The following is a 202,238-nucleotide window of genomic DNA, read 5'->3' on the forward strand; positions in this document are numbered from 1 at the left end:
CGGATCTCGGCGGGCGTCTGGCGGCGAAGCCGGAACTGCCGCTCGGGGTTGTCGTGAAACCACAGGCTGTCGGTTTCGGTGGCGTGCATGGGGGGCTCGGACGGGCGGGGTGGCGGGAGCCGGCCGGCAGGACGGCACTTCAAGACGGCGCTTCATGCCAGCCGACCGCCGCGGTTGTCGACCGGCTGACCGCGGGAGACGCGGTCCGGCGCCGGCCGGTCATACCAAATCCGGTCGATCGCTTCGCGATGCGGATTTGGGCTTCGCTCAGGCGCCGCGCGGGCTGCCTGAGACTGTCTCCGAATGGATCATCCGAAGACAGTATCAGACCCCGACGCGGCCGAGGCCGGGCAGCTTCAGGCCGGGGCGGCGCATATCGAGGCCGGCGACGGCACCGAGGATGTTGACCTCCAGCCCTTCGACCCAGCCGAGCGTCAGCCCGAGATAGCCGCCGAGATTGATCCGGATCCCGGTGCCCGAGGGCGTCGTGCCGAACCAGCGGCCGTCATAGGGGAAGTCCTTGCCGATGGCGGTGGCCGGCAGGCTCGCCCGCATCTCCGGCACCGAACTCATCACCGCCGCCACGAAGGTGTTCGAGTTCGGACCGGGCCACAGCCGGTAATCCCCGACCTTGGCGTAGCGGTAATTGGCGATGGTGGCCCGGATGCGCGGCAGCATCCGCTCCGCTTCCCCCCCGTCGGCGGCGAAGATCACCTCCGGGGCGCTGCCGAACCAGCGCCCGTCCGGCACGAAGCGGTCGATCCAGATCGGCATGCCCCAGGCCGTGTAGTCGAACCGCTGGTAGGCGCGGTCGCCCGCCCCCTTCACGACGATCCAGCTGTGGCTCGCGACGATGCCGCGCCAGCTCACGGTGCGGGCCGAGAACACCCGCACGACGGCCTGCGGGTTCCGCGCGGCGGGCGGCAGCAGGCCCGCGCTCGAGCGGTCGGCCGAGCGCCAGTCCGCGATGTCGTTCCTGAGGTAGTAGAGGGCGGCCGAGACCGCGATCGGCGCGAGGAACACGACGGCGAATACGAGGAGGGCGATGCGGAGCACGGAGGTCTCATGGTGGGGGAAAGCGCGAGATCCCTGATCTAGGATGTCCCCGGAACCTACGGCAGAGGCGTGCGGCGTCATCGTGCCGTCCGGCACCGCCTGTCCTCGCACCGCCTGCCTTCGGGGGATCTGGTCGAAGACTCGGCCGTGGCGCCGGTCGAAGACCTTGCCAAGCCTGGGCGGCGGACGCATGCAGCATCCCGTCGCCGCCGCGAGTCCAGCCCCATGCTTCCATCGATCCCGATGCCGGCCCCGCCCGTCCGGGACGGCCTCCCGCCGGGCCAGCGCGGCCGGGCGATGGTGGCGGTGCTCACGGGCGTCGGCCTCGCCACCCTCGACACCGCCATCGCCAACACGGCCCTGCCGACCATCGCGGCCAGCCTCGGCGTCGATGCGGGCGACTCGGTATGGATCGTCAACGCCTATCAGCTCGCCGTGGTAGCGACCCTGCTGCCCATCGCGGCGCTCGGCGAGATCATCGGGCAGCAGCGGATCTACATCGGCGGCTTCGTGCTGTTCACCGCGGCCTCCCTCGTCTGCGCCCTGGCCTGGTCGCTGCCGACCCTCGTCGCCGCGCGGGTGTTCCAGGGGATCGGCGCGAGCGCCCTGATGGCCGTCAACATCGCCCTCATCCGCTTCATCTACCCGGCGAACCAGCTCGGGCGGGGCGTCGGGCTCAACGCCTTCGTGGTCGGAATCGGCTTCGCCGTCGGCCCCACCGTGGCCTCCCTGATCCTCGTGACGGCGCCGTGGCCGTGGCTGTTCGCCATCAACGTGCCCATCGGCCTCGGCGCCCTGGCGCTGGCCTGGACCGCCCTTCCGGAGACCGGCCGCTCCGGCAATCGGTTCGACATTCCCGGCGCGTTCCTGAACGCCGCCGCCTTCGCGCTTCTCATCCTCGGGCTCGGCGAGGCCGCCCATGAGGCGCCGCTCTGGCACATCGGGGCGGAGGTCGCGGGTGCCTTCGCCTGCTTCGCCCTGCTCCTGCGCCGGCAGGCGGGGCATCCGGCCCCCATGCTGGCCGCCGACCTCCTTAGGCGTCCACTCTTCGCCCTCTCGGCGATGACGGCTTTGTGCTCGTTCGCGGCCCAGGGCCTCGCCTTCGTCTCCCTTCCGTTCCTGTTCCAGCACACCCTCGGACGCAGTCAGGTCGAGACCGGGTTCCTGATGACGCCCTGGCCCGTGCTCGTCGCCGTGCTGGCTCCCGTGGCCGGACGCCTCTCGGACCGCTACCCGCCGGGCCTGCTCGGCGGCCTCGGACTCGCCGTCCTCGCCCTCGGCATGGGGCTGCTCGCGGCCCTGCCGGCGAACCCGACCGTGTTCGAGATCAGTTGGCGGATGGCGCTCTGCGGCGCCGGCTTCGGCTTCTTCCAGGCGCCGAACCTGCGCGCCCTGATGACGAGCGCCCCGGCCGCCCGGTCGGGCGGTGCCAGCGGCATCGTCGCCACCTCCCGCCTCCTCGGCCAGACCCTGGGGGCGGCCCTGGTGGCGGCGTGCTTCACCCTCGCGGAAGCGCAGGGGCCGGCCCTCGCCCTCGGGCTCGGCGGCGCCTTCGCGGGTGTCGCCAGCGCCGTGAGCTTCCTGCGCCTTGCGGTTCGTCCCGACGACGTGGGCGGTGCCGCGTGAGGCGGAGGCTCCGCGCCGGCGCCCTGGTGGCCCTCGGCCTCCTCGCCGGCGCGCCGGCGCGGGCCGACGAGGCGGCATGCGACAGCGCCGACACGACCGTGACGACGTTTCCGGTGCCGCCGCAGAGCGCCCTGGCCTATCGGCGCGCCGAGACGATCGCGGCCGCGGCCTCGCAGCGACGGGGCGTGGAGGTCGTCCTCCTCGGGGACAGCCTCACGCAGCTCTGGCCCGACGCGTCGGTCCGGGACACCTTCGGGGCCGATGTGCTGAACCTCGGCGTCGGCAGCGACCGGACGCAGAACGTGCTGTGGCGCCTGCAGGACGCCCGCTACGCGGCGCTCGCACCCCGCACGGTGTTTCTCATGCTCGGAACCAACAACCTCGGCTATGGCGACAAGGTCTGCGCGATCCGGGAGGGGCTCCGCCGGGTGCTGGAGCGCCTCGACGCCGTGTGGGGCAAGCCCCGGCTCGTGGTGGTCGGCATTCTCCCGCGCGGCCGAAAATCCGCGTTTCGCGATGCCGAGCGCCTGCGCCTCAACGCCGAATGGGCGACGCTCCTGGCCGAGCGGGGCAACGCCGTGATCGTCGACGGCGCGGAGCTCGCCCTGCGCTGCGACGAGGACCCATGCCCGGCCTTCGCACCCGACACGGTGCACCTCGCGCTGCCGGGCTACGCCGCCCTAGGCGCCGCGATCCGCCGGCAGTGGGACGCCCCCGGGACGCCGTGAGGCCGGCCGGGCGCCCGAGCCCTGCACCTCTCCCGCGCCCCAGAATTCTCCTGAATGCCAAGATTCTCCCGCGCCCCGCCGCCCTCCGGGATCGGCGCGCGTTGTCCCTTCGGCGCGCCGCACCGCCCGCCGGAGGGAATGGGACATGTCGAAGCTCTTCATCGCCAACATCCGCTCGCCCGAGGGCGACAGGCCCCTGGTGACCGTCCGCGCATCCGCCGAGGGCGAGGCCAGACTGTTCCTGGCCGCCGCCTACCCGGACGACGAGGTGGTCGACGTGGTGGAGCCGAGCGACTGGACGAGCGACGCGGACACGGGTGCGAAGGATGGCGACGTGCGTGAACATGCGGGCGTCGCGTGGCAGGCCCCGTCGAGTCTCGCGCGGTAGGGCTCGCACCGGGGCCCGGCATCCCCCGGAGCCGCGCCGACGCGGTGCCGAGGGCAACCCGACGGTGCGTCGGAAAGCGCAGGCCGCGGCGTAACGGCCGACGCCGTCCCGCGTTGTCCTGCGACAGGTCGGTTCTGCAACAGCGCGAGCAGACGATCCCGAGACGACGTGAGGAGACGACCCATGGTCCTGCGATCCGAAGACCCGCCGGCACCCGGCAACATCGCCGTCGAAACGCCGCCGGATTCGCGAGAACCGACGACGGCGATGCTGAAGGCCGACATCGACAGCGGACGAACCGGCGACAAGGTGTCCCATTACGATCCCGGCCTGTCGCAGCTCGGCACCGACGACGAGGCCGCCGGAAACCCGCCCTCGGCCGAACGCGTCGCCCTGGCGCGCAAGGCCGAGGCGGCCCCGCCGCGCGTGCGCGACTCGGCGCAGCCGCACGGCCGGAACGCCTGGGTGATGCCGGCCTTCGTCGGGGTCGCCCTCCTCATCCCGACGGTGGTCGGCGTGTCGCTCTACCTGCTCCGCTAGGGGCGGCCGGCCGGAGCCGGCGCCGGGCGGATGTCGGGACCGGGGATCGTTCGCCGCGTCCGTCGCGACGGATCAGCGATTGCTTCCGCCCGCGCTGCTGTTCGGCACCGCCTGCTCGGGCCGGCCGGCGTTGCCGCCCGCTGCCGAATTGTTCGTGATCGTATCGGCGCCCGTCGCCCCGCGGGAGATGGTCCGGGTCGGGCGGTTGCCGGTGCTGTTGGGCGCGGTGACCACCCCGATCCCACGTTTCTTCGGGCGAGACCGTGCGTCCGCGCTCGTGCCCATCTGCACCAGGACGAGGGACGACAGCGCCAGGACACAGGTCGAAAGCATGAACGTCTTCATGGCTGCTCCTATCATGGAATGAAGCAACGCCATGCAGCGTTCAAATGTTCATCCCCGACCTTGCGCGGCGAACGCTTGCTCGTGGCAATCATCGCCCATGGCGTGCGACGTGGCGGATGACCCCGGCCGCGTGGCGGGTTCACGTCCGCCACCGTCCGAACGGGTGACGAGAGGGCGGATGCGAGTAAACCGAGGCGGGACACATCACGAGCAACGGGAGAACGCATGAGCACGCCTGAACCGACACGCCATCTGCCCGAGAGCCATCCGGGGCTGCACTACATGGATTTCATGGCTCATGTGAGCCGTGCCCGCGACAGCAAGCGCTATCTCGAAGTCGGCGTCAGTCAGGGACACCTCATGTCCCAGATCCACACCCGAACGGCCATCGGCGTCGACCCGTCGTTCGACATCACCTTCAATGTTTCGCACGGCAAGACGATCGTGACACTGGTCCAGGTGCCGAGCGACACCTTCTTTGCGGAGTACGATTACGCAGCCCTGGCCGGCGGTCCGCCCGATCTCATCTTCCTCGACGGCATGCATACCTTCGAGTACCTGCTGCGGGATTTCTACAACGCCGAAGCCATCGCGTCGGATCGGACGTTGATCGTCCTGCACGATTGCCTGCCCCTCAATGCGGAAATGGCGGAGCGGAACGCCAAGGTGTCTGCCCACCTCGGGGTGAACACCCGCTTCCCCTATCATTGGACCGGAGATGTCTGGAAGATCATTCCCATCCTGCAGACGTACCGGCCCGACCTTCGCCTCGTCTACGTCGACTGTCCTCCGACGGGCCTGGTCTGTGTCACGAACCTGAATCCTGCCTCGAAGACGCTCAAGACCCAGTACTTCGCGATCGTCGATGCGTTCAGGGCGCTCGGCAACGATCTCCCGGCGATCGATAACTTGTACGGCACCATCGACATCACGCCGTCGTCGCGGATCACCAACGATCACGACCTGACGCTCTACTTCGGGGGCTGACGGCACTTCGGGGGCTGACGGCGAAAAGCCCGCCCGGCTTTTGGCCGGACGGGCTCGGGTCCGAGACCCAACAGGTGATCGGGCGCGGATCTCGGTGACCTCGCCGCAAAGTTGGCACGATCCCGGCGCGGATCGCAGCAACAATCCAGCAACAGATCCGAAAAACCGACCCGGCCGGGTCTGTGCCGTGCCGTGATCTTGGGGAAAAGCTCCGCCCCTGGGCGCCTCCCCTCGCCGGGGAAAGCAGTGAACGGCCCCGTTCAGTCGCGCTCAGCGCGATATTCCGGGGCGCCCAAGCGCCGAACTCGGCCGAGCGTCCCAGTCTCGGCGCGGGCGATATCCCTACAAACAGGAGCGGTTCTCGGGCAGTGATGATTCAATTCAGTCGAATTTTATGCATTCGGCAATGAACTCCTAACGAAGCAAAGCTGATCCCTGATTAGACTAGTTGAACATTTCTACTCCTGCGCGTTATGTTCTCGCGTCGCTGGAGAAAGACAATGGCTTACCCTTCACTGCTCGACTCGCTTGGCCTCGCCGGAGCGCTGAAAACCCCCGTGGCCGATGTCGCCGCCTCGATCGGCGTCGGCCAACTCCTGAACGTCGATGGGAAACTCGCTCTGCTGGGCCCCAACGGCGTCGTGTCGGCCGTCGCCGATGTGGGGCTCCTCACCGGAGGCGAAGGGTCCGACGTGCTGTCCGTCGTCACGGGGACGGTCGGGTCCCTGCTCGGTCTCGGGGGCGACGACATCCTCAACGGCGGCCCGGGCGACGATACGCTCGACGGTGGATCGGGCAACGACAAGATCTACGGCGGACCCGGCAACGATCAACTCTTCGGCCGAACCGGTGACGATACCATCGAGGGCGGACCGGGAGACGATCAGCTCTACGGCGGCCAGGGGTCGGACTTGATTTCGGGCCAGGATGGCAACGACGTGATCTACGGCGGCGATGGACAGGCCGACCCGACCGACGCAGCGGATATCATCGACGGCGGCGCCGGAAACGACTCGATCTTCGCGAACGGAGGAAACGACACCGTCTACGGTGGGGCCGGGCGCGACCTGATCTTCGGCGGCGTCGGGGACGACACCCTCTACGGTGGAACCGGCCCCGGCGACGTCACGGACGAGGCCGATGTGATCGTTGGCGGCGAGGGAAGCGACACGATCTACGGCAATGCCGGCGACGATCTGATCTTCGGCGGCACCGGTTTCGTCAATCCCGAAGACACCGCCGACGTGATCTTCGGCGGTCTCGGCAACGACACGATCTACGGCAATGGCGGAGCCGACCGCATCTTCGGCAATGAAGGCAACGATATCCTCATCGGCGGCAAGGGCGACGACATCCTGACGGGTGGATCGGGCGCGGATCGGTTCGTGACCTTTGCGGGCGACAACGCCAATACGATCCTGGATTTCAACGCTGCGGAAGGCGACCGGCTCGATTTCGCCGGCCAGGCCTTCAACGCCATCGCGACGTCGGCCGGAACCCAGGTCGTGTTCGAGGATGGTGGCAGCCTGCTGCTGGTCGGGGTGAGTGGGTTCAGCTACGATTTCTTCGCCTAAGGGTTGAGCGGCTACCCGGAGGGTCGGCGGGGGCATCGCGTCCCGCCGTAATCCTGCCGAATGCGGACCGCCGTCGCGCGTCGTGATCCGGCCGGATCGCGGCGCTCGATCCATGTCGGGCCATGCTCCCGACGAGCCGGGCGTCCCACCGGCAACGCGTTGGCCGATGTCGGGAGCGGTGCACTGATCCTCCCCCGCTTTCACGGACACCTTTGATACGCTCCTTGCGGGCTGGGAAGGTGTTTGAGGGCCAAGACGAGACGCGTTCACCCCCGAGTTCAAACGCGAGGCGGTGGCCCTGCTGGACAGCAGCGGCGGGCCGCAGATACAGATCGCAGCCGAGCTCGGGATCCAACCCTCGATGCTGAGGCCGTGGCGCTCGGCGCTGATGGGTGGCTCCCCACCACCGCGGAGAGCAGGGTCACCGGGAGCCGCGCCTGCGNTCGGGATCCAACCCTCGATGCTGAGGCCGTGGCGCTCGGCGCTGATGGGTGGCTCCCCACCACCGCGGAGAGCAGGGTCACCGGGAGCCGCGCCTGCGAGCCCGGTGGCGTCTCCCTCCGACCAAGCCGCCGAGATCGCCTGGCTGCGGCGTGAACTCGACCGGACGCGCATGGAGCGCGACGTCCTAAAAAAAGCGATCGGCATCTTCGCGCAGATGCCCATGTGACGTTTGCCTTCATCGAGCAGCATGCGAGCACCTGGCCGGTGCGTCTCATGTGCCGCGTGCTCGAAGTCTCCCCCAGCGGCGACTACGGCTGGCGGTCACGCCCCGAGAGCGCCCGGTCAGCGTCGAACCGTCAGCTCTTGGCCGACGTCCAGCGTATCCATGCCGGGCATCATAGGCGCTACGGCTCACCTCGGGTGCATGCCGCGCTGCGCGCGGAGGGCCGAACAGCCAGTCGCGGACGCGTGGAGCGCCTCATGCGCCGCCAAGGCATCCGGGCCCTGGCTGGGCGTCGGTTCCGGCCCTGCACGACCGACAGCCGTCACGATCTGCCGGTCGCACCCGACCTCCTCAAGCAGCTCTTCTCGGCTGCCCTGCCCCACACGGTCTGGCTGGCGGACATCACCGACCTGCCCACCGGCGAGGGCTGGCTCCACCTGGCCGCCATACTCGATCCCGCCACCCGCAAGAGCGTTGGTTGGTCCATGCGCGATCATATGCGGACCGAGCTGACATCGGCCGCCTTGACGATGGCCACCCAACGGCAGCGACCGGGGGTCGGCCTCATCTGTCACTCGGATCGCGGCAGCCAATACGCGGCAGAAGCCTACCGAAACCAGCTCGCCGACACGCGGGCGACACCCTCCATGAGCCGAACGGGCCGCTGTTGCGACAACGCCCCGATGGAGAGCTTCTTCCACACCCTCAAGGTCGAACTCGTCCACCAGCGCCGATGGGTGACCCGGGACGAGGCCCGACGCGACCTGTTCGCCTCCATCGAAGGATACGACAATCGGCAGCGCATCCACTCGGCCCTCGGTTACAGCACACCCGAGCAGGCCGAGCGGAACGCGAGCAGTTCTCCTCGTCGTCCGCCTTGCCCCAGACCGGCACCGGCGCCGAGGGCGAGCGGCACACGTCCGAAGACGTGCTCACCCGGACACCTGCTCACCGCGATCGTTTCATAGATGTCCGGAACGAGCTCCGATCGGTGTGCCTCTAAATTAAGGTGTCAATAGTCGATGAGGTTTCTTTTCTGTAGCACTTTGATGTATTCTGGATCTTGGCCCTCGAAAATCCCCTCGCCTTCCAGCATATAGGCTCGCAGAAAGGGGTCGACAGCAACATCTTCATGGCCTGAATCTACATTACAAGCCCCGATACTAAACAAGACAAACGGATTGACTGCGCCATCAGCGCACCGTGCGGCGTTCTGAAAACTGTCGAGCGCTGCCGCGATCTCACCTTTCGCGCGAAAAGCGTCTCCAATAGACGCGTGCAGCCACAAGGCAGCATCCCATTGCGCTTGAGGTGGAGGCAGCAGGCGAAGCGCTTGTTGCCAAACGACCACAGCAGCATCATAGAGACCGGCCTGCATGTGCGTATTGCCGCACTCGGACAAATCTTCCACGTCTTTAAAGATTGCGTCAGGCAACAGACTATCCACGGCGCTGCGCTCTTTGTTTCAAGAACCATTCAAGGTGATTGACATTTTGACCTCTAAACCCATTTCGACCCTCGCGATCATAGATCTTTTCAAAAATAGTGTAGGCATTATCATCATCGCCAAGTGAACGCCAAACGCTTCCTTCCAGCATATTCACAAAATGGTTGTTGTGCTCACTATCTGCATATGCCTCGTAAGTGAGTTGCAGCCAAGCCTTAACCTGATCGATATCACGCTTCGCTGTAAATTTGCGTAACATACCTCGCGCAATAATCTGTGGATAAAAATCCCAAGACGCTTTGGGCTCAGGTAGAATATCCCAGGCAACTTGGCCTTGTGTAAGTGATTGATTTAAATCTCCTCCACGTTCAGCCTCTCCCGATTGCTGAAGAAGTTCGTCGAGCTTCACGATGACATCTTTAGATAATACGGGATCACTCGGCATGGGCACTTTTACCTCGATGGTGGGAGATAACATGAGGTACTTGATCCGCTTCTAGGTATATTAAAGAGATTATGTTCGAACATTTTTGCCGTTCACTAATCGTAAGACATCGTTATCAAACGAGTCCTAAAACTCAGCAAAATTTGGGGCAGAGATAGCCACTCAATCATTTTAAACCTCGCTGAATTACTATTAAGAAATTTTAACCTGCTTGCATTCCTATAAAAGTCCAGTTGTCGTAAGTGTCCCAAAATTCCATTTCCTCCAACGGCTCAGTGTCGTCAAGCCAAAGTATTAAAGCGAGGGGATTATTATTAAATGTACTATCGACATTCACATACCCCTTTCCTTTGCCGCCACTGTTAAATATAAGCTCATAAGACGAATTCTTGTTTTTTTCTGCGACTTCCGAAGAAGGAGCGGTCCAATATTCATATTCGTCTTCTCCGAGCGGCAAAATCTCTGACTGTGGCACGAGTCCGCCCATCGAAAGAAAGTCAGAAAAACCATTCAGTTTAGAATAGAAATCACCAACGCTCCCGCCAAATTTGCTGCTCGCATGCGGCTCAAAACTCCGATATGAAAATATTTGACCATTCATAGCCCGGTCAGCGACAAGAATATTGCCTATTTTTTCAATAAAAATAACATAGGCGTCGATTGTCGTCTCTCTGAGATGGGCTTGTGTTTTTGGCATGTGTCTGAATATATCGACAAATAAACTGTTAAGTTTTTTTAACCGGGTATTTTTGTCGTTATTTGCCAAGCTCTGCCATAATTTTGGTAATTTTTGAGAATTTGTATCCCCATCTATTATTTGATAGAAGTTTTTTCCATAAGATTTTTTAAGATATTCTGAGTTCATCTTTGTGCCTTCCGTGGCTGGCAGTGAACGCTGTTGACTTTACTGGCCCGTGAGCAGATCGTAGATCTACCCCTACAATTGTGGTGTTAATTCGTTGGATCGTTGAATCATTTGCTGTATTAACTTAAGGTTTATTAGGGTGTGAACCGAACTAAGGTGGTGCGAGCGCTCTCGTTTCGTGATTCTGAGACGCTGTTTGCAGCATGGAGGCGGCGATGGCAGACCTGTTCTGGCTTTCCGACGAGCAGTGGGCGGTGATGGAGCCGTTCATGCCCACGAACCAGCCCGGGCCAGAGCGGAACGATGATCGGCAAGTCATCTCGCTGCGCGGTCCTTCGGTTCCGGCATCCTCCACGTGCTCACCTCAGGCTGCCGCTGGCGCGACTGCCCAGCCGCTTATGGTCCACGCACGACCGTCTACAACCGCTTCGATCGCTGGTCCCGTCGCGGCTTCTGGCGGGCGATGTCGAGGGCGCTGGCCAAGAGCGGATGGGCGGGCGAGGCGGCCGCCATCGACAGCACCGACATCAAGGCCCACCGCTCGGCGCACGGCGGTAAAGGGGGGCTCGTGTGCAAGTCATCGGCCCGTCACGCGGGGGCCAGACAACAAAGATCCACGTTCTCACCGATGTCCTCGGCCGCCCCGGCGTCCTCCTGCTGACGCCGGGCAACGCCAGCGACGTCACCGCCGCCCCAGCCGTGCTCGCCGAGGCTCCCGGTCGGATCCGTCGTCTGGCCGCCGACAAGTGCTACGACGCCGACTGGCTCCGGGCCAGCCTACGGGAAAAAGGCATCACGCCGATCATCCCCGGCAAGCGCGGCCGCAAGCGGAAGATCCGCCACGACAAACGCCGCTACCGCGAACGCTGGCGGATTGAAGCGACCTTCAACCGCTTCGAGGACTTCCGTCGCATCGCCACCCGCTACGACAAGCTGGCCCGAAACTACGCCTCGGCCATCGCAGTCGCTGCCGTCATCGCTTTCTGGTGCTGATCGAGTCCAGACCCTGGATTGCCATGGGTGTTCCCGAAAGCTGCCCTCGGGCAACTTCGGCTCGGGGGTGGGAGCCGGACCCTGGCCCTTCGCCCGGAACCGGACGTTCCGCCTCCAACCCGAATGCATCAGCCGGCGACGTCTGCGGACGCGAGGCCCATCGCCTCCCGGCGGGCGAAAGCCCAGTCGATCAGCGCCTCGATGGATGGCCCGAGCGCAACCCCCATTGCGCTGAGAGCATACTCGACCTTCGGCGGCACCTGAGGGTAGACCGTCCGGGTGACGATGCCGTCCTTCTCCAACTCCTTGAGCTGCTGGATCAGCATCTTCTGGTTCACGCCCTCGATCCGCTTCTCCAGCTCCGAGAACCGTAGCGGCACCTTTGCGGCAAAGAGCTGGACGATGATGACGATCTTCCACTTGCCCTCCAGCACCCGCAGGGTCTCGCTGGTCGCCGCCGCCCACACGAGCTGCTGCTTCGGGTCCTCGCAGAACCAATCGCGCCCCGCATTCATACTAACCTCCAGGTGGGCTACCCACCTTTTGGTAGGTTCTTGCTGATCCCTCTACCTACCCATAGTTCCTGCTGCATCGCAACCGACGCGTTCAGGGAACAGGGCATGAAGATCGGCATCATCGGTATCGGACATATCGGCAAATCCCTGGTCACGAAGCTCAGCGCGGCCGGGCACGATGTGAAGGTGGCCAACTCACGCGGTCCCGAGACCATCGGGGCCGACATACTTTCGTCGGGCGCCCGCGCCGTCACGGCACAGGATGCCGCCGCGGATGTCGACGTCATCATCCTCTCCATCCCGCCGACCGGTATCCGGAAGATCACCCCTCTGATCCGGGCGATACCCGACAAGACCGTCGTCATCGACACCTCGAACTACTACCCGATGCGCGACGGGGCCATCGACGCCATAGAGGCGGGCCAGGTCGAGAGCCTGTGGGTCTCCGAGCAACTCGGACGGCCCATCGTCAAGGCCTGGAATGCCATCGGTTCGGGCTCGCTGGCCGAGAAGGGTTCACCCTCCGGAACGCCGGGACGCATCGCCATCCCGGTCGCGGCCGACCGCGAGGAAGACCGCCGCGTCGGCCTGCGTCTCGTTGAGGAGACCGGCTTCGACGCCTTCGACGCGGGGTCCCTGGCGGAGTCGTGGCGCCAGCAACCCGGGGCGCCGGGCTACTGCACGGATCTGACGCGTGACGAGATGCCGGGCGCGCTCGCGGCAGCCGAAAGGGCCCGCCTGCCCAAGCGGCGCGACCTCGTGGTGGCGGTGGTCCAGGAGCGCGTCGGCGACGGCCGGACCAACCCGGATGCCGAGTTCGGCGTTCGCGTCGCGCGTGCGATCTGCCTCTGACATCTGACCGGTGCACGCAAGATAAGGAAACGACCCATGACCCGCGTTGTACGTTTTCACGAATACGGTTCCGCAGATGTGCTGCGCATCGAGGACATCGAGGTTCCCGGGCCTGCCGCCGATGAGGTGCAGATTGCGGTTCGCGCAATCGGCCTCAACCGTGCGGAGGTGATGTTCCGCAAGGGCGCCTACCTGCAGGAAGCGAACTTCCCCTCGCAGCTCGGCTACGAAGCCGCCGGTACGGTCAAGGCGACAGGCCGCGATGTGTCCGGGTTCGCCGAAGGCGATGCCGTCAGCGTCATCCCGACCCTCGATATGTCGCGTTGGCCCACCTACGGCGAGGTCATCAACATTCCCGCGCGTTCCGTCGTGAAGCATCCGGCCGCCCTGTCGTTCGAGCAGGCCGCCGCGTCCTGGATGCAGTACGTCACCGCCTGGGGCGCGCTCATCGATCAGGCGAAACTCACCGCCGGCGATGTCGTCATCGTATCGGCGGCGTCGAGCAGCGTCGGCATCGCGGCGTTCCAGATCGCCCGCAGCGTCGGGGCGACGGTGATCGCGACCACCCGCACGAAAGCCAAGGCGCAGGCGCTGCTTGATGCCGGCGCGCACCATGTGATCGCCACGGACGGGGGCGACCTGGCGGCGCGCGTTAAGGACATCACCGGGGGCAAGGGGGCCCGCGTGGTGTTCGATCCGATCGGTGGCCCTGCCATCGCGCAGTTTGCCGAAGTCATGGCCGTGGGCGGCATTCTCTTGGAGTACGGTGCCCTGAGCCCGGACGAGGGTCCGTTCCCGCAGTTCTCCGTGCTCGGCAAGAGCCTGACCCTGAAGGGATACCTCTACACCGAGATCGTCGGCGACGACGCGGCGCTTGCCCGTGCGAAGGCCTTCATCCTGGCGGGACTGGAAAGCGGCAAGCTCGATCCGCTGGTGTCGCGGACCTTCCCGTTCGACCGGATCCGGGAGGCGACCCGATTCCTCGAATCCAACGAGCAGATCGGCAAGATCGTCCTCACGCTCGATTGATGGCGCGGATGCCGGGCTCCCCGGAGTTCGGCGTCGCATCCCTCGCCAGCGTTCGGCTGTCCCACCGCTGCACCACGGTGGAGAATGGCCTGACGCTGCATCGGTACTGGACGAATGCACGCGCTGCCTGCCCGAAGAAGGCGTCCTGCACGACGGGCAAGGAGCGGCGGGTGACGCGGTGGGAGCATGAAGACGTGCTATGGCGCTTCAGGTCCTGGCCTAAAATTTGACGCGCGGTCTCAACATTCTGGGAAGCCGCAAACTCTCGGCGGACGATCCCCCACCTGAGCGCGGGCTTCGATCGTCCGCCGAATAGGCCGGGAAGCCGTCCAGGGGAGCTCGAACCAAAACCGGCCGTTTCCCGACCGTAGGAACCCGTTCGATGCGATGAACACCCCCTGCTCGCCAGACCGGGACGTCACCCAACCGCAAAAGCCCTCACCTCCGGAATTTGACACGGCCTTGGACCCAACCCGGACGTTCAACAATGCCGTCGCATCGCCCGGAGCCTGCCATCCGAACTCGTGGCGAACGATTGACCGAGGCTGGCACGCCGTAGACGGTACGGCACTCTCCGAGCTGTAAGGACCACGGAGCTGTAAGGAAAACGCGTGCGTGCCGAATGAGCATTGTTGATGCGCATATCGCATCTTGGTGTAGTTCGCCCCTTGGCGAGCGGGCGACGGAAGAGGCGTGGGATATCGTGGCCAACGCGGCAGGTTTGGTCACAGGAATTCTGGCGACACTCGACGCGGATTACGAGATCGAGGGCGACATCGCCGTTCATCGCACGACTACGGTCGAGACCGGTGCCGTGATGAAGGGCCCCCTGATCGTCGGGCCAAATTGCCTTGTTGCAGCGGCATGCTTGTTCAGGGGCGGATGCTGGATCGACAGCGACTGCATCGTGGGGCCCGGAGCTGAACTCAAGACGACCCTCATGTTCCAAGGGTCGAAGCTCGCTCATTTCAACTTCGTTGGGGACAGCATTCTCGGCAGTGATATCAATCTCGAAGCCGGCTCGATTATCGCGAATTACCGGAACGATTTGGCCGATCCTCGCCTCCGGATCAACTATAGCGGCAAGACGATAGAGTCGGACACGCTGAAGTTCGGCGCGCTCGTCGGAGATGGGTGCCGCATCGGCGCGAACGCGGTTGTCGCCCCTGGTGCCATCCTTGCTCCCAGGACGGTCGTACCCCGCCTCGGATTGATCGATCAGCGCACACGCTCATGAGCGTCCCGAAAGCCAGCCGACGACGATCCAACCTCGGCGGACTCTGGCGTACGGAACGCTCATCCCCTTGGGCCGAAGAGGATCACGGCCATGCCTGCGACGCAGATAGCCCCGCCGCTCAAGTCCCAGCGGTCGGGCTGATGCCCCTCGGCAAGCCAGAGCCACACGATCGAGGCTGCGATGTAGACGCCGCCGTAGGCGGCGTAAGTGCGCCCGGCCGCCTCGCTATCGACCAGTGTCAGCAAGTAGGCGAACAGCCCGAGCGAGACCATTCCCGGCGCGATCCACCACACCGACTTGTCGAGGCGCAGCCAAGCCCAGAAGGCGAAGCACCCGGCGATTTCAGCGAGCGCTGCGCCCGCGTAAGCGAAGAACGTGACCATACCGCCTTCTCACAGATCGTCCCGGTACGCGGTAGGTCCGCTTTTCACCCGACCCGGTCGCAGAGTGGACGGACGGGTCCCGACCCGACCCAGTCGTTCGGGTTATCTGACCCGACGCCCGGGAGCGGACGCTGAGCGAGACACCGCCTGTCCGCCATGGATCGCGGCGCTCCACAAGCGGTCGCGCTTACTTGCCGCCCGTCACGTCGAGGAAGGTACCGGTGACGAACGAGGCCTCTGGGCCGGCCAGCCAGAGGATCGCTCGCGCGACCTCCTCGGGCTCGCCACCCCCTCCCATTGGAATGCTGTCCTTCACGCGATCCACGCGCCCGGCTTCGCCGCCGCTCGCGTGCATCTTGGTGTAGATGTGGCCGGGCCCCACGCAGTTCCTCCGAATGCCATCGCGCGCGACCTCCTTTGCGAAGACGATCGCCATGGTCTCGACTGCGCCCTTTGAGGACGCGTAGTCCACGGACTCGCTGGGACTGCCGAGGCGAGCGGAGGCCGAGGAGACATTGACCACCGCGCCCCCACGCCCGCCATGGCGATGCGACATGCGCTTCACGGCTTGCTGCGCGCAGAGGATCGGGCCGATTGCATTCACCGAGAAGACGCGCCGCAGGCGCTCATGGTCCAGGTCTTCGAAGCGAGATGGTCGTGCGATCATGGCGGAATTGTCGACGAGGACATCGAGCCCACCGAACCGGCGGTCGACGCGGTCGAACATCCGCGAGACCTCGGCGGGATCGGCGCTGTCGGCTCGTACGGCGATCGCGCCTCGACGCTCCATCTCGATCGCAGCGCTCAGGTCCTCAGCCGCCGCGTCGTTCGACAGGTAGCTGAAGGCGACGTCGTAGCCGCGCCGTGCCGCAAGACGCACGGTCGCGGTCCCGATGCCACGGCGGCCGCCGGTGATCGGCATCACGGGTGCAGTTCGTGCGGCGTCAGGTGCGTCAGAGGCATCCGAGCGGTCGCCATCGGTGGCATCGGGGTTTTGAACGGAGTTCATGGTTTCCGCGCGAGGTGCGGCGACAGAACGAGCATGATCGGGACGACGGCGAAGGCCGTGGCCGCGGCCGCGACGGCGGCCCAGCGCGGTCCGACCGCATCGCCCAGCGGGCCGTAGAGCAGGGGCGTCGCGACCGCGCTGCCGCCGAGCGTCCAAGTATAGAAGACCGCGAAGGCGCGCTCGACGCGACCGTGCGGCGCGAGTTCCGGCACGGTGCCGTAGAGCACGGAGGACGTTCCGTTCAGCATCAGGCCGAGGAGGGGCAGCACCGCGAGGGTTGGGGCGAGCGGGAGCGCGACGACCAGCAGGATCGCCACCGCCGTGCCCGCCTCGGAGAGGATCACGCAGCGCGTCACCCCGAAGCGCTCCCCGAGCCGGCCGAAGATCGCCTTGCCCAGCGCACCGCCGACGGCCGCGAGGCCGAACGCGACGCCCACCGTCGCCAGGACCGCCCCCTTCTCCTGCAGCAGGAACGGCAGGTAGAGGAGAAAAGCCGGGCGGGCGGCATTGTCGAGCATGCCGACGGCGACGAGGAGCCCGAAGCCGGTCCGGTCCGTCGAGCCGGCGCCGGGCATGGCCGCGTGCGGGCGCGCCGGCGCTTCCTCGCGCGGGACGGGCTCGCGGGGCAGCAGGGTGGCGACCCCGAATGCGACGACGACCCCGAGGCCGGCGGCGAGCCAGAGCACGAGGCGCCAGTCGAGGTGGGTGAGGAGAAGCCCGGCGAGTGCGGGCAGCGCCGCCTTTCCGAGATCGCCGGCGAAGTTGTAGGTGCCGAGCGGCCCCCTCGCCCCCGTCCCATAGGTCCGGGCGATCACCGCCGAGGCGAGGGGATGCTGGGTGCTGCTGCCCGCGCCGGAGAGCGCCAGGGCGACGCAGAGGCCGGTGACACCGCCCGAGGCGCCGGCCAGCGCGTAGCCGCCCGCACCCAGCAACGTGCCGAGAACCAGAACCGCGCGCGCCCCGAGCGTCCGAGCCAGAGCCGTGGCGGGCATCTGCAGGCCGGCCAGCGCGCCGACATAGAGCGAGCGCACCAGCGCAAGGGCGACGTAGCCGAGGCCGAACTCCACCTGCCAGACCGGCAGCAGCACGTAGATCAGGTCCGTGTAGCCGTCGTGCAGGGCGTGGTTGACGCCGATCGTCGCGAGGGTGCGCGTCCGCCGGGGCGCGCGGGTGTCGCCCGCCCCATCCGTCGCGCCCGTGGCCCGCCCGTCCGGTTCCGCCGTGGTCGTCGTCATCGCTCATCCTTCCACAGCCACCCGCCGCCGACGCCGTAACGGCTACACCCGTGAGGATCCGGCGATGAGGACCGTTCGACTCACGCGACCCGTGCGCTAAGCTCACGGATGCGAGCCCGGAGGTCCGATGCGCCGTCTTCCACCCCTCCATGCGCTGCGCGTCTTCGAGGTCGCCGCCCGGGCCGGCAGCCACGCCGCCGCGGCGGCCGAACTCGGGCTGACCCACGGGGCCGTCAGCCGTCAGGTCGCCGTGCTCGAGGCGTGGTTCGGCCAGCGTCTGTTCGTGCGGGTCGGGCGCAGAAGCGTCCCGACGCCCGCGGCCCGGGCCTTCGCGGAAGCGGTCAGCCTCACCTTCGACAGGCTCGACGCGGCGGCCGAGATCTGCGGCCGGCCCCTCGCGCCGCGGACCCTGCGGGTGAACACGCCCACGACCTTCGCCATGCGTTGGCTGATCCCGCGCCTGGACGGCTTCCACGCGGCGCGGCCGGAGGCGGAGGTGGTCGTCACGACGACCACGACCCTGCACAACGCCCTGCGCGGCGGCTTCGACCTCGCGGTCCGGCGCGAGCCGCGCCTCGGAACGGGAGCGCACCATCCCTGGGGCGCCTACCGCGCGGTCCCCTTCCTGCGGGAGGCCAACACCCTGGTGGCGAGCCCCACCCTGCTCGCGGCCCGCCCCCTGCGCACACCGCACGACCTCGAAGGCGCCACGCTGCTGACGAGCGAGACGCGTCCGGGTGACTGGAGCGACTGGCTCGCCGCCGCCGGCCTCTCCCCCGATACGGGCAGCCGCCGGACGTTCGACCATTATTTCGTCGCCCTGCAGGCGACGGCGGACGGGCTCGGCTACGGCCTCGGTCCCCTGCCCGTCCTGTCCGGCGACCTGGCGACCGGACGGCTCGTCGCCCCGTTCCCGGAGATCCTCGTCCCGCGCCCCGGCTACGTGGCCCTCGTTCCGAACGACGCGGACAAGACGTCGACCCTCACGGCATTCGTCGACTGGCTCGTCGCCACGGGCGCGCAATGAGATCGGACAACCATCGGGCCGAGCCGGAGACGGCTTCTCTCCTTGCAAAAAGGGCATCTGCGTTCGGCACACTAACCGATCGGTGCGTGAAGTAGCCCCCTCGCGTTCCCTGAGCGAACGCCCGTTCCTGCGACACAGCCTCTCGAGAGCGGACCGACAAGAATCCGCCCGAATTGGTCGTGGAGCGGACGGACAGGCCCGTCCCGAAGCTGGCGTCGGCGTCCCTGAAAGACGGCACAGACCGATCGCCGCGTGGAGCGGTGCTGGCCCGCGCCGGATCGGCGGGCGCAGCCCGGGCGGAAGGGGATGCGGCGCGCCGACCGCGCGCGGCCCCGACACCGCCACCTTGGAATGCCTCGCATAAAGACATCTTTATGTCTTGATTGCCTCGCATCCCGTCCCCTGCTATAGCCCCCGCCAACACGCAGCAGAGAGACGGAACCCCCATGGCCCAGGATTACATCGTCAAGGACATCGCGCTGGCCGAGTACGGTCGCAAGGAGATCTCCATCGCCGAGACCGAAATGCCCGGCCTCATGGCGACGCGCGAGGAGTACGGCGCGAGCCAGCCCCTGAAGGGCGCCAAGATCGCCGGCTCGCTCCATATGACGATCCAGACGGCCGTGCTCATCGAGACCCTGGCGGCGCTCGGCGCCGACATCCGCTGGGTCTCGTGCAACATCTACTCGACCCAGGACCACGCCGCCGCCGCCATCGCGGCCGCCGGCATCCCGGTCTTCGCCATCAAGGGCGAGACCCTGGAGGAGTACTGGGACTACACGTCGAAGCTGTTCGACTGGCACGGCGGCGGCATGCCGAACATGATCCTCGACGACGGCGGCGACGCCACCATGTTCGTGCACCTCGGCCTGCGCGCCGAGAACGGCGACACCGCCTTCCTCGACAAGCCCGAATCGGAAGAGGAAGAGATCTTCTTCGCCCTGCTGAAGAAGAAGCTCGCCGAGAAGCCCAAGGGCTGGTTCGCCGGCCTCGCCGATTCGATCAAGGGCGTCTCGGAAGAGACCACCACGGGCGTGCACCGCCTCTACAACCTCGCCAAGGAGGGCAAGCTGCTCTTCCCGGCCATCAACGTGAACGACGCCGTCACCAAGTCGAAGTTCGACAACCTCTACGGCTGCCGCGAGTCGCTGGTGGACGGCATCCGCCGCGGCACCGACGTGATGATGGCCGGCAAGGTCGCCATGGTCGCGGGCTTCGGCGACGTCGGCAAGGGCTCGGCCTCGTCGCTCCGTCACGCCGGCTGTCGCGTGCTGGTGTCGGAGGTCGATCCGATCTGCGCCCTCCAGGCCGCCATGGAAGGCTACGAGGTCGTCACCATGGAAGACGCCGCGCCCCGCGCCGACATCTTCGTGACGGCGACGGGCAACAAGGACATCATCACCCTCGACCACATGCGGGCGATGAAGGACCGGGCCATCGTCTGCAACATCGGCCACTTCGACAACGAGATCCAGGTCGCGGGTCTCAAGAACCTCAAGTGGTCCAACATCAAGCCGCAGGTGGACGAGATCACCTTCGCGGACGGCCACCGCATCATCCTCCTGTCGGAGGGCCGCCTGGTGAACCTCGGCAACGCCACCGGCCACCCGTCCTTCGTGATGTCGGCCTCGTTCACCAACCAGACGCTCGCCCAGATCGAACTCTGGACCAACCCGGGCAAGTACGACAAGCAGGTCTACACCCTGCCGAAAGCCCTCGACGAGAAGGTGGCGCTCCTCCACCTCGAGAAGATCGGCGTGAAGCTCTCGAAGCTCAGCCCTGAGCAGGCCGCCTATATCGGCGTCGCCGAGACCGGCCCGTTCAAGCCCGACCACTACCGCTACTGAGTCGGACGGCGCCCCCGTGCGGGGGCGCCCCCATCCCTCGCGGTTTCGTGAAAAAGCCCGGCTTTCCGCCGGGCTTTTTTCATGCCCGCCCCTCCGCGCCCGGCCGCCCGAGCTTGACCGTACTGTGACTTTTCTGCGGCCTCGGCGGCCCGCGTGCCCGAAACCGGATAAGTCCGGCTTAACCCTCTTCCGGGAGGATTCCGCCTCGCGCTAGTGTGGGGTCGATTCCTCAGGTGGGGTGATCCGCCGACGCCCTCCGGGGCCGGCGGGGAAGCGGTCGCGATGCGCGGCGCGTCAGGGATTCTTGGGGGCGGACCGGATCATGAGGGTCGATCGAACGGCGCGCGCCGTGGTGTGCGCCGGTGCTGTCGTCGTCGCAACCGCCGGTGGAACGGCGCAGGCCGCCGGTCCCGGAACGGACCCGTCCGCCTGGACGAGCGGCCTCGGACCGCATACCCACAATGCCGCCGGCCTCGCGATCCTCATCGGGCTGACGGTGTTCTCCACCATCCTCGCCCTGCTCCACATGCGCGAGCGCGCCCGCTGGAGCGCCCGGGAGGCCGAGCTCACCCACGAACTCACCCACCTGCGCGGCGCCAACGATCGCGCCGAAATGCTGCTGAATTCCGAGCGCCAGGTCATCGTCACCTGGACCGGGCGCGGCCCCGGACTCGTCGAGGGCGACACCGGCCTCGCCCTCGACGGACGGCGCGTCGCGGCCGACGATCCGGCGTACCTGCTCCAGTTCGGCACCTGGCTCCAGCCCTCCGACGCGCGCGACCTCGCCGCCGCCATCGAGGGCCTGCGCGCCCGCGGCACCGGCTTTCGCCTCAGCCTGCGCACCCAGGACGGCCGCTTCGTCGAGGCGCAGGGTCAGGCGCTCGCCGGCCGCGCCCTCCTGCGGTTGCGCGAGACCACGGAAGAACGCCGTGAACTCATAGACTTGCGCCTCACCCTCGAGGAGGCGCGGCGCGGCCTCTCGGCGCTGGGCGGCCTCCTCGACGCGATTCCCCAGCCCCTGTGGCGGCGCAACCGCGACGGGGCGCTGGCCTGGGTCAACACCGCCTACGTGGCGGCCGTGGAAGCGGACAGCCGCGAGGCGGCGCTCGGCCTCGAACTCCTCGACCGGCAGGCCCGCGACCTCATCGCCCGCGACGACGGAGCCCGGACCCCCACCGGCGCCCGCCCCGCCCTGCGCCTCTCCGCCGTGGTCGCCGGCGGCCTGCGCATCCTCGACGTGACCGAGAGCGCGGTGGAGGCCGGGCGCGTCGGCATCGCCGTCGACGTGTCCGAACTGGAGAGCGTGCGCGCCGACCTCCAGCGCCAGATGGACGCCAACGTCCGCACCCTCGACCAGCTGCCCACGGCGGTGGCGATGTTCGACGCCCGCCAGCGCCTGATCTTCCACAACGCCGCCTACCGCCAGCTCTGGGACCTCGACCAGGCCTTCCTCGAGGCCCGGCCCCTCGACGGCGAGATCCTCGACCGCCTGCGCGCGTCGCGAAAACTGCCCGAGCAGGCCGATTTCAAGTCGTGGAAGGCCGACGTGCTCGCCGCCTACCGCGCCGTGGAGGCCAGCGAGGCGTGGTGGTACCTGCCCGACGGCCGGTCCCTGCGCGTCGTCGCCGATCCCAATCCGCAGGGCGGCCTGACCTACCTGTTCGACGACGTCTCGGAGAACATGAAGCTCGAATCGCGCTACAACGCGCTCATGCGGGTCCAGGCCGAGACCCTCGACACCCTGAAGGAGCCCGTGGCGGTGTTCGGCGCCGACGGCCGCCTCACCTTCGCCAACCGCGCCTTCGCCACCCTGTGGCGCCTCGACGCCGCGACCCTGTCCGAGCGCCCCCGCGTCGATGCGGTGATCGAGGCCTGCCGCGCCCTCTCGCCCGACGAGGAGCCCTGGCTCGACATCCGCGGCGCCATCACGGGCCTGGAGAGCCGCTCCGGCCTGACCTGTCGCCTGGAAGTGGTGGACGGCACCGTCCTCGATTGCGCCGCCCAGCCCCTGCCCGAGGGCGCCACCCTGCTCACCCTCATCGACGTCACCGCGAGCGTGAACGTCGAGCGGGCGTTGACCGACAAGAACGACGCCCTGGAGCGCACCTCGCAACTGCGCGACACCTTCGTGAACCACGTCTCCTACGAGCTGCGCTCCCCGCTCACCAACATCATCGGCTTCACCCAGCTTCTCGGCGACGAGACGGTGGGCGCACTCAACGAGCGCCAGCGCGAGTATTCCGGCCACATCATGCGCTCCTCGGGCGCGCTTCTGGTGATGATCAACGACATCCTCGATCTCGCCTCCATCGATGCCGGCTCCCTGGAGCTGTCGCGCGAGGTGGTCGATGTCCGCGCCACCGTCGAGGCGGCCGTGCGCGGTCTCGAGGATCGCCTCGCCGAGGCCGCCATCGTCCTCGACCTCGACGTACCCGAGGACATCGGCAGCTTCGTCGCCGACGGCAAGCGCGTGCGCCAGATCCTGTTCAACCTGCTGTCCAACGCGGTCGGTTTCTCCGCGCCGGGCCAGCCCGTCCGCGTCGAGGTCCGCCGCAGCGCCACCGAGCTGACCCTGGCCGTCGTCGATCACGGTCCGGGGATCCCCGAGGAGGTCGCCGCCCGGGTGTTCGACCGGTTCGAGAGCAACACCCTGGGGACGCGTCACCGCGGCGTCGGCCTCGGACTGTCCATCGTGCGCTCGTTCGTGGAGCTGCATGGCGGACGCGTCGCCCTCGAATCCGCCCCGGGCGTCGGCACCCGCGTCACCTGTACCTTCCCGATCGCCACCGGCACGACCCGCCGGGCGGCCGCCGAGTAGCGGGCACATCCGATTCGTAAGCCTTCCACGGGACCCTTCGGCCGTCCCGGGGTTTTGGTTAAGGATGCGCGTCTATGATGTTGGACGTCGTGCGGCCCCGCGACGGATCGCGGCCACGGTAGGAGTTGGGTGTTGAACGAGGACGGTGCGGACACGCTTCAGCGTGAGGCGAGATCGGCCTGGGAGATCATGCTTCCCGACGAGGGCGCCACCGAGGATCTCGGCCGCTTCCTGGCCGAACTGCTGGAGCCCGGCGACCTCGTCGCCCTGTCCGGGGGGCTCGGGGGCGGCAAGACCACCCTGGCGCGTGCCCTCATTCGCGAGCTCGCCGGTACGCCCGACCTCGACGTGCCGAGCCCGACCTTCACCCTGATCCAGCCCTACGAGGCTGCGGGCGGACGCCAGATCGTCCATGCCGACCTCTACCGCCTGCGCAGCCCCGACGAACTCGTCGAACTCGGCTTCGACGAGATGACCGAGACGGCCATCACCCTGGTGGAATGGCCCGAGCGTCTGGGCCACCGTGAGGGACCGATCCTCACCGTGGATCTCTCCCTGCGGGCCGAGTTCGGCGACGGCGCGCGCTTTGCCCGGATCGACGGCTCAGGCGGCATGGCCGCCCGGCTGAAGCGGGCGCGGGCCCTGCGCATCCTGCTCGTGCGCAGCGGCTGGGACGAGGCCGTGCGCACCCCGATGCAGGGAGATGCCTCGTCGCGCGCCTACGAGCGGCTGATGAAGCCCGACGGGAGCCGCGCGGTGCTGATGGTGTCGCCGCCTCGCAGCGACGGCCCCCCCGTGCGCAACGGCAAGCCCTACAGCGCCATCGTCAAGCTCGCCGAGAGCGTCCACGCATTCGTGGGCGTCGATCGCGGATTGCGGGCCCTCGGTTTTTCGGCCCCGCGCATCTACGGCGAGGATCTCGCCGAGGGCCTCCTCATCATCGAGGATCTCGGCTCCGAGCCGGTCACGGATGCGAGCGGCCCACGCCCCGAGCGCTACGCCGAAGCCGTCCGGCTCCTTGCCAAGCTCCATGCCACGGAACTGCCCGGCGTGCTGCCGGTGGCGGACGGGATCGACCACGTCCTGCCGCCCTACGACCTCGAAGCCCTGGTGTTCGAGACCGAATTGCTGCCCGACTGGTACTGCCCGGCGATCCGGGGCGCGGACCTGCCCGGCCCGGCCCGCTCGGAATTCGTCGCGCTCTGGGCGGAGGTCCTGGGCAGCGTCATCCCTGAGCGGCCGACCTGGACCCTGCGTGATTATCACTCCCCGAATCTGATCTGGCTGCCCCAGCGTGAAGGTCTGGAGCGCATCGGCCTCATCGATTTCCAGGATGCCGTGCTCGGTCACCCGGCCTACGATCTCGCCTCCCTGCTCCAGGACGCTCGGGTCGACGCCACCGCCGAGTTCGAACTGCGCCTGCTCGGCCTCTACGTCCGCGAGCGCCGCAATCGCGAGCCGGACTTCGATATGCAGGGCTTCGCCCGCGCCTACGCGGTGCTGGCGGCGCAGCGCGCCACCAAGATCCTCGGCATCTTCGCCCGCCTCGACCGCCGCGACGGCAAGCCGGGCTATCTCGCCCACCTGCCGCGGATCGAAGGCTACCTCACCCGCAACCTCGCCCACCCGGCCCTGACCCGCTTGCGCCTCTGGCACATCGAGCACCTGCCCGATCTCGTACCGAAGGCCGCACCGGAGCCGGCGCCCGAGGAGGCCTGAGCCGATGGATCCGCGCCTCACCCTCGTCACCCTCGGCGTCGCGGATCTCGCCCGCGCGGTGAACTTCTACGAAGCGTTGGGCTGGACGCGCTCGGCCTACGCGTCGGAGGGCGTCGCCTTCTTCCAACTCGGCGGCCTCGTCCTGTCCCTCTACCCCCGCGCGGCCCTGGCCGAGGATGCCGGCGTACCGCCGGACGGCAGCGGCTTTCGTGGCTTTGCGCTCGCCCACAACACCGCGAGTCGGGACGACGCCGACGCGGTGCTGGCGCATGCCGTGCGTGCCGGCGCCAGGTTGGTGAAGCCGGCTCAGGACACGTTCTGGGGCGGCTATTCGGGCTATTTCGCCGATCCCGACGGGGCGCTCTGGGAGGTGGCCTGGAACCCCGGCCTGCTTCCCCTGGCCGACGGCACGGTCCGACTGCCACCTTGACCCGGGGGACCGGATCGTCCTCATCGATTCCTCCCGCGCCCAGACGCGCCATGCGAGACCCCGCTGGAATGTCCGAAACGCCTCCCATCACCCGCGCCTTCGTCCTGGCCGCAGGCCTCGGCAAGCGCATGCGCCCGATCACCGCGACGGTGCCCAAACCCCTCGTCGAAGTGGCCGGGCGCGCCCTCCTCGACCATGCCCTCGACCGCGCGGCGGAAGGCGGGATCACCCAGGCCGTGGTCAACGTCCACTACCTCGCCGACCTCATCGAGGGGCATGTCGGCAAGCGCCGGACCGCGCCCGCGATCGTCGTCTCCGACGAGCGCGACCGGTTGCTGGAAACAGGCGGCGGCGTGAAGAAGGCCCTGCCGCTGCTCGGCGGCGATCCGTTCGTGGTCTTCAACGCGGATTCATTCTGGCTCGAAGGGCCTGACTCGAACCTCGGCCGCCTTGTCGCCGCGTGGTCGCCGCAGACCATGGACATCCTTCTCCTCGTCGCCCCCACGGCCACCAGCCTCGGCTACGAGGGGGCGGGCGATTTCGCCATGGGTTCGGGCGGTCGCCTCGAGCGGCGGGCCGAGCGCGAGGTTGCGCCCTTCATCTATGCCGGCGTCGCGATCCTGAAGCCCGGCTTGTTCGCGGACACGCCCGACGGCGCCTTCTCCCTCAACCTCCTGTTCGATCGCGCCATCGCGGCCGGCCGCCTCTACGGTCTGCGCCTCGATGGCCAATGGCTCCATGTCGGCACACCCGAGGCCATCGTCGCGGCCGAAGCCCGGGTGAAGGCCAGCGCGCCGGTGCCGTAGCGGGCTTCACGCCGCCGCATTGCAAGGGCCGGCCCCGGGTCTATGGTGACCGACGGTTTGCTGAGCGTTCCAACCGGTTGGAACGCGGAGCGAACGAGCCCGCGGCGTGAAGATCGACGGTGAATGACCTGACCCCCGTGCACGACGACGAATCGGCCGCGCCGTCCCACGTCTTCACGATTCCGCCCGGTGCGCCGTTCCTGCCGACGCTTGCCGACGCCCTGCTGTCGGGGCGGCTGGTGGGCGATCTCGGCGACGACCCCTTCGCGCTCGCCGCCGTGACTCTCTACCTGCCGACGCGCCGGGCGACGAAGGCACTCTCGGCGCTTCTGGCCCAGCGCCTGAGGCAGGCCGCCCTCCTGCCCCGGTTGATCCCGCTCGGAGAGGCCGACGAGGCCGAACTCGATCTCGCCACAACGCCGCTCCTCGAGAATGGACCGGATGTGCTCGCGCCCGCCATGCCGGCCCTGGAGCGCAGGCTGATCCTCGCCCGCCTCGTTCAGCAATGGGCGGAGGCCGTGGATCGCACCCTCCTGCCCATGGACGACGACGTGCCCTTCCTGGTGCCGTCCTCGCCCTCCGACGCCGTGGCGCTTGCGGCCGATCTCGAACGGTTGATGGATGCGCTCACCGTCGAGGGGCTGCCCTGGGAGGAGATCGCCGGCGCCGTCGAGGTCGAGTACTCGCGCTATTTCGGCCTGACCCTGAATTTCGTGAAGATCGCCGCCGAGCACTGGCCGAAGATCCTGGCCGATCGGCACATGAGCGACCCGGTGGCGCGTTCGCGCAGGCTCGTCGTCGCCGAGGCCGATCTCCTGCGCCGCGACCGCCCGTCCGACCCGGTGATCATCGCCGGGTCCACCGGCTCGGTCCCGGCGACCACCCGGCTCATCGCGGCGGTGGCCGGCCTGCCTCGCGGCGCCGTGGTGCTGCCGGGCCTCGACACCGACCTCGACGCGGCCGGGTGGGACGCCATCGAGACCGGCGCGGGGTTCTCGAAGACCATCGCCCACGGCCATCCGCAAGCGATCCTGCATCGGCTCCTCGGTCCCACCGGCCTCGACATGCCCCGCACTGCGGTCGTGGTCCTGGGCGAGCCCGGCACGGCGGCGCGCGCCCGCGCGGCGCTCCTCTCGCAGGCCCTGCGCCCGGCCGAGACCACGGAGGCGTGGGCCGACCTCGACGCGGACGCACGCCTGGCGCTGGGCGAGGCCGGCATGGCGGGCCTCGTCGTGATCGAGACCAACGACGAGCGCGAGGAGGCCCTGAGCATCGCCATCGCCCTGCGGGAAACCCTCGAGACGCTCGGCGCCACCGCCGCCCTCGTCACGCCAGATCGGAACCTCGCCGTCCGGGTCGCGGCCGAGCTCGCCCGCTGGGGTATCGTCGCCGAGGATTCCGCCGGCGAAGCCCTGTCGTGCAGCCGGGCCGGGCGCCTCGCGCGCCTCGCCGCCGAGTGCGCCGCCGACCTATGCCCGCGCCGGATCATCACCCTCCTGGCCCATCCCTTCGTCCGGCTCGGCCTGCCCCGGGGCGACGTGGTGCGGGCCGCTGCCGCCTTGGAAATCGGTGCCCTGCGCGGCCCCGCCCCCGCGCCGGGCTTCGCCGGCCTGCACCGCGCGGTCGCCGATCAGCGGAGCGCCACCGGACGCCGCCCCCGGGCCAAGCGCCGCCTCGTCGATCAGGACTGGGACCTGGCGTCGGACATCCTCACCCGCCTGGAGGCCGCCTTCGCGGGCTTCCTACCGACCGACCACGACGGCGTCGGCAACCTCGTCGCCTACGCCGCCTGTCACCGTGCCACCGTCGAGGCACTGTTGGCCCAGCCGCCCGACGGGGCGCCCGAGCCCCTCGATGATGCGTCCCTCGACGTCCTGGACACCTTGTTCGACGATCTTGGAATGGCGGAGCCCGGCGACATGCCGGGCCACTTCACCGATTATCCGGCGTTCTTCACCGCACTGGCCGGCGAGCGGCCGGTGGCCTGCGGCGACGGACGTCCACACCCGCGCCTGCGCATCCTCGGCCTCCTGGAGGCCCGCCTCATGAGCGTCGACCGCATCGTGCTCGGTGGCCTCGACGAGGGTGTGTGGCCGATGAAGACGGTCACCGATGCCTTCCTCAACCGGCCCATGCGCGAGCGTGTCGGCCTCAATCCGCCCGAGCGCCGCATCGGCCAGAGCGCCCACGACTTCGTCCAGGCTTTGGGCCATCGCGACGCCGTCATCACCCGGGCGGCCAAACGCGAAGGCGCGCCGACGGTGCCGTCGCGCTTCCTCCAGCGCCTGGCAGCCTTCGTCGGGGACGCGGGCTGGGAACGGGCGGTTGCGGGCGGCAGGCGGTTCACGGCCTACGCCGCCCACCTCGACCGCGGCGGCGGTCCCGTACCGCGCCTCGGACAGCCCAAGCCACGGCCGGACCCGGCCCTCTTCCCCCGGACCCTCAGCGTCACCGAGATCGAGACCCTGGTACGCGACCCCTACGTCATCTTCGCGCGCCACGTCCTCGGCCTCGACCCCCTGGAACCCGTGGCGGCGCAGCCCGGTGCGAGCGAGCGCGGTACCCTGGTCCACGAGATCTTGGGAAAGTTCGCGCAGGCCTATCCGGAGGCCTTGCCCGAGCCCGACATCGCCCGCGATCGGCTCGGAGCGATCGCCAGGGATGAGTTCGCGACGATCTCCAAGACCTATCCGGCGCTCTATGCCGAATGGTGGCCACGCTACGAGCGGCTCTCGACGCGGTTCCTCGAATGGGAGACCGCGCGCCGGGGCGGCCTCACCCGGGTGCACGGCGAGGTCTCGGGCAAGTGGCTGATTCCGCTGGGCAACGAGACCTTCACCCTGCGCGCCCGCGCCGACCGGATCGAACTTGGCCGCGACGGCACCGCCTGCATCGTCGACTACAAGACCGGCCAGCCGCCGAGCAACAAGGAGGTCTTCGCCGGATTCTCGCCCCAGCTCACCCTGGAGGCGGCCATGCTCATGCACGGCGCCTTCGACGGGCTGCCCCGGACGCCCGTCACGCCGGACCTCCTCTACGTGTACGCGTCCGGCGGGCGCAAACCGTTCGAGCCGCTCCCCGTGAAGCCCCCGAAGGGCGAGGACCGCGAGGTCGCCGCCATCGTGGCCGAGCACGAGGGCCGCCTGCGCGGTCTCCTCGCCCGCTTCCTCACCGGCGAGGCGGCCTACACCTCGCGCCCCTACCCGAAATTCGCCAAGTCCTACGGCGATTACGACCATCTCGCTCGGGTGCTCGAATGGTCGCTCGGTGGGGAAGAGGAAGCCTGATGACGGCGCATTCGCAAAGCTCTTTCGTCGTCGACGATCTCACCCAGGCGTCGCAGCGCCGTGCCGCCGATCCGCGGGCGTCGGCCTGGGTCTCGGCCAATGCGGGGGCGGGCAAGACCAAGGTGCTCACCGACCGGGTGGTGCGCCTGCTGCTCGACGGCGCTCCTCCGGCGCGCATCCTGTGCCTCACCTTCACCAAGGCGGCGGCCGCCAACATGTCGATCCGGGTGTTCCGGGTGCTCGGCCGCTGGGTCACCCTCGATGCGGCCACCCTGACCCGTGAGCTGACGGCGCTCACCGGCGCGCCACCCTCGCGCGAGACGCTGCAGGCGGCACGGCGCCTGTTCGCCCGCGCCGTGGAGACGCCGGGCGGCCTCAAGATCGAAACCCTGCACGCCCTGTGCGAGCGCCTGCTGCACATGTTCCCGTTCGAGGCCAACGTACCGGCCCGCTTCGAGGTCTTGGACGACGATCACGCGGATGCGGCCTTCGCGGCGGCGGTGGATGCGGTCTACGCCGCGGCGATCTCGGCGCGCGCGGACCACGCCCTTTCGGCCGCATGGGCCATCGTCAGCGCCGAGGCGACGGGCGACACCCTCCGCCGCACCCTCCGTACCGCCATGCGTGCACGCGGCGTGCTCGCCGAACGCGGTGGGCTCGAACGGTCGTTCGCGGCGCTCGCCGGTGCCCTCGACCTGAAGGCGGGCGAGACCGTGGTGGATGTCGAAGCCCGCATTCTCGCGGGTGGCCTCGGCGATCTGACGGACTTCGCCGCCCGCCTGCGCACTGGCAAGTCCACGGACGAGGGACTGGCCGACAAGCTCCGCGAAGCCGAGGCGGCGGAGGGATCCGAGCGGCTCGGTGCGTACCGCGCCGTATTCTTCACCAAGGACGGCAGTCCGAAGGCCGACCGGAGCCTGGGCACCAAGGCGGTGCCGGAGGAGGTTCGACAGGCTCTCATCGAGGAGCGCGACCGGATCGCCCCCCTCGACGATGCCCTGCGCAGCGCGCGCGCGCTGGAGCGCACGCGCGCGCTGTTCACCCTGGCGGTCGAGATCCACCGCCGGGTCGAGGCCGAGAAGGCGCGCCTCGGGGCCCTCGATTTCGACGACCTGATCCACAAGACCCTCGACCTCCTGGCCCGGGTCGATTCCGCCTGGGTGCTGTACAAGCTCGATCGCGGTGTCGATCACGTCCTCGTCGACGAGGCCCAGGACACCAATCCGCTTCAGTGGGAGATCCTGCGCCGGATCACCGCCGAGTTCGCCGCCGGCGAAGGCGCCCGCGACGTGGTGCGGACGCGTTTCGCCGTGGGCGATCCCAAACAGTCGATCTACAGCTTCCAGGGCGCCGAGCCCCGTGAGTTCGAGACCACCCGCAAGGAATGGATCAAGGCGGCGGCGGCGGCCGACCTACCCTTCGAGGACGTGCATCTCACCCTGTCGTTCCGCTCGACGCGCGGCGTCCTCGGAGCCGTCGACGCCACCTTCAAGATCCCCGAGCATTATGACGGGCTGTCCTTCGAGGACGCGGCCGTGGGCACCGTCCACTCGACGGCACGGGCCACCGCGCCCGGCGCCCTGGAACTCTGGCCGGTCGCCGAACCACAGCCCGAGGTCGAGCCCGATGCCTGGGCCGCGCCCGTCGATGCGCCCGAAGCCAGCGCTCCGGCGGTGGTCACCGCGCGTCGCGTTGCGCGGGCGGCCGCGACATGGACCACCGCGGGCGACGAGACCGGGCGGGTTTGGCGTCCCGGCGACATCCTCATCCTCGTGCGCAAGCGCTCCGTCGCCTTCGAGGAGGTGATCCGCGCCATGAAGGCGCTGGGCGTGCCCGTGGCCGGCCAGGATCGCCTCGACATCGCCGCCCACATCGCCGTCAACGACCTCGTTGCGGTGGGCCGCGCCGGACTGCTGCCCGCCGACGACCTGACGCTGGCGGGCGCCCTCAAGACACCTCTGGTCGGCTTCGACGACGAGGATCTCGTGCGGATCGCCGCGCGGCGCGCCGAATCCGAGACCCTGGAGGACGCGCTGGCCCGCCATGCCGCCGCCGGCGACCCCGCGGCGATTCGGGGGCAGGACGCCTTGCGCCTGTGGATTCGCCTGGCCGGCTGCGAAGGCCCGTTCGGCTTCTACGCCGCCATCCTCGGTGCCCATGGGGGGCGCCGCGCCCTGGTCTCGCGGCTGGGCGGCGAGGCGGGCGACGCCATCGATGTGTTCCTTACGACCGCCGCCCAGGCGGAGCAGGCCGGCGAGGCGGCGTCGCTCGGCGGGTTCCTCGCCCGCTACGCCACGGTGCCGGGGCGGGGAGAGGCCGGACACACCGTGAAGCGCGACCTCGAATCGGGACGCGACGAGGTCCGGGTGATGACCGTTCACGGCGCCAAGGGCCTGGAAGCACCCTTGGTGGTGATCATCGACGGCAGCGAGCCGCTGGGCCGCAACGATCCCCCGCTTCTCACCCTCGCGGGGGGCCTGCCGCCGGTGTGGTCGAGCGCCAAGACCTACGACAGCGAACCCATCGGCGCGGCCCGGGCCGGCCTCCAGGCCCGGGCCCGCGAAGAGCATCATCGCCTTCTCTACGTCGCCATGACCCGGGCGGCGGACCGCCTCGTCGTCGCGCCCTATCGCGGCCATGATTCCGGGACCGAGACCCCCTGGTGCGAGATGATCCGGCGGGGCGTCGAGGCGGATATCGGACCAGGCACCACACTGGAACGGCCTTACGGCCCCGTCACCGTCTGGCACGAAGGCAGCACCGCTGTATCCCCGGCGGCGGTCGCGATCGTAGGGCCCCAGGCCGAGTCCGTACCCTCCTGGCTCGAAACCCCCGTCCCCGACGAGGCCGAGGCTCCTCCCCCCGTGAGCCCGTCCGGAGCCCTTGCGGCAGCCGATCCGAGGCGTGAGCCCGGACGGCGTCTCGGCGATGCGCAAGCGCGGCGCCGGGGCGTACTCATCCACTCGCTGATCGAGCATCTGCCGCGTCTCGATCCACGCAAACGCCGGGCCGCCGCGACCCGGTTCGTACATGCGCGTGCGCCGACCCTCGACGATGCGACGCGCAAAGCGATCGTCACCGCCACGATGCGGCTCTTCGATCATCCCGATCTGGAACCGCTCTTCGCCCACGGTGCGCGGGCGGAGGTGACCCTGTCCGGGCGCGTCGTGGTGCACGGGGTCGAGCGCCCGGTCTTCGGCCGGGTCGACCGCCTCGCCATTGGTCCCGATGCGGTGGTGGTGGCCGATTTCAAGACCGGTCGTGCCCCGGCCGAGGATGCACCCTTGCCGGAGGCCGAAACCCGCCAGATCGCCCTCTATGCCGCGCTTCTCGCCCAGATCTTTCCGGGGCGGCGCATTGTGCCGATGCTGGTCTGGACTTCGGGACCGACCCTGCGTCACCTGTCCGCGGATGAACAGGCCATGGCCCTCGGCAAGATTGCGGCTTGAAGCCGAGGCCGCTTGGACGCGACCGTCGATCGTCACGAGATCGTGGAGGTGGGGCCGACCGACTCAGGTCCGGGCCGCCAGGGCCTCGCGCACGGTGATGGCGACCGCATCGGTGCGTTCGGCAGCGACCACGTAGAGATCATCCGTATCGAGACCGGTCGTTTCCACATCGACATGCGGGGCATCGCTGGCGAAGACGATGCGCAGGTCGGGGCGCAGGGCGCGCGCCTCCAGGGCGAGCTGCACGCAGCCGAGTTCACCCGTGAGGCTGAGATCCGTGACGAGGACATCCACCGGCAGGCCGAGTGCCAGAACGGTCATGGCGTCCACACCGCAATCCACCGTCGTGGTTGCGTAGCCGGCACGGCGGATCTGAGCAGCAACGTCATCGCGCCAATGCTTCTGGCGCCCCGCTATCAGGACTTGGACGCCGTAGGCGCCACCGGACGAGGCGGCCTGTTCCATGGTCGAGACTCCCCATGCGCGCCTGGCCATACCGTGATCGACACCTCGAATGGGTTGCATTGCAACATGCTAAGCCACGCCGGGCCGGCGACACAAGCCCAACTCGCGCTTTCCAGCTGGTCACCGATGAGGCAATCCGCCAGCCGGTCGACTCGTTCCCCCAGGTACGCCGTTGACGGCGAGAGCCCCGTCGGGGCAACACCGCCCGGCCGCTCGATTCGACGCCCGGGATCACCCGCGCTCGAAGCGGCCGACAGCCGGAGACCGACCCCGATGGCATCCGCCAAGACCGTTCCCGTCTCGCCGCTGGCGCCCAAGCATCAGCCGGATCTCCCGGCCATCGCGGGCGTCGGTCTCGCCACGGCGCAGGCCGGCATCCGCTATTCCGGACGCACGGACGTGCTCTACGTCGCTCTTTCCGAGGGGACTGAGGCCGCCGGCGTGTTCACCCGCTCGCGCTGCCCCTCCGCTCCCGTGGATTGGTGCCGGCACGCCCTGGACAGCCGGGGCGCACGCGCCCTCGTGGTGAATTCGGGCAACGCCAACGCCTTCACGGGCGCACGGGGCCGCGAGGCCGTGGAGCTGACCGCCGCCATCGCGGCGCGGGCGGCGGCGTGTGCGCCGGAGGCGGTGTTCATCGCCTCGACGGGCGTCATCGGCGAGCCCCTCGACGCCACGAAGTTCGAGGGCGTGCTCGCCGATTGCGCCACCCGCACGGAGGGCGGTGCCGCCGCCTGGAGCGCGGCGGCCCAGGCGATCATGACCACCGATACGTTCCCGAAGCTCGCCACGCGCCAGGCCAGCATCGACGGCACGACGGTGACCCTCAACGGCATCGCCAAGGGCGCCGGCATGATCGCCCCCGACATGGCGACGATGCTGAGCTTCGCCTTCACCGACGCCGCCCTGCCGCAAGTGGTGCTGCAGGCGCTGCTTACCGCTGGAACCGTGAAAAGCTTCAACTGCGTGACGGTGGACGGCGACACCTCCACCTCCGACACCCTGATGCTGTTCGCGACGGGTGCTGCGGGCAACGCTGCGATCACCGACGCGGCCGACCCGCGCCTCGCCGACTTCCGGGACAAGCTCGACGATCTCCTGGTGGAACTGGCCCAGCTCGTGGCCAAGGACGGCGAGGGCGCGCGCAAGTTCGTCACCGTGCGGGTGGAAGGCGCCACCAGCGACGCCTCGGCCCATCGCATCGCCCTATCCATCGCCAACTCGCCCCTGGTGAAGACGGCGGTGGCCGGCGAGGACGCCAATTGGGGCCGGGTCGTCATGGCGGTGGGCAAGGCCGGCGAGCCCGCCGACCGCGATCGCCTCGCCATCTGGTTCGGCGATGTCCGGGTCGCCCGCGAGGGCGCCCGCGATCCGGATTACAGCGAGGATGCGGCGAGCGCCGTGATGCGCGAATCCGACATCGAGATCCGGGTCGAACTCGGCCTCGGCGACGGTACGGCCCGTGTGTGGACCTGCGATCTGACGCAGGGCTACATCGCCATCAACGGAGATTACCGCTCGTGAGCGCCCGCGTCGGCACCTTGGCGCTCGCCGCCCTCGCCGTTGCCTGGATCGCCCCTGCGGGCGCCGAGGAGGCGCCCACCCTGAAGGACGGTCGCATCCATGTCGTCGGGCGGGCCAGGACCGAGACCGCGCCGGACTTCGCCTCCGTGGAGATCGGCGTCGAGGCCAAGGGCGCGACGCCAGCCGTCGCCCTCGATGCAGCGAGTTCCGCCGCCAAGGGGCTCATCGCGCTCGCCGAAACCTTCAAGGTGCCGGAGGCCGATATCGGCACCACGGCGGTGACCCTCCAGCCCGTGACCCGGAGCGTGCGCCAGCCCGACGGCAGCGTCAGCGAGCGGGCCGACGGCTACCGCGCCGCCAACACCATCCGCCTGCGGCTCGCCGACATGGGCCGCCTCGGCGATCTCATGCGCCGCGCCCTCGAGATCGGGGCCAACCGGATCGAGGGCGTCAGCTTTGGCCTGCGCGATCCCGACGCCGCCGAGGCGGCCGTGCGGGTCGCCGCGATGAAGGACGCGACCATGCAGGCGACGCGTCTGGCCGAAGCCGCCGGTGTCACCCTCGGGCGCGTCGTCGCCATCCGCTCGCCGGCCGAGGCCGGTTCGTCCCCCTATGCCCCGATGCCCGCCCCGATGGCGGTGCGCTCCAAAGGCCGGGGCGCCCCCGTGCCCCTCGTCGCCGGCACCATCGAGACGGCGGCCGACGTGTCGGCCACCTTCGCCATCGCGCCATGAGCGCCCCCGCACCCACGCCGTTGCGCATCCTCCTCGTCGTCGCCGTGGCCCTCGTCGATACGGACGGCCGGGTGCTCCTGGCCCAGCGCCCGCCGGGCAAGCAGCTCGCCGGCCTGTGGGAGTTCCCCGGCGGCAAGGTCGATCCCGGCGAACGTCCGGAGGAGACCCTGATCCGCGAACTGCACGAGGAACTCGGCATCGCCGTGAAGGAGGCCTGCCTCGCGCCGCTCACCTTCGCCAGCCACGCCTATCCCGACTTCCACCTCCTCATGCCCCTCTACGTCTGCCGGCGCTGGGACGGGATCCCGCGCTCCATGGAGGGGCAGGCCCTGAAATGGGTGCGCCCGCGCGATCTGAAGGACCAGCCGATGCCGCCCGCCGACGCGCCGCTGATCCCGTTCCTCGTCGATCTCCTGGGCCCCTGAAAGGGGCTCCGGGACCCTGAAAGGGACCCCGGGACCCTGAAGGGTCCCGGGGCCTTGATGTCACAGGCATCCCGCGACATCGTGCGGGCCTGACCGGGAGGGCGATGCGAGTATGGCGCGCAAGGCGGCGACGAAGCAGGCGGCGCCCGAGTCGGCCGTAAAGCCGGCGGCCAGACCCAAGCGCGCCGCGCGAAAGACCGCGCCCAGTCCCGAGACCCTGACCGAACTCGGCCTGGACCGGCTGATCCGCCTCGTCCTCGACGAGACCGGGCGCAACCCGGCCTTCAAGAAGCTGGTCACGGCGGCCGTGGCCGGGCTCCAGGGACCCGAAGCGGTGGCGGCCCTCATCGACCGGCGCCTCACCGCCCTGGAGCGGGCCGCCGGCTATATCGACTGGCAGAAGCGCCGCGTCTTCGCGGCCGACCTCGACGCCACGCTGACCACCATGGTGACCGAACTCGCCCCCCTCGACGCGCGGGCCGGCCTCGACCGGCTGCTGCGCTTCCTCGCCGCCGCGCCCGGCGTGCTGGAGCGGGTCGACGATTCGAACGGGCAGGTCCACGGCGTCTTCGACCGCGCGGCCGAGGCGGCGGCCGCCCTGGGCAAGAGCCTCGATCCCGCCGAAGCGGCGGCCTTCGCCCTGTGCCTCGTGCCGATGCTGGAGGCGGACGGCTACGGCCTTGTCGAGGATCTGCTCCATGGCCTGATCCCGGGGCTGTCCGAGACCGCCTGCGCCCGGCTCGACGCGGGTCTGGCCGAAGCCGTGCCGCCGCGCCCGGCCAAGGCGAAAGGCGCCCAGGCCTGGGGACAGCAGGTGGCGCGCGGCCGGACCTTACGCCTGCGCCAGATGCTGGCCGACCGGCGCGGCGACGTCGATGCCTTCGTCGCTCTGGAACGCGAAGTCGCGCCCGAGCGCCCCGATCGGACGGAGATCGCTGAACGCCTCCTCGGGGCCGGGCGCCTCGACGAAGCCCTCGACTGGGTGCGCCGCCCGCAGAAGCGCGGTCTCGTCGTCGTCACCCGCGAGCAGATCGTCACCGGCCAATTCGACCCGGAAGCGCCCGACCGCGCCCGGATCGAACTCGAAATCCGCATCCTCGACGCCCTCGGGCGGGGCGCGGAGGCGCAAGGCCTGCGCTGGGGGCAGTTCGAGCGCAGTTTGGATGCCGGGATGCTCAGGGCGCACCTCGCCAAGCTGCCGGATTTCGAGGACGAGGAGGCCCTGGAGCGCGCCTTCGCCCACGCCGCCGCCCATCCCGACCCCTACCGCGCCCTGCACTTCTTCACCCATTGGCCCAAACCCGACCGGGCTGCGCGCCTCGTGGCCGCGCACACCTGGGACGGGGGCCGCTACGAAATCCTGGTGCCGGCGGCCGAGGCCCTGGAGGCCAGCGAGCCCCTGGCCGCCGCTCGGCTCTACCGCCTCCTCGTCGACGATATCCTGGAGCGCGGGCGCTCGGCCGCCTACGGGCACGGCGCGCGCCACCTCGCGACCCTGGACGCCCTCGACGCCCGCCTCGACCCCGGCGCCCTGGTGCCGGACCACGCGGCGTATCGCGCCGCCCTGCGCAAGACCCATGGCCGCAAGGTCGCGTTCTGGTCGCGGGTGCACGAGTGATGGTGCGCGAGTGATCCTGCGGCCGCTTGATCGAAGCGGCCGCAGGATCACGAAGCCCGCGCGGCGCTTGAGCGAAGCCCGAATCCGCAATCCCGAAGGGATCACCCGGATTTGCTCGGAGCCTCAGGCCCTTACGGCACGACTTCGATGGCATCGACCCGGTCGGGATAGAAGGCGAGGTGATCGCGGATTGCCGCGACCGCCGGATACGGGGCCTCGTAGCTCCACACGGCGTCGGGCCGTTCGGTGCCATCGACGGACAGGCCGAAATAGCTGGCGTCGCCCTTGTACGGGCAATGGCTCCGGCGAGAACTCCGCACGAAGTGGCTCCAGATCGCGTCGCCGCGCGGGATGTACAGCACAGGCGGATAGGAGGCCTCGGTCAGGACCAGGGCGGCCCCGGTCTCGGCCACGGTCACGCCGGCGACCCGCACGCGGACCCGTCCGGCATGGGGCGCGAGGGTGATGGGATGCTCGGGGCTCGGCTGCTTCATGATGGACTCCCCATGGGATCGTGTTCCGTGGTGCCGAGCGCCTCGGCCAGCCGGGTGCGCGCACTGCCGGGCTTGAGCGGCACCTGCTGGCTCGCATGCGGTGCCCAGCCGGAGAGCCACAGGATCTCGAAGGTGGCGCGCACGCGCCCGTCCGGATCCGAGAAGCGCTCGGCGTAGAGTGCCGCCGCCCGCATCAGGGTGGCCCGACGCAGGGGGGTGCGACGGCGCTCGGTGAGCACGTTGGTCAGCCCCATGGCACGCAGGTCCCGCATGAGGGCGAAGGGATCACTGTAGCGCACCGTGAGCGTCTCGACGTCGGTCACCGGCAGGGCGAAGCCCGCCCGTTGCAGGAGGCTGCCCATCTCGCGCACCTCGGCGAAGGGCGCGACCCGGGGGCTGACCCCACCTTCGATCTCGCTCTCCGCTTGCCCGAAGGCTTGGCGCAGTTCCGTGAGGCTGCGCCCACCGAGGAGGCAGCCGACGAACAGCCCGTCCGGCTTCAAGGTCCGGCGCAACTGCGCCAGGGCGCCCGGCAGGTCGTTGACGTGCTGGAGGGCGAGAAGCGACACGGCGAGATCGAACGAGCCCGGCGCGAACGGCAAAGCCTCGGGATCACCCATCGAGAGCCCGACGCCCGGCACCGTCTCCGGACCGGGTGCGAGACGCAGAACCGTTTGACATCGTCCGCTCGTCCGCAAGCGCAGGGCGGCGTCCGGTGTCGGGGATCCGAGATCGAGAGCCCGGTCGAACCGGCGCAGCACCGCGCCCAGGCGGTCGTCCAAGTCGTCGATGGTTCGGGCAAGGAGGAAATCGGCGTAGCCGGCCCGTCGCGCGCGGGCGAGGCGCGTCCGGGCGAGGGCGGTGTCGAACAGGGGCGGCGGTCGCGTCATCGTATCCCGAGCATCAGGGTGATGTGCCCGAACATGGCGCTTCACCCGCCCGGGGACCAGCGCTCGCGGCGACGGAACGCCGAGGCCGCCCCGGATGTTCTCAGTCTCACACGTTCACCGGAAGGCAGTATCGCCATGAGATCCATTCTGTTCGGGACAGTTCTGACCGTCGCTGCCCTGGTCGGCACCTCCGGCGCAGAGGCGAAGGGCTGCCTCAAGGGCGCCGTCGTCGGTGGTGTCGCCGGTCATGTCGCCGGCCACGGCGTCCTTGGCGCGGCCGCCGGTTGCGCCGTCGGTCGCCATCAGGCGAACAAGCGCGACCGTCAGCAGCAGACCCCGCCGCCCGCCCGCTGAAGACCGGCCGCGACCGCCCACAAGGCGGTCGCCCTGGAAGGGAGGACGGCGTAGGCTGCACGGCATGGTTGCCGTCCTCCGCCGCGTCCTCGCTGGCCTGCGTGCCGCTCGGGGCATCGCCCTGGGCCTCGTCTATCCACCGATCTGCCCGGGTTGCGGAGCCGCCACAGCCCAGCCTCACGCCCTTTGCCCCGCTTGCTGGTCGCAGCTGAGGCTCATCGAACGGCCCTATTGCCAGCGTCTCGGCACACCTTTCGCCGTCGATCACGGGACAGGGCCGCTGCTCTCGCCCCGTGCCATGGCGGACCCACCGGTCTTCGGCCGGGTCCGGGCGGCGGTGCTCTACGATGGTATCGCCCGCGATCTCGTCCATCGCCTCAAGTACGACGACCGCCTCGATCTTGCGCCGACGCTCGCCCGGATGATGGCAGGTGCCGGCGCCGAACTCGTCCGAGAGGCCGATTGCCTCGTGCCGGTGCCGCTGCACCGCTGGCGCCTCTGGCGCCGCCGCTTCAATCAGGCGGCTCTTCTCGCCCAGGGGCTCTCCATGCTCACGGGGCTACCCGTCGAAGTGCAGGCCCTCGCCCGCGTGAAGGCGACGCGCTCTCAGGTCGGTCTCTCCCGGGCCGCCCGGGCGCGCAATCTCCAGGGTGCCTTCCGGGTGCCGGAGGCCGCCCGGCCGAGGCTCCAGGGCCGGCGCGTGCTTCTCATCGACGATGTCACCACCACCGGAGCCACGGCCAACGCCGCCTCGCGCGTGCTCCTGCGCGCCGGAGCGGCCAAGGTCGACGTGCTCACCTTCGCCCTGGTGGCGGGCGAGGCCCTCTGATCGTGAGACGAAAACGGAGGCCCGAAGGCCCCCGAATCGTGCTTCCGCCTCTGCTTCAGGCGGTGACGGGATCGAGACGCCTCGCCTTGGCGGCCTCGGGCGACGCCGGCTCCAGCACCTTGCCGCGCGGACCGACCCAGGCGCCGACCCACTTGCGCTGCCACAGGAGCAGGCAGCCGAGCACCACCGCGGCGAAGGCGGCGTAGCCGACGAAGCCGTAGGCGAACGAGCCGGTATACTGCTTCGACAGGCCCATGACGTTGGGCAGGATCGCGCCGCCGAGAGCGCCCACTTCGCCGATCATCGAGCCGGCCACGGCGGTGTTGGCCGGCCAGCGCAGGGGCACGAGCTGGAACAGGGCGCCGTTGCCGGCCCCGAGGGCGGCAAAGCACAGCATGAACAGGAGCGTGGTGACGACGAGGGACGGCGTCGCGGTCAGCAGCAGGAACGACGCGACGGCGGCGAGCAGCACCACGGACAGGACGAGGATGCCGCCCATGCGATCGGCGTAGTAGCCGCCCACCACCCGGATACCCGAGCCCATCAGGGCGGCCAGCATGGTCAGGCGCCCGGCCTCGACCTTGGTGACGCCGAACTGCTCGTAGAAGAACGTCGGTAGGAAGTTCGACAGGCCGATGAAGCCGCCGAAGGTGATGATGTAGATGAGGTTGAACGACCAGCCGTCCTTTTGGAACAGGCAGGCGATGTGCTCCTTGAACGACTGGTGCTCGGCATCCGGCGGCTCCTTGGCGAAAAGGATCATCACCACGAGGGGGATCGCCATGACGCAGCCGGCAAAGCCGTAGACCGTCTGCCAGCCATAGGCCTGGGCCAGCGGCGGCGCGAACAGCACGGCGAGCACGGTGCCGGAATTGCCGGCCCCCGCGATGCCCATGGCCAAGCCCTTGTGTTCCTTGGGGAACCAGCCCGACCCCAGCGACAGGGCGACACCGAACGAGGCGCCGGCGATGCCGAGGAGCACGCCCATGGCGAGCACGTCGTTGTAGGTGTGGACGAAGAAGAACCCGTAGGCCATCGCCGCCATGATGATCGACATCTCGGTCACCGCGGCGTTCTTGCGGCCGATATACTGGGCGAGGATGCCCAGCGGAAAACGCATGATCGCGCCGGCCAGGATCGGCAGCGAGATCATGAACCCGGTCTGGGCCGGGCTGAGCCCGTAGGTTTCGGTGATGAACGGCCCCATGGCGCCGTTCAGGACCCAGATCGCGAAGCAGAAATCGAAGTATAGGAACGCGGCGAACAGGGTCGGGGGGTGACCGGATTTCATCACGGTCTTGAAACTGGCCATGGAGTGCTCGTCTCGAGGTTCGCGGGTCCGCGCGGCGCGCGGTCGCTGATGCCAAGGGATTCGGACTCGCGCCGTCCGCCTCGCGGGGCGCCGTTGCCCTGCCTGCCGCCGTAACGGCAACGGGAACGAGAAAGCATCGGCCGTGCCAGACTTGAGACGAGCGGTCGAGCGTCCACGGCGAGGGCCTCGGCCGCGCCGACCACCGGCCGCGAAGCGTTGGCGATGCGGTCCAACCCGCAGGCTGCCTAGTTCGTGGGCATCCCGCCATCCACGATCCGCACGACACTGCGGCCGTTGCCCCGCTTCTCGACCCGCACCTGCACGGCGATGCGCTCGATCATCGCCGCCACGTGGGTGATGACGCCGACCTTGCGGCCCCGTCCCTGCAGCGTTTCGAGGGCATCGACGGCGAGATCCAGGGTCTCGGCATCGAGGGAGCCGAAGCCTTCGTCGATGAACAGGGTGTCGACGAACGAATCCCGACCCTCCAGGCCCGACAGGGCGAGCGCCAGGGCGAGGGAGACGAGGAAGCGCTCGCCGCCCGACAGGCTGCGGGTGGCCCGTAGGTGGTCGCCCATGTCGCGGTCGAGGACATGGAGCGCCAGATCCGACGTGGTGCCGCGCGCAAGGCGGTAGCGTGGACTCAAGGCCGCGAGCTGCGCGTTGGCGAGGTGGACGAGGTGCTCCAGGGTCACGCCCTGAGCGAAACGCCGGAACTTGTCGCCGCCCGCGGAGCCGACGGCGTCGTTCACCGCGTCCCAGGTCTCGAAGACGGCCTGCGCCGCGCTGATCTCCTCCCCCAGGCCCACCGCCTGCGCCCGGGCGGCGTCGTCGCGGGCGAGATCCGCCGCGATGGCGCCGAGGCGCTGCTGGTGCTGCGCGATGGCTTCCGCGCCCGCTTCCGCTTCGGCCCGGGTCGCGGCGACATCGACCTCGGGGGCCGCGCCATGCGCGTCGCGGTCGGCGCGGCGGGTGGCGAGGGCGGTGGTGGCGGCCTCGACGTCCCGGTCGCGTTGATCCGCGTCCCGCCGCAGGCCAGCTCGAATCGCAGGGTCCTGCGTGAGCAGGGCGACGACTGCCTCGGGCATCCGCGTCCCGCATGCCGTGGCGAAGGCGGCGCGGGCCGCCGTGTGGCGGGCGATGGCGGTCTCCCTCCGGGCGGTCGCGTGTTCGGCGGAGCTGCGCGCGCCGGCAAGGTCCGCCAGGGCCGACGCATGGGCCTCCGCCGCGGCCTTGAGGGTATTCTGCGCCGCGAGCCGGTCGTTGTTGATCCGGCTGCGATGGACGCTCGTGTCCTCGCCATCGAGGAGAGGCGCGCGCCGTGCCCGGGCCTCGGCGAGGGCTGCCATCCGGCCGGTGAGGGCGGCTCGCGTGGTCTCGCGGATCGACTGGGCACCGACGAGGGCCGATACGGCGCTGGCTTTCTTTTCCGAAAGGGTGCGGACTTCGGCCTCGAGCGCGAGGCGGCGTTCGCCGAGAGCCCGGTGCTGCGCGACCGCCGCCGCCACCCGGCGCACGGCCGCCGCGCCGTCGCGGTCGAGGTCGGCCAGGGTCAAGTCGGCCGCTGCGAGGGCCGAGGCGGCCTCGCGCCCGAGAGATTCGATGCGCTCTGCCAAGCCCTCGGCACGGGTCCGCGCCCCCTCGGCGGCGAGTTCGGCCGCCTGGACGGTGGTGCGCGCCTCGGTGACCGACGCCCCCGCCGTTTCCATCGACGCTCCGGCCGCCTCGGCGGCCCGGCCGAGAGTCTCGATGTCGCCGCGCAGGCTTTCCGCCGCATCCAACGTCCCCCTCGACGCCTCGCGGGCTTGGCGCGCCGCCGCCGCCAGGGCCGTGAGGGCATCCGTGGCGAGCCGCACCGGAACCGGTAGGGCGATTCCGGCGCCGGTGCTGCCTGCCACCAGGGCCGGACGCAGCACCTCGTAGGCGCTGGCGATGCCGTCGAGGTTGGTCCGCGCGGTCGCCCCCGCCCGAAGGGCTTCAGCGTGGCGGGCCGCCGCCGCCGCCGCGGCCCCGGCCGCACGCGCACGCGCAGCGCCGGCTCGCGCGAGGGCGTCCTCGAGTTCGGCACGGCGGGCGCGCAATGTTTCCGCATGTCGGCTCAAGGCATCGTCCGCATGGGCGTGCGGATGGTCGATGCCGCCGCAGACCGGGCAGGGTTCGCCCGCGGCGAGGAGACTGCGCAGCTGGGCCGCCCGCTCCGACACGCTGGCCTCGGCGCGCTCGGCCATGGCGGCGACTTCGCGGCGCCCGCCCATGGCTTCGGCCTCGTCCCGTTGGGCCGAGGCTCCCTCGGTCTCCGCCATCAGCGTCGCCTGCCGGGCCGCCTCGACCTCGGCCTCCGCCGCCGCCGCCTCTCGGACCGCTTCGGCATGGCGTCGGGCCAGGGGCAGCGCCTCGCGCAGGGCGTCCGAAACCTCGTCGAGCACGGCCGACCGCCGGCGGGCGGCCGGCTCGTCGAGGGCCGCGAGACCGGCCAAACGCTCCGCGCGCTGCGCAAGGGTCCGGGTGCGCGCCTCTCGAGCGTCGCGGATCTGCGCTTCGGCTTCGGCGATCACGCGGGCTCCGCGTTCCGCCTCGGCTTTCGCCCGCTCCCGCTCCGAGATCGTCGTGGCGAGCTGTGACCGCAGGGCGGCGCGCTTCGCGAACAGGCCCGTGACCTCCTCGGCCCGGCCAGCGAGATACGCACCACCCCGATCCGCGTCGTGCCGGGCCGCCACCTCGGCGCGGGTGGCCTCCGCCGCATCGTGGCGCTGACGCAGATCGGACAGTTCGGCCTCGACGGCCTCCGCCCTACCGGTGGCGGCCTCAGCCCCGGTCTCGGCCTGCGCGGCCTCGCGGGTCGATTCGACGATCACGACGTCGAGCTGTGCCGCCTCGGTCCAGACGGGTGCGAACGCCTTGAACAAAGTCTCGGCCGCTTCGTCCGCCATCCGCGCCCGGCCTTGGACCTCCGTCGCCGCCGCGGCACGGGTCTCGGCTTCGGCGAGCCGCGCGCGCGTCATCGTCAGGGCGATGTCGGCGGCCTCCACCTCGGCCCGCGTGGTGGCGACGGCATCGGAGACCGTGCGCAAGGACTCGACGGCATCGAGCTCCATCAATTGCCGCCTGTCGGCCACCGCCGCCGCCTCGGCGGCCTGGGCCTCGCTGAGCCGGGTTTCCGCGGCGGCGACCTGAAGCCGGGCCTCGGCGAGGCGGGCGGCGCCGTCGAGGGCGGCCCGGAGCGCGGCTTGGTGGTCCGACAGGTTCGCGAGGGTTTTCGCGATGGCGGCACGCTCTGTGCCGATCCGTTCCCGCGCTTCGGTGTCGAGGAGCCCGACGGCGTCGCGGCGGGTCTCAAGGATCTTCAGGGCGGCGCGCTCGGCCTCGGCGCCTGCGTGAACCCGCTTCGAGATCTCCGTGTAAATGCCCGTGCCGGTGATCTTTTCGAGGAGTTCGCCACGCTCGCCCTCGGCCGCCAGCAGGAAGGCGTCGAACTCGCCCTGCGCCAGGAGCACGGTCCGGCGGAACTGGTCGAAGGTGAGGTCCGTCAACGCCTCGACGGCGGCCGTCACGGCGGTCTTCTTGCCCCCCTCCACGGCACTGCCGTCGGCGAGGCGGTGCAGGGTGCGCCGGTCGGCCTGGAGGCGCCCGTCCGCCTTGCCCCGGGCGCGGATCGTTTCCCAGCGCACCCGATAGGCGACGCCGTCCTGGCCGACGAAATCCACTTCCGCCCAGCCCTGCGCCGCCCCGCGCCGCAGGATGGCGCGTCCGTCGCTCGAACTGACGGCTTCGCCGCTGGGGTCCGGTGTATCCTCCCGCCGTCCCGAGGCGACCCGCGGATAGCGCCCGTAGAGCGCGAGGCACAGGGCGTCGAGGATGGTCGACTTGCCCGCGCCGGTCTCGCCCGTGATGGCGAAGATGCCTGTGGCGGCGATGGGGCCGCTCGCGAGATCGATGTCGAAGGGAGCCGCGAGGCTCGCGAGGTTCTCGCCCCGGATCGCGAGGATACGCAAACGCTGTCACCTGAAGCGGGGGATGGACGGCCCCTGTTCTAGGCCGCCGCGTGCGGCGTGTCCCCCCGGCGGGTCCTGCGGGCTGAGGATAACCGGGCCTGGCGGCCCCGCGTTCAGCCGTCGGCCTGGAACGCCGCCAGGGGGGCGGTGATGCCGCAGGTCACGCCGGTGGGCGGGTAGGCCAGGGCGATGGTGCCGCCGACCTGCCCGGCCAGACCCCGCTCGATGAAGCGCGAGCCGAAGCCCTTGCGGGCCGGTGGCGTCACGGCCGGTCCGCCGATCTCCTGCCAGGAAAAGGTGAGCTGGTCCGCGTCGTCCGCATACTCCACCGACCAGCGGATCGCGACATGGCCGGTCTCGCGGGAGAGGGCACCGTACTTGGCCGCGTTGGTGGCGAGTTCGTGCAGCATCAGGGCCAGCGACAGGGCGGGCTTCGCCCCGATCTCGAGGTCGGGACCGTCGAGCCGGAAGCGTCCCGGCCGGTCCTCGTGCAGTTTGAGGGCGCCGCGGACCACGGGGCCGATGAGGGTCGAGCCGAGGGCTCCGCCCATGAGCAGGTCGTGGGCCTGTCCGAGGGCGATGAGGCGGCCGGCCAGCACCTCCTTGGCCGTGTCCACGTCGACGGCCGAGCGCATGGTCTGGGTGGCGATGGACTGCACCATCGCGAGCAGGTTCTTCATCCGGTGGCTGAGTTCGCGGTTGAGGAGTTCCTGCTCCTCCTCCGCCCGCAGGCGCGCCAGTGCCACGCGGGTCCGGTCGACGATGTTGCGGGCGAAATCGACGAGATCCGCGGTCCACGCCCGGACCCGGTCGTCCTGCAGGCAGAACACCGCCACCATGCGCCCGCGCTCCATCAGCGGGATGTTGATCATGCTTCGGACGCCGAGGCTGGCCAACACGTCCGTGTGCCCCGCCGTGCGCGGGTCCGTCGTCACGTCCGTGATGACGACGTCCTGCCCGCCCTGCAGCTCCGCGAGATAGGTGCCGTAATCGGAAAAGCGATACCGGCCCTCGCGTCCGACGACGCCCGGCCGGCTCCAGTCCCGGGCGATGTCGAGGTGTTCCTGGGTCGGATCGATGGACCCGTAGGCTGCCCGGGCAAGGCCCAGGGTCCGCCCGGCGATCTCGGCGGCCGTGTACGCGATGGCGACGGGATCCTGCACGTCGCGGAGGCGGTCGCCGAGTTCGACGAAGGCGGATTGGCGCTCCTCGGCGCGCTTGCGCTCGGTGATGTCGATGGAGGCGCCCGGCAGCCGCAGGGGGGTGCCGTCGGTGTCGCGCACGAGGCGCCCGCGCGCCAGCAGCCAGCGATGCCCGCCATCGGCTTGGACGATACGATACTCGCAGGCGAAGTCGTCTCCCTGCGCGCCGGCTCCTTCGGTCGCGGATCCCCCAGCCGCGAGTCCCCCAGTCGTGAGTGCCTCACTCCCACTCGCAAGTCCCTCACGCTGAAGTCCCGCCGTATCGAGCCGCCCGGTTCCCGTGCCGGCGAGCATCCGGTCCAGTTCCGCCTGGAACGCCGGCAGGTCGTCGGGGTGGAAATTGCGTACGTAATCCTCGATCGGCGCGCCCCGAGCGGCCCGTTCCTCGTCGACGGCGTAGATGCGTGCGAAATTCGCGTCGGCGTAGACCGTGTCGGTGGCGAGATCCCAGTCCCAGGTGCCGATCAGGCCGGCGGCGTCGAGGGCGAGTGCGAGGCGCTCCTCGCTGCGGCGCAGGCGCAGGCCGGTGGCCTTGTGCTCGGTGATGTCGGTGACGGTGAGGACGGCACCACCGACCACGCCGTCCTCGACGATCGGTGCGTTGGAGGTGATCACGTCGAGGGGCGTGCCGTCGCGGCGGAAGAACACCGTCTCGCGGTGGCGCAGGGCCACGCCGGCCTCCAGGGCCTGCACCACGGCGCAATCCCCGCGGGGAAAAGGGCGGCCGTCGGCGTGGTGGTGATGGGCGGTCGCGTGGAGGTTGCGCCCGATCAGGGTGCCGGCCGGCCAGCCGAGCATCGCCTCGGCGGCCGGGTTGGCGAAGGTGATGGTGTCGTCGGCCGAGAGGCGGAACACCGCTTCGCTGAGATGATCGGTCACGGTCTGGAGCAGGGCGGTCTGCTGGCGCAGGGCCTCGTCGGCCCGGCGCTGAGCGGTGCGGTCCCGCAGGATCTTGACGTAGCCCTCGTGGGCACCGTCCTCGCCCTTGAGCGGCATCATCTCGCCCATGGCCCAGAAGCGCGAACCGTCCTTGCGCAGGTGCCAGCGCTCGTCGCTGGCCCGGCCCATCTCCCGGGCCAGACGCATCTCGCGCGCCGGCGTGTCCCTGGCCCGATCCTCGGGCACGAAGATGCGATCGGCGGCCACGCCCCGCATCTCGGCCTCGCTCCAGCCGAGGATGCGCTGCGCTCCGATGTTCCAGCTCGTGACGCGGCCGTCGAGGTCCGTGGCGAGGATGCCGTAATCGACGGCGCTCTCGATGATCGCCGCGTTGAGACGCTCCCGCGCGCGGCGTTCCTTGAGGGCCCGGCGCAATTCGAGCTGCGCCATCACCTGGCGCGCCAGGGTGGTGAGGAGGAAGCCTTGGGCCTCCGTGAGGCTGCGCGGTTGCGTATCGAGGACGCACAGGGTGCCGATGGCGACGCCCTCCGCCGTGATGAGCGGCATCCCGGCATAGAACCGCACGAAGGGCGCGCCGGTCACGAGGGGGTTTCCCGCCGTTCGCGGATCGCGCGCGGTGTCGGGAACGACGAAGAGGTCGCGCTGGCGTACGGCGTGGGCGCAGATGGATTGGGCCAGGGGCGGCTCTGGACCGTCGAAGCCGACGGCGGCCTTGAACCATTGCCGATCGGCCTCGAGCAAGACGATCAGCGAGACCGGCATGCCGAGGGCCAGGGAAGCGGCCTTGACGAGGTCGTCGAAGGCCTCCTCGGTGGGAGTGTCGAGGATGTCGTATTGAGCGAGGGCGTTGCGGCGGGCCTCGACCTCGTGCTGCTGTGCGGCCTCGTCGTTGGGCGAACTCATCGGGCTCTCATTCGCGGGCGGCAGACCGAATCAGGCATTGCCCGCATCACTCGGCGCTGGCCGATGGCGCCTTGTGCTGTCTTCCTACGCGAAAACGGTCGGTGCATGCTACCGCGCGGGGCGTGCCGCGAAAGACAATTCGGCGGCCCCTCGTCTCCTGCGAGCGCCGATGAAGCGCTCATACTCCCGTCTCAGCCGGCCGTCGCCATGCCTTCCGCCTCGGCCCGGGCGCGGTGGAACACGGCGAGATGTTCCGGGCCGGGTGCTTCGCCCCGGGTGCGGGCGAAGGCGAGGCGGAACAGTTCCTCCGGGTCGCGTTCGGCGAGACGCACAAGGTTCGGGCCCGCCGTCGCTTGAGTCTCGAGGCCCTCGGGCAGGGGCGCCACCCGCACGTCGACCACGCGAACGGGGAAGCCGTCGGCGATGCGGTCGATCTCGGCGCGGTAGCCGGCGCCGAGGCCGTGCCGCGCAAGGCGAACTTGAACGAAGGGCCGTTCATCCAAGGGGTGATCCGCCGGGAGACCGAGGTCCCGCACGAGGATGGTGAGGTGGTCGCTGAGGTCCCCGAGGCGCATGTCTCCCGAGGCCGGCACGCGTAGGAAGGGCAGGGGGCGCGGGATCGGGATGAGTTCGATGTGGGCCGGCCCGTCGCCCAAGGTCACAAGGGTGACCGCGTGGGCATAGGGCTGCTCGGCGGCCGAGAGCGGGATCAGGGAACCGGAATAGCGAACGCTGTCGCGCCCGATCCGCTGCGCCTTGTGCAGGTGCCCGAGGGCGACGTAGCGCGCGTCCTCCGGGAATACGTCGGCCGGCACGGCATGCTCGCCGCCCACGAGGATGCGCCGCTCGGCCCCTTCCGATTCGAGGCCGCCGGCCACGTGCAGATGCCCGGTGACCACGAGCGGCAGACCCGACAGGTGGGGGCGGGCCGCCGAGAACAGGTGTTCGTAGAGGGTCCGAACGGCCCCGACGATGGGCGAGCCGCCACCCTCCGTCGCCCTCTGGAGCGGGGGCAGGCAGGCCGCCGTGGGATAGGAGACCGCGAGCACCTGCGCGGCGATCTCGCCGCCGCGCCGCAGGGGTACGAGATGGTGCTGCAGGTCGACCACGCCGTCGCGGCGGCGCACGTTGCCGACCACGTGGACCCCGATGGCCTCCAGGAGCGGACGCGGCGCCTCCAAACGGCCGGCGGCATCGTGGTTGCCCGCCGTGATCACGATGGTCATCCCTGGCCGCGCCCGGTTCAGGCGCATGAGGACCTCGTAGAACAGGCGTTGGGATTCGCCCGACGGATTCTGGCTGTCGAACACGTCGCCGGCCACCACGAGGGCATCGACTTCGCGTTCGGCGACGATCCGTTCGAGATGGGCGAACGCGAGGGTATGCTCGCGCATGCGGCCGTAGCCGCGCAGGGTCTGCCCGATATGCCAGTCGCCCGTATGCAGGACGCGGATCACGCGCGAACTCCGGGGCGGGTCAGCCCACCCGATCGAGGATGGCGAGCCTACGCCCGCCGAACCGAAGGGAGGCTTGTAGCGGCACGCGCGCCCGGTTTCGAGGGGTGGGCCCGGCGTCGTCCCCACCTCGCCGCTGTTCGATGAACCCGGCGTAGCCTCAGGGGCTTCGGTGCACGCTCACCGGCACGTGGTGACGGTCCGCACCGTCCAGCCTTCGCCCGCCCGCCACAGCTTACGCCGGGCCTGGGTGCAGGCCAGGGGTTCCGGCTCGGCCGAGGTCCATGCGGTGCTCGGCCCATCCGGGCGGGCGGGGCCTGCCGGGGGATCATTTCGGCCCGGCCCAGCCGCCTCGGCCGGCAAGGTGCCGAGGAGGACGCCAAAGAGAGCGAGGAAGGAGAGCAGAAGGCGCGCAAAGGCCGGCACGGGGAGTGATCCATCATGGGAGACGGCCCGTCGCGCGAGGGTCCGGAGGGACCGCGTCGGGGATGGCCTTCCACGTCTATGTCGCAACGGCCAAGCTCGTGGCAATGGCAAAGCTCTGGGCAATCGCCGGATCCGGCGATTTGCATCGATATGGTGAAGACTGCGCTCAGAACGGTATTCGTCCGCCGGTCGAAACTTGCCCGAACGCGGGACGCAGAGCTGATAAGTCATCTGCACGGCGTGACGTGGGCGTCCGGTCTTGCTAGGCCCACGCCCAAGCCTTTCGAAGTCAGGCCTGACCCCGGGGCGAGCCAAAGCCTCGCGGTCGGCCGGCCTCCCCCAAACCCAAGAAGACGGCCCGAGCGACCCGATGTCCCGTACAGCCCCTCCGACCCGCCGCATCCTTCTCACGGGTGCCGCCACGAGCCTCGCCCTCCTCGCGGGGCCGGGCGGTGCCCTCGCGCAGGGACGTGGGCGGTTCTTCGACGACGGAATCGATGGGGATCTCCCCTTCGACGACGAGCGCCTCTACCGCGACGAGGACGGACGTCTCTACCGGCGCCGCGGCGGACGATACGAGCCCTATTCGGAGCGCGGGGTGGACCCGCGCGCCGCGCGCCGCGAGCCCGTCGATCCGGCTTACGAGGAGCCCGACCTGCGCCGTCGTCCGGCGCCGGGCCAGCCGACGCAGCCGACCCAGGCCAGCCGCCCCGTGGATGACGGTCCCATCGACCACGCCCGCGCCTACGCGGCGATCACCGACGAGCCGTTCCCGGTCAACGCCTTCAACTGGCGCAAGGCCAACCCGGCCTTTCTGCGCCAGGAGATCGCCTATACGGGCCGCGAGCCTGCCGGCACCATCGTGGTCGATCCGCGCGCCCATCACCTCACCCTGGTCCAGGCCAACGGCCGCGCCCGACGCTACGGCGTCGGTGTGGGCAAGCAGGGCTTCTCGTGGTCGGGCGTCTCGACGGTGAACTCCAAGCAGATGTGGCCGGACTGGTATCCCCCGAAGGAGATGATCGCCCGCACGCCCAAGCTCGCCCGGCAGGTGAGCCAGCTCCAGAGCGGGCTCGGCGTTCCCGGTGGCTCGCGCAATCCCTTGGGCGCCCGGGCGCATTACCTGTGGCAGGACAACAAGGACACGCTCTACCGCATCCACGGCACCCTCGAGCCGGAATCCATCGGTCGCAGCGTGTCGTCGGGCTGCATCCGCATGATCAACCAGGACGTGATCGACCTTTACGGCCGCGTCGAGATCGGCAGCCGCGTGGTGGTGCTGACCTGAGGGTCGGCACCCGGCGAGGCTCAGTGCCCGTCGAGGAAGTCCAGCACCGTCGCGTTGAAGCGCGACGGGGCTTCCATGTGGACGAGATGCCCGATGCCCGGAAAGACTTCGGCTCGGCCGTCGGGCATCCGCACCGCGAGTGCCTGAGCGTGCGCGGCGTTGTCGCCCATGCTGGCGCGCAGGGGTTCCGGTGCGAAGGCGCGGCCCGGCGCGTTTCGGTCCCTCTCGCCCATCACGAACAGGGTCGGCGCCCGCACCAATGGAATCTCGTGGACCACGGGTTGGCCCCAGATCATCTGGTAGGAATTCACGAACGACCGCAGCCAGCGCGGATATTCGCCCGAGCCCTTCACCCGCTCGCGTAGGGAGACGAACGGCTCGATGGCCGCCTCCGGCAGGGACAGGCTGTAGCTCGTCATGAGTTGGCGGCGATAGACATCAGCGGTCACATCGGCCTCGATGCGCAGGAGGCGCTCGGTCGGCACCGGCGGAACGGTGAAGCGATAATCTTCCAGGCCGATGGGCGCCTCCAGCACGAGGCTGTTGACGCGTTCGGGCGCGGTGCGGGCGAGACGCACGGCGAGCATTCCGCCCATGGAGTGGGCCACCACATCGACACGGGGCAGGCCGAGGGCATCGAGGAGCGCCGTCGTGTCGGCCGCCAGGGTATCGAACGTGAACGGGCCGACCGGCTTCGACGACTTGCCGAATCCGAGCTGGTCCGGTGCCACCACGCGGTAGCCCGCCGCCGTCAGGGCCGCGATCACGGTCTCCCAATAGCTCGACGGAAAGTTGCGCCCGTGCAGCAACAGGACCGTGCGCCCGTTGGGCGTGCCGCCCGCCGGCACGTCCATGTAGGCGAGACGCTGCGCTTCGCCGTCCCGAGTCAGGGCGAGGTAGAAGACCGGGTAGGGATAGGCGAAGCCTTCCAGGGCGATCCCGAGGGGCTCGTCGGCGGCAAGCGCAGGCAGGGGCGTGCCTGCGAGGCCGAGGGCGAGTCCGCAGGCGACGAGAAATGGGGACGCGCGCATTCGGCTGACCTCTGAGGCGACCGGGACGAATGTCATCCGCGGCGGGATCGTTGCGAGGTGACATAGAGCACTTGTCACCGGGTGGGGAACCGTCGCGGGTGCGCACATGACCGAGCCGGCTCCGAATCCCGTCCTCGGGGCGCTTCCCCCGGATCCGACCCAGGACGGTTTGCCCGTGCGCGCGCGCATGCTGGCACTCTTCGCCATCGGGCTCGCCATGACCATGGCGGTGCTCGACGGCGCCATCGTCAACGTCGCCCTGCCGGTGATGGCCCGGGATCTCAAGGTCGACCCTTCGGCGGCGATCTTCGTGGTGAACGCCTTCCAGATCGCGGTCACGGCCGCGCTGCTGCCCCTGGCGTCCCTCGGCGACATCCTCGGGTATCGCCGGGTCTACCTGTCGGGGCTGGTGGTGTTCACCCTCGCATCCGTGGCCTGCGCCTTCGCACCATCCCTGCCCCTGCTGGTCGCCGCCCGAATCGCCCAGGGACTGGGTGCCGCCGGGATCATGAGCGTCAACATCGCGCTTGTCCGGTTCATCTATCCGCACAAGCTCATCGGGCGCGGCGTCGGCAACGTCGCCCTCGTGGTGGCGATGGCGTCCGCCGCCGGGCCGACGGTCGGCGCCGCCATCCTGTCCGTGGCGAACTGGCCGTGGCTGTTCCTCGTCAACCTGCCGGTGGGCCTCGTTGCCCTGGCGGTGGGCGCCCGTACCCTGCCGGTGACGCCGCGCAGCGGCGCGCGGTTCGATTATCGCAGCGCGGTACTCAACGCGCTCACCTTCGGCCTCCTGATCATCGGCGTCGACGGGCTCGGTGAGCCGGGCGGGCATTGGCTCGCCCTGGCCGAGATCGCCGCCGCCCTGGCGATTGGAGCCGTGTTCGTCCGCCACCAGCTGCGTCTCCCGGCGCCGCTCCTGCCCGTCGACCTCCTGCGCATTCCGGCCTTTGCCCTGTCGATGGCGACCTCCATCGCGGCGTTCGGAGCGCAGATGATGGCCTACGTCGCCCTGCCGTTCTACTTTCAGGATGTGATGCGCCTCTCGGAAACCACGACGGGCTTCCTGATGACGCCCTGGCCCATTGCGATCGCGATCATGGCGCCGCTGTCGGGCCGCCTGTCCGATCGCTACGCGCCCGGCCTGTTGGGAGGGATCGGTCTCGCGATCCTGGCCGCCGGCCTCGTCGCCGTCGCCCTGTTGCCGGCCGATCCCAGCGCCCTCGATATCGGTTGGCGCCTCACCCTGTGCGGTCTCGGTTTCGGTCTGTTCCAGTCACCCAACAACCGCATCATCATCACCAGCGCTCCACGCGATCGCAGCGGAGGCGCCAGCGGCATGCAATCGACGGCGCGCTTGACCGGGCAATCCCTGGGCGCGGCCGGCGTCGCCGTGGTCTTCGGTGTGTTTCATGGTGGAGCCGCGGATGCCGTGACGACGGCCCTCTGGTGTGCGGCCGGGCTGGCTGCCTTCGGGGCCATCGCGAGCGTTCTGAGGCGCCAGCGCGGCGAGTGAAGCCCGTATGGTCAACAGAGTGTTTCATGTGAAACACTCCCGTCCCCGATCCGTGCATGGCCGCCGTGCCGATGACGCCCACTTCCGCACACACCGCCACTTTCGTGCGTTGACCCGGCATCCTCCTAAGCAAGGACACCTGCCATGAACTTGGATCTGACCGGAAAGCGCGCACTCGTCACCGGCTCGACCGGTGGCATCGGCTACGCCATCGCCAAGGCCCTCGCGGAACTCGGTGCCACCGTCGCCATCAACGGGCGGGCCCAGGACCGCGTCGCTGCCGCGATCACGCGTCTGAAGGCCGAGACCGGAACCCACGCCTTCATCGCGGCCCCGGGCGACATTTCGACGGCGGATGGAGCCAACCGCCTCGTCGCGGGCCTCCCGGACGTGGACATCCTCGTCAACAACACCGGCATCTTCGAGCCGAAGCCGTTCTTCGAGATACCGGACGAGGATTGGCAGCGCTTCTTCGACACCAACGTGATGAGTGGCGTTCGCCTGTCGCGCGCCTATACCCCCCGCATGGTGACCCGCGGCTGGGGGCGGGTGGTGTTCATCGCCTCCGAATCCGCTCTGAACATCCCCGTGGAAATGGTCCACTACGGGATGACGAAGACGGCCCAGCTCGCGATTTCGCGAGGCTTGGCCGAGACCGTCTCCGGCACCGGTGTCACGGTGAACAGCGTCCTGCCCGGCCCGACCCTGTCGGAAGGCGTCGCCGACTTCATGAAGGCGATGGCGCCGGGCTCAGGCGAAGCAGACCTCGATGCGCTGGGCCGTGCTTTCGTCAAGGAGCATCGCCCGACCTCCCTCATCGGCCGCCTCGCCACGGTGGACGAAGTCGCCAACATGGTTGCCTACGTCTGCAGCCCGGCGGCGAGCGCCACGAGCGGTGCCGCCCTGCGGGTCGATGGCGGCGTGCTGCGCTCCATCGCCTGAGATACGAGGCGGTTCAGACCGGCCAGACCGCCTCGCGGTAGGCCCCGTCCCAGAACAGCCATTCGAGGCGGGTCGCCTGGGCGTAGGCGTGGTGCATGCGGGCCAGGATCTTCGGCGAGGCGTCGACCGCCGCCTCGTCGGTGGCGGCGATCATCGCGGCCACCGCCTCGCCGAACTCCTCGCCCGCATAAGTATCGATCCAGGCCCGATACGGGTTGTCGGCCCCGGCCCGGGAAAAGATATCCTTGCCGACCTCGGCATAGATCCAGAAGCATGGCAGGAGCGCGCCGAGCACCACTTCGTAGGGTTCGGCGTAAGCGGTGGCGAGCAGGTAGGAGACGTAGTGATCGCAGGGCGGCGACAGGGGCGTCGCCGCGAAGGTCTCGGGTTGGATGCCGTAATCGCGAAAGAACCCGCCATGCAGGGCACGCTCGACCACGATGGCGGTCTCGGCGGCGCGGGCGAACTGGACGATGCGGTCGGGATGCGGCGCCTTGGCGGCGGCGAGGGCGAGAGCCCGACCGAAACCCGTGAGATAATGTGCGTCCTGGACGATGTAATGGGTGAACCGGGCCCGGCTTAAGGTTCCGGCGGCGAGCTCGGCGTTGAACGGCATGGTGCGGATCGTCTCGTAGGCCGTTGCATTGGCGGCCCAGGCGTCGGCGGAAAAGGTGCTCATGGGGCGGCGGCCTCGCGGGACAGGGTGACGCCGTGGCGGGCACGGCCTTTCGGCGCCAGGAGGCGCTGGGAGTCGCGGCGCGCCAGTTCTCCGGCATAGCCGGCCCAATCGGCATGACCGGTCCAGCATTCGAGGGACAGGAACGGCGCGGTCGGTTTCGTCCACACGGCGAGATGCGGGAAATCCGAGACTTCCATACGGATTGCGCTGCCGTCGGGCGCGCTGAACCGCATCCATTCGCTGGCGGCGTCGCGCAGCACCAGGGCCTCGGTGAACAGGTCAGGGGCGAGGGGCAGGGTCGCGCCCTGGAGGGGGATCGCCCGCTCCTTGCGCAAGAGCAGGCCGCCCCCGCCGACCTCCGGCACCAGGGGGCGCTCGGGATTCTGGAAATCGACGCGGTAGCCACCGTCCGCCGCCCGCTCGCCGCCGGCGAAGGGCCACGGAAAGGCCGGGTGGAAGCCGAGTGCGTAGGGCATCGGTGCCGGGCCGGTGTTCTCGATCCAGATCTCGAAGTCGAGGATGCCGGGGCCGACCCGGGCGGTGATGTCCAGGCGAAACGGGAACGGATAATGCGTGAGCGTCGCCGCGCTCTCCTCGAGGCGCAGGGTCACGCTGTCGTCCGTGCGCTCCAGAACCGTGAACGGCAGATCGCGGGCAAAGCCGTGCTGGGCCATGGGGTAGGATTGGCCCGCCACCGTCACCGCCCCGTTGGTCGAGGCGCCGACCACGGGAAAGAGCCAGGGGGCGTGGCGATCCCAGTGGGCCGGGTCGCCGCTCCAGAGGTACTCGGTGCCGCCGACATGCCAGGAGACCGGCTCGGCGCCGTGTGTGGCGATGACCGCCTGCGTGCCGTCCCCGGCCGTGATGGTGATCCGTTCGCCCATGGCGATCCCCGCTCGTTCCGCTATCCGTCCTTGTGGGCCGGGCGCGCGCCCGACGCCAGCCGCCATGCCTCGAAGGCGAGGATCGGCCAGAGGCCGACGGCATGGTTGCGGGTGCCCGTCTGATGCTCCGCGAACAGGGCGCGCACCCGTGCTCGGTCGAGAAGTCCGCCGCCGAGGTCGGGACTCAGCAGAAGGTCTCCGGCATAGGCCCGCAAGGGGCCGCGCAGCCAGGAGGCCAGCGGCGGAGCGAAGCCCTGCTTCGGCCGCTCGAAAAGGATGCGGGGCACGTGCCGGGCGAGCACCTCGCGCAAGAGCCATTTGCGGCGGCCATCGCGCACGAGGAGGTGCGGCGGCAGGCGCCACGCGAATTCGACCACCGAACGGTCGAGGAGGGGCACCCGGGCCTCGAGCCCCGCCGCCATGCTGGCGCGGTCGACCTTGGTCAGCACATCGTCGGGCAGGTAGGCGAGGGTGTCGAGGCGGCGCATCCGGTCGAGGAGCGAGCCCGCGCCGGGCCAGTCCATCGGACTCGGGACACCGGACACGCCATTCGCCAGAGTGCGGGCGTCCGGATTGAGGGTGAGAAGCCGGCTATAGAAGGCGAAGCCGTCGCCGGGCAGCTGTGCGGCGGCCTTGCGCAGGCGGTCGGGGGCGTCGGGGCCGCCCCACGGAGGGGGAAGGGCGCGCGCGGCGAGTGCCAGGGCGGCCTGCGGCATCCGCCCGGCGGCCCCGGCCGCCGCTCGCCGCAGGAACCTCGGAATTGGTTCGATGCGATCGGCGAAGCGGGTGGCCAGGGCGTAGCGGTCATAGCCGGCGAACAGCTCGTCGCCGCCATCCCCCGATAGGGCGACGGTGAGGCCCGCTCGCCGGGTCGCGGCGCAGAGGAGGGCGGTGGGCAGGCCCGAGGGATCGGCCAGGGGCTCGTCGTAGATCTCCGGCAGGCGGGCGACGAGGGCGAGGGCGTCGGCCTCGCGCACCGGGATGGTGGTGTGGTCCGTACCGAGATGGCGGGCGACGGCCGCCGCGTGGCCGCTCTCGTCGAAACGGGGATCGTCGGTGAAGCCCGCCGCGAAGGTTCTGGGCGCCTCTCGGGCGCCGACCATGAGGGCGGCGACGAGGGAGGAATCGATGCCCCCCGAAAGGAAGGCACCGAGCGGCACGTCGCTGGCCATCTGGCGACGCACGGCACCGGTGAGCAGGCCTTCGAGTGTCTCGATGGCGTCGGCGTCCGAGCCCGCGAACGGATCGGCGCGACCGGCCGCGATGACCGCGTCGAGGCTCCAATAGGGAGCGACGGAGGGAGCCTCACCGGGACGCCATGAGAGCAGGTGACCGGGTTCGAGCTTCCTGACGCCGAGATAGATCGACCCCGGTGCCGGCACGTAGCCGTGGCGCAGCAGGCTCGACACGGCCGCTGGATCGATGGTGAAATCCGCAGCCTCGCAGGCCGTCAGGGCCGCCAGGGTCGAGCCGAACAGCAGGCGCTCGCCCGTTGCCGCGTAGAACAGCGGCTTCACCCCCATCCGGTCGCGGGCGAGCCAGAGGCAGCCCTCCGCCCGGTCGTAGGCCGCGAAGGCGAAGATGCCCTCGACCCCGGCGAGGGCTCCGGCGACGCCGTGCCGGGCGATGAGTTCGACGAGGATCTCGGTGTCGGATTGCCCGGCGAAGGCATGTCCGGCCGAGGCCAGCGCGGCACGCGCGTCGTGCGTTCCGTAGAGTTCGCCATTGTAGGTCAGCACCCAGCGACCGTCGCGCGAGGGCATGGGCTGGGCCCCGGCGGGGCTGAGATCGCGGATGGCGAGGCGCCGATGGCCGAGCGCGACGCCACCCTCGCCCCACACGCCCCGTCCGTCCGGCCCACGATGGCTGAGCGCATCGGCCATGCGGCCGGCTTCATCCGCGAGGCGGCCGGGCGAGAGGCGTGGATCGGCGATCCCGGCGATGCCGCACATGGGGTATTGTCCGAAAGACCGTCAGGGACCGGTGGCGGCCTCGGCGCCGGGCACGCCAATCCCGACGTAGCGGAAACCGTGCCGAGCGACATCGTCCGGTCGGTAGACGTTGCGCAGATCGACCACCGTGCGGCCGGGCATGCGCTCGGAGAGCAGGGCCCAGTCGAGGGCGCGAAACGCGTTCCACTCCGTCACGATGACGAGGGCGTCCGCTCCGGCCGCGCAAGCGTAGGGATCCTCGGCGTAGGCGATGTCGGGCATCAGCGCGCGGGCGCCCGCCATGCCTTCCGGATCGTAGGCCCTGACCCTGGCGCCGCCATCCTGCAACCCGGCGACGATGGCGAGGGAGGGCGCGTCGCGCATGTCGTCGGTATTGGGCTTGAAGGTCAGCCCGAGGAGCGCGATGGTCTTGCCGCGCACGGAACCGCCGCAGGCGGTCGCGATCTTGCGGGCCATGGCGCGCTTGCGCTGGTCGTTGACGGACACGACGGCTTCGACGAGGCGCAGGGGGGTGCCGCAATCCTGCGCGGTCTTGACCAGCGCCAGGGTATCCTTCGGGAAGCACGAGCCGCCGTAGCCCGGCCCGGCATGTAGGAATTTGCCGCCGATGCGGTTGTCGAGACCGATGCCGCGCGCGACCTCCTGCACATTGGCGCCCACCTGCTCGCAGAGATCCGCGATCTCGTTGATGAAGGTGATCTTGGTGGCGAGGAACGCGTTGGCGGCGTATTTCGTCAGCTCGGCCGTCCGCCGGCCGGTGACGAGGATCGGGGCCTGGTTGAGGTAGAGCGGCCGGTAGACTTCGCGCATCACCGATGCCGCGCGTTCGTCCTCGGCGCCGATGACGATGCGGTCGGGCCGCTTGAAATCCGAGATCGCCGCGCCCTCGCGGAGGAATTCCGGGTTGGAGACAACGGCGAACGCGGCGTCGGGCCGAGCTTCGCGGATGATGCGTTCGACCTCGTCGCCGGTTCCCACTGGCACCGTCGATTTCGTCACCACCACGGTGTAGCCGGAGAGCGAGCCGGCGATGTCGCGGGCGGCGGCGTGAACGTAGGACAGGTCGGCGAAACCGTCGCCGCGCCGGGACGGCGTGCCGACGGCGATGAACACCACCTCTGCCTGGGCCACGGCCTGCGCGACATCCGTTGCGAAGGTCAGCCGGTTGTGGCGGACGTTGTCGGCCACGAGGGCGTCGAGGCCCGGCTCGAAGATCGGGATGCGCCCGGCCTCGAGGGCGAGGATCTTGGCCGGATCGGTGTCGACGCAGCACACGGTATGGCCGAAATCGGCAAAACAGGCCCCGGAGACGAGCCCGACATATCCGGCGCCGATCATGGCGATCTTCATGCGGTGATGTCCTTCGCCCTCGGCGGTGGCGCAGCCTTATCGTCCCCGGTGACCGAATAATAGTCCCGCAGCAGGGACCGATAGCTGGCAAATCTGATGTTGGTCGGCACTTTTGCCGACGAAGTATCGGAGAGATCGAGGGACAGCAGGCAATCGTTGAGCCGGCCTGGATCGTTGGCGAGGGCGGGATCGAGGCAATGGCCGGCGCCCGCGGCGCGCAGGCGGTCGGCCGGTGCACCAAGGTCGAACACCGCTACGGGAAGTCCCGAAACCAAGGCGATGGACAGGGTGTAGCAGTAGGTTTCCGGCCAGATCGATGGGATCAGGATCAGGTCGATCTCGTGCTGGGCGAGAAGGGCCAGGGCTTCCTCGCTGCCCGCGTAGCGCCCCGTCTCGGCGATGCCGATGGCGTCCATCTTCTGCGGAATGTCGGAATAGCCGACGATGGTGAAGTCGATGGCGAGACCTCGCCGTCTGGCGTCGCGGGCCAGGGCATGGATCACGTTCGATCCCTTGTGCGCGCCGATGGCGCCGAGCACCCCGATCCGGCGGACGGAACCACCGCGCGGTGCCGCGCGCGGGGCAGGCGTGGGCAGATCTTCCTCGTGGGGGGCGACCGTGATGGCGAGCGGCCCGAAGATCGCTTCGATGCGGGTCGCGACATCCTGCGACGGGGCGAGGAGACGGTCGGCCGCTCGGTAGAACGCGCCGTAGCGTGCCATCCGGTCCTGGCCCGGTCTGGCTTCGGCGCAATCGCAATCGGCGCAGGGGCGCCCGCCCGGCAATCCGCAATACAGCCCCTCGCGGGTCACGAGATGGTTGCGCAGGCAGACGCTGGAGTAATCGTGCAGGGTGACGACGGTCTGCCCGGGGGCGGCCTCGATCAGGTCCATCAGGACGGGTACGGCCGTCCCGTCGAGGCCGTAGAACGAGTGAACGTGAATGAAGAGCGGGCCAAGCCAGGAAAGGAATCGCGCAAGGATGCGGTAGTCGTCGTGCACCGACAAGGCGCGCAGGGATGGGGTGTAGGGGCCTTCCGCGCCGAAAAGCCCGACCTCGACGTAGGCTCCCTCGGTCACCGTGAGGGTGACGACGCGGACCCCCTCGTCGGCGAGGCGCCCGGCGAGGTGATCGGCATGGACCGAGGCGCCCCCACCCTTGGCGTGGACGACGAACACCGCGGCGCGCGGTCCCGCCGCCCGCGCCAGACGGTAGAGATCCAGGTTGAGACGCACGTCGGCGGCCGGATCGGTGGCGACGAAGCGCTCGATGCGCAGGGTATAATCGGGGTGCTTGGCAAGCAGCGCGGCCTGGCCCTGCGTATACTCGGAATCGTAGACCTCCGAGAACGACACCTTGCCCGAATGGTAGACGAACACGTCCGCCGCGAGGATGTTGCGTCCGCCCGCCTTGAGGACGCGCATGCAGTAATCGTTCTCTTCGCCGTAGCCCTTGCCGAAGGCGTCCGCGTCGAGGGGGCCGAGCTGCGCGATGAGCGATCCGCGCATGTAGAAGCAGAAGCCGACACCCGTCGGCACCTCGACCCAGCGGCCCGCATTGGCGGCCGCCGCCCCTGCGTCGAGGGCCCGGGGCGAGAGTTCGAGGGCAACCGTGTTGTTGCGGTCGGAATCGGGATAGCTGCAGATCGTCGCGTTGTTGGAAAACGGCGTGATCGTGCCGACCCGTGGATCGCGCGCCGCATGGGCGAGCAGGCGGTCGATCCAGTCGCCGAACACGATGGTGTCGCTGTTGAGCAGGATCACGTCCCGCGCGCCCGTCATGTCGAGGGCGCGGTTGATGGTGCCGACGAAGCCGAGGTTGGTTGGGTTCTCGTAGTAGGTGAACAGGCCCCGCGCGGCGAGCGCCCGCAAGGCATCCGTCAGGGGCGCATCGGGACTGCGGTCGTTGAGCACGAGGAGAGCGAAGGGCGCCGCCTGCGGCTCCGCCAGCACCGCGTGGAGCGCGCGCAAGGTCTCGTCGTAGCCTTTGTAGACCGGCACCACCACGACGACCCGGGCGGCGTCGAGGGCGGCGGCGGCCGGGACCGCATCCCATTCGGCGGCACTGGGTGCCCGGGTCGGTGGCCACTTGGTGTTGCCGAGGGGGTTGGGCTTGCGCCCCTCCGCCCGGCCGAAGCGCAGGTAGTGGAAGAACGGATTGGTGCCGCTGAGGATCAGATCGGGATTGGTCCTGACGTAGTACGATGTCCAGAACAGCTCCGTCGGATCGCGGCCCTCCTTCCAGCCGTGGCTGGCATAGTGGGTCGCGGGGTCCATCCCCGAGGCCGCCACGTCGGCGTAGCTCGCCCGGTAATGGGCGGCATCGAACTCCGGTCGAATGGCCGCGACGATGTCGGAGAGGGGGGTCCGGTCGCCATGGGCCTGCCCGAAGGCCGGTGCCGTATTCGTCGAGACGTAATGATAGAAGGGACTGACGTTCAGCAGGCGGACCTGCGGGTGGGCGTGGAGATAGGCGGTCCCGTCGAAATCCGGGCGCGGGTCGAGGCCCCGCCGCCACCCCACCGCCAGATAATCGAGGAGGGCCGTTTCGGGATCGACGATACCCGTGAGCGAGCCGTAGTACCGCGCGTCGAAATAGGGGCGGACCACATCGGCTTGCACGGCGTGGAACGCCTCGGGCGTTGCCGGCCAGGTCTGTCGGCCGGCACGGGCCGCCCCCGACTCGACATGGGCTTCGAGGGGGTTCCGCTCGATCCCGGCGGTCTTGAGGTACCTGTCCTTGTAGTACAGGGTCGAGAAGTTCGGCGCCGGGTCGCGGCCCTCGCGGAATCCGTGCCGGAGATAATGATCCAGCGGACCGCCGCCGTAATCGCTGACATCAGGGTACTGGGCAGTATAATAACCGGGATCGAACAGCTTTTGAATACGTCGCGAGCGTATCGAGAAGAATGAATACGCTTTCTGCCTCATGACTTACTGTGATCCTCCCACGGCAGCGTGTTCCGTACGCGCTCGCGGTCCGATCGGTCAACCCGCGCGAGGGCGCGGCCCCTCACGTGGCCGGCACTTTCGCGAGGGGCGCGACGACGGCGCTGCGGAAGGCGCGCAGGAGGTCGACGTCGAGTTTCGGACCCATGTCCCGCATGATCTCGTGCGCCTCCTCGTGAGGCAGCGGATCGCGGTAGGCCCGCCGCTCCGTCAGGGCGGAATGGATGTCGCAGATGGTGACGAGGCGCACGAGGTCGGGAATCTCGTGCGCCGACAGGCCGTCCGGATACCCGCTGCCGTCGAGCATCTCGTGGTGGTGTCGCACCACGGCGAGCATGTTCGCGTCGAACCCCCCCTGCGCTTCCAGGAGATTGGCGCCGACGGAGGGATGGGTGCGCATCACCGCCATCTCGTCGGGGCTGAGCCGGCCGGGCTTGTTGAGGATCGCCAGGGGGATCCGTGATTTTCCGATATCGTGCAGCAGGGCGGCGCGGGCCAGACGCATCTGGTCGGCCCGGGCGAGCTTCAACCCGCCCGCGAAGGCGGCGGCATAGCCGGCCACGCTCAGGGAGTGCTGGTAGAGTTGCTGGTCGTAACTGCCGATGACCTCGAGCCAGGTCCGGATGCCGCATTCGGAGATCGTTTCGAGGATCACCTCGGTGCCGGCATCGACGGCGGCAGGGGAGACGGCTTCACCGCGGCGTGCCGCATCGAAGGCCTCGCCCACGGCGCGATTGGCCAGATCGGCCTTGGCGGTAAAGCGGGCCGTTCGGTCGAAAGCCCGTGTCCGGGCGGTCTGGACGACATCCATGAGACTGAAGACCGCCGCGAGCACGGTCTTGCGCGGCGTGTCGGTGGGCAGGAACCGCGTCGGGGCCGGGCGCGTCGTGATGGGCTGGAGGGCGAGTTGCAGGCTCGGGATACGCAGGCCATGCAGGCGGGCGACCCAGGCCTCGGCCGCCGCCTCATCGCGGCTGACGTCCACCACCGCGAGCAGGGGCCGTTGCGCCGGCATTCCCGCCCCGGCCGCGATCTGCCGGCAGGCGACGACGGTGTCGATCGCCTGCACGAGGAGACCCGCCTGCTCCGGGCGGTCCGAGATGACGAGAACGGAGGATTCCTGTGTCACGCGTGCGTCCGCTCGCAATGGCGCACGTTCCAGTCCCGAAACGGGCGAACTGTCACCTCTATCAATATCATTATCGAACACTTCACTACAAAATGTTTCACGCGCCCGGGTTTTCGCGTTGGGGCAAGCGAAGGCCGGGCCAGGGCTTGTGCTGGCCCGGTCCGCTTCCCAAGGCCCCCGGCGATCCGCTGCCGGCGCGGCAGGCTTGCCGGGTCCTTACCCCCATGCCACATGCCCGGCTCGATCGCGGCGGGGACGAGCACGGATGGTGGAGCGGATCTTCGAGCGGGTGCGGTTCGCGAGCCGGTGGCTTCTCGCCCCGTTCTACGCGGCCCTCGGCATCGGCATCGTGGTGTTGCTGGTCAAGCTCCTCCGGGAGCTGGCCCATTTCGTCCTGCACATGTGGGACGCCACCGAATCGCAGGTGGTGCTCGGCGTCCCGACCATGGTCGACCTCTCGCTGACGGCCTCGCTGCTCATCATCGTCATGTTCTCCGGCTACGAGAACTTCGTCTCGAAGATCGACCATGCGGACCACAAGGACTGGCCCGCCTGGATGGGCACCATCGACTTCACCGGGCTCAAGCTGAAGCTCGTCTCCTCCATCGTGGCCATCTCGGCGATCTCGCTGCTGAAGGCGTTCATGGACCTGAAGGCGATGAGCGATCGCGACTTGTACTGGCTGGTGGGCATTCACATGGTCTTCGTGGTCTCGGGTCTGCTCATGGCCCTCACCGACCGAACCATCGCCGGGCACCACGAGTGGTGAACCGGGCGAGCGCCCCACGGACTGGTTCCTGGAGTGCTTCATGGACCGGCACTTGAACCGGCGCGAGGCGGTGGCGGCCGCCCTGCTGCGCCTCGCGCCCCGCCTGCCCGAATTCGAGGCCGGCGCGATCCTCGACCGGGCACTGGCGAGTCCCAGTCTGCGCGGGGCGGCTCCGGAGACGGCCGCTTGGCTCTGCCTCGTGGCCTATGGCCGGCATGTCTTCACCGACTACGATGCCCTCCTGGACGACGGCTACGATCGCGACAGCGCGCGCCACTTCGTGCTCGACGATCTCAATGCGGCCCTGGGAGCCTGGGGCGTGCGCCGGCTGATCTCCGAGGAGGAAACCGACCGGGAAACGGACGGCGAGGGCTGACGTCGGTCGCGGGCTTGTGCCGTGCCGGCCCTCGCGGCAGTCTCGCGTGGGCAGGCGGTCTCGCGTGGGAAACGTCGGACCTGGGCCGGCGGGCGGAGGCCGGGATTCATGGGGCTTGGTGAATGCGATATTCCGGAGAACCAGATCGGCACCCGGACGAATCTATCCGTGGCGTCGGTTTGAGGCGGATGCGCGTCGCCGTCGCGGTCCTGCTCCTCGCAGCGGGCACCGCCGAGGCACAGGAGCCGGCCCGGTCCGCCGAAGTACCACCCGGCGCCTCGGCCGATTCGGCGGCCTGCACGGGCTTCGACTGGGCGCTCCTGCGCGAGCAGGCGTGGTTCGCGGCGCCCGGCCTGCCGCAGGTGGCGAGCGGCGGCACCCTGCCGGTGGGGATGCCGGGCGCCCTGCTCGGTCTGAAGCCGCAGGCGGAGGTCGTACCGCCGTTTCCGCCCTCCCGCGAGGCGAAGCCCGGGACCTATGGCGGCGTGCTGACCGTTCCGGCTCCGGTCACGCCGGGCCTGTATCAGGTCACCTTGTCCGACCGCGCCTGGATCGATGTCAGCCAGGATGGCAAGACCCTGCGGTCCCCGGTGGCCCACACCATGCGACCGGGTTGCGCGGTCCTCGCCAAGAGCGTTCGCTTCCAGCTCGGCGCCGTGCCCATCACCATCGTGGTGAGCGGGGCCGAGGCCGATACGATCCGCATCGCCGTCGCGCCCGCCGAGTGAACGTCCCGCGCCGCCCCTCGATCGGATGTCGGTTTCCGGCCCGCGTGCCGCGGCGCGCCGAAGGTTTTGTCGCGCACACGCGGTCGCGCCGCCGCCGCCGATGGGCTAGCCTCGCGAACCCACCCTTCATTCCCGTGCCTGGAGCGTAAGCCCCTGTCCCTTCGCCGGTCCCTTCGTCCGATCCGCCTCGCGACCCTCGCGATCCTCGCCCTCGGCACGGCCGCGCAGGCTCAGGATCGGGGAACCCTCGACCCGAAGCCCCTGCCGCCCCTCGCCGATCCCGACGCGCCCGGCACCCCCGCCAAGGCCCTGTTCGGCCGGGCGACATCGCCGGCGCCCGGCCCCGCGCATGCGTACGGCTCCTATGCCAAGGGCTGTTTCTCGGGTGGCGAAGCCCTGGCGGTGGACGGGCCGACCTGGCAGGTGATGCGCCTGTCGCGCAATCGCATGTGGGGCACCCCGCCCCTGGTGGACTTCCTGGAGCGGCTGGCCGCCAAGGCGCCGCGGGTCGGCTGGCCCGGCCTCCTCGTCGGCGACATGTCGCAGCCGCGCGGCGGCCCGATGCTGACCGGCCACGCCTCGCACCAGCTCGGTCTCGATGCCGACATCTGGCTGACCCCGATGCCGGACCACCGTATGAGCCGGCGCGAGCGCGAAGAGACCTCCGCCACCAACGTCGTCCGGGCCGACCGCCTCGACATCGACCCAGGGGTGTGGGCGCCCGAGCACCTAAAGCTCATCCGCCTCACGGCGCAGCAGCCCGAGGTGGCGCGCCTGTTCGTCAATCCGGCAATCAAGAAGGCCCTGTGCCGCGAGGCCGGTGGCGACCGTTCCTGGCTGTCCAAGGTGCGGCCCATGTACGGGCACAACTACCACTACCACATCCGCCTCGCCTGCCCGGCGGGGCAGGACCAGTGCGGCGACCAGGCCCCACCGCCCGGCGGCGACGGCTGCGGCGAGGAGCTCGCCTACTGGTTCAGCGACGCGGTGCTGAACCCGCCGAAATCGACGAAGCCCAGTAAGCCCCGGCCGCCGATGACCATGGCGGCGCTGCCGGCGGCGTGCCGGGCTGTGCTCAAGGCACGCTGAGGCCTCGGTGTGGCCGTCGAACTGGCGCGCCACCTTCCCAAAGTCACGCCCCGGTCCAGTTAAGGCGCCATGCTCAACGATCGTCGCCTCGCGCAGCGCGCCCTGCGCCGCCCCGATCATCCCAGTCCGATGGTCGATCGGCCCGGCTTGCGTAAGATCCTGAGCTGGAATCTCCTGCGGCGCACGGGGGCCAACGTCGCCGTGCTCGCCACCCTGATCGAGCGCGAGAAACCCGACCTCGTGCTCATGCAGGAGGCTACGAAGGAGATCGCCGGGCTGAAGGACCGGCTGGGGGGGGATTATGCTTGGGCACCTCTGCCGGGCCGAATCCATGGACCGGCTCTTTGGAGCCCGACGCCGTTCCTCGCTCCACCGATCATCGTCGAACTGCCGTCGGGGGCGATGTTCGACCGGGTCTGCCAGATCCTCGACCTCGGCGGGTTCGGCGTCGCCAATGTGCACCTCTCCCACGGACAGATGCTGAACCGGCGTCAGTTGCGCCGGATCGCCGAGAACCTACCGGATTGCGCGGCGGTGATCGGCGACTACAACCTCGTCGGCCCGCCCATGCTGGCCGGGTTCCGGGATGTCGGGCCGCGCCTTCCGACCCATGCCATGGCCCGCCTGGTCCCCCTGCGACTCGACCGATGCCTCGTGCGTGGGCTCACCTGCCACGCCTCGGCGGTCCTGCCGCGCGGCCCCTCGGACCACCGCCCCATCATCGTCCACTTGGCACCCACGCCTCTCCAGGCACGGCGGCCGGACCGCGACGCCACACGGAGCTCGTTCGATCGGTTCGCGATGCGGATCTCGGCGTCCCTCAGGGGCCGCGCGCGCCGGCCCTAGCCAGGCTGGATCACAGGTACGGCAGGGCCAATCGGACGCCCGCATCCCGCAGCCGCACGGGCAAGGCGCGCGCAGCCAGATGCTCGCGCGTCAGGCGGACCTCCATCTTGGCGCGCATGATGGCGTCGAGGGCCTCCGCGAGATCGGGATCGTACAGCTCGACGTTCACCTCGAAGTTGAGGCGAAAGCTGCGCATGTCCCAGTTGGCCGAGCCGATGAAGCACCACGTCCCGTCCACGACGAGGAGCTTCGAATGGTCGAAGGGCGGTGCGTCGAGCCAGATCCGGACCCCGCTGCGCAAGAGCGGATCGACATGCGCCCGCGTCGCCCAATCCACAAAGCGGTGGTCGCTGACCTTCGGGATGACGATGTCGACGCGGATGCCCCGGTTGGCCGCGAGGCAGAGGGCGCTGGTCAGGATCTCGTTCGGTAGGAAGTAGGGTGTCGAGAGGCGGATGCTGCGTGTGGCGCAGGCCACGGCCTGGAGGATCACGAGCTCGATCTTGCGCAGGTCCGCGTCCGGTCCCGAGGTGACGACCCGCGCCGGGATGGTACCGGCCGGTGCGAGGCGTGGGAACCATGCCTCGCCGGTCAGGTCCTCGCCCGCCACGAAGATCCAGTCGCTGGCGAACGCCGCCGCCAGCTGGTCGACCACCGGCCCTTCGAGACGGAAATGCGTGTCGCGGATCGGATGGGGCGGGGCCTGCGAAACCCGGTTGCCGTCGGCGATGTTGAGGCCGCCGGTGAAGGCGGTCCGGCCATCGAGGATGAGGAGCTTCTTGTGGGTCCGCATGTTGAGGAACGGCATGCGCCAGGGCAGGGCCGAGTGCATGAATCGGCCCGCCGGCACGCCGGCCCGTTGCAGGCGCCGGGTGATGCCGGGTGGAAAGTAGCCGCCGCCGATGCCGTCGATGATCACCCGAACGGCGATGCCGCGTCCATGCGCCTCGATGAGGGCGTCGCAGAAGGCCCGGCCCGTCGCGTCGTCGCGGAAGATGTAGCTCGAGAGCGCCACCGAGGCCCGAGCCGCGGCGATCTCCGCCAGCATGACCGGATAGGCGGCGTCGCCGTTGCGCAGCACGGTGACGGAATTGCCAGGCCGCAGGGGCAGCCGGGTGATCAGCCGTACGGCGTGGTCGAGGGGCCGGAAGGCTTGGGGCAGAGGCGGCGGTGTCGGATCGTCGTCGGACGAGACGGCGGACCCGGCGGCTTGTGTGGGCCGGATGCGCAGCTTGTGCGCCCGGCGCGTCACCCGGTTGACGCCGAACAGGGCGTAGAGCCCGGCCCCGAACATCGGCGAGAGCCAGGCGAGACCGATCCAGCCGATGGCGCCCCCGACCTCGCGCTTGCGCAGCAGCACATGCATGGTCACGACGACGGACAGGCCGAGCCCGAGGACGGCGAAGACTTCGGACCGGATCGACAGCATGTCGCCGATCCATCTCAGTAGGGCCTGTTCCAACGCCGTTCCTCATCCCACGATCGGAGGTGGGATACGAGAAACGTCCGGCCGCTCCAAACGCCCCGTCAGGGCCGGGCGAGATCGGCGAGCAGGCTCGATGCCACCGTCGCCTTGGACACCGTGAGGCCCGAGGCCGCGATGGCTTCGACGGCACTGCGGATGCGGGTGAGGGCGGGGCCACGCGCGGCGCTCCAGGCCTCGACGGCCTCCGGCCCCGTTCCGACATCGGCCACCACCTCGGCCGTGAGGCGGCGGTGGGCGGTGGAGAGTCCGGAGATCGCCCGCTCCAGGGCGACCCGGTCGAAGGTGTCGTCCACGGGGACCTTCCGCGCGGCGGCCACGAGATCGTCGAGGCTGAAATGCCGGGCGAGGGCGAAATGCGTCGCCGCGATGCCGGCCACCGGCTGCCCGCCATCCTCCGCCACTCGGACGATGTCCGGGCCGGCGGCCAACGCTGCCAGGGAGGCGAGGCGTCGGGCGGCCTCGGGAGGTAGGCCGTGTCCGACGAGTTCCGCCTGCCGGGCGTCGAGGGCGCCCTTCGCCTCCGGGCCGAGGATCTCGGGAAGCGCGGCCATCACGGCGGCGATGCCTTCGCGGTAGCGTGCCACCAGAGGGGCGACGCTGCCCGAGAGGTCGAGGTTGCGGATGAACCAGACGATGCGGCCCGTCAGCAGTTCCTGCACATCGGCGTAGAGGTCGAGTTGGGCCTGTCCCGGCACGGCGCCGGCGAGACCGTCGATGGCGAGATTCAGCTCCATCAGGCCGAAGGCGTCGCGGGTCACCGCGTAGGCCTTGGCGATGGTGGCCGCGTCGGCCCCGGTCTCGTCGATGAGGCGGGTGACGAGGGAGGGACCGCCCCGGTTGATGATGATGTTCGACAGCGCCGTGGCGATGATCTCGCGGCGCAGGCGGTGGCCCTTCACCGCGTCGGGGAACTGCCGGCGCAGGGCTTGCGGGAAGTAGCGCTGCAGTTCGCGGTCGAAATACGGGTCGTTCGGCACCGGGCTCGCCAGGATCGCGTCGTAGAGCGACAGCTTGGCGTAGGCCAGAATCACGGCGTATTCCGGCCGCGTCAGACCCTCGCCCCGGCGCATGCGCTCGGCGATGGCGGCATCGTCGGGCAGGAACTCCACGGCCCGGTCGAGGCGACCTTCGGCCTCCAGGGACTGGAGGGTGCGAACCGCGAAGCCGGTCTCGCCGACGCCGCGGCGCAGGGCAAGCGACAAGGCCAGGGTCTGGAGCTCGTTGTTGCGTAGGACCAGGGCCGCGACCTCGTCGGTCATGCCGACGAGGAGCGCGTTGCGGGCGGCCGCGTCGAGGCGTCCGTCGCGCTCCGGCATCATCAGGGCGATCTTGATGTTCACCTCGACGTCGGAGGTGTTCACCCCGGCCGAATTGTCGATGGCGTCGGTGTTGAGGCGGATTCCGGCCCGCGCCGCCTCGATCCGCCCGCGCTGGGTCAGGCCGAGATTGGCGCCCTCGCCGACGACCCTGACACGCAGGACCGAACCGGTGATGCGCACGGCGTCGTTGGCCCGGTCGCCGGCCTCCTCGTCGGTCTCGGAGCCGGCGCGGACATAGGTGCCGATGCCGCCGAACCACAGGAGGTCGACGGGGGCCTTGAGGATCGCCTGCATCACCTCGGCCGGCGTCGCCTCGGCGCGTTCGAACCCCAGCACGGCCTGGATCTCCGGCGAGAGGGGGATCGTCTTCAGGCTGCGGGAAAACACGCCGCCGCCGGTCGAGATCAGCCCGGTGTCGTAGTCGCGCCAGCTCGAACGCCCGAGGTCGAACAGACGCTGGCGCTCGGCAAAGCTCGCGGCCGGATCGGGCGCGGGGTCGAGGAAGATGTCGCGGTGGTCGAAGGCCGCGACGAGCCGGACGCTCCGCGACAGCAGCATGCCGTTGCCGAACACGTCGCCCGACATGTCGCCGACGCCCACGACGGTGACCGGGTCGGCCTGGACGTCGACATCCATCTCGCGGAAGTGGCGCTTGACCGCTTCCCAGGCGCCCCGCGCGGTGATGCCCATGCGCTTGTGGTCGTAACCCTGGCTGCCGCCCGAGGCGAAGGCGTCGCCGAGCCAGTGGCCGCGCTCCAGGGAGAGGGCGTTGGCGATGTCCGAGAAGGTGGCGGTGCCCTTGTCGGCCGCCACCACGAGGTAGGCGTCGTCGGAATCGTGGCGCACCGTGTCGGCCGGCGGCCGGATCGCATCGTCGACGATGTTGTCGGTGAGCTCCAGCAGGGTGCGGATGAAGACGCGGTAGCTCTCTGTGCCTTCCGCGAGCCAGGCTTCGCGGTCGGAGGCCGGCGGCAGGCGCTTGGGGAAGAAGCCGCCCTTGGCGCCCACCGGCACGATGACGGCGTTCTTGACCTGCTGGGCCTTCACCAAGCCCAGGATCTCGGTCCGAAAATCCTCCGGCCGGTCGGACCAGCGCAGGCCGCCGCGGGCCACGTAGCCGTAGCGCAGGTGCACGCCCTCCAGGCGCGGCGCGTAGACGAAGATCTCGAAGAACGGGCGTGGCAGGGGCATGCCGTTCACCTTGGCGCAGGCGAACTTGAACGCGATGGTTTCGCGCATCCCGCCGTCGTCGCGGCGTTGGAAGAAGTTCGTCCGTACGGCGGCTTCGACCAGATTGACGAAGCGGCGCAGGATTCGGTCTTCGTCCAGACTGGTGACCTCGCCCAGCGCCGTCTCGATCTCCGCCCGGATGGCGGCTTCGCGTGCCGTGCGGTCCTTCCCGGCCTCCTCTTGTCCCGCCGGATCGAACCGGGCGTGGAACAGGGCGACGATCCGGCCGGCGATGGCCGGATGCAGGCTGAGGGTCGCGGCGAGGTAATCCTGCCCGTAGCGGATTCGCAGCTGGCGCAGGTAGCGCCCGAGGCCGCGCAGGAGGGCGACATCGCGCCAGCCGAGGTCGCCCTCCAGCACGAGGCGGTTGTAGCCGTCTGAGTCCGCTTCGCCCGCCGCGATGGCGAGGAGTGCGGCTTCCAGGGGGGCTTCCAGCCGGTCCCGGTCGATGGGCGCCCCGGTGGCCCGCTCCAGCAGCATGTCGTGGAGCCAGACCTGTCCACCGTCCGGCCCGTCCCCGGTGCGGACGCGGTAGGTGCGCTCGTTGATCACCCGGAAGCCGAGATTCTCCAGAGCCGGCACCCGGTCGGACAGGGAGAGCGATGCCCCCCGCGAAAACACCTTGAGGCGTATCTGGTGAGCCGGGTCGGTGTCGCGCCGGCCGATATCGACGGCGCGCGGGCGCGCTTCACTCAGGGCTTCGAGGAGGGCGATGTCGGCGATGGCGACGGCGGGCGCGAAGTTTTCGCGATACGCGGCCGAGAACGCGTCTGTGTAGCGGGCTGCCAGCGCCCGGGCCTGCCGGCCGGGCATCGCCTCCGCGAGGGCGAGACGCAGGTCGTCGCTCCAGGTTCGCACCAGGGCGCCGATCCCCGCCTCCAGGGTGGCGGGGTCGCGCTCGGCCGCGCCGTCCTCGGGCAGGCCGATGATGTAGTGGGTCCGGGCGAGCGGGCCTTCGGGGAAGTCCGGATAGGCCGCCGAGAGCCGGCCGCCGTATTCCCTGGCGAGGTAGGCGCCGACGCGCAGGCGGACCTGTGAATCGTAGCGGTCCTTCGGCACGTAGACGAGGAGCGAGACGAAGCGGCCGAAGCGGTCGGGCCGGGACAGGACGCGGATGCGCGGCCCTTCCGCGAGGCTGCCGATGGCGAGTGTGAAGCGGTGGAGGCGATCGACGGTGATCTGGAACAGGTCGTCGCGGGGATAGGTCTCCAGGACGTTGAGCAGGCTGCGTCCGGCGTGGCTCGTCGGGTCGAGGCCGGCCTTCGCGACCACGGCGGCGACCTTTTCGCGGAGGTAGGGGACTTCGCGTGCCAGGGCGGTGTAGGCGGCGGCCGTGAACAGGCCGACGAGGCGGACTTCGCCGGACAAGGTCCCGTCCGGGGAAAACAGCTTGACTCCGACATAGTCGAGATGGGCGGCGCGGTGGACCCGCGACTTCACGCTTGCCTTGGTGACGAGGAGCGCCTGCGGTTCTTCGAGGAAGGCGCGGATCTCGGGCGTGTCGTCGGCGAGCGTCCGTCCGCGCCGCAGGACTTCGACGGCGGGGTCGCGCAGGACGCCCCGGTTGGCCTCCGGCACCACCGCATGGGTGCCGCCGGTGAGGTCGTACTCGCGCAGGCCCAGCAGCGTGAAGTGGCCATCGCGCAGCCATTCGAGGAAGGCGTGCGCCTCCCGGACTTCAGCCTCCGGCAGGGATGTCCGTCCCGTCGCGTAATCCTGTGCCAGGGCGGCGAGGCGCGCCAGCATGGCGTCTCCATCGTCCGTGGCGCGGGCGACATCGCGGAACACGGCCGTGAGGCCGGCCTCGAGGCGGTCGCGGGCCTCGCCGGCATCGAGACGGTCGAGGTGGAGATGGATGAAGCTCTCGCGCGTGAAGGCCGCGTGGGCGTCCGCCGTGGTCTCGCCGACCACCCGCACGAGTTCGCCGTCCGCGTCGCGCTCCACGCCGAGGATCGGGTGGGCGACGAGGTGCGGTGTCAGCCCCTGTTCGGTCAACTCGGCGAGCGTCGAGTCGAGGAGGAACGGCCGGTTGTCGTTGACCACTTCGACGACGGTGAGTTCACGTTGCCGGCCGTCCCGGTCGACGGTCAGATCGGACAGGCGCAGGTCCGACGGGGCGCCGGCCCTGCGCGGCGCGGCCAGATGCTGACGGGCGGCCAGCGCCAGATCGGCCAGGGCGTCCGGTGTATGGGGCGCCAGATCCTCCGGCGAGGTGCGCCCGAACAGGTCGCGCACGAATCCGCCCGGGCCGTCCCGCCGATCCACGACGGCGGCCGCAGCCGTCAGGAGGTCGTCGCGGATCGAGCGCGCCTGGGCACTGGCCAGGGCCGTGGCTGCTTCGCTGCCCATGATCGTCGATCCTTTCACGCGCTCGAACCATCCTCGCACCTCCGCGTGACAGGCGGACGGGCGTCGAGTTGCGGTCAACCGGGCCGATCTTGGCCGGAGGCGGCGGATCATGCGCAGGGTCGGCAGCCGGTATCAATCGGTCCCGGTGGGCGCCCGCATGACGTTGGGGCTGCGGTGTCAGTCCCCCTGCCGGGGCCGGGGGCGGACGGGCCGGCTGAGGAAGCGCGATCCCGCGACGAGGAAGCGCCAGGGCGTCTCGACGGCGCGGGTGAGGCCGATGCGGCCGCAGGCCACCACCGTGCCGGCCGGCGCGCCGAAGGCGAGGTGGAACGGCGCACGGTCCAGTGGAACGCCGTCCTGCGCGTCCGTCACGCCGAGCGCCTGGCACAAACGGCCCGGTCCGGCGCAGAGCCGGCGCGGATCGTCGAGGCCGCGCCGTGCCGCCATCGTCGCCGGATCGTACCGCGGCTCGAGGGCGCGCAGGAGCACGGCGCTGCCCGGTTCGCAGACGAGGTTGAGGCACCAGTGCAGGCCGTAGGAGCGGTAGACGTAGGCGTGGCCGGCGGGGCCGAACATGCTGGCGTTGCGCCGCGTCGGGCCGGCGAAGCTGTGCGAGGCCGGGTCGGTCCGGTCGTAGGCCTCCGTCTCCACGATGGGCCCGCCGACCCCGTCGACCCGCAACACGCAGCCGACGAGATCGCGCGCGACCTGCACCGCCGGCCGCGCGAAGAAGGCCGCCGGCAGCGCCGCTTCGGTCACGGGAGCTTCGCGCCCTTGGCCGCTTCGCGGGCGCGGGCGAAGGCCTCGGGCCCGAGATGGAGGGCGACGCGGATCGCTTCCTCGACGAAGGCCGGCGCCGTGAGGCCGGCGGCCTTGGCGGCGCGGGAGACGTCGAGGCCGAGCGCCAGATCGACGGGAATCGGCGTGGTGCGGGGCGGGGCCGCCATGGCGGCGGCCAGCGCCGCCGTCCCGGTGAGGCGGGCCGGGGCGGGCGGGCTCGGGATCGGCGCGGCCGAAGCCGAGGCCGGAAGCGTGGTCGTGGTCGTCCCGGCGGCCGATCCGGCGGGGGCCGCCAGGGCCTGCCGGCGTCCTTGCGCGGCGAGGCGGTCGGCCCGCTCGTTGCCGGCCTCGCCGGTGTGGCCGCGCACCCAGGTCCAGCGCACGTCGCGCCGGGCCGCCAGGGTGTCGAGGGTCTGCATGAGATCGACGTTCTTGACCGGGCCGGTGCTCGTGCGCCAGCCCTTGGCCTTCCAGCCCTTCATCCATTCCGTCACCGACTTGATGACGTACTGGCTGTCGCAGCGCATCTCGATGGCGGCCCCCTCGGGGAAGTGGGAGAGCGCGCTGATGGCGGCCGTCAATTCCATGCGGTTGTTGGTGGTGGAACGCTCGCCGCCGCACCGCTCGATGGTGCCGGTCTCGGCCTGGATCACCACGCCCCAGCCGCCGGGGCCGGGATTGGGGTCGCATCCGCCGTCGGCGTAGACGATGGTTCGCATGGGGGCTCGATCCGTTGGGCGGATGGGATTGGGGCGCCGCCCATAGCACGGGCCGCCCCCGCTCCGGCACCCCCGCCGGGCGGTTCGCTCAGCGCGGATTCTGCCAGGTGGTGGCGGGCTGGCGCGGGGCCGTCACCGATCCCGTGGTCGCCGCGGCCGGGATCGGCCGGCGGGTCTCTTCGCCCCGCTCGGCGACGTTCACGGGCCGGGCCTGCGCCGCCTGGCGCCGTGTGCGCACGGCCTTGGCCCGGCGGACGCGGCGGGGCCGAGCCCGCTCGGAATTGGAGCCGACGACGCCGCCCACCACCGCGCCGACCACGGCCCCGATGGGACCGCCGACCACGGCACCCGCGACGGCGCCCGTGCCGACGCCGACTACTGTGTTGCTCGCCGCCTGCACGGTCGCCGGCACCGCCAGCAGGCCGAGGAGCATCCCGCCCAAAACACGTTTCTTCATCGCTCGGACCTCTCCGACGGGGGCTGCCAGCGTCCGCCCCGGGGGGCGAGGCGGCGCGAAGAGGGCGCGTCGCCGGACGTGTCCCGATGTGGGACATCGGGTTCGAAAGGCTCGTGTGACGCCTCACCGTGACCAAATCGGGGCCGGGTTCGGATGGGCGTCACGCCCGTATCCCTTCCGACGCGTCGCCCGGTCGCTCAATCGCCCATGCGCTGGAAGCTACAGGTGCCCAGGCCGGTATCGCGATAGCCCGCCGGGCAGTCCCGGACGCAGGTGCCGGCCGCGAACTTGAGTGGCGGCTCGCACGGATGGGCGAAGCCGTCGTTCCGCCGCGCGGCCGGCGCCGTGTCCCGGGGCGCGCCCTGCACGGGCGTGCCGGCCGGCAACGCCGCCGCCAGTGTCAGGAGGGAAGCGAGGGCGAGGCGACGGGTCAGCGGGCGCTCCCTCCGGTCGGGCAACCGGCCGCGGTGCGTGGGCCGGAGCCCTCCGACCTCGCCCGGCCCATGGTGTCTCAGGCGGCGCAGTCGAGGAAGCCGGCGCGGATCGCCTCCGGGTCGAGCTTGCGCCCGATGAACACCACCCGCGACACGCGGGCCTCGCCGTCCTTCCACGGACCCTGGAGGTCGCCGTCGAGGATCTGGTGGACGCCCTGGAATACGAAGCGCTGGGGCTCCTCCGGGAACGCGACGATGCCCTTGCAGCGCAGGATGTCCGGCCCCTGCACCTGGGTCAGGGTCGAGATCCACGGCATGAACTTTTCGGGGTCCACCGGGCCGTCGATCTTGGCCGAGACCGACTGCATCTCGTCGTCGTGATGGTGATGGTGGCCCTCCTCGAGGAAGTCGGGCTCGATGTCGAGGATGCGCGACAGGTCGAAGGCGTTGCGGTCCAGCACCTGATCGAGGGGCACGTCGCAGCGGCTGGTGCGGTGAACCTTGGCGTAGGGGTTGATCGACCGGATCAGCCCCTCGACGCGGTCGAGGTCGGCCGGCTCGACGAGATCGGCCTTGTTCAACAGGATCACGTCCGCGAAGGCGATCTGGTTCTTGGCCTCGGGGGCGTCCTTGAGCCGGTCGGAGAGCCATTTGGCGTCCGCCACCGTCACCACGGCGTCGAGGCGGGCGGCGCCGCCGACATCCTCGTCGATGAAGAAGGTCTGGGCCACGGGGGCTGGGTCGGCGAGGCCCGTGGTCTCGACGATGATCGCATCGAACTTGCCGCGCCGCTTCACCAGGCCGTCCATGATGCGGATGAGGTCGCCGCGCACGGTGCAGCAGACGCAGCCGTTGTTCATCTCGAACACTTCCTCGTCGGCGCCGATGACGAGGTCGTTGTCGATGCCAATCTCGCCGAACTCGTTGACGATCACCGCGTAGCGCTTGCCGTGGTTCTCCGTGAGGATGCGGTTGAGGAGCGTGGTCTTGCCGGCCCCGAGATAGCCCGTGAGCACGGTCACGGGGATTTTTTGGGCGCCGGCGTTCGGGCTGTCGGAGTTCGGGCTTTCGGACATGGCGGCTCTTTTCGGGTTTCCGGGGACGGCTTTGGCCGGGTGTCGGGGTGTTATATTGTATCATCGCCTTGCGATGGAAGGCCGTCCCGGCTCGGCCGGCGCATTACTCCAACCTTCGCTTCCTCGCTGCGGGCTGATGGATCCATACATCGGCGAGAGCGTCGATCGCTCCGAGCGAGGTACGGGCTCCTCCTTCTCCCTTGTGGAGCGGGGGCGATGGGGGTCCGCCGGCCTCCGCAGGGAGACAGGCACACGCGGTCGCTCCCCACCGGCGAGGAGGGCCGCGTCGCGTTCAAATCCAGGAATGCGATCGTCTGCGAGGAGGTGAGGGAGCGCGCGAGGGTGGTATCCCGCCGTGCGAGGTCCGTAGCCTGGAGGAGGGACTGGAGGCGGCGCCCGCACTGTCGACGCCCCGTGTGGCGACGTTCGTCGCGGACATCCGAGGCTCGCTACCCCGCTGCCGAGGCCGCATGCGACCCGTGTCAGGCATGCTGAAGTTCGCTAGCATTCCTTCGAAGCCGACATTTACCGGTCGCTGTTCGACGTTGGCTCGGAGCGGCGAGGGGACCGAAGCACCATGCCCATTCGTGCCGGGAAAGACGCTTTGATTGGGGTCGGGCTCGCGTTCACCGCGGGGTTCGTGGACGCTGCCGCCTTCATCGCCCTGACCGGCCTCTTCACGGCTCATGTGACAGGCAACTTCGTTCTGATCGGTGCGGAATTGGTCTCCACCTCGACGGGCGTCCTCGCCAAGCTGCTCGCCCTACCGGTGTTCATCCTCGCCGTGGCTGTGACGCGCCTGATCGCCTTGGCCCTGGAGAGAAGAGGATCGCCGCCGCTGCGCCCCTTGCTGGCGCTCGAAGCCACCGTCCTGATCGCCTTCGCCATCGCGGGCGTGGCCATGTCGCCGCTCGGCTCACCGGATGGCGCGAAGGCGATCGGCGTCGGCATGCTCGGTGTTGCCGCGATGGGCATTCAGAACGGCATCGGGCGTCTCGTGATCGGCCACCTGGCGGCGACGACGGTGATGACCGTGAACGTCACGCAGGCCGTGATCGACGTGACCGACCGCCTGTGCGGGGCGAAGCTCGATGAGCAGGTCAGCACCCGCCTGCGGCGTACGCTGTCCGCCGTGGCGGCCTTCGCGGCGGGCGCACTGGCGGGAGCCTTCGGGATCGCCGCCATGTCCTTCTGGTGCGTGCTCGTGCCGGCCTTCGTCCTCATCGGACTGCTGATGGTTCCCGACCGGAAATCAGGTTCGTGAGCAGATGTTTCGGGGCCGGACGTGTCGAACGGCCTTCGGCATGGCGCCCATCCTGGCATTTCAGATGACGTTCCATGCACCGCGGATGGCGGGTCGGCCGCGCGAACCGGGGGGCTGGAAAAACCCTTCCCCACCCAGTGACAACCTCGAGGTTTCCACACAGCCCGGATTGGGAAGGACTGGTTCGGCAGACCCATAGGGGTGCATCGGCACGCGGCGAACGTTCGTCTCGGCCATTCGAGCACGGCGATCGCGTGCCGCCCCTTCCCGGAGAGAACGTATGTTCACGCACGTCATGATCGGCAGCAACGATCTGGAGCAGGCCCGTCGCTTCTACGACGCCACATTCGCCGCGCTGGGAGGCAAGCCCGGCGAGATGGATGCCAGGGGCAGGCTGATCTACGCCCATGAGGGGGGGCGACTGATGATCACGAAACCCATCGACGGCAAGCCGGCGACCGCGGCCAATGGCGGGACGATCGGTCTCGCCGCAGCGAGCCGCGAGCATGTTCTCGCGTGGCACCGGGCCGGCACCGAGCATGGCGGTGCCGCGATCGAGAGCCCGCCCGCAGAGCGCCCGAACGGGGCGTTCGTCGCTTACCTTCGCGATCCGGACGGAAACAAGCTCACCGCACGGACCCGGCGGGTGACGTGACGGAAACCGCGGTCATCCTTGCCTGTTTCGGCCTAGGGGCGAGGGGCGGGGGCTGACGTTGCGCCTCCGACAAGGGTCGGCAGTCGGTGCGGCGACCTCGGCTGCTGCTTCCCTCCCCTCTCGCTCGGGCCCGGACAGTCACGACCCCACCCGTCTCGAACGCTTCGAGCGCGTGCCATCCGTCAGGTTCGCGCCACTCGACCGGCACGGGGCGGCCGCAAGGCGTCGCACAGGGCGCCGAGGGTTTCCCGGAATCCCGTCGTGCCGGCGAGCACGCGTTCCAGGAGAAGCGCGCCCTCCAGGGTCGCCACCACCAGCCGGGCCGATGAGGCGGGGATCACGTCCGCCCGCACGCCGCCATCGCGGAGCCCGTCGGCGAGGACAGCCTCCAGCCAAGCGATGTGCTTGTCGAAGAACCGGGTGACGGCGATGCGGACGGGCTCCGGCAGAGTGTCGCGCTCCACCGCCAGCACGGCGCACAGGCAGCCGAGGTCATCTTCGACGCCCCCGAGATAGAGCCGGCCATAGGCCTCGATCCGCGCGACCCCGTCGGTCGTCTGGGCCAGGATCGCCGCGAGGGCCGCGTCGTAGCGGGCGTCGTAGGCCCCCACCAGGGCGAGGGCGAGATCGGCCTTCGTCGGGAAATGGTGGTGGATGCTCGCTTTGCGGATACCCACCACCGCGGCCAGGTCGGCGTAGCTGAAGCCAGAATACCCCCGGCCCCGGATCAGGGGCTCGGCCTGAAGCAGCAGTTCCGCACGCGTGTCTCTCATGGACGGGGCAAATCTCCTGGGCGAGCCGAATTTCCTGAGCGAGCCAAGTTCCAGCGCGGCTCGAATTCCAGCGCGGCAATGGGACGAGGAATAATTCCGGTTTCGGGGGTGCGTGAGGAACGTATTCGCAGGCAGGAAAGGAAAGGTCGCGAAAATGTGCCATTGACGGCAGAATAAATCTACCTACTAAATGGTAGTCAAGAAAACAAGCGGAGGACGTCCCGTATGCCGGCCCAGGATGGCCTCGTGGATCCGCGCCCCATTGCGCGAAGCCTTCGATCGAACCGGCGCCAGGCCCTGCGCGGCGGGCTGGCCCTGTTCGGCGGCCTGTGCCTGTGCTGCCTGCCGACCCTCGGGCGCTCGGCGGAGGGGTTCGCCCTGGACGAGGTCGGCCCCGGCATCTTCATCCGGCGCGGGCCCGACGCCGAGGCGTCGCCCGACAACGACGACGCCATCGCCAATATCGGTTTCATCGTCGGCGAGACCTCCGTGCTGGTCACCGAATCCGGCGGGAGTCTCGCCGACGGGCAATGGCTGCGCGGGCAGATCAGAGCCCGCACGGACAAGCCCATCAGCCACGTGGTGCTCACCCACGTCCATCCCGACCATTGCTTCGGGGCCGAGGCGTTCGCGGCGGACAAGCCGGTCTTCATCGGCCATCATGCCCTGCGCGCGGCCCTGGATGCGCGCGGCGACTATTACCGCACCCGCCTCGTCGAGATTTTGGGGCCCGAGAAGGCCGGGCGAGTGGTGTATCCGACCCTCGAAGTCGCGGATCGCGCCGAGATCGATCTCGGCGGGCGCCGGCTCACCTTCCACGCCCACGGGGTGGCGCACACCAATTGCGACCTCTCCATGCGGGATTCGGCCTCCGGCATCCTGTTTCCCGCCGACCTCCTGTTCGTCACCCGCATTCCGTCCCTCGACGGCAGCCTCGTCGGCTGGCTGAAGGAGGCGGAGGTGCTCAAAGCCATGGGGGCGACGAAGGCGGTGCCGGGCCACGGCCCGACCCTGGTGGAGTTCGCGCCCGCCCTGGCCGACCTGACCCGCTACCTCGCCACCCTGCGCGACGAGACCCGCAAGGCGCTGGCCGGCGACATGCCCATCGAGAAGGCGGTGGCCACCATCGGCCGGTCTGAGGCCGACAAGTGGGCGCTGTTCGACCTCTACAACGGCCGCAACGTGACCCAGGCCTTCAAGGAACTCGAATGGGAGTGATCCCACCCCATGTTACCCTCAAGAGGAGACACGCCATGAAGCCGTTCACCGCCGCCCTCGCCCTGTCGCTCGCCGCGTCGCTCCCGGCCGCCGCCCTGTTGACCGGTCCCGTTCTCGCCGCCGGCGCCTCGGACACGGACGCCGAGCGTCAAGCGCGCTGGAACGAGATCCGCACCTCGATCTTCGGCGACAAGGCCGTGCAGCCCACCGACACCCTGGTGAAAGTCGACGCCCCGGTCCGGGCGTTGGACGCCGCCCTGGTGCCCATCACCCTGACCATGCCGGAGAAGGACAAGGTCGCGGGCGTGTCCCTGGTGATCGACGACAACCCGTCGCCCTACGCGGCCAACATCACCTTCGGCCCCGCCGCCGATCCGGGCGAGATCAAGCTCCGGGTGCGGGTGAACAACTACACCAACGTCCACGCCGTGGTGCGGACCAAGGATGGCGGGCTGTTCGAAACGACGAAGTTCGTCAAAGCCTCCGGCGGCTGCTCGGCCCCCATGGGGATGAGCGACGAGGAGGCGATGAAGGGCATGGGCGACATGCGGATGAAGTTCGCCGAAGGAGCTCCCGGGGCCAAATCCACGGAGGCGACGCTGATGATCCGCCATCCGAACTTTTCCGGCATGCAGATGAACCAGGTGACCCGCGACTACACTCCGGCGCGCTACATCCAGAAGGTCGTGGTCTCGCAGGGCGGGCGCAACATCCTGACCCTGGACGGCGACATCTCCATCGCGTCGAACCCGGTGATCAACTTCGCGTTCCTGCCCGAGGGCCAAGCGCCCGTGACGGTGGTCGCCTCCGACAACCAGGACGGTCGCTGGGAGCACAGCTTCCCCGTGCCGGCCCCGAGCAACTGAGCGGGAGGTCCGGCATGATGTTCCTTCCTCGCCTCGCCGCCGCTGCCTTCCTCGCCCTCGGGACCATGGCGGCGGCCCCGGCCGATTCGCCCGTCGACGTGCCCGAGCCCGAGGGCTTCCACACCGGGCCGCAGCAGGGCTACACGCCGCCGACCCTGAAGGGCGCGGTGGTGCTCGACATCGACGGCCTCGACCGGGTGGTGGCCGAGGCCAAGCCCGTGCTGATCGACGTGGCCCTGGCGGACCGGCGCCCCGCCGGCATGGCCGCCGACAAGCCGTGGCTCCCGGCCCATCGCAGCATCCCCGGCGCCGTATGGATGCCCAGCGCCGGGGCCGCCCCCCTCGACCCCGCGCACGAAGCCCTGTTCCTCGCCCGCGTCGCGGAACTGACGGGCGGCGACAAGGCAAAGGCCATCGTCACCTTCTGCCGCCCCGATTGCTGGGGCAGCTGGAACGCCGGCAAGCGCCTCGTCCAGGCCGGCTACACCGGCGTGCACTGGTTCCCCACGGGGATCGAGGGCTGGCAGGAGACACACGAGACGACCGTGGTGAAGGAGGACCCGGCCTGGGCGGCGCGGGGCCGCAGCGAGGCCCAGCGCTAGGGCCTCGGCCCGTTCGACGGTGGGGGATCGTTCACGCCGCTCGTGCGATGCCGCCGGCTGGCGTATGCTGCGCGCCAGGCACACGGGAGACCGGATTTGTACAAGGTAAAGGCGAACGATCACCTCGGACGGAGCGCGACCTTCGCGTGCGGCACCGCCGATCAGGCCCTCGAGAAGACCTGGGAACTGGCCCGGCGCGGCTTCAAGGACATCCTCGTCATCGATCCCAAGGGACAGGAATCGAGCGCCAGCGCCTTCGAGCGGACCATGGACCTCGATTGAGGGCCCACCGTCTCGAAGCGGTCCAGGGCTTCCGGACGTGGGTCATGGCTTCGAACGGACGGATTTCAAGCCGGGACCCTGTTCGCAGTTGACACCGGCCGGGTTGTGGCGGAAGAAAGGCGCGCACACGGCGCCCCAAGTCTAGGGAGGGAACGCCCACCGAAGAGTGCGGGACGGCGACGCCATCGCCCGTCACCGCAGCGGGTGAGGCTCAGTGTTGTCCAAGTAATTTACATCACAAAAACCTTTCAAACTCTGCGCTTCGTTCGCGCGGGAGCGCGCGTTTCGTGCCGTGCGGGTGTATGACTCGTTCCGCCTGTGCCCGCTTCCTTCTGGCGGGTGCCCTGCACCCGCGAGGGGTGCCCTGCGCCCGCCCTGCGGGGGCCGTGAGCCCGGTGGAGTCCGATGTCCCAAGTTGTCCAGTCGCGCCGCATCCGTGCCGTCGATCTCGCCAAGCGCAAGGCGGCGGGCGTCAAGATCATCGCGCTCACGGCCTATCACGCCCACACCGCCGGCATCCTTGATCCGCATTGCGACTTCATCCTGGTCGGCGATTCCCTCGGCATGGTGATGCACGGCATGGAATCGACCCTGCCGGTGACCCTGGAGATGATGATCGTCCAGGCCCAGGCCGTGATCCGGGGGACGTCGCGCGCCCTCGTGGTGGTGGACATGCCGTTCGGCTCCTACGAGGCGAGCCGCGAGCAGGCCTTCCTCAACGCCGCCCGCGTGCTGAAGGAGACGGGCGCCGGCGCCATCAAGATGGAAGGCGGCGCCAAGTTCGCCGACACGGTGGCCTTCCTGGTCGAGCGCGGCATTCCGGTCATGGGCCATATCGGCCTCACCCCCCAATCGGTGAACACCATGGGGGGCTTCCGGGTGCAGGGTCGCGAGGCCGACGGCGAGCAGCGCCTCCTGGCGGATGCCCGGGCCATCAGCGAGGCCGGCGCCTTCGCCATCGTTCTCGAAGGCATCGTCGAGCCCGTGGCCCGCGCCATCGCCACGGCGCCCGGCATCACGGCGGCCACCATCGGCATCGGCGCCAGCACGGCCTGCGACGGTCAGATACTGGTGCTGGAGGACATGCTGGGCCTGAGCGACCGCGTCCCGAAATTCGTCAAGCAGTTCGGCTCCCTGCGCGCCCAGATCGAGGGCGCCGTGGCGGCCTATGCCGAGGAGGTCCGCGCCGGGCGCTTCCCCGCCGACGAGCACACCTACCCGCCAGCGTGACTCTACCCGCTTGCATGCCTCCGCCCGCGTGTCCCCGGTGCGACACCGCACGGGATCACCCCCGGGCGGACGCCGCGCGCTTACCATTCATCAACCGTTCGGTGTCCAGATTTCACCCTAACGCCCGATGCTTGAGAATCACGAAGGACACGACGTCATGAAGCGGACCCTCCTCGGCGTGGCCATGGCCGGCACGCTCCTCGTCACGATGACGCCCGGGGCGCAGGCCCGCGACGGCATCGGCCCCGGCGGCGCCGCGGCCCTCGGCGTGCTCGGCGGTCTCGCCATCGGGGGCGCCATCGCCTCCTCGCAGAACAACGGCTACTACCCCGGCCGCCCGGTCTACCGCGAGCCGCGCCCGGTCTATGTCGAGGAAGAGGTCTGCCACACGGAACGCCGTGGCTACATCGACGCCTACGGCGACGAGCACATCCGCCGCGTCCGCGTCTGCGAATAGTTTTTGCGGGGCGGCGGGACCGGGGGTGAGCCCGGTCCACGCCCCGAACGGCTCATGCGACAGCCGCGAAAGCGGCCTCCGGCGTCCCCATTGGGGGAAATCCGGCGCCCGCCTTCGCGGCTGTCGTCGTTTGGCGCCCTGTCTCAGGAAGACTGCGGAAGGGGCGAAGGCCCGTGCCTTCGCCCGCGGCCCCCTCTACCAGCGGTAGCCGAGGCTGGCGACGACCCGGCGCTGGGTGCCGTAGAAGCACGAATTCGCGTTCGAGCACGAGGCGACGAAGCGTTTGTCGCCCGCGTTCTGGATGTTGACCGCCGCGCGCCAGCCGTCGCGCTCGTAATGAACGGCCGCGTCGAAGGTGACGTATTCGGGCACCGTGAGATTGTTGGCGACGTCGGCGTAGGAGCGGCCGACGTAGTTCACGCCGCCGCCGAATCCGAAGCCCTTCCAGTCGCCGACGGGGATCGTGTAGTCGGCCCAGAGCGAGGCGAAGGTCTCGGGGATGCCCACCGGCACCCGGCCGACGCCTTCGCCCGTGCCCTCGATCGTGCGCAGGCCGTAGACGGTATAGGACGCGATGAGGTTGAGGCCCTCGGCGAGGCTGGTTGTGGCCGAGGCCTCGAAGCCCTGTGAGCGGACCTTGCCGAGCTGAACGTTCTGAAAGGCGAAGTTCGGGTCGGGCGTCAGCACGTTGGCGCGCACGAGGTCGAAGGCCGCCACCGTGAAGAAGGTGTCCCAGCCCACCGGCTGCCACTTGGCGCCGACCTCGATCTGCTCGCCCCTGTCGGCCTTGAACGGCCGGTTGGCCGCATCGACGCCCGGCGTCGGGTTGAACGAGGTGCCGTAAGTGACGTAGGGCGCCAGCCCGTTGTCGAAGTTGTAGATCAGTCCCAGGCGCCCGGTGAAGGCGCTCTCGTTCTGGGTCGTGGAATTGCCCGGCACGAGCTTGTCCTGGAGATCACTGGTCACGAAGTCCTGGCGGCCGCCGATGAGGAACGTCAGCCGCTCCGTGAGCGCCACTTGATCCTGGGCGTAGAGGCCGACCTGCTGGAGTTGCTGGTCGATGACGCGGTAGGGCAGGGGCCGCGCGCTGGCCTGGAAGTAGCGCGGCGACAGGATGTTCAGGGAGGCGACCGGGAAGGTGGTCCCCTGATTGTCCGACAGGCTGTAGCGCTTGTAGTCGACGCCCATCAGCACGGTGTGGCCGAAAGTTCCATCGTTGAACCGGGCCTCGGCCTGGTTGTCGACGGTGAACAGCCCGGCGCGCGGCGTGGTGAGGAAGCCGTAGCGGGCGAGTTCGGTCTGGGCGGTGTCGGCGTAGCCGTTGCCGACGTAGCGCTGGTCGCGCACCTCCGTGAACGAGAACCGGAAGTTCTGGCGCACGGTCCACACGTCGTCGACGTGGTGCTCGAACTCGTAGCCGAGATTGGCCTGGTTGCGGGTGTATCCGTCGATCAGGGGATCGCTGGCGTTGAGCTTGCGGTCGATGCGCAGGCCCGAGGCGTTGGGGCGCACGGTGCCGAGATAGGGCAGGAACTGGCCCGCCCCCCCGGTGTCGTCGCGCTGGAAGCTCGTCAGCACCGTGAAGGTGGTGGCGCCGTCCGGCTTATAGGTGAGGCTCGGCGCGATGTAGTAGCGGTCTTCCGGTGCGAACCGGACCTGGGCGTCGCTGTTCTGCAGCTTGCCCGTCAGGCGGTAGAACCAGTGGCCGGAACTGTCGGCCGGGCCGCCGACGTCGAAGGCGGCGTAGCGCTGGTTGAACGAGCCGCCGCCGAGTTCGACGTAGCGGAACGGCTCCGTCGTGGGGCGCTTCGACACGATGTTGACGAGGCCGCCGACGGGCGAGCCGCCGAACAGGGTCGCGGCCGGTCCGCGCAGGACCTCGATGCGCTCGGCACCGAACGGATCGATGCGGTAATTCGCGAACGCGGTCTGGAACAGCTGCAACCCATCGCGGAACAGGCCGGTCTCCGTGGCCGAGAAGCCGCGAATGAGGAACCAGTCGAGGCGGGTATCGGGACCGAACTGGTTGGCGTAGATGCCCGGCGTGTAGCGCACGGCCTCCGAGATCGTCTGCGAGCGCTGCGCCTCGATCTGTTGCGCGCCGATGACGCTGATGGATTGCGGCGTGCGGATGAGGGGCGTGTCGGTTTTCGTCGCCGTGGCGCTTCGGCTGGCGACGTAGCCGGGCACGGGGCCCCGCGCGGTCTCGGGCTGGCTCCGCCCGGGCGCGCCGCCGCCACCGGGGCCGGCGCCGCTGCCCTCGACGCTCAGAGTCTCGAGGGTGACGGCGCTCTGTTGGGCCTCGGCCACGCCGGCGAGGGCGAGGAGCGAGACACCCGCGAGGGCGAGGCGGGCGATGGCGGAGGCCGCAGGGGCAAAGGCTATAGGGGCAGGTGTCACGAGGGCGGACATGGCGAACTCTCCGTCGCGCAGGCACGCGTCATCGCGTGCGCCTAAGGGCGCGCGGGAGGGCACAGCGTGTTGTTTAGAATTATGATAAACTGTTGTTTTTCAACGGCTTATCGAGCACCGCTAAGCCCCGGCCCGCCGCCATGCAAGACCTCCCCGATCGTCTTTCGACAACCGTGGCGGTGGGATCACAGGCAATCGCCCGGCTGACGCAACCGTTGGGTATTCAACCGCGCTGACGCGTCTCTCCAAGGCGTTCGAGGAAGCCGATGGCGAGGCGACCGCGCTCGGCCGCGCATTCGCTCCCGCGACGCAGCAGAACCCGGCGATCCTTGCGCATCAAGTCATCGGCCACGGGCACGAGCAGGGCTGGGGCATCCGCATGGAGGTCGGCCGCCAGTCCCTGGGGACCGCCGCTGAGCCGCGCGATCCCGAGGGCGCAGCAGCCGACCCGCAGCCGGGCGAGGGTGAAGAGGTCGTCCACCGCCGCGGGCAGGGGGCCGAACCGGTCCTCGACCTCGCCGCGCAGGGCCTCCACCTCTTCGAGGGACCGCAGGCGCAGGAGCCGAGTGTAGAGGCTTAGGCGCAGCTCGGGTTCCGGCACGTAGTCGGCCGGCACGCTGCCGGTGAGTCCGAGGCGGATCTCGGGCGTCCAATCCTCGGCGGTTTCGCCCTTGGCGGCCCGCAGGGCGAGCTGGAGCAGATGCTGGTAGAGGCCGAGTCCGATGAGCTTCACGTGCCCGGCCTGGTTCTCGCCGACGAGGTCGCCAGCCCCGCGCAGATCGAGGTCGCGGGCGCTGATGGCGAAGCCCGCTCCCAGGCGGTCGAGGGCCTCCAGGGTGCGCAGGCGCTTCTCCGTCGCCGGGGTCAGGGGCTTCTCGGGCCGGCTCAGAAGGTAGGCCACCCCGCGCCGCTGCCCGCGCCCGACCCGGCCGCGGAGCTGATGGAGCTGGGCCAGCCCGAAGCGTTCGGCCTCCCACACCAGCATCGTGTTGGCGCGCGGAACGTCGAGGCCGCTCTCGATGATGCTGGTGGCGAGCAGCACGTCGCCTTCGCCGTCGGCGAAACGGACCATGACGTCGTCCATCTCGGCGGCCTTGAGGTCGCCGTGGGCGACCAGGGTCTCGAGTTCGGGCACCAGGGCGGCGAGACGCCTGGCCATGGGGGCGATGTCCTCGACGCGCGGGCACACGACGAAGCTCTGGCCGCCGCGCCGATGCTCGCGCATCAGCGCGGCCCGCACGGCGCCGTCGTCGAACGGCATGAGCACAGTGCGGATGGGCTGGCGCACGCTCGGCGGGGTCGCGATGACGCTCAGCGATTGCAGGCCGACGAGGGCCGATTGCAGGGTGCGGGGGATCGGGGTCGCCGTGAGGGTCATCACGTGGCCGTCGCCGGCCGCCTGGCGCAGGCTCTGCTTGAGCTTGGCCCCGAAGCGCTGCTCCTCGTCGATGACCATGAGGCCGAGATCAGCGAAGGCGACGCCCTTGGCGGCCAGACCCTGCGTGCCGACGACGAGGCGGATGGCGCCGGAGGCGAGCCCCGCCTTCACCCGCTTGGCCTCCGCCGGGGAGACGAGCCGCGACAGATGGGCGACCTCGATGCCGAACCGACTGAAGCGGCGCTGGAAGGTCTGGACGTGCTGGCGCACCAACACGGTGGTGGGGGCCACGACGGCGACCTGCTTGCCGGAAAACAGAGCGGCCGCAACGGCGCGCAGGGCCACCTCGGTCTTGCCGAAGCCGACATCGCCGCAAACGAGCCGGTCCATGGGGCGGCCCGAGGCGAGGTCGGCGAGCGCGCCCTCGACGGCGCTGGCCTGATCGGCCGTGAGGTTGAAGCCGAAGCCGGCGGCGAAGCGCTCCATCTCGCGCTCGGGTGGGGCCAGCACCGGAGCCGTGACGGCGCTGCGCGCCTCGGCATCCTTCAGCATCTGGCGCGCGGCCTTGGCGAGGGTCGCCTCGGTTTCGAGGCGCCGGCGCCCCCACGAGCCGCCGTCGAGGCGGTCGAGGGTCACGGCGTCGGGCTCGGAGCCGTAGCGCCAGATGCGGTCGGCCTGGCTCACCGGCACCATCAGGACGGTGTCGCCCGCGAACCGCAGGCGCAGGGCGTCCTCCGTGCCCTCGCCCGTGCCGACGGATTCCAGACCCTCGAACACGCACAGGCCATTGTCCCGGTCGACGGCGACGTCGCCCACCCGCAGATCGACCTCGCCCATGGGGAGGATCGCGGCCTGCCCGCCGCTCGCCGCGGCCGCCCGGCTGCCGAAGAGATCGGCCGCCGCGATCACCACGATGCCCTGGTCGGGTACGCGGAATCCCGCTTCGATGGGCGCGGCGAGGACGAGCAGGTCGCCGGCCGGCGCAGCGTCCACATCGGCCCAGCCCGCGACCTTGCGGGCCTTGCGGGACAGCGCCTTCTCGGCGGCGCGCACGAGGCGGGGCAGGGCCTCCGTCGGTCCCGTGAGCAGCACGCGCTCCCCCGCCGCGACGTGGCCGCGCAACGCCTCGGCGAAGGCCGGGCCGGGCCGCGCCTTCGTGACGAAGGTCGGCAGGGCGATGGACTCGGCATCCGCCGCGGAGGCGGTCGCGACGGGGCGCGCACTCCGGAGGGCGGTCCATTCGCCGGGAGTGAGATAGAGGTCGTAGGGCAGGGGGGCCGCACGGCCCGCACCCTCGCGCCCTTCCGCGATCTGCTCGAAGAACGCGGCGGCGCGGTCCTGCGCTCCGGCCTCGATCACCAGGCGGGCGCCGGGCACGTAATCGAGGGGCGTGACGAGGTGCGGGTACAGGCGGGGCAGCCCATGCTCCTGGCCGGTGAACGGGCGCAGGGCCGTGCCGGTGTCGCGGGGCAGGACGATCTCGGTGGCCGGATCGATGACCAGGACCGCCGCATCCGCGAGCGACCGTTGCGACACGGGATCGTAGGAGCGGATGGCGGTGACGCGGGCGTCGTCGTGCTCGATCCGGCACGGGCGCTCGGCGGCGGCCGGGAACACGTCGACGGTGCGTCCCCGCACGGCCACCTCGCCGGGCTCGTCGACCCGGTCGTCGAGGATGTAGCCGAGGCGCTGGAGGTCCGTCATCAAGGCTTGCGGATCGAGGCGGTCGCCGACGCGGATCTCCAGATGGGCGTCGGCCCAGGTCTCCGGCGGCGGCACCCGCTGGATCAGGGCCGGCGCGGTGGTGAGCACGATGTCGGGCAGGTTCTTCGCGTCGGTCAGCCAGCGCAGGACGCCCGTGCGGGCTCCCATGGTGCCGCGCGAGGGCGAGGCGCGGTCGAACGGCAGGCAGTCCCATTCGGGATAGATCGCGACGCTGCGCTCGGGCGCCAGCGCGCGCAGGATGTCGGCCAGAGCGCCGAGGCGATGGCGTTCCCGGGCGATGTGGACGAGGGGACGCGCGTCGGCCTCGCGGTCGAGGAGGGAGACCGCCAGGGCGCCCGTGGGGACGAGGGGCGCGACGTCGGAATCGTGGTGGGCGGGGGCCGTCTTGGTCCTGCGCTTAGCCATCGAGGATGCGTCCGCCCTGTTCTTTTTGCCTTGGGCAGGAGGAACGCGCCGGTCCGCGCCGGGCTCCCGATCGAATCGGGTTGTCCCCTGTTTGCCGCAGGCCGGGGACGGGCCCGCGCGATGGTGCCGCAGGCCCTTTGAACTCGGGAACGGTTGGGCTCTAAGCTTCTGTCCGATCCGGCCCCGCGGCCGGCGCGGAGAGATGAGCACGATGACGGCTAAGAGCGTGGCGACCCAGACCGTGGCGACGACCCCGTTCCCCGACCAGAAGCCGGGCACCTCCGGCCTGCGCAAGAAGGTCGTGGTGTTCCGTCAGCCGCGCTACGTCGAGAACTTCGTCCAGGCGATCTTCGACGCCATCCCCGAGCGCGCCGGTGCCACCCTGGTGATCGGTGGCGACGGCCGCTTCTTCAATCGCGAGGTGGTGCAGACCGCCCTGAAGATGGCGGCGGCCAACGGCTTTAGCTGGGTGCTCGTGGGGCGGGGCGGCCTGCTCTCGACGCCCGCCGCCTCCTGTGTCATCCGGAAATACGGCGCCATCGGCGGCCTCGTCCTGTCGGCGAGCCACAATCCCGGCGGGCCGGACGGCGATTTCGGCATCAAGTTCAATACCACCAACGGCGGGCCGGCGCCGGAGGACGTCACGGCGGCGATCTTCGCCCGGACCCTCACGATCGACACGTACCGCATCGTCGAGGTGCCGGACCTCGACCTCGACGCCGTCGGCGAGGCCCGCATCGGCGACATGGTCGTGTCCATCCTCGATCCCGTGGCCGACTACGCCGAGCTCATGCGGACGCTGGTTGATTTCGATGCAATCCGCGCCCTGTTCGCCGGCGGCTTCCGCATGCGCTTCGACGCCATGAGCGCTGTGACGGGCCCCTACGCCCACGCCATCCTCGAAGGCGAACTCGGCGCGGCGCCCGGCACCGTGGTCAACGGCACGCCGCAGCCGGATTTCGGCGGGCATCATCCCGATCCGAACCCGGTGCATTGCCACGACCTCTACGACCTCATGCTCGGCCCCGATGCGCCGGATTTCGGCGCGGCCTCGGACGGCGACGGCGACCGCAACATGATCGTGGCGCAGGGCCTGTTCGTGACCCCGAGCGACAGCCTCGCGATCCTGGCCGCCTACGCCCACCGGGCGCCGGGCTACGCGTCGGGCCTCGCCGGCGTCGCCCGCTCCATGCCGACGAGCCGGGCCGTGGACCGGGTGGCAGCGTCGCTCGGCATCCCCGCCTACGAGACGCCGACCGGCTGGAAGTTCTTCGGCACCCTGCTGGATGCCGGCCGCATCACCCTGTGCGGCGAGGAAAGCGCCGGCACCGGCTCCGACCACGTGCGGGAGAAGGACGGGCTCTGGGCGGTGCTCCTGTGGCTCAACGTACTCGCCGCCACGGGCCGGCCGGCCCACGAACTCGTGCACGCGCACTGGGCCCGCTTCGGGCGGGACTACTACACCCGACACGATTATGAGGAGATCGACGCAGAGGCCGCCAAGACCCTGATGGAGGGTTTGCGGGGCAAGCTCAGTACCCTGCCGGGGCAAACGTTCGGTGACCTGACCGTCGCGACGGCGGACGACTTCCGCTACGTCGATCCCGTCGACGGCTCGGTAACGGCCCAGCAGGGCGTGCGCATCGGTTTCGCCGAGGACGCGCGCGTGGTCTACCGCCTGTCGGGCACCGGCACGGCGGGGGCGACCCTTCGGGTCTATGTCGAGCGATTCGAGGCCGCCCCCGACCGTCTCGACCGCCCCGTTGCCGAGGTGCTGGCCTCGGCGGTGGCCGCCGCCGAGGCCATCGCGGACATCGCCCGGCTCACCGGCCGGGACGCCCCCAGCGTCGTGACCTGATCGTGTCCTCGGGCATGGCATGCCAGCCGTGCCCGAAGGCCCCTATCCCGAGCCGATGGGTGGCGTACGGGAGGGCGCAGGCAGGGACGGGGCAGACGCGGGTGACGGATCAGGAAGCGGCGCGCCGGCGCGTCGGCATCGCGCTGATGTGCGGGACCCTGGCGTTCTTCGCCTGCCTCGACGCATCGGCGAAAAGCCTCGCCCGCCTCGGCGTCGATCCCCTGCTCACCACCTTCATGCGCTACGCCGTCAGCGTCGTGGCGATCTCCCTCGTCATCAACCCCGTGACCTCGCCGGGGGTGATGCGCACCAGCCGGCTCCGGCTGCAGATCCTGCGCTCGCTGCTGTTGTTCGGCTCCACCGCCCTGAATTTCCTGGCCCTGCGCCATCTGCAACTCGCCGAGACCCTGTCGATCCAGTTCGCCGCGCCCCTGGCGGTGGCCCTGCTCGCCGGGCCGGTGCTGGGGGAATGGACCTCGCCCCGGCGCCTCGTCGCCATCGGCATCGGCTTTCTCGGCGTGCTCGTCATCGTTCGGCCGGGTGTCGGGCCGGTGCAGCCGGCGGTGCTGCTGAGCCTCGGCAACATGCTGTGCTACGCCCTCTACATCCTCACCACCCGCAAGCTCGCGGCCCACGATTCGACGGCGACCACCATGGTGTATTCGGGGCTCGCCGGCCTCGCCCTGATGACGCCCCTGCTGCCGTGGATCTGGACCGCACCGGCGACGTGGCTCGCCTGGGCGCTCCTCGTCGGGGTCGGCCTGTTCGGCACCCTCGGGCACTGGCTCCTCGTGCTGGCCCATGCGCGGGCACCGGCCAACGTGCTGGCGCCCTTCATCTACACCCAGCTCCTGTGGTCGGTGATCCTCGGCTACCTCGTCTTCGGCGACGTGCCGAACCGATGGACGCTCGTTGGTGCGTCCATCGTCGTGGGCTCCGGGCTCTATCTGCTCATGCAGGACCGCCGCAGGACGCAGCCTCAGCGGTGATGGCGGTGGTGCCGGCGCGACTTCAGCCGCGTGCGGTAGGCGCGCCGGCCAGGATCGATGCCGAGTGCCCCGTTCACGGTGCCGACGGCGCCGCCGACCGCACCGCCGACGATGCCGCCCACGGGTCCGGCGACCCGGTCGCCCTCGGCCGCACCGCGGCGGACGCCGCCCGGAAGTCCCTGGGCCTCGGCGGCGCCGGAGACGGCAAAGGCGGACAGGACGAGGGTGGCGGCGAGCAGGGCTTGTCTCATGGCGGGTCTCTCCGTTGATGCGATCGCCTTTCGGCGGGTGTTGTCAACGGCCGAGCTTGGAAAAGGTCCCCGGCACGATCCCCCGCGAAAGCTCGCTGGTCTCGCGCACCCGGCGCTGCTAGAAGCCGGCGCATGTGCGCTGAGGCCGATCCGCGCGGCCCGGACTCCGTGCGAGTCCCCGGCCGCCTGCGAATTACAGGCCCGGCCTCCGTCTGAGGGCCGCCGCGGCGCGCGCCTCGGCGGAGGCCGGGAGGGCTATCGATCGCCCCTTCCGCCACCGGTCCCCACGGACCGCCCCCGCTTGAAGCGCCCAGACCGACAGAGACCCATGAGCGATCCCACAGAGTCCGCCGGCGCCCCCGTCCGCGACTATTCCAAGACCCTGTTCCTGCCGCAGACCGACTTTCCCATGCGGGCCGGCCTGCCCGTGCGCGAGCCCGTATTGCTGGAGCGCTGGGCGGCGACGGACCTCTACGGGCAGATCCGGGCCCAGGCCGCCGGCCGGCCGAAATTCGTGCTGCACGACGGCCCCCCCTACGCCAACGGCAACATCCACATCGGCACGGCCCTCAACAAGATCCTCAAGGATTGCATCGTCCGGGCGCAGGGCGCGCTCGGCTTCGACGCCAACTATGTGCCGGGCTGGGACTGCCACGGCCTGCCCATCGAGTGGAAGATCGAGGAAGCCTACCGCGCCAAGGGCCGGAACAAGGACGACGTGCCCGTCCTCGAGTTCCGCCAGGAATGCCGGGCGTTTGCCGGCCAGTGGCTCGACACCCAGCGCGCCGAGTTCAAGCGCCTGGGCGTCACCGGCGACTGGGACCATCCCTACGCCACCATGACGTTCCCGGCCGAAGCCACCATCGCCCGCGAACTGATGACCTTCGCCACCACCGGCCAGCTCTATCGCGGCTCGAAGCCGGTGATGTGGTCCGTGGTCGAGAAGACGGCTTTGGCCGAGGCCGAGGTCGAGTACGAGGATGTGGTCAGCGACACCATTTTCGCGGCGTTCCGGCCCATTGCCGGGGCGGCGGAGGATCTCGCCTCGGCCCGCGTGGTGATCTGGACCACCACGCCCTGGACCATGCCGGGCAACCGCGCCGTGGCCTACTCGAAGCGCGTCGCCTACGGCCTCTACCGCGTCACCGCGGCGGCGGTCGAGAACTGGGCCAAGGTCGGCGATACCTATCTCTTGGCCGACACCCTCGCGGGTTCGGTGTTCGCCGCCGCGCGCGTCGAGAGCTTCGAGCGCCTCCGCGACGTGACGCCGGCGGAGCTTGCCGGCCTCACCCTGGCGCATCCCCTCGCCGGCCATATCCCCGGCTACGAGTTCGCCGTCCCGCTCCTCGACGGCGATCATGTCACCGACGAGGCCGGCACCGGCTTCGTCCACACGGCGCCGGGCCATGGCCGCGAGGACTTCGAGGTCTGGATGGCCAATGGCCGGGCGCTCGCCGAGCGCGGCATCGACACCCGCATCCCCTACACCGTGGATGCCGACGGGTCCCTCACTGGGGACGCGCCCGGTTTCACGGGAAAACTCGCTCTTAACCACAAGGGCGAGAAGGGCGACGCCAACAAGGCGGTCATCGCGGCCCTGACGGAGGCCGGCACCCTGGTGGCGCGCGGCACCCTCAAGCACAGCTATCCGCATTCCTGGCGCTCGAAGAAGCCGGTCATCTTCCGCAACACGCCGCAATGGTTCATCGCCATGGACCGGCCGGTGGAGTCGCTGGGCAACCGCACCCTGCGCGAGACGGCCCTCCAGGCCATCGACGACACCCAGTGGGTGCCGCCACAAGGAAAGAACCGCATCAACGGCATGGTCGGCAACCGCCCCGATTGGGTGGTGTCGCGCCAGCGCGCCTGGGGCGTGCCCATCACGGTGTTCGTGAAGAAGGGCACCCATGAGGTCCTGCGCGACGAGCGCGTGAACGCCCGCATCGTCGCGGCCTTCGAGGCGGAAGGCGCGGATGCTTGGTTCACCGATGCGGACGGCGCCCGCTTCCTCGCGCCCGACCACGATCCGGCGAACTACGAAAAAGTCACGGACGTTCTCGACGTGTGGTTCGATTCCGGCTCGACCCACGCCTTCGTGCTCGACGATCCCGAGCAGTTTCCGGGCTTGGCCGGCGTGGTGCGCAAGCGCGACGGCGGCGCCGACACGGTGATGTATCTCGAAGGCTCCGACCAGCATCGCGGCTGGTTCCAGTCCTCCCTGCTCGAATCCTCGGGCACGCGCGGCCGTGCGCCCTACGACATCGTTCTCACCCACGGGTTCGTCCTCGACCCCAAGGGGTTGAAGATGTCGAAGTCGAAGGGCAACGTCGTCGCGCCCCAGAACATCATCAAGGATTCCGGCGCCGACATCCTGCGTCTGTGGGTGGCGGCGTCCGACTATACGGACGATCTCCGCATCGGCCCCGAGATCATCAAGACCTTCGCCGAGACCTACCGCAAGCTGCGCAACTCGCTTCGCTGGATGCTCGGCTCCCTCGCGCATTTTGAGCCCGGCCCCGAGATCCCGCACGCCGAGCTGCCCGAACTCGAGCGTCTGATCCGGCACCGCCTGTCGGAACTCGATGGCGAGATCCGCGAGGCCTACGCGAGCTTCGACCTCAAGCGCGTCGTGGCCCTGCTCAACGGCTTCATGACCGGCGACCTCTCGGCGTTCTACTTCGACGTGCGCAAGGACGCGCTCTACTGCGACCCGATCTCGTCGCCCGTCCGGCGCGCCGCCCTGCAGGTCATCGACGAGACGCTCCGGCGCTGCACCATCTGGCTCAGCCCCGTCCTCGCCTTCACGGCGGAGGAGGCGTGGCTCGACCGGTATCCCTCGGAGGCCGGCTCCGTGCATCTTCAGACCCTGCCGGAAACACCGTCCGCGTGGCGCGACGAGGCCCTGGCTGCGCGCTGGCACAAGGTGCGCCGCGTGCGCCGGGTCGTCACCGGCGCCCTGGAGATCGAGCGCGCCGCCAAGCGCATCGGGGCGAGCCTGGAAGCCGCGCCGACGGTGTACGTGGCCGACGCGGACCTGCTGGCCGCCCTCGACGGGGTCGATTTTGCGCAGGTGTGCATCACCTCCGACATCCGCATCGCGTCGGGCGAGGGCCCGTCCGACGCCTTCCGCCTCGACGACGTGCGCGGCGTCGCGGTGGTCCCGGCCCCGGCGGAGGGACGCAAATGCGCCCGCTCCTGGCGGGTCGCCCCGGATGTCGGCACCGATGCGGCCTATCCCGACGTGACGCCCCGCGACGCCCAGGCCCTGCGCGAATGGGATGCCGCCCACGGCACCGCCGCGTGAGGCCACGACGATCATCGACCCTCACGTCCCCACAACGGGGGCGAACGCCGCGGCGGAGCCGACCATGACCCCGTTCCGCCTCGGCCTCCTCGGGCTCCTCGCCACCCTGAGCCTCGATCAGGCGTCGAAGCTCTGGCTCTATCTCGGCACCGATCTGGTGCTGACGCAGCCCTGGCGGGTGGCGCCGTTCGCCGAGTTCCTCGTGGTGTGGAACCGGGGCGTGTCCTACGGGCTGTTCCAACAGGATGGCGGGATCGGCCGCTGGCTCCTCGTCGCCGTCTCGGTCGTGGCGGCTGCGGGTCTCGTGGTGTGGATGTCCCGGACCCAGACCCGGCTGCTGGCCCTGTCCCTCGGCCTCGTCGCCGGGGGCGCCATCGGCAACGCCATCGACCGTGCCATGTACGGGGCGGTGTTCGACTTCGTACACCTGCACTGGCGCACCTGGTCCTGGTACGTCTTCAACGTGGCCGACGCGGCCATCGTCGCGGGCGTCGTCGGCCTCGTCCTCGACAGCCTGCTGCCGGACCTGCGCGGCGAGGCCCCCAGCAACACCAAAGCCTCCGACAAGACCACGATCGCCAACGAGACCACGCCCCCCAACGGGACCACCACGCCGCACCCTTAAGGCCGACGTTCCACCACCCGGCAACATCTCCGATCGTGTGATGTGTAAACCACATCGGGGATCGTTGGGGGATGGTCAAGGGCCCGAGACTGGCGCCCTGCGGTCAAGGCGCCATACGATCGCCCGAAACCGGGATCAGGCGTTCGAGGCCGGATCAGGATCGCTCCTTGAACGCGACCATTCGAGCCCGGACACGGGGCGCGAAGACCGGGCAGGCATCGGGGGCGGCATGATCGGACAGCGCGGGTTCCTCTACTCCGTGACGGGCATCCTGGTAGGCGTCAGCGCGAGCGTCAGCGGCGCGCAGGCGCAGCAGGGCGTGTTCATGCGGGATGCGCTCAGCAACATCGGCCTGATCGAGCCCGAGAAGCCGGCCATCACCTATCGCGAGCGCGCACCCCTGGTGATGCCGCCGAAGCTCGACGGCAAGGCCCTGCCGCAGCCGCGCAAGGCGGAAGCCTCGCCGCAATGGCCCAAGGACCCCGAGATCGCCCAGCGCGAGCGTGAGCGCGTCGAGGCGCGCAAGCCCATCGTGCGCGGTGCGCAGGGGCGCACGGACGACAACAACATGACCCTGTCCATCGACGAGATGCGCGGTGGACGCCGCGCCGACGCGCAGGTGCGGACGGAGACGGGCCGGCCCGAGGGCGAGAATGCCGACCGCAACTCGTTCTGGTCGAACCCCTTCGGCCTGCGGTCCGACGCGGTGGCCGAGCCGTCCCTGGCGGAGCCGGACCGCGACGTGCTGACCGATCCGCCCACCGGCTACCGCAAGCCCCCCCGCAAGGTCGCCAAGACGAACGGCGACCCCATCAACAATCCCTCGCGCGAGCGTGAGGAATCCGATCCGGGTGCCTATATCCGTAGCCGGAACTGATTTCCGCGCCGGCGACGGGCCGGTCCACGGGCGTGGCCCGGCTGTTGCGGCGGGTGCCAGAGCCCGGTGTGACGCTCAACGAGACGGACGGTCCCGTGCGGACCGAACGCTGAAGGAAAGCTCTTCGATGCATCTGTTCCGGAAGGACGTGCCCCTCCTCGGTCCCACCCGCCGCCATGCCAGCGCGGGCCGGGCCGAAGCCGCCCCGTTCGGGCGCTCGGAGGCCGGCGGTCCCGATGTCGGCGCCTTCACCCTCGACAACGGCCTCGACGTCGTCGTGGTGCCCGATCACCGCGCCCCCGTGGTCACCCACATGGTGTGGTACCGCAACGGCTCGGCCGATGATCCGTTGGGCCAGTCCGGCATCGCCCACTTCCTCGAACACCTGATGTTCAAGGGCACCGAGCGGCACCCCGTGGGTGCGTTCTCGAAAGCAGTCTCCGGCCTCGGCGGCCAGGAGAACGCCTTCACCAGCTACGACTACACCGCCTATTTCCAGCGCGTGGCCCGCGATCACCTCGAGACCATGATGGCGTTCGAGGCCGACCGCATGACCGGCCTCGTCCTCGACGACGCCGTAGTCGCGCCGGAGCGCGACGTGGTGTTGGAGGAGCGCCGCATGCGGGTCGAGACCGACCCCTCCGCCCAGCTCTCCGAGGCCATGGCCGCCTCCCTGTTCGTGCACCACCCCTACGGCACGCCGATCATCGGCTGGATGCACGAGATCGAGGACCTGAACCGCACCCACGCGCTCGATTACTACAAGCGCTTCTACACCCCCGAGAACGCCATCCTGGTGGTGGCCGGCGACGTGACGTCCGACGACGTCCGCCGCATGGCCGACAAGACCTATGGCCGCGTCACGCCCCAGGGCGCCCGGCCCGTGCGGGTGCGGGCCCGGGAGCCCGAGCCAAAGGCGCTCCGCCGCCTCGCCGTGGCCGATCCGAAGGTCGAGCAGCCGACCCTGCAGCGGCTCTACCTCACGCCTTCCTGCATCACCGCGAAGGACGGCGAGTGCCACGCCCTCGAACTGCTCGCCGAGGTGATGGGCGGCGGCTCGACGTCCTACCTCTACCGCAAGCTCGTCATGGAGCTCGGCGTCGCCGTGAATGCCGGCGCCTGGTACATGGGCTCGGCCATCGACGACACCCGCTTCTCCGTCTACGCCATCCCCGCCGAGGGGATCAGCCTTGAGAAGCTCGAGGAGGAGGTCGACCGCGTCCTGCGGCGCGCGCCGTCCGAGGCCCTCACCCCCGAGGCCATCGAGCGGGCCAAGACCCGCCTTGTGGCCGAGACGGTCTATTCGTCGGACAGCCAGTCGTCGCTCGCTCGCATCTACGGCTCGGCGCTCGCCATCGGCGAGACCATCGAGGAGGTGCGCCGCTGGCCGTCCGACATCGAGGGCGTGACCCAGGCCCGCCTCGCGGCCGTGGCCGAGCGCTACCTCGTCCCGCAGCGTTCCGTCACCGGCTATCTCACCAAGTCCCGCGATACCGAGTCCCGCGACGCCGACGCCTGAACAAGGCGTCCCGCCCGGATTTCAGGGCCGTGGCGCGACGCGCGCGCCGGGCCCGACCCAGCACAACGAGGTTTCCATGACCATGGCTCCCCAACTGGTCGACACCGCCATCCGCTCGGCCAACTCGCCGACGCAGGCCGTGCCCGTCGCCACCGCCGCCGGCATCGAGGCCTGGCACGTCGAATCCCAGGTGGTGCCGCTCATCGCCATCGCCTTCACCTTCGAGGGCGGCGCGGCCCAGGACCCGGAGGGCAAGGCCGGCGTCGCCCAGATGCTGGCCCGCCTCCTCGACGAGGGCGCCGGGGACCTCGTCTCCGATGCGTTCCAGGAGCGCCTCGCGGCGCGTGCCATCGAGCTGTCGTTCCATGCCGGGGCCGATGCGCTGGGCGGCTCCCTCAAGATGCTGGTCAAGCACGCCGACGAGGCCATCGATCTCCTGGCCCTGGCGCTGGCGAAGCCCCGCCTCGACCCCGACGCCATCGAGCGCGTGCGGGCCCAGACCCTCGCCGGCCTGCGCTACCAGCAGAACGACCCCGGCGTGATGGCCTCGCGCCGCTTCTTCGCCGAGGCCTATCGCGGCCATCCCTACGCCCGGCCGTCGTCCGGCACGGCCGAGAGCATCGCCGCCATCACCCGCGACGACCTCGTGGCCATGCACCGCAAGCTCGTCGGCCGCGGCGCCGTGAAGGTCGCGGCAGTGGGCGCCATCGACGCTGCGCGCCTCGCCGATGCCCTGGAGCGTGCCTTCGGCCGTCTCGATCTCGCCGAGCCCCTCACGGCGGTGCCGCAGACCGAGGTGCAGAACCTCGGCCAGCGCCACGTCGTCGATATCGACGTGCCGCAATCGGTCCTGCGCTTCGGCATGGGCGGCGTACCGTGGCGCGACCCCGACTTCATCCCGGCCTACGTGCTGAACCATATCCTCGGCGGCGGCTCCTTCACCTCCCGCCTGTTCCAGGAAGTGCGCGAGAAGCGCGGCCTCGCCTATTCGGTGGGTACCTCCCTCGTCAGCCACCGCGCTTCCGCCATGACCTGGGGCTACACCGCCACCAAGAACGAGCGGGTGGCCGAGGCCCTGTCGGTGATCGGCGACGAGATCGGCCGGCTCATCGCCGAGGGGCCGTCCGACGAGGAATTGCAGAAGGCCAAGGATTACCTCACCGGCTCCTACGCGCTGGGCTTCGACACCTCGACGAAGATCGCCCACCAGCTCGCCCAGATCGCCTTCGAGGGCTTGGGCATGGACTATATCGCCCGCCGCAACGACCTCGTCGCCAACGTGACCCAGGCGGACATCCGCCGCGCCGGCGCACGCACCTTCGCCGACGGAAAGATGCTGGTCGTGGCCGCCGGCCGGCCCACGGACTTCTAGGATGGCGCCGGAGGCATGGCGGTTGCTACACTGCGCTCGCCTGCCACTGCTCCCCGGATCCGCGATGCTCTTTGCCCTGCCGACGCTCTTCGCCCGCGCGGCGATCCTACCCCTGGCCCTGGTGATCGCCACACCCGCCCTGGCTCATCCGGGGCACGAGGCGACGACCCTGCAGCAGGGCTTCCTCCATCCCCTCGGCGGCCTCGACCATGTCCTCGCCATGGTGGCCGTAGGGCTCATCGCGGCGCGGATCGGCGGGCGGGCATGCCTCCTCGTGCCGGCGGCGTTCCTCGCCATGATGGCGGTCGGCGGCGCGGCCGGTGCCGCCGGCCTGAGCCTTCCCTACGTGGAGACCGGCATCGCCCTCTCGGTCGTCGTCCTTGGGGCGGTCCTGGCCCTGGGCGCCGTGCCGCCCGTCGCTGGCGCCATGGCGCTGGTTGGGGCGTTCGCGGTGTTTCACGGTTTCGCGCACGGGGCCGAGATGCCCGGCGCCGCCTCGGGGCTGGCCTACGGCCTCGGCTTCCTCATCGCCACCGCGCTTCTCCATGCCGCCGGGCTCGGCCTCGGCTTTACGGTCACGCACCATAAGACTCGCCCGGCGCTTCGGGTTGCCGGGGCAGGCCTTGCCGCCGCTGGCCTGGGTCTCCTCGTCGGGGCGTTCTGAGGGCGCTACACCACGGAATCACGGCCAGGGAATCCGCTTCGGCGCGCCCCCTGAACGGGTCTTGCCGGGCGCCGCCGCCAGCCTCCCGCGGAACAGCAGGCTTCCCGGCGATATGGGAGCGAGCCGGTGGTCGCGCCTGTGCGGGGTCGTAGATGTGAGATGCTGTGCCTGTGCGGCTTCTGCCTGTGCGAAGTCGTGCCGTTCCGTGGGTTCGCGGCGGATCCCGCGGGATCCGCCGCCAGCACAGGCGTGGCGCGGATTACAGGGGATGGGATCGCCCACCCGCCGAGATAAGGGGATCGCCGTCCAGGCCACCCCGCGGCTTTGTCATTCGCGGCGGCCGGCCCCATCTGATCCCCAACTCTCCTCGCGCCACAGGCCGGACCCGCCCGATGCAACTCACCGGAATCCACCACCTCACCGCCGTCACGGCGCGGGCCGCCGACAACGCGGCGTTCTACACCCGGACGCTGGGCCTGCGGCTGGTGAAGAAGACGGTGAACCAGGACGACGTCTCGGCCTACCACCTGTTCTACGCCGACGGCCTCGCGTCGCCCGGCACGGACCTGACCTTCTTCGATTGGCCGGCGGCGCCCGAGCGGCGCGGCACCAACAGCATCACCCGCACGGGCCTGCGCGTGGCAGGGACGGCATCGGTCGAATGGTGGCGTGCGCACCTCGCCCGGCAGGGCGTCGCCCATGCGGTGCCGGTGGAGCGCGACGGGCGCCTTAGCCTCGATTTCGAGGACGCGGAGGGGCAGCGCTTCCTGCTCGTCGACGATGGCGGCGAGGGCCCGGCCCACCCCTGGGAGCACAGCCCCGTGCCGGCCGAGCACCAGATCCGCGGCCTCGGCCCGATCCGCCTCACCGTGGCACAGGGCGAGCGCACGGAAGCGGTGCTGGCCGACGTTCTGGGGATGAGTCACGACCGCACCTACGAACTGCCGGAGGGCGCCGTCCGTGTCTGGCGCATGGGGGAGGGGGGACCGGCCGCCGAACTCCATCTCCTGTCGCAGCCGGACCTGCCGCCTGCGCGCCAGGGGGCGGGCAGCGTCCACCACGTCGCCTTCCGGATCCCGGATGCGGATTACGCAGCCTGGGCCGACCGCCTGAAGGTGAAGCGCATGCCGACGAGCGGCCCCATCGACCGGTTCTATTTCCAAAGCCTGTATTTCCGCGAGCCCAACGGCATCCTGTTCGAGATCGCCACGGACGGCCCCGGCTTCACCGCCGACGAGCCCCTGGAGACCCTGGGGCAGCATCTGGCACTGCCGCCCTTCCTCGAAGGGCGCCGCGCCGAGATCGAGGCGGGGCTGAAGCCGCTCTGACCCGGCACCCGGGCGCATCCGGAGCCTTTGGATTAATTCAGAGCGATTCCAAACGGTTGCAGCCGAACTGTCCGCACTCGGGTGGTGCGGGGCACCTGCGCGCCCGGACCGCCTTGACGCGGGCGCCGCAGGTGCGAGAAGACCCCGCAAAGCTTCGAGATTCGAGACGGACCCGGCGATGAGTAAGTTCAACGAGGAGCGCGTGCTCTCCGTCCACCACTGGACGGACACCCTGTTCTCCTTCCGCACCACCCGTGATCCCGCCTTCCGCTTCCGCAACGGCGAGTTCGTGATGATGGGCCTCGAGGTCGAGGGCCGTCCGCTGCTGCGCGCCTACAGCGTCGTGTCGGCCAATTACGAGGAGGAGCTGGAGTTCTTCTCCATCAAGGTGCCGAACGGCCCGCTCACCTCGAAGCTGCAGCACCTCAAGGTCGGCGACCCGATCATCGTCGGCAAGAAGCCCACCGGCACCCTGGTGCTCGACAACCTGATGCCGGGCAAGAATCTCTACCTGCTCGGCACCGGCACCGGGCTCGCCCCGTTCATGTCGATCATCAAGGACCCGGAGACCTACGAGCGCTTCGAGAAGGTCGTCCTCGTTCACGGCTGTCGGCAGGTCCAGGAACTCGCCTACGGCGAGACCATCACGCAGGATCTGCCGAACCACGAGTTCCTCGGCGAGGTGATCAGCGCCGGTCTGATCTACTATCCGACGGTGACGCGCGAGCCTTTCCGCAACCGCGGCCGCATCACCGACCTGATGACCTCCGGCAAGCTGTTCGAGGATATCGGCCTGCCGCCGATGTCGGTGGAGAACGACCGCTTCATGCTCTGCGGCTCGCCCGACATGATCCGCGACACCCGGCAGCTCCTCACCGATGGGGGCTACGAGGAGGGCAATCACGGCGAGGCCGGCCACTACGTCATCGAGAAGGCGTTCGTGGAGAAGTGAGCGGCCGCGCCGTCTTCGTCGCCGGCGCCGGGACCGAGATCGGCAAGACCTACGTCACCGCGGCCCTGACCCGGTGCCTGCGGGCGCAGGGGCACGGAATCCGCACCCTCAAGCCCGTGGCGAGCGGGGTGCCGCCCGCCGATGATCCGGCGTTTCGGCAAAGCGACACGGCGATCCTCCTGGAGGCGCAGGGGCTCGGCCTCACGCCCGGCAGCGTCGCCGCCTGCTCGCCCTGGCGCTTCACCGCGCCCCTCGCCCCCGATCTCGCCGCCGCGCGCGAAGGCCGGACCCTGGCGCTGGCCGATCTCGTCGCCTGGTGCCGGACCGAGATGAGTGCGGCGCCGCCGGGCACGACACTGCTGATCGAGGGCGTCGGCGGCCTCATGAGTCCGGTGACGGACGACCACACCGGTCTCGACTGGCTCAAGGCCCTGTCCGTACCCGCCCTCCTCGTCTCCGGCTCCTATCTCGGCGCCATCAGTCATGCCCTGACGGCCGCCGAGACCCTGCGCGGCCATGGGGTGGCCTTGCGTGGGGTCGTCGTGTGCGAGAGTCCGGACGCCCCTACGGGTCTGGAGACGGTGGCGTCGGCCATCCGCCGGCGCGTCGCCGTTCCGGTCCACGGGATCGCGCGCGGTGGCATCTGTTCCGACGATCTCGCCGCGCTGATCCGAACGGACGCGTAAGAGGCTCAGCCGGACCTGCGTGACACGTCCGGATGCTCGCTCTCATCCCTGGACGCAGGCCTTCGATCCTCCTACCTCGGCGGGGAAGAGGCGTCGCCGAGGCGCCCTGCCGGAGATCCGAACTTGTCCCAAGATCAGACCCGGTCGCGAGATCGGACCCGGACGGGGCAGGCGGGGCTAGTGCGCCCGGCCGCGCTCGTCGGCGCCCTCGGCATCGTCTACGGCGATATCGGCACGAGCCCGCTCTACGCCTTCAAGGAGGCGGTGCGGGCGGCGAGCGCCGGCGCCCCGCCGACCCCCATCGCCGTCACGGGCGCGGTGTCGCTGATCCTGTGGGCGCTGATCCTCATCGTCTCCATCAAGTACGCGGTGTTGATCCTGCGGGCCGACAACCGGGGCGAGGGCGGCATCGTCGCCATGCTGGCGCTCCTCGGGGCGCGCCACGCGAAACCGGGCTCGTGGGCCGGCGTGCTCCTCGTCGTCGGCCTCGTCGGCGCGGCGCTTCTGTATGGCGATGGGGCGATCACGCCGGCCATCTCGGTGCTGAGCGCCGTCGAGGGCCTGAAGGTCGATGCGCCCGGCCTGTCGCGCTTCGTCGTCCCCATCACCCTGGCGATCCTGGTCGGGCTGTTCCTCGTCCAGAGCAAGGGGGTGGCCTTCATCGGGCGCATCTTCGGGCCCGTCATGCTGGTCTGGTTCCTCGTCCTCGCGCTCATGGGACTCGGCGGCATCGTGCACGCGCCGCAGATCCTCGGCGCGGTGAACCCCCTGCGCGCCGTCGATTTCCTGCTGCATGCCGGCTGGCACGTCAGCTTCGCCATGCTGGGCGCAGCGTTCCTGGCGGTGACCGGCGGCGAGGCGATGTACGCCGATCTCGGGCATTTCGGCGCCGGCCCGATCCGGGTCTCGTGGTTCGGCCTCGTGCTGCCGGCCCTCGTCATCCACTATTTCGGGCAGGGCGCGCTCCTGCTCGCCGAGCCCGACGCCCTCGAGAACCCGTTCTACCGGCTTGCCCCCGACTGGGCGCATTATCCGCTCATCGGGCTCGCGACGCTCGCCACCGTCATCGCCTCGCAGGCGATCATCTCGGGCGCGTTCTCACTGACCCAGCAATCGATCCAGCTCGGATTCCTGCCGCCCATGCGGGTGGTGCACACCGCCCGGCACGAGCGCGGGCAGATCTACGTGCCGGTGGTGAACTGGCTGCTCGCAGCCGCCACCATCAGCGCCGTGCTGATCTTCGGCTCGTCCGATGCCCTGGCGGGGGCCTACGGCATCGCCGTGTCCTCGCTCATGGCCATCACCACCCTGCTGGCCGCCCTCGTGGCGTTGAAGTGGGGCTACAACCCCGTGGCGGTCTTCGCCGTCAACGGGTTCTTCCTCGCCATCGATCTCGTGTTCCTCAGCGCCAACAGCGTGAAGCTGTTCGAGGGCGGCTGGTTTCCGCTCCTACTGGCCGGCCTCGTCGCGTTCCTGATGCTGACCTGGCGCAAGGGCACCCAACTGGTGGAGGCGGCGCGGGTCCATCTGCGCCAGCCCGAGGCCGAGTTCCTTGAGCAGCTGCGCCGCGATCCCCCGCTCATCCTGCCGGGCCGCGCCGCCTTCCTGTCCTCGGCGACGAGCGGCATCCCGCTCCACATGTCCCGCTTCGTCGAGCGGTCCCACGCCCTGCACAAGCGCATCCTCATCGTCACCGCCCTCTACGAGGAGGCGCCGGTGGTGCCACGCGACGGGCGGGCCCAGGTCTCGGCAGTGACGCCGGACATCACCCGGCTGACCCTGCGGTACGGCTTCATGGAGGATGCGTCGATCCCCGAGGGGCTGGCCTGCGCCGTCGAGGCCGGCAAGCTGCCGGCCGAATGGGTGGAGGATCTCACGATCTTCATCGGCCACGAGACCATCATCCCGAAGAGCGACCATCGCGGCATGGCCGATTGGCGCGAGGGCCTGTTCGCGTTCCTCCTGCGCAACGCCGAGCGCACGGGCGCGCATTTCTGCGTGCCGACCCGCCAGCTCGTAGAAGTCGGGACCGAGATCGAGATCTGATGCGGCGCCCGGTCGAGGGGCGATGAGAATCGAAGCTGCGCGCCCGGGATTTGCGCCGAAGCAGGGGCACCGCCGCGGCGGGCACGGGTTCGTGCCCTTGCGAGGCGCCGCCAAGGGCCGCAAGAAGAAGCCTGAACGCCCCATCTCAAGTCCGGACCCGTGATCGTATGCCCGAACTCGCCCCCAAGGCCCTGGCGATCCGCCTGCGCCAGCAGGCGATCCTGTCCGATTTCGGCGTCGAGGCCCTGCGGGCCACGGAGTTGCTGCCCCTGCTCCAGCGGGCCACGGAACTCTGCGCCGAAGGCATGGAGGCCCAGTTCTGCAAGGCGCTGGAATACAAGCCGTATCAGGATTGCCTCCTCGTCTGCGCCGGCGTCGGCTGGGCGGCGGATGCCGTCGGCACGGCCATCATCGGGGCGGACCTCGCCTCGCCGGCCGGCTACGCCCTCAAGACCGGCCGGCCGGTGATCTCGAATCACCTCCAGGACGAGACGCGGTTCCGTACGCCGAAGCTCATGGCCGACCACGGCATCCGCCGGGCCATCAACGTGCTCATCGCCAACCGCGACGGCAATTACGGCGTCCTGGAAGTCGACGACACCCGCGAGGGCCAGTTCGAGGAGGCGGACATCGCCTTCATGCAGGGCTTCGCCAACCTCGTCGGCGGCGCCATCGAGCGCCAGCGCGCCGAGGCCCGGCTCAAGGCCGCCGTGGAGCGTCAGGAACTCCTGTCCCGGGAGATGAGCCACCGGGTGAAGAACAGCCTCGCGGTGGTGGCGGGCTTCCTCGGGCTCCAGGCGCGGGGCTCCGACAACGAGGACGTGAAGGCGGCGCTCGCCGACGCCCGCACCCGGGTCGAGGCGGTGGCCCAGGTTCACGACCAGCTCTGGCGCCAGCCGAGCCTGGAGGCCATCGACGTCGCGGGGTTCCTCGAGGCGCTCTGCGCCCGCCTGCAGGAGAGCGCACCGCACCACACCCTGGTCTGCCGGGCGCAGACGGTGAACATCCCGGCGGACCTCGCGATCCCGCTCGGCCTGTTCGTCAACGAGCTCGTGACCAACGCCATCAAGTACGCCTACCCGGAGGGTGCCGGCGAGATCCGCATCACGGTCCGCGACGTCGGCGCGGACGACGGTGCTGCGGGCGGCCTCCACCTCTCCGTCTGCGACGACGGCGTCGGCCTGCCGGATGGGTTCGACCCGACGGCGGCGCGCCGCGCCAGCCTCGGCATGCGGATCGTCAACAGCCTCGCGCGCCAACTCGGCGGCCCCCTCGAAATCGCCACCGATCGCCCGGGCGCGCATTTCTCCCTACGGATCGCTCCCACCATGGCCGACTGACGGCCCGGCGAGTCGCCTTCGCCGCCCGGTTCCGGGCGGCGAAAGTTGGGTCTCGGTTCGCCCCCGGTCAGTCGTCCGACGCAGCCGAGGCGGCCGTCAGGGCCGTCATGTTGACGATGCCCCGCACGGTGGTGGTGGGCGTGAGGATGTGCACGGGTTTCGCCGCGCCGAGCAGGATCGGGCCGATGGAGACGCCCTGGCCGGACACAACCTTGAGGGCGTTGAAGGTGATGTTGGCGGCCCCGAGATTGGGCATGATCAGCAGGTTGGCCTCGGCGCTCAAGGTGGTCTCCGGCTTGAGCCGGGTGAGGATCGTCCGGCTCAGGGCCGCGTCGGCCGGCATCTCTCCGTCGATCTCGAGGTCGGGCGCGCGGGCGCGGATGAGCGCGCGGGCGTCCCGCATCTTGCGGGCTTCCGCGTCGTCGGCGCTGCCGAAGCTCGAATGCGACACCAGGGCGACGCGCGGGGTCTGACCGAAGCGGCGCATCTCGGCCGCCGCCAGCACCGTCATCCCGGCGATTTCCTCCGCGCTCGGATCGGCGTGGATGTAGGGATCGCAGATGAAGACCGTGTGGCGCGGCAGCTGCAGCAGGCCCATGGCGGCCAGGTGTTCGGCACCCGCTGCCCGGCCGATCACCTCGGAGACCTGGGTCAGGTGTCCCGCATAGGGGCCGAGGGTGCCGCAGAGCAGGCCATCCACCCGGCCCTCGCGGAGCATAGTCGCGGCGGCGCGGGTGGCGTTCCCCTCCGCTCCCACCACCTCGACGGTCTCGCCGACCTTGAGGCGCAGGCTCAGGGACTTGATCCGGGCCGCGATGACATCGGAGCGGCCGACGAGCACAGGGAACGCCAGGCGCTCGTCGACCACCACCTGCGCGGCGCGCAGCACCCGGTCGTCCTCGCCCTCGGCGAAGGCGACCCGCTTGAGGCCGGATTCGGAGGCCGCCGCGAAGACCGGCTGCATCACCGTGCCGGAGGTGTAGACGAAGCGCTGGAGCGAGCGGCGGTAGGCGTCGAGATCGGCGATGGGCCGGGCAGCGACGCCGCTGTCCATGGCGGCCTTGGCGACGGCGGGCGCCACGGAGGTGATGAGGCGCGGATCGAACGGGCGCGGGATGAGGTAGTCCGGGCCGAAGCTCAGGTCCTGCGCGCCGTAGGCGGCGCTGACCACGTCGGAGGATTCGGCGTGGACGAGGTCCGCGATGGCGCGCACGGCGGCGAGCTTCATCGCCTCGTTGATCTCGGTGGCGCCGACATCGAGGGCGCCGCGGAAGATGAACGGGAAGCACAGGACGTTGTTGACCTGGTTCGGGTAGTCCGAGCGGCCCGTGGCCATGAGGCAGTCCGGCCGCACGGAGCGGGCGAGATCGGGCAGGATCTCCGGATCGGGGTTGGCGAGCGCCAGGATGATGGGCCTCTCCGCCATGCCGGCGACCATCTCGGGCTTCAGCACGCCGCCCTGCGACACGCCGAGGAAGATGTCCGCCCCCACGATGGCGTCACCCAGGGTGCGGGCCTGGGTGTCCCGCGCGTAGGCCGCCTTCTGCTCGTCGAGGGCGCCGAGGCGGTCCGTGGAGATCACCCCGCGGCTGTCGCAGACGAGGATGTTCTCACGGGCCAGTCCGAGGCCGACGAGGATGTTGAGGCAGGCGATGGCCGCCGCACCGGCGCCCGAACAGACGAGGCGGACCTGCTCGATCAGTTTGCCCACCACCTGCAGGGCGTTGAGCAGGGCGGCGGCCGCCACGATGGCGGTGCCGTGCTGGTCGTCGTGGAACACCGGGATCTTCATCCGCTCGCGCAGGCGGGTCTCGATGGTGAAGCACTCGGGGGCCTTGATGTCCTCGAGGTTGATGCCGCCGAAGGTCGGCTCCAGCTTGGCGATGATCTCGATGAGCTTCTCGGGATCGGTCTCGTCGATCTCGATGTCGAACACGTCGATGCCGGCAAACTTCTTGAACAGGCAGCCCTTGCCCTCCATCACGGGCTTGCCGGCGAGCGCACCGATGTTGCCCAGACCCAGCACGGCGGTGCCGTTGGTGATCACGGCGACGAGGTTGCCGCGCGAGGTCAGGCTGTAGGCCTCCTCCGGGTCGTGCTTGATCGCCATGCAGGCGGCCGCGACGCCGGGCGAGTAGGCGAGCGCGAGGTCGCGCTGGGTCGACATGTCCTTGGTCGGCTGGACCGAGATCTTACCGGGCGTGGGAAAGCGGTGATAGTCGAGGGCGGCGCGCTCCAGGGCGGCCTCGGTGCCCGCATCGGCATTGGCGACGGCGCCGGGCGCCCGCAGGTCTGCTTCGTTGCTCATGATCTCGTACGGTCCACGCGTCGGTTGCTGATGGGGGACGCGAGGAGGCCGGTCGCGGGCCACACCCCCTGTCCGTGCTCGGCACGGCCGTCCCCGTCCCCCGTGCCACATGGCACGGAGGCTGGGTCGTCCTGTCGGCGCGGCCCCCAAATGGGTCGCCGCGCCGGTTCGATAAGGTCAGTGGGCCTTCTTGGGCCCGTCCTTCCTGGGCATGTAGAGGTCGGTGATGGTGCCCTCGAAAGCTTCGGCCGCTAGCCCGATCGTCTCCGACAGGGTCGGGTGCGGGTGGATGGTCAGGCCGATATCCTCGGCATCCGCACCCATCTCGATGGCGAGGGCCGCCTCCGCGATGAGGTCGCCGGCCGACGGGCCGACGATGCCGCAGCCGAGGATGCGGTCGGTCTCGGGGTCGAACAGCACCTTGGTCAGGCCCTCCTCGCGGCCGAGCGCCAGGGAGCGCCCGGAGGCCGCCCACGGGAACACGCCCTTGCCGACCTTGATGCCCTTCGCCTTGGCCTCGTTCTCGGTCATGCCGACCCAGGCCACCTCCGGGTCGGTGTAGGCCACCGACGGGATCACCTTGGCGTCGAAGACGCTGCTCTTGCCCGCCGCCACCTCGGCCGCGACCTTGCCCTCGTGCGTCGCCTTGTGGGCCAGCATCGGCTGGCCGACCACGTCGCCGATGGCGAAGATGTGGGGCACGTTGGTGCGCATCTGCTTGTCGACGGCGATGAAGCCGCGCTCGTCCACGGCGACGCCCGCCGCCTCCGCGCCGATGCGCTTGCCGTTCGGGCGCCGCCCCACCGAGACCAGCACCTTGTCGAAGATGTCGGTCGCCGGCGCGGTACCGCCCTCGAACGACACCTTCAGGCCCTCCGGCGTCGCCGCGACGGCCGTGACCTTGGCCTTGAGGTGGATGGCCTCGTACTGCTTCTGGATCCGCTTCATCAGCGGCGTGACCATATCCTTGTCGGCACCGGGGATGATCTGGTCCATCAGCTCGACGATGGTCACCTTGGAGCCGAGCGCGTGGTAGACGGTGGCCATCTCCAGCCCGATGATGCCGCCGCCGATCACGAGCAGGCGGGCCGGCACGCCGTCGAGTTCGAGCGCCCCCGTCGAGTCGATGACGCGCGGGTCGTCGTGCGGGATGAACGGCATCTGCACCGGCTCGGAGCCGGCGGCGATGATGGCGTGGTCGAAGCCGATCACGCGGGTCCGGCCCTCGTGCTCCACCGCGACCTGGTTCGGACTGACGAAGCGGGCCTCGCCCGTCACCACCGTGACCTTGCGCTGCTTGGCGAGACCCGAGAGGCCGCCGGTGAGGCGCTTGACCACGCCGTCCTTCCATTCGCGCAGCTTGCCGATGTCGATCTGCGGCGCGGTGAAGGAGATGCCGTGCGCCGCCATGGCGTGGCTCTCGTCGATGACCTTCGCGGCGTGCAGCAGGGCCTTCGACGGAATGCAGCCGACGTTGAGGCAGACGCCGCCGAGACTGGGCCAGCGCTCGACGAGCACCACCGACTGGCCGAGATCGGCCGCCCGGAACGCGGCGGTGTAGCCGCCGGGCCCGGCGCCGATGACGAGCACCTGCGCCCGCATCTCCTCGCCGGAGACCGGCACCGCGCCCTTCGGTGCGGCGGCCTCGGCGGCACCGTGGCCGCCCTGGGTCGCGGCCGAGCCGTAGCCGGCCTGGCCTTCGCCCGGTGCGTGGGCTGCGGCGGCGCCCGTGCCGGCCGGGCTCGGCTTCGGCGTGCCCGTCGCGGCGGCGGCCTCGGCCATCACCAGGATCAGGTCGCCCTGGCTGACCGTATCGCCCGCCTTGATCCGCACCTCGGCCACCGTGCCGGCAACCGGGGACGGGATGTCCATGGTGGCCTTGTCGGATTCCAGCACGACGATGACGTCGTCGACGGAAATCACGTCGCCGGGGCTGACGCTGACCTCGATGACGGGCACGTTCTTGAAGTCGCCGATATCCGGCAGATGGATGCTGTTGCTGCTCATCGTGTCACCTCACTTGAGTTCGCGCTGGCCGGGTCTCGTCAGACGACGAGGCGCCGGACGTCCTCGAGGACGTGGGCGAGGTGGCGGGCGAAGCGCGCGGCGAGCGCGCCGTCGATGACGCGGTGGTCGTAGGAGAGGGAGAGCGGCACGATCAGGCGCGGCTTGAACTCCGTGCCGTTCCAGACCGGCGTCATCTTGGAGCGGGCGACGCCCAGGATGGCGACCTCGGGGGCGTTGACGAGCGGCGTGAAGGACGTGCCGCCGATGCCGCCGAGGCTGGAGATCGAGAAGGTCGCGCCCTGCATGTCGGCGGCGCTGAGCTTGCCGTCGCGGGCTTTCGCCGAGATCGCGCCGAGATCGCGGCTGATCTCGACGATGCCCTTGCGGTCGGCATCCTTGATCACCGGGACCACGAGGCCGTCCGGCGTGTCCACCGCCACGCCGATGTTGTAGTATTGCTTGAGGATCAGCGCGTCCTTCTCGGGCGAGAGCGAGGCGTTGAACTCGGGGTGCTTGCGTAAGCCAGAGACCGCCGCCTTGATCAGGAAGGCCAGCAGGGTGACGCGGTAGCCCTTGTCCTTGAGTTCCTTGCCCGCGTTGTCGAGTTCCTTGCGGTAGGCGTCGGTCTCGGTGATGTCCGATTCGTCCTGGTGGGTAACGAGCGGCACGTTGAGCCAGGACCGGTGCAGGTGCGCGCCGGAGATCTTCTTGATCCGCGACAGGGGCCGGGTCTCGGTGGGGCCGAACTTCGAGAAGTCCACGGCCGGGATCTCGGGGATGCCCATCCCGCCGCCCGAGAACGCGGCCGTGCCTGAGGCGCCGGGCGCCTGCGCGGCGGAGCGCGTGAGGTGACCCTTCACGTCCTCCTTGGTCACCCGGCCCTTCTCGCCGGTGCCCTTGATGGTGGTGAGGTCGATCCCGAGTTCGCGCGCCAGGCGGCGCACGCCCGGGCTGGCATGGACCTGGGAGAAGTCCGGAATGCTGCCGGCGGGGGCTGCCGGGGCGGGGGCTGCCGGGGCAGGGCTCGGAGCGGCGTTCGGGGCCGGCTCCTGCTTGGCGAGCAGTGCGGCGCTGTCGGCGCCCGCGGGCGCGTCGGCGGCCTTCTCGGCCGCGGCGGTGTCGCCCTTGGCGCCCTCGCCCTTGAACACGAGGAGCGGCGAACCCTCGCTCACCTTGTCGCCGAGCTTGACCAGGATCCGCTCCACCACGCCCGCGCTCGGCGAGGGCACGTCCATGGTCGCCTTGTCGGATTCGAGCGAGACCAGCGGATCGTCGGGCCCGATCGTGTCGCCCTCCTTCACGTGGATCTCGATGATCGGGATGTCCTTGAAGTCGCCGATGTCCGGAATCTGGATCTCGATACCCACTGCGCAATCTCCCTGGTTGAGTCGGAGCCTCTCGCGGGCTCCCTCGTGCGGTCCGTCGATGGAAAGGGTCGGGAAGTCTCAAGGCGTCGGCCGCCGGGATGCGGCGGCCGACGGGGCGCGGATCAGACGGTCCAGGGTGCCGGCCGGTCCGTGTCGATGCCGTACTTGGCGATGGCGTCGGCCACCGTCTGGGCCGGGATCACACCCTCCTCGGCGAGGCTGTGCAGGGCCGCCACCACGACCCAGTGCCGGTTGACCTCGAAGAAGTCGCGCAGGCGGGCCCGGTAATCCGAACGGCCGAAGCCGTCGGTGCCGAGCACACGGTAGCGTCCGGGAACCCAGGTGCGGATCTGGTCGGCGAACAGGCGCATGTAGTCGGTGGCGGCGACCACCGGGCCGGTGCGACCCGAGAGGCAGGTCTCGACGTGCGAGAGGCGCTTGCCCTCCAGGGGGTGGAGCAGGTTCCAGCGCTCCGCCGCCATGGCGTCGCGGCGCAGCTCCGTGAAGCTCGGGCAGCTCCAGATGTCGGACGCGATCCCGAAATCCTGCTCTAGCAGGTCTGCCGCCGCGATGACCTCGCGCAGGATGGTGCCCGAGCCCAGCAGCTGCACCCGGTGGCCCTTGGTCTTTTCCGCAGGGCCTTCCTTGAACAGGTACATCCCCTTGATGATGCCGGCCTCCGCGCCCTCGGGCATGCCCGGGTGCTCGTAGTTCTCGTTCATCACGGTGATGTAGTAGAACACGTCCTCCTGCTCGGCATACATCCGGCGCAGGCCGTCCTGCACGATCACGGCGACTTCGTAGGAGAAGGTCGGGTCGTAGGAGACGCAGTTCGGGATGGTCGACGAGATGAGGTGGCTGTGGCCGTCCTCGTGCTGCAGGCCCTCGCCGTTCAGGGTGGTGCGCCCGGCGGTGCCACCGATGAGGAAGCCGCGCGCGCGCATGTCGCCCGCCGCCCAGGCCAGATCGCCGACCCGCTGGAAGCCGAACATCGAGTAGTAGACGTAGAACGGGATCGTCGGCGCGTCGGAGTGCGAGTAAGAGGTCGCGGCCGCGATCCAGGACGACATCGCGCCCGGCTCGTTGATGCCCTCTTGGAGCATCTGACCGTTCTTGTCCTCCTTGTAGTACATCAGTTGGTTGGCATCTTCCGGCCGGTAGAGTTGGCCCACCTGGGAGAAGATGCCGAACTGGCGGAACATGCCCTCCATGCCGAAGGTGCGGCTCTCGTCGGGCACGATCGGCACGATGCGCTTGCCGATGTTCTTGTCGCGCAGCAGCGTGTTGAGGATACGCACGAACGCCATGGTGGTGGAGATCTCGCGGCCCGCGGTCTCCTTGAGCTGGGCCGAGAACGCCGAGAGTGGCGGGATCTCCAGGGCATGCGACTTCCGACGCCGCAGGGGGAGGGGACCACCCAGTGCCTCGCGCCGGGCCATGAGGTAGCGGTGCTCGGGGCTGCCTTCGGGGAACCGGATGAAGGGGATCTCCTTCAGCTGGTCGTCGGTGAGGTCGATCTGGAAGCGGTCACGGAACTGGCGGAGCACCGCCTCGCCCATCTTCTTCTGCTGGTGGGTGATGTTCTGAGCCTCACCCGACTCGCCCATGCCGTAGCCCTTGACGGTCTTGGCGAGGATGAGGGTCGGTTGGCCCTTGTGCTTGGAGGCGGCGCTGTAGGCCGCGAACACCTTGCGCGGGTCGTGGCCGCCGCGGGTCAGGCGCCAGATGTCGTCGTCGGTCCAGTCGGCCACCAGGGCCGCCGTCTCCGGATACTTGCCGAAGAAGTGCTCGCGCACGTAGGCGCCGCTCTTCGACTTGAAGTCCTGATACTGGCCGTCGACGCATTCCTCCATGAGGCGCGCCAGCATGCCGGTGCTGTCCTTCTGGATCAGGGCGTCCCAGCCCGAACCCCACAGCACCTTGATGACGTTCCAGCCGGCCCCCCGGAAATCGGCCTCGAGTTCCTGGACGATCTTGCCGTTGCCGCGCACCGGCCCGTCGAGGCGCTGCAGGTTGCAGTTGATGACGAAGACGAGGTTGTCGAGTTTTTCACGCGCGGCCAGGGCAATCGCACCCAGGCTCTCGGGCTCGTCCATCTCGCCGTCGCCCATGAAGGCCCAGACCTTGCGGCCGTCGGTCTTGGCGAGGTCGCGGTGATGCAGGTAGCGCAGGAAGCGGGCCTGGTAGATCGCCATCAGGGGGCCGAGGCCCATGGAGACCGTGGGGAACTGCCAGAAATCCGGCATCAGCCAGGGATGCGGATAGGAGGAGAGGCCCTTGCCGCCGACTTCCTGGCGGAACCCGAGGAGCTGCTCCTCGGTCAGGCGCCCTTCGAGGAAGGCGCGGGCGTAGACGCCGGGCGAGGAATGACCCTGCACGTAGATGAGGTCGCCGCCGTGGTCGGCGTTGGCCCCGCGCCAGAAATGCATGAAGCCGGTGTCGTAGAGGGTGGCGGCCGACTGGAAGCTGGCGATATGGCCGCCGAGCTCCGAGGAATCCTTGTTGGCCCGCAGGATGATCGCGATGGCGTTCCAGCGGATCGCCGAGCGGATGCGGTGCTCGATGGCCCGGTCGCCCGGATGCGGATCCTGGTTCTGGGGCAGAATCGTGTTCAGATACGCAGTGTTGGCCGAGTACGGGACCGGGGCGCCCTTCTTGCGGGCTCCGTCGATGACTTGCTCGATCAGGTAATGCGCCCGCTCCGGCCCGTCGACGTCGAGGACGCCATCGAGTGAGTCGAGCCATTCCTGCGTCTCGACGGGATCGAGGTCGCGGCTACGCTCCATGGTATCCTCCCTAGTGTTTCTTGAGCGGATCAGACGCGTTTGCCCGCTCTTTGTCAGTATGATTTTGCAGGAAGTGGACCAAGTCCAGTCCATTTAAATTAAATCACTGAAACAATGACTTGAATGATTTTTGGGTTTTGCGGCAGTGCGGCATTCCGCACGTATTGTCCGGCCCCTGTCCGAAACTTCGGACAGGGGCGTGCGTCACGCAGAATGGAGGGCGCGCAATCGCGGAGCCGCGGAATTCGGCTGTTTTGATCGAATCGGGCACATGCGAGCCCAGCCGGAGGTGGGTGCTCCCGAAAGACCGGCGCGTGGTCGGCGCCTCAGCGCCGCATGGTCAGGCGGCGAGGGCCAGGGCCCGGGTCACGGTGGAGCGCAGATCCGCGAGGGAGAAAGGCTTGGTGAGCACATCGGTGACGATGGCGTCGAGGCCGCGCGCGCGCTCGCGCTGATCGGCGAAGCCCGTCATCAGCAGGATGGTGAGGTTGGGAAAATCGCGCTTGGCCGCCAGTGCCAGGGCGATCCCGTCCATCAGCGGCATGCGGATGTCCGTGAGCATCAGATCGAAGGCGCCGTCGGCTTCGATGAGACGGTCGAGCCCGTCGCTGCCATCGGTGGCGGTGACCACGGCATGGCCATCGATCTCCAGGCCCCGCTTGAGGAATCCCCGGACCGTCTCTTCGTCATCCACGAGCAGGATGCGCGCCATCGTTCGTCAGGTTCTCTCGCAAGGGAAGGGATTTCAGTCACGCAAGCGAGCGGGCGCCCTGTCAAGGGACAGAGCGCCACACGGATGCGCCTGCGGACTTTTTTTCGTGCCGGGACCGTAGTCTTCGCCGGGTGGTCCGCTCCGGCGACCGTCCCTCGATCAGGTGCCGCCGAACAGGTCCGCTTCGGGGCTGTCGTAATCCACGAGGCCGACGAAGGGCAATTGCCGGTAGGCGTGCGCCACGTCCATGCCGTAGCCGACCACGAAGACGTCGGGGCAGGTGAAACCGACGAAGTCGGCGTCGATGGTGACGGCGCGCTTGCCCGGCTTCTCGAGGAGCACGGCCGTGAGCACCCGCTTGGCCCCGCGCGCCATCAGCAGATCCTTGGCGAACACGATGGTCCGGCCGGATTCGAGGATGTCGTCGATGAGCAGCACGTCGCGCCCGCGCACCTCGCTCTCGACGTCGCGCAGGATCTCGACCTGTCCCGACGAGACCGTGGCGGTGCGGTAGCTCGACAGATGGACGAACTCCGCCTGCGGCTCCAGACCGGCCCGGTGCAGGGCGCGCAGGAGATCGGCGGCGAACATGAAGCTGCCCTTGAGCACCGCCACCACCAGGAGGTTCTGGGGCTTGGCCGCCGCGATGGCGGCGGCGAGTTCCTCGGTGCGCCGGGCGATGGCGGCTTCGTCGAACAGGACGCGGACGCGTCGGGAAGGAGTCGTCATGGACACCTCATATCACGGGTGGCCGCGGGTGCCATCGGTTTTGGCGACCGCGTCGGCCCGTTGCACCGAAGGGGCTTGCGAGAAACGCACGTGGATCGCGCGCGCCTCGGCGGGCGGCGCCGACAGGCTGGCCCGGAACCGCGCGGTCTCGCGGTTCTCGAGGCTGCGGCGCGGCGGGACCACGCTCCAGCGATACAGGGGCTGGTCGCGCCCGTCCCGCACCTCGATCTCGATGGGGGGGACCGCCGCGCCGTCCGCCGCCACCCCGACCACGTCGCCCTCGACCACGAGCTGGGCGCCGTCGCCTTGCGTCTGAAAAGCGACCACGTCGCGCAGGTCGAGGCCGCGGAGATTCACCGGCAGGCCGATGCGGGCGTAGAGCCCGGCGGTCTGGGGCATCGCCCGCACCACGGTCGTGCGTCCGAGAACCGCGAGGCCGAGCCCGGCCACCACGGACAGGCCGATGGCGGCGGTGGGCGAGAAGCGTGGCCGCCCGACGGACTTGACCGGGGCCTTCGGTCTCGGGCGAGCGCGTGGCTCGGAGGGGAGCGCCTCCGCCGTGGCCGATGCGGGCCCGGAATCGGATGCCCCTGTCTCTTCCGCCATCGCCGCCTCCCAGGCGTCGAGGGAGGCCTGGGCCTCGGCCCGCGCCTTGGCGTCCTCCGGGCCGGCCTGGACCGCCTCCATCATGGCGGCCGTCATCTCGGCCTCGAGGGCGGCCGCGACATCGTCCGGGGAGATGAACCAGGTCTCGCGGCAGGCCGCGCAACGCACGGAGCGTCCCTCCGCGCCGACGCGATCGGTGTCGATCACATATTCGCTTGCGCAGGATGGGCAGACGATCAGCATGGCGAATCGGCGCCTCGGGGTCTCGATCGGCAGTTGCCGGCTCGGTCAAAAAGACTCACACGGTTCTGCGCGAACGCGGTTAACCATCCGTGAAGCGGTGGCGCCGGACGCGTGCGCCGCGTTCCCGAGGGGATGCGCGACCGCAATCGGGCAAGCGTGATGAGGCAAGAGCGCGTGATGGGGCAAGAGTGATGGGGTGCGCGTGGCGGATCGGGTGAACACGGGCAGCCTGCTGTCCGGGGCGGAAGAGCCGGTGGTCCAGTTCGAGAATGTCGGGATGCGCTACGGCCTCGGTCCGGAGGTGCTCAGCGACGTGAGCTTCCAGATCGCGCCGCGCTCGTTCCAGTTCCTCACGGGGCCGTCGGGGGCGGGCAAGACCACGCTCCTGCGCCTCATCCTCCTGTCGGTGCGCCCGACGCGGGGACTGGTCTCGGTGTTCGGCGAGGAGGTCAGCGGCATCTCCAGCGAGGCGCTGACGGGCCTGCGCCGGCGCATGGGCGTGGTGTTCCAGGATTTCCGCCTCCTCGACCATCTCACCACCTACGAGAACGTCGCGCTCCCCCTGCGCGTCCAGGGCCGGGCCGAGACGAGCTACCGGGCCGAGGTGGTCGAATTGCTGCGCTGGGTCGGCCTCGGCGAGCGCATGCACGTGTTGCCGCCGCTCCTGTCGGGCGGCGAGAAGCAGCGCGCCGCCATCGCGCGCGCCCTCATCGCGCGACCCGAACTGCTCCTCGCCGACGAGCCCACGGGCAACGTCGATCCGGGGCTGGGACGGCGCCTCTTGCGCCTGTTCATCGAGCTCAACCGCCTCGGGACCTCCGTGCTCATCGCCACCCACGATTTCGCCCTGATGGATCTCGTCGATGCCCGCCGGCTGGTGCTCGGCGACGGCCGCCTCGCCGTGGAGCGTCCATGAGCCGATCCGTCGCCCCCGCCGCCAGCCGACCCGTTTCCCCGCCGCGCACGGCGTCGCCTCCGCCGAGCCCGCTGCCCGCGACCCTGCGGCGCAACGCCCCCCTGGTCCCGACGGATTCCTCGGCGAGCCGGGCGCTCGCCGCCGTCATCGCCATCCTCACCTTCCTCGCCGCCCTGTGCGCGGGGGCCGCCGAGATCGTGGCCTCCAGCGCCGACCAGTGGCAGGGCGCGGTCGCCCAGGAAGTGACGATCCAGGTCCGCCCGAGCCCCGGGCGCGACCTCGACGCCGACGTCGCCCGGGCGGAAAGCCTGGCCAAGGCAACGCCCGGCATCGCCGCCGCCCGGGTGTTCTCGAAGGCCGAGGCCGAGCGGCTGCTCGAGCCCTGGCTCGGCAGCGGCCTCGATCTGTCCGACCTGCCGGTGCCGCGCCTCGTCACCCTGCGCCTCGCCGAATCCGCCCGGCCCGACCTGAAGCCCCTGCGCGCGTCGCTCGCGGAGGCGCTCCCCGGCGTCGCGAGCCTCGACGATCACGCCCTGTGGCTGCGCCGGCTCTCGACCATGGCCAACACCTTCGTGGGCGTCGGCGTCGGCCTCGTCGCCCTCGTCCTCGTCGCCACGGGCCTCGCGGTGGTCTTCGCCACCCGGGGTGCCATGGCGGGCAATCGCGAGGTGGTGGAAGTGCTGCACTTCGTCGGCGCCGACGACGATTTCATCGCCCGCGCGTTTCAGCGGCGGTTCTTCCGCCTCGGCCTGCGCGGCGGCATCATCGGCTCCGTGGCGGCCCTGATCGCCTTCGCGATCGCCGGCTTCGCCGCCGGCGCCTGGCGCTCCGGACCGGCCGGCGAGGAGATCGAGGCCCTGTTCGGCGCCTTCCACATTGGCTGGCGCGGCTATGCCAGCGTGCTCCTGATCGGTGTGATCGCCTCCGTGGTCACCGGCATCGTCTCGCGCCTCACCGTGCGGCGCTTCCTGGCCTGACCATGTCCGGGGCGCACCTCACGGGATCGCGTTAACCCTCCGTGAACCTTTCCGGGAGGAGATACTTGCCTCGTCACGGCCTCAATCGGGGCTATCTTCACGGAGAATGACGACGCGGATGTCAGGCAGCCACACCACGAGGCCCTCCGAGGCTTTCGGCTGGGCCTGGACCGATGCACCCCGGCGTGCGGAGCCCGCCCTTCGCCTATCGGTGCGATCCCCCGGGCGCACGATGAAGGCGGTCCTGGGGCTCGCCGGTCTCGGCGGAGCGGTCCTGTTCGGTGGTTTCCTCACCTTCGTCGCCTGCGTCGAGCGCGACCAGCGTGCGCCGGAAGGCCGGGCCGACGGCATCGTGGCCCTGACGGGAGGCGCCCAGCGCATCGGCGATGCCATCGATCTCCTGGCCAACGGTTACGGTCGGCGCCTGCTCATCACCGGCGTCAACGAGCGCACCAGCCGCGACGAGATCGCCCGCCTCAATCCCAATCAGCGCCACTGGATCGATTGCTGCGTCGATCTCGACTACCGGGCGCGCAACACCATCGGCAACGCCATCGAGACCCGGCGCTGGATGCGCCTGCACCGCTTCAGCACCGTGGCGGTGGTGACGTCGAACTACCACATGCCCCGCACCCTGGTGGAGCTCGATCATGCCCTGCCGGGCATCGACCGCGTGGTGCCGTATCCGGTCGTGACCGAGGGGTTCGATGCCGGTCGCTGGTGGCAGCAACCGTCCGCGGCCCGGCTCCTCGCCTCCGAATACCTGAAGTTCCTGGTGGCCTGGGTCCGCACTCGCTTCGAGGACGACCCCGAGCGGTCCCGCGCGGCGATCCTCATCGGGCGCGGCAAACCGATCAAGGTCGTGGCCGAACCGCTTCTCCTGCGCGGCCAGCACTGAATCGTCCGGGGCCCCTGGGCAATCGGTTCGTCCCGCGGCCCCGCCAGAGCGTGGCGCGTCGGCTCACACGCCTTTGCAGCGGCTCTTGATCAGCCCCGAGAACTCCTTCTCGGAGCCCACCACCTGGGCCAGCCGCTCGCTGCGCTCGGCCCCGGACAGGCAGCGGCCGTAGACGCCGGCCACCCGGCGCATGGTCTCGACGTGGCGACGCCAGATTCGGCACAGTTCGGCCTCGTCGCTGCCCGTCTGTTCGAGCTGGTCGATGGCTTGGCGCTGCATCGAACTCGCCACGAGGACGTCGCGCGCGCAGGCGGTGTCCGTCGGACCGGCCGCGGCCGGGACGCCCAGGGCCAGGAGACAGCCAGCGGCGGCGGCCGACCGGAATCGCGAAAGGAACGGCATCGGGATCACGCCGCCTGGGACGCCGACGTGTGGGTCAGGAGGGCATAGAGGGCGCTGGCGTCGCGGGCGGCGCGGATGCGCTCGAGGATGCCGGGTTCGCGCAGGAGCCGGGCCACCTGGGCCAGGGCCTTGAGGTGATCGGCGCCCGCTCCCTCGGGGGCGAGGAGCAGGAAGGCGATGTCCACGGGCTGGCCGTCCAGGGAATCGAAATCCACCGGCCGCTCCAGGCGGGCCACGAGGCCGAACAGGCGGTCCAGGCCCGGCAGCTTGCCGTGCGGGATCGCCACCCCGTCGCCGATGCCCGTCGAGCCGAGTCGTTCCCGCTGCAGCAGGGTCTCGAACACCTCGCGCTCGTCCAAAGCCGGCAGGTGCCGCACGGCGTGGGCGCTCAACTCCTGCAGGATCTGCTTCTTGGCGCGGGCGCGCAGCGAAGGCACCACGGAATCCGGATTGAGGAATTCCAGCACTGGCATGAAGGACCGCCGCCCCTTCGGCGGTGACCGGAACGGCCACCGCGGAGTAAAAGGTCGGACCGCGCACGGTCCAAGATCACCTAAGGATCAATCGCTGGGTTCCGATGTCAGTTCCGGTCAGGCGCTCAAGCGTTGGCGTCCGCCGGATCGACCCAGCCGATCGCTCCGTCACTGCGGCGGTATACGACGTTGATGCGCCCGGTGCCAGCATGAACGAACACGATCACCGGCGCCCCCGTCAGATCGAGGGCGGTGACCGCCTCGCTCACCGAATGGCGCTTGAGCGTCTTGGTGCTCTCGGCCACCACGGGGGGATGATCCGTTCCATCGTCGGGCTGATCGCCGTCGAGATCCTCCGCGTCGCGGTCGTCGTCGTCCGCCGACTCGGCCTCGCTCGGGGACGCGAACACCGCGTAGGCGGCCTGCACGGTGGCGCCCTCGTGGGCGGCCGCACCGTGGTCCTTGAGCCGGTGCTTGTAGCGGCGCAGGCGCTTCTCGAGGCGGTCGGCCGTCTGCTCGAAGCTCGCATGGGCATCGTGTGCGGCCCCCGAGGCTTCCAGGGTCAGGCCGGAGACGAGGTGCAGCACGCAATCCGTCCGGTAGGCCGTCCCGTCCCGCCGCAGGGTGACGTGGCCCGAGCAGGTCCCGTTCATGTGGCTGTCGAGGTATTTCGAGAGGGTCGCCGCCATCCGCTCTTCGACCCGGCCCCGCAGGGCTTCGCCGAGGTCCAGGCCATGGCCCGTGACGCGTAGTGACCCCATGTTCCCTCCGGTTTTTGTCGCCGTTGCGGGTCGAGTTAAGGAGCCTGCGCGAGAGAAGTCAACGAAGTCGGTCGCGTCGGCGAGCCGGGCCGGTCCGGCGTTCGGGAGCCAGGGCGGGCCCGATTCCGGTCCGCATGCGCCGGGGCGAATGTTTCCCCCGTGGGCAGAGGTTTTCACCCCGATCGGGCGTTTTCTGTTCGGGTGGGCGTTTTCCCCGGCGGCCGATGGGTTCAAGCTGTGCGAGAATCGCCCGCGGGAGCGTCCGCCCGGTTGGCCGTCCCCTCGTTTTTATCGGCGATCGGTTCTTGCCACGCCGCCGTTCTTGTCATTCAGCGTTCTTGCCGCCAGCTGTTTTTGCCGCCAGCCGTTCTTCCCGTCCCATAACTCTTGCCGTCCCATAAGTTTTGAGTCCCGATGGTCATTCTCCGCTCGATCGCCTTCAGCCTCGCCTTCTACCTCGCCACGACGCTCATCGCGGTGCTCGGCCTGCCCGCCCTCGTCTCCCGCCGGGCCGTCATCCGCCTCGCTCAAGCCTGGGCGAACGTCACCCTGTGGCTCCTGCGGGTGATCGGCGGCGTGGCCGTGGAGTTCCGGGGCCTGTCCAACATTCCGCAGGGCCCCGTCCTCGTCGCGGCCAAGCACCAGTCCGCTCTGGAGACCCTGGCGCTCGTCACGGTGTTCCCGGACTTCGCCTACATCCTCAAGCGTGAGCTCCTCTGGATTCCCCTGATCGGCTGGTTCCTGTCGCGCTCCGGCATGGTCGCCATCGACCGCTCGAAGGGCACGCGCGCCATGGCAGCGATGAACGAGGCCGCCGCCGACGTGATCCGCGCGGGACGCCAGCTCATCATCTTCCCCGAAGGAACGCGCCGCCCACCCGGCGCCCCGCCGGCCTACAAGCTCGGGCTGACCCACCTCTACGCGACCCTGGGCGTGCCCTGCCTTCCCGTGGCCCTCGACACCGGCCTGTACTGGCCGCGCCGCAGCCTGATGCGCCGGCCCGGCACCACGGTGATCGAGTTCCTTCCCCCGATCCCGCCCGGCCTCGACCGCGCCCGCTTCCTCGACACGGTCCAGGCGCGCATCGAGGGCGCCTCCGACGCCCTTCTCAGCGCCGGCCGGGCCGACCTCGCGGCCCGGGGCCACACCGTACCGGCCCCGGTGCAAAGCGCGTCGCCCACCGCCTGAGGCGTTGCGGGGCGCGCTCCGGCATCGGCGGGCACCCGGGCGACACCTTCATGGGGTCGCGAGCATGGAATCGCGGGGATGGGGTCGCCGGTGCCCGAACGTTCTCGCCCGGGAACGGCGGCCTTGACGGTAACCCTTTGTTAGGAATAATTTGGAACAAACAGCGAACGAAGGGTCCTGTCCCGGTCCGCTCCCAGCGGAACTTCGCGGATGCCCGAGCACGGAGACGACCGATGCGCGAAGAACGCCTCAGAACGACCGCCGGTCTGCGTGGAACCCCCGCCCTGCTGCTGAGTGCATGGCGTGGCCGGTCCGGCCGTCGCTACATCGTCGGCATCCATGATCTCGTCGAGCCTGAACTCGACGACATGGACGACGCGGTGATCCTGGCGGTGCGCCGCGACGCGGACGGGCATGGCGAGCTCGTCAGCGTCACCTCCGCCGGGGAAAGCCCGCGGGAGCGCCTGACCCGCGGCTGGCTGGTCCGCGCCCGGCATCGCGGCGCCAACGAGATGCACGTCCACCGCCTCGCCGAGACCGAGGCCGAGCGCCGCGCCATCGTGGCCGACTTCGACGCCGACGCGATGGCCGACGCCTGAACCCATCGGCCATGCTTTCGCCGCCAAGACCCTGATAGGCCATGCCGGACGAACGTGGCGGGCCTGCAGAGGGGCCGCCTCCGAAAGATCGACGGCGGCGGGGACCCGATGACAACGACGACAACGCCGGCCGCGCCCCGCGCGCATTCACGAAAAGGCCTGTTCGTCCCCTTCATCCTGCTCGCCACCCTCGTGGTCCTGTGGTCCGCCGCATGGGTCTGGGTCCGCGACCGGGCGGGCCGCGAGATGGATGCCTGGCTCGGCCGGGAGGCGGCGGCTGGCCGGACCTGGACCTGTGCCGACCGGTCGATCTCCGGCTATCCGTTCCGCATCGAACTCCGCTGCGCGTCCCTCGCCTTCGCCCGCGCCGACAGCCGCTTCACCCTGGGGCCGGTCACCGCCGTGGTTCAGGTCTATCAGCCGCGCCAGGGCATCCTGCAGGTGGCCGGGCCGTTCCACGTCGAGCAGGGCGACCTCACCGGCGACGTGACATGGACGTCCCTGGAGGCGAGCTTCCACGGCGCCTCCGAGGCGTTCGTGCGCGCCTCCGTGGTGGTCGACGCCCTGAAGGGCACCGTGCGCGGACCCGGGCAGCCCGACATCGCCTTCGACGCCCAGCACCTCGAGGCCCATGGCCGGCCGACCCCCGGCCGCTTCGCCGCCGAGGGAGCCGTCGACCTCAGCCTGCGCGTCGCCAAGGCGGCGGTGCCGTTCATCGATCCCTACGTCGGCAACGCCGACCCGACCGACATCGCCCTCGACGCCACCGTGAACCGGGCCGCGACCCTGCACACGGGAACGGTGGCGCGGGAACTGGAGGCCTGGCGCCAAGCCGGCGGCAGCCTCGACATCGCCCTTCTGTCGCTCGCCAAGGGCAATCGTCGGGCCCAGGCCCACGGCAGCCTGAGTCTCGATCCGAGCCATCGTCCGGAAGGCCAGATCGACGTGCGCGCCGCCGGCGTCGAAGCCATCGTCGGCCAAGTCATGGGCCAGCGCTTCGGCGCCGAGAAGGGCGCCCTCATCGGCAACCTCGTCGGCCAGTTCCTCGGCGGCGGCCGCCGTGCCCGGGCGGAGGCGGCGGCACCCGACGCGGTGCCCCCGGCCGACCCGGCCCTGAAAGCCCTCCCGCCCCTGCGGATCGCCGACGGTCGCGTGATGCTCGGCCCGTTCCCGATCCCGAATGTCGAGGTTCCGCCGCTCTATTGAGGCGGAGTGGGGCCGGTCGGCGGACGGGATTAAGTGAAAATCTGCGAGTTCGAGAAAATCTCGGTCCCGTCCGGTTGAACGGAATCCGATGCGGGGCGTTTGAACGGTCAAGCTCAAGCCGAAGCGGTTGAGCGCGCCCCGGAGTTCCGTTCCATGACCTTGACCACCATCCTTCTCATCATCCTCATCATCGCGGTTCTCGGCGGCGGCAACTTCCTCGGCGGCGGCGCCTATCGCGGACAGAGCTTCGGCCTCGGCGGTATCCTCGTGATCATCCTCATCGTGCTGCTGGTGACCGGACGACTCTGAGCTTCCGAACCTCGTCTTGAGACACTAGCCAAGCGAGATCTTTGGGACTTGTCGGCTTATCGGCCCGAACGCGAAGCTCGCCGTTCGGGTCGCTGCGTTCAAGGCTGGCAGGTGATTCCGACCACGGCGCCTGCCAGCCGCGCAACGACGGTTCCGGACGTGCTGCTCCCAGCGGTCGCGGTCGTCACGCCGGCCGAAGTCAGGAACGCGCCGATCCGGTCGGCCGCAACCGTTCCGTACCGCGCTGGCAGCACCACCCCCGCCACCTTGCGCGGCGCGCTCGGATAGCTGGCAACGAGTCCGGAGAGCGCCCCGCTGGCGTCCAGGATCGGTGCCCCCCCGGCGCCCGGCTGAAGAGGCGCCTCGATTCGCCCGTCGCTCGCGAGAAAGCCGGGCGCCGCCGCCACGGCGCCGTTCCCCTCCGCCCCCATCACCAGCACGGATCCCGAGGCCGTCGCGCCTGCCCCCTGCAGGGCCGGCGGGGCACCCGACTTCGACGGGCCCGACACATCCAGAAGCATCAGGCCGCCGTCGCGCATCGCGATGCGGGCGGCCCCACCGTTGACCCGCGGGATGGCGCAGCCGTCGAGGGCGGCGGCACTCGTGAGCACACGGCCCGGCGCCACCAGCAGCCCCGTCGCGAAGGGCGCGGCGGGACGGTCGATCAGGGGGGGCGGGATTGGAGCCGCGCGGGCGACCGGAGCCGCGGGCGCCGCGTCCGGGAACGGCACGAAGCTGTTGGCGATGGCGATGACGAGGCGGTCGAACGTCTCCGAGAGCACTTTGTCGTAGCCCAGGGTCAGACCGCGCAGGCCGGCTTCCCCGGCGGAGTAGCGGATGTAGGACTTGCCCGCGGGTGTCTCGGCGGTGACCACGAGGAAGTCCGGCCGCTGAAGCTTGTACGTCACGCGGCGCTCGGGGGTCGGCGCGGTGAGGCGGGCGAACATCGCTTCGAGGCTCGTCTCGCCGGGGGCGAACGACTTCGTCTCCACGGTGATGCGGCCATCCGCGCTCTGCCAGCGGGTGCCGCCCGGGATCGCTCCGCGCTTGGGCAGCAACCGCTCGGGCAGGCCCAGAACCGTGCCGCTCCCCGGATCGGGCTTGATGAGGAAGCCGGCCGCCGCGCGCGCGGCTGCACCGGCCTTGAGCAGCCCCGCGCGGCCGGTCGCGTCGAGGAGGCCGCCCCCGCCGCCCGTCCGGGCCCGGTAGGCGTTCAAGGCGTCGTAGGTGCGCTTCCCGAACGTGCCGGTGACGACGGCGTTGGAATCCCCCGTCCAGACCAGGGCGTCCTGGAGGGCCTTGCGTTCGGCTTCCGGCAACGCCTCGTACGCCGCCTTGGCCGCTTCGAAGGCCGGGTCGGGCGCAGCCGCCCGCGGAGGCGGCACGGCGGGCCTCGTTGCCTGGGCCAGGGCCAGCGCCGGGGCGAGACCCAACACGACGCAGCCCATTCCCAAACCGGCCCGAACCCGTCGCACCATCGATCCGTGCCTCCGAAACGCGGGATGGAGCTTGGCAGAGGCGCCGCGTGAATTCCAGGGCGTCGATCCCGGATTGCGGGCGGGAGGCGAAGTGCTACGGTCCCGGCCCGGAGCGCCGTGCGGGCGGGGTCGAGTCGATGGGGTTGGCGATGGCGGGATCGACGGGGCACAGGCGCACGGCGCTCGTGGCAGCGGGCGCGTTCCTCCTCGCCGGCCTGTTCGACCCGCCTGCGCAGGCGCAGGCACCCCTGGGCCAACCCACCAGGACGGGCCTGAAGGCCCCGGCCCCCAAGGCCTTTCAGCGTGAACCCCTCGCCAGCGACGGCGTACGCCTCGAGGCCGCTCTCAAGGCCGAGGCCGGCCCGCCGCGCCCGGCCGCTCGGGCACGGGCCGAGGGCGCGGCCCTGATGGAGGCCGAAAAGCCCCTCGAGGCGCTCAAGCCCCTCGGGGCCGCCATCGCCGCCGAGCCGGGCAACCCCGAGAACTGGCTCGCCTACGCCCGTGCCGCGAGCGCCGTCGGCACCGGGGAGACCGGCGATTACAGCAGCCGCATGCGTCTGCGCCGCAACGCAAGGGCCGCCGCCTACGCGGCTTACCTGCGCGCGGCCACCGTCGCCGCCGAGGCCGAGGCGCTCGCCACCCTCGGCGAAGTCCAGGCCGCCGAATCCGAGTGGCGCCCGTCCCTGGAAGCCTACCGCGCCAGCCTCGCGCTCGCCGACGACGTGCAGGTGCGCGAGACCTACGAGGGGCTGCGGGCCGAGCACGGCTTCCGTGTCCTCGACTACAAGGTCGATTCCGATGCCGCCGCCCCGCGCGTCTGCTTCCAGTTCTCCGAAGGGCTGGCCCCGAAGACCGATTTCACCCCCTTCGTCGCCGTCTCGGGCGCGGCCAACGCCGCCGTCACGGGGAGCGGCCAGCAGGTCTGCGTCGACGGACTCAAGCATGGTGAGCGCTACGCCTTCGTCCTGCGCCAGGGGATTCCGTCTGCGGCCGGCGAGACCCTGCTGAAGTCGTTCGACTACGAGGTCTATGTCCGGGACCGCTCGCCCCAGGTGCGGTTCACCGGGCGCAACTACGTCCTGCCGCGCACGGGTCAGGCCGGGGTGCCCCTGGTCTCGGTGAACGCAGCGAAGCTCGACGTCGAGGTCCTGCGCATCGGCGATCGCGGCCTGCTGCCGTCGCTGCGCTCGGAAGATTTCCTTTCCCAGCTCAACGGCTCGACGGCGAAGACCATCGCCGAGCAGAAGGGCCAGCGGGTCTGGAAGGGCGTGCTCGACACGGCCAAGGCCGAGCTGAACGCGGAAGCCGTCACGGCCTTCCCCGTGCTGCAGGCGGTGGGCAAGTTGGAACCCGGTCTCTACGTCATGCTGGCCCAGCCCACGGGCGTCGCCGGCGCGACGGACGAGGAGGGCGGCTACGAGCAACAGGCGACGCAGTGGTTCGTGGTCTCGGACCTCGGGCTGACGGTGTTCAAGGGCCGCGACGGGGTCCATGTCTTCGCCCGGTCCCTCGCCTCGGCCGCCGTTGTGGCGGGCGCCGAAATCCGGCTGGTGGCCCGCAACAACGAGGTTCTGGCCACGGCGAGAACCGACGCGCAGGGCCACGCCGCCTTCGCGGCCGGTCTCGCGCGCGGGGAGGGCGGGATCGCGCCGGGTCTCGTCGTGGCCCAGATGGGCGACGATTACGGCTTCCTCGACCTGAACCAATCCGCCTTCGACCTGACGGATCGCGGCGTGAAGGGCCGGCCCCAGCCCGGGGCCGTCGAGGCCTACGTGTTCCCCGAGCGCGGCGTCTACCGCTCGGGCGAGACCGTGAACCTCACCGCCCTCCTACGCGACGCCGTGGGCGTCGCCGTGCCCGACCTGCCCCTGACGCTCGTGCTCAAGCGCCCCGACGGCGTCGAGGCCCGCCGCGTCGCCGTGCCGGATGCCGGCCTCGGCGGGCGCTCGCTCGCCGTGCCCCTCCTGGCCGGGGCCATGCACGGCACCTGGCGGGTCTCGGCCTATACCGACCCCAAGGCGCCCGCCATCGGCGAGGCGAGCTTCCTCGTCGAGGATTACGTGCCCGAGCGCCTGGATGTGACGCTGTCGAGCGCGACCCCGAGCCTCGTCCGGGACGCGCCGGCCACCATCGATGTCGCGGCGCGCTACCTCTACGGCGCGCCGGGCTCGGGGCTCGAAGTCTCCGGCACCGTGCTGGTGCAGCAGGCGGCGGGCAGCGGCATCAAGGGGTTGGAGGGCTTCTCCGTCGGCCTCGACGACGAGCGGGTCGAAGCCGTCTCCCAGGAGATCGAGGCGCGGGCCACCACGGACGCGCAGGGGGCCGCCCGCCTCACCGTGCCGGTGCCGGCGCTTGCTGCCCCGCGCCCCACGGAGGCCCGCATCACCCTTCAGGTCGGCGAGCCGGGCGGCCGGGCGCTCTCGCGCACCCTCACCCTGCCGATCCTGCCCGAAGGCCCGGTGCTGGCGATCCGCAAGACCTTCTCGGGCGACCTGCCCGAGGGCGGCACCGCCGGCTTCGAGGTCGCCATGGCGGCGCCCGATGGCCGGCGCTTGTCCCAAGCGGGCGTCGCCTGGACCCTGCAGAAGGTCGAGAAGACCTACCAATGGTACCGCGAGGGCGGGCGTTGGTCGTTCGAGCCCGTCACCAGCACCCGGCGCATCGCCGACGGGAAACTCGATCTCGCGTCCGACACCCTCGGGCGGATCAATTCCGTGGTGAGCTACGGCACCTATCGCCTGGAGGCGAGCGTGCCGGGCCGGCCGCAGGCCACCGCGAGCGTCACCTTCACGGTCGGCTGGGGCGGGGGCGAGACGGCGGACGTGCCGGACCTCCTCGATCTGCGCCTCGACAAACCGTCCTATGCCACCGGCGAAACCCTGCGGGCCCGCCTTCAGCCGCGCTTTGCCGGTCAGGCGACCCTGGCGGTGGTGAGCGACAAGGTCCACGCCGTGCTGACTGTGGCGGTGCCGAGCGGCGGCACCACCGTCGACATCCCGGTCAAGCCCGAATGGGGTGCCGGTGCCTATCTCGTCGCCACCGCCTACCGGCCCCTCGACCAGGCGGCCAAGCGCCTGCCGGGCCGGGCCCTCGGGGTGGCGTGGTTCGCCGTCGATCCGGCGAGCCGCAGCCTCGCCGTCACCGTGGAGGCGCCCGCCAAGGTGCGGCCCCGCGAGACCCTCACGCTTCCGATCCGCCTCGCGGGCCTCGGCTCCGGAGAGACGGCCCGAGTCAGCGTGGCGCTCGTCGATGTCGGCATCCTCAACCTGACGCGCTACGAATCCCCCGATCCGTTCCGGCACTTCTTCGGTCAGAAGGCCCTCGGCCCCGAGATCCGCGACGTCTACGGCTACCTCATCGACGGCATGCAGGGGACGCTTGGCGCCATCCGCTCCGGCGGCGACGGCGGTGCGGCCGAACTCGCCGACACGCCCCCGACCCAGGCGCCCCTGGCGCTGTATTCCGGCCCCGTCACCGTCGGGCCCGACGGCCGGGCCAGCGTCAGCTTCCCGCTCCCGGCCTTCAACGGCACCGGCCGGGTCATGGTCACGGCCTGGAGCCGGTCGAAGGTCGGCGCGGCCCAGGCCGACGTGATCATCCGCGATCCCGTCATCCTCACCGGCACCCTGCCGCGCTTCCTCAACGTCGGCGACCGTTCGCGCTTCCACATCGCCATCGACAACGTCGAGGGGCCGGCGGGCGACTACACCGTCGATCTCGGCCTGACCGGTTCCGTGGTGGTGGGGGCCGAGGCCCTCCACAAGACCCTGCGACTGGAGGCGGGGGCCAAGGGGGCCCTGGTGATTCCCATCACCGCCGCCGGTCCAGGCACGACGCGCCTCGACGTGACACTCACCGGCCCCGGCCTGCCGCCCGGCATCGGCCAGAGCTTCGCGCTCGGGATCGGCGCCGGCACCGGGCCCCTCGCGCGCCGCACGGTGCAGCCGCTCGCGCCCGGCGCGACCCTGCGGGTGACGGACGAACTCCTCGCCGACATCCTGCCCGGCACCGGGGCCGTCTCGGTCACGGCCTCGACGCTCGCCGGCCTCGACGTGCCGGCCCTGCTCCAGGCCCTGGAGCGCTACCCCTACGCCTGCTCCGAGCAGACCGTGAGCCGGGCGATGCCGCTTCTGGCCCTCAGCCGCGCGGCGCCCGGGGACCGGATGGGCGTCGACGACGCCGTGGACATCCGCATCCGCGAGGCCATCGACCGGGTGCTCGCCCGCCAGGGCTCGTCGGGCGAGTTCGGCCTGTGGTCCGTCGGCGGCCAGACCGATGTCTGGCTCAACGCCTACGTCACCGACTTCCTCACCCGGGCGCGCGAGCGAGGCTTTGCCGTGCCACCCACCGCCTTCGCCAGCGCCCTCGACAGCCTGCGCAACGCGGTGGCCAACACGAGCGAGGTCCGGGACGGCGGCATGGACATCGCCTATGCGGCCTACGTGCTCGCCCGCAACGGCCGACCGGTGATGGGGGATCTGCGCTACCTCGCCGACACCAAGCTCGACGCCTTCGCCACCCCCCTCGGGCGCGGCCAGATCGCGGCGGCCCTCGCCCTGCTGGGCGACCGGGGCCGGGCGGCCAAGGCCTTCGCCTCGGCGGTGACGGCACTCAAGGGACCGGGACCCACGGACAGGCCGGATTACGGCTCGCGCCTGCGCGACGGCGCCGGCCTCCTGACACTGGCCGCCGAGACCGGGCTCGCCCGCGACGCGGTCCAGCCCCTGGCGACCGTCATCGCCGAGGAGCGCCAGGCGGGGCGCCCGACGAGCACCCAGGAGAACGCCTGGATGGTCATGGCTGCGCAGGGGCTGGCCAAGGATTCCGACGCCCTGCGCTTCACCATCGACGGCGCATCCGCGACCGGTGCCCTCGCGCGGCTCTATCGCGGCGATGCGCTGGCGGAAAAGCCCGTCGCCATCGTCAACGCCGGCACCACGACGGCGCAGATGGTGGTGAGCGTGATCGGCAACCCCATCGCGCCCGAGCCCGCCGAATCGCGGGGCTACGCCCTTGAGCGGACCTATCACCGCCTCGACGGCAGCCCCGTCGATCTCGCGCAGGGCATTCGCCAGAACGACCGCCTCGTAGTCGTTCTCAAGGTGACGGAAGCCAAGTCCAGCCCCGGCCGCCTGTTGCTGGTGGATCGCCTGCCGGCCGGCCTGGAGATCGACAACCCGAAGCTCCTCGACGCCGATGCGCTCACCGGTCTCGCCTTCGCCAAGTCCGACGTGGCACCGGTGTACACGGCGTTCCGCGACGACCGGTTCGTCGCCGCCTACGAGCGGACGACCGAGCAGTCGGCGTTCTTCCGCGTCGCCTACACCGTGCGCGCCGTCTCGCCCGGCACCTACGTCCACCCGGCCGCCACCATCGAGGACATGTACCGGCCCGAGCGCTTCGGGCGCACGGGCTTCGGGTCCGTGGTCGTGAGCGCGAAGTAGGGCGATGACGCGCGAGGGTCCGCCCTTCGGTTCCTCAGCCGTCGAGGACGCTCACGCCTCCTCCACGGCGGGCGATGGCCGTCATGTCGAGGCCGGCGCGGGTCCCCTCTCCTGGGGGGAGAGGGACAGGGTGAGGTGTGTAACCTTTCCGGAGATGGACCACACCTCACCCCAACCCTCTCCTTCCAGGAGAGAGGGCCTGTCGCGGTCCAGGCGATCGACGAGGACAGTTGTCGCGGGGCTGTTCGTCTTCTTTCTGACGACGGTCGCCATCGTCACCCTCGCCCTCTGGCGATTCGTCGCCATCCTCCCGCCCCTCGATCTGACGCAAGCCGGCTTGCGCTCCACCGTGGTCCTCGACCGCGACGGCGGACTCCTGCGCCCGTTCGCCACCGTGGATGGGCGCTGGCGCCTGCCGCTCTCCGCAGGGCAGGTCGATCCGCGCCTACTCGCCATGCTGACGGCCTACGAGGACAAGGGGTTCGACACCCATCCGGGCATCGACCCGGCCGCCACGCTCCGCGCCGCCGGGCAATGGCTGCGGCACGGCCGAATCGTCTCGGGCGGCTCGACCCTGTCGATGCAGGTGGCCCGCCTCGTCGAGCCCCGCGCCGCGCGCTCGCTTACCGCCAAGCTGCGCCAGATGGTACGGGCGGTGGAACTGGAGCGCCGCCTCGGCAAGGCGGGGGTGCTCGACCTCTACCTTGCGCTCGCCCCCTATGGCGGCCCGGTGGAGGGCCTGCGGGCGGCGAGTCTGGCCTATTTCGGGCGCGACCCGGCCCGGCTTTCCTTCGCCGAGGCGGCTTTGCTCGTCGCCCTGCCACAGGCCCCCGAAGCGCGTCGGCCCGACCGCTTCCCCATGGCCGCCCGGCGTGCCCGCGACCGGGTCCTCGACCGTGTGGCCGCGCAAGGGATCATCACGCCGGCCGAGGCGAAGGCGGCCAAGGCCGAACCCGTGCCGCAGAGGCGAAAGCCCTTCCCGATGCTGGCGGCCCATGCGGCGGAGGCGGCGGTCGCGGCCGATCCCACTTCGAGGAGCATCCGCCTCACCCTCGATGGGCGCCTGCAGGCGAGCCTCGAGGCACTGGCCACGGAGCGTGCCGCCGCCCTGGGCCCAAGCCTGTCCGTCTCCATCCTAGCCCTCGACAACCGCACGGGCGCGGTGCTGGCCCAGGTCGGCAGCCCGGGCCACGGCGATGCCTCACGGTCGGGTGCCATCGACATGACGGTGGCGATCCGGTCGCCGGGCTCGGCCCTGAAGCCCTTCATCTACGCGCTGGCCTTCGAGCAGGGGATCGCCCATCCAGAGACCCAGCTCGACGACCGGCCCGTGCGCTTTTCCGGCGCCTACGCCCCCGAGAATTTCGACCTCGGCTACCAGGGTACGGTGACGGCGCGGCGCGCCCTCCAGCTCTCCCTCAACGTGCCGGCGGTGGAGCTGCTTCAGGCCGTCGGGGCGGCCCGCTTCATCGCCCGCCTGCGGGCGGCGGGGGCGCGCATCGAGCTGCCGCGCGACACCGCCCCGGGCCTGCCCGTGGCCCTCGGTGGCCTGGGCATTACCCTCACCGACCTCGCGCGGCTCTTTTCCGGGATGGCGCGCGGCGGTCTGGTGCCGCCCCTCCTGCGCCGCCTCGACGGTCCCGCCCTCGGCTCTCCCGATGCCCGCATCGCCGAACCCGTGGCGGCTTGGTACGTGGCCGATACCCTGCGGGGAGCCCCCCCGCCCGAGAACGCTCTTCCCAACCGCATCGCCTACAAGACGGGCACGTCCTACGGCTATCGCGATGCCTGGGCCGTGGGGTTCGACCGGCGCGTCACCCTGGCGGTCTGGGCCGGGCGCCCGGACGGCAACGCCGTGCCGGGCCTCGTCGGCCGGGTTGTGGCCGCCCCGGTCCTGTTCGACGCCTTCGCGCGCTTCGGTGGCGAGCCCGAGCCCGTGCCGCGTCCGGCCGACGCCCTGGTGACCACCAATGCCGGCCTGCCGCCGCCGCTGCGCCACCTCCGCCGCGACGCGGCGAAGACCGTCTCGGCCGCCCTGGGGGCCACCCTCAAGATCGCCTACCCGCCCGATGGCGCCCGGATCGATCTCGGTGTGCCGGACACCGGTTTGGAAGGCGATCTAGCGGGCAGCGCGCCTGACACGGAACTCCGTGCGAGCCTCGCCCTCAAGGCTCTGGGCGGTGTTCCACCCCTGACCTGGATGGTCGACGGCCTGCCCGTCGCCGGCGGTGCCCGGCGCCAGGCCGCGTGGCGCCCCGAAGGCGCCGGCTTCGCTCGCATCTCGGTGGTGGACGCCAGCGGGGCTTCCGATTCCGTCATGGTGCGGATCGAGTAGGCCACCGTCGGGGGCCGGCGCGCTTCCGCCGGGACCACCGCTCTCGACCCGGTTCCGGCCGTTGCGCTTGGCCGCGTAGAGGGCCGCGTCGGCCGCTCGCATGAGTCCGTCGAGGTCGTGGCCGCAGGCCTCCGTCGTCGCCAACCCCACGCTGACGCTGACGTGCAGGTCCGGCAGGGTCGGCACGGCGAGGCTCGCGACGGCCCGGCGCACCATCTCGGCGCGGGCACGCGCATCCTCGGTTCCGGTCAGCAGGCAGGCGAACTCCTCTCCGCCCATGCGGCCGAAGATCGTGCCGGGGGGCACCAGGGCACCGGCGGTGTGGCAGAATCCGACGAGCACGGCGTCGCCGACGGCATGGCCGTAGGTGTCGTTGATGCGCTTGAAATGATCGAGATCGAACAGCAGCAGGGTCGCGGTCCGGTTCGAGCGGCTCAACGCCGACTGGGCTTCTGCCACGAAGGCCCGTCGGCTGGCGATGCCCGTGAGCGGATCCGTGTCGGCGGCGAGGCGCTGCAGCCGCTCCGCGCGTTCCTTCGTGAGTGCCATGAACACGAAGGCCAGGGCCAGGGTGAACAGCATCCCGAGGCAGGCGAGGATGGCGAACGCACTCGTCTGCAGGGGATGCACCCCCACGGGTTGGGGCGGGATGAGGAGGGCCATGGGAACGCGCACGGCGTACATCCCCCCATAGGCCAACAGCAGAAAGACGGCCGGGTAGCGGGAAACCAGGGGCTCGGTTCGCTTCTTCCAGATCAGGGCCGCCATGGCGAAGCAGAAGCTCGCGGCCATGCCGGAGGCCAGGACGATGCGCGCCGGAACGGAGGCGAAGAAATCCGGCACCAGGCATGCGCCGCTCCACAGGGCGACGCAGAGGATGACCGGCCGGGGGCGCAGGCGCCGCCCTTCGAAGGCGAGGATGCCGTTCCAGATCATCCCATACGCGCCGATGATCAGGGCGTTGGCGAGCCCGATGGACAGCGGATCCGAGATCAGTCCGCGCAGGGCGAGGAGCGCCGAGCCCACGCCGCCGACGAGGTGGGCGAGCCCCCAGATCGCCAGGGCGTGCATCCGTCGGGCCTGGCTCCACGACAGAAGAAACAGGATCCCGACCGTGAAAGTCAGGATGACCGTTACCAGGAGCAAGGTCGGGGCATCGAGCCGCATCGATCAGTTCCAAGCCGCAAGGCCTTCGCCTCCAAGCCACGAGGCTTTCGACTGCCTTCGCTTGCACGAGCAGGTTGCGCAGCGCAATCGTGAAGACGCTCGATCTACCTTCGCGAAAACAAAGCAACGGTGCCGCCTCGGCTCCTTTCCCGAGAGATCACGAGAATGTCATGCCGATACGGTGAATGCGCTTTCCGTGGCGAAACACGCAGGCATCGAATGCCGCCTCATGCCTGGACTTCGGTGATCAGGTCCCGGATCCGAACGGCCAGGGACTCCATGACGAAAGGCTTGGTCAGCACCTGCATGCCCGGTTCCAGGGTGCCGTTGCCCAGCACGGCGTTCTCGGCGTAGCCGGTGATGAACAGCACCTTGAGGCCGGGGCGGACGGCGCGGCCGGCATCGGCCATCTGCCGGCCGTTCATGCCGCCTGGCAGGCCGACATCGGTGACGAGGAGGTCGAGGCGCACGTCCGAGCGCAGGACCTTCAGGCCCGCCGCCCCGTCCGCCGCCTCGATGGCCGTGTAGCCGAGATCCTCCAGGACTTCGGTGACCAGCATGCGCACGGTGGGTTCGTCGTCGACGATGAGCACCGTTTGGCCCTGCTCGGCCCGGGGCGCATCGGCGAGATCGGCCGGCGTCTCGGCAGCCTCGGCCTGTCCGTAATGCCGCGGCAGGGAGAGGCACAGGGTCGTGCCCTGTCCGACTTCCGAATAGATTCGGACCTGCCCCCCCGACTGGCGGACGAAACCGTAGATCATCGACAGGCCGAGACCGGTGCCCTCGCCCAGGGGCTTCGTCGTGAAGAACGGGTCGAAGGCGCGCGCCGCCACCTCGGGCGTCATGCCCGTGCCCGTGTCGGTGACGCACAGGGACAGGTACTGGCCGGGCTCGAGATCGCGCTCCCGGGCGCCGCGGGTGTCCACCCACGTGTTGGCGGTCTCGATGGTGATGCGCCCGCCCGCCGGCATGGCGTCGCGGGCGTTGATGCACAGGTTGAGGAGGGCGTTCTCGAGCTGGTTCGGGTCGACGAGCGCCGTCCACAGGCCGGCTGCGCCCACCACCTCGATGGTGACGGCCGGGCCGACGGTGCGGCGGATGAGCTCCTCCATGCCGGCGACGAGGCCGTTGATGTTGGTCGGCTTCGGGTCGAGGGTCTGGCGGCGCGAGAAGGCCAGCAGGCGGTGCGTCAGCGCGGCCGCGCGCTTCGAGGCGCCCTGGGCCGCGTTGATGTAGCGGTCGAGATCCGTCAGCCGCCCCTGGCTCATCCGGGTCTGCAGCAGTTCGAGGCTGCCGGAGATGCCGGTCAGCAGGTTGTTGAAGTCGTGCGCGAGGCCGCCGGTGAGCTGTCCCACGGCCTCCATCTTCTGGGCTTGGCGCAGGGCTTCCTCGGTCTGGCGCTGCTCGGTGATGTCGCGCCCGACGATGTAGAAGTGGTCGCCGCCGGGGGCCGCATTCCACATGACCAAGCGCTGGCGGCCGTCCTTGCAGAAGATCCGGTCGACGAAGCCCGTGACCGTTTCGCCCGCGGCGAGGCGCCGGACCACGGTCGCGGTCTCGGCGTGGTCCGCCGGATCGATGAGGACGAGGAAAGGCTGCGCGAGAAGCTCCGTCTCGGACCAGCCGAGGGTCCGGCTCCAGGCCGGATTCACGGCCTTGAGGTAGCCATCGAGGCCGGCCGTGCCCATCAGATCGTGGGTGGTCTCCCAGATGCGGTCGCGCTCGCGCGTGCGGTGCTCGACCTGATCGGCGAGGCGGGCGTTGAGGCGGGTGAGTTCGGCCGATGCGGTGCGCTGATCGTCGATGTCGGTGTTGGTGCCGACCCAGCGGACGATGCTTCCGTCATCGGCGCGGATCGGTTCGGCGCGCACCAGGAACCAGCGATGGACCCCGTCCCCGCGGCGGATGCGGAACGAGGTCTCGTAGGGCGTACCCGAGGCGAGCGCCGCGCCCCAGCTCACGACCACGCCACCGAGATCGTCGGGATGGATGATGCTGCCCCAGGCCGCCCCGTCGAGCTCGCCCGGCCCCGCGCCGCTATAGGCGTAGACCTGCGCGTTGAACCAATCGAGGTGTCCTTCCGCCGTCGCCGCCCAGACGTGGTTGGGCACGGCCTGGGCGAAGGCGTGGAACTGCGCATCGCTGGCGCGGCGGGCGGCTTCGGCACGCACGCGCTCCGTCGCGGCCCGGACACGCTCGGCGACCTGGCGGATGAACGCCAGTTCTTCCGCCGGCCAGGCGCGCTCGGTGGCGTGGTTGAGATAGAGCAGGGCGACGAAGCCGCCATGCTCCGTCAGAGGCATGTTGACGAAGGACCGGGCCGAGATCGCCTTGAGCGCCTCGGCCGTGGCGGCGGTACGCGGATCGGTCTCCGCATCGACGCAGATGACGGTCTCGCCGCGCTTGAGGTCCTCGATATACGAGCCGTAATCGCGAAACCGCAGGATGCCGGCGAGGCTGGTGATGCCGGGTGCATTCCAGTCGCGCTCGATGGCGATGGTTTCGGTGGCCCGGTCGATGGTGCCGTAGCCGGCGCGGCTCACCCCGAGGGTTCGCCCCAAAATCTCCGCCGCCACGAATGCCATCTGGGCCGTATCGTCGAGGTCGCGCAGGCGGTCGCCGAGGTCGGACAGCGCCAGGCGCCGGCTCTCCGCGGCGTGGCCCTCGCCGATATCGACCACGATGACGAAGAAAGTCTCGACCGTTCCGGCCGCGTTCCGGCGCGGCACGTAGTCGATGGTACAGGGCCGGCGCCGGCCGCCGCCATCCGGCAGAAACCCGGAGACGGTGATGGCCTCGCCCGCGAGCGCCCGGTCCATGAAGGGACGACGCTCGGCGAACGCCGCCTCGCCGAGGACGTCGCGGACGTGGGCCCCCGTGAGACCCTCGGCACGGCGCCCGAACCACGTCTCGTAGTGCCGGTTGTTGAAGCGGTACCGGTAATCGGGCCCGATCTGGGCGACCAGGGCGGGAAGGGCGTCGGACAGGAGCCGGAGATCCCCCGTCTCCTGTCCGAGGGGCGACTCGCTCACCCGTGTCACCTCGGCCTCGAGTTCGCGCACGCGGCGGCGCAGGGCCTCGATCTCCGTGTCGCCCCGCGCCGAGGCGGCTTGTCCGGATGGATACGCGTGCGGAAGATCTGCGCCCGAAGCCGTGGTCACCGGCTCAACCGGCGCGCAGTTCGTCGGCGAGGAAGGCCCGCACGTCGCCGGCGTCGATGCCGGGCGCGATGAAGCTCTGGCCGATCCCGCGGGCGAGGATGAAGGTCAGGGCCCCGTCGCGGACTTTCTTGTCCTGGGCCATGGCATCGAGGAGGGCATCGGCGTCGCCGCAACCGCCCGGCACCGCCCCGAGGGTGGTGGGCAGGCCTGCGAGCGCGAGGTGGTTGGCGACGCGGCCCGCATCCTGGCCCGGACACAGGCCGAGGCGGGCCGAGAACCGGAACGCGAGGGCGAGGCCGATGGCGACGCCCTCGCCGTGGACGAGGCGGGCGGACTCGTACCCCGTCAGGCGTTCGAGAGCGTGGCCGAAGGTGTGGCCAAGGTTGAGCAGGGCGCGTTCGCCGTCCTCGCGCTCGTCGCGCACCACCACGCCGGCCTTCGCGCGGCAGCAGATCGCCACGGCCTCGTCGCGTTCCGGACCGCCGGAGAAGAGACCGGCCCAGTTCGCCTCGCACCAGTCGAAGAACGCCGCGTCGGCGATGAGGCCGTATTTGGCGACCTCCGCGTAGCCGGCGCGCATCTCGCGCTCCGAGAGCGTGTCGAGGGTACCGGTGTCGGCCAGCACTAGGCGCGGCTGATGAAAGGCCCCGATGAGGTTCTTGCCGAGGGGCGAATTGATGCCGGTCTTGCCGCCCACGGACGAATCGACCTGGGCGAGGAGCGAGGTCGGGGCCTGAACGAAGCGGACGCCGCGCCGGAGGGTGGCGGCGGCGAAGCCCGCGAGATCGCCGACGACCCCCCCGCCCAGGGCCACGACGATGTCGCCGCGCTCGACCTTGTGGGCGAGGAGCCCGTCGCAGACCTCCGCGTAGGTGGCGTAGCTCTTCGAGGCTTCGCCCGGCGCCACGGTGACGAGGCCCGCGCGCAGGCCCGCCGCCTCCAGGCTCGCGCGCAGGCGGTCCGCGTAGAGAGCCGCGACGTTGGAATCCGTGACGATCACGGCAGCGCGTGCGCCGAGGGCCGCGATGCGCGTTCCGGCTTCGTCCAGGAGGCCCCGGCCGATGAGGATGCTGTAGGCACGGCCCTGGTCGAGGGGGACGTCCACCGTCAGGCGATCGGTCACTGGGCGGCGATTCCTTGCGGGTCGTGTCTTTGGGCGGGGCGCCCGCTCAGATGGGCGTCGAGGGCTTCCATCACGTCCTGCACCACCCGATCGTGGGCGACGTCGCGGGAGAGGACCACCACGTCGGCACCGGCGTAGACCGGATGCCGGAGTTCCATCAATCCGCGCAGGGTCTCCTCGGGGTCTTCGGTCTGGAGGAGGGGGCGGCCGCCGCGCTTGCGCACCCGGCGCATGAGCACGTCGAGCTCGGCCTTGAGCCACACGGAGACGCCGCGCTCCGCGATCCGCTCGCGCGTACTCGCCCGCATGAAAGCGCCCCCGCCCGTGGCGAGAACGAGGGGGCCCTCGCGCATGAGCCGGGCGATCACCCGCTCCTCGCCATCGCGGAAGCTCGGCTCGCCGTAGATGGCGAAGATGTCCGGAATCGTGAGCTTGGCCGCCGTCTCGATCTCGATGTCGGCATCCCGGAACATCAGGCCGAGGCGCGAGGCCAAGCGTCGCCCGACCGTGCTCTTGCCGGCTCCCATGAGGCCGACGAGCACGATGGATCGATCGCCCAGGGCACGGCGCAGGCGCAGTTCGATGGGGTCGCCCGGGGGCGGGGTGCCCTGAGGCTCGGCTTCGGTCATCGGTTTCTTCGCATCGTTGCGCCGGTCTTAGCGCGTTTTGCGAGGCGGGCGAAGCGGTGCGCGTGCGCGCCGCACGAAAACCCCGGGGCTGGTCCGGTCCCGTCATTGTGCGCCGGCCCCGGCGAATGCGGCGCACCCTGTGGCCGGGAAGTCATTGCCACGGCGCGTCCTGCATGGTGCAACCGATGACTTTCATTGCGCACTCCGCGCCGCATTTCCCCTCACGCCCCGCGACCGAGGTTCGTCCGAGTGCCGACCCTGTTCCGTTTCCTCGCCACCCTCGCCATCCTGGGTGGGCTCGCCTTTGCGGGCCTGTTCGCCCTGGCGACCCTGGTGGTGCCGACACCGCGCGAGATGAGCGTGACGATCCCCGCCTCGAAGCTCCAGCCGCCGGGCCGGTGAGCGCGGCGTCATCCTCGGAAGAGTCCTCGCCGGAAGACCCGTCGGGCGAGGCGCTGATCCAGGGCTACCTCGACATGCTCGCCGCCGAGCGTGGGGCGGCGGCCAACACCGTGAGCGCTTACCGCCGCGACCTCATCGATTACCTCGCCGCCCTGGCACGGGACGGGCACGATCCCGTCCGCCTCGAGGCCGGCCCCGTGCGGACCTACATGGCGGATCTGGAGACGCGGGGATTGTCCGCGGCGTCCGCCGCGCGGCGGCTGTCCTGCATCCGGGGCTTTCACCGGTTTCTCTACGCGGAAGGCTTCGCCGAAGGCGACCCGAGCGCGCCCGTGGCCGCACCCCGCAAGGGCCGGACGCTGCCCAAGGTGCTGTCGGTCTCCGAGGTCGATACCCTTCTGGCCACGGCCCGAAATCTGGCCGAGGCGGACGGGACGGGGCGGAGCCGGCGGATGCTGTGCCTCATCGAACTCCTGTACGCCACGGGCCTGCGCGTTTCCGAACTCATCGCCCTGCCGCGTGCGGCGGGATCGACGCGGGAACGCTACCTCGTGGTCAAGGGCAAGGGCGGGCGCGAGCGTCTGGTCCCGCTGACAGACATGGCGCGGGGCGCCATGCGCGACCACCTTGCCCACCTGGCCCTCGGGGGCACGTGGTTGTTTCCCGCCGACAGCGAGAGCGGCCACCTCACCCGGCAGGCCTTCGCGCGCGACCTCAAGAATGTCGCCACCCTCGCCGGACTTCGTGCCGACCGGGTCAGCCCGCACGTCCTGCGCCACGCCTTCGCCAGTCACCTCCTGCAGAACGGCGCGGACCTGCGCATCGTGCAGGAACTCCTCGGGCACGCCGACATCGCCACGACCCAGATCTACACCCACGTCCTCGACGAGCGCCTGAAGGGGATGGTCCGCGACCTCCACCCCCTGTCGGACGCCGAGGACGCGGAGTGATCGCGAGGTTTGGCCAGCAGGCGGCTTGCCCCGGCGAGGACGCTCGCCCGGCTCAGGCCTCGGCGTCCTCGTGCAGGGTGTCCTCGATGTAGAGCTGGGCGAGCAGCACCTTGATCACCGCCATGAGGGGCAGGGCGAGCGCGATGCCCCACAGGCCGAACAGCACGCCGAGGATGAGCTGCCCGGCGAAGATGGTGGCGGGCGGGATGTCCAGCGCCCGCTTCTGGATGTACGGCGTCAGGCCGTAGCTCTCCAGGGTCTGCACGGCGAGGTAGACGCCGATGGCGCCGAGCAGAGCCGTGAGTCCCGAGGCCAGGGCCGCCAGCACGATCACCACGCCCGCGATGAGCGGCCCGATGGTCGGGATGAAGGCGAGGAGGCCGGCCTGGAGGCCGAGGATCAGCGCCCCCCCGATCCCGAGGAAGCTCAGGCCCGCCCAGGTGCACAGGAAGATCACCGCCATGGTGATGAGCTGGCCGAACAGCCAGTGCCGCAGGGTCTCGCCCATGCCGTCGAGGAGGGCCCTGGCCCGTTCCCGGTGGCGGGGCGGCACGAAGCGCACGGCCCCGTCGCGGTAGGCCGCCGGATCGGCGGCGCACGAGAGGCCGAGGAACACGATGACCAGGACGTTGCCCAGGGCGCTGAACAGGGCGATCACCACACTGGCCGCGGGACCGAGGACGCTGCCGGCATCGGAGAGGATCGAGCCCGGACTCTCCATCGCACCCGAGGCGAGGCCGGCGAGGCCACCGGTCTTCTGGCCCTTCGGTTCGGTGGAATCCTTGTCGCCCTCAGGCGCGGCCTGCCCCTCCGGCGCCTTCTTGGGTGCGGAGAGGCCCGGCACGTCGATGCCGTAATCCTTGAGACGATCGCGCACGGTGCCGGCCTGCGAGGCCACGGTCTGACCGAGTTCGCGGCCCTGCTGCATCACCGTGGCGCCGCCGAACGCGATCATCGCCAGGCTCAAGCCCGCGAGCGCGAGACTGACGAGGCTGAGGCGCAGGCCGCGGCCGGCGGGCATCACCTTGCCGAGGAGCTGCGTGAGCCCATCGAGGAACACCCCGAGCAGGATGCCGGCGAAGACGAGGAACAGGGTCGAGACCGCACTCCAGGCCAGCGCCAGAAAGGCGGCGAACGCCACGATGGCGATGCCCGAGACGGCATGAGACCAGCCCCGCGGCTGCGGGCCGGCACCCTGGGGAGCCGCTTGGGAATCGGGCCTGAGGCTGGACATGGAAATCGGGTGAGCTCCTTCGGATCGGGCGCAACCCGGCGCATGCGGGGCCGGCGGGCACAAGGTCCATCCGTCGGGTTGCCTGTGGATGCTCAGAGCAGGCCGCGCGAAAGCGGGTTCCGATTCTGCGACAAAAACCGGTTCAGGCCCATCGCGCGGCGGCGGCGTCGTCGGCCTGCGTCGCCTCGACCCAGCCGCCGATTGCGCCGCCGACGAGGTGCTCGCGCTTCCAGAACGGCGCCTGCGTCTTGAGGTAGTCCATGAGAAAGCTCGCCGCCTCGAAGGCCGCGATCCGATGACCGGCGGCTGCCACCACGAGGACAATGCCGCCGCCCGGCGCCACGAGGCCGTGGCGGTGGATCACCCGAACCGCCTGGAGCGGCCAGCGGGCGCGGGCGGCCTCGACCACCCGGCCGATCTCCGCCTCGGCCATGCCGGGGTAATGTTCGAGTTCGAGGCCTGCGAGGCGCCCGTCCTCGTCGCGGCACAGGCCGGTGAAGGTCACGATGGCCCCGGCCCGGCCGTGGAGGTCGCGGGTCAGAACCGCGATCTCGTGCGCCACGTCGAAGGGCTCGGCCTGGATGCTGACGTCGGGGATCTGTGCAGTCATGGAAGCTCGCTGCGGCATGACGGTTGATCGAGGCGCGGCGACAGGAGCTTGCTAAAGCCCGCGCGTCACGCGACCCGTGTCCCGAACGCCCTTATCCGCCGCTTCGTGGCCGGGCATGTCCGCCCGGTCCCAAAGGACCTATATGCCCCTCGTCCCGGTCCGCGCCACCGGGCTTCGAAGGAGACCGTCCGCGTGACCCCCGACCTGATCCTGCCCCATGACGGGGTCCTCCCGGTCTTCTCCGCCCGTCCGGTCTGGTGCGGACGCGGCAGTACGGTGATCGGCACCGCCACCCTCGGGGCGCAGGCCTGGCTCGGGGACGACAGCGTGATTCGTGCCGACGGCCAAGTGGTGACCGTCGGTGAACGCTTCTGGCTCGGCCACCGCTCCACCGTCCACATCGCCACCAACACCTACGCGACCGTCGTCGGCGACCGGGTCACCGTGGGCCGCAATGCCGTGGTGCATGCCTGTACGGTCGGCTCGGACGTTGTGATCGAGGACGACGTCATCGTCCTCGACGGGGCCACGGTAGAGGACGGCGTGCTCATCGAGGCCGGCGCGACGGTGTTCCCGCGCGCGCATCTGGCGGCGGGGTTTGCCTATGCGGGGAGCCCGGCCAAGCCTCTCCGCCCCATCTCCCTGCCGGAGATCGCCGAACGGGCCGAGCGTCTGCGCGAGGCGTCCGGCGACCTTCCTCCTCTGCCCGAGGCCGACACCCCCGAGATCGAGGCGAGCGTGTTCGTCGCCCGCACGGCCCGCCTGCGCGGCCGCATTGCTCTGGGGGCTGGGTCGAGCGTGTTCTTCTCGTGCGATCTGCAGGCCGAGGGCGGTGCCATCGTGGTCGGCGCCGACACCAATATCCAGGACAACACGGTGATCCGTGCCCGATCCGAAGGCGTCGTCATCGGCCGCGACACCACCATCGGCCACAACGTGCGGCTCGCCGATTGCCGCATCGGCGCCCGCAGCCTGATCGGGATCGGCTGCGTCGTCGCGCCCGGCACCGTGGTGGCCGACGACGTGCTCCTGGCGGCCGGTGCCACCACCGAGCCGGGCCAATTGCTGGAGGGCAGCCACCTCTGGGGCGGCCGACCTGCCCGGGTTCTAGGTCCCCTCGACGAGGACAAGCGCGCGATGATGACCCGCGTCGTCGAGGGGTACCGCGAGCACGGGCGTGCGTATCGCCTGGCGCAGGACGCGATGCAGTAGGGCGGCTCGGACCAAATCCGTTCGATCCCTTCGGGATGGCGGATGCGGGCGTCGCGCGGGCCTGCCGATCCGGGCTCCGCTTTGATCGAGTGGAGCCGCTCTCAGAGCGCCGGGGCGATCGCGTCGGCGTCCGCCTCGTCCTCGTCGATCTCTGCGTCGCCTTCGACCTCGTGGCCGAGGGCGCCGGAGATTTCGGCGAGATTGCGCGCGGCCTTGCGCAGGAGCTTGCGCAAGCGGCGGCGCTCCTTGCCGTCGAACCCGGCGAGCAGCTCCGCTTCGACCTCGTCTCCGATCCGCTCGATGGCCTCGGCCTTGGCAAGCCCCATCTCGGTCAGCCGGACACGTACGATCCGCCCGTCGCCAGCCTCGGCCCGCCGCTCGACGAAGCCGAGGGCAGCGAGGCGCGAAATCGTCTTCGACGCCGTCGGCGGGCGCACCCGGAGGGTGGCGGCCAAGTCGCCCATGGTCATGGTGCCGGAGGCCGCGAGTGCCTGGACCACCTGCTCCTGGCCCGCGAACAGATCGAGGGCCGCCAGCCGGTCGCCGACCCGAGAACGGTGAAGTCGGGCCGCCTGGACCAGGGCCCAGCCGACACTCTTGGATCCAGGGACGCTCTTGGATCCAGGGACGCTCTTGGATCCAGGGACGCTTTTGGACCCGGGCGCGGTCTTTTCGGGGCCGTTCTTCGAACCCGGCGGGCGGATGCGCTTGTCCGACTTGCTCATGGTCCGCTCGGTAGCCTTGGGGAGGTGAAGGGAAGGAGAGAGGCCGGCGGGGGATGGCGCGCGGTCCAGGACCGCCTCCGTTCGCTCGTCAGCCGCCTGCATTGCCGCGTCCTCTTCACATCATAGCGCGCAATCGGCGGTCGGGCGCCGGGGTTTCCAGACGCGTCCACCGCCGAACCGGCATCTGCCAGGGGAGTCGTGACGCCGATGTGACACGAGCCACGGTTTCCGCCCGCGTCCGCCTTGCCTGGACGGGTAAGCCCCCCTCGACTAATCGTGGGCCGCGGAACGAGGGCGGACGCGGGAAACCATGAAGGCAGTGATCCTCGCGGGCGGTCTCGGGACGCGTCTGTCGGAAGAGACCGTGACGCGGCCCAAACCCATGCTGGAGATCGGCGGACGCCCGATCCTGTGGCACATCATGCAGATCTTCGCCGCCCACGGCGTGCGCGAGTTCGTGATCTGCCTCGGCTACAAGGGCTACGTCATCAAGGAGTTCTTCCTGAACTACCGCCTGCATCTCTCCGACGTCACCATCGACGTCGGGGCGGGCCATGTCGATTTCCACCGCAGCGCCGCCGAGGACTGGCGCGTCTCCCTCATCGAGACTGGCGAGACCACCATGACGGGCGGGCGCCTCAAGCGGGTGCGCGAGTATCTGGGCGACGACGACTTCTTCATGACCTACGGCGACGGCGTCGCCGATGTCGACCTCACGGCGCTCGCCGCCTTCCACAAGTCCCATGGGCGTCTGGCCACCCTCACGGCGGTGACGCCACCGGGCCGCTTCGGCGCCCTCGAACTCGACGATGGTGTGGTTCGGAGTTTTCGCGAAAAGCCGGCGGGCGACGGGGCGACCATCAACGGCGGCTTCTTCGTGCTGTCGCCGCGCGTCCTCGATCACATCGCCGGTGATTCCACCGTCTGGGAGGCAGAGCCCCTGGAGCGCCTCGCCCATGACGGGCAACTCTCGGCCTATGTCCACACGGGCTTCTGGCAGGCGATGGACACCCTGCGCGACAAGAACCACCTCGAGGCCCTCTGGGCCGGGGGCCACGCGCCGTGGAAGTGCTGGTAGGCGCGAACTGACACCGGCGCCGTCCCGGTGTAGGGAGGCGCGATCCGGAGACACGACGGCTTGCAGACTCCTATCCATACGCCGCCGAACGCGGGCGCCCGCAACCCCGACCCCGCCTTCTGGGCCGGACGCTCGGTGCTCGTCACCGGGCACACGGGCTTCAAGGGCGCGTGGCTGAGCCTGTGGCTCGAGCGCCTCGGCGCGCGGGTGAGCGGCCTCGCCCTGCCGCCCGAGACGAGCCCGAACCTGTTCGACCTCGCGGGCCTCTCCGGGCGGATGGATTCCCGGCTCGGCGACATCCGGTCCGCCGACACCGTGCGCGACGCCCTCGCGGCCACGCGCCCCGAGATCGTGATCCACATGGCCGCCCAGGCGCTGGTGCGTCCGTCCTACCGCGATCCCCTCGCCACCTACGCCACCAACGTGATGGGCACCGCCCACGTGCTGGAGGCCGTGCGCACCACTCCGTCCGTGCGCGCCGTGGTGGTGGTGACGAGCGACAAGGCCTACGCCAACCGCGAATGGCCCTATGGCTACCGCGAGACCGAGGCGCTCGGCGGCCACGACCCCTACAGCAGCTCCAAGGCCTGCGCCGAGCTGGTCACGAGCGCCTACCGCGCCTCGTTCCTCGCCGAACGCGCGTGCCACGTGGCGACGGCCCGGGCCGGCAACGTCATCGGCGGCGGCGACTGGTCCGAGGACCGGCTGATCCCCGACATCGTGCAGGCCTTCCTGGAAGGCCGCTCCGTCGAGATCCGCGCGCCCCACGCCACCCGGCCGTGGCAGCACGTCCTCGAACCCCTGAGCGGCTACCTGCGCCTCGCCGAAGCCCTGTGCGCGCAAGACGGCGCGGCCGTCGCCGAGGCCTGGAATTTCGGCCCGGCCGACGAGGATTGCCGCCCTGTGTCGTCCATCGTCGAGACCCTGGCGCGGGAATGGGGCGAGGGCGCCGCGTGGCATCTCTCGGAGAAGACCCACCCGCACGAGGCGACCTTCCTCAAGGTCGATGCCTCCAAGGCACGCGCCTATCTCGGATGGGACCGGCGCCTGCGCCTCGACGCGGCGCTCGCCTGGACCACGGCCTGGCACCGGGCCCAGGCGCAGGGGGCTTCGGCCCTCGACCTCACCCTGGCGCAGATCGGCGCCTACGAGACCCTGGGAGCGTGAGCACCGTGACCCGACCCGCCTGCCGCGCCTGCGGCGCGCCTCTCTCCCGCACCGTGGCCGATCTCGGCCTGTCGCCGCTGGCCAACGCCTACGTGCCGGCAGACCGTGCCGGAAGGGGCGAGATGTTCCACCCGCTCCACGCCTTCGTGTGCGACGTCTGCTTCCTCGTGCAGCTCGAAGCGTTCGAGACGCCGGAGGCGATTTTCTCGGATTACGCCTACTTCTCGGGCTTTTCCGCGGGCTGGCTGGCGCATGCCGAGGCCTATGTCGCTCGCATGCAGGCGCGCTTCGGCCTCGGACCCGACAGCAAGGTCGTGGAGGTGGCGAGCAACGACGGCTACCTCCTGCAATACGCCGTCGCGCGCGGCATCCCAGCGCTCGGCGTCGAGCCGGCGGCCAATGTCGCCAAGGTCGCCGTCTCGCGCGGCGTGCCGACCGAGGTCGCGTTCTTCGGCGCCGAGACCGCCCGGCGCCTCGTGGCGCAGGGTCATTCCGCCGATCTCACGGCGGCCAACAACGTTCTCGCCCACGTGCCCGATATCCACGATTTCGTGGAGGGGTTCCGCATCCTGCTGAAAGCGGAGGGCGCCGGCACCTTCGAGTTCCCGCACCTCCTGCGGATGATCGAGGAGCGCCAGTTCGACACCATCTACCACGAGCACTTTTCGTACCTCTCCCTCGGCGTCGTCTCGGGCATCCTGGAGCGACACGGCCTGCGGGTGTTCGACGTCGAGGAACTGCCGACCCATGGCGGCTCCCTCAGGGTGTTCTTCTGCCATGCCGGGGCCGGCCACCCCACGAGCCCGGCAGTGGACCGGGTGCGGGCGGCCGAGCGCGACGGGGGCCTGTTCGCGCCGGATGGCTACGCGGCCTTCGCGGAGGACGTGGTGGCGATCAAATGCGCGACGCTCACATTCCTGGCGGATCTGCGCGTGAAGGGCGCGAAGGTCTGCGCCTACGGGGCGGCGGCCAAGGGCAACACCTTCCTCAACTACTGCGGCATCGGCCCCGAACTCGTGGCAGCGGTGGCCGACCGGTCCCCGCACAAGCAGGGCACCCTGCTGCCCGGCAGCCGGATTCCCGTGGTCTCGCCGGAAGACCTGCTGGCGCTACGGCCGGACTACGTCCTGATCTTGCCCTGGAACCTCAAGGACGAGATCGCCCGCGAGATGGCCGCCATCCGCGATTGGGGCGGCCGCTTCGTCACGGCGATCCCGCACCTGACCGTGACCTGACGCCATGCGGTTCGAGGAAACGCCGCTGCCCGGGGCCTACCGCGTGTGGCCCGAACCCATCGCCGACGATCGCGGGTTCTTCGCCCGCACCACCTGCACGGACGAGTTCGCCGCCCGGGGTCTCGTGGGGGGCTTCGCGCAGTCGAGCGTGTCGTTCAACGCCCGGCGCGGCACCGTCCGGGGGATGCACTTCTCGGTTCCGCCCCACGCCGAGACCAAGCTCGTGCGCTGCACGGGGGGCGCCATCCGCGATGTCATCGTCGATCTGCGGCAGGATTCTCCGAGCTATCTCAAGAGCTTCGCCGCCGATTTGACGGCGGGCAACCGTTGCGCCCTCTACATCCCGGCCGGCTTCGCCCACGGTTTCCAGGCCCTGACCGACGCGGCCGAGGTGCTCTACATGATCGACCGCGCCTACGTCGCCGGAAGCGCCAGAGGCCTGCGCTGGAACGACCCGGCCCTCGACGTGACCTGGCCCGAGCCCGTCACGGTGATCGCCGAGCGCGATCTCGCCTATCCGGACTGGAGCGCGTGAAGGTCCTCGTCACCGGCGCGTCCGGCTTCGTCGGGCGGCACGCGCTGCCGGCCCTGGCGGCGCGCGGGTTCGAGGTCCACGCCGTGGCGCGCAGTCCCATTCCGGGGGCCGTGGTTCATGCGGCCGACCTGCTCGACGCGGCCGAGCGGCGGGCCCTCCTCGCCGACGTGGCGCCGAGCCACCTCCTGCATCTGGCCTGGGACGCCGAACCCGGTCGATACTGGACGTCGCCGAGCAACCTCGACTGGGTCTCAGCCAGCCTCGACCTCGCCCGAAGCTTTCACGACATTGGCGGGCGTCGCTTCGTCGGCGTCGGCACCTGCGCCGAGTACACCTGGGGCGATCCCCGCTTCGACGAGGCGACGAGCCCTTGCCGCCCCGCGACCCTCTACGGGGCCGCCAAGGATGGGACCCGGAGAATACTCGCGGCCTACGCCGAGAGCGTCGGTCTGTCCTTCGCGTGGGGGCGCCTGTTCTACCTCTACGGTCCCGGCGAGCGGCGCGGCCGCCTCGTCTCCGACGCCGCCCACGCCCTCCTGACGGGTGCAGAGTTCCCCACCTCGCCGGGCCACCAGCGCCGTGATTTCCTGCATGTCGTTGATGCGGCGAGCGCTTTGGCCGCGCTCCTCGACGGTCCGGTGACGGGGGCCGTCAATATCGGCTCGGGGGAAGCGGTCCCGGTGCGGACCCTTCTCGATGGTCTGGCCACACGCACCGGCCGGTTCGATCTTGTGCGTTACGGGGCCCGGACGCTGGGTCCGTCCGAGCCGGCCGCGATCGAAGCCGCCGTTGCGCGCCTTTCCGGAGAGGTCGGGTTCCGGCCGCGCTTCACCCTGGAGACCGGCCTCGACGACACCCTGAGTTGGTGGCGGAACCGTCTCGGGGGCAGCCGGCTCAGCAGGGGAGTAACCCCTTGAGCTGACTGAGGATGTCTTCGCCGGTGCACGGGCGGGCGATGAAGCGGGCGCCCGGCGGCATCCGCTCGGGGTCCGGCGCGGCCCGTCCCGAGACAATGACGATGGGCAGTTGCGGACGCGCTGCCGCGACCGCGTTGGCAAGCTCGAACCCGTTGGTTTTGCCCGACAATTCCACGTCGGTGACCAGGCCGCAGATGTCGGGCCGGGCCTTGAGGATGCCGAGCGCCCGCTCGGCGGAGGCGCATTGCACCGTCTCGTAGCCACCGTTCTCCAGGACGTCGCCGAGGTCCATGATGGTCAGCGCCTCGTCCTCGACCAGAAGGATCACCGGCCGATCGTCGCCTGGGCCCGTTGTCTCATCCACCACGATGCACCCTCCGCCCGTTCCATGGGATGCGGCCCGTAACGTTCCACGGGGTCGTGCGCCGCTCCCGACCCTGGTCCAACGAGAAAGCGCGCCGGGAGTTGCAGCGCTCAGGTCCGTGTCACGTCGCACACCACCGCGACGACCGCCTCGACGAGCCGGTCGAGGTCGGTCGAATCGATGGTGAGAGCCGGGGTGAGGTAGACGATGTCGCCGAACGGGCGGACCCAGACGCCGCGCGCGAGGAGGCGCCGCTTCAGGTCGGCGAGGTCCGGCACCTGCGTCCACTGCACCGCCCCGATGGCCCCGAGTACCCGGACGTCGGCGAGGCCGGGTCGGCCGCGCAAGGGGGCGAGGCCCGCCGCCAGGCGCGCCCCGATGGTCCGGACCTGGGCGAGGCGGGGTTCGGTCTCGAACAGGTCGAGGCTGGCGTTGGCGGCCGCGCAGGCGAGGGGGTTCGCCATGAAGGTCGGCCCGTGCATGAGGGCGGCGGCGGGGTCGTCGGAGAGGAAGGCCTCGAACACCGCGCCCGTCGCCACCGTGGCGGCGAGCGGCAGGGTGCCGCCGGTGAGCGCCTTCGACAGGCACAGGATGTCGGGCACGAGGCCGGCCTGCTCGCAGGCGAACAGGGTGCCGGTGCGGGCGAAGCCGGTGAAGATCTCGTCGACGATGAGGGGCAGGCCGTGGGCCCGAGCGAGGCGCGCCACCTCGGCCAGCACGTCGGGGGCGTGCATCCGCATGCCGCCGGCGCCCTGGACCAGGGGCTCGACGATCACCGCCGCGAGGGTTTCGCGGTGTCGAGCGAGGCAGGCATCAAGGGCCGCGATCCGTTCGGCATCGGTCGGGAGGTCACAGAAGATCTGCTCCGGCAGGTAGGCGCCGAAGCGCCGGTGCATGCCGTCTTCGGGGTCGCAGACCGACATCGCCCCCATCGTGTCGCCGTGGTAGCCGCCCCGGAAGGCGAGGAAGCGGGTGCGCCCCTCCACCCCCCGGTTGAGCCACATCTGGGCGGCCATCTTCAGGGCGACCTCGACGGCCACCGACCCGGAATCGGTGAAGAACACGTGGTCGAGGTCGCCCGGCAGCAGGGCGGCGAGGCGGGCGGCGAGGCGTTCGGCCGGCGCGTGGGTGAGGCCGCCGAACATCACGTGCGGCATCGCCTCCAGCTGGGCGGCGACGGCGGCGCGGATGTGGGGATGGTTGTAGCCGTGCGCCGCGGTCCACCACGAGGCGATGCCGTCCACGAGTTCGCGCCCGTCGGCGAGCACGATGCGGGTCCCATGGGTTCGCACCGCCTCCAGGGGCGGCACCGCCGTCTTCATCTGCGTGTAGGGCCGCCAGAGGTGGTCGCGCCGGGGTTCGCTCATGCGGCTTCGATGGAAGCCGGACGCGCTCGGGTCAAGGCGGTGCGTTCGCGCCCGATCCTGCCACGACGCTGCCGGCACGGCTCCGGCGGCACCGGCCCTCCGACGGTCCACCGGCGGATCTGTCGGGACCGGGTGTACCTGTCGGGACCGGGGGTGCGCCGGCGCCTCAGACGGGGCGTACGGCGCGCAGGACGAAGCCGCTCCTCGGGCGCGCCGGAATGTCGGCGAGGTCGATCCCGAGATCCTGGGGCGGGACCTCGTAGCGCATCGACGTCGCCAGCAGGCCGGCCGCCGTGATCAGCAGGGTCTGGGTGATGCCCTCGCCGGGGCATCGGTGTCCGTCCACCGCCGCGCCGCCGCCATGGGAGATCAGGTCGAACGGATCGAGGGCTTCGGTGCCGAAACGGTCCGGATCGAAGCGTTCCGGCGTCGGCCATCGGCTCGGGTCGTGATTGGTGCCGTAGAGGTCCATGAGAGCCCAGTCGCCGACTTCGAACGCATGGTCTCGCCAGGCGAAGGGCTCGCGGACCCGCCCGCCGATGAACGGGATGAACGGAAAGGCGCGCCGCACTTCCCAGGCGAAACGCTGGCGCGTGCCCGCGTCCGCGTCGGCGAGTGCCGCGACCCAGTGCGGGTTCTCGTGGAGCGCCAGGGCGGCGAACACCACGTAGCGCGCGTTCGCGACCGTCGGGCGCAGCAGGTTGATGAGTTCGACGCCGGCCGTCCTGACGTCGAGACGACGCCCATCGGCGTCGCGGTGGGTCGCGACGGTCCGGGCAGCGCCCGGGGGCACGTCGCGGCGACCGCTCCGGATGTCTTCGATCATGCGCCGGGCCCAGCGCTCGGTGCGGGCGCGAAGGAGATGCCCCCGCCAGTTGCGCGGTCCGATCGCCCCCGTGCCGGCGACCATGGCGGCGAACTCGGCCGCCCGTGCCTCGATCTCGTCCGGGGGCAGGGCGAGGCCCACCCAAGCGCACACCGTGGCCGTGATGACGCGGTGCGCCTCGTCGAGGAGCACCACGCTGTCCATCGTCGCCCAGCGCAGCACGGCGCGGCGCCAATGCTCGGCAAGCAGGTCGGAGAAGCGCCGGAGGGCGTCCGGCCCGACGAGCGACAGGAACATCTCCTTGCGGTGGCGATGGGCGTCGCCGTCGAGGACCATGACGCTCCCATTGTCCTGGATCAGCGCGAAGGTGGTCGGCGGCAGCGCGTGTCGTCGGGTGAAGCGATCGCCGTCGTAGAAGTGCGACGCCGCCTCCCGGCCGGACATGCAGATCACGGGACTCAGCATGAGCCGGGCCGCGAACACATCCGATCCGTACCGTCGGCAACGGTTCGGGATGAAGGCATAGCCTTCGGAGAGAAGCGACAGCGTACTGTCCGGTGCCCGGTCCCGGGGAATCGCGGAGTCGTTCAGCCGCTTGGTCTTCATGGGGGATCCACTCATGTGGCTGATACAGGTCATGTCCTGGCACCGACTGCCGGCACCGACGCCGAGCGCGCGGGGTCAGCCCGTCCGGTCCTCGTCGTCCTCCTCCGGGACGATGTCGCCGAACGGCACCATCAGAACCCGCCGCGCCCGCTCGTCCTCGATCTCGAACGAGCAGGCAAACCAATCGCGCACCGCGAAGGAGGGGGACCCGGCGACCAGGTCGCGGGCGCATTGCAGGGCGTGCCGGCGTGCCGCCTCGTCGTCGGCGAGCTCATCGCCCTCGGGGTCGACGGCCAGTTTTTCGGTCCCGCGCCCGTACCGGAGGTGGAAGAAGTAGCGCGGCATCTCAGGCCCCCTCGATCAGGCGGGCATACTCGGCCTCGGGCGTGCCATAGCCGCCATCCGCCATCTCCTCCAGGAGTTCGCGGTTCACCACGGTGATGCGCCCGCGTCTGGCTCGGATGCGGCCGGCCCCTTCGAGCTGCTGCATCGCCAGGGTCACGCCCGAGCGTCGCACGCCGAGCATCATCGACAGGAAATCGTGCTTGAGTAGGATCTCGTCGCCGTCCACCCGGTCGTGGCACATCAGCAGCCAGCGCGCGAGGCGCGCTTCGATCTCGTGGGTGGCGTTGATGAAGGCCGTCTGCCGCACCTGGATCATCTCGGTCAGAACGTAGCGCAGGAGCAGCTTGCGCAGTGTCGGGCTCTCCTCCACCGCGGCGGTGAGGGCATCGGTTCGGATTTGCAGGGCACTGCCCGGCATCTGGATGAAGTGGTTGTGCGGGATCCGATCGGAGCCGAGCAGCACCGGGGTGATGCCCACCGCACCCTCCCGCCCGATGATCCCGACTTCGACCCGGCCGTTGGCCCCCTCGGCGGTGATGGACGCGATGCCGGTCTCGATGAAATGGATGTGTTCGGTCCGCGCGTTCGGAGCGAGCAGGATCTGTCCCGTCAGGAGATCCACCGGCTCCAGGTGCGGTCGGAGGCGGGCGAAATCCTCGGGCGGCATGACCTTCAGCAGGCGATTGTGGGCATCGCAGTGTCGACCGTGAGTCATGAGCCCTCGTCTCCACCTCGGAGCAAGAGCGCGCGCTGTCTCCCAAGCGCCCACGCTCTGATCCGTATGCGGACGATGGGAAGAAGATAGGATCGTCTCCGACAAGTGACAATACGGATTTTGGAGAATAAAAACGAATTGACATAGGTTATTGACGGATAAATCTAGGTTAGTCCTAGATATTGTGGAGGTTCGATAGCGCACCGGACGTGAGAGTAGACTTTCGTGCGGCATAAAAGCTGCCTATAGCTGGGGCATCCAGCCTTGCCCGCGCCCGTGGCGGTCAAGTGCCACAAATTCTGGAGCCTTGAATGCATCTCACCGCCCAGCAGCCCCTCGTGCTGCTTGCCGAAGCCAACGCCCTGGTCGGCGTGGACCTCGGCGACGCTTTGGTGCAGGCGGGCTACCGTGTGATCGGTCCCTACGCGACGGCCCTCGACGCCTTGGATGCCCTGGAGCGCGAAAGTCCCGTCCTCGCCGTCGTGGACGTCGAACTCAAGGACGGCGTCTGCACCGCCCTCGGGCAGGAGTTGCGCCACCGTGGCATTCCCTGCCTCGTCCACTCGAGCCTGCTGCCGAACGAGCCCCAGGCCATCGGCTTTCAGGGCGTGCCCTGGATCTGCAAGCCGGCGTTCCCGGAGGATCTGATCGCCCTCCTGGACGAGTTGGCGTTCCTGCCGCCTCCGTCGGCGCGGATCGAGGCCCTGCCCGTCGGGTTCGCCCGGCCGGCGGAGACAAGGGGCAATCCCCTCGTGCGCAAGCTCGAGGGCTTCGTCGCGCTCTCGGAGGCGGACCGGGCGATCCTGGAACGGATCAGCGCCGCTCCGCGCATCGTCGGACCGCGGACGGACCTGATCCGGGAAGGCGATACCCCCAGGGGCGTATTCCTGATCATGGACGGCATGGCCTGCCGCTACAAACAGCGCAGGGACGGGGCGCGCCAGATTCTGGCCTACCTGCTCCCGGGAGATTTCTGCGACCTGGACGCGGCGCTCTTGAGCGCGATGGATCACACCATCAGCACCCTGTCCGGGTGCCGGGTGGTTCATATCGCGCCGGACCTCATCGCCGAGCTGATGCGCAACCATCCGCAACTCGCGCGGGCGATGCGCATGACGACCCTCGTGGACGAGGCGACCCTGCGCGAATGGCTGTTGAACGTCGGCCGCCGGTCCGCCCTGGAGCGGCTGGCGCACCTGTTCTGCGAGCTCTACCTACGCATGAAAGTGGTCGGGTTCGTCCATGACGAAAGTTACGGTCTGCCGATTACGCAGTCGGAGCTGGCCGACACCGCCGGCATCACGATCGTTCACGCCAATCGCAGCTTGCAGGAACTCCGCCGGCGCGGCCTCATCGAAATGAGGGGTCGGTCCCTGAAGATCCTGAACTTCGATCGGTTGAAGCAGCTTGCGGAGTTCCGGTCCGCGTACCTGCACCTGGACGGTCGTGCCGCCGCATGAGTCTCCTCTTCCAGCCCGTGCAGGTTGCGACGGGGAGTTCCGACAGCGAGAGCCGCCTCGTCTTCGACGACGGTTTCCTCGTCGCGATCCTGGTGCAGCTGTGCGCGCAGCGTGGCGATCAGGCGGGCCGGTGGTTCCTGGAGGCCGGTTTCGGTCGCGTCGAGCATGCGAACCCGCCCACCTTCGCCGATCTCGACGTGGCGCAGGACTGGATCGAACGGCAACTCGCCAGTGCCGAGGACGTCTGATCCCGACGCCACGGCCCAGGGAAGGGGCCGGACCCGCGGCAGGTTTCGCGAAAGTGGTCACCGGTCTTGCGTCGAAGACCTGCTTAGCGGATGAGCCAGTTTCCGACGAAGGACAGCACGCCCGAATAGACCACGTGTCCGTCCTCGTCCGAGACGAGAACCGTGACCGCATGGTGCTCTCCGTCGGCCGGAACTTCGTCCAGTGCGATGACGGGCAGCAGCTTCTTGGCCTCGCGCACGGCGCTCTGAAGATCGGCGCAGATCACGCCCTCGTCGTCGCGCTCGTGATGGCAGCCTTTGAGGTCGAAGAAATAACGCGGCATCGCAATCTTCGTGCACCCGAAACGGGAAGCCGCAGCATTCTTCAGCACGGGGTGGCGGTCAAGGGACGCTCGGGTACCGCGCCGATATGACGAACGTCCGATAACCTGATCGCGCGGGAGTGCGGTGCGGGTCTGGGCCGAATGAAGTCTGCGATCCGGAGGCGGACGATCTTGGGAAACCTGGTAGCCGAAGCAGAGACCTTGCCGCTGGAGACACGCCCGCTCCAGGTTTTGGTGATCGCCGGATCGGCGAGGCGGCTCGACGGATGCCCCGGCATGGACGGCAAGGCCCGCTTCCTCATGCACCGGATGCTCGGGCGCCTGCCGCCCCGCTGGCAGGTCGACCATGTCGACATCGGCAACGCGCACGGCAAGCCGAAGATCCAGGGCTGCAACGGCTGCGTCGGCTCCTCAATGGCGCTCTGCGTCTGGCCCTGCAACTGCTACGGTCCGGACAGCGACCACCAGCCCGACCTGATGTGGAACGAGAAGCTCTACCAGCGTCTCGCCCGGGCCGACGCTTGGGCGATCATCGGCCCTGTCTGGTGGTACGGGCCCTCGACCAACCTCAAGGCGATGTTCGACCGGCTCGTCTGCATGAGCGGCGGCAACCCGCGCCCCGACCTCATCGACAAGAAGAGCACCCTGAAGGCCCAGGCCCTGGAGAAGAGCCCGCTCTGGAAGGAGCTGACCCGGAACCACCTGGAAGGGCGCACCGCCGGGTTCTTCTGCTACGGCAACGAAGGTGGCAACGAACTCGACGACTACCGTCGTCCGCGCATCCTACGCCACAAGGCGTGGTTCGACCCGGCCCGAGAGCCGTACCAGGGCGACGAGCGGAACGCCTACCAGGGCCTCGTCTGGCAATGCCGCTACAGCGGGATCGAGGTGCCGGACGACCTCTGGCGCCACGCCTCCGTCGGCCTCGGCCAGCCCTACGCCGACGATCAGGCCGACGACATGGTTCGCGAGCCCGAGGCCATGGCCTGCTTTGACGGGTGGGTCGATGCCTTCGTGGGGCACGTGACGGCCAAGGGCATCGTGCCCGGGACGACCGAGGCCGAACGAGGCGCGCAATCCACGACGGATTGACGGCCCGAGCCCCGGGTCCTCTCCGCGATGCGGCCGCGGATGCGCGGCGCGAGCATCCCCGGTCATCCGCACCGTCTTTCGGAGAATGCGGGCGTCGGCCGGCCGGGGGAGCCATCCACCGAAGGCGTTAGGGCAAACGTCGAATGGCATAGGGATTAAAGCGGGCCGGTCGCCGGTACACGGTTGGGCGTGCCTCGGGGTTCGGTGCGCGCCCGCTTGCCCGGCCCCCGCTCCCCCGACCTCACCGGAGAGATCGCCCATGACGCTCGTCCTGCGTCACCCCTTCTGGGAACGCCTGCTCGCGAGTTCCCCCCGGGGCATCGCCCTGGCGGTGTCCGGCCTCCTCCGGCATCCCGTCGCCCTGCGGCCGCTGCGCGAAGCCCGGCCGAACAGCGCCCTGGGCCGGCTCCTGAGGGGCCGCCCGGAGGTCTGGGGCATGGTCGCCACGCCCTACCTCTGCGCCCGCTGGAGCGCGGCCGAACGCCTGACCCGCATCGCCGGGCATTGCGCGGCGGTCGAGCGGCTCGGCCCCCTGCTCGATACGCCCCTCGACGCCTTCGTCGACCTGCTCGACCTGCCTGAGATCGATTCCGCCCATCGCATCGTCCTCGACCAGCCGCACTGGCTCCTGCGCGACGGGCAGGCCACCTTCAGCCTGTGGGACGGCGCGGACCGGCTGATCTCGCTATCCTACTGCCTGTCCTTCGACGGCGACGGTCTCACGGCCTATGTCGGCGGCCTGCAGGGGCGCAGCGAGGCGGGCGTGCTCGACCGCTACCGCCGCTTCACGAAGCAGGCCGAAGGCCTGCGGCCGACCGACTTCACCATCGACCTGTTCCGGGTGTTCTGTCGCGGCCTCGGCGTGACGCGCCTTCTCGCGGTCTCGGACGCGATCCATCATCGCCGCAGCGCCTACTTCGCGCGCCGGTCGGATTCGACGGCGGCCCATCTGAGCTACGATGCGCTCTGGCACGGACGCGGCGGGGCGCTGCGGCCGGATGGCTTCTACGCCCTGCCCCTGGCCGATGCGCGGCGGCCCGCGGGCGCGATCCCGGCCAACAAGCGCGCGATGTATCGCCGTCGCTACGCCATGCTCGACGCCCTGGCGGTCCGCCTCGATCGGATCACCCGCGACGGCGCCGATCCCGTGCGGGTGGGGTTTCACGGACGCGTCGGCCCGGCGAGTCCCGGCCCGTTCGGCCGCGGCCCCGGCCGCCCGGGGTTGCGCCCTTTCGCGGGTTCGGGTTCCGCAGCGGGCGCCGTCCCGGCCGCAGGGCGAGGGCGGCACTTGGAGTGGGGCTTGGGACCAGACTTCGGGACGGACCTGAGGCGCCCGCGGCCGGGGCCGCCTTGACAAGGCTTGGGCCGGTGCGGCCTTGACAAGGCGTGGGCCGGGGGTGCCATCAGCCCCCATGTTGCGCCCCCAGACACCCGGCCCGGACCCGTCCAGCCTCGACGCCTTCGCGGAGGCCGGCCTCGCCGAGCTCGACGCCAAGGCCCTGCGCCGGCGCCTCGTCGCGACGGCGCGGGCGCCGGAGGCCGGGGCGGAGCGGGACGGGCGCCGCCTCGTATCGTTCTCGTGCAACGACTATCTCGGCCTCAGCCAGGATCCCCGGGTGATCGCGGCGGGGCAGGCGGCGCTCGCGCGCCACGGCGCCGGGGCGGGGGCCTCGCGCCTCGTCACCGGCAACCACCCGCCGCTCGCCGCCCTCGAAGCGCGCCTTGCCGCCCACAAGGGCAAGGCGGCGGCCCTGGTCTTCGGCAGCGGCTACCTCGCCAATCTGGGGATCGTGCCGGCCCTGGCGGGGGCGGGCGACCTCGTCCTCGTCGATGCCCTCGGGCATTCCTGCCTGTTCGCCGGGGCGCAGCTCTCCGGCGCGACGCTGCTGCGGTTCCGCCACAACGACGTCGCCCACCTGCGCGCGATCCTGGCGGCGCGCCGCGCCCGGCACGGGCGGGTGCTGGTGCTCACCGAGCGGGTGTTCAGCATGGACGGCGACCGGGCGCCGCTCCCCGAGATCCTGGCTCTCGCGGCCGCGTACGACGCTTGGACCCTGGTCGACGACGCCCACGGCCTCGGGGTGGTCGAGGCGGGCGCCCGCGCGCCCCTCGAAATGGGCACCCTGTCGAAGACGCTCGGCTCCTACGGCGGCTATGTCTGCGCCTCGCGCGCCGTCGTCGACCTCCTCACGAGCCGGGCCCGCAGCTTCGTCTACACCACCGGCCTGCCCCCGGCCTCCGTCGCGGCGGCGCTGGCCGCCCTCGACATCGTGGAGACCGAGCCCGCGCGGGCCGCCCGGCCCCTCGCCCTCGCGCGCCGCTTCACCGCCCGCCTCGGGTTGCCGGAGGCCCAGAGTCCCATCGTGCCGATCCACGTCGGCGAGGCCCCGGCGGCCCTGGCCCTCTCGGCGGCCCTGGAGGCGCGCGGCTACCTCGTCGTCGCCATCCGCCCACCGACGGTGCCGGCCGGCACCGCCCGCCTGCGGGTGGCGTTCTCGGCCGCGCACGACGCGGCGCAGGTCGACGGCCTCGCCGACGCGATCCTGTCCCTGCGGGCGGACGCCGACGCGCGGTCCGCCTGAACGGAGCCGGGCGGCGCGCCCTGCACCGGGAGAGCTTCGTTCATGGGCGGCAGACGTGCGCTCCCGCCTTCCGGAGTATCGCCGGGGGGCGTGATCGTCTGGCCCATCCTCATATGGTGCTGCCTCATACCGGTGCCGCTCGGCAGCATCGCTTCCGGGCTGTGGCTCCGCCACCGCGCCTATCGGCAGGCGGCGCTGAACGCTCGCTCGCAAAGGCGGGGCACCGGCGGCCGGTCCACTCGCGGCGGGCCGTATGAAAACGGCCGCCGTTCGCCCGGGCCGCGGAGGTCCGCAGCGTTGCGCTCATCCGGGACCTCGACTGTCGCCGCCCCTATGCCGCTCGCTGCCCCGTCCCGCGCATCGGTCCGAGGGGCGAGGTCCCGGCGGTCGCGACATCCGGATCGCGCCAGTCCCGCATGACGACCTCAAACCGCGGGTGGATCGAGGAGCACCCAAAGGCGCGCGATCCGACCATCCACGATCTCGGCAACATCCGCTCCGGTCACGAGGACGGGCCCGCCTTCCGGACCTGCCTGCCATTGCAGCGAACCCAAACCGTGATGGCCGACGGCCTTGCGGGTGGGCGTGAACCGGAACGTCGGACCGAACTGATCCAGGAGCTTGCCCGCCACGGTCGCGATGGCCGCGCGTCCCCGAACGACGCCCGTCGGTTCGTACATGACCGGCTCCTCCACGAAGAGGTCGGTCAGCGCCGAGGCCCGGCGGAGCGGGTCGCGCTCGTTGAAGACACGCTCCAGGTTCGCGCGGAGCAGCGCGTCGTGATCGGGTTCTCCCGCGGCTCCCATCGTCTGCTTGGACTCGGGCATGGGGGCCTCCTTCCGTCGGGATGCGACTGCGCGGCCTATCGGATCCGCCGCGGCGGAGCGCCGGCAGAGGGCTTCCGGGAAACTGCACGAACCGGCATCCGAGCGCGAGTGGTCCGAGGCCGGAAACCCGGGCCGGATCGTCGGCGCTCCGACCTTCGCCCACGTCGCGTCGCAATCGCCCGAGCGCACGGGGGTCTCGAGGCCAGCAGCGACAACCCTCCGCGCTGCCGTTCGCGGCAAGGGGCGCTCGGCCCGGCTGTCATCCGCACGTCGAACTCCACCGCGGCGGTCTCGACGACGGAGGTTTCACGAACCGGATGGCATGCCGTTCACGCGGCCAGGCCATCGTGCCTGTGCCCTGCCGGTGGGCTCGATGTCGCCGAGAACTCCCGAGCGCGGGCGTTTGCGCGCTCGGGGCGTGCCGAGCTAGTTCGGGATCAGCTCACGGGCTGGCCCCCCGGTCTCCTCGCCCCGCCCCTGGGCATAGCCCGGCAGGGCCGGGTTCCGGGCGTTGCCGCTGTCGAGGTCCGGGCCGCCGAGCCAGTCCGCGGACCGAGCCTGCGGCCGGATCGAGCCGGTGATCGCCGGGCTCTCCAGCGAATGCGTGACGGTTCGGGCCTGGGAGACCCCGGTCAGAGCAGCGAGAGTGCAGGCGGACGCGAAAGCGACGGCAGAGACGGTCTTGAGCATCGTCATGTCGGATCTCCGGTGTTTCCCGCCCGATCGAACGGCGCCGAGCAGGGATGCCGGACAGACGACGTCTTCGGCCGCTTATTCCCCATGCCGTCGAAGAATTCGGTTCTCGTCTTGAGCGCCGTCCCCCAGAGACTCGGTGTCCGGTGCGCGCGTGAGAAAGTTTGGTGCGAGCGTGGAATAATCCCGGACCGGCGGCGTCCATGCCTCTGTCGTCGGCTGTCATCGGCCGCGGATCAGGCTCGCACCGGTCGGCCTGCACACGGAGGAGCCCCGGCCATGCCAGGAGATCGGACATGACGGACATGATGCGCCTCATCGCGCCGCTGATCCCGGCCCTGCGCCGCTACGCCCGCGCCCTCCTGCGCAATCCCGCCGATGCCGACGACCTCGTGCAGGACTGCCTGGAGCGCGCCGTCGGCCGCTGGCACCAGCGTCAGGCGGGCGGAGACGCGCGGACCTGGCTCTTCGCCATCCTCCACAACCTGGCGGTGACGCAGATGCGCCAGCGTGCCCGCCGCGGTGCCCACATGCCGATCGAGGACATGGCGGAGGCCACCCTGGCGGTGGCGCCGACGCAGGAGAGCGCCCTGCGCCACCGCGACCTGATGTGCGCGCTCGACGCCCTGCCGGAGGAGCAGCGCAGCGTCCTGCTGCTCGTGACGGTGGAGGGTCTGTCCTATTCCGAGACCGCCGAGATCCTCGCCATCCCGACCGGGACCGTGATGTCCCGCCTGTCCCGGGCCCGGGACCGGATGATCCAGTCGATGGACGGTGCCGAGGCGGCCGTTCCGGCCAAGCGCCCGCTCCTGCGGAGGGTGAAATGACCATGCGTCCGATCGGCGAAGACGACCTCCAGGGCTTCGTGGACGAACGGCTCGATACCGCCCGGAGGCGCGAGGTCGAAGCGTATCTCGCCGACCATCCCGAAGCGCGGGCGCGCGTCGACCGCCTCGTCGACATGGGCGACGCGATGCGGGCCGCCTTCGCCCCCATCGCCGCCGAGCCGGTTCCGGCGCGGCTGAACCTGACGCGGATCGTCGAGGCACGCCGTCGCCCGCAACGTCCAGTCTGGCAGGCGATGGCGGCCGGGCTGCTTCTTCTTCTCGGCGGGGCCGCAGGCTGGGGACTGCGCGACGTGGTCTCGCCGGTGCCGACCGGCATCGCGGCGCTGGCCCAGGCGGCGAGCATGAACTACGCGGTCTATGCCCCCGATCACACCCGGCCCGTCGAACTCGCTGCCGCCGACCGGAACGAACTCGCCGGCTGGTTCTCGGCCCGGCTGAAGCGAACGGTCGGCGTGCCGGACCTGAGCGGCGCCGGCTATCGCCTCATGGGCGGGCGCCTCGTCGCGACGCAGCAGGGGCCCGCCGGCCTCCTGATGTACGACGACGGGCACGGCGCCCGCTTCGTGATGCTCATGCGGCCCATGTCCGTGCCCGGGGACGCACCGATGCAGCCGCACACCTCCGGGACGTCGAACGGCTACGCCTGGGCCCAGGACGGGCTCGGCTACAGCCTGGTGGGAGCGGCCGACCCGGCCGTCCTGCACCCGCTCGCCGACGCGATCCGCCGCGCCACCAGCCCCAAAGCCATCTGAAGGCCCGCCATGTCCCTCCTCGACGACCTCGCCGGCGCCGGTCCGGCGATGAGACCGCGCGCCGTCATCCTGCGGCTCGGCGCCATCGCGGCTCTGGTCGCCGGCACCGCCGGGGCCTTCGCGTATGCCGGCGGCTGGCTCTCGCCGCATGACCTGACCCCGGCGCGGATCCTCGACCGCTTCGAGCGGGTCAACGGACCGCATCCGGGGTTCCGGCGTAACCACGCCAAGGGGCTCTGCCTCGCCGGCCGCTTCGAGAGCAGCGGCCGGGGCGAGCGCCTGTCGAAGGCGTCGCTGTTCGCCCCGGGCCAGATCACCCCGGTCACCGGGCGCATCGCCCTCGCGGGCGGGCGGCCCTACGCCGCCGATGCGGCCACCACGGTGCGCAGCCTCGCGCTCCGCTTCCACCTCCCAGACGGCGAGGAATGGCGCACCGGCAACAACGACATCCCGGTCTTCCCGGTGCGGACCCCGGAGGCGTTCTACGCCCAGCTCCTCGCCGCCAAACCCGATCCGGCCACGGGCAAGCCCGATCCCGAGGCGCTCGCAGCCTTCTTCGCCGCGAACCCCGACAGCGTGAAGGCGGCGGCCCTGATCAAGGCGCGGACCCTCACCGCCGGGTTCGCCGACGACACCTTCCGGGGCCTGAACGCGTTCCGGTTCGTCGCCAGGGACGGCAGGCAGACGCCGGTGCGCTGGGCGTTCGTGCCGGAGCACGCCGCAACGGCGGAGAGCCCGGCCCAGGGGGGCCGCGCGGACGAGAACTTTCTGTTCGACGGTTTCGCGTCCGCGGTCCGTCGCGCGCCCGTGCGCTGGCACCTCGTCGTCACGCTCGGCGAGCCTGGCGACCCCACGGCGGATGCGACGCGGGCCTGGCCATCCGAGAGACCGAGCCTCGATGCCGGGACGGTGATCGTTTCGGAGACGGAGGCCGAGGCGGACGGCAATTGCCGCGACGTCAATTTCGATCCCCTGGTTCTGCCCGCCGGCATCGAAGGCGGGGACGACCCGCTGCTCGGCGCCCGCTCGGCGGCGTACGCGCAGTCCTTCACGCGCCGCGCCGGTGAACCGAAGTCGCCGAGCGCCGTCCACGATGCCCCCGTTGCAGGAGCCGGATTATGAGCAACACCACGCACTTCAACCGGCCGGCCCGGCTGCTGCACTGGACCATGGCCGGCATGATCCTGGCCATGCTGTTCATCGGCGTGGCGATGGTGACCTCCCTCGCGCACTATGACGCGCTCGTGGCGCTGCACCGCCCCCTCGGCATCGGCATCCTGATCCTCGCGGTGCTGCGCCTCGTCAACCGCTGGCGCCATCCGCCGCCGGCATTGCCGCCAGACCTTCCGGGCTGGCAGCGGCAGGCGGCACACGCCTCGCACCGCCTGCTCTACGGCCTGATGCTCGGGCTGCCGCTGATCGGCTGGGCGATGCTGTCGGCGGCCGGCTATCCCATCGGGCTCGGCGGCTCGGTGGTGCTCCCGCCGATCCTGCCGCGCGATCCCGCGATCTATGCCTGGCTGCGTCCGGTCCACTCGGTGCTGGCCTACGCCCTGTTCGGCCTCATCCTCGCTCATCTCGGCGCCGCCCTGATGCATGGGCTGATCCGCCGGGATGGCGTCTTCTCCAGCATGGCCCTGCGCGCGACGGCGCCGCGCTCTTGACGACGATCCGGGCAACGAGGCGAGACGGCATGGACGACAGCGCAACACGCCGGGTGCTCATCGCCGGGGGCGGCATCGCCGGCCTTGCCATGCGGCGAGCGCTGCAGCGACGCGGCCTTCCCTCGCTGACCCTGGAGCGACGACGGACGCCGGCCGATGCGGGCCTCGCCATCAATCTGCCGGGAAACGCGGTCCAAGCCCTGCGGCAGCTCGGCCTGAGCGACGCCCTGCGCAGGGTCGGCTCGCCCGTCCGCCGGCGCGAATACCGCACCGGGAGCGGGCGCCTCCTCTTCGCCATCGACGAGACGGCGTTCTGGGGGGAAGAGGCATGCCCGCATTGCCTGCGTCGCGCCGACCTGCTGCGCCTCCTGACCCGCGACCTTCCCCCGGCCGATCTCCGGCACGGATCCGGGATTCACACCGTCCGGCAGGTGCCGAAGGGCGTCGCGATCGAGACCCGGGAGGGGATGGTCGAGACCGGCGGATTCCTCGTCGGCGCCGACGGCGTCCACTCGCGGGTTCGACGCGAGACGTTCGGTGATTCCGTGCTCGGCGCGGCGATGTTGGCCCCGGCGAGCTGGCGCTTCATGGCACCGAACCCAGGCCTCGACGCCTGGACGCTGTGGGCGGGATCGGACGGATTGTTCCTGCTCATCCCCGTCGACCACGGTGAGGTCTACGGGTGGGTCTCGTTGGGCGCGGCCGCCGGACGGGGGCGGGATCTGGCCGCCTTCCGGACGGCCTTCGCGTCGTTCCCGCGCCTCGTCCGCGACACCCTCGCGTTGGTTTCGTCCGAGCCGGGCGCGCTCCATCACTCGCCCCTCGAAGAGGTCCGCATTCCGACCTGGACCCGGGACCGGGTGGTGCTGGTCGGGGATGCCGCGCACGCGACGGCGCCGGTCTGGGCCCAGGGCGCCGCCATGGCTCTCGAGGATGCCCTCGTGCTGAGCTCACTGCTCGCCGGGAGGGCGGACTGGGGCACGGTCGGTCCGGACTACGAAGCCCTGCGCCGGCCCCGCGTGGCTCATGTCCAGGCCATGACCGATCGCCTGTCCCGCACCGCACGGATGCCGAATTGGGCCAGAAGCCTCTTGCTCCCCGTGATCGGGCCGCGCAGCTACCGCGCCACTTACGCTCCCCTGCGCACACCGGTCCCGGCCTGAGCACCGGGCCACGGCGATCCCGTGCATTCCCGACGGTCCCGGACGGGGCCGGACACGGAACCAGGATACTTCCCCGACGACGACAGCCGGATCCGTCCCTCGACGTCCGGCCGCGTCCTCGAATGTCGCGAGGCGGCTCCGACGGTGGATCGGCGCGCCGGATGTCGCTCCTCTCGATCATGCGGGCGACGTCTTTCGGGCGACGTCTTGGGGTGCCACGTCTTGGGGTGCCACGTCTTGGGGGGCGACGTCTTGGGGGGCGACGCTGGTTGCGTCGGACTCGGGGGCCGGCGATACCATGGGGCGGTGACCGAGGATCGAACCGATGCGCCGATGGCCACCGAGCCTCACGTCGTTGGGCTGGCGGTTGAGCCTCTTCACGCTCCTCTACCTCTACCAAGGCGTCGTCGCGGGCTTCGCGCTGATGGCCCTGGTCAACCACTTCGCCACGGCCGGTGCCTCCACGGCGGAGGTCGGCCGGCACCTTGCGATCGTCGGCCTGCCCTGGGTGCTGCAGCCGCTGCTCTGGGGGCCGGTGATCGATCGCGCGACCCCCGCCCGGATGGGGCCTCGCCGCTTCTGGCTCGTCCTGTCTCTGGCCTGCGCGCAGGTGGCTCTCGCGGGCCTTCTCCTGCTCGGCGCGGCCCCGAGCTTGACGGCCGTCAGCGCCGTGCTGTTCCTCCACAGCCTCGCGGCCTCCCTCGCCGATACGGCAACGGACCGCATGATCGCCGGCAGCGTACCGACCGGCGAACTGGGACGCACCAGCGCCGCGACGCGGGCGGGCTTCGTCACCGGCGGTGCGGCGGGGGCTGCGATCTTCGCCTGGCTGCTCGCCGCGAACGGCTTGCCCGCAGCGGCCGGCATGCTCCTCGCCCTGACGACTCCGCTCGCCCTGGTGTCCGTTCTCGTGCGCGAGGCGCCGACCGACCGGCTTCTCTCCCTTCGCCGCGGACCCCCATCGCGGGCGCCGGACCGGGGTCGGGCGTCCGAGGCGGTCGCCTTCGCGCGTCGGCTCCTGACTGCGTTCCGGACGCGCGACGCGGCGACCCTCCTGGCGATGTGCTTCGCGATCGATCTCGGTCTCGCGGTGTTCCAGGTGCCCTTCGCCGTCGCGCTCGTGCAGGTCCACGGCTGGAACGCGGTCGATCTCTCGCGCCTTCAGGCGGGACTGGCTCTCCTCGGCGGGACCCTCGGCGCGGCGGGCCTCGGCACCGCCGTCGACCGCTTCGGGCCGCACCGTGCCCTCCGTGCCCTCCTCGTCGCCTGCGCGGGAGCGTTCGGGATCGCTGGATTGCTGATCGTGGCCGGATTGGAGGCTGCGGCGGGTCCGGTCATCCTCGGGCTGGCGAGCGTGGTGCCGGCCCTGCTCTACGTCGCCCTGCTGCCGACCGTCCTGCTGGCGAGCCGCACCGGACAGGCGTCGGCGACGCAGTTCCAGGTCTACATGGCGGCCCTGAACTTCGGCGACGTCGTCGGGTCGGCGCTGGCCGGCGCGCTCGCCGCGGTGACGGCCCCGACGATCGTCGCCCTCGGCGTCGCGGTCGTGTTCCTGATCTGCGCACGCGTCGCCCCAACCTTCGGCCGGGGGCGGTTCCATCAGGCCGGCGCCGCGTAGATGGGTCCCGCCGAGGCGTGCCGCGATGTCGCCGCATGATCGCTCGACCGAGCGTCCTAGAACATCGCCACGATGGCGACGCCCACGACCATGATCAGAGCCCCGAGGACGCGCCATAGGCTCGCCGGATGAACCTCGAAGCCGACCCAGCCGTAATGGTCGAGCACCAGCGAGGCGACGACGCCCACGGTGACGATGATGCCGAGGAACGAGGCGGCCCCGATGGCCGGGGATGCGTAGAGCTGGGCCAGGATCAGGAGGACGCTGAGGCAGCCGCCCAACCATCCCCACCACGGGACCTGGGCGAGTTGCTGCCCGGACGGAATTTCCAGTTTGCCGAGGGCAAGGCCGCCCACGAGCATCGTCCCCGTGCTCACGAAGAGGATGATGAGCGCGGCCGTGACCGGCATGGCCAGCGACTTCGAGAGAGTTGCGTTCTGGCCGGGTTGGATCGCATTCGCGAGACCGGCGAGGACCGTCAGACCATAGAGATACCACATGCTGTGACAGCGCCTCGGCAGGCCGCCAAGTTTCCCCGTTTTCGCTCCATGCGGCGTTTTGTAAGACCCGTTTGCGCGATCGGGGGGGCGTCCAGGGGCGCTCGAAACGAGCCGCTCCTCCGAGCGGGCGCGCCCGCGGCGGTGGCGGGGCCGGCACTACGGCGACCGGTTCACGCTCGATCACGGCACCGGCGCGGGCGCGTCCGTCCGTGTGCCGCCGACCGGGACGCACGCGATGGTGCGACGGCGAGGAACATCGACGGGCGGCGCGTGGAGACCATCCCCGATTGCCGTCGCGTCCGGGTCCCGCGCCGGCTCGGTGGCGATGGCGTGGAAAGCACCTCCGATCCGCCCGGTGCGCCGACGGGACAGCCTCGGCGGTCGCGATCCGCCGAGACTGTCCCGGCATGCGGCGGGGAGGGGCGGTCGGACCATGCCGAGCCGACGCCGAACACCGCTCCGCTGTGCCGTTGTGGTCCATTGCCCTTAGGTTCGTCTCGGACGGCCACGCACGACCGCTTCCACCGGCCGTTGCCCGGCATGGGCCGGCCTACCCGATCGGGGGACAGCATGACGGACCTTTCGCGAAACAAGGCCACGGTGATCGCCTTCTACGAGCTGATGTTCAACGAAGGCCGGCCGCGCGAGGCCATCGCGCGCTATGCCGGCGACGTGTACATCCAGCACAACCCGCACGTGGCCACCGGCAAGGACGGCTTCATCGCGTATTTCGCGCGCATGGCGCGGGCGTGGCCGGGCAAGCGGGTCACGGTGAAGCGCGCTCTCGCGGAGGGCGATTTCGTCGTGCTGCATTGCCTCCAGCACTGGCCGGGCGACCACGATTACGCCGCCATGGACATCTTCCGCCTCGATGCCTCCGGCCGCATCGTCGAACACTGGGACGTGCTCCAGATCCTGCCCGAAACGTCGGCGCACGAGAACGGGATGTTCTGACGAACGACCCGCCCGAAGAACGACCCGCCCGAAGTACGGCGCGGTCTGGGCGGGCCGCCGTGCCGGCTCCCGTGCCGGTCGGGGAAGTTCCCGCGCCGCCGCTGAATTTTTTGTTGCCGATCCGTCTCATGGCGGCGCGCGTACGACAGTGATGGCGAAACATTCCGCGTTGTCGTGACGGTCCGATCCCTTCGAGGCTCTCGATTCCTCAAGTCGAACTTTTTCGGCCAGATGTTTTCGGTAGATAAGATCCATATTTACAATTCTCGTCGCGCCGACTGAAGAAATGGCGCCGACGCATATTTTGTTTACCTGATGAACCCAAGAATGAGCCGAACGTCCTCCGGGGCAAAGCCAGGATAACGGCCGTGGGATTTCGGCGCGACGCTCCCGAGGGCGCCGTCGCGACGGGCCGCCCCGCGATCCTCGGTCGAGGGCGATGCGTGGGGGCACGGGGCATCCTGTCGGCCGCCACGATCGATTGGGTTGAGGATCTACGATGAACATTTCGACCGTCGTCGAAGTCAAGCGGCCGACTTCGTTGAACGAACTCTCGGGCTGGCAAGACGGGTCTTCCTGGCAAGAGGGGGCTTCCTGGCTGGCCGGCGGAACCTGGCTGTTCGCCGAGCCGCAGACTGCCGTCGACACGCTCATCGATCTCGAGAGCCTGGGCTGGGCGCCGCTGACCGCGACGGAATCCGGCCTCGAGATCGCCGCGACCTGCCGGATCGTCGACCTGCACGGGTTCGAGGGTCCGCCGGCCTGGCGCGCGGTGCCGCTGTTCCGGCAGTGCATCGACTCGTTCCTGATGTCGTTCAAGATCTGGAACGCCGCCACCATCGGGGGCAACGTCTGCATGTCGCTGCCCGCCGGCGCGATGATCTCGCTGACCGCCGCCCTCGAAGGGGTCTGCACCCTGTGGCCGCGCGACGGCACGCCCCGCACGGTCACGGTGGCCGAGTTCGTGACCGGCAACCACGCGAACGTGCTCGCCAAGGGCGAACTGCTGCGCAGCATCCACCTGCCCGCCGCGGCGCTCGCGAAGCGCACGGCCATGCGCCAGGTCTCGCTCACCCGCTACGGGCGCTCGGCCGCCCTGATCATCGCCACCGTGGGCGACGACGGCGCCGACTTCCTCCTCACCATCACGGCGGCGACGCCGCGGCCGGTGCAGCTGCGCTTCGCCACCCTGCCCTCCGCCGACGACCTGCGCCGCGCCATCGACGCGCGCCTGGCGCCGGACGCCTACTTCCCCGACGTGCACGGATCGGCGCCCTACAAGCGTCACGTCACGCAGTACCTGGCCGAACAGATCCGTACGGAGCTCGCGTGACCCAGTATTCCATCAACGGCCGCGCCTACGCCGCCGAGCCGGCGCCGGGCCAGTGCCTGCGCACCATGCTGCGCGACCTCGAGGTGTTCGGGGTCAAGAAGGGATGCGATTCCGGCGATTGCGGCGCCTGTACGGTGCACATCGACGGCAAGCCGTTCCATTCCTGCCTCGTCCCGGCCTTCCGGGCCGAGGGACGCGAGGTCACCACCATCGAGGGGCTGGCGCCCTGCGGCGAGCGCCATCCGCTGCAGCAGGCGTTCCACGACGCGCAGGGATTCCAGTGCGGCTTCTGCACCGCCGGCATGATCATGACGGCCGTGACCTTCACGGACGCGCAGAAGGCCGACCTGCCGCACGCCCTCAAGGGCAACCTCTGCCGCTGCACCGGCTACCGCTCGATCAAGGACGCCCTGAACGGGGTCTGCAACATCGAGGCGGACGTCGCCGGCAAGGCCCTCGGGGCGAGCCTGCCCAACCCCTTCACCGACACCATCCTGAACGGCACCGCCCGCTACACCATGGACTTGGCCGTCGAAGACCTGCTGCACCTCAAGGTGCTGCGCTCGCCCCACGCCCACGCGCGCCTCGTGTCCATCGACCGCCAGGCGGCGCTCGCCGTGCCGGGCGTCGTCGCCGTCTACACCTGGGAGGACGTGCCCAAACGCCGGTTCAGCTCGGCCCTGCACGAGGATCACCTCGTCGATCCCGACGACATCCTGCTGCTCGACAACGTCGCCCGCTTCGCCGGCCAGCGCATCGCCGCCGTGGTGGCCGAGACGGAGGCCGCCGCCGAGGCCGGCTGCCGGGCCCTGCGGGTGGACTACGAGGTTCTGCCGGCGGTGTTCGACCCCGTCCTGGCCATGCGGCCCGACGCGCCGGTGCTGCACGACAAGGACGGGCTCACCGCGAGCACCAACATCTTCTGCACCCTCCAGGGTGAGATCGGCGATGTGGCCCGGGGATTCGCCGAGGCCGACGCCGTGCACGAGCAGACCTACTCGACCTCGCGCGTCCAGCACGTGCACCTCGAGACGCACGGCTCCATCGCCTGGAAGGGCGAGGACGGGCGCTGGCATGTCCGCACGAGCTCGCAGGGGCCGTTCGCCGTGCGCCAGAAGCTCGCCTACATCATGGGGATCCCGCACCGCGACCTCCACGTGTTCACGGAGCGGGTCGGCGGCGGGTTCGGCGGCAAGCAGGAGATGGTCTCGGAGGACCTCGTCCTGTTCGCCACGATGAAGCTCGGCCGCCCGGTCAAGTGGGAATGGACCCGCGAGGAGGAGTTCATCGGCGCGACCACGCGCCACCAGATGACCACCCGGGTGAAGATCGGCGCCCGCAAGGACGGGACCCTGACGGCCCTCGACGTCGCGGTGTTCTCCAACACCGGAGCCTATGGCGGCCACGGCAGCGAGACCCTGGCGGCCGCCATGGCGAGCCCGATCGCGGCCTACCGCTGCGCCAACAAGAAGGGCATCGGCCACGCCGTCTACACGAACATGACGCCGGGCGGCGGCTTTCGCGGCTACGGCGCCTCGCAGACCACCTTCGCGGTGGAATGCGCCATCGACGCCCTGGCCCGGCAACTCGGCATCGATCCCTTCACCATGCGGCGCCGGAACGTGGTGCAGCCGGGCGACAACATCGAATCCATCTGGAAGGAGCCGAGCGACGCCAGCTTCGGAAGCCACGGCATCGGCGAGTGCCTCGACATCGTCGAGCGCGAACTCGCCAAGGGCAACGGGGTCGCCAAGCCCGAGGGAGCGGACTGGGAAGAGGGCCGGGGCGTGGCGCTCGCCATGCTCGAATGCGGACCGCCGACCGAGCACCGCTCGGGCGCCGAACTCCACCTCAAGGCCGACGGCACCTACTTCCTCGCCTGCGGCTCGACGGAGATGGGCAACGGCATCACCACGGCGCACAAGCAGATCGCCGCCGCGATCCTGGGGACCCGCGCCGACGATATCGGCATCATCAACGCCGACACCGACCGCACCCCCTACGACACCGGCACCTTCGCCAGCACCGGCGTCGTGGTCGGCGGCAAGGCGGTCCACCTCACGGCCGAGGCCATGGTCGAGGACATCCTGGACTTCGCCAGCAGGCACACGGGGGTGCCCCTGGAGCAGTGCCGCCTCGACGCCGACGGGGTCGTCTGCGGCAACCAGCGCATCACCCTGGTGGATCTGCACGCGGCGGGCACGAAGGTCGACCACCGCTTCACCGTGAGCCGCCGGGCCTACCTCTCGCCCCGGACCATCGCGTTCAACGTGCAGGGCGTGCGCCTCGCAGTGCACCGCGTCACCGGCGAGATCCGGGTGCTGCACAGCGTCCATGCCGCCGATATCGGCCTGCCGATCAACCCGATGCAGTGCCGGGGCCAGCTCGATGGCGCCGTCTCCATGGGGTACGGCTGGGCGCTCGTGGAGAACATGGTCCACGACGACGCGGGCCGGATGGTCAACGCGCAGCTGCGCAACTGCCGCATCCCGACCTTCGCCGACACTCCGCGCACGGACATCTTCTTCGCCGACACGACGGACCGGATCGGCCCCCTCGGGGCGAAATCGCAAGGGGAGTGCGGCATCAACCCCGTGGCCCCGGCGGTCTCGAACGCGCTGGCCGACGCCACCGGCGTCCGCTTCGCCCACCTGCCGTTCACGCCCGACCGCCTGTTCACGCAGCTCGCCGCCCGATGAGCGACGCGGCCCACAGCGTCAGCATCGTGACGCAGACTTCCGTCCGGCCCGAGAGCGCCGAGGCGTTCGCCCAGTGGCAGGGCGGCACCAGCGCGGTGATCTCGGGGTTTCCCGGCTTCATCGAACAGCGCCTGATGCCGCCCCACCCCCCGCTCCAGGTGGATTGGGTGATCCTGCAGCGCTTCGGCAGCCTCGCCGACGCCAAGGGCTGGCTCGCCTCGCCCGAGCGGCAGGCCCGCATCGTCGGCGCCTCTCCGATGCTGGTGGGGCGCGACGATGTCCACATCGTCACGGACGACGCCAGCGCGGCCCGCACCGCGCCGGCCTCGGCGGTCATCAGCACCCGGGTGAAGCCCGGGATGGAGGCCGCCTACCGCAAGTGGGAGCAGAAGGTCGCCGCCGCGCAGTCGAAGGCCGCCGGCCTGCAGGGCTATCGCTTCGAGCCGGCGGTGCCGGGCGTGCAGGAGGATTACGTCGCGATCCTGCGCTTCGACAGCGATGCCAACCTGAGGGCCTGGCTCAACTCGCCCCAGCGCCGGGAACTGATCGAGGAGGCGGTTCCGCTGACGGCGGAATTCCACACCCGGACGGTGCAGAGCGGGTTCGAGCAGTGGTTCCGCGACGCCACGCCGGAGGGCGCCCCGCCGCCCGCCGCTTGGAAGATGAACATGATCGTCCTCCTGACGCTCTATCCCACGGTGTTCCTGTGGGGCCTGTTCGTCGGAACGCCGTTCCTCGGCCGCGTCCTGAACCTCGATTTCCCCGTCGCCCTGTTCATCGGCAACGTCTTCAGCGTGCTGGTGACGGCGCGGCTGGTGCCCTGGACCGCCAACCGGCTCGGCTGGTGGCTGTCGCCGCCGCCGGAGCGGCGCGCCGACACCGACCGCCGGGGCGCGGCCCTGCTGATCGCCGCCTACGCGATCATGATCCTGGTGTTCTGGAAGGTTCTCTGAGCCGCCCTCAGAGGTGACCGTGTTCACACATCGGGCAGGCAGCGCGGGTCACTTGGTCTCTCGGCGTTTCGCCGGTTCGACCGAACGGACCCGTCGCGAAGACACGTTTGGGAAACTCGCACATGCTCGCGTTCGCGCCTCGCGCCGGCCGCCCGGTCCTGACGGCCCTCGGCTTCTCGGCGGCCCTCCTCGTCGCGGACGCCACCGGGGCGCACCCCATCGGGGCCGCCCGCGCGGCCGAGCCCCTGGCGGCAGCCACTGCGCTCGTCGCGCCGCCGTCCCCGCCGGGGTTCTTCAGCTTCTCCGACACCATCGTCAGCTACCGCTTCCAGGGGCCCTCGGCGGAGCCCGGCATCGGCGTGCAGCGCCCCGACGGCACGCCGACGGGCCGGCGGGAGCCCCGCGAGATCCCGAAGAACGTCGTCAACCTGTTCCATACCAACGCGTGGACCTACGGCACCAACCTCGTGTCCCTCGATCTCCTGCGCTCGGGCTCGCAGGACCCGGCCGGCAACGCCTTCGGCAGTTTCCCGGACATCGGCGCGACGGAACTGTACCTCATCTACCGGGGCACCCTGAGCCCGAACCGGATCTTCGACACCGACGTGTTCGCCATTCCGGGCCTCGTCAAGGATATCGGCCTCGCCTTTGGCGTCGACGCCAACGCCAAGAACACCACCTTCAACTCGCAGAAGCGCGCCGGCACCTTCGGCCTCAACTTCGCCTTCGACGTGCCGGCCGGATTCCTCAACCTGAAGGTCCAGGGCTACAAGGAATTCGCCCATAACGGCTTCGCCGCCGGCCGCTTCCGCAGCGTCGAGTTCCAGATGACGCCCGAGTTCGAGCTCACCTACGCGATTCCCCTGCCGTTCACGGGCCTGCCCCTCTCGCTCTCGGGCTTCAACACCATCATCCTGCCCAAGGGCCGCTACGGCCGCACCAACGAGTACGAGACGCAGCTCGAATTCGTGTCGCAGACCAATCTGGTCCTCGATGTCGGGCAGCTCGCGGGCGGCCCGGCCCACCGGCTCGAAGTGTTCGCCGGGTTCCAGTACTGGCACAACAAGTTCGGCGCCGACCCCCGGCGGACCATCAACACCGAGGAGAAGGCCCTGATCGCGGGCGTCTCCTACCACCTCCCGTAGTAGAGGCAGCCCGCCGTAGGGACGGTCCGGGCGCCCCCGCCTCAGCTCCGTCCGGCGCGCAGGTCGCCGGGGGCGAGGCCGAAGCGCCGGCGGAACGCGCGGTTGAAGGTCGGCACGTCGGCAAAGCCGCACGCATACGCGATGGTGGCGATCTTCAGCCCGTCGTAGCGCGACGCGGCGAGGCGGTGGTGCGCCAGGGCGAGGCGCGCCTCCCGGATGGCCGCCGCGATGCCGTCGGTCTCCGAGAACGCCCTGTAGAGATGGGCGCGGGACACGCCCAGCACCGCCTGGATCTCGTCGGGGCCCAGGGCCGGGTCGTGCAGCCGGCGCTCGATATGGGCGCGGGCGAGGGAAACCACCGCCGCGTGCGAGACGGGCACGGTCGACCGGTCGGCCGGGGCGCGGGGGAGGCCGCGCAGCATGTGGAGCACGCCCTCGACGGCGACCTGCGCCTCGCCCTCGGTCATCCACGCGACGGAGCGGGCGAAGCTGCGAAAGCATGCCTCGAACGCCGCGTTGGCGGGTTCGCCCGCGATGCAGAGGCCGGCGAAGCGGTCGACGTCGCCGATCCAGGCCTCGAAGGTCCGGCGCGGCACCGCGAGGCGGATCTCCTCGTAATCGGTCTGGGTGCCGGCGAGGAGGGGACGGCCGCGCGACAGGAAGCTGATGCCGCCGGTCGCGATCCGGGCGCCGCGATCGAGCTGCTCCTGATACCCGATCCCCTCAAGGGCGAGGCCGATCACCACCATCTCGGGGGCACTTCGATCGACATGGCGCGACCCGACCTTCAGGCTCACCGGACTGCTCACCGTATGGGTGAGGGCCCAGTCCGCGGTGCCCACACCGAGGCGCCGGGCCCGGAACGGCCCGCGCGGCTGCACGCGGGAGACGTCGCCGAAGGGCGCCAGGGCGGTGGAGCGCCAGAAATCGAAGGCCCATTTCGATTCGACGTGATCCGTCGTTTCGACCACGCTGGGGACGATCGCCAGTCGAGACACGTTGCAAGCTCCGGTGTCCCGCCGCCGGCCGATCGCGGGTGTTCGGGATGGGATCGCGTAGCACACATTACGCCGTGCGATTTCATCCGGGCGATTTCATCCGGTCGCGAGAGGGGACGACGGTCCCGGCGGCATCGGGCGGTGCGCGGAGCGGGGTTCGTGCGCCGCGCCCACACGGGACATTAACGGCCCCGGTGGTCTTAATCCGGGCGCACGCGACATCCGGCGCTCCGTCGGCCGACCGCGTCCACGGACGCCCCAGGCATGAACCCCTACCTGCTCCTCGCCTTCGCGATCACCGCCGAAGTCACCGCGACCCTCGCCCTGAAGGCCGCCGACGGGCTGACCCGCCCGGTGCCGACGATCATCACGGTGCTGGGCTACGGCACCGCCTTCTGGCTGATGTCGCACAGCATGAACATGCTGCCGATCGGCGTGGTCTACGCGATCTGGGCCGGGGTCGGCATGGTCGGCGCGGCCCTCGGCGGCGCGCTCCTGTTCGGCGAACCGATCACCCTCCCGATGATGGTCGGCATCGGCGTGATCGCCGTCGGCGTCACGATCCTGGCCTCGGGCCAGACCGCACCCCACTGACGAGGGTTCGCAGGAGCCGCCACCGGTTCTGCGCCGAGACCCTGCGTCGTGAGCCTGCGCCGGACCCGGGACCCGAGCGGGTCCGTCGTGGTACCGCCCGTCCGCATCGATAGCGCAGGGGTAGATGCGGCGGGATTCCTCTCCTGGTGATCCTTGCCCTCGTGATCCTCCCCTTTGCGCTCCTTCCCTTCGCGCTTCTCGCCATCGAAAAGGGTTGCCTTCAGGTGTCTGCGAAACCCGGCCCGCGCGCGCGGCTCCGCCCCCGGCTCGTCGGCGCGGCCCTCGCCCTCGGCCTCCTCGCCGGGGCGGCCTGGGCGGCGACCGCCCTCCTCGCCGTGCCGAACCCCGTCACCCTGGCGGCCCTGGCCGTCGTCGAGCCCTCCGCCGTGGGGACCTGGTTCGCGAGCCGGCCGGTGGCGGCGTCGGCGACACCGCGCATCCTGACGGTGCAGCCCCGCCCGCTGCCCGACCGGGTCCCTTGGAAGGGCGCCCTCGTGCCGATCGCCACCGTGCTGGAGGCGACGCGGACCAACGCGTTCCTGGTGTCCCAGAACGGCGTCCTCGTCCACGAATGGTACCGGCCGGGCTTCGAGGCGGCGACGCTGTTCCCGTCCTGGTCCGTGGCGAAGTCCGTGGTGTCGCTGCTCGTCGGGCAGGCCATCGCGGGCGGCCGCCTCAAGGAGACCGACCCCGTCTCGACCCTGCTGCCCGACCTGCAGCGGGTGCCGGTCTTCGGCCGCATCACGGTCCGCGACCTCCTCGACATGACGAGCGGCCTCGCGGTGCCGGAGAACTACGACCCCTGGAACCCCCTCGTCGGCACCGCCGGGATGTACCTCACCCGCGACCTGCCGGCCTTCGTCCGCGCGCATGCCGCCCTGTCCTCGAAGCCCGGCAGCAAGGGCGAGTACCGCAGCATCGACACGGAGGTGCTCGGCCTGATCCTCGCCCGGGTGCACGGCAAGCCGCTGGCCGAGATCCTGTCGGAGCAGATCTGGACACCCATGGGGGCGGGGGCCGACGCCACCTGGAACCTCGACGCGCCGGGCGGGACCGAGAAGGCGTTCTGCTGCCTCAACGCCGTCGCCCGCGACTTCGTCCGCCTGGGGCTGATGGTGGCCGATCGCGGCCGGGTCGGCGCGGTCGACGTCGTTCCGCCGCACTGGATCGAGCGGATCGAGACGCCGGCGCGGCGGGCCGTCGACGGCTGGCCCTACTCGGCCCAGTGGTGGCACGTGCCGGCCGGCGACGACGACATCTCGGCCATCGGGGTCTACGGCCAGTACATCTACATCAACCGCGACACCGGAACGGTGATCGTCAAGCTCAGCGACCATGGCGCCGAGCAGGACGAGGCCGACACCCTCGCGGCGATGCTGTCCCTCGCCCGCGGCCTCGCCCCGCCGCACCGGTGACGCGCGCCCGCGCCTTCCCCCTGGCCGCCGGGCTCACGGGTCTGCCCGCCGACTCGTTCAGGGGCCGCGCCCGGCCGGCGTGGACCATCACGGCGCTCCCGCTCCACGCGGGCAGGGCGATCGCATCCGAATCGCCGCTATCCCGGGAATCGCCGCTATCCCAGGAATCGCCGCTATCCCAGGAATCGCCGCTATCCCAGGAATCGCCGCTATCCCAGGAACCGGCGCACGAGGAGCCGGGCGAGGTCGCGCGGGGGTTCGGGGGTCAGCACCGCGAGCTTGCGCGAGGTCGAGAGGGACGCGAGGCCGTGCAGGCCGGCCCACAGGGTCGCCACCGCCTGCCGGCGCTCGTCCTCCTCCGGGATCATCGGCTGCAGCACCCGGTCGACGAGGTCGGTGGTGCGCGCCAGGGCCTGGGCGTACCAGTCGGGAAACGCCGAGTCCGGCGCCAGGCTGTGCTCGAACACCAGACTCCACACCTGCGGGTCCGCCTGCACGAAGGCCAGGTAGGCATCCGCCAGGGCCACCGCGTTGTCGCGCGGCGGCGCATCGGGCGAGATCGCCGTCACCAGGGCATCGTGCAGGCGCTCCAGGGTGCGGGCGTTGACCCGCATCACCACCGTGTCGAGATCGCCCACCGCGTTGTAGATCGAGTTCGGGGCGTAGCCGATCACTGCCGCGAGGCGGCGCATGCCGAGGCCGCGCAGCCCCTCCTGGCGCACCAGCCCCTCGGCGGCCTTGGTGACGAGGCTCTGGAACTCCTCCCGGTTGTGGTCGCCGCGCGGCCCCGTTCCGCGTCGTACCGTCTTGGCCAAGCCCCTGCGCTCCCCGTGTCTGTGTTGGACCCACAAAGGTTAGTCTGGCACAGAACGCCCGCTCAACCGTCGGGTTCAGGGCGGGAGCCGGCAAGGATCGGTGCGTTTTGTAAGGGCTTCCCCCTCAAGACGTACGTCCGCGTCCCGCCCGTGCGCCGGCGCACGGGCGGGACGCGGACGGTCACGGAGCGGATTGCGCGCCCCGATTTTTTGAACGACGTTCAATAAGCACGGGTCGTGGCGGGATTTGACGCTTCGCCGACCGCCGGGCAGTCATGGTGCCGCCAAGGAGACACCCATGTTCCGTACGTTGATGACCACGCGCCGGTTCGCGCCACTGTTCTGGTGCCAGTTCTTCTCGGCCTTCAACGACAATTTCCTCAAGAACGCCCTCGTGTTCCTGATCCTGTTCAAGGTCGGCGGCACCGGCGAGGGCTCGGGCATGCTCGTCACCCTGGCGGGCGCGGTGTTCATCGGGCCGTTCTTCATCCTGTCGGGCCTCGGCGGCGAGATGGCCGACCGCTACGACAAGGCGCTCATCGCCAAGCGGCTGAAATTCGCCGAGATCTTCGGCGCCGCCGCCGCCGCCGCGGGGTTCTGGCTGCATTCGGTGCCGGTGCTGTTCGTGGCGCTCGGCCTGTTCGGTACCATCGCGGCCCTGTTCGGCCCGATCAAGTACGGCATCCTGCCCGACCACCTGAAGCGCGAGGAGCTCACCGCCGGCAACGCGCTCGTGGAGGCCGCGACCTTCCTCGCCATCCTGCTCGGCACCATCGTGGCCGGCCTCGCCACCGCCATGGGCGGCGACGCCCTCGCGTTCAGCGCCCTCATCATGGTGTTCGCGGTCCTGTGCTGGCTCTCGGCCCGGGCGATCCCCGCCACGGGCGAGGCGGCGCCGGGCCTGCGGGTCGATCCCAACGTGGCGCGCTCCACCGCCGCCCTCCTGCGCGACCTCTGGCGCGACACGCGGATGTGGCGCGGCGCCGTCATCGTCAGCTGGTTCTGGCTCGTCGGCGCCGTGATCCTGGCCCTGCTGCCGGTGCTCGTGCGGACCAGCCTCAACGGCTCCGAGACCGTGGTGACCCTGCTGCTCGCCGTGTTCTCGGTGGGCATCGCGGTGGGCTCCGGCCTCGCCTCGTGGCTAGCGAGCGGGCGCATCGTACTGCTGCCGACCCCCATCGGCGCCCTGCTCATGGGCGTGTTCGCCCTCGATCTGGCCTGGACCGTCGCCCATCTGCCTCCCATCTCGGGCGCCGTCCTGGGTGTAGGCGACTTCCTCGCCACGGGCACGGGCCTGCGCATCACGGTCGCGTTCGCCGGGCTCGCGGTGGCGGGCGGCCTCTACATCGTGCCGTCCTTCGCCGCCGTGCAGGCCTGGACCGACAAGGACCGGCGCGCCCGGGTCATCGGCGCCGTGAACGTGCTCACCGCCGCCTTCATGGTGGCGGGCGCGCTCGGCCTCGCCGCCCTGCAGGGGGCGGGCTGGTCCATGGCCGCCCTCCTCACCCTCATCGGCGTGCTCAACCTCGTGGCCGGCGTGGTGATCCTCCTCGTCCTGCCCACGAGCCCGTTCCGCGACTTCCTCTCCATCGTGTTCCGGGCGTTCTACCGCTTGGAGGTGCGCGGCCTCGACAACGTCGACAAGGCCGGCCCCAACGCGATCATCGCCCTCAATCACGTCTCGTTCCTCGATGCGCCACTGGCCCTCTCGCTCCTCGACCGGGAGCCGGTCTTCGCCGTCGATCACGGCATCGCCCAGCGCTGGTGGGTGAAGCCGTTCCTCGCCATGACCAAGGCGATGCCCCTCGACCCGACCCGGCCGCTCGCCACCCGCACCCTGATCAAGGCCGTGCGCGACGGCGAGACCCTGATCATCTTCCCCGAGGGCCGGCTCACGGTCACGGGCAGCCTGATGAAGGTCTACGACGGCGCCGGCCTCATCGCCGACAAGTCCGACGCCATGGTGGTGCCGGTGAAGATCGAGGGACTGGAGAAGACCGCGTTCTCGCGCCTGTCGAAGGATCAGGTGAAGCGCCGCTGGTGGCCGAAGGTCACCGTGACGATCCTGGCCCCGGTCAAGCTCGCCATCGACCCGGACCTGAAGGGCAAGCACCGCCGCCGGGCGGCGGGCGCCGCCCTCTACGACGTGATGTCGGACCTCGTGTTCGAGACCGCCGACATCGACCGCAACGTCATGAGCGCCCTCATCCAGGCCGGCAACGACCACGGCTGGCGCCGCAACGCCCTCGAAGACCCGGTCACCGGCAAGCTCAGCTACGCCCGCCTGGTGATGGGCGCCAACATCCTCGGCCGCAAGCTCATGCCGCTCGCCCCCGAGGGCAGGCCCATCGGGCTGATGCTGCCCAACGCCAACGGCGCGGCGGTGACATTCTTCGCGCTCGCCAGCGCCGGCCGGGTGCCGGCGATGATCAACTTCTCCGCCGGCCCCGCCAACGTGCTGTCGGCGTGCCGGGCGGCGCAAGTCGAGACGATCCTGACCTCCCGCGCCTTCATCGAGAAGGGCCGCCTCGGCCCCCTCGTCGAAGCGATCCAGGGGTCCGTGAAGCTCGTCTACCTCGAGGACGTGCGCGCCACCGTGACCACGGGCGACAAGATCCGGGGCTTCCTCGCCCCCCGCAAGCCCCTGGTGGCCCGCCGCGGCGACGACCCGGCCGCGATCCTGTTCACGTCGGGCTCGGAGGGCGCGCCGAAGGGCGTGGTGCTGGCCCATCGCTGCATGCTCGCCAACACCGCCCAGGTCGCCGCCCGCATCGATTTCGGGCCGACCGACAAGGTGTTCAACGTGCTGCCGGTGTTCCACGCCTTCGGCCTCACGGCGGGCCTGATCCTGCCCCTCGTCTCCGGGGTCCCGGTCTACCTCTACCCCTCGCCGCTGCATTACCGGATCGTGCCGGAACTCGTGTACGGCTCGAACGCCACGGTCCTGTTCGGCACCGACACCTTCCTCACGGGCTACGCCCGGATGGCCCATTCGTACGACCTGCGGAGCTTGCGCTACATCGTGGCCGGCGCCGAGCCGGTGAAGCAGACGACCCGCAAGACCTATTCCGAAAAATTCGGCCTGCGCATCCTGGAGGGCTACGGCGTCACGGAATGCGGGCCGGTGGTGGCCCTCAACACGCCGATGTTCAACCTCTTCGGCTCCGTCGGCCGCCTGCTGCCCGGCATCCAGTATCGCCTGGAGCCGGTCCCCGGCATCGACGAGGGCGGACGCCTCCACGTGAAGGGGCCGAACATCATGCTCGGCTACCTGCGGGCGGAGAAACCCGGCGTGCTGGAGGCCCCCGTGGACGGCTGGCACGACACCGGCGACATCGTCGCCATCGACGCCATGGGCTTCGTCACCATCAAGGGCCGGGCCAAGCGCTTCGCCAAGATCGGCGGCGAGATGGTGTCGCTCGCCGCCGTCGAGTCCCTCGCCGCCGAGCTCTGGCCCGACACGCCCAGCGCCGTCGCCGCCGTGCCGGATGCCCGCAAGGGCGAGCGCCTGATCCTGTTCACCGAGCAGGCGGACGCCACGCGGGCCGCCTACCTCACCTTCGCCAAGTCCCGGGGCGCCACGGAGATCGCGATCCCCGCCGAGGTGGTGGTCGGCAAGGTGCCGATGCTCGGCACCGGCAAGGTCGACGCCGTGAGCGTGAGCCGGATGGCCCGCGAGCGAGCGGGCAGCGACGCCACCGCGGCGGCCTGAGGCCGTCGTCGCCGGTTCGGGCCCCTCGTACGGGCCGGAACCGGCGCCGCCCAGGAGCCCCCCCGGAGCCGCCCGTTGAGCCAAGCCCACGTCGACACCGTCGTGCCCGATGCGGGCCCGCGCGTTCCCACGGGCGAATCCGTCGCCACGGTGGCCCAGCGCCTCGACGGCCTGCCGCTCACCTGGCTCCACGGGGCGATCCTCGCCGTCTGCACCTTCGGCCTGTTCACGGACATCGCCGAAGTCGCCCTGAGCAACGCGCTCGCGGCGATCTTCAGCGCGCCGCCCCACGACATGCCGCGCGGCGGCCTCGCCCTGCTCCTGGCGTCGGTCTTCGCCGGCGGGGCGGTGGGCGCGCCCGTGTTCGGCCTGCTCGGCGACCGGATCGGGCGTCGGCGCGCCCTCCAGGCCTCGCTCGCGCTGATGGCCGTGGGGTCGCTCGCCGCCGCCCTCAGCCCCGGCCCCGCGTCGCTCACCCTGGCGCGCGCCCTGTCGGGCTTCGCCATCGGCGGCTTCCCGCCCCTCGCCGCCACCTACCTCACCGACGTGATGCCGCCGCGCCGGCGCGGGGCGATGCTGCTGGTCTGCACCGGCCTCGGTTCCCTCGGCGGTGCCGCCGTCCTCGGGCTGGTCTACGCCCTGGCGCCGGAGCCTCCCCTCGGCGTCGAGCCCTGGCGGTGGGCGCTCGGCCTCGGCGCGGCCCTGGCGCTCTTCGGGGCCGGGCTGTTCGGGCTGATGCCGGAATCGCCGCGCTGGCTCGCCCTTGTCGGCCGCAGGGCGGAGGCCGACCACGCCTGCCGGCGCTTCGAGCGCGCGGCCCGGATCATGCCGCCGCCCGTGGCGGACGGGGCCGGACCGGCACCGGCGCCTCCCGTGCGGGCGGGGTTCGCCGCGCTCCTGGCCGACCCCGGCCACCGGCGCAGGACCGGCCGGTTCCTGGCCCTCTACGCCATCGCCCCCTGGGCGACCCTGGGGTTTCCCCTGCTCAGCACGGTGGTGATGCTGCAGAAGGGGTTCCGGATCCACGAATCCCTCGTCTTCGGTGCCCTGTCGCTCCTGGGGCCGCCCCTCGGCACCACCCTCACGGCCCTCGTCGTCGACCGCCTGGAGCGGCGCGCCTGCCTCGTCGCCCTGGCGGCGGCCATGGCGGCCTTCGGCACGGTCTTCGCCGGGGCGAGCACCTTCCCGGTCCTGGTGGGGGCCGCCATCGCGTTCAACACCGCCGCGTCGATCTACGGCGGCATCCTGGCGATCTACGCGACGGAACTCCTGCCGACGCCCGTGCGGGCCACGGCCCTCGCCTGTGCCTGGGCCGGGGGGCGGGTCTCGGCCGCCCTGGCGCCCATCGTCCTGCTGCCGATCCTGGCGGCCTTCGGGGCCCACGCCATGTTCGGCGCGATCACCCTCGCCCTGGTGCTCAGCGGCCTGCTGCTGCTGCGCGGGCCGGGTGGCCTGTCCGGCCGGGCGGTGACCTGAGCGGGCCGAAGCGCCGGCGCGAACCCACCGTGTTCGGCGCGACCCCGCCGCGTCCGGCGGGGCCTCGGGGATTCACCAGCCGTTGGCGTCTTTGCACTAAGGGTCGATCCGGTGACGCGTCGCGCGGCCGGTTGGGAGACGAACATGCTCTTGGGGCTCTGGCTCGATCAGCCGATGTGGCTGATGGTGGGCCTGATCATCCTGTTCTTCGTGATCGTTTCGGGGATCATGATCGCGATCACCGCCCTGCCGTTCACCCGGCCGACGTTCCTGCGCGTCGTCGACGGGGTCGTGCCGGCCTTCTTCAGCTCGATCAGCATCCTGCTCGCCCTGCTCACCGGCTTCGTCGCCAACGACGCCTGGGAGCGCCAGAAGCAGGGCGCCCACGTGGTGGAGAAGGAGCGCGCGAACCTCATCGCGGCCTTCGACCTCAGCATCGAGACAGCCTCGAACATGGCCGGCATCCGCCAGGCGCTGCTCACCTACACCGAGCGGGTCATCGACGACGAGTGGGCGAAGATGGCGAATGGCGGCCAGAGTTCGGAATCCGCCGGCGCGGCCTTGAGCGGCCTCATGCGGATCCTCGCCGATCCCGCTCTCACGAGCGAGGCGGGAACCGTCGCCCACACGGCCCTGATGACCGTGGCCATGACCCTGCGCGACGCGCGCGGCGAGCGCCTGGCCCTGAGCGCCTCCAAGGAGGACGATTCGAAGTGGCTGACCCTGCTCTTCCTCGCCGCCCTCACCCTGGTGTCCATCGGGATGGTGCACGGCGACAAGCACCGCGCGCAGGTCCTGACGCTGTTCCTGTTCTCGGCGGCGATGGTCGTCACCCTGTGCGTGATCGCCCTGCACGAACGTCCGTTCGACGGACCCCTGGCCATCGGGCCCGGGGCGCTCGAGCGGGCCAGGCAGGTGATGCTCGCGCACCAGGCCGGCCAGATCGGCGGCCTCGCCCCGGCGCCGCTCCCCGGGAGCGGCGGCCCGCCGGTGCCGCGTTGACCGTCGTGTTCCGAACCTGCGCGTCCCGAACCCGCGCGTCCCCAACCCGCGCGCGCCAGATCGGCGCGCCCACGCCGACACCGGCGGAGATGGGACAGGGTGGACAACACTCCCGCTTGCCCGGACAAGATCCCGGCAGGACATCATTCCGTCGGCGCGGGACACCGGCGGCCGCGACCCCTTCGCCGAGGGATCCGTCGCGGCGGTGTTTCTTTGCTGCGTCGCGGCGGCGTGTCCTTCGTCCGTCACGTCCGGTGGCCGGCGCGCCCGGGGGAGTGTTCGCGTGACCCACCCGTCGAATCCGAGCCGCCGGAGCGAGGCCGCGCCCGGCCCGGCCCCCCTCAGCCCGCCGCCCCTCAGCCCAAAGGAGCAGGGCCTCCTGGGCCTCGCCGCGGGGGCCCCCGCCGCCGCGGGTGTTCCGGCGGGCCGGTCCGGGGCCTGGACGCCGCGGGCCCTCCCGCTCTGGCTGCTGCTGGTCGGACGCGAGGCGGTCCACCGGCGCTGGGGGTTCGTCGCCGGCGTCGGGCTGGTGTGGACCGGGCTCGGCGGCGCCCTGGTGATCGATGCCCTCGACGGCGCCACCCACGTCCCCGATCGCTGGTTCGGCCTGCTCCTCGTGGTCGAGGCGGTGACTTCCCTCGTGCGCGGCCTCGTCGCCACCGGGGCCGCGCGCCGCCTGCGCCTGCTCAAGGCCGGCATGCTCCTCGTGGTGGCGGTGCTGACGATGCTGGCCTCGGCCTCGAGCACCTTCCTCCTCGCGATGCTGTTCGGCACCGCCTTCCTGTTCGACGGCCTGTCGCGGATCGTCCTCGCGCACGTCCTGCGCTTTCCCGGCTGGCGCTGGTCGGTGGCGTACGGGGGCCTCGGCGCGGTCCTCGGACTCCTGACCCTGCAGCCCTACCCGACCTGGTACGCCGGCACCGTCGGCTTCAGCATCGGCGCCTTCCTGGTGCTGTCCGGGATCAAGGTCACCGTCCTCGGCCTGCGCCTGCGCCGTCCGCCGGACACCCTCGGGGACGCCGCGTCGGGGGCGGGCTCCGACACGCTCACGGTCCATGTCTGGACGCCGACCGGAACGGCGACGATCCCGGCCCGGCAACGCCTCGTCCACCGCTACGTCGTCTCGGTGAACGGGGTCGGGCACGTCTCCACCGGCCACGCCGCCCTGGAACTCGCGGGCGCGCCCGGGGAAAGCCCCCTCTATCTCAGCCACTATCCCGCCGTGGAGATCGACCGCTCGCCCGACAACCTGCGGGCGATCCTGCGCGCCGGCCCCGAGAACGACGTGCCGGGCCGCTTCCTGCCGAGCTACCGCGCGGAGGCGGACGATTGGTGCGAGGCGACCGTGACGGTCACCCTCCAGGGGGTCGACGGGGCCCGCCTGCGCGCGTTCTGGGACGGGTATCGCCGGGACGTCACCTACAATCTCGTCGGCCGGAACTGCTCGACGGGGGTCGCCAACGCCCTCGACGCCGCCGTCGAGGGCAGCTTCGCCCGCGACGGCACCCCGTGGCGCCGGCTGGTCCGGGCGGTGCTGAGCCCGGAATTCTGGGCGGCCGCCCTCATGCGCAACGGCGCCGGCGCGATGACGTGGACCCCCGGACTCGTGCTGGACTACGCCCGCGCCCTCAGCGCCCTCATCGATCCGGTCTCGCCGGTGCCGGCCATCCGCTGGCAGGGGGTCCGGCGGCGCCTGCTGCGCAACTGGCGGGCCGAGACCGTCGCGCGCAAGCGCGGACTGGTGGCCAGGACCGAGCCGGCCACCCGCGCGGCCTGAGGCGGTGGCCGCCGCGACCCGCGACCGATCCGATCCCCCGGACGCCGCGTGGGTCCCGGCGCGGTGCCGGCACCCTCAGCCGATGGCCCCGGCCGCGCGCAGGGCCGCCAGGGCCGGGGCGTCGAGGCCGAGCCAGTCGGCCAGCACCGCCCCGGTGTGTTCCCCCAGGGACGGGGGCGGACTCGCATAGGTGACGGGCGTGCCCGAGAGGTTGAGGGGGTTCGCCACCAGCGCCACGGTGCCGGCCCGGGGATGGGGGAGATCGACGCGCAGGCCGCGGGCGATCACCTGGGGATCAGCGAACACGTCCGCCAGGGTGTTCACCGGCCCGCACGGCACGCCGACGCGCTCCAGGGCCGCCACCCATGCGGCGGTGCTCCGCTGCCGGGTCGCGGCCCCCATGAGGGGCACCAGCAGGGTGCGGTGTTCCACCCGCGCCCGGTTGGTGGAAAAGCGCGGGTCCGTGCCCCATTCGGGAAAGCCCAGCACCGCGCAGGCCCGCGCGAACTGCCCGTCGTTGCCCACCGCCAGGATCATGGCGCCGTCCTGCGTCGGGAAGTCCTGATAGGGCACGATGTTGGGATGCGCGTTGCCGAGTCGCCCCGGCGCCACCCCGGTGGTGAGGTAGTTCATCGCCTGGTTGGCGAGGCTCGCCACCTGGGTGTCGAGGAGGGCGAGGTCGATGTGCTGGCCCGTGCCCGTGCGGGCGCGGGCGGCGAGCGCCGCCAGGACGCCGATGGTGGCGTAGAGGCCGGTCACGATGTCGGTGATGGCCACGCCGGCCTTCTGCGGTCCGGCGCCCTCCGCGTCCCCCGGCGCGCCCGTGATGCTCATGAGCCCGCCCATGGCCTGGATCAGGAAATCGTAGCCGGCCCGCGCCGCATACGGGCCGGTCTGGCCGAAGCCCGTGATGGAGCAGACGACGAGGCGCGGGTTCAGGGCCCTGAGGGCGGCGTGGTCGAGGCCGTACTGCGCCAGGCCCCCGACCTTGAAGTTCTCGATGAGCACGTCGGCGTGCGACGCCAGCGCCCGGATCAGGTCCTGGCCCTCCGGCGTGGCGATGTCGACGGCCACGGATTTCTTGTTGCGGTTGGCGCAGAGGTAATAGGCGGCGACATCGGTCTCGCGGCCCTCCGCGTCGCGCAGGTAGGGCGGCCCCCAGCGGCGGGTGTCGTCGCCCTCGTCCGGCCGCTCGACCTTGACCACCTCGGCCCCGAGGTCGCCCAGGACCTGACCGGCAAAGGGACCGGCCAGGATGCGCGACAGGTCGAGGACCCGAAGCCCCGCGAGCGCCCCGCCGGGGGCCGGAATGCTGGTCATGTGCGTCGCCCCGCGCGCCGGTGTCGTCGAGGGGGCGCGCCGGCCCCCGAACGGAGGCTCGCCGGAGCCCCGAAAGCGCACCGACCGTAGCGAAGTTTCGCGCGGTCCACGACAGCGGGATGCCGTCGTGGACCGGCCGAGCCCGTGCGACCCGGGTCAGTTCGCCCGGCGCGACAGGGACACGGCGTAGGCGGGCGAGCGGACCGCGAACATCGGATCGGTGGCCGGTCCGGCGACGCCCTCGGGCAGGTCGACCACGGGATCGAAGGTGGCCGCGTCGCAGGTGGCGTCGGGCTCGATCGCCGCGATGGCGACGGTGCCGAGCTTGATTGCCTTGCGGTTCTCCTCCGGCCACGCGACGGTGGGGTCGTTCACCGGATCGTTCGGCTCGCCGAGCAGTGCCACGAGGTCGAAGCTGGCCGGACCCTTCGCCAGGCGCTCCTTCAACTCGTCGGTGTAGAAGCTGTCGGGCTTGGCCTTTAGCTCGTCGTCCGTGAGGCCGAGCTGGCCGGCGCTCGCGACCCATTTCAGCTTCGCCACCGTGGCCGCGCCCTTGGCGTTCGTCAGGGTGTAGGCATGCACGCCCCAGTAATCGACGCCGGCGAAGCTCGCCGGCACCGGACGCGCGTTGAGCCACGCGCCCTGGCGCGTCGTCTCGGGGTTGGCGGCGGCGAACGCCTTGATCTTCTCGGCATCCGGCTTCCCGTCCGGGCCCGGAGCCCGCACGGTGGCGAAATCGAGGAGCTGCTGCGGGGTCTTCGTCGAGAACACCGGCGCGGAGATCACGACGAAGACCATGTCGCCCGACGGGTCGTTCATCCGCATGGCGAAGCCGCGGGTGACGGGCTTGGCCTTGTCTGAGATCTTCGCGTTGCTGCCGCCCATGGAGAAGCGGGCCGTGACCGGCACGGTCTTGGTGAAGTGCGGGGCCTTCGACAGGCCGGGCGCCTCGGCGGACGGCGTGAAGCTGCCCTTCACGCAGACGCCCTTGGCGCCGCTCGCGCGCACCTTCGGCTGGTTGCCGCCCGCCGTGACCAGGGCGTTCACGATCGCGCCCGGATCGGCGTCCTGGGCCTGCGCCGCCCCGGTGACGCCGCCGCCGGTGAGCAGGCCACCGGCCAGTACGACGACACCGAGATGGGAATACGATCGTGACATGAAATGCCTTTCCGCGACGGGATTCTGGACGCGGCCCTTCCGTTCGGGCTCGGCGCACGCGTCACCATGGAGTGATTCTAGATTGTGCGCAATTTTTCTCTGCGCGTCCGGACCGTGATTTCGTCGGACCGGGCAGGGGCGCGCCGGATCCCCTCGCTCGGGCCGCGGCGTTCGAGGCGTCCCGGTGGGACCGCAGGCCATTCCCAACGCCGATCTGCCGCCATACTGTTCGAAAAAGTCTTCGTTGCTTGTCGTCATGGGCGCGGAAAGGTTTTACGGTGGTGTGACGATGGAAGCTCTTTAGATCGATTGAAAAATAGGTTCGAACTTGGAATGATGACAGTATGTCCGACGTGAGCGACGCCGGCCGTGGCGACCCCGGCGCTTCGGGCCGGACGGGGGGGCAGCCCGGACAGCCGTCCCTGCCGGAGGGCGGCATCCCGTCGGCGGCCCTCCTGCAGGGCCGGCGCGAGATCGTCATTCTCCACGCCGGCTCCCTCTACCGCCTGCGGGTGACCGCCAACGACAAGCTGATCCTCACCAAATGACCGGGCCGCACCTCATCCCCCCGTCCCGCCGCGCGGTGCTCGCGGGCGCCTTAGGCTGCGCCCTGGCGGGCCGGCCCGCCATGGCTGCGACGCCGGCCACCCGCATCGCTTCCCTGGGCGGCGCCGTGACGGAGATCCTGTGGCGCCTCGGCGCCGGGCCGCGCATCGCCATCGTCGACACCACCAGCGTCTACCCGGCCGAGGTCCTGCGCGAACGGCCGAATGCCGGCTATCTCCGCGCCCTCTCGGCGGAAGGCCTGCTCTCCGTCGGCCCCGATCTCGTGCTCGCCACCGAGGGTGCCGGGCCGCCGGCGGTGCTGGCCCTGCTGCGGGAGGCCGGCGTGCCCGTGGAGACGATCCGCGAGCCGTCGACCGCCGAGGGCGTCCTCGACAAGATCGCCACGGTCGCCCGCCTCGCCGGGCTCGAGTCGCCGGCCGAGACGTTGAGCCGGGCGGTCGCCGCCCGCTTCGCGACCCTCGCCGGGCAGCGCGCCCGGGTGACCCGGCCGGCCCGGGCCCTCGTGGTGCTGTCGCAGACCGGCGGGCGCGTCATGGTCGGCGGGCGCGGCAGCACGGCGGACGGCATCCTGGCCCTCGCCGGCCTCGTCAATGCCGCCGAGGGCATCGAGGGCTTCAAGCCCATCACCGACGAGGCCATCGTCGGGGCCGCCCCGGACGCCGTGATCATGATGGTGACCGAAGGGCGCACGCCGACGCCCGAGGGCGTGTTCGCGAGCGGCACGGCGCTGGCCCAGACGCCGGCCGCCGCCCGCCGCGCCCTCGTGACCATGGACGGCCTCGCGCTGCTCGGCTTCGGCCCGAGGACTCCGGAGGCGGCCGCAGATCTCATGCGGGCGATCTATCCCGACCTGCCGCGTGACTGAGTCCGCCGTGCCGAACCGGCCCGGCGCCCTCGTGTTCGCCGGTCTCGGCGTTCTCGTGCTCGTGGCGATCCTGCTCTCGCTGGGGCTCGGGGCGGTGCGGATCGCGCCGGCCCGGGTTCTCGAGATCCTGACGCCCGGCGCGGCGGAGGCGGGGCGGGATGGCCTGGTGGTGCTCAACATCCGCCTGCCCCGCACCCTGCTGGGCCTGATGGTCGGCGCCGGCCTCGCCGTCTCGGGCGCCCTGATGCAGGGCCTGTTCCGCAATCCCCTGGCCGATCCGGCCCTCGTCGGCGTCTCGGCGGGCTCGGGCCTCGCCGCCGCCGCCGTCATCGTCCTCGGCGACCGCCTCCTCGCCGGACTGGGGCTGCCGGGGCCGCTGCCCTACGCGGCCCTGCCCGTCGCGGCCTTCCTCGGGGGGCTCGGCGCCACCCTCGGGCTCTACCGGATCGCCACGCGGGCGGGCCGCACCTCGGTGGCCACCCTGCTCCTCGCCGGCATCGCGCTGGGCGCCCTCAGCGGGGCGCTGACGGGCCTCCTCGTCTACGCCAGCGACGACCGGCAATTGCGCGACCTCACCTTCTGGTCCCTGGGCAGCCTCGGCGGGGCGACCTGGACCAAGGTCTGGGCCACGGCGCCCGCCGTGCTGCCGGTCCTCGTCCTCGTGCCGTTCCTGGGGCGCGGCCTCAACGCCTTGGTGCTGGGCGAGGCGGAGGCGTTCCACCTCGGCGTGCCGGTGGAGCGCCTGAAGCGCCTCGCCATCCTCCTCGTCGCAGTGGCGGTGGGGGCCGGGGTCGCGGCGAGCGGGGTGATCGGCTTCGTCGGCCTCGTGGTGCCGCACGCCCTGCGCCTCGTCATCGGCCCGGACCACCGGCGCCTGCTGCCGGCCAGCGCACTCCTGGGGGGCGCCTTCCTCGTCCTGGCGGATGTGGCCGCCCGCCTCGTCGTCGCCCCGGCCGAACTGCCCATCGGCATCGTCACCGCCTTCGTCGGCGCGCCGGTCTTCCTGTGGCTGCTGCTGGGGCGGCGACATGGCGTTGCCTGACGTCGCCTCCAGGGATGAGCCTGCGCTTCTGGCCGCCCGCGACCTCGCCTACGTCACGGGCGGTCGCCGCCTCATCGACGGTGTCTCCCTCGACGCCACGCCCGGGACCCTCCAGGTGATCGTCGGCCCGAACGGGGCCGGCAAGTCCACCTTCCTGAAGCTCCTGAGCGGGGAGCTCAAACCCACCCACGGCACCGTCGCGTATGCGGGCGAGGCCGTGGCGGCGATTCCGCCCTGGCGGCTCGCTGGCTTACGCGCCGTGCTGCCGCAGGCCGCGCACCTCGCCTTTCCCTTCACCGCCGCGGAGGTGGCCCGGATCGGCCTCGACGGGATCGGCCGGGGTCTCGGGCCGCGCGACCGCGCCGCGATCCTGGCCGAGGCCCTGGCGCGCGCCGACGCCACGCATCTCGGGCCCCGCGCCTACCCGACCCTCTCGGGTGGCGAGCAGGCCAGGGTGCAGTTCGCCCGGGTGCTGTGCCAGCTCGCCGCCGGGCGCACCCTCGCGCCCGCGCAGGTGCTGCTCCTCGACGAACCGACGGCCAGCCTGGATCTGCGCCACCAGGGCGCGCTCCTCGACGCCGCCCGCGACCTCGCCCGGCGGGGCACCGCCGTGATCGCGATCCTGCACGACCTGAACCTCGCCGCCGCCTATGCCGACGCGATGCTGGTGCTGGAGGACGGCCGCCGCGTCGCCCACGGGCCCCCGGCCGCGGTGATGCGGGACGACCTCATCGCGCGGGTGTTCGGCGTGTCCTGGCCCGTCGGCCGGGTGCCGGAGGGCGACCAGCCCTTCCTGTTGCCGCGCCGGACTGTTGCGGGCTAGCAACGTCCTCGCGTCTCGTCTTGCCAAGTCTGGAACTGCTTCAGGTCAGCGCGACGCTAGATTGGATTTCCGACAATCTGGACCTTCGCCGAGGCCGTTGACCCCGCACCCTCGCGCGCGGCACCTGCGGATCAGCCAGCCAGCCCCATCGCCAGCCAGCCACTCGTCTCGACTGTGCTCTCTGGCGGATGCGTCCATGTCCCGATCGTCCCACCGCGCCTGGCTGGCGCTCGGCTGCTCCCTCCTCACCCTGTCGGTTGCGCAGGCCCAGACGCAGCCCCGGACCGCGTCGCCGGTGCGCCCGGCCGCGCCCGACGCCGATGTCAGCCTCGACACCATCTCGGTGACCTCGACCAAGACCCCGGGCAGCGCCGTCGACGCGCTCTCAGGCACGAGCGTGGTCACCCGCGAGCAGATCGAGCGCCTCCAGCCGAGCCGCCTCTCGGACGTGCTGCGCGACGTGCCGGGCGTGACCACCCAGGAAAACCAGAACGATCCGGCGCAAGCCATCAACATCCGCGGCCTTCAGGATTTCGGACGCGTCAACGTCCTCGTCGACGGGGCGCGCCAGGACTTCCAGACCTCGGGCCACAGCGCCAACGGGGTGTTCTACCTCGACCCCGAACTCGTCGGTGGCGTCGACATCACCCGCGGCCCCACGGCCACCATCTACGGCTCGGGCGCCATCGGCGGTGTGGCGGCCTTCCGCACCCGCTCCATCGACGACATCCTGGGCCCCGACGAGGTGGCGGGCGCCGTGCAGAAGCAGGGCTTCGGCACCAACGGCCAGCGCTTCCTCAACTCCACGGCGCTCGGCGCCCGCATCGGCACGGCGGCGGACGTGTTCGGGCAGTTCGTGTTCCGCAACAACGGCCCCTACCGCGACGGCCTCGGAACCCTGGTGCGCGACACCGGAAACGAGCTTACCTCGGGCCTCGCCAAGATCAACGTCAGGCCCGCCGATGGGCACGAACTCAGCGGCACGGCCCTCGTGCAGCGCTTCGATTTCGCCAATGCGGGCACCAGCAACGCGGGCGCGCGCTTCGCCAACGCGGTGCAGGCCGACACCTACACCCTGGGCTACCGGTTCAGTCGGCCGGACGTGCCGCTCGTGGATTTCAGCATCAAGGGCTATTCCACCACCACGCACAACGACCTGACCTTCCTGCAGGACACGGCGAGCGGCCTCTACGGCCGCCTCGGCACCCGGGCGGGCGACCGGCTCACCTACGACATCGGGACCACGGGCTTCGACAGCCACAACACCGCCCGTTTCGATACGGGGGCGCTGGGCCACGCGCTCACCGTCGGCGGCGATGTCGTCCGCAACGATGTCCGCACCACCGACAATGCCGGCGGCTTCGGCGGCGCCTTCACGCCGTCCGGGCAGCGCTCGCTGGCCGGCGCCTTCGTGCAGGACGAGATCCGCTACGCCGGCTGGCTCCGTGTCATCGGGGCGCTGCGCTACGACACCTACGATCTCTCGGGTGGGGCCTTCCGGTCGAGCGGCGACCGGCTCTCGCCGAAGATCACCGTGGGCGTGTCGCCCTTCGCCGGCATCGAACTCTACGGCACCTACGCCGAGGGCTACCGCGCGCCCTCCATCACCGAGACCCTGGTGCAGGGCATCCACCCGTTCCCGGCCTTCACGATCCTGCCGAACCCGACCCTGCGCCCCGAGGTGGCCCGCACCGTGGAGGGCGGCATCAATCTCAAGGTCAACGAGGTTCTCGTCCCCGGGGACGTGTTCCGCGCCAAGCTCAACGTCTTCCAGAACGAGATCGACGACTTCATCAACATCCAGGCCGTGGGCCCGACCTTCTTCGTGCCGGCGATCCCCGGCATCCCGGCCTCGATCTGCGCCCGCATTCCCGGGCGCTTCCCGTGCGTCATCCCGGTCCAGTCGTTCCAGTACCTCAACATCGCCCGGGCCGAGCTGTCGGGCGTCGAGCTGGAGGGGGCCTACGATTGGGGCGGCGGCTTCGTCTCGCTGGCCGCCACCCACACGCAAGGGCGCGACCGGGCAACGCGCCAGAGCCTGATCACCGTGCCGCCGGACCGGATCAGCACCACCTTGGGTCTGCGCTTCCTCGACGACCGCCTCACGGTCGGAACCCGCCTCAACCTCGTCGACGCCCGCACCGACGTGCCGCCCGGCGCCACCATCCTGGCGACCAAGGCCTACGCCTTGGTGGATGTCTTCGCCTCCTACCGCGTGAACGACCGGATCAAGGCGGACTTCATTCTCCAGAACGCCTTCGACAAGCGCTACACCCAGTATCTCAACGCCCTGCCGAACCCGGGCCTCGTCGCCAAGGCGGCGATCAGCATCAAGTTCGCCACGCGTTGAGGCGCCCGGGAGCGGGTGACATCGCCAAGGCAGGGCGCGATCCGATGCCGCTCCGACATCGGGCCCGCCTGTTCATACGAATTTCGTATCGATCGAGACCCAGGAAATATTTGACGTCTCAATATGCCTGACGGATCGTGCGAGCCGGTCCCGCGAGGTCGGCTCGTCGCACCGCGCAGGAAGCGTGGCGCGGCATTTGCTGATCCCGACGGGACTGCCGACGCACCAGGGCCGGGCGTTCGGGCAGGATCGTGGCCTTCATAACCAGTGGGAGGTTCGCATGAGACGCTTCTTCGCGTCCCTGTTCGGGCAAGTCGTGGCCGCCCTCGTGCTGGGCGTCGTGCTCGGCATGGTCTGGCCGACCTTCGCGGTGCAGCTGAAGCCGCTCGGCGACGCCTTCATCAAGCTCATCAAGATGGCGATCGCGCCCCTGGTCTTCGGCGTCGTGGTGCACGGCATCGTGGGCGCCGGGGATCTGCGCAAGGTCGGCCGGGTCGGGCTCAAGTCCCTGATCTACTTCGAGGCCGTCACCACCCTGGCCCTCGTGCTCGGCATCGTGCTGGCCTACGCGTTCGAGCCCGGGCGCGGCATGAACGTCGATCCGGCCAGCCTCGATGCCAAGGCCCTGGCCGGCTACACCGACCGGGTCGGCCAGGTCACCGGCACCGTCGACTTCCTGATGAAGATCATCCCCACCACGGTGTTCGACGCCTTCGCCAAGGGCGACATCCTGCAGGTGCTGATCATCGCCATCCTGTTCGGCTCCGGCCTCGCGCTCCTGGGCGACCAGGGCAAGCCGCTGGCCGACAGCATCGAGCGCATCACCAACGTGCTGTTCAAGGTGATCGGCTTCATCGTGCGCCTCGCGCCGCTGGGCGTGCTGGGCGCCGTCGCCTTCACGGTGGGCAAGTACGGCGTCGGCTCCCTGAAGCAGCTCGGGATGCTGGTGGCTTTGTTCTACGCGGGCGTCGCGTTCTTCGTGTTCGTGGTGCTCGGCGCCATCCTGAAGGCGGCGGGCTTCAGCATCCTCAAGCTCCTCGCCTACCTGCGCGAGGAGCTCATGGTGGTGGCCGGCACCGCCTCCTCCGACAGCGTGCTGCCGCAGGTGATGCGCAAACTCGAACGCCTCGGCATCAAGGATTCCACCGTGGGTCTCGTGATCCCGACGGGCTACTCGTTCAACCTCGACGCCTTCTCGCTCTACCTGACCCTGGCCACGGTGTTCATCGCCCAGGCGACCAACACCGACCTGTCCTTCGGCCATTTGCTCCTCATCCTCGGCATCGCGCTGCTGACGTCGAAGGGCGCCCACGGGATTCCGGGCTCGGCCATCGTGGTGCTGGCCGCGACCCTCTCGGCGGTGCCCGACATCCCGGTGATCGGCCTCGTCCTGGTGCTCTCCATCGACTGGTTCGTCGGCATCGCCCGGGCGCTCGGCAACCTCATCGGCAACTGCGTGGCCACCGTGGTCATCGCCGCCTGGGAGGGCGATATCGACCGGGCGCAGGCCCACCGGGTGCTGGACGGCGATGTCGCCGTCGACACGAAGACGGCCCTCGATGCCCCCATCGCGGCCCCCCGGGCGGCCCCTCGGGCCGCCTGACGCCATACGCCCGCGACACATCGGAGACACGCCATGAGCGCATCCGCCTACAATCCGCCCTGCGGCGGCCTTCCGCCCCAGACCGCGCTGATGACCGGGCGGGCGGTGTTCACCGAGGCCTACGCCGTGATTCCCCGGGGGGTGATGAGCGACATCGTGATCTCCGTGCTGCCGTTCTGGGAGGGCGCGCGGGCCTGGATGCTGTCGCGCCCGCTCTCGGGCTTCTCCGAGACCTTCGCGCAATACCTCATGGAGGTGGCGCCGGGCGGCGGCAGCGACCGGCCCGAGCCCGACGCGCAGGCCGAGGGTGTCCTGTTCGTGGTGGAGGGGCGCCCGAGCCTCGTCCTGGAGGGGCAGAGCCACGGCCTGCGGCCCGGCTCCTACGTCTACCTCGCGCCCGGCGCCGCCTGGTCCCTGCGCAACGGGGAGGCCGCCGCCGCGCGCTTCCACTGGATCCGCAAGGCCTACGAGCGGGTGCCGGGCCTCGACGCCCCCGACTCCTTCGTCACCCACGAGAGCCGGGAGGATCCCGTCGCCATGCCGGGCACGGACGGGGCCTGGGCCACCACCCGGTTCGTCGCCGGGGACGACGTGCGCCACGACATGCACGTCAACATCGTCGCCATGCGCCCCGGCGCCTCGATCCCGTTCGAGGAGACCCACGTCATGGAGCACGGCCTGTTCGTGCTGGAGGGCAAGGCGGTCTACCGGCTCAACCGCGACTGGGTCGAGGTCGAGGCCGGCGACTTCATGTGGCTGCGCGCCTTCTGCCCGCAGGCCTGCTACGCGGGCGGCCCCGGGCCGTTCCGCTACCTGCTCTACAAGGACGTGAACCGCCATGCCGGCCTGACGCTCCGGGGCGCCCGGTGAGCGAACGCCACGTCGTCGCCGAGGCCCTCACGGCCGAGGCCTTCGCGCCCTTCGGCTCGGTCATCGACCGAAGCCAGGCGGCGGCGCGGCCCATGAACGCCGGCAAGGCGCGCCGCTTCCACGACCTGGCGGAGATTCCCGTCGCGGGGGAGGGCGCCCGCGTCGTCGTCGGCCTCGTCGAGGCCGAGCCCTACCCGATGCCCCTCGCCGTGAGCCTCGTCGAGCGCCATCCCCTGGGGGGGCAGGCCTTCCTACCCCTGAACGCCAGGCCGTTCCTCGTGGTGGTCTGCCCGGACGAGGACGACCGCCCCGGCCGGCCCCGGGCCTTCGTCACGGCGCCGGGCCAGGGCGTGAGCTACGCCCCCGGCACCTGGCACGGGGTGCTCACCCCGTTCGGCGCCCCCCAGGATTTCGTGGTGATCGACCGCGGCGGTCCGGGCGTGAACCTCGAAGAGCACGGGTTCGACGCGCCTTGGACGATCCACCTGCCCGGGTGAGCTCGAAGCCCGGCGGCGTCCGCACACGCCGTCGCCCCCGCCCGCCAGGATGACGTTGACGAAGACGTGGTCCATCGGCGGTCCTGTCGAGGGCCGTATCATTGGCGATCGCGCCCGCGGTACGAGCCCGAGGGGTTGTAGCCCGTGAGGCGTCGCATCTGGCCGGCGAGCCGGCTCGGACTCCTGATCCCGACCCGGAGGGCGGCTTGCGCGATCGTCACGGGCTCGTTCCGCAGAATCGCGATCGCGCGGCGAATGCGTCGCACGCTGATGAAGGCGGAGGGCGTCAGCCCGGTCGCCGCGCGAAAAGCCCGGTGGAGATGCCCGGTCGATACAGCCGCGACATCCGCAAGATCCTGGACGCGGATGCCGTCGGTCATGTGCGCCTCGACGTACTCGGTGATCCGTCTGAGCTGCCAGGCCGAGAGGGGGATCGAGCGTGTCTCGGCGGCCGTGCCGTAGCGTTTGCCGATGTAACGGCCCATCGCGTGCGCCATGTCCTCGCAATAGACCGGCTCCAGCGCGTCCGCCGAATATTGACGAAAGAATTCGGCGGCCAGACCGTGAAGGAACGGATCCTCGCCGTTCGTGAAAGGACGGATGCCGAGATTCTTCCCCGAGGTCGGGGTCCAGCCGATCGAGGCCCACAAGGCCGCGACCCCCTTCATCCGCAAGCGTCGCTCGCATGCAGTCGCAGTCGACGCAGGACGGCAGCTTCAGCCTCACCGTGACGTTCTGATCCTCCCCCGCTTTCACGGACACCTCTGATACGCTCCTTGCGGGCGGGGAAGGTGTTTGATGGCCAAGACGAGACGCGAGTTCACCCCCGAGTTCAAACGCGAGGCGGTGGCCCTGCTGGAAAGTAGCAGCCGGCCGCAGATGCAGATCGCAGCCGAGCTCGGGATCCAACCCTCAATGCTGAGGCAGTGGCGCTCGGCGCTGATGGGTGGCTCCCCACCACCGCGAGCAGAAAGGTCACCGGGAGCCGCGCCTGCGAGCCCAGTGGCGTCCCCCTCCGACCAAGCCGCTGAGATCGCCCGTCTGCGGCGTGAACTCGACCGGACGCGCATGGAGCGCGACGTCCTAAAAAAAGCGATCGGCATCTTCGCG

General features: G+C 70.3%; 166 protein-coding genes and 5 pseudogenes (1 of these 171 running past the window's edge). 104 read left to right on the forward strand and 67 right to left on the reverse strand.

All coding sequences use genetic code 11. The annotated features are described in order from the left end of the window. Both ASF52_RS20935 and ASF52_RS20940 read right to left on the reverse strand, forming a co-directional pair. Positions 1–89, reverse strand: partial view of a hypothetical protein gene (locus tag ASF52_RS20935; protein ID WP_056176472.1) — the 5' end (the start) only. Its footprint begins 163 nt before the window's first position; 89 of the gene's 252 nt are visible here — the first part of the coding sequence; the start codon lies at positions 87–89; its stop codon lies off the left edge, out of view. Between the two features lie 235 nt (positions 90–324). Next, positions 325–1,047, reverse strand: coding sequence for a DUF3750 domain-containing protein (locus ASF52_RS20940; protein ID WP_056176957.1), 723 nt, complete (start codon positions 1,045–1,047; stop codon positions 325–327). 234 nt (positions 1,048–1,281) lie between these two features. On the opposite strand from ASF52_RS20940, the gene ASF52_RS20945 reads away from it, so the two are divergent. The 4 genes from ASF52_RS20945 to ASF52_RS20960 all read left to right on the forward strand — a co-directional run bounded on the left by ASF52_RS20945 (position 1,282) and on the right by ASF52_RS20960 (position 4,338). Further along, positions 1,282–2,682, forward strand: a complete 1,401-nt coding sequence (locus ASF52_RS20945) for an MFS transporter (RefSeq protein ID WP_056176475.1) — start codon at positions 1,282–1,284, stop codon at positions 2,680–2,682. Continuing rightward, complete coding sequence (locus ASF52_RS20950; RefSeq protein ID WP_162241042.1) at positions 2,679–3,410, forward strand: GDSL-type esterase/lipase family protein; 732 nt, start codon at positions 2,679–2,681, stop codon at positions 3,408–3,410. The genes ASF52_RS20945 and ASF52_RS20950 overlap by 4 nt, the downstream gene beginning before the upstream one ends. 145 nt (positions 3,411–3,555) lie before the next feature. After that, positions 3,556–3,798 (forward strand): hypothetical protein, encoded by a 243-nt coding sequence (locus ASF52_RS20955; RefSeq protein WP_056176480.1) that lies wholly within the window; start codon positions 3,556–3,558, stop codon positions 3,796–3,798. 183 nt (positions 3,799–3,981) lie between these two features. Then, on the forward strand, positions 3,982–4,338 hold the full coding sequence (locus ASF52_RS20960; protein ID WP_056176483.1) for a hypothetical protein: 357 nt from the start codon (positions 3,982–3,984) through the stop codon (positions 4,336–4,338). Positions 4,339–4,410: 72 nt separating this feature from the next. Here the strand turns inward: ASF52_RS20960 and ASF52_RS20965 are convergent, their stop codons facing one another. Then, positions 4,411–4,683, reverse strand: coding sequence for a hypothetical protein (locus ASF52_RS20965; protein WP_056176486.1), 273 nt, complete (start codon positions 4,681–4,683; stop codon positions 4,411–4,413). Between the two features lie 225 nt (positions 4,684–4,908). Here ASF52_RS20965 and ASF52_RS20970 point away from each other — a divergent pair, with 225 nt between their 5' ends. The 4 genes and pseudogenes from ASF52_RS20970 to ASF52_RS20985 form a co-directional block, all read left to right on the forward strand. Further along, positions 4,909–5,670 carry a class I SAM-dependent methyltransferase gene (locus ASF52_RS20970; RefSeq protein WP_056176489.1) on the forward strand — a complete coding sequence of 254 codons (762 nt, stop codon included), beginning with the start codon at positions 4,909–4,911 and terminating at the stop codon, positions 5,668–5,670. A gap of 500 nt (positions 5,671–6,170) precedes the next feature. Beyond that, positions 6,171–7,244, forward strand: a complete 1,074-nt coding sequence (locus ASF52_RS20975) for a calcium-binding protein (RefSeq protein ID WP_056266444.1) — start codon at positions 6,171–6,173, stop codon at positions 7,242–7,244. Between the two features lie 243 nt (positions 7,245–7,487). Continuing rightward, positions 7,488–7,590 (forward strand): annotated as a pseudogene (locus ASF52_RS23780) (hypothetical protein); the annotation flags it as partial. Positions 7,591–7,687: 97 nt separating this feature from the next. Further along, a pseudogene (locus ASF52_RS20985) lies at positions 7,688–8,768 on the forward strand (IS3 family transposase); the annotation flags it as partial. Positions 8,769–8,923: 155 nt separating this feature from the next. On the opposite strand, the gene ASF52_RS22785 reads toward ASF52_RS20985, so the two are convergent. The 3 genes from ASF52_RS22785 to ASF52_RS22795 form a co-directional block, all read right to left on the reverse strand. Then, complete coding sequence (locus ASF52_RS22785; protein WP_156398920.1) at positions 8,924–9,358, reverse strand: tetratricopeptide repeat protein; 435 nt, start codon at positions 9,356–9,358, stop codon at positions 8,924–8,926. After that, the gene (locus tag ASF52_RS22790) at positions 9,351–9,836 is read right to left on the reverse strand and encodes a hypothetical protein (RefSeq protein ID WP_156630262.1); all 486 of its coding nucleotides are present in this window, start codon (positions 9,834–9,836) and stop codon (positions 9,351–9,353) included. The genes ASF52_RS22785 and ASF52_RS22790 overlap by 8 nt, the downstream gene beginning before the upstream one ends. A gap of 169 nt (positions 9,837–10,005) precedes the next feature. Then, positions 10,006–10,668, reverse strand: a complete 663-nt coding sequence (locus ASF52_RS22795) for a hypothetical protein (RefSeq protein WP_156630264.1) — start codon at positions 10,666–10,668, stop codon at positions 10,006–10,008. A 215-nt stretch (positions 10,669–10,883) separates the two neighbouring features. Here ASF52_RS22795 and ASF52_RS22280 point away from each other — a divergent pair. Next, positions 10,884–11,661: pseudogene (locus tag ASF52_RS22280) on the forward strand (IS5 family transposase). A gap of 128 nt (positions 11,662–11,789) precedes the next feature. On the opposite strand, the gene ASF52_RS20995 reads toward ASF52_RS22280, so the two are convergent. After that, a complete protein-coding gene (locus ASF52_RS20995; protein ID WP_056176495.1) occupies positions 11,790–12,176 on the reverse strand; it encodes a winged helix-turn-helix transcriptional regulator in 387 nt (128 codons plus the stop codon). 105 nt (positions 12,177–12,281) lie between these two features. Here ASF52_RS20995 and ASF52_RS21000 point away from each other — a divergent pair, with 105 nt between their 5' ends. From ASF52_RS21000 to ASF52_RS21010, 4 genes and pseudogenes are all read left to right on the forward strand, one after another. Next, positions 12,282–13,028 (forward strand): NADPH-dependent F420 reductase, encoded by a 747-nt coding sequence (locus ASF52_RS21000; protein WP_056176498.1) that lies wholly within the window; start codon positions 12,282–12,284, stop codon positions 13,026–13,028. Positions 13,029–13,064: 36 nt separating this feature from the next. Continuing rightward, the gene (locus ASF52_RS21005) at positions 13,065–14,057 is read left to right on the forward strand and encodes a zinc-dependent alcohol dehydrogenase family protein (protein WP_056176500.1); all 993 of its coding nucleotides are present in this window, start codon (positions 13,065–13,067) and stop codon (positions 14,055–14,057) included. A 44-nt stretch (positions 14,058–14,101) separates the two neighbouring features. After that, positions 14,102–14,257, forward strand: a pseudogene (locus ASF52_RS23395) (IS5/IS1182 family transposase); the annotation flags it as partial. A 422-nt stretch (positions 14,258–14,679) separates the two neighbouring features. Continuing rightward, positions 14,680–15,294, forward strand: a complete 615-nt coding sequence (locus ASF52_RS21010) for an LpxA family transferase (RefSeq protein WP_056176503.1) — start codon at positions 14,680–14,682, stop codon at positions 15,292–15,294. A 59-nt stretch (positions 15,295–15,353) separates the two neighbouring features. Here ASF52_RS21010 and ASF52_RS21015 read toward each other — a convergent pair whose 3' ends face one another. From ASF52_RS21015 to ASF52_RS21025, 3 genes are all read right to left on the reverse strand, one after another. Then, entirely contained in the window at positions 15,354–15,677 is a 324-nt protein-coding gene (locus tag ASF52_RS21015; protein ID WP_056176506.1) for a YnfA family protein, read from the reverse strand. Between the two features lie 187 nt (positions 15,678–15,864). Beyond that, entirely contained in the window at positions 15,865–16,686 is an 822-nt protein-coding gene (locus ASF52_RS21020) for an SDR family oxidoreductase (protein ID WP_200937415.1), read from the reverse strand. After that, the gene (locus tag ASF52_RS21025; RefSeq protein WP_056176513.1) at positions 16,683–17,921 is read right to left on the reverse strand and encodes an MFS transporter; all 1,239 of its coding nucleotides are present in this window, start codon (positions 17,919–17,921) and stop codon (positions 16,683–16,685) included. Before ASF52_RS21025 ends, ASF52_RS21020 begins: the two co-directional genes overlap by 4 nt. 127 nt (positions 17,922–18,048) lie before the next feature. Here ASF52_RS21025 and ASF52_RS21030 point away from each other — a divergent pair, with 127 nt between their 5' ends. The 8 genes from ASF52_RS21030 (at position 18,049) to addA (ending at position 33,304) form a co-directional block, all read left to right on the forward strand. Next, positions 18,049–18,948 (forward strand): LysR substrate-binding domain-containing protein, encoded by a 900-nt coding sequence (locus ASF52_RS21030; RefSeq protein WP_056176519.1) that lies wholly within the window; start codon positions 18,049–18,051, stop codon positions 18,946–18,948. 446 nt (positions 18,949–19,394) lie between these two features. Further along, positions 19,395–20,795: an adenosylhomocysteinase gene (gene ahcY / locus ASF52_RS21035; protein ID WP_056176521.1), complete on the forward strand. Its 1,401-nt coding sequence runs from the start codon at positions 19,395–19,397 to the stop codon at positions 20,793–20,795. Positions 20,796–21,117: 322 nt separating this feature from the next. Continuing rightward, entirely contained in the window at positions 21,118–23,613 is a 2,496-nt protein-coding gene (locus ASF52_RS21040) for a sensor histidine kinase (protein ID WP_056176524.1), read from the forward strand. Between the two features lie 189 nt (positions 23,614–23,802). Continuing rightward, the gene (gene tsaE, locus ASF52_RS21045; RefSeq protein WP_056176965.1) at positions 23,803–25,332 is read left to right on the forward strand and encodes a tRNA (adenosine(37)-N6)-threonylcarbamoyltransferase complex ATPase subunit type 1 TsaE; all 1,530 of its coding nucleotides are present in this window, start codon (positions 23,803–23,805) and stop codon (positions 25,330–25,332) included. Between the two features lie 4 nt (positions 25,333–25,336). After that, positions 25,337–25,762 (forward strand): VOC family protein, encoded by a 426-nt coding sequence (locus ASF52_RS21050; RefSeq protein WP_056176527.1) that lies wholly within the window; start codon positions 25,337–25,339, stop codon positions 25,760–25,762. Positions 25,763–25,830: 68 nt separating this feature from the next. Next, complete coding sequence (locus ASF52_RS21055; RefSeq protein WP_056176529.1) at positions 25,831–26,568, forward strand: nucleotidyltransferase family protein; 738 nt, start codon at positions 25,831–25,833, stop codon at positions 26,566–26,568. 119 nt (positions 26,569–26,687) lie between these two features. Next, a complete protein-coding gene (gene addB / locus ASF52_RS21060; protein ID WP_244473893.1) occupies positions 26,688–29,855 on the forward strand; it encodes a double-strand break repair protein AddB in 3,168 nt (1,055 codons plus the stop codon). Next, on the forward strand, positions 29,855–33,304 hold the full coding sequence (gene addA / locus ASF52_RS21065; protein ID WP_056176531.1) for a double-strand break repair helicase AddA: 3,450 nt from the start codon (positions 29,855–29,857) through the stop codon (positions 33,302–33,304). Before addB ends, addA begins: the two co-directional genes overlap by 1 nt. 63 nt (positions 33,305–33,367) lie before the next feature. On the opposite strand, the gene ASF52_RS21070 is transcribed toward addA, so the two are convergent. After that, positions 33,368–33,769, reverse strand: coding sequence for a hypothetical protein (locus ASF52_RS21070; protein WP_056176534.1), 402 nt, complete (start codon positions 33,767–33,769; stop codon positions 33,368–33,370). Positions 33,770–34,042: 273 nt separating this feature from the next. On the opposite strand from ASF52_RS21070, the gene argJ reads away from it, so the two are divergent. The 4 genes from argJ (at position 34,043) to ASF52_RS21090 (ending at position 38,070) form a co-directional block, all read left to right on the forward strand. Then, complete coding sequence (gene argJ, locus ASF52_RS21075) at positions 34,043–35,293, forward strand: bifunctional glutamate N-acetyltransferase/amino-acid acetyltransferase ArgJ (RefSeq protein WP_056176541.1); 1,251 nt, start codon at positions 34,043–34,045, stop codon at positions 35,291–35,293. After that, the gene (locus tag ASF52_RS21080) at positions 35,290–36,027 is read left to right on the forward strand and encodes an SIMPL domain-containing protein (RefSeq protein WP_244473894.1); all 738 of its coding nucleotides are present in this window, start codon (positions 35,290–35,292) and stop codon (positions 36,025–36,027) included. Before argJ ends, ASF52_RS21080 begins: the two co-directional genes overlap by 4 nt. Next, the gene (locus tag ASF52_RS21085) at positions 36,024–36,452 is read left to right on the forward strand and encodes a (deoxy)nucleoside triphosphate pyrophosphohydrolase (protein WP_056176544.1); all 429 of its coding nucleotides are present in this window, start codon (positions 36,024–36,026) and stop codon (positions 36,450–36,452) included. Before ASF52_RS21080 ends, ASF52_RS21085 begins: the two co-directional genes overlap by 4 nt. Before the next feature lie 112 nt (positions 36,453–36,564). Next, on the forward strand, positions 36,565–38,070 hold the full coding sequence (locus ASF52_RS21090) for a DUF6880 family protein (RefSeq protein WP_056176548.1): 1,506 nt from the start codon (positions 36,565–36,567) through the stop codon (positions 38,068–38,070). A gap of 131 nt (positions 38,071–38,201) precedes the next feature. Here ASF52_RS21090 and ASF52_RS21095 read toward each other — a convergent pair whose 3' ends face one another. Further along, positions 38,202–38,564 carry a DUF427 domain-containing protein gene (locus ASF52_RS21095; RefSeq protein WP_056176551.1) on the reverse strand — a complete coding sequence of 121 codons (363 nt, stop codon included), beginning with the start codon at positions 38,562–38,564 and terminating at the stop codon, positions 38,202–38,204. Next, positions 38,561–39,454, reverse strand: a complete 894-nt coding sequence (locus ASF52_RS21100; RefSeq protein WP_056176560.1) for a methyltransferase domain-containing protein — start codon at positions 39,452–39,454, stop codon at positions 38,561–38,563. The genes ASF52_RS21095 and ASF52_RS21100 overlap by 4 nt, the downstream gene beginning before the upstream one ends. Before the next feature lie 135 nt (positions 39,455–39,589). Here ASF52_RS21100 and ASF52_RS21105 point away from each other — a divergent pair, with 135 nt between their 5' ends. Together ASF52_RS21105 and ASF52_RS21110 are read left to right on the forward strand one after the other, a co-directional pair. After that, the gene (locus tag ASF52_RS21105; protein ID WP_056176563.1) at positions 39,590–39,808 is read left to right on the forward strand and encodes a hypothetical protein; all 219 of its coding nucleotides are present in this window, start codon (positions 39,590–39,592) and stop codon (positions 39,806–39,808) included. 64 nt (positions 39,809–39,872) lie between these two features. Continuing rightward, positions 39,873–40,637: a ComF family protein gene (locus ASF52_RS21110; RefSeq protein WP_056176566.1), complete on the forward strand. Its 765-nt coding sequence runs from the start codon at positions 39,873–39,875 to the stop codon at positions 40,635–40,637. A 55-nt stretch (positions 40,638–40,692) separates the two neighbouring features. Here ASF52_RS21110 and ASF52_RS21115 read toward each other — a convergent pair whose 3' ends face one another. The 4 genes from ASF52_RS21115 to ASF52_RS21130 form a co-directional block, all read right to left on the reverse strand. Beyond that, the gene (locus tag ASF52_RS21115) at positions 40,693–41,949 is read right to left on the reverse strand and encodes a nitrate/nitrite transporter (protein ID WP_056176569.1); all 1,257 of its coding nucleotides are present in this window, start codon (positions 41,947–41,949) and stop codon (positions 40,693–40,695) included. Between the two features lie 245 nt (positions 41,950–42,194). After that, positions 42,195–45,941: an AAA family ATPase gene (locus ASF52_RS23570; protein WP_056176572.1), complete on the reverse strand. Its 3,747-nt coding sequence runs from the start codon at positions 45,939–45,941 to the stop codon at positions 42,195–42,197. A 113-nt stretch (positions 45,942–46,054) separates the two neighbouring features. After that, entirely contained in the window at positions 46,055–48,946 is a 2,892-nt protein-coding gene (locus ASF52_RS21125; RefSeq protein WP_056176574.1) for a PAS domain S-box protein, read from the reverse strand. Between the two features lie 191 nt (positions 48,947–49,137). Further along, positions 49,138–50,403 carry an exonuclease SbcCD subunit D gene (locus tag ASF52_RS21130; protein WP_056176576.1) on the reverse strand — a complete coding sequence of 422 codons (1,266 nt, stop codon included), beginning with the start codon at positions 50,401–50,403 and terminating at the stop codon, positions 49,138–49,140. Between the two features lie 793 nt (positions 50,404–51,196). Between ASF52_RS21130 and ASF52_RS21140 the strand changes: the two genes are divergently transcribed. Next, positions 51,197–52,114 carry a L,D-transpeptidase gene (locus ASF52_RS21140; protein ID WP_056176585.1) on the forward strand — a complete coding sequence of 306 codons (918 nt, stop codon included), beginning with the start codon at positions 51,197–51,199 and terminating at the stop codon, positions 52,112–52,114. Between the two features lie 20 nt (positions 52,115–52,134). Here ASF52_RS21140 and ASF52_RS21145 read toward each other — a convergent pair whose 3' ends face one another. Then, positions 52,135–53,145, reverse strand: coding sequence for an alpha/beta fold hydrolase (locus tag ASF52_RS21145; RefSeq protein WP_056176588.1), 1,011 nt, complete (start codon positions 53,143–53,145; stop codon positions 52,135–52,137). A 106-nt stretch (positions 53,146–53,251) separates the two neighbouring features. On the opposite strand from ASF52_RS21145, the gene ASF52_RS21150 reads away from it, so the two are divergent. Together ASF52_RS21150 and ASF52_RS21155 are read left to right on the forward strand one after the other, a co-directional pair. Then, a complete protein-coding gene (locus tag ASF52_RS21150) occupies positions 53,252–54,658 on the forward strand; it encodes an MFS transporter (RefSeq protein WP_056176597.1) in 1,407 nt (468 codons plus the stop codon). Positions 54,659–54,802: 144 nt separating this feature from the next. Then, on the forward strand, positions 54,803–55,600 hold the full coding sequence (locus ASF52_RS21155; protein WP_056176600.1) for an SDR family NAD(P)-dependent oxidoreductase: 798 nt from the start codon (positions 54,803–54,805) through the stop codon (positions 55,598–55,600). A gap of 13 nt (positions 55,601–55,613) precedes the next feature. On the opposite strand, the gene ASF52_RS21160 is transcribed toward ASF52_RS21155, so the two are convergent. The 6 genes from ASF52_RS21160 to ASF52_RS21185 all read right to left on the reverse strand — a co-directional run bounded on the left by ASF52_RS21160 (position 55,614) and on the right by ASF52_RS21185 (position 64,542). Then, positions 55,614–56,279: a TenA family protein gene (locus tag ASF52_RS21160; protein ID WP_056176603.1), complete on the reverse strand. Its 666-nt coding sequence runs from the start codon at positions 56,277–56,279 to the stop codon at positions 55,614–55,616. After that, positions 56,276–57,163, reverse strand: a complete 888-nt coding sequence (locus tag ASF52_RS21165) for an aldose 1-epimerase family protein (RefSeq protein WP_056176607.1) — start codon at positions 57,161–57,163, stop codon at positions 56,276–56,278. Before ASF52_RS21165 ends, ASF52_RS21160 begins: the two co-directional genes overlap by 4 nt. Positions 57,164–57,183: 20 nt before the next feature. After that, the gene (gene asnB / locus ASF52_RS21170) at positions 57,184–59,115 is read right to left on the reverse strand and encodes an asparagine synthase (glutamine-hydrolyzing) (RefSeq protein WP_056176610.1); all 1,932 of its coding nucleotides are present in this window, start codon (positions 59,113–59,115) and stop codon (positions 57,184–57,186) included. A gap of 21 nt (positions 59,116–59,136) precedes the next feature. Then, entirely contained in the window at positions 59,137–60,465 is a 1,329-nt protein-coding gene (locus tag ASF52_RS21175; RefSeq protein ID WP_056176613.1) for a UDP-glucose dehydrogenase family protein, read from the reverse strand. After that, positions 60,462–63,395 carry a glycosyltransferase gene (locus tag ASF52_RS21180; protein WP_056176623.1) on the reverse strand — a complete coding sequence of 978 codons (2,934 nt, stop codon included), beginning with the start codon at positions 63,393–63,395 and terminating at the stop codon, positions 60,462–60,464. Before ASF52_RS21180 ends, ASF52_RS21175 begins: the two co-directional genes overlap by 4 nt. An 82-nt stretch (positions 63,396–63,477) precedes the next feature. Beyond that, positions 63,478–64,542: an HD-GYP domain-containing protein gene (locus tag ASF52_RS21185; RefSeq protein WP_056176624.1), complete on the reverse strand. Its 1,065-nt coding sequence runs from the start codon at positions 64,540–64,542 to the stop codon at positions 63,478–63,480. 265 nt (positions 64,543–64,807) lie between these two features. On the opposite strand from ASF52_RS21185, the gene ASF52_RS21190 reads away from it, so the two are divergent. From ASF52_RS21190 to ASF52_RS21210, 5 genes are all read left to right on the forward strand, one after another. After that, positions 64,808–65,311: a TIGR00645 family protein gene (locus ASF52_RS21190; protein WP_056176626.1), complete on the forward strand. Its 504-nt coding sequence runs from the start codon at positions 64,808–64,810 to the stop codon at positions 65,309–65,311. 40 nt (positions 65,312–65,351) lie between these two features. Then, a complete protein-coding gene (locus ASF52_RS21195; RefSeq protein WP_056176628.1) occupies positions 65,352–65,687 on the forward strand; it encodes a DUF2293 domain-containing protein in 336 nt (111 codons plus the stop codon). A gap of 188 nt (positions 65,688–65,875) precedes the next feature. Further along, positions 65,876–66,415, forward strand: a complete 540-nt coding sequence (locus ASF52_RS21200) for a hypothetical protein (protein WP_056176632.1) — start codon at positions 65,876–65,878, stop codon at positions 66,413–66,415. Between the two features lie 180 nt (positions 66,416–66,595). Beyond that, entirely contained in the window at positions 66,596–67,504 is a 909-nt protein-coding gene (gene mepA / locus ASF52_RS21205) for a penicillin-insensitive murein endopeptidase (RefSeq protein ID WP_156630274.1), read from the forward strand. Positions 67,505–67,573: 69 nt separating this feature from the next. Continuing rightward, positions 67,574–68,350 carry an endonuclease/exonuclease/phosphatase family protein gene (locus tag ASF52_RS21210; protein WP_082515424.1) on the forward strand — a complete coding sequence of 259 codons (777 nt, stop codon included), beginning with the start codon at positions 67,574–67,576 and terminating at the stop codon, positions 68,348–68,350. Positions 68,351–68,360: 10 nt separating this feature from the next. Here the strand turns inward: ASF52_RS21210 and ASF52_RS21215 are convergent, their stop codons facing one another. The 7 genes from ASF52_RS21215 to ASF52_RS21245 form a co-directional block, all read right to left on the reverse strand. Further along, a complete protein-coding gene (locus tag ASF52_RS21215) occupies positions 68,361–69,812 on the reverse strand; it encodes a phospholipase D-like domain-containing protein (RefSeq protein WP_056176634.1) in 1,452 nt (483 codons plus the stop codon). A gap of 65 nt (positions 69,813–69,877) precedes the next feature. After that, the gene (locus ASF52_RS21220; RefSeq protein WP_056176636.1) at positions 69,878–74,734 is read right to left on the reverse strand and encodes an NAD-glutamate dehydrogenase; all 4,857 of its coding nucleotides are present in this window, start codon (positions 74,732–74,734) and stop codon (positions 69,878–69,880) included. A gap of 177 nt (positions 74,735–74,911) precedes the next feature. Next, entirely contained in the window at positions 74,912–75,493 is a 582-nt protein-coding gene (locus tag ASF52_RS22800) for a DNA-3-methyladenine glycosylase (RefSeq protein WP_056176638.1), read from the reverse strand. After that, positions 75,490–76,233: a ribonuclease HI gene (gene rnhA, locus ASF52_RS22805; protein ID WP_056176649.1), complete on the reverse strand. Its 744-nt coding sequence runs from the start codon at positions 76,231–76,233 to the stop codon at positions 75,490–75,492. The genes ASF52_RS22800 and rnhA overlap by 4 nt, the downstream gene beginning before the upstream one ends. 88 nt (positions 76,234–76,321) lie before the next feature. Next, positions 76,322–76,690, reverse strand: coding sequence for a hypothetical protein (locus tag ASF52_RS22810; protein ID WP_156630266.1), 369 nt, complete (start codon positions 76,688–76,690; stop codon positions 76,322–76,324). Positions 76,691–76,887: 197 nt separating this feature from the next. After that, entirely contained in the window at positions 76,888–77,148 is a 261-nt protein-coding gene (locus ASF52_RS21240) for a hypothetical protein (protein WP_244473895.1), read from the reverse strand. A gap of 53 nt (positions 77,149–77,201) precedes the next feature. Next, a complete protein-coding gene (locus tag ASF52_RS21245; protein ID WP_056176650.1) occupies positions 77,202–78,200 on the reverse strand; it encodes a CobW family GTP-binding protein in 999 nt (332 codons plus the stop codon). 577 nt (positions 78,201–78,777) lie between these two features. Here ASF52_RS21245 and ASF52_RS21250 point away from each other — a divergent pair. Next, positions 78,778–79,464, forward strand: a complete 687-nt coding sequence (locus ASF52_RS21250; protein WP_056176660.1) for a YoaK family protein — start codon at positions 78,778–78,780, stop codon at positions 79,462–79,464. Between the two features lie 280 nt (positions 79,465–79,744). Then, complete coding sequence (locus ASF52_RS21255; protein ID WP_056176662.1) at positions 79,745–80,119, forward strand: VOC family protein; 375 nt, start codon at positions 79,745–79,747, stop codon at positions 80,117–80,119. A 182-nt stretch (positions 80,120–80,301) separates the two neighbouring features. On the opposite strand, the gene ASF52_RS21260 is transcribed toward ASF52_RS21255, so the two are convergent. Next, on the reverse strand, positions 80,302–80,892 hold the full coding sequence (locus tag ASF52_RS21260; RefSeq protein WP_056176665.1) for a TetR/AcrR family transcriptional regulator: 591 nt from the start codon (positions 80,890–80,892) through the stop codon (positions 80,302–80,304). A gap of 225 nt (positions 80,893–81,117) precedes the next feature. Here ASF52_RS21260 and ASF52_RS21265 point away from each other — a divergent pair, with 225 nt between their 5' ends. From ASF52_RS21265 to ASF52_RS21290, 6 genes are all read left to right on the forward strand, one after another. Next, positions 81,118–82,110, forward strand: coding sequence for a quinoprotein relay system zinc metallohydrolase 2 (locus ASF52_RS21265; protein ID WP_082515428.1), 993 nt, complete (start codon positions 81,118–81,120; stop codon positions 82,108–82,110). A 35-nt stretch (positions 82,111–82,145) separates the two neighbouring features. Beyond that, on the forward strand, positions 82,146–82,976 hold the full coding sequence (locus ASF52_RS21270; protein WP_056176669.1) for a quinoprotein dehydrogenase-associated SoxYZ-like carrier: 831 nt from the start codon (positions 82,146–82,148) through the stop codon (positions 82,974–82,976). A gap of 14 nt (positions 82,977–82,990) precedes the next feature. Further along, complete coding sequence (locus ASF52_RS21275; protein WP_056176672.1) at positions 82,991–83,578, forward strand: rhodanese-like domain-containing protein; 588 nt, start codon at positions 82,991–82,993, stop codon at positions 83,576–83,578. 96 nt (positions 83,579–83,674) lie between these two features. Beyond that, positions 83,675–83,860 (forward strand): hypothetical protein, encoded by a 186-nt coding sequence (locus tag ASF52_RS21280; protein ID WP_056176674.1) that lies wholly within the window; start codon positions 83,675–83,677, stop codon positions 83,858–83,860. A 405-nt stretch (positions 83,861–84,265) separates the two neighbouring features. After that, the gene (gene panB, locus ASF52_RS21285) at positions 84,266–85,090 is read left to right on the forward strand and encodes a 3-methyl-2-oxobutanoate hydroxymethyltransferase (RefSeq protein WP_056176678.1); all 825 of its coding nucleotides are present in this window, start codon (positions 84,266–84,268) and stop codon (positions 85,088–85,090) included. A gap of 157 nt (positions 85,091–85,247) precedes the next feature. Continuing rightward, positions 85,248–85,547 carry a hypothetical protein gene (locus ASF52_RS21290; RefSeq protein ID WP_056176681.1) on the forward strand — a complete coding sequence of 100 codons (300 nt, stop codon included), beginning with the start codon at positions 85,248–85,250 and terminating at the stop codon, positions 85,545–85,547. Between the two features lie 195 nt (positions 85,548–85,742). Here ASF52_RS21290 and ASF52_RS21295 read toward each other — a convergent pair whose 3' ends face one another. Together ASF52_RS21295 and ASF52_RS21300 are read right to left on the reverse strand one after the other, a co-directional pair. Next, a complete protein-coding gene (locus ASF52_RS21295) occupies positions 85,743–87,959 on the reverse strand; it encodes a TonB-dependent siderophore receptor (protein WP_056176684.1) in 2,217 nt (738 codons plus the stop codon). Between the two features lie 223 nt (positions 87,960–88,182). Next, the gene (locus ASF52_RS21300) at positions 88,183–91,467 is read right to left on the reverse strand and encodes a DEAD/DEAH box helicase (RefSeq protein ID WP_056176687.1); all 3,285 of its coding nucleotides are present in this window, start codon (positions 91,465–91,467) and stop codon (positions 88,183–88,185) included. Positions 91,468–91,678: 211 nt separating this feature from the next. Between ASF52_RS21300 and ASF52_RS21305 the strand changes: the two genes are divergently transcribed. Together ASF52_RS21305 and ASF52_RS21310 are read left to right on the forward strand one after the other, a co-directional pair. Beyond that, positions 91,679–93,325: an alpha-D-glucose phosphate-specific phosphoglucomutase gene (locus tag ASF52_RS21305; protein WP_056176988.1), complete on the forward strand. Its 1,647-nt coding sequence runs from the start codon at positions 91,679–91,681 to the stop codon at positions 93,323–93,325. Between the two features lie 101 nt (positions 93,326–93,426). Continuing rightward, entirely contained in the window at positions 93,427–94,314 is an 888-nt protein-coding gene (locus ASF52_RS21310; protein WP_056176690.1) for a DMT family transporter, read from the forward strand. Here the strand turns inward: ASF52_RS21310 and ASF52_RS21315 are convergent. Then, a complete protein-coding gene (locus ASF52_RS21315; protein ID WP_056176693.1) occupies positions 94,305–94,565 on the reverse strand; it encodes a hypothetical protein in 261 nt (86 codons plus the stop codon). The genes ASF52_RS21310 and ASF52_RS21315 overlap by 10 nt on opposite strands. 328 nt (positions 94,566–94,893) lie before the next feature. Here ASF52_RS21315 and ileS point away from each other — a divergent pair, with 328 nt between their 5' ends. The 11 genes from ileS to ASF52_RS21370 all read left to right on the forward strand — a co-directional run bounded on the left by ileS (position 94,894) and on the right by ASF52_RS21370 (position 109,278). Continuing rightward, positions 94,894–97,869 carry an isoleucine--tRNA ligase gene (gene ileS / locus ASF52_RS21320; protein ID WP_056176695.1) on the forward strand — a complete coding sequence of 992 codons (2,976 nt, stop codon included), beginning with the start codon at positions 94,894–94,896 and terminating at the stop codon, positions 97,867–97,869. 64 nt (positions 97,870–97,933) lie between these two features. Beyond that, positions 97,934–98,494 carry a signal peptidase II gene (gene lspA / locus ASF52_RS21325; RefSeq protein ID WP_082515438.1) on the forward strand — a complete coding sequence of 187 codons (561 nt, stop codon included), beginning with the start codon at positions 97,934–97,936 and terminating at the stop codon, positions 98,492–98,494. A 229-nt stretch (positions 98,495–98,723) separates the two neighbouring features. Further along, positions 98,724–99,371 carry a hypothetical protein gene (locus tag ASF52_RS21330; RefSeq protein WP_056176699.1) on the forward strand — a complete coding sequence of 216 codons (648 nt, stop codon included), beginning with the start codon at positions 98,724–98,726 and terminating at the stop codon, positions 99,369–99,371. A 127-nt stretch (positions 99,372–99,498) separates the two neighbouring features. Next, the gene (locus ASF52_RS21335; protein ID WP_056176702.1) at positions 99,499–100,890 is read left to right on the forward strand and encodes a M16 family metallopeptidase; all 1,392 of its coding nucleotides are present in this window, start codon (positions 99,499–99,501) and stop codon (positions 100,888–100,890) included. 76 nt (positions 100,891–100,966) lie between these two features. Further along, positions 100,967–102,262, forward strand: coding sequence for a M16 family metallopeptidase (locus tag ASF52_RS21340; RefSeq protein ID WP_082483910.1), 1,296 nt, complete (start codon positions 100,967–100,969; stop codon positions 102,260–102,262). Between the two features lie 64 nt (positions 102,263–102,326). Further along, positions 102,327–102,926 carry a HupE/UreJ family protein gene (locus ASF52_RS21345; protein WP_056176706.1) on the forward strand — a complete coding sequence of 200 codons (600 nt, stop codon included), beginning with the start codon at positions 102,327–102,329 and terminating at the stop codon, positions 102,924–102,926. Positions 102,927–103,318: 392 nt separating this feature from the next. Beyond that, entirely contained in the window at positions 103,319–104,254 is a 936-nt protein-coding gene (locus tag ASF52_RS21350) for a ring-cleaving dioxygenase (protein WP_056176709.1), read from the forward strand. Between the two features lie 178 nt (positions 104,255–104,432). Next, entirely contained in the window at positions 104,433–105,206 is a 774-nt protein-coding gene (locus tag ASF52_RS21355; protein WP_056176712.1) for a ferredoxin--NADP reductase, read from the forward strand. Then, positions 105,203–105,892: a dethiobiotin synthase gene (gene bioD / locus ASF52_RS21360; RefSeq protein ID WP_056176715.1), complete on the forward strand. Its 690-nt coding sequence runs from the start codon at positions 105,203–105,205 to the stop codon at positions 105,890–105,892. The genes ASF52_RS21355 and bioD overlap by 4 nt, the downstream gene beginning before the upstream one ends. 180 nt (positions 105,893–106,072) lie before the next feature. After that, a complete protein-coding gene (locus ASF52_RS21365; protein ID WP_244473903.1) occupies positions 106,073–107,938 on the forward strand; it encodes a potassium transporter Kup in 1,866 nt (621 codons plus the stop codon). A 167-nt stretch (positions 107,939–108,105) separates the two neighbouring features. Continuing rightward, positions 108,106–109,278 carry a sensor histidine kinase gene (locus tag ASF52_RS21370; RefSeq protein ID WP_056176721.1) on the forward strand — a complete coding sequence of 391 codons (1,173 nt, stop codon included), beginning with the start codon at positions 108,106–108,108 and terminating at the stop codon, positions 109,276–109,278. Between the two features lie 67 nt (positions 109,279–109,345). On the opposite strand, the gene ASF52_RS21375 is transcribed toward ASF52_RS21370, so the two are convergent. From ASF52_RS21375 to ASF52_RS21405, 7 genes are all read right to left on the reverse strand, one after another. Beyond that, positions 109,346–111,586 carry an NADP-dependent malic enzyme gene (locus ASF52_RS21375; protein WP_082515429.1) on the reverse strand — a complete coding sequence of 747 codons (2,241 nt, stop codon included), beginning with the start codon at positions 111,584–111,586 and terminating at the stop codon, positions 109,346–109,348. Between the two features lie 177 nt (positions 111,587–111,763). Beyond that, the gene (gene lpdA, locus ASF52_RS21380) at positions 111,764–113,593 is read right to left on the reverse strand and encodes a dihydrolipoyl dehydrogenase (RefSeq protein ID WP_056176724.1); all 1,830 of its coding nucleotides are present in this window, start codon (positions 113,591–113,593) and stop codon (positions 111,764–111,766) included. A 38-nt stretch (positions 113,594–113,631) separates the two neighbouring features. Then, on the reverse strand, positions 113,632–115,020 hold the full coding sequence (gene aceF, locus ASF52_RS21385; protein ID WP_082479044.1) for a dihydrolipoyllysine-residue acetyltransferase: 1,389 nt from the start codon (positions 115,018–115,020) through the stop codon (positions 113,632–113,634). Between the two features lie 62 nt (positions 115,021–115,082). Next, on the reverse strand, positions 115,083–117,746 hold the full coding sequence (gene aceE, locus ASF52_RS21390) for a pyruvate dehydrogenase (acetyl-transferring), homodimeric type (protein WP_056176730.1): 2,664 nt from the start codon (positions 117,744–117,746) through the stop codon (positions 115,083–115,085). Positions 117,747–118,086: 340 nt separating this feature from the next. After that, positions 118,087–118,458: a response regulator gene (locus tag ASF52_RS21395; RefSeq protein ID WP_056176733.1), complete on the reverse strand. Its 372-nt coding sequence runs from the start codon at positions 118,456–118,458 to the stop codon at positions 118,087–118,089. 159 nt (positions 118,459–118,617) lie between these two features. Next, positions 118,618–119,187 (reverse strand): hypoxanthine phosphoribosyltransferase, encoded by a 570-nt coding sequence (gene hpt, locus ASF52_RS21400; protein ID WP_056176735.1) that lies wholly within the window; start codon positions 119,185–119,187, stop codon positions 118,618–118,620. Between the two features lie 12 nt (positions 119,188–119,199). Continuing rightward, positions 119,200–120,036, reverse strand: coding sequence for a zinc-ribbon domain-containing protein (locus tag ASF52_RS21405; RefSeq protein ID WP_056176738.1), 837 nt, complete (start codon positions 120,034–120,036; stop codon positions 119,200–119,202). Positions 120,037–120,250: 214 nt separating this feature from the next. On the opposite strand from ASF52_RS21405, the gene ftsE reads away from it, so the two are divergent. The 3 genes from ftsE (at position 120,251) to ASF52_RS21420 (ending at position 122,827) form a co-directional block, all read left to right on the forward strand. Then, on the forward strand, positions 120,251–120,952 hold the full coding sequence (ftsE, locus tag ASF52_RS21410; protein ID WP_200918837.1) for a cell division ATP-binding protein FtsE: 702 nt from the start codon (positions 120,251–120,253) through the stop codon (positions 120,950–120,952). Continuing rightward, a complete protein-coding gene (locus tag ASF52_RS21415) occupies positions 120,949–121,929 on the forward strand; it encodes a cell division protein FtsX (protein ID WP_056176745.1) in 981 nt (326 codons plus the stop codon). Before ftsE ends, ASF52_RS21415 begins: the two co-directional genes overlap by 4 nt. Positions 121,930–122,161: 232 nt before the next feature. Further along, entirely contained in the window at positions 122,162–122,827 is a 666-nt protein-coding gene (locus ASF52_RS21420) for a YdcF family protein (RefSeq protein WP_244473041.1), read from the forward strand. Positions 122,828–122,890: 63 nt separating this feature from the next. On the opposite strand, the gene ASF52_RS21425 is transcribed toward ASF52_RS21420, so the two are convergent. From ASF52_RS21425 to hpf, 3 genes are all read right to left on the reverse strand, one after another. Then, on the reverse strand, positions 122,891–123,229 hold the full coding sequence (locus ASF52_RS21425; RefSeq protein WP_056176752.1) for a hypothetical protein: 339 nt from the start codon (positions 123,227–123,229) through the stop codon (positions 122,891–122,893). Positions 123,230–123,234: 5 nt separating this feature from the next. Continuing rightward, positions 123,235–123,702, reverse strand: a complete 468-nt coding sequence (ptsN, locus tag ASF52_RS21430; RefSeq protein WP_056176756.1) for a PTS IIA-like nitrogen regulatory protein PtsN — start codon at positions 123,700–123,702, stop codon at positions 123,235–123,237. Positions 123,703–123,827: 125 nt separating this feature from the next. Then, positions 123,828–124,463, reverse strand: coding sequence for a ribosome hibernation-promoting factor, HPF/YfiA family (gene hpf / locus ASF52_RS21435; RefSeq protein ID WP_056176758.1), 636 nt, complete (start codon positions 124,461–124,463; stop codon positions 123,828–123,830). A 414-nt stretch (positions 124,464–124,877) separates the two neighbouring features. Between hpf and ASF52_RS21440 the strand changes: the two genes are divergently transcribed. The 4 genes from ASF52_RS21440 to ASF52_RS22815 all read left to right on the forward strand — a co-directional run bounded on the left by ASF52_RS21440 (position 124,878) and on the right by ASF52_RS22815 (position 127,765). Further along, complete coding sequence (locus ASF52_RS21440) at positions 124,878–125,651, forward strand: lysophospholipid acyltransferase family protein (protein WP_056176760.1); 774 nt, start codon at positions 124,878–124,880, stop codon at positions 125,649–125,651. Positions 125,652–125,884: 233 nt separating this feature from the next. Then, the gene (locus ASF52_RS21445; RefSeq protein WP_056176763.1) at positions 125,885–126,250 is read left to right on the forward strand and encodes a hypothetical protein; all 366 of its coding nucleotides are present in this window, start codon (positions 125,885–125,887) and stop codon (positions 126,248–126,250) included. Between the two features lie 108 nt (positions 126,251–126,358). Further along, positions 126,359–127,456 carry a DUF2125 domain-containing protein gene (locus ASF52_RS21450; RefSeq protein ID WP_056176998.1) on the forward strand — a complete coding sequence of 366 codons (1,098 nt, stop codon included), beginning with the start codon at positions 126,359–126,361 and terminating at the stop codon, positions 127,454–127,456. Positions 127,457–127,609: 153 nt separating this feature from the next. Beyond that, complete coding sequence (locus ASF52_RS22815; RefSeq protein WP_156369003.1) at positions 127,610–127,765, forward strand: DUF3309 domain-containing protein; 156 nt, start codon at positions 127,610–127,612, stop codon at positions 127,763–127,765. Between the two features lie 98 nt (positions 127,766–127,863). Here ASF52_RS22815 and ASF52_RS21455 read toward each other — a convergent pair whose 3' ends face one another. Then, positions 127,864–129,243, reverse strand: a complete 1,380-nt coding sequence (locus ASF52_RS21455) for a serine protease (protein WP_156630268.1) — start codon at positions 129,241–129,243, stop codon at positions 127,864–127,866. A gap of 149 nt (positions 129,244–129,392) precedes the next feature. Between ASF52_RS21455 and ASF52_RS21460 the strand changes: the two genes are divergently transcribed. Beyond that, positions 129,393–134,687, forward strand: coding sequence for an alpha-2-macroglobulin family protein (locus tag ASF52_RS21460; RefSeq protein ID WP_056176766.1), 5,295 nt, complete (start codon positions 129,393–129,395; stop codon positions 134,685–134,687). Between the two features lie 154 nt (positions 134,688–134,841). Next, complete coding sequence (pbpC, locus tag ASF52_RS21465) at positions 134,842–137,022, forward strand: penicillin-binding protein 1C (protein WP_082515430.1); 2,181 nt, start codon at positions 134,842–134,844, stop codon at positions 137,020–137,022. A 54-nt stretch (positions 137,023–137,076) separates the two neighbouring features. Here the strand turns inward: pbpC and ASF52_RS23655 are convergent. The 4 genes and pseudogenes from ASF52_RS23655 to ASF52_RS21485 form a co-directional block, all read right to left on the reverse strand. Then, positions 137,077–138,189, reverse strand: a pseudogene (locus tag ASF52_RS23655) (GGDEF domain-containing protein); the annotation flags it as partial. Between the two features lie 227 nt (positions 138,190–138,416). Continuing rightward, positions 138,417–141,350, reverse strand: coding sequence for a PAS domain S-box protein (locus ASF52_RS21475; protein WP_056176769.1), 2,934 nt, complete (start codon positions 141,348–141,350; stop codon positions 138,417–138,419). Between the two features lie 4 nt (positions 141,351–141,354). After that, positions 141,355–142,473 (reverse strand): 3-dehydroquinate synthase, encoded by a 1,119-nt coding sequence (aroB, locus tag ASF52_RS21480; RefSeq protein ID WP_056176771.1) that lies wholly within the window; start codon positions 142,471–142,473, stop codon positions 141,355–141,357. After that, complete coding sequence (locus tag ASF52_RS21485; RefSeq protein WP_056176774.1) at positions 142,470–143,102, reverse strand: shikimate kinase; 633 nt, start codon at positions 143,100–143,102, stop codon at positions 142,470–142,472. Before ASF52_RS21485 ends, aroB begins: the two co-directional genes overlap by 4 nt. 249 nt (positions 143,103–143,351) lie before the next feature. On the opposite strand from ASF52_RS21485, the gene ASF52_RS22820 reads away from it, so the two are divergent. Together ASF52_RS22820 and ASF52_RS21495 are read left to right on the forward strand one after the other, a co-directional pair. Further along, positions 143,352–143,504: a hypothetical protein gene (locus ASF52_RS22820; RefSeq protein ID WP_056089629.1), complete on the forward strand. Its 153-nt coding sequence runs from the start codon at positions 143,352–143,354 to the stop codon at positions 143,502–143,504. After that, the gene (locus ASF52_RS21495) at positions 143,501–144,454 is read left to right on the forward strand and encodes a site-specific tyrosine recombinase XerD (RefSeq protein WP_443136710.1); all 954 of its coding nucleotides are present in this window, start codon (positions 143,501–143,503) and stop codon (positions 144,452–144,454) included. The genes ASF52_RS22820 and ASF52_RS21495 overlap by 4 nt, the downstream gene beginning before the upstream one ends. 52 nt (positions 144,455–144,506) lie before the next feature. On the opposite strand, the gene ASF52_RS21500 is transcribed toward ASF52_RS21495, so the two are convergent. Together ASF52_RS21500 and ASF52_RS21505 are read right to left on the reverse strand one after the other, a co-directional pair. Beyond that, positions 144,507–145,688 carry an AI-2E family transporter gene (locus ASF52_RS21500; protein ID WP_056176777.1) on the reverse strand — a complete coding sequence of 394 codons (1,182 nt, stop codon included), beginning with the start codon at positions 145,686–145,688 and terminating at the stop codon, positions 144,507–144,509. Positions 145,689–145,830: 142 nt separating this feature from the next. Beyond that, a complete protein-coding gene (locus tag ASF52_RS21505; protein WP_056176780.1) occupies positions 145,831–146,298 on the reverse strand; it encodes a molybdenum cofactor biosynthesis protein MoaE in 468 nt (155 codons plus the stop codon). A 192-nt stretch (positions 146,299–146,490) separates the two neighbouring features. Here ASF52_RS21505 and ASF52_RS21510 point away from each other — a divergent pair, with 192 nt between their 5' ends. Next, positions 146,491–147,510, forward strand: coding sequence for a gamma carbonic anhydrase family protein (locus ASF52_RS21510; protein ID WP_056176783.1), 1,020 nt, complete (start codon positions 146,491–146,493; stop codon positions 147,508–147,510). Positions 147,511–147,611: 101 nt separating this feature from the next. On the opposite strand, the gene ASF52_RS21515 is transcribed toward ASF52_RS21510, so the two are convergent. After that, positions 147,612–148,235 carry a MarR family winged helix-turn-helix transcriptional regulator gene (locus tag ASF52_RS21515; protein WP_056176785.1) on the reverse strand — a complete coding sequence of 208 codons (624 nt, stop codon included), beginning with the start codon at positions 148,233–148,235 and terminating at the stop codon, positions 147,612–147,614. 310 nt (positions 148,236–148,545) lie between these two features. Here ASF52_RS21515 and rfbF point away from each other — a divergent pair, with 310 nt between their 5' ends. From rfbF to ASF52_RS21540, 5 genes are read left to right on the forward strand one after another with little or no spacing between them, the layout of a single operon-like run. After that, the gene (gene rfbF / locus ASF52_RS21520; protein WP_056176789.1) at positions 148,546–149,313 is read left to right on the forward strand and encodes a glucose-1-phosphate cytidylyltransferase; all 768 of its coding nucleotides are present in this window, start codon (positions 148,546–148,548) and stop codon (positions 149,311–149,313) included. 60 nt (positions 149,314–149,373) lie between these two features. Next, the gene (rfbG, locus tag ASF52_RS21525; protein WP_244473896.1) at positions 149,374–150,480 is read left to right on the forward strand and encodes a CDP-glucose 4,6-dehydratase; all 1,107 of its coding nucleotides are present in this window, start codon (positions 149,374–149,376) and stop codon (positions 150,478–150,480) included. A gap of 5 nt (positions 150,481–150,485) precedes the next feature. Then, the gene (locus ASF52_RS21530) at positions 150,486–151,715 is read left to right on the forward strand and encodes a class I SAM-dependent methyltransferase (RefSeq protein WP_056177013.1); all 1,230 of its coding nucleotides are present in this window, start codon (positions 150,486–150,488) and stop codon (positions 151,713–151,715) included. Positions 151,716–151,719: 4 nt separating this feature from the next. Next, positions 151,720–152,250 (forward strand): dTDP-4-dehydrorhamnose 3,5-epimerase family protein, encoded by a 531-nt coding sequence (locus ASF52_RS21535; RefSeq protein WP_056176791.1) that lies wholly within the window; start codon positions 151,720–151,722, stop codon positions 152,248–152,250. Next, the gene (locus ASF52_RS21540; protein WP_056176794.1) at positions 152,247–153,167 is read left to right on the forward strand and encodes an NAD-dependent epimerase/dehydratase family protein; all 921 of its coding nucleotides are present in this window, start codon (positions 152,247–152,249) and stop codon (positions 153,165–153,167) included. Before ASF52_RS21535 ends, ASF52_RS21540 begins: the two co-directional genes overlap by 4 nt. Here the strand turns inward: ASF52_RS21540 and ASF52_RS21545 are convergent. The 5 genes from ASF52_RS21545 to ASF52_RS21565 form a co-directional block, all read right to left on the reverse strand. Then, positions 153,145–153,534: a response regulator gene (locus ASF52_RS21545; protein ID WP_443136711.1), complete on the reverse strand. Its 390-nt coding sequence runs from the start codon at positions 153,532–153,534 to the stop codon at positions 153,145–153,147. The genes ASF52_RS21540 and ASF52_RS21545 overlap by 23 nt on opposite strands. 107 nt (positions 153,535–153,641) lie before the next feature. Beyond that, positions 153,642–154,898, reverse strand: coding sequence for an adenosylmethionine--8-amino-7-oxononanoate transaminase (locus ASF52_RS21550; RefSeq protein WP_056176797.1), 1,257 nt, complete (start codon positions 154,896–154,898; stop codon positions 153,642–153,644). Between the two features lie 166 nt (positions 154,899–155,064). After that, on the reverse strand, positions 155,065–156,330 hold the full coding sequence (locus ASF52_RS21555) for a cytochrome P450 (RefSeq protein WP_056176799.1): 1,266 nt from the start codon (positions 156,328–156,330) through the stop codon (positions 155,065–155,067). Positions 156,331–156,405: 75 nt separating this feature from the next. Beyond that, positions 156,406–156,675: a DUF6894 family protein gene (locus ASF52_RS21560; protein WP_056176802.1), complete on the reverse strand. Its 270-nt coding sequence runs from the start codon at positions 156,673–156,675 to the stop codon at positions 156,406–156,408. Between the two features lies 1 nt (position 156,676). After that, positions 156,677–157,390 carry a Crp/Fnr family transcriptional regulator gene (locus ASF52_RS21565; RefSeq protein WP_056176805.1) on the reverse strand — a complete coding sequence of 238 codons (714 nt, stop codon included), beginning with the start codon at positions 157,388–157,390 and terminating at the stop codon, positions 156,677–156,679. 311 nt (positions 157,391–157,701) lie between these two features. Here ASF52_RS21565 and ASF52_RS21570 point away from each other — a divergent pair, with 311 nt between their 5' ends. Further along, positions 157,702–158,850 carry a helix-turn-helix domain-containing protein gene (locus tag ASF52_RS21570; protein WP_056176808.1) on the forward strand — a complete coding sequence of 383 codons (1,149 nt, stop codon included), beginning with the start codon at positions 157,702–157,704 and terminating at the stop codon, positions 158,848–158,850. Continuing rightward, positions 158,847–159,098 carry a hypothetical protein gene (locus ASF52_RS21575; RefSeq protein WP_056176810.1) on the forward strand — a complete coding sequence of 84 codons (252 nt, stop codon included), beginning with the start codon at positions 158,847–158,849 and terminating at the stop codon, positions 159,096–159,098. Before ASF52_RS21570 ends, ASF52_RS21575 begins: the two co-directional genes overlap by 4 nt. A gap of 83 nt (positions 159,099–159,181) precedes the next feature. Here the strand turns inward: ASF52_RS21575 and ASF52_RS21580 are convergent, their stop codons facing one another. After that, entirely contained in the window at positions 159,182–159,421 is a 240-nt protein-coding gene (locus ASF52_RS21580; protein ID WP_056176813.1) for a DUF6894 family protein, read from the reverse strand. Positions 159,422–159,562: 141 nt separating this feature from the next. On the opposite strand from ASF52_RS21580, the gene ASF52_RS21585 reads away from it, so the two are divergent. From ASF52_RS21585 to ASF52_RS21595, 3 genes are all read left to right on the forward strand, one after another. Then, complete coding sequence (locus tag ASF52_RS21585) at positions 159,563–160,513, forward strand: NAD(P)H-dependent oxidoreductase (RefSeq protein ID WP_056176816.1); 951 nt, start codon at positions 159,563–159,565, stop codon at positions 160,511–160,513. Positions 160,514–160,772: 259 nt separating this feature from the next. Further along, positions 160,773–161,867, forward strand: coding sequence for a DUF535 family protein (locus tag ASF52_RS21590; RefSeq protein ID WP_056176818.1), 1,095 nt, complete (start codon positions 160,773–160,775; stop codon positions 161,865–161,867). Between the two features lie 58 nt (positions 161,868–161,925). Beyond that, on the forward strand, positions 161,926–163,095 hold the full coding sequence (locus ASF52_RS21595; protein WP_056176822.1) for an aminotransferase class I/II-fold pyridoxal phosphate-dependent enzyme: 1,170 nt from the start codon (positions 161,926–161,928) through the stop codon (positions 163,093–163,095). Positions 163,096–163,520: 425 nt separating this feature from the next. Here ASF52_RS21595 and ASF52_RS21600 read toward each other — a convergent pair whose 3' ends face one another. Further along, positions 163,521–163,922: a nuclear transport factor 2 family protein gene (locus tag ASF52_RS21600; protein WP_056176824.1), complete on the reverse strand. Its 402-nt coding sequence runs from the start codon at positions 163,920–163,922 to the stop codon at positions 163,521–163,523. 426 nt (positions 163,923–164,348) lie between these two features. After that, entirely contained in the window at positions 164,349–164,618 is a 270-nt protein-coding gene (locus tag ASF52_RS21605) for a hypothetical protein (protein ID WP_443136712.1), read from the reverse strand. A gap of 293 nt (positions 164,619–164,911) precedes the next feature. Here ASF52_RS21605 and ASF52_RS21610 point away from each other — a divergent pair, with 293 nt between their 5' ends. The 6 genes from ASF52_RS21610 to ASF52_RS21635 all read left to right on the forward strand — a co-directional run bounded on the left by ASF52_RS21610 (position 164,912) and on the right by ASF52_RS21635 (position 170,660). Continuing rightward, positions 164,912–165,442: a sigma-70 family RNA polymerase sigma factor gene (locus ASF52_RS21610; RefSeq protein ID WP_056176827.1), complete on the forward strand. Its 531-nt coding sequence runs from the start codon at positions 164,912–164,914 to the stop codon at positions 165,440–165,442. After that, a complete protein-coding gene (locus ASF52_RS21615; RefSeq protein ID WP_056176831.1) occupies positions 165,439–166,215 on the forward strand; it encodes an anti-sigma factor family protein in 777 nt (258 codons plus the stop codon). The genes ASF52_RS21610 and ASF52_RS21615 overlap by 4 nt, the downstream gene beginning before the upstream one ends. 9 nt (positions 166,216–166,224) lie before the next feature. Then, on the forward strand, positions 166,225–167,337 hold the full coding sequence (locus tag ASF52_RS21620) for a catalase family peroxidase (protein ID WP_056176834.1): 1,113 nt from the start codon (positions 166,225–166,227) through the stop codon (positions 167,335–167,337). Further along, the gene (locus ASF52_RS21625; protein WP_056176837.1) at positions 167,334–167,879 is read left to right on the forward strand and encodes a cytochrome b; all 546 of its coding nucleotides are present in this window, start codon (positions 167,334–167,336) and stop codon (positions 167,877–167,879) included. Before ASF52_RS21620 ends, ASF52_RS21625 begins: the two co-directional genes overlap by 4 nt. Positions 167,880–167,908: 29 nt before the next feature. Then, positions 167,909–169,042: an FAD-dependent monooxygenase gene (locus tag ASF52_RS21630; RefSeq protein WP_056176840.1), complete on the forward strand. Its 1,134-nt coding sequence runs from the start codon at positions 167,909–167,911 to the stop codon at positions 169,040–169,042. Positions 169,043–169,367: 325 nt separating this feature from the next. Then, positions 169,368–170,660 (forward strand): MFS transporter, encoded by a 1,293-nt coding sequence (locus ASF52_RS21635; protein WP_082515432.1) that lies wholly within the window; start codon positions 169,368–169,370, stop codon positions 170,658–170,660. Between the two features lie 56 nt (positions 170,661–170,716). Here the strand turns inward: ASF52_RS21635 and ASF52_RS21640 are convergent, their stop codons facing one another. Continuing rightward, complete coding sequence (locus ASF52_RS21640) at positions 170,717–171,160, reverse strand: DMT family transporter (RefSeq protein ID WP_056176846.1); 444 nt, start codon at positions 171,158–171,160, stop codon at positions 170,717–170,719. 570 nt (positions 171,161–171,730) lie between these two features. Between ASF52_RS21640 and ASF52_RS21645 the strand changes: the two genes are divergently transcribed. From ASF52_RS21645 to ASF52_RS21665, 5 genes are all read left to right on the forward strand, one after another. Further along, on the forward strand, positions 171,731–172,114 hold the full coding sequence (locus tag ASF52_RS21645) for a nuclear transport factor 2 family protein (RefSeq protein WP_056176849.1): 384 nt from the start codon (positions 171,731–171,733) through the stop codon (positions 172,112–172,114). A 499-nt stretch (positions 172,115–172,613) separates the two neighbouring features. Beyond that, positions 172,614–173,447 (forward strand): FAD binding domain-containing protein, encoded by an 834-nt coding sequence (locus ASF52_RS21650; RefSeq protein ID WP_056176852.1) that lies wholly within the window; start codon positions 172,614–172,616, stop codon positions 173,445–173,447. After that, positions 173,444–176,146, forward strand: coding sequence for a molybdopterin-dependent oxidoreductase (locus ASF52_RS21655; protein WP_056176855.1), 2,703 nt, complete (start codon positions 173,444–173,446; stop codon positions 176,144–176,146). Before ASF52_RS21650 ends, ASF52_RS21655 begins: the two co-directional genes overlap by 4 nt. Further along, complete coding sequence (locus ASF52_RS21660; RefSeq protein ID WP_056176862.1) at positions 176,143–177,099, forward strand: antibiotic biosynthesis monooxygenase; 957 nt, start codon at positions 176,143–176,145, stop codon at positions 177,097–177,099. Before ASF52_RS21655 ends, ASF52_RS21660 begins: the two co-directional genes overlap by 4 nt. A 122-nt stretch (positions 177,100–177,221) precedes the next feature. After that, positions 177,222–178,244 carry a hypothetical protein gene (locus tag ASF52_RS21665; RefSeq protein ID WP_156398916.1) on the forward strand — a complete coding sequence of 341 codons (1,023 nt, stop codon included), beginning with the start codon at positions 177,222–177,224 and terminating at the stop codon, positions 178,242–178,244. A 41-nt stretch (positions 178,245–178,285) separates the two neighbouring features. Here the strand turns inward: ASF52_RS21665 and ASF52_RS21670 are convergent, their stop codons facing one another. Beyond that, positions 178,286–179,242 carry a helix-turn-helix domain-containing protein gene (locus ASF52_RS21670; RefSeq protein WP_056176863.1) on the reverse strand — a complete coding sequence of 319 codons (957 nt, stop codon included), beginning with the start codon at positions 179,240–179,242 and terminating at the stop codon, positions 178,286–178,288. Between the two features lie 264 nt (positions 179,243–179,506). On the opposite strand from ASF52_RS21670, the gene ASF52_RS21675 reads away from it, so the two are divergent. Then, complete coding sequence (locus ASF52_RS21675) at positions 179,507–179,836, forward strand: DMT family transporter (protein ID WP_056176867.1); 330 nt, start codon at positions 179,507–179,509, stop codon at positions 179,834–179,836. A gap of 146 nt (positions 179,837–179,982) precedes the next feature. Next, positions 179,983–181,251, forward strand: coding sequence for a serine hydrolase domain-containing protein (locus ASF52_RS21680; protein ID WP_244473898.1), 1,269 nt, complete (start codon positions 179,983–179,985; stop codon positions 181,249–181,251). 209 nt (positions 181,252–181,460) lie between these two features. Here the strand turns inward: ASF52_RS21680 and ASF52_RS21685 are convergent, their stop codons facing one another. Then, entirely contained in the window at positions 181,461–181,973 is a 513-nt protein-coding gene (locus ASF52_RS21685; protein WP_056177026.1) for a TetR-like C-terminal domain-containing protein, read from the reverse strand. A gap of 391 nt (positions 181,974–182,364) precedes the next feature. On the opposite strand from ASF52_RS21685, the gene ASF52_RS21690 reads away from it, so the two are divergent. The 4 genes from ASF52_RS21690 to ASF52_RS21705 all read left to right on the forward strand — a co-directional run bounded on the left by ASF52_RS21690 (position 182,365) and on the right by ASF52_RS21705 (position 190,033). After that, a complete protein-coding gene (locus ASF52_RS21690) occupies positions 182,365–185,778 on the forward strand; it encodes an acyl-[ACP]--phospholipid O-acyltransferase (protein ID WP_056176870.1) in 3,414 nt (1,137 codons plus the stop codon). A gap of 75 nt (positions 185,779–185,853) precedes the next feature. After that, complete coding sequence (locus ASF52_RS21695; protein WP_244473899.1) at positions 185,854–187,254, forward strand: MFS transporter; 1,401 nt, start codon at positions 185,854–185,856, stop codon at positions 187,252–187,254. A gap of 144 nt (positions 187,255–187,398) precedes the next feature. Then, entirely contained in the window at positions 187,399–188,256 is an 858-nt protein-coding gene (locus ASF52_RS21700) for a bestrophin-like domain (RefSeq protein ID WP_056177033.1), read from the forward strand. A gap of 283 nt (positions 188,257–188,539) precedes the next feature. Further along, entirely contained in the window at positions 188,540–190,033 is a 1,494-nt protein-coding gene (locus ASF52_RS21705; protein WP_244473900.1) for an HdeD family acid-resistance protein, read from the forward strand. 75 nt (positions 190,034–190,108) lie between these two features. On the opposite strand, the gene ASF52_RS21710 is transcribed toward ASF52_RS21705, so the two are convergent. Both ASF52_RS21710 and ASF52_RS21715 read right to left on the reverse strand, forming a co-directional pair. Then, entirely contained in the window at positions 190,109–191,353 is a 1,245-nt protein-coding gene (locus ASF52_RS21710) for a CaiB/BaiF CoA transferase family protein (protein ID WP_056176873.1), read from the reverse strand. Positions 191,354–191,509: 156 nt separating this feature from the next. Beyond that, entirely contained in the window at positions 191,510–192,511 is a 1,002-nt protein-coding gene (locus ASF52_RS21715; RefSeq protein WP_082515433.1) for a catalase family peroxidase, read from the reverse strand. 344 nt (positions 192,512–192,855) lie between these two features. Between ASF52_RS21715 and ASF52_RS21720 the strand changes: the two genes are divergently transcribed. The 8 genes from ASF52_RS21720 to ASF52_RS21755 all read left to right on the forward strand — a co-directional run bounded on the left by ASF52_RS21720 (position 192,856) and on the right by ASF52_RS21755 (position 201,128). Continuing rightward, positions 192,856–193,059, forward strand: coding sequence for a hemin uptake protein HemP (locus ASF52_RS21720; protein ID WP_056176876.1), 204 nt, complete (start codon positions 192,856–192,858; stop codon positions 193,057–193,059). Then, a complete protein-coding gene (locus ASF52_RS21725) occupies positions 193,056–193,943 on the forward strand; it encodes a heme/hemin ABC transporter substrate-binding protein (RefSeq protein ID WP_056176881.1) in 888 nt (295 codons plus the stop codon). Before ASF52_RS21720 ends, ASF52_RS21725 begins: the two co-directional genes overlap by 4 nt. Then, positions 193,936–194,985 (forward strand): FecCD family ABC transporter permease, encoded by a 1,050-nt coding sequence (locus ASF52_RS21730; RefSeq protein WP_056176884.1) that lies wholly within the window; start codon positions 193,936–193,938, stop codon positions 194,983–194,985. The genes ASF52_RS21725 and ASF52_RS21730 overlap by 8 nt, the downstream gene beginning before the upstream one ends. Beyond that, positions 194,972–195,808 carry a heme ABC transporter ATP-binding protein gene (locus tag ASF52_RS21735; protein ID WP_056176887.1) on the forward strand — a complete coding sequence of 279 codons (837 nt, stop codon included), beginning with the start codon at positions 194,972–194,974 and terminating at the stop codon, positions 195,806–195,808. The genes ASF52_RS21730 and ASF52_RS21735 overlap by 14 nt, the downstream gene beginning before the upstream one ends. A gap of 196 nt (positions 195,809–196,004) precedes the next feature. Next, positions 196,005–198,158 carry a TonB-dependent hemoglobin/transferrin/lactoferrin family receptor gene (locus tag ASF52_RS21740; RefSeq protein WP_056176890.1) on the forward strand — a complete coding sequence of 718 codons (2,154 nt, stop codon included), beginning with the start codon at positions 196,005–196,007 and terminating at the stop codon, positions 198,156–198,158. A 280-nt stretch (positions 198,159–198,438) separates the two neighbouring features. After that, positions 198,439–199,761 carry a dicarboxylate/amino acid:cation symporter gene (locus ASF52_RS21745; protein ID WP_056176892.1) on the forward strand — a complete coding sequence of 441 codons (1,323 nt, stop codon included), beginning with the start codon at positions 198,439–198,441 and terminating at the stop codon, positions 199,759–199,761. A gap of 33 nt (positions 199,762–199,794) precedes the next feature. Next, a complete protein-coding gene (locus ASF52_RS21750; RefSeq protein ID WP_056176895.1) occupies positions 199,795–200,631 on the forward strand; it encodes a bifunctional allantoicase/(S)-ureidoglycine aminohydrolase in 837 nt (278 codons plus the stop codon). Then, the gene (locus tag ASF52_RS21755) at positions 200,628–201,128 is read left to right on the forward strand and encodes an ureidoglycolate lyase (protein WP_056176898.1); all 501 of its coding nucleotides are present in this window, start codon (positions 200,628–200,630) and stop codon (positions 201,126–201,128) included. Before ASF52_RS21750 ends, ASF52_RS21755 begins: the two co-directional genes overlap by 4 nt. A gap of 98 nt (positions 201,129–201,226) precedes the next feature. Here the strand turns inward: ASF52_RS21755 and ASF52_RS21760 are convergent, their stop codons facing one another. Then, positions 201,227–201,796: a helix-turn-helix transcriptional regulator gene (locus ASF52_RS21760; protein WP_056176901.1), complete on the reverse strand. Its 570-nt coding sequence runs from the start codon at positions 201,794–201,796 to the stop codon at positions 201,227–201,229. Positions 201,797–201,926: 130 nt separating this feature from the next. Here ASF52_RS21760 and ASF52_RS22300 point away from each other — a divergent pair. Then, the coding region (locus ASF52_RS22300; protein ID WP_443136713.1) for a transposase at positions 201,927–202,238 on the forward strand (312 nt) is incomplete at its 3' end.

It is taken from the genome of Methylobacterium sp. Leaf112 (genome assembly GCF_001423295.1).
GTDB lineage: Bacteria > Pseudomonadota > Alphaproteobacteria > Rhizobiales > Beijerinckiaceae > Methylobacterium.

Excerpts from the sequence above, each read along its gene's own strand:
- ASF52_RS22815 (WP_156369003.1), top strand. The coding sequence starts at position 127,610 with ATGACCTTGACCACCATCCTTCTCATCATCCTCATCATCGCGGTTCTC.
- ASF52_RS21165 (WP_056176607.1), bottom strand. The coding sequence starts at position 57,163 with ATGGGCGAACGGATCACCATCACGGCCGGGGACGGCACGCAGGCGGTC.
- ASF52_RS21745 (WP_056176892.1), top strand. The coding sequence starts at position 198,439 with ATGAGACGCTTCTTCGCGTCCCTGTTCGGGCAAGTCGTGGCCGCCCTC.
- ASF52_RS21175 (WP_056176613.1), bottom strand. The coding sequence starts at position 60,465 with ATGAAGATCGCCATGATCGGCGCCGGATATGTCGGGCTCGTCTCCGGG.
- ASF52_RS21405 (WP_056176738.1), bottom strand. The coding sequence starts at position 120,036 with ATGCTGATCGTCTGCCCATCCTGCGCAAGCGAATATGTGATCGACACC.
- ASF52_RS21555 (WP_056176799.1), bottom strand. The coding sequence starts at position 156,330 with ATGAAGACCAAGCGGCTGAACGACTCCGCGATTCCCCGGGACCGGGCA.
- ASF52_RS21420 (WP_244473041.1), top strand. The coding sequence starts at position 122,162 with ATGAAGGCGGTCCTGGGGCTCGCCGGTCTCGGCGGAGCGGTCCTGTTC.
- ASF52_RS21690 (WP_056176870.1), top strand. The coding sequence starts at position 182,365 with ATGTTCCGTACGTTGATGACCACGCGCCGGTTCGCGCCACTGTTCTGG.
- ASF52_RS21245 (WP_056176650.1), bottom strand. The coding sequence starts at position 78,200 with ATGTCCGAAAGCCCGAACTCCGACAGCCCGAACGCCGGCGCCCAAAAA.
- ASF52_RS22810 (WP_156630266.1), bottom strand. The coding sequence starts at position 76,690 with ATGAAGAAACGTGTTTTGGGCGGGATGCTCCTCGGCCTGCTGGCGGTG.
- ASF52_RS21450 (WP_056176998.1), top strand. The coding sequence starts at position 126,359 with ATGACAACGACGACAACGCCGGCCGCGCCCCGCGCGCATTCACGAAAA.
- ASF52_RS21720 (WP_056176876.1), top strand. The coding sequence starts at position 192,856 with ATGTCCGACGTGAGCGACGCCGGCCGTGGCGACCCCGGCGCTTCGGGC.
- ASF52_RS21645 (WP_056176849.1), top strand. The coding sequence starts at position 171,731 with ATGACGGACCTTTCGCGAAACAAGGCCACGGTGATCGCCTTCTACGAG.
- ASF52_RS21140 (WP_056176585.1), top strand. The coding sequence starts at position 51,197 with ATGTCCCGTACAGCCCCTCCGACCCGCCGCATCCTTCTCACGGGTGCC.
- ASF52_RS21070 (WP_056176534.1), bottom strand. The coding sequence starts at position 33,769 with ATGGAACAGGCCGCCTCGTCCGGTGGCGCCTACGGCGTCCAAGTCCTG.
- ASF52_RS21085 (WP_056176544.1), top strand. The coding sequence starts at position 36,024 with ATGAGCGCCCCCGCACCCACGCCGTTGCGCATCCTCCTCGTCGTCGCC.
- ASF52_RS21735 (WP_056176887.1), top strand. The coding sequence starts at position 194,972 with ATGGCGTTGCCTGACGTCGCCTCCAGGGATGAGCCTGCGCTTCTGGCC.
- ASF52_RS21550 (WP_056176797.1), bottom strand. The coding sequence starts at position 154,898 with ATGAGCGAACCCCGGCGCGACCACCTCTGGCGGCCCTACACGCAGATG.
- ASF52_RS21255 (WP_056176662.1), top strand. The coding sequence starts at position 79,745 with ATGTTCACGCACGTCATGATCGGCAGCAACGATCTGGAGCAGGCCCGT.
- ASF52_RS21150 (WP_056176597.1), top strand. The coding sequence starts at position 53,252 with ATGACCGAGCCGGCTCCGAATCCCGTCCTCGGGGCGCTTCCCCCGGAT.
- ASF52_RS20975 (WP_056266444.1), top strand. The coding sequence starts at position 6,171 with ATGGCTTACCCTTCACTGCTCGACTCGCTTGGCCTCGCCGGAGCGCTG.
- ASF52_RS21290 (WP_056176681.1), top strand. The coding sequence starts at position 85,248 with ATGAAGCGGACCCTCCTCGGCGTGGCCATGGCCGGCACGCTCCTCGTC.
- ASF52_RS21535 (WP_056176791.1), top strand. The coding sequence starts at position 151,720 with ATGCGGTTCGAGGAAACGCCGCTGCCCGGGGCCTACCGCGTGTGGCCC.
- ASF52_RS21665 (WP_156398916.1), top strand. The coding sequence starts at position 177,222 with ATGCTCGCGTTCGCGCCTCGCGCCGGCCGCCCGGTCCTGACGGCCCTC.
- ASF52_RS21335 (WP_056176702.1), top strand. The coding sequence starts at position 99,499 with ATGCATCTGTTCCGGAAGGACGTGCCCCTCCTCGGTCCCACCCGCCGC.
- ASF52_RS21270 (WP_056176669.1), top strand. The coding sequence starts at position 82,146 with ATGAAGCCGTTCACCGCCGCCCTCGCCCTGTCGCTCGCCGCGTCGCTC.
- ASF52_RS21715 (WP_082515433.1), bottom strand. The coding sequence starts at position 192,511 with ATGTCACGATCGTATTCCCATCTCGGTGTCGTCGTACTGGCCGGTGGC.
- ASF52_RS21635 (WP_082515432.1), top strand. The coding sequence starts at position 169,368 with ATGCGCCGATGGCCACCGAGCCTCACGTCGTTGGGCTGGCGGTTGAGC.
- ASF52_RS21740 (WP_056176890.1), top strand. The coding sequence starts at position 196,005 with ATGTCCCGATCGTCCCACCGCGCCTGGCTGGCGCTCGGCTGCTCCCTC.
- ASF52_RS21350 (WP_056176709.1), top strand. The coding sequence starts at position 103,319 with ATGCAACTCACCGGAATCCACCACCTCACCGCCGTCACGGCGCGGGCC.
- ASF52_RS21750 (WP_056176895.1), top strand. The coding sequence starts at position 199,795 with ATGAGCGCATCCGCCTACAATCCGCCCTGCGGCGGCCTTCCGCCCCAG.
- ASF52_RS21050 (WP_056176527.1), top strand. The coding sequence starts at position 25,337 with ATGGATCCGCGCCTCACCCTCGTCACCCTCGGCGTCGCGGATCTCGCC.
- ASF52_RS21590 (WP_056176818.1), top strand. The coding sequence starts at position 160,773 with ATGACGCTCGTCCTGCGTCACCCCTTCTGGGAACGCCTGCTCGCGAGT.
- ASF52_RS21700 (WP_056177033.1), top strand. The coding sequence starts at position 187,399 with ATGCTCTTGGGGCTCTGGCTCGATCAGCCGATGTGGCTGATGGTGGGC.
- aceE (WP_056176730.1), bottom strand. The coding sequence starts at position 117,746 with ATGGAGCGTAGCCGCGACCTCGATCCCGTCGAGACGCAGGAATGGCTC.
- lspA (WP_082515438.1), top strand. The coding sequence starts at position 97,934 with ATGACCCCGTTCCGCCTCGGCCTCCTCGGGCTCCTCGCCACCCTGAGC.
- addA (WP_056176531.1), top strand. The coding sequence starts at position 29,855 with ATGACGGCGCATTCGCAAAGCTCTTTCGTCGTCGACGATCTCACCCAG.
- ASF52_RS20960 (WP_056176483.1), top strand. The coding sequence starts at position 3,982 with ATGGTCCTGCGATCCGAAGACCCGCCGGCACCCGGCAACATCGCCGTC.
- ASF52_RS20965 (WP_056176486.1), bottom strand. The coding sequence starts at position 4,683 with ATGAAGACGTTCATGCTTTCGACCTGTGTCCTGGCGCTGTCGTCCCTC.
- ASF52_RS21345 (WP_056176706.1), top strand. The coding sequence starts at position 102,327 with ATGCTCTTTGCCCTGCCGACGCTCTTCGCCCGCGCGGCGATCCTACCC.
- ASF52_RS21625 (WP_056176837.1), top strand. The coding sequence starts at position 167,334 with ATGAGCAACACCACGCACTTCAACCGGCCGGCCCGGCTGCTGCACTGG.
- ASF52_RS21595 (WP_056176822.1), top strand. The coding sequence starts at position 161,926 with ATGTTGCGCCCCCAGACACCCGGCCCGGACCCGTCCAGCCTCGACGCC.
- ASF52_RS22790 (WP_156630262.1), bottom strand. The coding sequence starts at position 9,836 with ATGTTATCTCCCACCATCGAGGTAAAAGTGCCCATGCCGAGTGATCCC.
- ASF52_RS21610 (WP_056176827.1), top strand. The coding sequence starts at position 164,912 with ATGACGGACATGATGCGCCTCATCGCGCCGCTGATCCCGGCCCTGCGC.
- ASF52_RS21250 (WP_056176660.1), top strand. The coding sequence starts at position 78,778 with ATGCCCATTCGTGCCGGGAAAGACGCTTTGATTGGGGTCGGGCTCGCG.
- ASF52_RS21200 (WP_056176632.1), top strand. The coding sequence starts at position 65,876 with ATGCGCGTCGCCGTCGCGGTCCTGCTCCTCGCAGCGGGCACCGCCGAG.
- panB (WP_056176678.1), top strand. The coding sequence starts at position 84,266 with ATGTCCCAAGTTGTCCAGTCGCGCCGCATCCGTGCCGTCGATCTCGCC.
- ASF52_RS21425 (WP_056176752.1), bottom strand. The coding sequence starts at position 123,229 with ATGCCGTTCCTTTCGCGATTCCGGTCGGCCGCCGCCGCTGGCTGTCTC.
- ASF52_RS20970 (WP_056176489.1), top strand. The coding sequence starts at position 4,909 with ATGAGCACGCCTGAACCGACACGCCATCTGCCCGAGAGCCATCCGGGG.
- ASF52_RS21260 (WP_056176665.1), bottom strand. The coding sequence starts at position 80,892 with ATGAGAGACACGCGTGCGGAACTGCTGCTTCAGGCCGAGCCCCTGATC.
- ASF52_RS21675 (WP_056176867.1), top strand. The coding sequence starts at position 179,507 with ATGAACCCCTACCTGCTCCTCGCCTTCGCGATCACCGCCGAAGTCACC.
- ASF52_RS21100 (WP_056176560.1), bottom strand. The coding sequence starts at position 39,454 with ATGACGCGACCGCCGCCCCTGTTCGACACCGCCCTCGCCCGGACGCGC.
- ahcY (WP_056176521.1), top strand. The coding sequence starts at position 19,395 with ATGGCCCAGGATTACATCGTCAAGGACATCGCGCTGGCCGAGTACGGT.
- ASF52_RS21110 (WP_056176566.1), top strand. The coding sequence starts at position 39,873 with ATGGTTGCCGTCCTCCGCCGCGTCCTCGCTGGCCTGCGTGCCGCTCGG.
- ASF52_RS20945 (WP_056176475.1), top strand. The coding sequence starts at position 1,282 with ATGCTTCCATCGATCCCGATGCCGGCCCCGCCCGTCCGGGACGGCCTC.
- ASF52_RS21105 (WP_056176563.1), top strand. The coding sequence starts at position 39,590 with ATGAGATCCATTCTGTTCGGGACAGTTCTGACCGTCGCTGCCCTGGTC.
- ASF52_RS21500 (WP_056176777.1), bottom strand. The coding sequence starts at position 145,688 with ATGTCCAGCCTCAGGCCCGATTCCCAAGCGGCTCCCCAGGGTGCCGGC.
- ASF52_RS21570 (WP_056176808.1), top strand. The coding sequence starts at position 157,702 with ATGCATCTCACCGCCCAGCAGCCCCTCGTGCTGCTTGCCGAAGCCAAC.
- ASF52_RS21505 (WP_056176780.1), bottom strand. The coding sequence starts at position 146,298 with ATGACTGCACAGATCCCCGACGTCAGCATCCAGGCCGAGCCCTTCGAC.
- ASF52_RS21650 (WP_056176852.1), top strand. The coding sequence starts at position 172,614 with ATGAACATTTCGACCGTCGTCGAAGTCAAGCGGCCGACTTCGTTGAAC.
- ASF52_RS21095 (WP_056176551.1), bottom strand. The coding sequence starts at position 38,564 with ATGAAGCAGCCGAGCCCCGAGCATCCCATCACCCTCGCGCCCCATGCC.
- ASF52_RS21580 (WP_056176813.1), bottom strand. The coding sequence starts at position 159,421 with ATGCCGCGTTATTTCTTCGACCTCAAAGGCTGCCATCACGAGCGCGAC.
- ASF52_RS21155 (WP_056176600.1), top strand. The coding sequence starts at position 54,803 with ATGAACTTGGATCTGACCGGAAAGCGCGCACTCGTCACCGGCTCGACC.
- ASF52_RS21055 (WP_056176529.1), top strand. The coding sequence starts at position 25,831 with ATGTCCGAAACGCCTCCCATCACCCGCGCCTTCGTCCTGGCCGCAGGC.
- ASF52_RS21090 (WP_056176548.1), top strand. The coding sequence starts at position 36,565 with ATGGCGCGCAAGGCGGCGACGAAGCAGGCGGCGCCCGAGTCGGCCGTA.
- ASF52_RS21025 (WP_056176513.1), bottom strand. The coding sequence starts at position 17,921 with ATGACGACGACCACGGCGGAACCGGACGGGCGGGCCACGGGCGCGACG.
- ASF52_RS21190 (WP_056176626.1), top strand. The coding sequence starts at position 64,808 with ATGGTGGAGCGGATCTTCGAGCGGGTGCGGTTCGCGAGCCGGTGGCTT.
- ASF52_RS21725 (WP_056176881.1), top strand. The coding sequence starts at position 193,056 with ATGACCGGGCCGCACCTCATCCCCCCGTCCCGCCGCGCGGTGCTCGCG.
- ASF52_RS21660 (WP_056176862.1), top strand. The coding sequence starts at position 176,143 with ATGAGCGACGCGGCCCACAGCGTCAGCATCGTGACGCAGACTTCCGTC.
- ASF52_RS20995 (WP_056176495.1), bottom strand. The coding sequence starts at position 12,176 with ATGAATGCGGGGCGCGATTGGTTCTGCGAGGACCCGAAGCAGCAGCTC.
- ASF52_RS21160 (WP_056176603.1), bottom strand. The coding sequence starts at position 56,279 with ATGAGCACCTTTTCCGCCGACGCCTGGGCCGCCAATGCAACGGCCTAC.
- ASF52_RS21395 (WP_056176733.1), bottom strand. The coding sequence starts at position 118,458 with ATGGCGCGCATCCTGCTCGTGGATGACGAAGAGACGGTCCGGGGATTC.
- ASF52_RS21640 (WP_056176846.1), bottom strand. The coding sequence starts at position 171,160 with ATGTGGTATCTCTATGGTCTGACGGTCCTCGCCGGTCTCGCGAATGCG.
- ASF52_RS21600 (WP_056176824.1), bottom strand. The coding sequence starts at position 163,922 with ATGCCCGAGTCCAAGCAGACGATGGGAGCCGCGGGAGAACCCGATCAC.
- ASF52_RS20955 (WP_056176480.1), top strand. The coding sequence starts at position 3,556 with ATGTCGAAGCTCTTCATCGCCAACATCCGCTCGCCCGAGGGCGACAGG.
- ASF52_RS21315 (WP_056176693.1), bottom strand. The coding sequence starts at position 94,565 with ATGAGACAAGCCCTGCTCGCCGCCACCCTCGTCCTGTCCGCCTTTGCC.
- ASF52_RS21575 (WP_056176810.1), top strand. The coding sequence starts at position 158,847 with ATGAGTCTCCTCTTCCAGCCCGTGCAGGTTGCGACGGGGAGTTCCGAC.
- ASF52_RS21265 (WP_082515428.1), top strand. The coding sequence starts at position 81,118 with ATGCCGGCCCAGGATGGCCTCGTGGATCCGCGCCCCATTGCGCGAAGC.
- ASF52_RS21220 (WP_056176636.1), bottom strand. The coding sequence starts at position 74,734 with ATGGGCAGCGAAGCAGCCACGGCCCTGGCCAGTGCCCAGGCGCGCTCG.
- ASF52_RS21445 (WP_056176763.1), top strand. The coding sequence starts at position 125,885 with ATGCGCGAAGAACGCCTCAGAACGACCGCCGGTCTGCGTGGAACCCCC.
- ASF52_RS21040 (WP_056176524.1), top strand. The coding sequence starts at position 21,118 with ATGAGGGTCGATCGAACGGCGCGCGCCGTGGTGTGCGCCGGTGCTGTC.
- ASF52_RS21560 (WP_056176802.1), bottom strand. The coding sequence starts at position 156,675 with ATGCCGCGCTACTTCTTCCACCTCCGGTACGGGCGCGGGACCGAAAAA.
- tsaE (WP_056176965.1), top strand. The coding sequence starts at position 23,803 with ATGCTTCCCGACGAGGGCGCCACCGAGGATCTCGGCCGCTTCCTGGCC.
- ASF52_RS21305 (WP_056176988.1), top strand. The coding sequence starts at position 91,679 with ATGACGGCTAAGAGCGTGGCGACCCAGACCGTGGCGACGACCCCGTTC.
- ASF52_RS21630 (WP_056176840.1), top strand. The coding sequence starts at position 167,909 with ATGGACGACAGCGCAACACGCCGGGTGCTCATCGCCGGGGGCGGCATC.
- ASF52_RS21005 (WP_056176500.1), top strand. The coding sequence starts at position 13,065 with ATGACCCGCGTTGTACGTTTTCACGAATACGGTTCCGCAGATGTGCTG.
- pbpC (WP_082515430.1), top strand. The coding sequence starts at position 134,842 with ATGGACCACACCTCACCCCAACCCTCTCCTTCCAGGAGAGAGGGCCTG.
- ASF52_RS22795 (WP_156630264.1), bottom strand. The coding sequence starts at position 10,668 with ATGAACTCAGAATATCTTAAAAAATCTTATGGAAAAAACTTCTATCAA.
- argJ (WP_056176541.1), top strand. The coding sequence starts at position 34,043 with ATGGCATCCGCCAAGACCGTTCCCGTCTCGCCGCTGGCGCCCAAGCAT.
- ASF52_RS21180 (WP_056176623.1), bottom strand. The coding sequence starts at position 63,395 with ATGAGGCAGAAAGCGTATTCATTCTTCTCGATACGCTCGCGACGTATT.
- ASF52_RS21605 (WP_443136712.1), bottom strand. The coding sequence starts at position 164,618 with ATGACGATGCTCAAGACCGTCTCTGCCGTCGCTTTCGCGTCCGCCTGC.
- ASF52_RS21330 (WP_056176699.1), top strand. The coding sequence starts at position 98,724 with ATGATCGGACAGCGCGGGTTCCTCTACTCCGTGACGGGCATCCTGGTA.
- ASF52_RS21585 (WP_056176816.1), top strand. The coding sequence starts at position 159,563 with ATGAAGTCTGCGATCCGGAGGCGGACGATCTTGGGAAACCTGGTAGCC.
- ptsN (WP_056176756.1), bottom strand. The coding sequence starts at position 123,702 with ATGCCAGTGCTGGAATTCCTCAATCCGGATTCCGTGGTGCCTTCGCTG.
- ASF52_RS21415 (WP_056176745.1), top strand. The coding sequence starts at position 120,949 with ATGAGCCGATCCGTCGCCCCCGCCGCCAGCCGACCCGTTTCCCCGCCG.
- ASF52_RS21760 (WP_056176901.1), bottom strand. The coding sequence starts at position 201,796 with ATGAAGGGGGTCGCGGCCTTGTGGGCCTCGATCGGCTGGACCCCGACC.
- ASF52_RS21115 (WP_056176569.1), bottom strand. The coding sequence starts at position 41,949 with ATGGCCAGTTTCAAGACCGTGATGAAATCCGGTCACCCCCCGACCCTG.
- ileS (WP_056176695.1), top strand. The coding sequence starts at position 94,894 with ATGAGCGATCCCACAGAGTCCGCCGGCGCCCCCGTCCGCGACTATTCC.
- hpf (WP_056176758.1), bottom strand. The coding sequence starts at position 124,463 with ATGGGGTCACTACGCGTCACGGGCCATGGCCTGGACCTCGGCGAAGCC.
- ASF52_RS21370 (WP_056176721.1), top strand. The coding sequence starts at position 108,106 with ATGCCCGAACTCGCCCCCAAGGCCCTGGCGATCCGCCTGCGCCAGCAG.
- ASF52_RS21615 (WP_056176831.1), top strand. The coding sequence starts at position 165,439 with ATGACCATGCGTCCGATCGGCGAAGACGACCTCCAGGGCTTCGTGGAC.
- ASF52_RS21300 (WP_056176687.1), bottom strand. The coding sequence starts at position 91,467 with ATGGCTAAGCGCAGGACCAAGACGGCCCCCGCCCACCACGATTCCGAC.
- ASF52_RS21440 (WP_056176760.1), top strand. The coding sequence starts at position 124,878 with ATGGTCATTCTCCGCTCGATCGCCTTCAGCCTCGCCTTCTACCTCGCC.
- ASF52_RS21195 (WP_056176628.1), top strand. The coding sequence starts at position 65,352 with ATGGACCGGCACTTGAACCGGCGCGAGGCGGTGGCGGCCGCCCTGCTG.
- ASF52_RS21620 (WP_056176834.1), top strand. The coding sequence starts at position 166,225 with ATGTCCCTCCTCGACGACCTCGCCGGCGCCGGTCCGGCGATGAGACCG.
- rnhA (WP_056176649.1), bottom strand. The coding sequence starts at position 76,233 with ATGCGAACCATCGTCTACGCCGACGGCGGATGCGACCCCAATCCCGGC.
- lpdA (WP_056176724.1), bottom strand. The coding sequence starts at position 113,593 with ATGAGCAGCAACAGCATCCATCTGCCGGATATCGGCGACTTCAAGAAC.
- ASF52_RS21340 (WP_082483910.1), top strand. The coding sequence starts at position 100,967 with ATGACCATGGCTCCCCAACTGGTCGACACCGCCATCCGCTCGGCCAAC.
- ASF52_RS21485 (WP_056176774.1), bottom strand. The coding sequence starts at position 143,102 with ATGACCGAAGCCGAGCCTCAGGGCACCCCGCCCCCGGGCGACCCCATC.
- ASF52_RS21275 (WP_056176672.1), top strand. The coding sequence starts at position 82,991 with ATGATGTTCCTTCCTCGCCTCGCCGCCGCTGCCTTCCTCGCCCTCGGG.
- rfbF (WP_056176789.1), top strand. The coding sequence starts at position 148,546 with ATGAAGGCAGTGATCCTCGCGGGCGGTCTCGGGACGCGTCTGTCGGAA.
- ASF52_RS21000 (WP_056176498.1), top strand. The coding sequence starts at position 12,282 with ATGAAGATCGGCATCATCGGTATCGGACATATCGGCAAATCCCTGGTC.
- ASF52_RS21455 (WP_156630268.1), bottom strand. The coding sequence starts at position 129,243 with ATGGTGCGACGGGTTCGGGCCGGTTTGGGAATGGGCTGCGTCGTGTTG.
- ASF52_RS21145 (WP_056176588.1), bottom strand. The coding sequence starts at position 53,145 with ATGCGCGCGTCCCCATTTCTCGTCGCCTGCGGACTCGCCCTCGGCCTC.
- ASF52_RS21010 (WP_056176503.1), top strand. The coding sequence starts at position 14,680 with ATGAGCATTGTTGATGCGCATATCGCATCTTGGTGTAGTTCGCCCCTT.
- ASF52_RS21710 (WP_056176873.1), bottom strand. The coding sequence starts at position 191,353 with ATGACCAGCATTCCGGCCCCCGGCGGGGCGCTCGCGGGGCTTCGGGTC.
- ASF52_RS21565 (WP_056176805.1), bottom strand. The coding sequence starts at position 157,390 with ATGACTCACGGTCGACACTGCGATGCCCACAATCGCCTGCTGAAGGTC.
- ASF52_RS21020 (WP_200937415.1), bottom strand. The coding sequence starts at position 16,686 with ATGAACTCCGTTCAAAACCCCGATGCCACCGATGGCGACCGCTCGGAT.
- ASF52_RS21515 (WP_056176785.1), bottom strand. The coding sequence starts at position 148,235 with ATGAGCAAGTCGGACAAGCGCATCCGCCCGCCGGGTTCGAAGAACGGC.
- ASF52_RS21030 (WP_056176519.1), top strand. The coding sequence starts at position 18,049 with ATGCGCCGTCTTCCACCCCTCCATGCGCTGCGCGTCTTCGAGGTCGCC.
- ASF52_RS21355 (WP_056176712.1), top strand. The coding sequence starts at position 104,433 with ATGAGTAAGTTCAACGAGGAGCGCGTGCTCTCCGTCCACCACTGGACG.
- ASF52_RS21295 (WP_056176684.1), bottom strand. The coding sequence starts at position 87,959 with ATGTCCGCCCTCGTGACACCTGCCCCTATAGCCTTTGCCCCTGCGGCC.
- ASF52_RS21015 (WP_056176506.1), bottom strand. The coding sequence starts at position 15,677 with ATGGTCACGTTCTTCGCTTACGCGGGCGCAGCGCTCGCTGAAATCGCC.
- asnB (WP_056176610.1), bottom strand. The coding sequence starts at position 59,115 with ATGTGCGGCATCGCCGGGATCGCCGATCCACGCCTCTCGCCCGGCCGC.
- hpt (WP_056176735.1), bottom strand. The coding sequence starts at position 119,187 with ATGACGACTCCTTCCCGACGCGTCCGCGTCCTGTTCGACGAAGCCGCC.
- ASF52_RS21210 (WP_082515424.1), top strand. The coding sequence starts at position 67,574 with ATGCTCAACGATCGTCGCCTCGCGCAGCGCGCCCTGCGCCGCCCCGAT.
- ASF52_RS21125 (WP_056176574.1), bottom strand. The coding sequence starts at position 48,946 with ATGAGTTCGCCCAACGACGAGGCCGCACAGCAGCACGAGGTCGAGGCC.
- ASF52_RS21375 (WP_082515429.1), bottom strand. The coding sequence starts at position 111,586 with ATGAGCAACGAAGCAGACCTGCGGGCGCCCGGCGCCGTCGCCAATGCC.
- ASF52_RS21460 (WP_056176766.1), top strand. The coding sequence starts at position 129,393 with ATGGCGGGATCGACGGGGCACAGGCGCACGGCGCTCGTGGCAGCGGGC.